This is a genomic window from Pseudomonas glycinis, from assembly GCF_054871425.1.
Genome location: NZ_JBTYHF010000007.1, coordinates 170,769 through 400,731, shown reverse-complemented (window position 1 = coordinate 400,731; position 229,963 = coordinate 170,769). Strand labels below are relative to the sequence as shown.

The following is a 229,963-nucleotide window of genomic DNA, read 5'->3' as shown; positions in this document are numbered from 1 at the left end:
GTGCAGATGAAGACTTTGTTGCCGACCTGCAGCGGGGTGAGCTGGTCTTCGGCGCCGTTGCCATCGCTCTCGGCGACGTCACCGGTGTGGTAGGTCCACGCGACTTTCAACTTGTCGACGTTGTTGCGGTTGATCTGGTCGAGCGCGGCGAAGCGGCTGCCACCTTCGGTGTTGCCGTAGTGCGCCCAGTCTTTCTGCGCCTTGGCCGGCTCGACCGGAGTCAGGCCCGGGCCAGTGCCAGTGGCGGCAACGGTTGGGTGGGCGACGAACATGTTGCCCGCCGCAACCGCGACACCGACCGCAATCACAGCGGCCACGGCATACGCGCCACGACCGGCCTCGCGGCCATTGGCGCGCGCCAGCAGCGGGTAGACCAGAGCGACGACCATGCCGATGGCGCTGAACATGAACAGGCGCGAGAACACCGGCCAGAACACCAGCCCCGCGTCAGCTACGGCCCAGATCGCGGTGGCCACGAGAAATGCGCCGAACAGCCAGGCGCCTGCAGTTTTCTTCAGGGCGATCAGCACACCGGAAACGGTCATCGCCAGACCGCCGACCAGGAAGTACCAGGAACCGCCCAGGCTGACCAGCTTCACACCGCCGGCCGCGAGCGCCAGACCGAGCAGGGCGATGATCACGCCAAGGCCGACCAGAATGAACGTTGAAACGCCTGAGACGCGTTGACTGTGGTTCACATTGAAAGTCCCGTTTGAATGAAGCGCGGGATTATAGCGGTAACTAACCATTCAGTTAACGGCAGTTTTGCCATGAAAACGTGCACTTCTGTGAATCAAGCGTGGTGCAGGATTAGCAAAACGCAAGTTGAGAGGGGTTTCTCGACGTCTCGGCGGGGATGGCGAGTCGGGCTTGCAGTTGCAATGCACATATACAAACACCGCGCTGAACTCACCCTCACCCCAGCCCTCTCCCCGAGGAGAGGGAGCTGATTTGTGGACTTTTTGGGATATATGTTCGACTCGGTATCTCAGGTCGGCGTTACCCGCGCATTCAGCTCGGTCAGTTCCTTCTCCCTTTGGGAGAGGGTTAGGGTGAGGGCGTTTCAGGATCGATCACGATGGCAACCTTGCCCTTGGCCCGTCCTTGTTCAACGTAGTGCAAGGCGTCACCAATCTGATTGAACGGAAAAATACGATCAACCACCGGTTTGATCACTCCTGCCTCAATCAACGCAGTGATTTTTTGCAACTGAACGCCATCGGCGCGCATGAACAGAAACGAATAACCCACCCCACGCTTGCGCGCCTTGCGCCGAATGCCACTGCTGAGCAGACGCATGACCAGCCCCAGCAGCCAGGACAAACCCTGTTCCTGAGCGAACTGCGCAGTAGGCGGCCCTGACAGGGAAATCAGTTTCCCGCCCGGTTTCAACACCTTCAACGATTTCTCCAGCACATCGCCGCCGAGGCTATTGAGCACCACGTCGTAGTCGCGCAGCTCAATGGCGAAATCCTGCTGCTTGTAATCGATCACCACATCAGCGCCCAGCGCCTTGACCCACGCGACATTCGCCGTGCTGGTCGTAGTCGCAACAAAAGCGCCGAGGTGTTTGGCCATTTGAATGGCGACCGTGCCAACGCCACCGGAGCCGGCGTGAATCAGCACTTTCTGGCCTTTTTGCACGTTGGCGACTTCGACCAGTGCCTGCCATGCCGTCAACGCCACCAGCGGCATGCAAGCCGCCTCGGTCATGGCGAGATTGGCGGGTTTCAACGCGACCGCTGTTTCATCGACAGCGATGCGTTCGGCAAACGTGCCAATCCTGTTTTCAGGCGCACGCGCATAAACCTCATCGCCCGGCTTGAAACGCTTGACCGCCGCACCGGTGCTGAGCACCACGCCGGCGACATCGTTGCCCAATATCAAAGGCATTTGATAGGGCAGGATCATCTTGAATTCGCCGCTGCGAATCTTCAGATCCAGCGGGTTGACGCTGCTGGCGCGCACTTCGATCAGCACGTCGTGCGCGCCGACCTGCGGTTCCGGGATGTCGCCGATCCGGCCGTTCTGCTTGCCGTAGCGCTCGATGAAAAATGCCTTCATTGCGGATGCTCTTGTCGGTAGAAACCCGCCGGCATAGAGGCGGGTCTGGATGAGGTCAGGCCTGAGTCAGATAACGTTGCGCCACCGCCGACTGGCGGATCTGCCCCAACAGCCCCTGACGCGCCGCTTGCAAGGCATCCCAGCGCTCGCCTTCGTGCAGCGGCGGGATGGTCACGACTTCGCGACGGTCGAAACCGACCAGCGCGGCGTCGACCATGTCGCCGACTTCCATGATGTCGGTGAGGGTGTTGATGTCGATACCGGCGCGGTCCCAGATTTCCGTGCGGGTGGCCGCAGGCAATACGGCTTGCACGTACACGCCTTGTGGCGACAGTTCCAGGCTCAGGCCCTGGGAGAGGAAAAGTACGAACGCCTTGGTCGCGCCATACACCGACATGCCGAACTCCGGCGCCAGGCCCACCACCGAGCCAATGTTGATGATCGCGCCGTCGCCGGCCTTGGCCAGACGCGGGGCGATGGCACTGGCCAAACGCACCAACGCCGTGGTGTTCAGCGCGACCAGTTGCGCCACGCTGTCGGTGCTCTGCTCGATGAAGGTACCGGACTGCGCCGCGCCGGCATTGTTGACGAGGATACCGATGCGCGCGTCGTCACGCAGACGCGCCTCGACGGTTTGCAGGTCGCTCAGTTGCGTGAGGTCGGCCTGTAGCACTTCGACATTGACGTTGTGTTCAGCGCGCAAACCGGCAGCAAGGGTGTCCAGGCGCGACTGGTCACGGGCGACCAGCACCAGATCGTGCCCGCGTTGGGCGAAACGTGCGGCGTAGACGGCGCCGATGCCGGTGGAGGCGCCAGTGATCAGAACAGTAGGGCGAGTAGTCATGGTGTGGGCTCTTTGTCAGTTGAAGACTGATTGCGGGCCTTTAGGATGATGATCCAAATCTAAGCTGTCAACGGTTTTGATTACGGCCAACATCTATGTATCATCTGCGCATGATTTTTCAGCGCCGGAGGTATTCAATATGCGCGTATCCAAAGCCCAGGCTCAGGCCAATCGCGAGCACATTGTCGAAACCGCTTCAGTGATGTTCCGCGAACGCGGTTATGACGGGGTCGGCGTGGCTGACCTGATGGCGGCCGCCGGTTTTACTCACGGCGGTTTCTACAAACACTTCGGCTCCAAGGCCGACCTGATGGCCGAAGCGTCGGCCAACAGCCTGGCGCAGTCCACGGCCGCCGCCGAAAGCATGAGCGTGGAGGATTTCATCGACGTGTACGTGTCGCGCGAGCATCGCGACGGCCGTTCCACCGGTTGCACCATGGCAGCGCTGTGCGGCGATGCGGCGCGGCAGTCCGGGGATGTCAAAGCGGCGTTCGCTGAAGGCATCGAGCGCACGTTGCAGACGCTCGGCGAGAGATACCCGACCGCAGCGGATGCACCGCAATGTGAGGGCCGAACCCGGATGATCGACCTGCTGGCCCGCGCCGTCGGGGCGATCATGCTGTCGCGGGCCTGCCCGGATGACTCGGCGCTGGCCGATGAGATTCTGGCGGTGTGTCACGCTTCGATGACTGAGTCGCTGCCCGCGATCGAAACTGCGGAACAAGACACGCAGGACAGCTGAAGCGATCAGTGCTGGCGGTGCAGGGCCTTATCGAGTGCCGCCAGCAAAACCTCTTCTTCGAAGGGTTTGCACAGGCATTCAAACGCCTGGTAATGCCCGGACTCAGCCAGCGCCGCCTCGTCCCAATGGGCGGACATGCAGATCACCGGAAACTGTCGCGACAGCTGGCGCATCACGTCTATGCCGGACAGGCCGGGCATGCGCAGATCCAGCAGCAGGCAGGCGATCTCGGCAAAGTCGGCTTCGGCGAGAAACGCTTCGCCACTGGCATAAACCTGCGCGCGATAACCGACCGAACGCAGCAGATTCGACAGGCTTTTGCGCACCGACGCATCGTCATCGACGATGCAGACAATCGTCGGTGGGGTGTTTTCGATCGCCGTCGGGCGACCCGCCGGGGCGCTCACGACAGGCTCGATGGGCCAGGCGAAGGCGCAGCGCTGATCAGTCCGTAGAGTTCGACGAGGTTGACCAGCGAGCGGGTCTGCATCTTCGCCATGATGTGTTTGCGATGAACCTTGGCGGTCACTTCACTGGTGCCCAACTGGTTGGCGATCTGTTTGTTCGACAGACCGCCGACGATCAGCGGCAGCACCTCGCGCTCACGCGGTGTCAGTTGCGCCGCCAATTGCCGCGCGTGCTGAACACGTTGCCATTGATTGAACGCCGTCGCGGCGTGTTGACGGGTGCTGCGCAGAATGCCGAGCAGTTCATCGTCATTGAATGGTTTGGTCAGGAACTCCACCGCGCCGGCCTTCATCGCCTGCACCGACATCGGAATCGTGCCGTGGCCGGTCATGAAGATCACCGGCCACGGCAAGCCGCGCTCGTTCAGCGCTGCCTGCAATTGCAGGCCTGTGGTTTCGGGCAGGCTGACGTCGAGCAGCAGGCACGCCGGGCCATTGGCGATGTCGGCCTCGAGCAGTTCTTCGGCGGACTGGAAAATCCGGTGCTCGATGCCTTCGGCGCGCAACAAGCGGCTCAGCGCGGTACGCACGCAGGCCTCATCGTCAACGATGAACACCGGCACCGATTGCGTATCGACCGACGGCGGCTGCGCCACCATCGGCGCCGAGGCCAGGGCGTTGAACACGGGCAGTTTGGGTTCGCGGTCTTTCAATAATCGGTAACCTCGACGGGCAACCGTCTGGATGATTTCTTTTTCCCCGAGCAGTTTGCGCAGCGAGGAAATCTGCACTTGCAGATTGTTCTCTTCGACGACGATGTCCGGCCACACCTGATTGATCAGCTCGTCCTTGCTGACGATGCGCCCATCGGCCTGCATCAGTACCGAAAGTATTTCGAACGCCCGCCCGCCCATGCGCAAGGGCCGGCCATCGAGAAAGGCTTCGCGCCGTTCCAAAGAAATCGTGGCTTGGCCGAGTCGGATCATGCGGGCCTCTGCGTTGCGGTGAGAAGGACAGGGCGCGGGCGCCGGGTTATCAGGTTCGTACGCTAGGGGACAGCCTGGCATAAAGCAATTATCCCGAGGGATAAGACGTGCGCTTGTATAGCGCAAGAAACAGCCGCGCAAGGCTCTGGACGGCCATCTTGAGGCTGCGGACGGACATCAGCGCAGCGGCTGGCCCTCTGGCAAAAAAACGCTGGGTATACTTCGCCACCAGCCCGAATCCCATTTCCAGCGGTGAATGCGTATGCCCGGCCAGCCATCTTCATCTGCAATTTCCCGCGCGGCCGATGCGCCGATGCTCGATGAAGAATGGCTGGAGAACTGTCGGTTCAGTCTGCTGCGCCGTGACCATGAACTGACCTGGTTCAGCCTTGAAGACGGCCGCTCGGGCCAGAGCTGGTTCGCTGTGCGTGCGCCGATCCAGCGTCCGGCGCTGTGCCAGCGGTTGGAGCGCGATTTCCATTTGCAGTTGCCTTCGCAGTGGGCGCTCAACCCGCTCGCGCTGATACGTTCGGCGGACGGGCCGGTGTTGGTCTACCCGCAATGGGGCGCGCCGCTGACTGGACTGATCGACGCCGCCGGCTTACCACTCGGACGGGTGCTGAATATCGCCGTCGCCGCTGCCAATGCGCTGGTCCACTCTCGCCATCCGGAAACAGCGCAAAACCCTGTGGGAGCGAGCCTGCTCGCGAAAGCGTCATTCCAGCCGACATCACCCCTGACTGACCCACCGCTTTCGCGAGCAGGCTCGCTCCCACAGTGTTCTTTATTGCCTTGGCATTTGCTGGTCGATGCTGACGACAGCGTCAGGCTGATGGGCTTTCACACCCACGCGCAGGAAACGCCGGCGACCGAACTGCCGAGCCTGGAACACTGGCCTTATCTGGCGCCGGAACAGCTGCAGCGCGACGGCGTCGATTCCGATGAGCGCAGCGACGTCTATGCGCTGTCGGCAATCCTCTACGAGGCGCTGACCGGGCGCCCGCCGCTGATCGCTCGCGACGCCTCGCAATGGTTGCATGTGCACGCCGCCGTCCAGCCATTGTCGCCAGCTCAATATCTACCCGACCTGCCGCAAGGCATTTGCCATGTGCTGCTCAAGGGCCTGGCCAAGGAGCCGGACGCGCGCTATCAAAGCATCGAATCGCTGGCCGCCGATCTGACCTGGTGCCTGCGGCAATGGCAGAAAAAAGGCCAGATCGAAGCGTTCCGCCTCGGTGCTTTCGATGCTCGCGCAACGGCCACGCGCGGCGATGTGCTGTTTGGTCGTGATGACGAACGTCAGCAGCTGCTTGAACAGATCCGGCGCGTGCGTAGCGACGGCATCGCTCGGGTGCTGCTGGTTGCCGGCGCACCGGGGGCGGGGAAGTCGACGCTGATCCAGCAAGTCCTGCGTAGCCAGGCACCCGGTTATTGGGCCAGCGGCAAGATCGAACTGCTGAACAATGACCGGCCCTTCGCGCCGCTGGCGCAGATTTTTCAGTCTCTGATCAGCCAAGTGTTGACCAAGCCCACGCTGGCCTTGCAGGCCTTGGCCGAGCAACTGCGCGAAACCCTCAAGGGCCGTGGCCGCTTGCTGCTGGACCTGGCGCCGGAAGCCGAACTGCTGATTGGCGCCACCGCCGAACTGCCGAACATGCCGGCGCGCCACGCCCTCGACCGGGTCAATCGGGCGCTGCTCGATGTGCTCGAAGTCTTTGCGCAACCGGGGCATCCGCTGCTGCTGTTTATCGACGACTTGCAGTGGGCTGACGACTCGACGCAGGCGTTTCTCAAAGCCTTTATCGCCCGACCGACGCGGCATCTGCTGCTGGTTCTGGCGTATCGCGAGGGCGAGTTGACGGAGCATCCGGGCGGCTGGCTCGATGAGATGCGCAGAGCACCCGCGCTGCCAGTCAGTGACCTTCGACTAGGGCCGCTGTCGGTGCAGGCCGTTGCGCAGCTGATGGCGGTCGAACTCGATGCTGACGTCGACAACCTCGAGGCGCTGGCCCGCGTCGTGCATTTCAAAACCGCCGGCAATCCGTTGTTCGTCAGCCAGGTGGCGCGCGCGCTGGTGGACGAGCGTCTGCTGCGTTTCGACGCGACGACGCGGCGCTGGGTGTGGGATCAGGCCGAAGTGAACGGCTATCGCTACGCCGACAACGTGGCCGAATTGATGGTGCAACGCTTGCAGCGTCTGCCGGCCAGTGCCCGTGAAGTGTTGCGCACCGCGGGTTACGTCGGTGGCCGCTGTGACGAAACGCTGTTGGGCGATTTGCTGGGGGACGATCCGGCGCAATTGCTGCGTGACGTGGATTATCTGGTCAGCGCCGGATTTTTCCTGCGCGAGCCGGGCCAACTGGTGTTTCCCCACGATCGGGTGTTGGAAGCCGCCGCTGCGCTGACCGCACCGGCCGGGCGTTCGGCTGAGCATGCGCGCATCGCTGCCGCCATGCTCGATCGAAGCTGCGAGCAGCGGCAGGCGCGGGTCTTCGACATCGCCAGTCAGATTCAGCGCAGCGCCGGCAATGCGCTGCAAGCGCCTCGACGCGCTGAATTCATCCAGTTATTGCTCGAAGCTGCCGAGCGCGCCCGCGATAGCGCCGCTGTCGAGCAGGCCGTGGATTATCTGCGCAGCGCCGAGGTATTACTCGGCGACAACGGCTGGACGCAGCTCTACCCGCAAGCCTTCGCGGCGCGCTGGCTGGCAGCCGACTGCGCGATGTTGCTGGCGGATCTGCCCGGCGCGCAACAGCGTCTCGACGATTGCCTGGAACACGCTGCCACCGTGCTGGACCGCGCGAAAACCTACCGCCTGCGCGCCAGCCTGCGCACCTTGCATTCCGATTACCACGGCGCGATCGGCGAAGCGCTGGCCGGTCTTGCGTTGCTCGACATCGACCTGCAGCGACACCCCTCGAAGGCGCAACTGGGCGAAGCGTTCGAACGGGTTCGGCAATTGGTCGGTGCGCGACGGATCGCTGAGTTGACGGCGTTGCCCAAAGCCAACGAGCCGCGAATCGAAATGGCCATGGAGCTGCTGAGCACGCTGATCGCCTCGTTCTTCGTGCAGGACGACATTGCTTTTCTGCACTTGGCGAAGATGGTTGAACTGACCCTCTTGCACGGCACCACACCCAGCAGCGGCTACGGTTTTGCCTGGTACGGCGTGATGATTGCCGACCGTTATGGCGAATATCTGGACGGTGTTGCTTTCGCCGAACTGGCGCTGGAACTGACTGATCTGCACGGCTATGAGGCGGGGCGCACCGGCACGCTGGTGGCGCTGGATCAGGTCAGCGCGTGGACCCGGCCGATGGCTTACGCGCGGCAGAAGGCTTTCGCCGCGTTTGAGTGCGGTCAGGCCGGCGGTGATCTGGGCATGTCGTGTTACGCCTGCAACCACATCGGCTCTGATCTGCTGTTCATGGGCGAGCCGCTGCCAAACGTGTTGAACGAGCTGGACGTCGGCCTGAGTTGGGTGCGGCAGTTTCACTACATCGACATCGAGCGCATTCTGCTGGCGCAACAGGCGTTTGCCAGCGATTTGCGCAATGGGCCTGAGCCTCGTTCGATCGCAATGCTGGCTGCTTTGGAACATGACCGCTTCGGCCCGCTGCATCGCGACCGCGTTTCACAGCCGACGCTGTTGTGGATGTGGTTGTATTCGGGCATGTCGGCGTTCTATTTCGGTGCAGTGCGTTACGCGTTGCGCCGTTTCGAAGACGCCGAGGCGTTAACCTGGTCGCTGCCGGCGCACATTGATCTGGCGCATTATTACCTGTTCTACAGCTTGGCACTGGCCAGTCCCGAGGCGCCGGGCTCTGTTGCCGAAAAACTGCAGAAACTGGAGCAGCAACGGCAGCGTTTTCTGCCATGGGTCGAGCTCAATCCTTCGACCTTCAGCAACAAACTGCTGCTGATCGAAGGCGCGATGGCCCGCGTGCGCGGCGAAGGGCTGGCCGCCATTCGCTGCTTCGACCAAGCGCAAATCGCGGCGGCCGCTGCCGGGTTTATCCATGAGCAAGCACTGGCACATGAACAACTGGCCGATGTCTGTCTGGCCAACGGCCTGGTCTCCGGCACGCATCATCACCTGCGTGTTGCGCGCGACTGCTATGTGCTGTGGGGCGCTGAAGCCAAGGCGCGCCAGCTCGAAGCGCAGCATCCGTTTCTCGCCCACGAGCATTCCCTGGAAGCGGGAACGCCGGTGACGCGGGTGCGCCTTGACCTGGAAGTCGGCATTGAAGCGGCACGCGCGGTCTCGCAAGAGGTGTTGCTCGATCGGCTGGTGGAGACCTTGATGAATCACTTGATGATTCAGGCCGGTGCCGACCGCGGCGCGCTGCTGTTGGTCGCCGAGGGTGAGTTGCAATTGGCCGCTGCCGCGCATGTCGAGGCGGGCAACGTGCGGGTCAGTCAGGACAACGATCGCTCGCTGGAGCAGATCGCGCCGGTTTCAGTGCTCAATTCGACCATGCGCACGCGCACGCCGCTAGTGCTTGACGATGCCCGCGCCGACTGCCCGCAAGCCTACAGCGCTGATCTGCAGCAACGGCAGACGCGCTCGCTGATGTGCCTGCCGTTGCTCAAGCAGGGCGCGCTGATCGGTCTGGTGTATCTGGAAAACAGCCTGGTACCGAAGCTGTTCAGCGCCGAACGCCTGACCATGCTGGAAATTCTCGCCTCGCAGGCAGCGGTGTCGCTGCAGACCGCGCGGCTCTACGCGCAACTGGTCGAAGACAACCGCTTGCGCGCGCAGATGGAAGCCGACTTGCGCAGCTCGCGGGCGGAACTGGCGCGCAACTCGCACCTGAAAATGATGGGCGAACTGTCGGCCTCGATCGCCCACGAAATCAGCCAGCCGCTGCTGGGCATTTCATCGAACGCCTCGGCCAGTCTGCGCTGGCTCAAGCGCGACACGCCTGATCTCGACGAGGCTATTCAGGGACTCGAAGACATCCGCTCCGACAGCGCCCGTGCCACCGAGATCGTCCAGGCTTTGCGCGCATTGGCCAGGCAGGCGCCGTTGCAACGATTGCCGGTGTCGATTGACGCGTTGATCGGTGAGGTCGTGCAACTGACGGCCAGCGATGTGCACAATCGCGGGGTGAGTTTGCACACGCAACTCAACGCTGCTGACCCGGTGCTGGGGGATCGGGTGCAGATCCAGCAGGTGATCTACAACCTGATCGTCAACGCGCTGGAAGCAATGGCTGGGCAGGGCGTGACTGACGGGCGCCTGGTGATTGAGTCGACGCTGTCCGACGGGCAGGTCTGCGTGGCTTTTCAAGACAACGGGCCGGGGATCGCCGAGCATCAGCGTGAAGAAATTTTCGATGCGTTCTTCACCACCAAGGGCAGCGGCATGGGCATGGGCCTGGCGATTTGCCGAACGGTGATAGGCGCCCATGGCGGGACGTTGCGCGTGGAAGACAGCGAAGAGGGCGCGCGGATCTGCTTCAGGCTGCCGCTTGCGCCGGACGCCAGGATCAAAAGCCCCTCACCCTAACCCTCTCCCGGAGGGAGAGGGGACTGACCGGGGTGTTTGGGGGAGATACGCCGACGTGAAAGTCCGAGTTGAACTCAGGATTGGAAAAGCACACAAATCGGCTCCCTCTCCTCGGGGAGAGGGCTGGGGTGAGGGGTGAATTCACCGCCACTCCAATGCCGAACGGCGGTGCGCCGTTCAAAAAAAAGCCGCGAAAAATCGCGGCCAAAAGGGAGGAGTGAACAAAACCCTTTGAAATCCGACTCAGGGCCGCAGTTCCGTCAAGCGCTGGCCCATCGTCGAATTCAGCAACCCATCGCTGAGCCGCCAGACATCCGCATCCACCAGCGCCACCCGCGCTCCGCACATCAGTTGGCGCCAGACCTTCGGCGGCATTCCCACCATGCGCCCGAACGTGCGGGTGAAGTGCGAGTGATCGGAAAATCCGCATTCATAAACAATCTCGGTAATCGCCATCGAGGTCAGCAACAGCCCTTTGGCCTTGTCGATCTTCATCTTCAGCATCCATTCCTGAGGCGAGCAGCCGGTGACGATCTTGAACGCCCGGGAAAAGTGGCTGCGTGACAGATTGCAATGTTCGGCAATCTCGCTGACGCGCAGGCTGCGGCTCAGATCGTGCAGCATGTAGGCCTTGGCGCGGCGTTCCTGCCAGCCGGACAGTGCGCCCAGTGGGCGAGCCAGGTGGCAGGAAGGGTCTGACTTCACCGATTGCGGGTTCATGGCGGCTCTCCTGATCGATGGGCAAAGTCTGGCCGCAGGCTTTATTTAAAGTCCTTAAACAAACCTTAAAAGTTATGAAGCCCAAGCCTCAGGCGTGAAACGGATAATCGACGTAACCACGCTGATCGCCGCCGAAGAAACTGCTCGGATCAGGCGTGTTCAGCTCAAGGCCATCGTGCAGCCGACGCGGCAGATCCGGGTTGGCCAGGAATGGCCGGCCAAAGGCGATGATGTCGGCGCGATCGGCGTTGAGCGCCTGTTCAGCGGACTCGGCGTCGTAACCGCCCGCGAGGATCAGCACGCCGTTCCAGGTCTGGCGCAACTGGGCGATGATCGCGTCCCAGCGCGGGTCGAAGTTTTCGTCCTTGACCGTGCCGACCATGGCCGGCTCGACCAGGTGCAGGTAGGCCAGATTCCACTGGTTGAGCGCTTCCACCAGATAACCGAAGGTCGCTTCAGGCGTGTCATCACCCATGCCCATGAAGCGGCCCATCGGCGTCAGACGTACGCCGACGCGCTCGGCGCCGACTTCATCAGCGACGGCGGCGACCACTTCGAGCAGAAACCGCGCACGGTTTTCCACGTTGCCGCCATAGGCGTCATCACGCTGGTTGCTGTTGCTGTTGAGGAACTGATCGAGCAGATAACCGTTGCCAGCATGGATCTCCACGCCGTCCATGCCAGCGTTCAACGCGTTGCGCGCAGCGCGGCGATAGTCTTCGACGATGTCGGCGATTTCCGCTGTTTCGAGGGCGCGCGGCACCGGCACATCGCCCCACACGCCATTGCCTTGTTCATCGACGATAAAAGTCTTGCCCGGCACAGGCAGGGCGCTCGGCGCCACCGGCAAACCGGCGTCCGGCTGGAAGCTGGGATGCGAGACCCGGCCGACGTGCCACAGCTGCATGAAGATCAGACCGTTGGCCGCGTGCACCGCCGTGCTGACTTCGCGCCAGGCGTGGACTTGCGCATCGCTGTAGATCCCCGGCGTCCACGCATAGCCCTGGCCTTGCTGAGAAATCTGCGTGGCTTCGGTGATGATCAGCGCAGCACTGGCGCGTTGGCGGTAGTACTCGGCGTTCATTGCGGTCGGCACGTCGCCCGGCTGGCCAGCGCGCGAGCGGGTCAGGGGCGCCATCGCCACGCGATGAGCAAGGGTGTAAGGGCCGAGTGCGATGGGTTGAAACAGGCGACGGGTCATGGGTAGCTCCGGATTTCGATGAGTAGGGTTCAAGCGCGGCAGCCAGGTGCCGCGCGTTGTGCAGGTAACTTAACCGGGGTGGCGGGGCTGATAATCCGTGGCCGGCGCTACGCAGTTTTGCGCGCAACGCAACGGCACCCGCGCTCATCCATGACGAGCGCGGGTGTGGTTCAGGAGGGTTGGCTGGAACGGGTCAGCGGCAGGTGCAGCCAGCGCCGACCAGTGGCATTGCTGACCGCGTTGCCGAGCGCAGCAGCCATCGGCCCTTGGACGATTTCGGCAGCACCGAGGAAGGGTTCGCCCGGTTGATCGAGCAGGTGCACGTCGACTTTTTTCGGCAATTGCGTAAAGCGCAGAATCGGGTAGCCGCTCCAGTCGTAACTGCGAATGCCGCCGGCGTCGTAGGCGACTTTTTCGTAGAGCGTCCAACTGGCCGACTGGACTATGCCGCCCTCGACCTGATTGCGCAGGCCATCGGGGCTGACGATCTGGCCAACGTCGACCGCCGTTACCACATGATCGACACGGATTTCGCCGGTCTGCGGATGCACCCGCAGTTTCACCGCAAGGGCGCAGTAACCCATGATGTTTTTGTAGCGGGCGAAGGCAAAACCGGTCCCCGCGCCGGGTTCGCTGCTCTTGTGGGGCCAGCCGATTTCGTCACGCACGCGCTCAATCACAGCCCGGGCACGTGGGTCGCTCAGATGCGCCAGGCGCAACGCCAGCGGATCGAGCCCGGCCTTGATCGCCAACTCATCAATACCTGCCTCGATGGCGAAGATGTTGATGTGCGCACCCAGCGAGCGCATGGCCGAAGTGCGGAACGGCATGGTGGTGACGAAATTCATGTTGATCCGCGTCGCGCCCAGCTCGTACAGCGGCACCGCGTTGCGATCGCCATCACCTTCGGGTTGGACGATCGGCACCGAGGGCGCCGAGGTGAAGGGTTTCGCCAACAGGCGTGCCGGCAGCAGGCGACCAGCGTTGACGATGCGTTCGTTGTGCGGCGTGGTCCACAGCTCGTAGTTCCAGTCCTGCAAACGGCCCTGACTGAGGCCGGCATCGATTTCGGTGACCATCGCCGAACTGTACGGCTCCCAGAGATTTTCCTGCTCGCGCATCCATTGCACCCTTACCGGCGTGCCCGGCAGGCGCATGGCGATCAGCGCGGCATCGGCGGCGGCATCATCGGCGCCGTTGTGGCCGTAGCAACCCGAGCCTTCGGTGTGAATGCAGCGCACGCGTTCCGGCGGCAGACGCAGCATTTCGGCGATACCTGCGCGCAGCGGATAGACGCCCTGGGTGTGGGTCCACACCGTGAGCACGCCGTCGTTGAACCAGGCCACCGCACAGGACGGGCCGATCGAACCGTGCATCAAGTACTGCTTGGTCACCCGCGCCTTGAAGCGCGTTTCGGTCGCGCCGCCGGCATTGCCGTTGTTGCTGATCGGATAGCGCTTGGAGGGCAATTGCTTGAGCAAATCGTGAATCCCGGCGGCTTCGGGAATCGCCTCGCCACCACTCCACTTGGCACTTTCAATGCCGCTGCGCATGGCCTTGATCGCTTGCCACTCATCACGGGCGACCACGGCCAGATAGTTGCCGTCGCGAATCACTTTGACCACGCCGCTCAACGCCTCGACGGACGCGGCATCGAACGCCTGAAGCGTGCAGCCGGGACGCGGCGGGCGAATCACCCGCGCATGCAGCATGCCCGGCAAGCGCATGTCCTGCACAAATGCCGCGCCACCGCTGACCTTGGCCGGGATGTCCAGGCGCGGCAGGTTGTGGCCGATCAGTTTGAAATCGGCCGCCGCCATCGCCGGTGATTGCGCCTTGGCGTACTGGTGCACATCGACATGCTTGACCGCGTCGGCATATGCCATGCGCTGACTATTCGGCCCTTCGATGATGCCGTCGCGAGTGCTCAGTTGTGCCGCATCGACTTGCCAACTGCGCGCGGCGGCGTCCACGAGCATTTCCCGCACTTGCGCGGCGGCGTTGTACAGCGCGGTGCCGCTGTCGAAAATGCTGTGGCTGCCGGCGGTGTAGCCTTCATTCGGCGTCAGCGCGGTGTCGGCGGTGAGCAAGTTGATTGCGCTGGCCGGCACCTGCAAACGCTCGGCGGCAATTTGCAGCAACGCGGTTTTCACCCCGGTGCCCAGTTCGACCTTGCCGGTGTACACGGTGATGCCGTCGGCGCCGATGCGAATCCACGCGTCGAGGTATGGGTTGGTGCGCAGGCTGCCGGGCAGATCGGGGGCCAGCACTACGGTGCCGAGGGTGTCGACTTCGGTGTCGGCCAAGACACGCCGCGCTACCGGCATCAGCGTAAAAGCCATGAGCAACGCGCCGCCACGCAGGAAGGCCCGGCGGCTGGGGTTCAAGCCGTTTGCTTCGCTCATGTCAGGCTCCCGTTGTGCCCAGCCACCTGTTTGATCGCCTCGATAATGCGCAAGTGCGTGCCGCAACGGCACAGATTGCCGGCCATGTGTTCGCGGATGGTTTGTTCGTCCGGGTGCGGATCGCGTTCGAGCAACGCCTGCGCGCGCATCAGCATGCCGGCGATGCAGTAACCGCATTGCGCGGCCTGCTTGTCGATGAATGCCGCTTGCAACGGGCCGGGTTTGTCTGCGCTGCCGAGGCTTTCCACGGTGCGGATTTTTTTCCCTTCAAGGCCTGCGCACGGCGTGAGGCAGGCGAACACCGGTTGGTCGTCGACGATCACCGTGCACGCGCCGCACTGGCCCAGGCCGCAGCCGTACTTGGCGCCGTTGAGGTTCAAGTGGTTGCGCAGCGCATACAGCAGCGGCATGTCCGCTTCCAGCTCCAGCGCTTGGGCGGCTCCATTGACGGTGAGAGTGATCTGGCTCATTTCGTCTCCTGACGTAACGCTTCAATAGTGGAAGAAAGGTCGGTCCATGGCTGCTCGGGTTTGGCTTGCTCGCGCAGATACGCGGCGAGTGCGCCGAGTTGGGCGTTGTCGAGGCTGGCGGCGAATGGCGGCATCACCGGGCCGGGGGCGCCGGGAATGGCGGGCACGCCTTCGAGCACGGTCTTGAGAAAGTTGCGCGAGCTGGCCGCTTGCAGCGCCGAAGTGCTTTGCAGGCCTGGGCGGCCGTCGATTTCGCGCATCGGCGCGGCGGGTGCGTGACATCCGGCGCAGGCGCTGCTGAAGAGCAGGGCGCCGGTTGTGTGATCCGCTGGACTGCTTGGCGGCTTTTGCGCGGTAGTTTCGCTCACCGCTTGCGGGTTTTGCAGGCTCAGCAGGTAGTCGGCAATCGCCTCGGCTTCACTGGCCGGCAAGCGCGCCAGACTCAGGCTGACCGGGCGCATCGGGCCGGCGGGCGTGCCGTGGCCATCGACCACATCGGCGCGCAGATAGCCGACCAATTGCTCGCGATTCCACGGATTGGCGCGCTGCCCGAGGCCGACCAGGGCCGGCGCTTCCCAGCCATCGACGCTGCCGCCCTGAAGATATTGCGAGGATTTCTCCGCGCCGATCAGGTTCAGCGGCGAATGGCAGCCGGCGCAGTGGCCCGGACCGTCGACCAGATAGCGTCCGCGATTCCATGCCGCGCTGTGTTCGGCCAGCGGCGTCAGTGGCTCGCCATGCAGAAACAGCAGGTTCCAGAACGACACCAGAGGACGGATGTTCATCGGGAAATTCATCTGGTTCTGCCGCGCCGGGGCGTGTACGGCGGGGCCGCTCATCAGGTAGGCATAGGCGTCGGCGATGTCTTCGGAGCTCATGCGCCGGTAGTGCACGTAAGGAAACGCCGGGTAGAGAAAGTGGCCGTCGCGGGCAATGCCTTCACGCATCGCCCGCTCGAAGGCCGGCAGTGACCATTCACCGATGCCGGTCTGCGCATCCGGGGTGATGTTGGTGCTGTACAGCGTGCCGAACGGCGTCACCAGCGGCAGCCCGCCAGCCAGGTATTCGCCACCGGGGCGGGTATGGCACACCGCGCAGTCGCCGGCCTCGACCACCCGTGCGCCGCGTTGCAACTGCGCAGTATCGAATGACGTCGGCCGTTTGATTGGTGCGATCGCCGGGCGCCACATCAGCGCGACGGCGACGATCAGGCCGATCACCGCGAGCATGGCGACGCTGATCCACAGGGTTCTGGATTTGAGCAAATGGCTGTTCATGGTCGGCAGAAAAACGCGGCGGACAGTGGCAGGACGAGTGCAGTGCGGGTCATGGAAACGCTCCTTGTAGCAGCCGGGGAAGGGCGCCGATGCGGACGTCAGCGCCAGGGCCAAAGCGTAGAGAAGACCCTTGCGGCGGAGAATCACCGGCCCGCGCAACAGCGCGTTGCGCCACAAGCAACGTTGCGCGCCGCGCATCAGTGCGTTGTCAGTGGCACGGATTCTCGCCCCCGCTGGCTGACCGTAGCCTTGGCACAACTTTCCCGAACTCAACGAGGTGTCACCATGCTTACGGGCAACCCTGCCGTTGCGGCCCCGGCCGAACAGCCTGCTTCACTCTCCGGCCTGATGGTCGCGTTTCTGGCGTTTTGCTGCGGCGCGGTCGTCGCCAACCTGTATTACGCACAACCCATCGTCGAACTGATCGCCCCGCAGATCGGCCTGTCCAGCGCCAATGCCAGCCTGATCGTCTCGCTGACGCAGTTCGGTTACGCGCTGGGCTTGTTGCTGCTGGTGCCGCTGGCCGACCTGATGGAAAACCGCCGTCTGGTGGTCGGCTTCACCCTCGCTGCGAGTGTGACGCTGTTGTGCGCTGGCCTGACTCATTCGCCGTCGCTGTTTCTGCTGCTCTCTTTGCTGATCGGCCTGACATCCGTAGCGGTGCAGATTCTCGTGCCGCTGGCCGCACATTTGGCACCGGAAGCCAGCCGGGGCCGCGTGGTCGGCAACATCATGAGCGGCCTGCTCTTGGGGATTCTGCTGTCGCGGCCACTGTCGAGTCTGTTGGTTGAAGTGTTCGGCTGGCGCGGGGTGTTTTACAGCGCGGCGGCACTGATGGCGGTGATCGCGCTGATTACCGCTGTGGCATTGCCGCGCCGGGTACCGACGCACAAAGCCACTTATGTCGCGTTGATCGGTTCGGTGTTTGCCCTGGCCCGGCGCTTTTCTGTGTTGCGCCAGCGTTCGCTGTATCAGGGTTTGCTGTTCGCCAGTTTCAGCCTGTTCTGGACCCTCGCGCCGATTGAGCTGATGCGTCACCACGGTTTCAGCCAGGCGCAAGTGGCGATCTTCGCCCTGGTCGGTGCGGTGGGTGCGATTGCCGCGCCAATTGCCGGGCGTCTGGCCGATGCCGGGCACGGTCGTCGCGGTACCTTGGTGGCGTTGCTGCTGGCGCCGCTGTCACTGTTGATCGCCGCGTTACCGGGCAGTGGCTATGTGTGGCTGGTGGTGTGTGCGGTGCTGCTGGATTTTGCCGTGCAACTGAACATGGTCCTCGGCCAGCGTGAGGTCTACGCCCTCGACCCGCATAGCCGTGCACGCCTGAATGCGGTGTACATGACCAGCATCTTCGTCGGCGGCGCGCTCGGTTCACTGGTCGCCAGCCCGCTGTACGAACACTTCGGCTGGAACCTCTCGGCCGTTGCCGTGGCGGTGTTGCCGGCGTTGGCGCTGGCGCTGTTCCTGAGCCGCAAGGCTGATGGCTGAGGTCGCGAGGAGGCCCGGCAAGCACGACGATACAAGACGTGTGGCGAGCGCTGATGCACAATCAGCGGCGTTCCCTCACCACCGGACCCCGCTTATGGACAAGTTGCTGGCCTTGAAGATGTTTGTTGAAACCGTGCGCTGCGGGGGCTATTCCTCGGCGGCGCGCAAGCTTGGGATTTCGACGTCTTCGGTGACACGGCAAGTGGCGGGCCTGGAAAACGAGTTGGGCGCCAGCCTGCTCAATCGCACCACGCGCAATACCAGCGTGACCGTCGCCGGCCAGACCTATTTCGAGAAGGCCGTGGCCATTCTCGATGCCATCGACGAAGCCGATGCGGTGGTCGCCGATCGTGGCAGTGATGCCCAGGGCCGCTTGCGCATCAGTGTGCCGGTGGAGTTTGGCCGGCGACTGATTGCGCCGCACCTGAGCCGCTTGCTCGAGCGCCATCCGGGGCTGGAGATCAGTCTGTCGCTGAGCGATCAGGTCAGCGATTTGCTCAGCGAGCAGATCGACGTTTCAGTGCGGCTCGGCTCGACGGTAGTCAGCGAGGACATCGTCAGCAAACGCGTCGGCCACTTTCAGCGTTGGATTGTCGCCAGCCCGGATTATCTGGCGCGCAGCGGCGTGCTGGAGCATCCGCGGGATCTGCTTGAGCACCAATGCCTGCGTTTCGATTACGGCGGCAGCCATCACCACTGGACCTTTCAGGGCGACGAAGAGCCGATTCAGCTCAACGTCCAGGGCCGCCTGCAAAGCAACAACGCCGACATCCTTCGCGAAGCGGCGATTGGCGGTGGCGGGGTGGCGCTGCTGGCCGACTGGCTGGTGCGCGACGACGTCGCCGCCGGGCGCCTGACGCGCTTGCTTGAGCACTACGAGGTCAATCCCGGCAGCGCCAGCAGTTGCATCAACGCGCTGTACCTGCCCAACCACCGTGGTTCGAGCCGGATCAACGTGTTCATCGATTTTCTGGTGGAAATCCTCAAACCCGCCGCATAGCACTGCACACTCTGTTGCTGCAGCCGCTGCACACTGCTTGTATGCTTGCGCCCCGGAACACGTGGCCGCCGTGAGTGCCGACGTTCGAATGATGGCTGGAATGGATACCGGACTTCCTTAAGGTACTGACGTGAAGCGTGATACTCGCCTTGTAATGCTCCTGCTGCTGGTGATCGGCTGTTCCCTGACTTCGCTGACGATCTGGAAAGTCTGGTCTTCGCGCGAGCGTGCGCTGGCGGAAGTCGACGTGCATGGCCTGAACCTGACCCAGGCGCTCAACACCTACACCGAAGGCATCGTCCGGCAAAGCTCGCTGCTTTTGCTCGGGCTGGTCGAGCGCCTGGAAACCGAGGGCAACGGCCCGGCGCAGATTCAGCGCATCCAGAGCCTGATCGACCGCCAGCAGGCGTTGATGCCACAGCTCAGCGGCATCATCATCTATGACCGGCACGGGCATTGGCTGATGTCCTCCAATCGACCGATTCCGGAGGGCGCCAACAGCAGCGACCGCGCCTATTTCATTCATCACCGTGACAGCCCGAGCCGCGAGCCGTTCATTGGCCCGCCGATCCAGAGCCGTGCCAATCACGAATGGGTGGTGACCATCAGTCGGCGCTTCAACGACGATGGCGGGCAGTTCGCTGGCGTGGTAGCGGTGACGCTGGGGGTGGAAAACTTCCTGCGGGTGTTCGGCAAACTCGACGTTGGCCAGGACGGCGCGATCGGTCTGTCTTACACCGATGGCACGCTGTTGGTGCGCTACCCGTTCCGCGAGCAGGACATGGGCCGCAACTTCTCCAGTTCGCCGATCTATGCCAAATACCTCGTCGACCGTTCGGTCGGCACTGCCTCCTACACCTCCAGCCTCGACGGTGTCGAGCGGCTGTACGCGTTCCGCAAAAGCGAAACGCTGCCGCTGATCACCACCGTGGCCCTGGGCAAGGATGAAGCGCTAGCGGCGTGGCGTATCGAAGCGGCGCTGTCGGCGGTGGTAGTGATCGGGCTGCTGGGGCTGACCGGGCTTATCGGTTGGTTCCTGATTCTCGATATCCGCCGCCGCACTGAGGCTGAAGAAGCCTTGCGCGATGCCCAGCAGCAGTTGCTTGCGTCCAATCGGCAGCTGGAATTGCTGGCGCTGAAGGATGCGCTGACCGGCCTGGCCAACCGCCGCTGTTTCGATGAGACGCTGACGGTGGAAGCGCGGCGGGCGCAGCGTGACGGCACCTCGCTGGCCTTGCTGATGATCGATATCGACCACTTCAAATTGTTCAACGATGCCTTGGGCCACGTCGCCGGCGATGCCTGCCTGCAAGCGGTCAGCAAGATTCTTGAAGGCTGCGTGCGACGCCCCTCGGATCTGGTCGCGCGCTACGGTGGCGAGGAAATGGCGGTGATCATGCCGGCCACCGACAGCGCCGGTGCGACGGTGGTGGCGCAACTGATGCTCGAACGTTTGCAGCAAGCGAACATCGCCCACCCGGGCAGTCCGTTTGCTCGGATTACGGTGAGTATCGGCATGGCGGTGGGGGCGGGCGCTCAGCTGGATTCGCTGCCGGCGTTGATCCAGACCGCCGATCAGGCGCTGTACCGCGCGAAAGCGGCGGGGCGTAACGGGATGGCCGGGCAGGCCTGAGGCGCACTAGAAAGCTTCGCCGCTATCCAGTTTCGCCAACAGCATTTGTCCGCGTTGCCACAGTGCATCCTGCTTGGCCAGCGGCATGCGGTCGAGGTTCTTGTACATCATGCCCATGCGCTGATTGCCACGCAGAATATCGCCGTGGCGCATGAGGAAATGCCAGTACAGCGCATTGAACGGGCAGGCGTCGTCCGCGTTGCTTTCCTTGACCTTGTAGGCGCAGTCGCCGCAGTAATCCGACATTCGATTGATGTACTGGCCGCTGGCGCAGTAAGGCTTGGAGCCGAGATAACCGCCGTCGGCGTGCATGACCATGCCGAGGGTGTTGGGCAGTTCGACCCAGTCGAAGGCGTCCATGTAGATCGCCAGATACCATTCACAGATTTCCTTCGGCGCAATCCCGGCGAGCAAGGCAAAGTTACCGGTTACCATCAGCCGCTGAATGTGGTGGGCGTAGGCATGTTGCAGGCTTTGGCCGATGGCCTGGCGCATGCAGTTCATCTGTGTCTGCCCGGTCCAGTAGAACTCCGGCAGCGGGCGCGTGTTGCCGAACACATTGCCCTCGGCGTAATCCGGCATCTTCAGCCAGTACACACCGCGCACGTATTCGCGCCAGCCGATCAGCTGCCGAATGAAGCCTTCGGCAGCGTTGAGGCCGATGCTCCCTGACCAGTAAGCCGCCTCGACATCGCTGCACAGCTGACGCAAATCGAGCAGACCGATGTTCAGCGCCGCGCTGATCCGCGCGTGAAACAGGAACGGCTCGTCGCTGGCCATGGCGTCCTGGTAGTCACCGAAGCCGGCCAGCGCATAGTCGAGAAAGTATTGCCACAAGGCTTGGGCGTCGGCGTTGGTCACCGGGTAATTGAAGTCGTCCAGCGTGCCGTAATGGCTGGCGAAGCGCTCGCCGACCAACGCCAGCACCTCTTGGGTGATTGCATCATTGGCGAAACGTGCCGGGTAGGGCGGTTTGGCGTGTTTGGGCAGGGCCTTGCGATTCTCCGCATCGAAATTCCACGCACCGCCGACCGGCGTGCCGTCGCCATTGAGTAGCAGCCGACTCTTGCGCCGCATCTCGCGGTAGAAAAACTCCATGCGCAGCTGTTTCTTGCCGCTGGCCCAATTGGAGAACTCTTCGCGGGAGCAGAGAAAACGGCGGTCTGAGTGCCAATGCACGGGCAAGCCCGAATCTTTGATTGACTGCTCAAGGCGCCAGTCGCCGCATTCGGTGATATGAATCTGTTCGGCGCCGGTGAGGGTTTGCCAGCGCTGTAGTTCGCCGGGAATTGAGCCGCTGTTGTCCGGGTCATCGAGGGTGACGTACTGGACGCGGTAGCCTTTATCGCGCAACGCCTCGGCAAAGTGGCGCATGGCGCTGAAGATCAGAGCGATCTTTTGCGGATGATGGGCGACGTGAGTCGCTTCCTCCATGACCTCGACCATCAGCAGCAGGTCGTGCTGGGGATCGAGTGGCTGCAGGGAGGCCAGGTCGAAAGAGAGCTGGTCGCCGAGGATCAGGAGCAAGCGGTGGGCAGGGGGCATGGAGCGAAGTCCGGTTAGAGATTCGAACTCCAATAGTTATACAGATTGTTTGTTATGTATAGGTTTTAGCGGCCACTGACATCCTGTAGTGGGAGCGAGCCTGCTCGCGAAAGCGTCCTGTCAGTCAATACAAATGCTGACTGACCCACCGCCTTCGCGAGCAGGCTCGCTCCCACAGGGAGTTGGGTGGGTTCTTAGGCGGGGTAGGTCGGATAGTCGATGTAGCCCTCGGCACCACCGCCATACACTGTCGCCGGATTCAACTGATTCAACGGCCAGTCATTGGCAATCCGCGCCGGCAGGTCCGGGTTGGCCATGAACGGTCGGCCAAACGCGACCAGATCCGCCAGCCCCGACTCAAGCAATTGCGCGCCGGTTTTGGCGGTGTAGCGACCGGCATAAATGATCGCGCCGCTGAAGGTGTCGCGTACGGCCTGGCGAAAGGTCTGCGGCATCGCTGGCGCGTTGTCCCAGTCGGCTTCGGCGATCGACAGGTAGGCGATGCCGACGTCTTCAAGAATCTTGATCGCGGCAATGTAAGTTGTGTGCGGATCTTCCTCGACCAGGCCCAGGTATGTCCGCGCTTCATCGGTGGTAGTGAACAACGGCGCGAAACGCACACCGACCTTGTCCTTGCCAATGCATTCGGCGACGCCGGCCACCACTTCGCGCAAGAAGCGCAAGCGATTGTCCAGCGAGCCGCCGTACTCGTCGGTGCGCAGGTTGCTGTGGGCGGAGATGAACTGGTTGACCAGATAACCGTTGGCGCAATGCAGTTCGATGCCGTCGAAACCCGCCTCCATCGCGTTGCGCGCGGCCTGGATGTACAGCTGAATCAGTTCCTGCACTTCATCGGTGCTCAACGCGCGCGGAGCGGATGGCGGCACCAGTTCACCGACACCGGGCGCGGTTTCGATGAACACGCTGACGCGATCCGTGGCGACCGCAGAGGCCGACACCGGCGCATCGCCGTTGGGCTGCAACGCCGTGTGCGAGACCCGACCGACATGCCAGAGCTGGGCGAAGATCACGCCATCCACGGCGTGCACCGCCTCGGTGACTTTGCGCCAACCGGCGATCTGCTCCGGCGTGTGAATGCCCGGCGTCCACGCATAACCCTGACCACGCGGTTCGATCTGCGTGCCTTCGGTGACCAGCAAACCGGCACCGGCGCGCTGCTGGTAATACTCGGCCATCAACTCGTTGGCGACATTGCCCGGCTGCGTGCTGCGCTGGCGGGTGAGAGGCGGCAGGACGATGCGGTTTTTCAGGGTGTGGTTGCCCAATTTAGCGGGCGTGAAAAAAGCGTTATTCATGGAGTAAGCCTTGAATCTGATTAGACCAGTCGACTAGTGACTGGGCAAAAAAACAACGCCGGGCTGTACGCACGCGGCGTTGATCGGGTTAGAGCGCTGGATTCAGCCGAGCATCTTCAACAGCTTTTCGGCAACGGCGGCGGAGCTGGCCGGGTTCTGGCCGGTGACCAGTTGACCGTCAGCCACCACATGCACTTGCCAGTCGGCGACTTTCGAATAGCGCCCGCCAAGGCGCTGAAACTCGTCTTCGATGAGGAACGGCACCACGTCAGTCAGGCCGACTGCAGCCTCTTCGGCATTGGTGAAACCGGTGACGTCGCGATCGTTGACGATTGGCTGGCCGTCAGCGCGCACCACATGACGCAACACGCCGGGTGCGTGGCAGACAAAACCGTGAGGTTTGTTGGCGCGGTCGAAGGCTTCGATCAGCGCGATCGAGGCCTTGTCTTCGGCCAGATCCCACAGCGGGCCGTGGCCACCTGGGAAGAACACTGCGTCGAAATCTTCGGCCTTCACCTCAGCCAAACGGCCGGTGGTGGCGAGTGCCTGTTGTGCGGCCGGATCAGCGCGGAAGCGATCGGTCTCGGCAGTCTGCGCGCTTGGCTCATCGCTTTTCGGATCGAGCGGAGGCTGGCCGCCGGCAGGCGATACCAGGGTGACATCGGCGCCGGCGTCCTTGAAGGCGTAGTAGGGCGCGGCAAACTCTTCCAGCCAGAAACCGGTTTTCTTGCCAGTGTTGCCGAGTTGATCGTGGGAAGTCAGAACCATCAAGATTTTCATAGAGCACCCTTGGGTTGGTCTGGCATCGGCAGAAGGCGAGGGATTCGCTTGTTGTCGGTGCCGCATGAATTTGTGTGTCGGGGCGCAGCATAGTTTCCAATTAGACCAGTCGTCTAGTAATTTTTTCAGAAAATGTTTTTGCCCGTCGGTTATGGCAAACTCCCGGTCCTGAAAACTATACGACTGGTCTATTGTCTGGAATTTTGCGCACCATGAAGCCGACCTTTGACGACACCCGCCAACACTTGCTCGACACCGGCCACCGGATGATGGCCGAGAAGGGCTTCACCAGCGTCGGCCTCAACGAGATCCTGCAGACCGCCGGCGTGCCCAAGGGCTCGTTCTATCACTACTTCAAATCCAAGGAGTTGTACGGCCAGGCGCTGCTCGAGGATTACTTCGTCGACTACCTTGCCGATATGGAGCGCCGCCTGACATTGCCTGGGCTGACGGCCTTCGAGCGTTTGATGGATTACTGGCAGGGCTGGCAGAACCGCTGCACCCTCGAAGGCCACGGCGATGAATGCCTGGTGGTGAAACTCAGCGCCGAAGTCGCCGATCTCTCCGAATCAATGCGCCTGACCCTGCGCGACGGCGCCGAACGCATCGTCGCGCGCATCACCGAATGCATCGAACAAGGCCAGACCGACAAAAGCCTGCCGGAGGGAGATGCGCGGAAGTTGGCGGAGACGCTGTATCAGCTCTGGCTCGGCGCCAGTTTGCTGAACAAATTGCAGCGCACCGGACAGTCGCTGGAAACCTCGATGGCGATGACCCGGCAGTTGTTGCAAGTCTGAGCCTCGCCGCTGGTTCCTGTAGGAGTGAGCCTGCTCGCGAAGACGGCGGCACATCCAACATCTTCTTTAACTGACCCAATGCATTCGCGAGCAGGCTCGCTCCCACAGGTTTTCGCGGCGTGTGCCAAATCCCGGCGACATGCAAAATCCACTGTGGGAGCGAGCCTGCTCGCGAAGGCGGCGGCACATCCAACATCTTCTTTAACTGACCCAACGCCTTCGCGAGCAAGCTCGCTCCCACAGGTTTTCGCGGCGTGTGCCAAATCCCGGCGACACGCAAAATCCACTGTGGGAGCGAGCCTGCTCGCGAAGACGTCGGCACATTCAACATCTTCATCGCCTGACCCAACGCATTCGCGAGCAGGCTCGCTCCCACAGGGGACCTGCGTTGCTTGTTTGATTGGGGCTCTGCAGGCCATCAGTACTCAGGCAGGTCCGCCGTTCTTGTCCGGCAGTTGGGCAAACCACTGCGCATACGGTGTATTGCTCACTTTGAATCGGTTGTAATCCGGGCTGTCGTCATCCCACCACACCGGCCCGCGTTCACCCAGCGCGACTTTGGCGTCGTTGACGCGAGCTCTCGCCGACTTCAACGCCTGTGCATCCTCCGCACGCTTCGCCTCTTTGACCGCACGCCGCGCTGACATGAGTTCGGCTACAAATGCCTCACGCTCGGCGGCTGGCAGCGCTGGATTGCTGCAACGCCAGAGTTGCTGCTTGACCACAAAATAGCGGCCATCGGGGGTGGTGGGGTACATGGGCGATATCCTGCGTGATCCAGTCTCAGACCGGGTAGGACAACTCGCCGATGAGTTTATCCAGCGTAATCGGATAATCGCGCACCCGCACGCCGCAAGCGTTATAGATCGCATTGGCGATCGCCGCCGCCGCGCCGCTGATACCCAGCTCACCGACGCCTTTGGCCTTCAGCGGGGTGGCGTACGGGTCGACTTCATCGAGAAAGATCACTTCCTGATGTGGAATGTCGGCGTGCACCGGCACCTCGTATCCGGCCAGATCGTGATTGACGAAAAAGCCGATTCGATGATCCACCGCCAGCTCTTCCATCAATGCCGCACCAGCGCCCATGGTCATGCCGCCGATGATCTGGCTGCGCGCAGTTTTCGGGTTGAGGATGCGCCCGGCGGCGCACACGGCCAGTTGCCGACGCAGGCGAATTTCGCCGGTCGCCGCATTGACCGCGACCTCGGCGAAATGCGCGCCGAAGGTCTGCTGGGCGAAGCGCTGGGCAAGGTCACCGTATTCCATGCGGTCCTCGCCCGTCAGCTCGCCATTGGCTGCGGCCTGAGCCAAGCCAACCTGCTGCGAGCCTGCGCGAATTTGCCCGTCGACAAACTCGGCTTGCTGCGGGTCAATCCCGACGGCGTGAGCGGCGGCTTCACGCAGTTTCACGCACGCGGCATATACGCCGGCAGTGGAGGAGGCGGCGCCCCACTGGCCGCCGGAGCCCGACGATTCCGGAAACCGCGAATCGCCCAAGTGCACCACGACACGGTCCAGCGGCACGCCCATCATTTCGGCAGCGGTCTGGGCGATGATGGTGTAACTGCCGGTGCCGATGTCGGTCATGTCGGTTTCCACGGTGATGACGCCTTGACGATCGAGACGCACCCGCGCCGCCGAAGCGGTCGTCGGTGCGCCGCGAATCGCCGAGGCCAGCCCGATGCCGATCAGCCAACCGCCCTCACGGCGCTGACCGGGTTGAGGGTTGCGCTGACGCCAGCCGAAGCGTTCGGCCCCAGTGTTCAGGCATTCCACCAACTGCCGTTTGGAGAACGGCCGCGCCGGTTGCTCAGGATCGACCTGCGAGTCGTTGAGGATGCGCAACTGCAGCGGATCCATCTGCAGCTTTTCCGCCAGTTCATCCATGGCGATTTCCAGCGCCATCATCCCCGGTGCCTCGCCCGGCGCGCGCATCGCCGAACCCTCGGCGAGATCGAGCACGGCCAGGTTCAAACGAGTCATGCGATTGGCACCGGCGTAAAGCAAGCGGGTTGACGCGGTAGCCGCTTCGGCGCGACCACCGCGCAGATTGCCCGACCAGCTCTCGTGGCCGATCGCCGTGATCACGCCGTCACGGTTGGCACGATGCGCAGGCGCTGAAGCGTCGCCGGACGATGGGTCAGGTTGTTGAACATCAGCGGCCGCGGCAGCGCGACTTTCACCGCTCGCCCGGCATGTCGAGCGGCCAGGGATGCCAACACTGCGTCGCAAAGAATCGTGCCCTTACCGCCGAAGCCACCACCGATATACGGCGAGATCAGGCGCACATCTTCCTTGGCGATGCCGAGGGTTTTCGCCAGATCGCGCACGCCCCAGTTGATCTGTTGGATCGATGTCCACAAGGTCAACTGCGTGCCGCTCCAGCGGGCAATGGTTGCGTGCGGTTCCATCATCGCGTGGGCCTGGTCAGGCGTGCTGTAGTGCTGATCGATTTGCACTGGCGCAGCGTTGAAGGCGCCTTCGAAGTCACCGACGCTGGTCTGCGGCGGCGGGCCGAAGCCGGCCGGTGGCGGTGGGGTTGCGGAGTCTTTCGCAGCCGCCAGATCGAAGGAACCTGGTTCGGCCAAGTAGCGGATGTCGAGCAAGCCGGCGGCCGCACGGGCCTGTTCAAAGGTGTCCGCGACGACAATCGCCACGGCCTGGTGATAGTGATCGACCTGCGGCCCGGCCAAGGCCCTGGCTACGTAAAACTCGCCTTTGGCCAATGGCCCGGCGTTTTCGTAAGTGACGATGGCAATTACCCCGGACGCCTCCCGCGCTTGCGTCGAATCGATCGAGGCAATGCGTCCCTTGCCGATCCCGGCGCCGACGATATAGCCATAGGCGGCGTCCGGCACCGCTGCGTTTTGCTCGTAGGCGTAGGGAGCGGTGCCGGTGGTTTTCAGCTTGCCGTCGATGCGGTCGGCAGGTTGGCCGATGACGTTCAGCTGGTCGATCGGATTGGAGCCGGCCGGGGTGTCGAATTTCATCTGCAAATTCCTTTCAGACAGGCTGGCGGCGCCCACGTAGCGCGGCGCAGCCATCGATTGACGTCGGATCTCTACGAGCCTAGGCCATCGACGCGCTGCTGATAATGCGCGGTTTCAGGATGGAGTGATGAATCCCGCTCACCAATCCTGATCAACATGACAAATAAGAATACGTTTCAATTACTAATGCGACCGTATACCATGCGCCGCGTTTTCATTGGCGGTTTTGCCCTTCGTTCTGGCCTATTCGTAAAGGTTTTCACCTCATGCGTCGAACTCTGCTTTCCATTTGTGTGCTGCAGGCGTTGTCTTCTTCCTCGTGGGCTGAGTCAGCCGAACCGACTTCTTCAACGCTTGAGCTGGAAGCCACCGATGTGGTCGGCACAGCGGACTACGAAAGGGCAGACGGCCCGGTGCAAGGCTACCGCGCGACGCGTTCGGCCAGCGCCACGCGCACCGACACTTCGATTCATGAAACCCCGCAGTCAATCAGCGTGGTGACCAAGGATGCCGTCGAAGACCTCGGCGCGACGCGTTTGCAGGATGCGCTGGATTACGCTGGCGGCGTGGGTCGGGCGAACAATTTCGGTGGTCAGGGCCTGACCACGTTCACCGTGCGCGGCTTCACCACGGGTGAGTTCTACCGCAACGGTTTCCCGATCAACCGTGGCTACCCGAACATGCCCGACGCCAATACCATCGAGCGTCTGGAAGTGCTGCGCGGTCCGGCGACCATGCTCTATGGCCGTGGCGATCCCGGCGGTACCTTCAACGTGGTGTCGAAACAACCGTTGCCCGAGCGCACCGTTACGTTAGGCAGCCAGTTGAACGACCAAGGCATGAAGCGCGGCACCCTCGACGCTTCCGGGCCGCTCGACGAAGAAGGGCGTCTGGCCTATCGCTTGAATGTGGTGGGCGAGGGCGGTGACACCTTCCGCGATCATGTCGAGACCGAGCGCTACGGCATCACGCCGGTGCTGAGCTGGCAGGCCAGCGACGCGACCAAGCTGATTTTCGAAGGCGATTTCATGCGCAACAACGCGCCGCTCGATCGCGGCGTGACGCGCTACCCGGCGCAGATCGGCACTGCCTCGCGCGATACCTTCTTTGGCGAGAAGGACGTCGGCAAGCTGCACAACGACAACAACATGGCGCAACTGCGTTTCGAGCACATGCTCAACGACGACTGGACCCTGGGCGGCGGTTTCCAGTGGCTCGACGGCTCACTCAAGGGCAATGCGATCGAGGCCAACGGCATTGCCGCTGACGGCCGCACGCTGGGGCGTAACTTCAACTACCGCAAGCTGGAATGGACCGACAAGGACACCCAGCTCAACCTCACCGGGCATTTCGACACTGGCGGTCTGCAGCACACCTTGCTCACCGGCATCGAGTACGAAGATTACGACTACAAGTCGATCATCCAGCGCTCCAGCGGCGCGGTCAGTGCCTACCCGATCGACATCTTCAACCCGGTCTTCGGCCAGCCACGCCCGGCGCTGACCCGCACACCGACTCACGACAAGGAAAACCTCAAGACCTACGCCGCGTTCGTGCAGGATCAGGTCGCCCTGACCGACAAACTGAAAGTGCTGGCCGGCGCACGTTTCGAGCGCTTCGAGCACGATTACGAAACCTACGTGCCCGGCGGCAAGAGCTGGCAGGCCAGCGACAACGCCGTCACCCCGCGTATCGGCGTCACCTACGATTTGACCGATACCCTGGCGGTGTACGCCAACACCGCGCGCTCGTTCAAGCCCAACACCGGCGCCAGTCGCGAAGGCGGCGGCTTCGCTCCAGAGAAAGGCAAGTCCTACGAGATGGGCGTGAAGTGGGAAGCGCTGGATCAGCAGTTGAGCGTCGACGCGGCGATCTACCAGATCGAAAAACGCAACGTGCTGACCACCGACCCGGTGGATTCGACCTTCAGCGTCGCCGCCGGTGAAGTACGCAGCCGTGGTTTCGACGTCAATGTCACCGGCAACCTCACCCCGGAGTGGCGAGTGGTCGGCGGTTACGCTTACGTCGACGCGGAAGTGACCAAGGACAACACGCTGCGCTCCGGCACGCGCCTGCTGAACATCCCGAAGAACAGCTTCAGCCTGCTCAACATGTACGAGTTCCAGGACGGCACGCTCAAGGGGCTCGGCCTTGGCACCGGCCTGAAATACGTCGACGAGCGCGCCGGGCAGACCGCCAACACCGCGTTTTCCATGGGCAGTTACACCGTGGTCGACCTGCTGAGCTTCTACAAGATCAACGACAAGGTGCGCCTCAATCTCGATGTGAAAAACATCTTCGATCGCGACTACGAAGAAGGCGCCTTCGGCAACGTTTACGCCTACCCGGGCGCGCCGCGAACCGTGCAGGTGGGGATTTCCTACACGCTGTAAATCGCCGCAGCGGTTGCCGCCGACCCATGCTGGCCTGAGAGTGGCATGTCGAAATCAGACATCGGCATGCCGCACTCAGGCTAGTTGCGCGGCGGTCGGGCCACGTAAGGTGAAGCATCATTTCGTCGGCAAAGCGTCTGCGTCGCAGCTTTCGCCTGATGTCGACACCGGAAATGATGATCGCCTGACGCTCAGTCAGTGGCCCAAACGTCGATCATGAGAACAATAAGAACCCATGACTAGCCTGAACCCCAAGGACTCCAACGGTCAGTTGGCGCAAGGTTTCAAACCGCGTCACGTCACCATGCTTTCCATTGCCGGCATCATCGGCGCAGGACTTTTCGTTGGCTCAGGCCACGCCATCGCCGCCGCAGGACCTGCGGTGCTGCTCGCTTATCTGTTCTCCGGTCTGCTGGTCGTGCTGGTCATGCGCATGCTCGGCGAAATGGCCGTGGCGCATCCCGACACCGGCTCGTTTTCCACCTACGCCGATCAAGCCATTGGCCGCTGGGCCGGGTTCACCATCGGCTGGCTCTACTGGTGGTTCTGGGTGCTGGTAATTCCCATCGAAGCACTGGCCGCCGGGCACGTGCTCAATCAGTGGTTTCCCCAGGTCGATGCATGGTTATTCGCCTTGCTGTCGATCGTGCTGCTGGTCATCACCAACCTGTTCAGCGTGTCGAAATACGGCGAGTTCGAATTCTGGTTCGCCATGGCCAAGGTCATCGCGATCATCGGTTTCATCGGCCTGGGTTTTGCGGTGCTGATGGGCTGGATTCCCGAGCGCGAAGCCAGTGGCTTGAGCACGCTGATGGCCGAGCACGGCGGCTTTGCGCCGAACGGCATGTCGGCAGTGGTCGGCGCGTTCATCACCATCATGTTCAGTTTCATCGGCACCGAAGCGGTGACCATTGCCGCTGCGGAATCGAACAATCCGGCGCAGAACATCGCCAAGGCCACGCGCTCGGTAATCTGGCGTATCGGCATCTTCTATCTGCTGTCGATCTTCGTGGTGATTTCCGTGGTGCCGTGGAACGACCCGCAACTTGCCTCGGTCGGTTCCTACCAGCGCGCACTGGAATTGATGAATATCCCTAACGCCAAATTCCTCGTCGACGTGGTCGTGTTGATCGCGGTGGCCAGTTGCATGAACTCGTCGATCTACATTTCCTCGCGCATGCTCTATTCGCTGGGCCGACGCGGCGATGCGCCGCCGGCATTGAAGGTGACTTCGGCGGCCGGCGTGCCACGCGCGGCGGTCATTGCCAGCACGGTGATCGGCGCAGGCGTTACCTTGCTCAGCTATTTCATGCCGGCCGGTTTGTTCCAGTTCTTGCTCGCCAGCTCCGGCGCAATTGCCTTGCTGGTGTATCTGGTGATCGCCATTTCGCAGTTGCGCATGCGCCGCCGGCTGGAACGGGAAAAGGTCGAAATGACCTTGCGCATGTGGCTGTTTCCCTGGCTCACCTGGCTGGTCATCGCCTTTATCTGCGCGGCGTTGGCAGTGATGATGATCACCCCTGAACACCGCCTGGAAGTGACTTCGACCATTGGCCTGGCGCTGCTGATCTCGTTGATTGGCCTGGTCACCAGCCGCCAGCACCGGCCGACGGGCAGAGTGGTTGCGGTGAGCAAAGCCTAAGCAAACAACGCCTTGAGCCCACGGGAAAACCAGCCGTTCGGGCTCGAAGGCAGATGCTCACGTTGATTGAATGAGCCCGTCAACGCGCAGGTTTCACCGGCGAGTGAACCCATCAATTGCGGCAGCAAAAAGCTGCGTTCGCATTCACTGGCGGACAGTCCGGTGTTCTCTTGCGGCCAAACGACGTTGGTTTCGGCAAACGGCTTCATGGCGCACCTCCTCATGATTCAAACGTCCAGCACCAGGGTTTCGCTGCCCTGCGCCGGGGCGGCGCAGCAGATCAGCACTTCGTCGTCCGCCAGGCGCATGGCCGGCGGGGTGAGGTAATGCACCTGGCCGCTGGTAAGGCGGGTTTTGCAGGTGCCGCACGAGCCGCCGCGACAGCTGAACTCCGGATTCAAGCCACGTGCCTCGGCCAGTTCCAGCAAGGTGCCGCTGCCCGGTTCCCAGCGTGCTTCCTTGCCGGACGTCGCAAACAATACCTTGACGGGTTCTTCGGCGACCGGCACCTGCGGCGGCGCCGGGGTGCTGATTTCGACATCGCGGATCAGCGTCGACGGGCCGAAGGTTTCGGCGTGGATGCGATCGTCGGGAATGCGCATTTTGCGCAAGCCGTCGTACAGCGCCTGAGTGAAGCTGCCCGGGCCGCACAGGTAGAAATCGTAGTCATCCAGCGGCAGCAGGCTCTTCAGCAGGGCGACGTCGATGCGCCCGGCATGATCGTAACCCTGCGCTGTTGCGTCCAGCGGCGGCTGGCTGACCACGCGCAGCACCTTGACCTTGTCACCGGCGCGCGCAGCCAAGGCGTCGATTTCTTCGCGAAAGGCCAGATCCTCGACGGTGCGACTGCTTTGCACCACCCAGGTCGGGCGCATGCGGCTGATGCGTTTGCCCTGATAGACCACCTCGCGCAGCATCGACAGCAACGGCGTCACCCCAACGCCAGCGGCCAACAGCACCAGTGGCCGGCGTTCGGTGGCGTCGACGGTGAAGTCGCCTTGCGGCGCGCGGGCTTCGATCAAATCCAGTGCCTGAACCCGATCATGCAGATGCGAAGACACCGAGCCATCGCGTTTGACGCTGATGCGCAGGAATTCGTCCGACGGCGCGCTGGACACGCTATAGGTGCGGATCGACGCGGCGTCCTGACCGTCGAGCAAGACCTTGATCGGCAAGTGCTGGCCCGGTTCAAAGCGCGGCAGGCCGAAGCCGTCGTTGGCTTGCAGGTAAAAGGAGCGGATCTGCGGACTCTCATCGACCACCCGCGTGACGTGCAGCGCGCGCCATTGATTGCGCAGCGCCTCGGCCTGCAAACGCTCGCGGGTCTGTTCCCAGCTGCCGGTCATTTGCGAATTGGGCGAATCGCCTTCCGGCTGCTCGGCCCAGCGCAGTGGCAGCGCGGCCTGACGGTAAACGATGCGCTGCGGCTTGAAGCGCCACAGGCGCTCGGCGCCCTGGAACGCGGCGATTTGCGGATCGTCGAGCAGCACTTCTGCGCTGCCGGTCATCTGCAACGGATCGCCGCTTTCGAAATCGATAAAGGTCAGCCCGGCGCGCGGGTTGAGCAGGATGTTGCCCAAGGTGTTGAAGAACAGATTGCCGGAGAAATCCGGGATGGTCAGGGTGCCGTCCTCGTCCATGTGCACGAAGCCGGATTTGCCGCCGCGATGGGACACGTCGACTTGGCGCTCGCCGTCGCGCACCACGTAAGTGGCCACGTAGAACGAGTCAGCGGCGGTGATCATGTCGCGCACCAAGGGTTCGCTGACCGGCAAGTCGAGCGCGTTGTCGGTGGTCTCATCGACGAACGCGTAGTGGCGCAGATTGATGTAGCGCGGGCAGTTGCCGTAAGCCTGGGTGACGCCGATCTCAAGAATGTTGTCATCGCGGCGGCTGATATTGCCGTTCATGCGATTGCGCCGACGGGTGTGCAGCTCGATGCCAAGCATGCCGATCGCATCGCCGGGTTGCAGGCCTTGATTGGCCGGGTCGTTGGGCTGCGCGTCGAGTTTGATCTTCAGCACCTGAGGCGACGGCGAATCCATGAACCCCGGTTGACCGGTGCGCAGCGTCGCCCACGGGTCGCCCTGGCTGTCGACAGCGCCGAGCACGACGAAGGGCAGTTGCGCATAGAACTCGCGGTGCTGGTCCGGCATCCAGTCGCGGGCCAGTTGCCGCTGGCCGACACCGACCATCATCTCCACCGCGCCGACGGCACGTTGCAGGGTCAGCTCACCTTCATGCCAGGGCGAGGGCTGCGGTTTCGACGCTGTGTCCATTTCGATTCTCCTCGGGTGCAAACGGGCCGGTGAGCCGCCAGGGGCTGAAGCTCAAGTGGGCTCATGTTCGCCCTCGGCCGGTTGCGAGGGAATGGCCAGAAACTGCAATCCACTGTTTCACTCGGTGAAATGATCCCTGCGCGCGCCTAAGAAGGCGGGTGATTATTTCACTGGCTGAAATGCTCGATTGTATTGGCTGAGGATTCCGCGATTTGCGGCAGGGGAGGAGGATGAGCTCCATCGACACGATCAGCGGGTCGACCTCAAATAATCCAGGAGCACGTCATGTCTCAGTCAGCCGTCAAACTGTACCGCCATCCGTTGTCCGGCCACTCGCATCGCGTCGAGTTGATGTTGTCCCTGCTGGATGTGCCGACCGAACTGGTGTTCGTCGACCTGATGAAGGGCGCCCACAAAACCCCTGAATTCCTCGCCCTCAATCGTTTCGGCCAGGTGCCGGTGATTGATGACAACGGCACGGTGCTCGCGGATTCCAACGGCATTCTGGTTTATCTGGCGAGTAAATACGGCAACGGCCAGTGGCTGCCGAGCGATCCGGTTGAGCAAGCCAAGGTGCAACGCTGGTTATCGGTGGCAGCCGGGCAGATCAGCTCCGGCCCGGCCACAGCGCGCTTGATCACGGTGTTCGGCGCCGGTTACGACGCGGCTGATGCGATCAAGCGTTCCCACGCTTTATTGCAAGTGATGGAAGACGAGTTGGCCAACAGCGCGTTCCTTGCCGGCGACAAGGCAACCGTTGCCGATGTGGCCGCCTACACTTACGTCGCCCACGCGCCGGAAGGCAATGTCTCGCTGGATGAATATCCGAATGTGCGGGCGTGGCTAGCGCGGGTCGAGGCGCTGCCGAAATTCGTCGGCATGCAGCGCACAGCGGTGGGCCTGCAAACAGCTTGATTCAAAACGATGCACATCCCCTGTGGGAGCGAGCCTGCTCGCGAAAGCGGTGTGTCATTCAACGGTGATGTTGACTGACAGAATGCCTTCGCGAGCAGGCTCGCTCCCACATGATTTCACTGTGTTTTCGAAGTTTTTTACAGGTTCCCACCTATGGATCGTTTTCAGGAAATGCGCATGTTCCTGGCCGTGGCCGAGGAGGGTGGCTTTGCGGCGGCGGCCCGGCGTTTGAACACCTCGCCCCCCAGCGTCACCCGCGCCATTGCCGCGCTGGAGCAACGCATCGGCACGCGCCTGTTGTCGCGCACCACGCGCAGCCTGCACCTGACCGAAGCCGGGCATCGTTATCTGGACGATTGCCGAAGAATTCTGTGCGACGTCGACGAAGCCGAGGAGGCGGCCGCCGGCAGTTATCGGGTGCCGTGCGGGCATTTGAGCGTGACCGCGTCGGTGCTGTTTGGCGAGCTGTTCATCGCGCCGTTGCTGGCGCAATACGTCGATGCGTTTCCTTCGGTGCATCTGAAGGCTTTGCTGGTCGATCGCGTGGTGAACATGGCGGAAGAGGGTATTGATGTCGCCGTACGCATCGGCCATCTGCACGAGAACAATCAGCATGCGATCAAGGTCGGTGAGGTCCGTCAGGTGATTTGCGGCACGCCGGATTACTTCGCCCGCTATGGCCGACCGCAACATCCGAACGAGCTGAGCCGCGCCAATATCGTCATGTCGTCCGCCAGTCATTTGCTCAGCGATTGGCAATTCGCCCATGCCGATGGCCCGTTGAGTTTTCGCTTCGAACCGCGTCTGGTGGTCACGGCGAATCAGGCGGCGATCAACATCGCCAGTTCCGGTTGGGGCATTACCCGGGTGCTGTCTTATCAAGTCGCCAGCCAGGTTGCGGCCGGTGAACTGGAATTGGTGTTGCAGGCCTTTGAGCCGCCGGCGTTACCGGTGCAACTGGTCTATCTGAAACATCCGCGCGTACCGGCGAAGGTGCGCACGTTCGTGGACTTTCTCAGCGAGCGGCTGCAACACCACCCAGCGCTGAAAGCCGTGAACAGGGTTCACGGCTAGGGCTTGAAGGTTCAACTCAGCGCTGGATCACTTCGCGGCCGCAGCGGTTTCGATCAGGCTGGCGACGGCTTTCGGGTTGGACACCATCACCACGTGCGAGGCGCCTTTGACCACGACGGTCTGCTTGGAGTGCGCGCGCTCGGCCATGAACGCCAGGGCTTGCGCCGGGATGTTCTTGTCCTGGTCACCGTAGACGAAGTACGACGGCACGGTTTTCCATGCAGGCTCGGTGGCGGCTTCGTTGAGCGCGGCGACGGTCACCGGGCGCTGGGTCGCGGCCATCAACTTCGCATCAGCAGGGGAAACATCGGCAGCGAACTGCTCATGGAATTTGTCCTGCTGGATGTACAAATCCTTGCCACCATCGGCCAGCTCAACCGGGGCCGACAGGGTCGGGCCAAGGGTGCTGCCAGGGAAGCGGCCGGACAATTCGGCTGCGGTTTCACCCTTTTCCGGGGCGAACGCGGCGACGTACACCAGCGCTTTGACATTGGCATTGCCGTAAGCGGCTTCGCTGATCACCGGGCCACCGTAAGAGTGGCCGACCAACACCACCGGAGTTTTCACGCTGGCCAGCACATCCGCCACCGATTGCGCATCACCCTTGACCGAGCGCAGCGGGTTGGCGGCGGCGATCACCGGGTAGCCATCCTTCTCGAGAATCTTGACCACGCCGTTCCAGCTGCTCGAATCGGCGAATGCGCCGTGTACCAGCACCACGGTAGGTTTGACCGGCGCGGCGAACGCTGCGGTGGCGCCGAACATGGCGGCGGTGAGGGCGAGGGTAGCGAAGACTTTGTTCATGGTGATGTCCTGTCGATTGGTTAAGGTAGGAATGGAAGCGACAGTGGTATTTAGCGCGCTAAATGTGTCAGTTGTGTGTGCGCACGGCCGAACTTCGCATGCGTGTGTATCTGGGTCGGCAAATGCTACATGTTGATACAAACCGCTCAGTTTTGGCTGAGCAGTGCAGCGGACTCGAACTTTTCAGTCCGCTGCAGCGTTTCCGGAACAGCGATCAACAGCAGCAGGAATGCAGCCGCTGCAACCCCGGCAAGGGTCAGGAATGCCGCGCTGTAACCGGCGGCCTCGACGACAAAACCGGCCAGCCCATTGCTCAGCGCCGCGCCCAGGCCAAACGCTGTGGTCAGCGCGCCGAGGCTGACATTGAAATGCCCGGAGCCGAGGGTCAGATCTTTGACCATCACCGGTAACAGCGCACCGAACAGCCCAGCGCCGACGCCGTCGAGCAGCTGCACGGCGACCAGCCAGTACGGATCATCCGAGAAGGTGTAGAGCAAGCCACGCAGCGGCAGGATCAGAAAACCCGCCAGCAATAACGGTTTGCGCCCCCAGACATCGGCTTTCGCACCGGCCAGCAGCGCCATCGGCACCATCACCAGTTGCGCGGCGACGATGCACGCCGACGTCAGCGGTGTGGCCATGTGCAAGTTGGCTTGGGCGAGTTTCTGGCTCACCAGCGGCAGCATCGCCGCGTTGGCCAAGTGGAACAGCGCGCAGCACAGGGCAAACATCAGCAACGGGCGATTGCTCAGCAGTACCTTGAACCCGGACGGCTGATGGCTTTGATCGCCAGGCTGCAAACCGCGCGCGACGTCGTGATCTATCGCCTCGGCCGAGACGAACAGCACGGCAATCACGCTCGCCAATGCCATGACCGCCATCAGATAAAACACCGCCACCGGACCGAACAGATACGCAAACAAACCGGCCAACAACGCTGCGCACGCGTTGCCGGCGTGGTTGAACGTCTCGTTGCGACCGGTACGCCGGGTGAATGCTCGTGGGCCGGTGATGCCCAGGGTGATCGCGGAAATCGCCGGGGCGAAAATTGACGCTGCCGCCGCGCTCAAGGCTTGAGTCAACGCCACCAGACGGAATGAGGAAATGAACGGCAGCAGCAGACAACTCACCGTCACCAACAGCGCGGCGATGATGATCAGCGCACGTTTCGCCCGGCTGCTGTCAACCAGCGCACCAGCGGGCGTCTGCGTGACCAGCGCGGCGATACCGGCGAGAGTCATGACCACACCGATGCTGGCCGGGTCCCAGTGGTGTACGGCGAGCAAGTAGATGGCGAGGTACGGCCCGAGGCCGTCGCGGACATCGGCGAGAAAGAAATTCAGACTGTCCAGCGAGCGGTTGTTGCGGCGATCGAGATGGCTGATCACGGGGGGCAGTCTCTTGAAAGTGAGGTCTGCGTAAATGTATCAACCTCGGCAAACCTAATGACCGAAGCGGCGGGGGATTAGTTGCAGAACGGCGGAGCAGTTGCTGCTCCGCAGATATTCAAGCGTCAGGCGTTTGCAGTATTTCTATCCATAATGCGCCTTTGCCGGAGGCCGCTTCACCGACACGCTTCAGCGCGCCATCCTTGCTCACCGCGTACGTACCGACCTTGGCGCTTTTCTCGCCCGTCACCAGCAGCCAGTGGCCATCGGGGGAGAAGGCGATATTGCGTGGTTGTTGTTCCTGCACTGAGTAGTTATCGAGGAACTTCAGTCCTCCGGTTGCCGGATCCACGGCAAATGCCGAAACGCTGCTGCTGGTGCGCTCACTCATCAGCAGCAGTTTTCCATCCGGCGACATGCGCAGGTCGGCAGCCCAGATGCGCCGGGTCGGGTCGTCTTTCAGGTCGTTGTTGCGTGCATCACGGACTTCGCCGTGGGCCAGTTTCAATCGCTCGGGAATGCCATTGGCTTCAGCGATTCGGGTCAACGCACCGCTGGCCTCGTCGATTGAAAACGCAGTCACGGTGCCGCTCATTTCACCGACGACGTAAAGGAATTTGCCGTTGGGCGAGAACGCCAGGTGCCGAGGGCCGGTTTTCTCCGGAACACTGACCGAGCCGTTGCCGATCGGGCTGAGCTCGCCAGTCTTGGCGTCCAGGCGGTATTGCAGCACCTTGTCGGTGCCCAGGTTACCGGCGTAGGCAAAGCGATTGCTCGGCTCGGTGCGAATCGAATGCGCGTGCAGGCCGGTCGGATAACGCAGGATGTTGGCGCAAGGTTGATGATCTTCGCCGATCTTTTGAACGCTGAGGGTATCGGCGCCGTAGGACGCGGCGAGCAGGTAGCGACCTTTTCGATCGGTCGACAGGTAGGCCATGCTCTCTGCCAGGGGCGCTTGGGTGAATTTTGTCAGGTGCCCGCTTTTGGAGTCGATCTGATAGCCCAAAACCTGGAAAGGCTTGACCCGCAACGCTGCAAACAGCACTTTGCCGTCCGGGGTGAGCGCCATGGGATTGACCTGATCACCGGCCTGAACCTGTTCAATAAGGGTGAGTGCGCCGTTGTTCTGATCGAGGCGGTATTGCGAGATCAGACCGTCACCGGGGCTTGAGATGTAAGCGTAAGTAGCGGCGTTAGCCGTCACGCTCAACGTGGAGGCGAGCGCAGCGATCAAGAGCATTCTTTTCATCATTTCCAGCCTTATTGTTGTTGTGATCAGTCATCACTATGAGTGATTGGCTGAGCCATCAATGGCTATTTCGTGGGCCTGTAACGTCGCTACGCTTATTCGACGTGCTTGTTCTAGATGATTTTGATCAGCAGAAATGATCGGAGAGGGTGGTCGTGATTGAGGTTTGACACATTTCTACATACTCTCCCGTTAGCGTTGTTGTACGACATCCTACCTAATGTGCGCAGTGCAACAACTCTCACAAAAACAATAACGGAGATACCCCTATGACGAGCATGGCTCCACTCGATCATCAGGCCGCCGCAAAACCGCAAAACCTTTTCCTGCGTACGCTGAAACTGCTCGGCCCCGGCATTATTGCCGTGCTGTCGTGGCTCGGTGCGGGCGATCTCATCACGTCTTCAGTGGCCGGTGCGAACTACGGCTACGCGATGATGTGGGTGCTGGCGGTCTCGCTGTTGCTTAGATACCTGATCGTCAACATCATTGCCCGGTTCCAGCTGTGCAATAACCAGGGCATGACCATTCTGCAGGGCTACGCCCAGCTCAACCCGGTGTTTGCCTGGTTCATGCTGGTTTATGCCCTGTTGATGGGGCACTTGATGAACGCCTACATGATCAAGGGGGCAGGGGAGTCGCTGGCGATGCTGTTCAAGATCGATCAGCCATTGCTGTGCTCGGTGGCGGTGGTGCTGGCGGTCTGGATGCTGGTCGGGCGCAACATCTACACGATGATCGAAGGCGTGATGAAGCTACTGCTGGCGATCATGACCCTGGCGTTCATCGCCTTGGCGGTGATGTCCGGTCCGGATGTCAGCGGCATCATCAAAGGCACCATCGGCTTCAGCATTCCACCGGACGAAGGCGTGCATGGCGCGTTGCTGGTGGCGGTTTCAGTGATCGGCGCGGTTGCCGGCTCGATCGCCAACTTCGTGCACCCGTATGTCATGCGCCAGAAAGGCTGGACCGGGCCGCAGCACAAGCGCATTCAGCGTAACGATCTGCTGTTTGCGGTGTTCGTCGGGATCATCATCAACCTGGCGATCTGGATCGTCGGTGCGGAAATCCTGCGGCCCAACGGCATCGAGGTGAAAACCTTGGGCGATCTGGGCAAGGCGCTGGAAATCTTCTTCGGCCCGATCGGCTGGTACGTGTTCTTCATCGGCGTGTTCGCGACGCTGTTCGCCAGTATTTCAGGCAAGACCACGGCGTTTCCGATGCTGATCACCGATGCCTTCCAGCACGTTCGTCCTGAGCGTCGCGAGAAGTACGGTAAAGAGTTCCATCACGACCCGATGCACAAGTGGTTCATGCTGTTCATCCTGGTCACGCCGCTGATCTGGTCGATGCCGGGCATGCCGGATTTCGTCACACTGACCATTGGTGTCAGCGCATTGAACATCATTGGTTTGCCGGTGATTTCCCTGGGCTTGCTGATCATGTCCAACCAGAAATCGCTGCTGGACAAGCAATATCGCAACAACCTGTTTGAAAACATCGCGCTGATGTTTGCTACAGGTCTGGCGCTATGGGTAGCGTTCCAGTTGGGCGTTGATCTGTTTACTTGATGGGAAGCAGTCGAGGGGGCACACGCCCCCTCGAATTGCCGCTTACAGCGGCACATCCATTTCGATCCGGCGCCAGGCTGCTTCGGAAAAGCTGTACACCGAAAACGCGATCAGCCCCAACGCCATCAGCATCAACAGCACGCCGCCTGCGGGCAGATTCTGCAAAGCATCCAGCGCTTCCTTCATGCCGGGTGGATTGGTTGCCTGGTAAACCGAGCCGCTGACCGCCATCAACACTGCAATCTCGATAAACACCACGCCTCGGGCGATCAGGCCAAAGCGCGACACCGGGCGCACGTAACGCATCACTTCCTCATCCGCTTCGAAGTACTTCTCGAACGTGGCCTTCCAGCCTTTGATGATGTGGGCGATACCGACACCCAGCGGGATCAGCGCGATCAGGTAGATCAACAGGTTCGAATGCTCGAACGACAGCAGCTGCGCGAGCAGATCCTTGGTCTTGCCATCGCCGGAGCCGCCCGAACTCCTGAGACCACTCACCAACAGACCCAAGGCAAAGAAGGCCAGCGCCGCGTTGACCAGACCGCCGGCGAGCAAACCTGCGCGAATGACCAGGCCTTTGAACTCGCTGCCGTGGTGGTCGACATCGCGGATCGCTTGCAGCGCACGCCAGGCGGCGAAGGCCAGCAGGCCGGCGACCACAACACCGATCAGCACGTAGCCGAAGGGCTGGCTGAGCAATGCTTCAAGGCTCTTGTGGCTGTCTTTCGGTTTGGTGGAATCGTGCGCTGCCAACAGCGCGAAGATGCCGATGATCAGATACAGAACGCCGCGCGCGGCGTATCCGCCTCGGGCAAGCAGGACAAGTGTGTGTTGAGTGGACATGGGATTTACTTCCAGGGAATCGATGTGAAGCAGACCCGTGGACGGAGCAGGGGTTCGATAAATGCGTCGCCGGTGGGCGACGCGCGCTTTATCAGCCTGCCATTCAGCGCTCGCCTCGCTTCAGCGTCATAACGGCGTGGTCAGCGAAAATGGAATGCGCAGCTCTTCAACCGGCCCTGAATCCCGGCCGCACATTTCGTCGTGCACGCATTGCTGCACCAGTACGCAGGGAAACGCCGGCACGGTTTGCAGCAAGTCGCGAAGGTGGGTGATTGAACGCAGGTGCATTGGCTTGGCCGCGTCATCGAGCAAGGTGAACTGGCCCTGATCTACGCGAATTCTCGCCAGATAAAATCCACCTTCGAGTGACAGCAGCTCCAGTTCGCGAACTTCACTGTTGGCCGCACGTTCGGTGAGGGTTTGCAGATTCATGCTTCACTCCTTGCCTACCAGGGCAGGCGTTCTCCATCGTAGGCGAAGAAATGGCCGCTATCGGCCGGCGTCAGCGTGTCAATCAGACTCAGTAATTGCGCAGCGGCAATGTCTGCCGGGCGGGCGCTCGAGGCTCCGCGAAAAGGTTGCGACAACGGCGAGACCACCGTGCCCGGGTGCAGGCTGAGCAAGCGACTCTGCGGTCGCGTGCGCGAAAGCTCGATGGCGGCGGTCTTGATCAGCATGTTCAGCGCAGCCTTGGAGGCGCGATAGGCGTACCAGCCGCCCAAACGGTTGTCGCCGATGCTGCCGACTTTCGCCGACAGCATCGCCATCGCGCCTTGAGGCGCAAGCAATGGCAGAAAGTCGCGCAGCAGCAATGCCGGCCCCAGCGTGTTGACTTGAAACACGGCCTGCAGCGACTCGGCTTCGATTGCGCTGTAGCTTTTTTCCGGCTTGACTTGGTCGCGATGGAGCAGGCCGGCCGCGTGAATGATCAGGTGAAAGGGCGCTTCGGCTGCCAGTTCGGCGGCGGCGCTGGCGATCGTTTCGGGCTGCTCGAGGTCGAGCTTCGGCACAGTTTTGCGTCCCAGCGTACGGACGCTGGCGCAGCGTGGATCCTGCTTCAAATGTTGGCAAAACGCCGTGCCGAGGGCGCCACTGGCGCCGATCACCAAGGCGCGATAACCGTCGCCGAACGAGGCCAGGGTCAACCCACTGCTCATGGGTTCGCTCCAGCGTTCTGGCGCCGGAAGAACACCGTCACCTGACCGACTTCGAAACCCCACTTGGACATGCGGGTACGGTTGATCAACGTGTCTTCGTCGACCAGGTACATCCAGTCGTCCATGCTCATCTCGTAGGTCGAGTCGTCAACTGGCAGGTTCAGGCGATAACGCCAGTGGAAGGTGTTGCCTGCGATCTGGCCCTGTGCGACACCGACCACATCATGCGCGCGACCGCTCCACTGACCATTGCCCCCAGGAGTGAGGGTCCAGACCCGACGTTCACGGGTGCCGTCGCTGTAAAGAAAACGCTCGTCGAGGATCAGGTTTTCACCCTCACGACGGCTGGCAATATCGACCTCAAACCGCTTGACCACTTCGCCGTTGCGCTTCTGAAACATCCCCCAGGCTTTGACGGGCTGACTGAAAAACTGCTCCAGATTCAAAGCCGGTTGCTGATCCGCATAACGAGCAACATCGACACTGCCGCAGCTTGCGATGCTGAGCGCCAGTCCTAACAGCAGCAGAAATCGGGTCATCTTCCTACTCCTTGTGCTTGTACAGTTAACAGGCTGTGTATAGGCCTAGCGCCGGCCGATGAGCTGGAGAAATTCCTGCCGCGTCGTCGAGCTGTCGCGAAAGGCACCGAGCATGACCGAGGAGGTCATGATCGAATTCTGCTTCTCGACACCGCGCATCATCATGCACATGTGCCTGGCTTCAATAACCACCGCGACACCGGCAGCATCGGTGATCTGCTGGATCGCCTGAGCGATCTGCCGAGTAAGGTTTTCCTGGATCTGCAGACGCCGCGCGAACATGTCGACCACCCGTGCCACCTTGGACAGCCCCAGCACCCGGCCAGTGGGGATATACGCCACATGCGCCTTGCCGATAAACGGCAGCATATGGTGCTCACACAGCGAATAGAGCTCGATGTCGCTGACGATCACCATCTCATCGCTCTGCGACTCGAACAGCGCACCGTTGGTGACGTCTTCCAGGCTCATCGCGTATCCGTTGCACAGGTATTGCATCGCCTTGGCGGCGCGCTGGGGCGTGTCCAGCAAACCCTCGCGTTCCGGGTTTTCACCGACGCCAACGAGGATTTCACGGTAATGGCTGGCTAGTAGTGGGCTCATTCGGGTTACTCGTGGCGGTGCGGGTTAGGGACACAGTCGGGTGAAAAGGTTGTACGCATACAGGTTGGTTGTATAGGTTTTATTGAAGATAGGCTGAAAAGGATCAACTGACAACGCATCGGTGGTTTTTTTGTGCGGGTTTGGGAGTTCAGGCAGGACAAACCTGGGGTCAGGTTTGGTGAGCGGCTTGCGTGGCGCCGATGTGCGGGCGTCTCAGCTCATAGCTGCCGGTGGCGGATGGCAGCTATCGGCCAGAGCGTACGCCCAGCGAACTTTTTTCAACCCAAAGCGCTCATCATCATGTTCAAGTATTATTACGCCGATGCTCGGACTGTTCATAGGTAGGTTGATGCATGGCCAGAAGCGTTAGGCTTCAACAGAAACTTCATTCAAAGTATCTCGTTGAGGTAGCGGGAGAGGTGGTGCTTGATGACTGCCTTGTTGAAAAGCTATGGGCGCTCAACAGAGGTGACAGGTTTGAGTTGAATTCACGCTCCTTCGGTTTTGGACCTGTTCAAAAATACCGCTTGGAATACGCGATAACGAGAGGCCCCATTCCTGGGCATTGGCTCTACAAAGAATTTGACCCAAAGGAACTGGCATTATTTTTTACGGCAAAAGACTTTGCCGGCATTTGCCATGGCTGGACCTTGTTTGACGAGTGACCATTCACGGTTCGCTGCCTGGGAGGCAGCTTCCGGCCAAAAGCAGCCGTCCACGCATGGCCTTTTCCAGCCTCAAAAGATAATAATCCGAGCGGAGACGGCCTATTGAAAATTGGCTACATGGCTGAATACGCCTCTTCTTCAGCGTTTCATTATCGACATCAGAGTAAGACTCATGGGCGCGCCCATCATTATCGGCAACAGCTATGACCTCTGGGTCAGCAACAGCATGAAAGATACTTTTTGCGAGGTACTCACCGCTGTCGCGGCCTTGGAAGGCCATGATGTGAAGGCCTTATATGAGGAGGCACCAGGTGTGGCCGGCACCTATGGTGTTCCAGGCGTGGGTATCCTTCTCGACGAGTTCTTTCTCTATCTTGGTGGGGTTTCCGGGGTTCGACGCCACCTCGATGTTTGCCGAGTACGGCTAGACGAAGTCAGAGAATCTTGCGGACTGTCGCCAGTTGCTGCCGAACGCATGGCACACGTACTGGCATGGGCCGCATACCATATGGATGGCAACCCGATCCCTGTAGGCGGCTCTTTCTATGAGAGCTGGCCTCCTGACGAAGCTGAAACAAGGTAATACCCGCCTGCTTTCGGCCAAAACAGTCATTCAGGTATGCCGATAAAAACCCATAATCGACCGTAAGGAGATGGATGGAAATTTATTGCCTCAGCGAGCTTGCAAGAGCGAGCCAACCAGCGAGCCTTTGAGCTATCGAGTACTCGACACGCTAGCTTGTCTGGACGGGTTTTAAGGTCGTCAGAGATCTTGGGTTGCCATAATCGGATGCACGAGAATCGGCCACGCGAGTGATGAACTCACGTACCCATTTGAAGCCGGCGTGCCCATCCGACCGCTCATGCCAGAACAAGCCAATCGCAAAACCTTCCACCGGCAAGGGAGGGGCTACGCACAGCAGTTGCTCGCTGCGACCGTCTACAAGACGACTTGGAACCAGGGCCACACAATCGGACTGCGCGACCAACTCCGGTACTGGAAGAAATGACGACGCTGAATGAACGACGTTACGCCGCAGCCCGTGCGCTACCAAGGCGTGATCCACCGAGGTAGAGAAGCCTCCGCCGCGCAGTGACACCACGACATGTTCCAGCTGCGCGAACTCATCCACGGTCAGGCCCGCGCGCAGGCTTGGATGCCCACGACGCCCGATGAGCACGTAACTCTCATCATAGAGGTGTCGCGAGTGCAGTGCGGGCGGAACCCCATTCATGTTTATCACGGCCAGGTCCACCTCGCCGCGGGTCATCTGCAGCTCCAGCTGTGGTACGTCCAGGATGCGCAGTGCGATGCGAACACCCGGCGCTTCGCGTCGCATGGCGACAACGAGATGTTTGATCAAAACCGCCTGCACGTAATCCGTGCAGGCGATTGATACCGTCAGGCTCGCCGTCGCGGGCTCGAAATTCAGGTGAGTAGTGACGGTCGCCCTTACCTGGTCAAGTGCTTGGCGAAGCGGCACGAGCAGCTCCAAGGCTTTGACGGTGGGCGTCATTCCACGCTGCGCGGGGATCAGAAGAGGGTCGTTGAAGACGTCGCGCAGACGGCTCAACTGAGCGCTGACTGCTGGCTGGCTCAAATGCAGACGGGCGGCAGCCCGGGTCACGTTCTGCTCAATGAGAAGGGCCTCCAACGTCACAAGCAGATTTAGATCAAGGCGTCTGGTATCCATCGATCTTATGTTAGCAGCAAAATTTTGCGATTTCACAGATGGCCCGAGCCCCGCGACACTCCTTCGAAATCACAGCGGAGCCGTCCTTCATGTCGAAAAAAGTACTGATCATCTATGCCCATCCCGAGCCTTCGTCGCTAACGCGGCAACTGGTGGATGTGTCTGTTGAATGCTTGACTGCGCAAGGACACGAGGTCCTGCAATCCGATCTATACGCCATGGGCTGGAAAGCGATATTCGACGAGCACGACTTTCCTCAGCGGGCCAACCCTCAGCGGCTCTCGTTCGGAGCAGAGTCCGCCCACGCCTATCGTCATCGCAGCCAAAGCCCTGACGTGGCGGCGGAGCAAGACAAGGTTCTAGCGGCAGACGTAGTCATCTTCCAGTTTCCGCTCTGGTGGTACGGCATGCCTGCCATCATGAAGGGATGGATAGATCGCGTCTGGGCAGCCGGACTCGCCCACGGCTACAAGGACGCTGGCAACGCCTACCGCTATGGTGACGGCGCTTTCAAAGGCAAGCGGGCCATGTTGTCAGTCGCTGTCGGCGGCCCCGCAGAAGACTACTCGCTGCGCGGCATCAACGGACCACTCGAGCAATTGCTGTTTCCGATCACGCACGGCTCGCTCTACTTTCCTGGGTTCGATGTGCTGCCGACGTTCGCCATATACGGCACTGGCAACTTGACCGCCGCAGATGCCGTCGCAGCCAAAGAGGCTTGGCGCACCCGACTCGAGCATTTGTTCACAGATGCGCCAATACCTTTCCGGCCCCAAAACGGTGGGGACTACACTCCCCGCAATGAGCTTAAACCGCATGTGGCCGTGGGCCAGAGCGGCATAATGGCGCACGTCGCGTATGCTGAAACAACCCAGCGCAAGCAGCTGAAAACGGAGGAGGTGTCATGAAAACCTTCGTGATTCTGACTCGCCGTGCTGATGGAGCGGCAGAAGACTTCAAGCGGCTGGCGAAACCGGAGGTAGTGCACGTTTGGCAAGGATTCGCTGGCGGTATCGTGCGCGCAGTTCATGGGCTGGCCGATGGTCCCGGTGCCGCGTTTGAACTGGAGTCCGTCACCTTCGAAGAGGCGCGTGATTACATCGAGGCGCTGCCTTACGTCAAAGGGAATCTGCTACACGTGCAGTACTGCGCGCTCAAGCCCTTCTCTGATTACGAGAAACTCGTTTCCTCCTGATGAGCGATCAGCGCACATCAACTTCCGTTTGCAGGGCGCTGCATGCTGCAGCCAGATTTTACGCGCAGCATGCAGCATCAGGTCGGGACTCGTTTGATGCGAAGAGGGCTGGCACTGGCGGCTTCTGCCGTTTTCGGCCTGTTGCGAAGGCCTGTAATTGACTCATAGCTACGCTTTGACTCCCGCAGCCTGACTGATTGCAGGTCAAAATTTTACGGAGAATTTACGCAGTCTTTATTGAGGGCATCCGATACTGCGCCGCGCTAATTTGGAACGCTATCGTGATGTCCCTCGCAGCAATTCGGCTTATCGGCTTCATCTTGGGTATTTTTCTGATCACCCTGGCGGTAAGCATGGCTATACCCATGATGACGCTGGTGGTCTATGAGCATAGCGACGATCTGTCGGCCTTTCTCTGGTCGAGTCTGATTACCTTCATCTGTGGTCTGCTGTTGATCATGCGAGGGCGTCCGGAGACTGGCAATCTTCGGCCCAGGGACATGTACCTGCTGACTACCGCGAGCTGGGTTGTTGTGTGCGCCTTCGCAGCGTTACCCATGGTTTTCATCAGCGATATCAGCTACACCGATGCGTTCTTTGAAACGATGTCGGGCATCACAACCACTGGCTCGACGGTACTCACCGGTCTGGATAGCGCCTCTCCCGGCTTGTTGATCTGGCGTTCCATGCTGCACTGGCTAGGCGGCATCGGTTTTATCGGCATGGCTGTCGCGATTCTTCCGCTCTTGCGAGTCGGCGGCATGCGTCTTTTCCAGACAGAGTCCTCGGACTGGTCGGAGAAAGTGACACCACGTTCTCATGTCGCAGCCAAGTACATTCTTTTGCTCTATCTGGGCCTGACGGGTATCGGCACTTTGGCGCTCTGGCTCGCAGGAATGACCCCATTCGAAGCGATCAACCACGCAATGTCGTTGATCTCTACCGGCGGGTTCTCGACGTCGGATTCCTCCCTCGGGCATTGGGAGCAGCCAGCAATTCACTGGGTGGCGGTAGTCATCATGATCTTGGGCAGCCTGCCATTCACCTTGTACGTCGCTACATGTCGAGGCAATCGGCGTGCGCTGATCAGGGACCACCAGGTACGCGGGTTTATTGGATTCCTGCTCGTCACATCGTTGGCGGTAGGTACCTGGCTGTATTTGCACAGCGACTACGGATGGTGGGACGCGTTTCGTATCGTGGCGGTCAATGTGACCTCGGTCGTCACGACCACCGGAATTGCGGTTGGCGACTACACCTTGTGGGGCAGCTTCGCTGTGTTGCTGTTTTTCTATCTGACCTTCGTCGGTGGCTGCTCCGGCTCAACGGCAGGCGGGCTGAAAATCTTCCGTTTTCAGGTGGCCGCCGCGCTTCTGGTCAGCAGCTTGAAGCAGTTGATTCACCCTCGGGCCGTGATTCAGAAAAAATACAACGGCCATCCCATCGACGAGGAGATCGTCCGTTCGCTGCTGACCTTCTCGTTTTTTTTCACCATCACGATTGCCGCCATCGCTTTGGGCCTGGCACTGATCGGGCTTGATTGGATTACCGCCCTGAGCGGCGCCGCTACGGCGGTGTGTAACGTCGGCCCCGGCCTGGGCACAATCATCGGGCCGGCAGGTAATTTCTCGTCACTGCCCGATGCGGCCAAATGGCTGCTCACCGTTGGCATGCTGCTAGGCAGGTTGGAAATCCTGACGGTGTTGGTACTCGTAACCCCGGTTTTCTGGAGATATTGAGCCAGTCATTCGTTGGCAGAGACGCCGATCGTTACCTGTTTCGGTGAATAGCACAGCAGTCATGGTTTTACCGCGTGATGATCGTCAGTACGGGGAGCGTCCATCGGTTTCTTCTCCGGTACTGTAAAACTCACTGTCGTACTGGTGATGATCTGGTGCGTCGGGTCGGCCACTTCCAAGAGAACCTTGTGAGGACCGGGCGTTAGCCCGACCAGGATAATCGGGTCTTCACTGGTGTGCGCCCACGTACCTTTCCAGTCATCGACGGTCACGTGAAGGTGACCTAAGCGTGGTGATACCTCAGCAGCCACTTTGCCAAATACCGGCATGATCCTGGCGTGCTCTGTTCGAAACTGGATGATGACCACTCCACGGGCGAGCGGCTCGGCAAGCGGCGGGTAGGCAATGAGTCTCGGCGCACTCTCGGATGCCAATGGCAGTATCGCCGGTGGAGAATCGCTGTCTGCTGCCCCTTGTCCGAGCACGGATGTGCAAACGAAGACACCCAAAACCAGGGCCGATAGCTTTCCGGGAGCGAGGGACATGATCTGTTTCTCCGCGTGATTTCATTCAAGCGTAGATCAACCTGGGTATTGCCCGCGGCTCATTTGAAAATGGAATCATCCAACGTATCTCATCGATACTGACTGGCCGCTTCTGACCGATCTTCGTGTCACGGATCGCCAAATACCCAAAAGCGGCCACCCTTGTGTTTGTGTACTATCTCAATTCGCTAGCGCCAGTGAGCGCGGGTCTCGATACCCGCTTTGTCACCTTTATCTGATGACAGTCCAAGTCGACCTCTGCCGAATAAGCCCCGGGGGAAAACGGGACCACCCAATCAGAAGCTGCTTTCGAACCATAGCTGTCGCTAAACAGCAAATCTGCCAAAATGCTTTCTAACAGGCTTGTCCTGAATCCATCGCAAAACCGAACTCACGAGTACTTTGATCATATGGCCACAGGTCTTAGTGATGCCGAGCTTGATTACGTACTGGGGATGATTGAGAAAGCCCCTAACACCGAATTAAATGTTATGTGTGAGCACCTGCAGATCGACAGCCGCGATCTTCTCAATCAGTTGGCGATCTCAGTGGCAAGACTGTTTATCACCGGCGGCCGCGATTTTCACTACTGTGATGAGGTGATGAATATTGTCATCAGCGATATCGTCGATCTGTCCTTGGACGCAGAGATGCCCGAGCCGGCATTTTCGATCTATCAGGCATTTGATGCGGGCGAGTATTGGCACAGCGGCGATGACCGGGAGGTATTCCCTTGGGAGAGGTGGACCCGTCCTGAGCTTGAGAGAATTTTGCGTGAGGTCGGCGGCTAACAACCAAGTCGAAGGTGCCCGCGGTAACGCGGGCACCGTTTTCTGTGTGGGGAAAAACGCTGACCCGCCTGCTTACCAGTTGTAGCTCAGCTTGGCGGTAATCTCGCGGCCCGGGTTGTAGAAGTTCGCGGTGCCGGAGCCGACCACGTGCTGCTCGTCCAGCAGGTTGCTGACGTTCACCGCCAGGTCGGTGCCTTTGGCGATCTTGTAGTTGAAGGCGGCGTCGAACAGCGTGGTGCCATCGCTTTTGCCGGAGTTGGCTGCATCGAAGTAATAAGCGCCGACGTAGCGCGCACCCAGGCCCACGCTGACATCGGTGGCGGGTACGTCGTAGTAACTCCACAGCGAAGCTGAATGCTTGGGTGCCGTGGCGAATTCGTTACCCTTCAGCGAGCTGCCGTCGTACAACGAACCGCGCAGTACCTCGGACTCCATATAGGAATAACCACCGATCAGGCTCAGGTTTTGCGTCACCTGCGCCTTGGCCTCCAGGTCGAGGCCACGCGCCCGCGATTCGCCCACTGTCTGCTGCTCGATGATGCCGCTCGGCAGCACCACGGCGATGGTGACGTTTTCCTGGGTCAGGTCATACACGGCGGCGGAGAACAGTGCGTCCATCCCCATCGGCGCATACTTCACGCCCACTTCGTACTGCCTGCCTGTCTGCGGTGTCACGCCAACCTGCGGCGGCGAGACGGATTCGACCATGCTCACGTAGGTGGACACCTCATCGTTGACGATATAGGTCAACGCACCTCGGTAGGAGGTTTCGGAGAAGTTGTCTTTCTCGGTGGATTGCAAGCCTTTGCTGGTCAGGTCCATCGAGTCGTTGCGCACACCTCCGGTGACGATGAAACGCTCGTAGAACGACAGGTTCTGCTGAAGGAAGACGGCCTTGGTGGTCGCGTCTCGCTTGTTGACGGCATACGGCGCGATTGAGCGTGGAACGCCAGTAAACACAGGGTTGGCAATGTCGATCGGGGTCGTCAGGGCGTAGACCGAGCTTTCCTTGGTGGTCGAATCGAGATACTCCACACCCACCAGGCTACTGCTGTCGATGTTCTCGAAGCGGGCATCGTATTGCAGCATCAGATTGCCGTTGAACTGGTCAGCTTCGGTGTCGGTGCCAAACAGGTACCGATCAACGGTGGTACCGACACGCGCGGCGCTGTCGCTGAGGTACACGTAGCCGAAATCATCGGTCAACTTGCTGTAACGCAGATTGCTGCGCAGCACGAAACCGTTGTCGAAATCATGGGTGACGTTACCGCTGAGGCTGGTGCGCTCGACATCGTGGAAGTTGTAGCTGGGCTCGCCATAGAACTTGCTGCGGTCGTATTCCCGATCCAGTGGATAGCCGCCGCTGTTGGGCGAACTTTCGGTTTTCAGGTAATCCAGAATCATCGTGGCCGATGTGTAATCCGTCGGTGCCCAAGTCAGGCCACCCATAAACAACTGGTTGTCGTCCTGCGAATGATCGTACTCGCGATCGCTGTTCTGGCCTTTGGCAGTAAAACGGCCGGCCAGGGTTTTCTCGTCGTTCAGCGCATCGCCGACATCGATGCCGGTCTCGACATGGTCAAACGAACCGTAGGTCACATAGCCTTGGCCAAACTTCTCGAAGCGCGGCTGTTTGGTCACGAAATTTACCGAACCGCCCGGGTCCGCAGGGCCAAACAGGGTGGAGTTGGCGCCACGCAGAATCTCGATGCGCTCATAGGCGAACGGATCTTCGCGTACCCCGCGCATCGAGCTGAGGGTCAAGCCGTCACGGTAGGTGGTGGCCTGGAAGCCGCGGATCTGGAAATAGTCGTTGCGATCATCCGTACCATAAAAGTCGCTGACCACGCCCGGCGTGTATTGCAGCGCTTCTTCCGTGGTGCTGACGCTGCGTTGCTGCATTTCCTTGTTGGTCACCACCGACACCGATGCCGGTGTATTGAGAATGCTGGTGGCCACCTTGCCGCCCACCCAGAGCTCCTTGGCAACCACCGAGTTGGCGTCGTCGTCGGCACTGACCCGGACCTTGGCATTGATGATGAGCGGGGCGAGGCGGTAGTCCTCGACAGCCGTTGCGTCGAGCTCCAGCGGGCCGGCGGTTTTTGCTTGAGGGGTCAGCAGGTAAGCATTTGGGCCTTGCTGTTCGATCTGCAATTCGCTGCCCTGGAGCAGGGATGACAGCGCTGCCGATGTATCGAGCGTGCCATTCACGCCAGCCGTGGTGCGGTTCGCCACACTCGAGGCGTCGAAGGAAAGGCTGATGCCAGCCTCGCGCGCAAAGCGGTCAAGCGCTGGCGCCAGTGGCCCGGGGGCGATATTCCACTGTTTGACTTGATTGCTGTGATCAGCGCCCGAGGTTTGCGCCAGCGATGGTAATGCGTAGCTGCTCACGATCAAACCCAGGATCGCACCGTGCATGGCACGACTTAATGGATGGCGCTTTGAAACCGGGGACGAACTCATTTTCTCGCTCCAAGAAAGGACATCGGCAGACTGGCCTGTATTCCGGCCTTCCTTAGAGGTCGAACGAGAATGAGAAACCACCTCATTATTTTTCAGGTGGCAGAAAAATATTCAGGTGGACTCAGGTCGCAGCGCTCACGGTGACCCAGTAACGGGTTCGGTAATCAATGTGCAGGCGCAGTGACTGCGCGATCAATGCCAGGACCCGATCGTTGTCGGCGAGCTGGAAAGTGCCGGAAACGCGTCGATCAGCGACCTCTTCGGCGCAGCGCAGGACTCCTGGGCGATAACGCGACAACTCTGCGATGAAGTCACCAAGGCGCATATGGTTCGCACTGATCACACCGTCACCCCAAGCCCATAGATCGAGGCCGTTGTCCCTGAACGTTCGGGCGTCACTTGAGGTGAACAGCAGTTGGTTTCCTGCCAGGACGTTGCGGCTTGCAGACGCTTGGCCGGAACCGGGGAAAACCGTGACTGATCCTTCCTGAGCTGCGACCAGAGTGCCGTCGTCACGCTCGCGGACCAGAAAGCGCGAGCTGTGGGCTCGCATGATCCCGTCGCGTGATTGCACCCACAACGGTCGCGCTTGCGGCGAGTGTTGATCCGCACCGACATTCACGATGATTTCACCACGGCGCAGGATGATCAGGCGCCGCTGGGCGTCGAAATCGCTGTCGACGGCGCTATCGCTATTGAGCTGGATAAGGCTGCCATCATCGAGTTGGAAACGTCGTTGCTCGCCGGTCCTGCTGCGCTGCTGTGCAAGCATGGAGGGCAGGGGGGTGTAGTCGCGGCCGAGCCAGGCTGCCGTGCCGACGGTCGCCAATACGCCCAGTAGCTTCAGGCTTTCCCGCCGGCGCATTCCCTGCCGGGCGCCCTTAAGGGTTTGTCGAGCCAGCTGAGCTGGCACGCCTTCGAATTCATCGCCAAGCGTTTCCACACGCTGCCACGCCAATCCATGCTCCGGGCGCTGCTGCAGCCAGTGCTCGAACGTGCGCTGTGTCTGTTCATCGGCTTGATTGAAGCGAAGGCGCACCAGCCATTGGATCGCCTGCTCGACAATGGCCGGATCCAGCGCCTCGGGCTCAGGCCTCGACATAACGCAAGCGATAGCAGTGTTGCAGGGCCGTGGCCAGGTCGCGCTCTACCGTCGCGCGGGAGACTCCGAGCTTTTCGGCGATTTGCGCGCAGGTCAGACCGTCGAGTCGGGCAAATAAAAACGCCTGGCGTACTCTTGGTTTAAGCGAGTCGAGCAGACGGTCTATGCGCTCGAGCGCATCGAGAATCATCAGCCGGCTTTCTTCCGATGGAACCTCGTGTTGAGGCAGCAAGGTGATGCTTTCCAGGTAGGCACGTTCGAGTTCGCGACGACGATACTGATCAATCATCAGACCGCGGGCAATGCTGCTCAAATAGGCGCGTGGCTCGCGCAGTGCGCCGGACTGATGACGGTGTTTGAGCACACGCACAAAGGTGTCCTGCGCCAGATCTGCGGCGTTGTCGCGACAGCCGATGCGCCGAATCAGCCAGCCCTGTAGCCACGAGAAGTGGGTGCGATAGAGCAGCCCTGGATCTGCAGTACCTAGTGTTTCGTCGCTACGCATCGGCATCCCGGGATATACATGATTGATAATGAATCGCATTCTACTCAGGCGTTGGGCCATCAGGCAAATACGTCGCGCGTAGTGTCTGTTTCGGGCGAAATGACGCCCCGGGTTTCTCGGGAAAAAGTGCCAGCTATCAGATGCTGATGCGCCGATCTTCCTGATCGATAGCTGGGCTTCGAAAATGAGTTTGTATGCTTGGACTGATCTGAGGGATATGCACGGAAAAGGGGTGTCCGATATTACTTGAAGACGGCAGTTTGTTCGTGATGGATCGAACAGGCGTCCGTTGAACACGGTTCATGAATAACCGCACCACGGTTTGCGGCTTTTTCTTTAGCGCCAACGATTTCAGGATGTAGGCAACTACAACAAGGAGTCACCTCATGTTTGCCGGATTCCTCAAAGACCAGCGTCATGTCAACGGTGTGGACATTGCCTATCGCATTGGCGGGAGCGGGCCGGGCCTGCTGTTGCTGCACGGTCACCCTCAGACCCATGTCATTTGGCACAAGGTCGCCGAACAACTGGCCGAGCATTTCACGGTGATTGCCGCCGACCTGCGCGGTTATGGTGATAGCGGTAAGCCTCTAGCCATCGACAACCACACCAACTACTCCAAACGCGAAATGGCCAAGGACGGTGTCGAGCTGATGAATTCCTTGGGCTTCGAACGCTTCTCTCTGCTGGCCCACGACCGTGGCGCCCGCGTTGCCCATCGCCTGGCGTTGGATCATCCCGCTGCAGTGCAACGCATGGTGCTGCTCGACATCGCGCCGACCTTGTCGATGTACGCCCAAACCAACGAAGCGTTTGCCCGCGCGTACTGGCACTGGTTTTTCCTGATCCGCCCGGCACCATTGCCGGAAACCCTGATCGAAGCCGACCCGGGAGCCTATCTGCGCAGTGTGATGGGCAGTCGTAGTGCGGGGCTCAAACCGTTTACTCAAGAAGCTTTCGGCGAATACCTGCGCTGCCTGAAACTTCCGGGCGCCGCCCGGGGTATCTGCGAGGACTACCGCGCCAGCGCCAGCATAGATCTTGAGCATGACCGTGCCGACATCCAATCCGGTCGTCACCTGAGTCTTCCATTGCTGGTTTTATGGGGCGCCGAAGGCACGGTCGGTCGTTGCTTCGAACCGCTCAAGGAATGGCAACAGGTCGCCACAGATGTTCGTGGCAAGGCGTTGCCCGCCGGTCATTACCTTGCTGAAGAAGTCCCAGAGGTATTGCTCGCCGAGGCAATGGCTTTCCTGCGTTGACACCCGCCTTTCACTGATATGAACCAGCCTTGCGCCGCAGGACATCATTGGCCTGCGCGCAATAGTCATGCCCGAAACACGCCTGGAGATAATAACAATGACAATCAGAAAACTGCTGGGAACGCTCTATGTGCAGGTCGTCATAGCAATCGCCATGGGCATCGTGGTCGGCCATTACTGGCCCCAGATTGGCGTCGACTTCAAGCCATTGGGTGACGGATTCATCAAGCTGATCAAGATGATTATCGGCCCGATCATCTTCTGCACGGTGGTCTCGGGAATCACGAGTATGCACGACGTGAAGCAAGTCGGGCGGGTGGGCGGCAAGGCATTGCTGTATTTCGAAATCGTTTCGAGCGTTGCTCTGGTCATTGGATTGATGGCGGCCCATCTGTTGCACCCGGGGGCGGGCTTCAACATCGACGTCAAGACGCTCGACTCTTCGGCGATTGCCGGTTTTGTCGGCCAGGCGGAGCACGGCGAAGGCATTACCGGTTTTTTGCTGCACGTGATTCCATCGACGTTTTTTGATGCGTTCTCCAAGGGTGAGATTCTGCCCGTGCTGTTTGTTTCGGTGCTGTTCGGCGTTGCGCTGGTGATGGTGGGTGAAAAGGGCCGCCCACTGGTAAGCGTGATCAACCAGGCCAGCGAAGTATTCTTCCGCATTGTTGGCATCATCAGCCGCGTGGCACCTGTCGGAGCGTTTGGCGCGATTGCATTTACCATCGGAAAATACGGCCTCGGCTCGCTGCTGCCGCTGCTGAAATTGATCGGAACCTTTTATCTCACGGCTTTCATTTTCATTTCTTGCGTACTCGGCAGCATTGCCCACTACGCCGGCTTCAATATTTTCAAACTGTTGGCGTACATCAAGGCCGAACTGCTCATTGTGCTTGGCACCAGCTCTTCAGAATCGGCGCTGCCGCAGCTGATTCAAAAACTTGAAAGCCTTGGTGCGTCCAAAGGTGTAGTGGGGATCGTTGTTCCGACCGGCTACACCTTCAACCTGGACGGGACCAATATCTACATGACCCTGGCTGTGTTGTTCCTGGCTCAGGCGACCAACATCGATTTGAGTCTTGAGCAACAACTGACTTTGCTGGCGGTGGCCATGCTCACCTCCAAGGGTGCGGGCGCAGTGGTCGGTGCGGGTTTCGTCGCGCTGGCCGCGAGCCTGGCGGTAGTGCCTACCGTACCTGTGGCGGCGATGGTGTTGATCCTCGGGGTCGACCGTTTTATGGCGGAATGCCGATCCCTGACCAATATCATCGGGAATGCCGTCGCAGCCCTTGTAGTGGCGGCTTGGGAGGGTGAACTGGATCGCAGCCAGATGGCACCGATCGCCCTCAAGCGCGGCCGTCGTTCACGAGCAGCCGCAGCGGCTGCCAAGCTTTCCCCCGAATAGGCCGCCCCCGGCACAGACTCCATTCTGTTGGCTCATGGCGCCAGTACCCCACAAATGAATGTCCTACAAAAGCACTTACGATTATTCACGCATCGTGCACAACGCCTTCACCTTATCGCTATTGATAGAGAATCAGCGGCAAAAATAAGCTGTTGACATACCGCACCCATATTCATGCTTAGACCGGAAAAGAGCCCATTCAATGAATAAGCCAAGAACGCTCTACCAGAAACACATCGACAGCCACACTGTTTGTGTTCTCGATGATCAGGGCCATGTCCTTTTATACATTGACCGCCAAGTTGCTAATGAATACACAAGTCCACAGGCTTTTAGCGGTATGCGTGAAGCAGGTCGCCAGGTCTGGCGCCCGAGCGCGACTTTGGCGGTGGTAGACCACGTTAACCCGACTGCTCCAATTCGTATTTCCACAATGCCGGATGCAGGTGGCGCACAGCAGGTCTCTTACTTCGAAGAAAACTGCCGAGACTTCGGAATTGAACTGTTCGATATTCTCGATAAACGTCAGGGTATTGAGCACGTCGTAGCGCCCGAGCAAGGCTTCATACTGCCGGGCATGATCGTCGCAGCCGGTGACAGTCATACCACGACCTATGGTGCATTGGGCGCGTTTGGTTTCGGCATCGGCACCTCCGAAATAGAACACTTGCTGGCATCACAGACACTGGTCTACAAGCGCTTGAAGACCATGCGTGTAACGGTGAACGGTTCACTCGCAACCGGCGTCACCTCCAAGGACATCATCATGGCTCTGATCGAAAAGATCGGAGCTTCGGGCGCCACAGGTTACGCAATTGAGTTCGCGGGGCCGACGATCAATAACCTCAGCGTTGAAGCCAGGATGACCATCTGCAACATGGCTGTAGAAGCTGGTGCGAGAGGCGCCTTCATGGCACCGGACGAAAAAGTCTTTGCCTACCTGCAATCCAGGCCTCGCGCACCTCAAGGCGAGATGTGGGAGCAGGCAGTCGCGAAATGGAGAGGACTGCATAGCGACGAAGGTGCTCTGTTTGATTGTGAAGTCACTCTCGATGTTGGTGCGCTGGAACCCATGGTCACCTGGGGGACGAGCCCTGATCAGGCGGCGCCGGTTGGAAGTCGTGTACCAGATCCCGCCAGTCAGACAGACCTCATATTGCGTCAGGGCATGCAACGAGCCTTGGACTACATGGGCCTGGTACCCGGAATGCCGCTCAGCGACGTGATGATCAGCCATGCGTTCATTGGTTCCTGCACCAATGCCAGGATTGAAGACTTGCGTGATGTTGCACGAGTGGTGCGCGGTAAACGAGTCGCTGCCCATGTGCGAGCAATGATCGTCCCGGGATCGACCTTGGTGCGTAGCCAGGCGGAAGAGGAGGGGCTCTCGCAGATTTTCCTGGATGCGGGTTTTGAGTGGCGGCAATCAGGCTGCTCGATGTGCCTGGCCATGAATGATGACGTGCTCGCACCCGGTGACCGGTGTGCATCCAGTACCAATCGCAATTTTGAAGGCCGTCAGGGCGCCGGTGCGCGCACCCATCTGATGAGCCCGGCGATGGTCGCTGCGGCGGCGATTACCGGGCATTTGACTGACGTTCGATCTTTCGCTCTGGAGGCGTGAACATGCAACCTTTCACCACGGTAATCGGCAGTGCAGCACCGTTTTTGGCTTCCAACATCGACACCGACGTCATCATGCCCAAGCAGTTTCTCAAGGGGATCGATCGCAAGGGGCTGGACCAAGGCCTGTTCTTCGATCTGCGATTCCTTGAGTCCGGCGAACCCAATCCAGAGTTCATTCTCAATCAGCCCGCCTGGAACGATGCCGCTTTTCTGGTGGTCGGGCCAAACTTTGGTTGTGGATCAAGCCGCGAGCATGCCGTCTGGGGCTTGAAGCAAGTCGGTATCAGAGCACTCATTGGCACAAGCTTCGCTGGTATTTTTTATGACAACTGCCAGCGAAATGGCGTGCTGGCCATCCAGGTGTCCGAAGCGCAGCTGAAACAAATTGCAGGCGTTATCAGCAACGCAGCAACAGCGAAGATCAACGTGAATCTGCCAGAGCAAACGATCGAATTAGCTGACGGTGCAGTTATTCACTTTGAGATTGATCAATTGCGTAAGCAGTCGCTGTTACTCGGCCTGGATGCCATTGGCACCACGCTTCAGCGTACCGAACAGATTCGCAGCTTTGAAACTCGGTATCTGTCGGAGCATCCCTGGTTGTGAACCAGATGAAAATACCGTGGACGGTAGATTGCATGCTGAGATCTACCGCCAGGGCATCACTCAACCGATAGATGGCGAAAATACTCTTCGAGAAACTCGACACAAACCCTCAATTTTGCCGACTCGCTAAGTCTGGTGGGGTACACAGCCCATACGTTCGCACTTTGAGTGTATTCGTGAAGGACTTGCACCAGTCGTCCTTGTTCCAGCATCGGTTTAACGTCCCACATCGACCGCAACAAGATCCCTCCACCGCTCAATGCCCACTCCAGAACAATCTCACCGTTGTTGGAGGACAAAGGGCCGCTTACGCGCACCGACTCTTCGTGTCCGTCCTTTGTCAGGTTCCAAACGCCGAATGCGTTATTTCGCTCTTTCAGTACCAAGCAATCATGGGCGGTCAGGTCATCTAATGAGTGAGGCATGCCTCGCCGCTCCAGATACTCCGTAGTTGCACACAGCACTCGTCGATTGCTCACAAGTTTTCGGCCCAGGTGCTGACCAGGCAGGTCATCCCCGACACGTATCTCAAGGTCAAACCCTTCGCCGACGATATCGACTACACGGTCAAACACGTCCAGTCGGATATCGAGTTTCGGGTAGGTCTGCGATAGTTTGCAAATCGCTGGTGCTACGTGGTTACGTCCAAAACCGAAGCTGCTGCAAATATGCAGCGACCCTGTAGGTTGATGCCGCGCTTCGGATATTTCACCAAGAAATTCCTGGAGGTCTCCCAGCAGTTTTTCTGCCCATTGCCGGGCTCGTTCGCCGTCGTCGGTCAGCGCAATACGTCTTGTTGTGCGGTGCAGCAGCTTTGTGGCTAGAGTCGACTCAAGTACGGAAATGCGTTTGCTTATGTAGGCAGGTGAATAACCCAACTCTTCAGCGGCATTCGCGAAGCCGTTTTTTCGGATAACAGTCAGGAAGACCTTTAAATCTTCCGGCAACGGAAACTGCTCACGATTCGTGTTCATATACGGAATAAAGCCGCCATTTACCTGTAGTGCGGGAATAATAACAGCGATTCAGGTTATCAGCGTTCTATGGCTCTGAGTCTCTATAAGACGCTTTTGGCCGAGTGCGCTCTAAAGAGATTACAAGGAACTAGGCAGCCACAAACTCGATCACCGTCTTGCCCTTGCCGCGGCCTTCGGCGACTTGGCGAAATGCCTCGTTGACGTCTTGCGGCGCAAAGTGCTGTTGATCCACGCGGATTGTCAGTTGACCCGCATTGGCCAGCGCAGCGGCCTCGCGCAGGATAGCGCCGTGGTGTTCGCGTCCTTTGCCGGTGAGCAGTGGCGCCAAGGTGAAGACGCCCGAGTAGGTGGCACTTTTGAACGATAACGGTGCCAGGCTGTGCTGGCCCCAACCCAGGCAGCTCAGCACGTGCCCGGTATAGGCTTTCACGGCTTTGAATGATGCATCCAGCGTGCTGCCGCCGACGGTGTCGTAGACAATGTCGAACCCTTCGCCGGCGGTGTAGTGCTCGACATAATCCTCAACGCTCTGAGCCTGATAGTCGATCGCCGTGGCCCCCAGCGAGCGTATGAAGTCGAGACTGCCCGCCGAACCGGTGGCGTAGACATCGGCACCACGAGCCTTGGCCAGTTGCACAGCCACTTGGCCGACCCCGCCCGCGCCCCCATGAATCAGGACACGCTGACCGGAGCGGACATTGGCGTGATCGACCAGACCTTCCCACGCGGTGATGAATACCAAAGGCAATGCAGCCGCCTCACGCATGCTGAGGGTGTGTGGCTTGACCGCGATCAGGCGCGCATCCACGGCAATGTACTCGGCCATGGTGCCTTGGGCACCGCCGATCCCGCCGGGCATGCCGAAGACTTCCTGGCCCGGGATGAACCCGTCGACCGCTTCGCCCGTTTCGACCACCGTACCGGCAAGATCAAGGCCGAGCACGGCCGGCAGCGTTTGGCGGGCGTGAGCGCCTGCGCCGGCGGCAATTTTGGTATCGAGCGGATTGACCCCTGCGGCGTGAACCCTGACCAGTACTTGCCCCTTACCGGGAACAGGGCGATCGATGTGACGGATGGCGAGAGGGGATTGAGCGGACTCGGCGATGGCGGCAAGCATGGAATGTTTCATGACGGGAACCTGTGTTGGGATGGACGCTTACAGATTGCCGCGCTTTAATCATTCCGATAAGAAACCCAATTTGCATATGACTTATTCCCCAAAGAGAACCAATCGTCGATGGATCTGTTCGACAGCATGCATGTCTTTGTCCGCGTCGTGGAGCGCGGGTCTTTCTCGGCGGTCGCCCGTGAACTGAACATGGGGCAGCCAGCAGTGAGCAAGCAAGTGCGCGCGCTGGAGCAGTATCTGGGTGGGCCACTGTTCGCACGCAGCACTCGGCACCTGGCCCTGACCGACCAAGGTCAACGCTTCTACGACCACTGCCAGGAAATTCTCGGCCACGTCGAAACTGCTACACGGAGCTTTACCAGTGGCCAGGAGCAGATTGCCGGCCCTTTACGAGTCGCCGCGCCGGTCAGTTATGGAAGGTTATGCATTGCGCCGCTCATAGGGACTTTCCTGCAACGCCATCCTGATGTGCGGATTGACCTGCGGCTGAGTGACCACAATGAAGACCTGCTCAAGGAAAACATCGATCTGGCGATCCGCATTGGCGTAGTGAAGAGCGAGGGATTGGTGGCACTGCCACTGGGCAATAGCCCACGGCGTGTCTATGCGGCGCCCGGTTATCTGGATCTACACGGCGTGCCACGTGAGCCCAGCGAACTGTCAGGACACAACTGCATCGGCTTCACGTTGCTGGAGCATTACGACCGTTGGCACTTTACGCACCTCGGCCAGGCGTTCGATGTAGGTATCCAGGGCAATGTCACCAGCAACAGCAGCGAGGCCATCCGCGAAATGGTGCTCTCCGGCCTGGGTATTTCCCTCTCACCGCAATGGCTGTTCACAGCTGACGTCGAGCAGGGCAGGGTGAGTACCGTACTCGACAACTATCAGACCAGCGCGCTGCCTGTCAGCGCCGTACTCAGCCGCGAGCGACGACGTTCAGCGCGGACAATGGCGTTCATCGATTTTCTACGCGAGCAATTGTTGTAGCAGCGCCTTGTGATACGCCGTCCGCTGCTTTCTTCTCCGGGACCCTGAAACTGTCTGATTACAGTCCCAAGTCGATTACTGGCGTATTTTTCCATCTACCAGACATTTGATGCGGCCGAGTATTGGCACGGCAGCACGTGCCGGGGAGATCAGCTCATGAGCGTACGCCTGCGGCCTGCTGCAACCGCCGCACCGCGTCCCGGGCCTGGGCGCCGAGTTCGGCCAGGTCGAAGTCAGGCAACTGGTCGTCGTGTACGGTCAACCGGCCACCGACCAGCAAGGCGCGCAACGTCGGGCGTCCTCCGCCCACCACCGGCCCGATCGCCGGGTCATGCAGGCCGAAGTATCGCGGCTGGTCCAGGCGATAGATCGCCAGGTCGGCCGCCATGCCCACTTGCACGCTGCCCACGGCGTCCAGCCCCAGCACCCGAGCCCCGCCAGACGTACCCCAGCGCACCACGTCTTCCACCGTGGCCGCGCTGGCACCGCCTTCCTCGTCACCGCCGGCATAACGCGGGCGGGCCCGTTCGCCAAGTCTGGCCCGTTGCATCAGCCAGGCGGCGTGGGTTTCGCTGATCATGTCGCAGGCCTCGTTGGAGGCGGCGCCATCCACGCCAATCGACACCGGCATTCCCGCAGCCTCCATGCCCACCACATCGGCAATGCCACTGCCCAGGCGGCCATTGCTTTGCGGGCAATGGGCAATGCCCGTACCGCTGGCCCCGAGCATGCGGATTTCCTCGGCGTCGAGTTTCACCAAATGCGCGAACCACACGTCCGGGCCGAGCCACTCGTGCTCGGCACAGAACGCCACTGGCGACATGCCGTGGCGTTGCTGCACCTCATTCTGATATTCGACGGTTTCGCTCAGATGGCTGTGCAGGCGAATGCCCAGTCGCCGGGCGACCCGGGCGGTTTCGCGCAGGTGTTCGGCAGGCATGGAGTAGGGAGGGCTGGTGGGCGCCATCACCACCCGCCGCCAGGCATCGGCGGTCGGGTCGTGGTAGCGCCGCACCAGACGCTCGACGTCGTCCAGGTATTGCTCCAGGGTCTCTGGCCCGGCCACGGACTTGCCTTCGGCTTGCCGTGCTTGCGTGGCGCCGCCACGGCAGAGGACAAACCGCAGCCCCAGCCGTTCGGCTTCCTCGAACAGCACCTCGGCACTGTCAAAGTCCATGCCCGGCAAGTACAGGTAATGATGGTCTGCGACGGTGGCGCAGCCGGATCGTGCCAATTCGACCAGGCCAATGCGCGCGGCGAGGCGAAAGCTTTGCTCGTCAAACGCGCCGCGATAGCGATAGGGCACGGCACCCAGCCAGGCTCCCAGGCTCTGGTCGATACCTGCGGGAATGCCTTTGAGCAGCGACTGAAACAGGTGATGGTGGGTATTGACCCACGCCGGGTAGACCACACAGTCGGTGGCATCCAGCACTCGCTCGCCGGGCTGGGGCTGCAGGGCGCCGATGGCGCTGATGCGGCCGTCGACGATACGGATATCAGGCCCGGCGTGGCGCGCCGCCGCACCGGACAAGCCGGTGAGGATGGCGCTGGCGTTACGTACCAGCCAGCTATTTTGAATCTTCATGTGAGGCTCCATACGCCGCATCTGCGGCGGATTCAAAGGGTCAGCCGAGTTCGCTTTCGTGCCAGTTGCGCAGGCTCAATCGGGCCAGCACGGCCATCAGGCTGAATAACGCGACACCGGTCAAGGCGATCAGCAGCAGAGCAGCGAACAGCCTTGGAATATTCAGTTGAAAGCCGGCCTGGAGGATCTGATACGCCAGCCCTGCACCGGTGCCCCCGGTGCCGGCGACGAACTCCGCCACCACCGCGCCGATCAACGCCAGCCCGCTGGCAATGCGCAGCCCGGCAAAAAAACACGGCAGGGCACTGGGAATGCGCAGGCGCAACAGCACCTGCCAGCGGCTGGCGCGGTTCAGGCGGAACAGATTGAGCAGGCCGGGGTTGACGCTGCGCAAGCCGAGTACGGTGTTGGCGATGATCGGGAAAATCGCCACCAGGGTCGCGCAAATAATCAACGCCAGCGTGGTGTTGCTGCACCAGATGATGATCAGCGGTGCCACGGCCACCACCGGCGTCACCTGCAACAGGATGGCGTAGGGAAACAGGCTGGCTTCCAGCACGCGGCTCTGCACAAACACAAACGCCGCCAGGGTGCCGATAAGCACCGCCAGGGCAAACGAGAAAAAAGTGATCTTCAAGGTCATCCACAATGCACCGAACAGCATCGGGCCATCGCTGATCAGCGTACGGCCGATATCGACCGGGGAGGGCACCAGATACACCGGCACCTTCCAGGCCACACATGCCAATTGCCACAGACCCAGCAATAACGCGCCGAGCAGCAGCGGCGAGACGATGCGCAACACCGTGGGGTGACGTAACCAGGGAGTAAAGGACGAGTTCATGATGATCGGGCTCTCAGTGAAGTCAGCAAGAATCGCCATTGGCCTCGGCCAGCAGCCGGGACAGGCGTGCGCACTGCGCGATAAAGGCCGGGGAGGTGCGGTAGGCCTCGTCTCGTTCCAACGGGCCGTCGATTTCGATGTCGGCGATTACTCGGCCCGGGCGCGCACCCATCACCACCACCCGCGATGACAGGTAGACGGCCTCGAAAATGCTGTGGGTGACGAACACCACGGTCAGGTCGCGGCTAGCCCACAGCTGACGCAGGTCGCTGTCGAGCTTGTTGCGGGTGAACTCATCCAGGGCGCCGAAGGGCTCGTCCATCAGCAGCAGATTGGGCTCGGTGGCCAAGGCCCGGGCGATGGACGCGCGCATTTGCATGCCGCCGGACAGTTCCCGCGGGTACACCTGGCTGAAGCGGTCCAAGCCGACAAGGGCAAGGGCGGCGTCGACCTTTGGCTGGCTCTGGGTTTTGGGCACATTGGCCAGATCCAGCGGCAGGCGCACGTTGTCGCTGACCTTGGCCCAAGGCATCAGGGTCGCCTCCTGGAACACCATCGCCAGGCTTTGCCCTTGGGTCGGGCTGGCCGGGCTGTCCTTGCCCCACCAGCGCACGTGGCCGGCGGAGGGCTTTTCGAGGCCGGCGAACATTTTCAGCAGGGTGCTCTTGCCGCAGCCCGAAGGGCCGAGCAATGAAACGAACTCGCCGCGCTGAATGGCCAGCTTCACCCGGCTCAAGGCCTGGGTGCCGTTGCTGTAGGTTTTTTCCACCTGATTGGCGAACAGCGGTGTTTGCACGCCGACGCTGTCGCCCCGTGGCAACGCCTGTGGCAGGGCGTTGGCCCCAGTTATGGTTTGCATCAACATAGCGCTCTCCCCTTGGGTCATGAGCGTCCGGTAAAGCCCCGGCACACCGGGGCGCTGACTTCAATGGCTGAGGAACACTTCACTTTCACCGTGGGCTTCGAGCAGGCCCAGCAGTTGCCGGCGAATCACCAGGCCAGGCTTGTCCGACGGCATGTGCAGTTCCACTCGCCGGCGAGTATCGACACAGGCGTCGTAATCGGTGGCTTCGAGGATGTCGCGGTCTTCGGCGGTGATCGCTGCGTCCCATTCGATCAGTTCCTGGGTCGAGCATTGCTCTTCGCTGTCATTGCGGTACAGCCACTGGACCAGCATCAGGCGCCCGTCTTCCATGGGTGTCGCACAGTTGTAGATGATGTGGTGGATGCCGCTGTCCGGGTACATGCAGCCAAAGCGCCGGGAGAACGGCAGGTAATAGCGGTTGATCAGGTGGCGCTGGGTGATCGGCTCGCGGGTGCCGGTGATGCGATAGCTCTCCTCAGGATTGCGGATCGGCACCCGAGTCTCCGCCTCGAAGCCGTAGTCGGTTTCGCGAAACTCGTAGCCCGCCGGCGCGGGCTGGTCGAAAAGGCCGAAATTGGCTTTGTGGACGAAGGAAAAATGCGAGTTGTCAAAGGAGTTTTCCATGACCCGCAGCGGGCTGGTTTTCCACTCTTCATAAAACTGGAAGATGCGCCGGTAGCCCGGGGCGCCATCCTCGGGAAACTCAGGGATTGGTTGCAGAGGATCGTCGAGGGCGACCCAGGCGTAGCCGTATTTTTCCTGGCAGTGAAAGGCCTGGACCGAGGCGCCCGGCGGAATCATGCCAGCGGGGTTTTGCGGGATCTTCACGCAGGTGCCGGTGCAGTCGTATTCCCAGCCGTGATAGCCGCAGGCGATGTTGCCGTCCTCGCTGACAAAGCCTTTCGAGAGCTTGGCGGTGCGGTGGCAGCAACGGTCGCGCATGGCCACCGGGGTGCCGTCGGGACGCTTCCACAGCACCAGCGCCTCACCCAGTAAAGTGAAGGGCTGCGGGCCGGCATCCAGCGCGGTCATGGGCAGCAGGGCATACCAGAAACGGCGCAATACAGGTTGTTTGGTGACCAACATAACAAGTGTCCTCACGGTATTCGTTCAGCCGGCTCTTGGGCTCGGGCTCTGGGTTCAGCAGTCTTGCAATCAGGCTCAGCGGCTGGCGGACTGTTCGGCGCCAGGCAGTACCTTCAAGTCCTTGACGAAGCGCGTGGTGTAGGCCTTCTGCCAAGGCGCATCGGCACCGAGCAGGCCGGCTTCGACCATGAAATTGCGCGTGGCCTGCCAGCGCGCATCGCTCATCACGCCGATGCCTTGGGTGGCGGCATCACCGCCGGTGACCAGGCGGTATTGCTTGAGCGTCGACAAGCCCCAGGCGAGCAATTCATCGCTCATGTTCGGGTTGTCGGCCTTGATCAGGTGGTTGGCGCTCGGGTTGTCGAGGTAGCGCTTCCAGCCCTCCATCGAGGCGCGAACAAAGCGCTGGACTCGCTCAGGATGCTGATCGATCACATCCTGGCGAGTGGCCAGGGTCGAGCCGTAGGGCGGGTAACCGGCGTCGGCAAACAGGAAGAAGTTGGCTTTCTCCCCGGCCTTCAACGCCTGGAACAACTCGGAGCTGGCATAGGCCTGCTGCGTGGTGTTGGCGTTCGCGAGGAAGGGTTGCAGATTGAAGGTGTAGGGGCGGGCCTGGCTGTCCTTGAGCTGGTATTTTTCCTTGAGCCACGGCCACCACGTTTGCTGGCCGGAGGTGGACACCAGCACCTGTTTGTTCTGCAAAGCATCCAGGCCGCTCACATCGGCATGGGTCAGCAGCCCCTGAGGATCACCTTGAAAGGGCGCGGCCACGGCCACCACCGGCAGGCCTTGCTCCACACTTTTGAGAATCTGCAAGTCGTAGTTGACGATGAAATCGGCCTGCTTGTTGAGCAGCAGCTGCATGCCATTGACCTGCGGCCCACCCATGCGGATGGTCACGTCCAGGCCTTCTTTTTCATACAGTCCATCCGCCAGGGCCTGGTAGAAACCGCCCTGTTCAGCTTGGGCATACCAGGAAGTGAGCAGCACGACCTTGTCATTGGCCAAAGCCAGTGGAGACGCGATCAGGGCGGCGGGCACAAGCGCCGTGGCCAGTAGCGAGCGAAGCGGTTGACCCAAGGCAAAGCGAATTTTCATGATGTGTTCTCCACAACGATTCGAAAACCGCCGCGCGCCAATCGGCACGCCAGCGAGGGACCGATTGGAGAGAACAAGGGAAGGAGAGAGGGCGTATATGCGTAGTTACACGGCTGACACTTCTCTCTTGCCCGGGGCGCTGGCGCCGCGTTCAAGCATCCAATCGGACGTACGCCCACAGGGAGGGGCGCAAGAGCAATGCCCGGTGCCATTGCTGGCACTGACCGCTTCTACTCGAAAGCAGTCATAGCCAAAAGTGTGCCAAGCCGTCGCAGGCCCGCCCTCACGGGATCCGGCGGGCGAGGCAATCAGCAGGAGGTGGGCAGGCGATTCGCAACGGTGCGAATTCAAGTGGGCGCGCCTCAATCTGGTGCGCAACCGATAGCTGAAAAGTATTCAGTTTACCCATCGATTGTGCTGAATGAGGGTTGAAGATTGTATTCGCTCAGTTGGCACAACCCCTGCTTAGTCCTCAATCGAGTAGAAGCGGTCAGCACAGAGGGCTCTCAACAGAACCCGAGGTGCAGGGCATTGCTCTGGCGGCATTACGCCGCGCACCCGGCAAGGGTCGCCCCTCGTTAAGTTGAGGGCCAGAGCAGCTGCTTGATCCGCAGCTCGGGCATGCCTTGCCGGTGATATCCGCCAATCACCTGACAAGGGCAGCCCATGAACGCATCGCGTATTCCATTACTTGCACCTTCACTGCTGCGTCGCAGCCTGCCGCCGCTGTTAGCTCTGGCCAGCGCCGGCGCCGAAGCTGGCCCTCTGTTGTGGAACGACAACAGCTTGAGCTACCTCTACGGCCAGCATTTCAAAGTCGACGGCACTGGCGACGATACTCAGCACACGCTGAGCTTCGAACACGCCAGCGGCTGGACGTGGGGCGATATCTTCATGTTCGTCGACAACAAATGGTCCAGTGGACTCTCGGGTGCCGACGGCCATTCCTACTACGGTGAATTCTCCCCACGGCTGTCGCTGGGCAAAATCAGTGACCGCTCCCTGAGCTATGGCATCGTCAAGGACGTACTCATCGCCGCCACCTACGAGCGCGGTGAAAACCGCAATCGCAAATATCTGTTGGGCCCCGCTGTCGACCTCGTGCTTCCAGGCTTCGATCGCTTTTCCCTGAATACCTACTACCGCAAACCCGACGGCATCACCGGTAAGGCCTCAGGTCAATGGCAGATCAACCCGACCTGGTCCATGACCCTCCCGGTGGGTCGCTCCGACATTCTTTTCGACGGCTATCTGGAGTGGTACGTCAACGACGTCGGCAACAAAGGCACCTCCAACTATGTGGCGAGGAGCTTTCACTTCAACCCACAAGTCAAATACGACGTGGGCAAGGCGCTGGGGCAACAGCAAAAACGTTTTTATGCGGGACTTGAATGGGATTACTGGTCGAATAAATACGGGATTGAAGACACGAGCGGATTCCCTACCGACCAGAATGCGCTGAGTCTCTTGCTCAAGGTGCATTTCTGACGTGAAAGAGCGAGCTGTTGCACGTGGGAGCGGGGCGCTTGGTGCCCCGGTTTCATTCTGTCTAAGGCTGGCAGAAAACAAGCGGGTGGCTAGCCAGGCCGCATCAGTACGCGGTAGTGAGCAGGAGCGTTGCCGTTCGGGAGATTTGGACGCCGATGGTCGATCAGATGGTCGCGGCTGGGCAGGGCGCAGCCCTTGAGGCCATGGCCAAGGCAGTGCCGATGGGCCGACATGGCAAACCAGAGGAGATCGCTGACGCGGTTCTCTGGTTAAGCAGTAGCGCCTCCAGTTATGTCACCGGCCAGTCCATATCAGTGGATGGCGGGTTCGTCATGCGGTGATCGTGCCACGTTTTACAGCGCGCTGATTCAAGCCATGCCTGACTTTCACCCGTACATCAAAGGAAGAGCTACATGTTGGAATCGAATCCACCCAAAACAAGAATGATGACGGTAACTGCGTTGTCCACCATCATCCTGCTGACCGGGTTATTCAAAAGGAAGGGGAAAGCTGATGGGTAAACGTTTATTGGGAGTGATCGCCTTGGCTGGATTACTTGCAGGACAAGCGCTGGCCGCCGAGGAAAACGGCTTGGTGGTACGCGTCGCGCAACTTGAAATCGATCCTGCACAGGTTGCGGCCTATCAGGCCGCAGTCAGAGAGGAAATCGCAGAATCGACTCGAATAGAGCCGGGCGTCATATCTATCTACGCGGTCGCCGAAGTCGACCGCCCAAACTGGTTTCATTTTTTCGAAATCTACGCCAGCGACTCGGCATATCGAAGCCATATCGAATCGCCGCATTTCAAAAAATACGCCGTTGCTACGAAGTCGATGATTCTGTCGAAGCGTTTGATTGAAACAACGCCAATCGAGCTCAGTCCACGGCCTGGCCCGTAACCGATTGCCCGCTGGGCACGCTGATTTATCAATGGAGGAAGGCAATGAAAAAATCAAAGGCAATGGCGGTAGCGATGGCAGGACTGGCGTATTTTGCGGTGGGCAGCTGTCGTGTGATGGCGGCAGACGCCGAGTTGGCAGCACCCCTTGCCTACTATGTTGCCGAGTTTGAGGTTACCGATCCCGAAGGGATGAAGCCTTATAGTGCGCAGGTCGAATCAACTTTCAAACCCTATGGCGGGCATTTCATAGTGCGTGGAGGAAAGACCATTTCGCTTGAGGGTGAAGCGCCAAAGCGTTGCCGTGTCGTCATCGAGTTTGCGAGCATCGAAAAAGCCCAGGCTTGGTACGACTCTAAGGAATACACCGAGTTGAGGAAAATTCGTCAGCGTTCAGCCAAAACGGATGTGTACTTGATCGAGGGAGTGCAGGTGCGGTAGTCACCCAGTTGCTCGTTAATGCTTGAGAACGAACTCGGCCTCACAAATTCGTTTTTCTCCGTTCGGGATGAGTTACACCATCAAGGCCTTTTTAGCGAGGGCAGGGCCCTTTTTATTGAAGGCTCTCATTTGGAAGTGGCTGTTACCTGATCACTGATAAGCTGAGCCAAAATTCGCACAGGCTCCGTCAAACTCTTCCGAGACCGGTGTACCAGCCCAATATCACGGTGGAAGGTGTGCTGTCCTAGGTCGAGCGCCCGCACACTAGCGGGCCATTTTTGTTGATTTGATGTTTGTGGCACCAGCGCGACGCCCAAACCATTTTCAACCAGTTTGATGATGGCCTCCAGTTCATCCAGTTCACAAACCTCCTTCAAGGTGAAATGCATCTGCCGCAGGAAACGATCGACCTGCCTGCCGCCGAAGGATGATCGGTCATAGCGAATGAATGGCTGGCTGGACAGCAGTTTCGACCAGTCTTCTCCCTCTAGGTCATGTGGCACGATCAGTCGGTAGGGCTCTAGCGCCAATGTCGTCCAGCGCAGGTCACTTTGGAGGGAGAAGGGCGGGCGAATGATGACGGCCATGTCGATCTCGCCGGCGTCGACGAGGTTCACCATCTCCATTGAAAGGCCTGGGATGACACGTGTGCGGCACTGCGGACACTGTTTGTGAAACTTCGAAAGCGCATCGGGCAAATAGGAGCGCTGCACGGACGCGATCGCACCGATGCTGACCAGCACGCTGGGAGGCTCGCCCGGCGTTGTAGAGCCCAGATTGTCATAAAGCCTCAGCAGCTCTTGCGCCTGCAGAAGTATCTGGTGGCCCATTTTGTTGAGATGGGCCGAGCGCCCTTTCCTGTCGAAAATTTCGAACCCGAGCTCGCCTTCCAGGCGCTGGATTTGCGCGCTCACAGCGGCCTGGGTCAGGCCGATCTTGTTGCCAGCAGCGGCGAATGTGCCTTCCCGGGCCACAGCAATGAGTGTCTTCAGTTCTTTGATCATTCACAAATATTAGTTGTGTTTCTAAGAAATATATATTGATTTTTATGTTTGGATTCCCGTCCTACGATGTCTCCCATCCCCGGCAAGGCTTAATCCAGAGAGCTAATGACGTGGAAATGTTCGCCAACCAACAAAAAATATTTGGAGTTCTGATGAGCCTCTCGCCATTCCACCTCGCAATCCCTGTTTACGACCTGGCTGCAGCTCGCACCTTTTACGGTGAGGTTTTTGGTCTTGAAGAAGGGCGTTCCAGCACGCAGTGGGTAGATTTCGATTTTTATGGTCACCAACTGGTGATTCACGAACATCCAAAAACCGCTTCGCAGGAAAGCGTGCATAGCAATCCAGTTGACGGACACGATGTTCCCGTTCCGCACTTCGGCATCATTTTAGGTTGGGAACAGTGGGAGGCACTGGCCGAACGTCTGAAGTCGTTTGGTACTGAATTCGTGATCGAGCCGTACATTCGTTTCAAAGGCCAAGTGGGCGAGCAAGCCACCATGTTTTTGTTTGATCCGTGCGGCAACGCTCTTGAGTTCAAGGCTTTCAAGGATATGAGCCAGCTCTTTGCCAAGTAACAACAGCCATGGCACAACGGCGTTGTGCCATTTGATCTCAAATGAGCTGGAAGCTCATGACTCTAGCAACTGCGAATAAACGCAGACCTTTCACTCCAACAAGAAGGCTAGACATGAAACGTATTCCTTTGGTGTGGCAAATCGTTGCCGGGCTGTTGCTTGGCGTGCTTGTCGGTTGGTATTTCAATACGCATCCGCACTACCAGACATGGGTGAGTGCGGAGATCCTCAAACCGCTCGGAGATATCTTCATCAAGATGATGAAGATGGTGGTTGTACCGATTGTGTTCTGTTGCATGATTCTGGGCATCGCAGGCGGTGGCGATAACAAATCGTTTGGCCGCATGGGAATAAAATCGCTGGGCTACTTTTTTGCAATTACGGCCTTGGCCATTGTCATCGGCTTATGTTTCGCCAACGTCTTTGAGCCGGGTACGGGCACCGACATTTCCGGTATTACGCACGGTACCGCATCGATCACTCTGGAGCCGTCCAAAGGCGCATTAGTCATCTTGCAGAATATCGTCCCTGACAATGTGCTGGTTGCTATGTCAGAAGCGAAGTTGCTGTCCGTGTTGTTTTTCGCGGTGCTGTTAGGCATGGCATTGAACGCTCTGCCGAAGGACAAAAGCGCACCCTTCATCGCGGTAATTCAGAGCCTTTCCGATGCAATGTTCAAGGTCGTCTCAATCGTCATGGCTTACGCACCGATTGGTGTGTTTGGAATGATCGGCGCGACCGTGGCGACGTTTGGTTTCGCCTCATTGTTGCCGTTGCTCAAGTTGATCGGGGTGGTTTATCTGGCGCTGATAGTATTCGCGTTGGTGATACTCGGCGGCATTTGCTATTTGATTGGCGAAAACATTTTCAAGTTGATCCGGTACTTTCGCAATGAGTTGATTCTGGCGTTTTCGAGCGCCGCGTCCGCAGCCGTCATGCCGCAGTTGATGACCCGATTGGAGCACTACGGGGTACCGCGTCGGATCGTCAGTTTTGTGGTGCCGGTGGGTTATGCGTTCAACCTGGATGGCGCATCGATTTTTCTCGGTGTGGCAACGATCTTCGTGGCGCAGCTCTATGGCATCGACCTATCTCTGTCGCAGCAGATCCTTCTGGTGGTGACGATGGTGCTGACCTCAAAGGGAGCAGCAGGGGTGCCCGGGTTTGCCATCATCATCCTGTCGGCGACATTGGCGTCTGCCGGATTACCGTTAGAAGGCGTGGCGTTGATCGCAGGCATCTTCAGGATTATCGACAGTGGCACCACCACGCTGAACGTATTGGGCAATGCCATTGCACCGTTGGTTATCGCCAAGTGGGAGAAGGTTGCAGTGAAACGTTCTCAGCCGCACACGGCAGCAAGCGTTTAGCCGCGTTCGTCAGATACTGAAGATGGTTGCTAGACGACCGGTCTAGTTTTTACTAGGCTGTACGCACTATGAAAAAACCTAATCAAGACATGCGACAACACATCATCGATGTAGCGAAGTCATTGATGACCCACAAGGGCTACACCGCAGTCGGTCTTATGGAAGTGCTGAAGGCGGCGGGTGTACCCAAAGGGTCCTTTTATCACTACTTCACCTCCAAAGAGGAATTCGGCCAGGCACTATTGGACGAATACTTTCAGGAGTATATCGGGCGGCTAGACGTTGTCATGGCGGCGCAAGGGACGGGCGCCGAGCGGCTCCTTGGCTATTTGCGCTATTGGGCGGAGACGCAGGCGTTCGATCATCCCGAAGAGAAATGCCTGGTGGTGAAACTCGGTGCCGAAGTGTGCGACCTGTCGGAAGACATGCGCGGCGTATTGGAGGAGGGCACCACGCTGATCATCGAGAGAATCACGCGGTGTGTTCAGCAAGGAAAGGCTGATGGCTCCATCACTTCGACTCAGGACGCAGAAACACTGGCTGAATCGCTGTATCAATTATGGTTAGGGGCATCACTTTTGGTGAAGGTTCGCAATACGACGGCTGCCTTTGATACGGCACTGATCACAAGTAAGCGCCTGCTGGCATAGGGGCGGTTTTTTTTAAGCTTTTAACTAGACGACCGGTCTATTCATTTGGAGTTGTTATGATTGATATTGCCGCAGACACCGACCTGTTTTCCCCCATGACGATGGGGGCGATGCAACTGGCTAACCGAATTGTCATGGCGCCAGTGACTCGCAGTCGAATGGCTGACGACGGTGTGCCGAACGAAATGCATGCCACTTATTACGCCCAGCGAGCCAGCGCGGGCCTGATCATCGCCGAGGCCACGAACATTTCTGCTCAAGGGCGTGGCTATGCCATGACGCCCGGTATCTGGTCGGAGGAGCAGGTGGCAGGCTGGAAAAAAGTCACTGACGCAGTGCATGCGGCCGGCGGGAAAATCGTCAGCCAGTTATGGCACGTAGGGCGCTTCTCCAGCGTTGAGCTGCAGCCAAACGGCGAAGCGCCGGTCGCGCCCTCAGCAATCAAGGCCGAAGGTACGACCTATACCAACAATGGCATGGTCGAAGTGTCCATGCCTCGGGCGCTTGAGACTTCAGAGATCCCGGGGATCATCGAGCAGTACAGGCATGCGGCAGAAAATGCAAAACGCGCCGGTTTTGATGGCGTTGAAGTCCATTCAGCCAACAGTTATCTCCTCGACCAATTCCTGCGTGATTCCACCAACCAGCGGACTGACCAGTACGGCGGCTCTATCGAAAATCGGACACGACTGACACTTGAAGTCACCGAAGCCGTGGTCGCAATTTGGGGCAGTGACCGGGTCGGCATCCGCCTTTCACCAGTAACTCCTGATGCAGGTAACACGCCTCCAGACAGCAACGTCATGGCGACCTACGGTCACCTCATTCACCAATTGAACAGATTCAACTTGGCCTATCTACATTTCGTCGAAGGCGCGACAGCCACCTCTCGTACCGTTCCTGAAGGGGTGGATCTGGACGCGCTGAGTGCGCAGTTCGAAGGGCCGTACATTGGCAACAACAACTATGACCTGGAAATGGCGCGGGAGCGCAGGGCGCAAGGGCGGATTGATGCCGTGGCGTTTGGTCGATTGTTCATTGCCAACCCCGATTTGGTAGATCGCCTGCGTCGGGGTATCGAGCTGACCATAGCTCCGCGCGAGAGTTATTACGGCGGAGGCGCCAAGGGCTACATCGATTGGCCAACGGCCAACTCCAATTAATTGGAGATTCACTTTGCGTCAGTTCGGCGGGGGGAGGCTTCGTCGCGAAACAATTTCGCCGCACAAGAGGTACTCAAATATGAATTATCTGCAAAACAAGGTTGCCATCGTCACTGGCGCGTCTTCCGGCATTGGTGCTGCCACCACCCGCGCGTTGGCCGCGCATGGCGCTCGCGTCGTGGCAGCAGCACTCGATCAGGCTGAGTTGGAAGCATTTGTTGCCGAGCTGCGTGAGGCCGGGAGCGACGTGGTCGCTTTCACCACAGACGTTACCCATCTGGATCAAACCAAAGCGCTCGCGAAGTTTGCACAAGACACCTATGGCGCAGTGGACATCCTGGTCAACAACGCCGGCCTGATGCTCTTTTCCAACTGGGTCGATCTGGCCGTGCAGGATTGGGAAAAGATGATTGATGTGAACATCAAGGGCTACCTCAACACTATTGCTGCTGTATTGCCATTCATGCTCGAACAGAAAACCGGGCAGATTCTCAACATGGACTCCGTTGCAGGTCACCAGGTCGGCCCGGCGGCGGGTGTTTACAGCGCAACCAAGTTTTTCGTCCAGGCCATGACCGAATCCATGCGAAAGGAGTTGGGCGTGCAGCATGGCATCCGCGTCAACACCGTCAGCCCAGGCGTGATCAATACCGGCTGGGCGGACAAGGTCAGTGATCCTGAAGGACGTAAGGCTGCCCAAGAGCTGAATCGGATTGCCATTGCGCCGGACGATATTGCCCGCGCAGTGATATACGCGCTCAACCAACCGGAAAATGTCACCGTCAACGATTTGATCATCTCGCCGACGCGCCAGGATTGGTAATTGTCGTTTGAGTTTTCCGTGCCCGAGTGACCAAAAGGGTCACCGGCAACATGCAACCAGGAGTACATCATGAGCAATCCAACTTACGTTCAGGAATACAACGCGATCGTTGCTGTTCTGAGTCAGTACAACGAAGGTGGTGCCAAGGCTGACAGCACTGTGATGAAGCCCGCGTTCAACGAGCAAGCAACCATGTTTGGCGTCGACGGCGACAAGCTCGTCGGCGGCGCGATCCAGAATCTGTACGACGTCATCGACAACTCTTTCCGCCCATCTCCTGAAGCCAAAGCCGCGATCGTTCGCATCGACATCGTAGGCACTGCCGCCAGTGCGCGCGTTGATACTGACAATGTTTCGGGGTATCGATTCACCGACTTCTTCAATCTGCTGAAGGTAGAAGGCAAGTGGACCATCGTCAGCAAGATTTACCACACCCATCCGACCGTTTGAGCATTTGAGCGCGTCTGGCGACGTGTGTTTTACGTCGCCCAAAGAAAGGAGAGAACCATGTCAAAGAACATCAAGGCAGTACCAACCTCCGAGTACAACGCTGTCATCGCTACTGCCAATCAATACGTTGAAGGTCTGCGTGTGGGCAGTGCAGATGGCGTTGCTCAAGCTTTCCATAAAGACGCTGTGATGTACGGTTTCACGAATGGTGAATTGCTTGGCGGCCCAATCAAGAATCTGTTTGATTTCGTTCAGAAGAACGGCAGCGCCCCAGAAATTACGACTCGCCTCGACATTCTGGCGATCACACCCACGACAGCCGTGGTGCGTGTCGATATGGAAAAGGATGCAATCGGTGCCGACTATAACGACTACCTGACCCTGATCAAAATCGACGGCACCTGGAAAGTTATCGCCAAGGTTTATCACCAGTTCGAAGGTTGAGCGTTCACCCAACGCGCCGTCAGTGGCGGCGACGTTGAACGCGCCGATGATCAAGTGCCCGGTGAGGTTGATCACTATTACTCCTGCACTGCCAGCGCTTCAATCAGTTCCTGGGTGGTGACGATTGAATGAGCGAAAGTCGGCCCGTTCAACTCGTGGGCGGCGTGCATCATTTCCGCACGGAATGCGGCGGTCGCATCGCGCACCAGCGTGACGTGGTAGCCCAATTCCGAGGCGTAGCGGGCGGTCGCTTCGATGCAGGTGTTGGCGAGCAGGCCGACGATGATGACGTGGGTGATGCCTTTCTGCTTCAAACGAAAGTCAAGATCGGTATTGGCAAAGCCGCTGGAGCCCCAATGTTCCTGCACGACAATGTCGCCGTCCTTCGGCGCGAAATCGGGATGCCATTCGCCGCCCCATTCACCGCGTGCGAAGTGGTGCATGTGCATGATTTTGCACTGGGTCGGTGTTGGATGGTCCCAGCCTTCGTAGGCGCCGTGTTCCCAGCGGTGGTGCGGCACGATGACCACTGGAATGTTCTGCGCTCGTACGGCGCGATCGAGGGCTCGCAGGTTGTCGAGCAGCCCGACCTGTTCGGCAATCGGCTTGATCAAGGGGAAGACCTTGCCGTTTTCCGAGAGAAAATCGTTGTACGGATCGACCAGCAGATAAGCGGTGCGGTTCAGCGGATAAGAGGCGTTCGACATGACGATGTACTCCACGCAAGTTGAGTGACCGATGCCGTGGGCTCGCCCGGGCATCGTGCTGGTAAATCGCTTTGTCAGGCTACGGCGGACTCTCGTGCCACTTGCCTGAGGATTTGTTCGTATTCCATGACGGATAGCGATCCGGACACCAATTGGCGACCATTCAGCACCATGGCAGGGACCGAGTTAATCCCGCGTTCAAGGTAAAAGCTCTCAAGTTCACGGACTTCGAGAGCGAACGCCTCGCTGGCCAAAATCTCTCGGGCGCGGGTGGTTGAAAGTCCCGCTTCACCGGCCAGGCGCACCAATGTTTCGTGGTCGCTGGGGTTCTCGCCATTGGTGAAATAGGCCTTGATCAGGATTTTCTTCAGCGCAACCTGGCGGCCTTCCTGCACGGCCCAGAGCAGAAGTCGATGGGCATCGAAGGTGTTGTAGAAATGGCTGCGCTTTTCCAGGTCGAACTGAAAACCGATGGCCTTGCCACGCGCGACGATCATTTCATTGCGCAAGGCGACTTCTTCGGCGCTGCGCCCGTATTTGCGCATCATGTGCTTGATGGCGTGCTCGCCCTCGGCCGGCATGTCCGGGTTCAGTTCGAAGGGCTTGAAGGTCAGCTCCACGGCAACTTCGCCGGCAACATTGGCGATGGCTTGTTCCAGCGCTGTGGCGCCGAGTGCGCACCAGGGGCACACGACATCCGACACAAAGTCGATACTGACGGGGAAGGTCATTTCTTCGACTCCGTCAATTGTTGGCGGTACTCGGTGGTGGTAATTCCGGCATAGCCCCAGTTGTCGGTGTCGACCTCTTCAATAACGATATGGGTGAGATGCGGGTCCTTGTTGAGGACGGTTTGCATGGTTTTGGTGATCTCGGCGATGACTTGAGATTTCTGTTCTTTGGTAACGCCGTCGCGAGTGATACGAACGCTGATGAAAGGCATGGAATAAGTCTCCAGTAGGCGCCCCATCGACATGATGAGGGGAGCAGTGGGATGGAATTTAGAGTGTTGCGTTCAGGGGATAAATCAGGGGCGGAGAACATCACTTATAACGCGGTGTAATCAATACAACTGGGCCTTTGCAGAAGGTAAATCGCCCTCCCTGGCTGCAGGCGCGGGGAGGGCGAATGCTACGGCGGGAGGAATCAGTTCTGCGCTTTGCTCATGCGGGTAAATAGCTCGGTGGGTACTTTCTTGCCGTTGGAAATGTACTGGTTGGTTCTGAACTTGTAGACCTCACCTTCCGAAAGGAAACCATCGTGGTTGGTGTCCATCGCTTTGAATTCTTCACCGCCCTGAGGTGCCACGGTCAGCAGTTCTTTAAGAGAGACGAGGCCATCATGGTCGGTGTCTGTGCGAGCGAAAGAGTCGTCCCCACATTTGCCTTCACCGCACTTGCCTTCACCGCACTTGCCTTCGGCAGTAGCGGACTTGTCGCTGGCTTCGCTGGCCCCGCATTTGCCTTCGCCACACTTGCCTTCGCCGGTTTTATCGGCCGATGCCAGTTGGTAGCCTTGGGGCAGTGGCTCAACAGCAAAAGCCGCAGACGATGCCAGGCTCATGCCACCGGCTAAGGCAATTGCGGCCAGGCCAAGACTGGTTTTGTTCGACATTGGTTTACGGTACATAGTGCTTCTCCAGATGCTTTGCGCGGCGAGGCCGCGGTTCATGCCACAGGGCGGATAGACCCTCAAGGAAGTTCGAGGCGAAAGGCGCAAGCGTCTTCCACTTCGATACAGCGTCCTTGTTCGGGTAGGCCTATTGAGCGGGAGTCATGTATCGGCGATGTATCGGCGAGCGGAGCATTTGTAAGCCAATCCCAAGACTTCGCGTTTGGGTACATAGAGATACAAAAACCGACCTCAGCCTTTGCTCGTCAGTCAGGACAACAGCTTTAAAACGGGTGTCGCGGCTACGCCGACGGCAGCTTGCGCATGCAGCTGGCGCAGCAGCACCAGTGCGTCAGCAACGAAGCCGGTCACGTCTGTTGCACCAGCCTGCGCAGCCAAAGCGTGCAACTGCGCTCGACCATCCATGTCAGGGAACTGCTGGATCCGCTGCAACAAACGGAACGCGAGAGGGCTGACCTGGGAGAATTGCACTTGGCCACTCGGCACACGGCTGATCAGCAGCAATGTCGGTTGTTCTGGCGGTTCAGAAGGCAAGTGGCCTGGCGCGAGACGATGTACGGCCCAAATGTAAGCCAGCGGCCAGACGAGCGGGGAAAGCCTGAGGGGACGGTCGAGTAAATGCGCCGCATCACTGGCCTTTAACGGCGCAGCGTCCAACTGTTGCAGCGCCATTTCCACCCACTCGTAATGAGCCAATTCAGGCAAGAACGGGTACCAGGGATGCTCAAAGCCGGGCGAGTCCTCCAGGCTCGCTACGAAGTCTACAAACTCACGAGCAATTTCTCCGAAGCGTGGCGTTTGCGCGCGGTAGTCACGCAAAAAACGTCGTACCAGTGCACGCCAACCGTCATCACCCAGCACGGCAACCAGCACCGGAAACGTCCCACCCAGCAACCCCAACAGATTGTTCAACACCAGGTTGAGATAGACCTGCGCTCTTGCGGGATTCATCTGCGCAGGCGGCGCATAACTGTCCGGGTCACGCAGGTACCGGGTCAGCGCGAGCTGCTGACTGTGCAAACTTGAAGGGGAGTCAGCCATCGACGGTCACCTCCACCAAAGCATTGGCGTCGCGTTGCAAGCGCCTGATGGTGTTCAGCTCAGCCACCAGTTCGTCGTAGGACGGAAAGTTGAAATCGCGCTCCAGCAGGGTTGGCTTCACGCCGAAAAGGTCATAAGCCTGGCCCAGCAATGACCAGACTACCGGTTTGACCGAAGCACCATGGGTGTCGATGATCAGGTCCTCGGCTTCGTCGTAATGGCCAGCCACATGCATGGCGACTACGCGTTCTGGTTCCAGGCCGGCGAGGAAAACCGCTGGATCGAAGCGGTGGTTCACTGAGTTGACGTACACATTGTTAACGTCGAGCAACAGGTCGCAATCGGCCTCGCGAAGCACTGCATTGGTGAACGTCAGTTCGTCCATGTCCTGATGAGCAGCGGCGTAGTAAGAGACGTTTTCTACAGCAAGACGACGACCGAGAATGTCCTGTGCACGGCGGATGCGCGCCGCAACGTGATGAACGGCCTCCTCAGTGAATGGCAACGGTAGCAGGTCGTATAAATGGCCATCGTCACTGCAGTAACTGAGGTGTTCGCTATAGAACGGCACGTTGAAGCGATCAAGAAACCCGCGGACTTGCTCAAGAAAAGATTCGTCCAGCGGCGCACTGCCACCCAGCGACAGTGACAGGCCATGGCATGACAGCGGATAGCGTTCAGCCAGCAACTGCAAAGCCTCACCATGAGCGCCGCCGATGCCGATCCAATTCTCTGGAGCAACCTCCAGAAAATCGAAATCCCCGACTGGAGCGTCACGAAGCGTGTTAAGCAGCGCACGGCGCAATCCCAGCCCGACGGTCGCCTCAACGGGGAGCTGTGGATCTAAATGGGTTGGTGATGAAGTGTTCGTTTGCATGAGCTCAATACTCCGATTCGACGTCTGGAACCCCCGATCCACAGCACCTCCACGGTTACCGCTGGCAGCCGGGGGGTGTGAATCGGGTGATTGAAACCCGCCACGGTTCTGCTCAAACGAGGTTGATCACCACGTTGATGTTGTTCCGCGTCGCTTTGGAGTACGGGCATGTGTGGTGTGCGGTGTCGATCAGCTCTTGAGCGACGTTGCGATCCAGCCCGGGAAGGAAGACGTTGAGGCGAGCCTGGAGGAAATAAGCGCCATCGGTTGTGCCTAGATCGACTTCGGCGTCGACAGCAAGGTCACCCGGGAGGGTGACTTTCAGCTTGCTCGCCGCTAGTCCCATTGCACCGATAAAACAGGCCGACCAACCTGCGGCGAACAACTGCTCTGGGTTGGTACCGGCGCCAGAGGTGCCAGGCGACGACAGTTTTATATCCAGTCGGCCGTCGTCACTGAGGGCGGTGCCATTGCGACCACCCGAGGAGGTATGGACTTTGCCGGTGTACAGCACTTTATCAATATGGGTCATGGTGAAACTCCTGATTAACTAGCGGGGGGTGAGAGCGATAACTTCGGTGACGCGATAACACTCAGCGTGCATTCAAACGCTTGAGATACCGACCGATGAATGCATCCAGGCTCAGCTTGCCGGCGCCTGTGAATACCAGTGGCAGAAGTGCGACGAGATAGATCAACGGCAGCTTGAAATTGCCGTAGCCTTTGTTGCTGATGGAGTACCCCATAGCCAGTTCACTCAACGTCGACCACTCTGCTGGCCAATGAACTGCGGCAGTTGCCACGATGGTGACCACTATGAGGATCAGTGCCGAGAGGCGTGTACCCAGGCCTACAAGCAAAGCAATGGAACAGAGCAGTTCTGCCCACATGGATAACTGCCAATTGAACGTAGCCGGCAGCTGATTGAAGGGAAAAGGAAAGGCCCCTTGAATGCTCGGGAACCAGTTCTCACCGTTCCACTTTTCCCATCCCGCTTCAAAAAACTCCCAGGCCAGAAAAACGCGCAGGCTCAAAGGGGCGATCCAGTCCCCAGCGCGATCGAGATTAAGGTGCAGGCGATTCAAGACCGATGACGCGTTTGTTTGCATGGGTTTAATCCTCCGACTTGTCGTCAAGAAAGTGGAAGCCGTTCAGGTGCTCCCAATGACAGCTGTCAGGCACAGGAGCACTGCGCTGGCCGTGAGCGCAGTTCATCGTGCTGGTGTATCTCGCTTGTGTCTGAGGGGGCGGGAAGATCAATGTTGTGTAACGTGTTTGCGTCCGTACACACTTGGATACAGAGCGATAACTGTTGAAGGCGCTATTTTGGAGTTGGGAGATACGATCGGCTGCGTTCTGCCGGTGACTGGCGGGAGGATTTCGCAGGGCAAACGAACGTCGCAGATGAGGGGAGGGGCGAGGGCGTGGAAAGTACCGTTGAATGAGGTGGGCACGCCAGGTGCCCACCTTATCTGTCTGGAACCGCCTAAGGTATCAAGCGCATCTCCCGCAGCCTGTCGAACACGTCGAAAAATGCCTGATCACTCGCTTGGTAGGCAGTGAAGCCCATCAGGCGGCTTTTCGACATATCCGTGACCACTTCGATGGGCCGGCCAAGGTCTGCATCTGTATGCCATGGGGAAATCAGACGTCCAATGTCGGACTCTTTCAAACCGTGCTCGGCGACTATTTGCGTCCATACGGCTTGATCGTCCGCCATCTGCTTCTCTAGAGGCGAAGGTGACGCAGGATAGTCAGCAGCAGGCAGGTCGAAGTATTCGGCAATTCGGCTCCACATCCATTTCCACCGGAATACATCACCATTGGTGATATTGAATGCCTGATTTGCCGCAGCCGGCGTGGTGGCCGCCCACAGTTGCTGTTTCGCCAATTGCCGCGCATCGGTCATGTCGGTGAGGCTGTCCCACTGCACTCTGGATCCGGGAAACACAAACGGGCGATTGGTGTGTTTGCAAATCGAGGCATAGACGGCGAGGGTGGTCGCCATGTTCATCGCATTGCCCACGGCCACCCCGGTGACGGTATGCGGGCGATGCACGCTCCAGGTGAAACCGTCCTTTTCAGCTGCGGCGAAGAGTTCGTCTTCCTGAGCGTAATAGAAATTCTCGACATCCAGACGACCCTGTTCTTCGCGAAACGGTGTCTGTGGCAGGCTGCCCTTACCATAGGCTTCGAAAGGGCCGAGATAGTGTTTCAGGCCGGTAACCAGTGCTACGTGTTTGACGCTTTTGGCTGGGCGAATGGCGGCGAGGACGTTGCGTACCATGGCGGCATTGACGCGAATGTTCTCGGCCTCCGTGGCTTGCCGCGACCATGTAGTAATGAACACATGCGTGGGTCTCACATCCCTCAGCGCCTGTTCCAGAGAAGCAGGATCCTGAAGGTCTGCCGCGACAGGGATCACGCCTTGCGCTTGCGATGGATGTCTCGATAGCGCGGCAACCTGCCACTGGTTGTCGATGAGTAACTGGGTGATGGCGCTGCCGACAATGCCGCTGGCGCCCACGACTAGAGCTGTCTGGGTCATAGGTTTCTCCTGGATTTGAGTTTGGGAGTCCGTCTGAGCAACAGAGGTTCAACCTGAAAATCCGTTAGAGTGCGCGCTACTCCCCGTTAAAGCCTGTGAGAAAAATGACTCGTCCGCTGTTTGTCGCTCTGGATGGCCCCAAAGGCGTCGGCAAAACCTCGCTGTTGGAGGCCATCACTGAAGTCCTGAGGGCAGACAACCAGAAAGTCATCCGACTGTGCGAGAAAAAAAGCGACCCGTTCAGGGGCGAGACAATGCATCTGGTGAATCGACTCGTCCGACATCCCGACCGGAATCTGGAGCTGGAAGTTTGCCAACGCCTGGCTGATAGCCGCAGTTGGATTTCCCGAAACGTGCTGACCAAACAACCCGCCAACAGCATCATCCTGATCGATCGCTGGTACCCGTCCGATGCGGCGTTTCGCCGGATAGTCCCTTTCGCTGAAATCCTGCAGTTGAACATTGACCGCAACGTACAGGTGCCAGACCTGCATGTCGGGGTGGTTACAGCGGCGGAGATTTCGTGGGCGAGGGCAGGGGCACGCCGGCGTGGCTTGAGCAGCACTGTGCTTCGCGGTCTGGAGGAGCATGTCGCTTGTACTGAGGCGTTTGAGCTGGCCGCTACCGATCAGGGTTGGTTTTTGTGCCGGAATGAGGGGACGATCGAGGAAGCGACGGGGCGGGTGGTAGGGGAGATTAATCGGGTGATTAGACGCCTCCATGTCGGAAGTGTCAGTCCGCCATGCTGAGCGGCGGGGATCGGATCTAAACCCGCTGTCCTGTCACTTGATAGCACGCTCGGCGGCGTTAAGGATCGGTTCGCCGCGAGATGGGTCGGGCCTGGTAGGAGGTGGCGCTTCCTGGTTCTGGATCGCGGTACCCGTAGCGATTTCAGGCGGGGGGATCCAGCAGGGAAATCAGGCGCGGCTCGATGCTGTCGGGTTGTATCTCGAGAATTGCCAGCGTGACCGGCAATTTGAAACGCCGAGGGCCGGCGCTACCAGGGTTCACGTATAGACGATCGCCGCGCCATTCTATGCGCGGTTTGTGGGAATGGCCGGTGATGATGAGCTTTATGTCTGGATCTAGATCGGCGGGGACGTCGGCGATGTCGTGGATAAGGAGAGTGTGCCAGCCGTTGAGAGTGCAGATCAGGAAGTCGGGGAGGTCTTTGGCCCATGGGCTGCTGAGATCATTGTTGCCGCGCACGGCGTGGACGGGAGCAATTTCGGACAATTGGGCGAGAATGTCCGGGTTGCCGATGTCGCCGGCGTGGATGATCAGGTCACAGCCTTGGAGCGCGCTGATGGCTTCGGCGCGGAGGAGATTGTGAGTGTCGGATATTAGGGCGGTTTTCATGGGCCAACTCTCCGTGGACGTTTCGGGTGGGAGTGACTGTTTTCGACCCAAAGCTGACCTTCAGATGGGTAAATTTTTTTCACCTCCTGAATGGCATCTTCAAGGACTTTGCGATCCGAGCTAAAATTTTTATGCATTTCCCGTCTTGTCGATTGTTGCCAAAGACCTGATCTTTGCGCACGCGCTTGGGAAGCTTAGGTCGACCGTCCGCTCTGGGGTCAAGCTTTACCCATTTCCTCGTACGAAGCATCGACGAATGTGATGTGCTCATCCCAAGCAGCTTCAGCTAGATCCCGGATAATTTCAGCGAGCGTGTCAACATTCCCCCCCTGAGCTTCGATGCAGGCCAAGCGTCCGGGCGACCAGTCGATGACGGAACACTGTGGATACTTCCTTAGCAGTGCGGACAGCACTTCCTGAGGAGGCTCTTTGTGGATATACATGAAGTCAAAGTACGGGGCACTGGCATTCTGAAGCGGGTACACCAGAGCCCATGCATTTGATTGGCCGGGAAAGCAAATTCGGACATTACGATGCGCCCATTCCGGCCCACTGTGTTGGATGTGGCGAAGTACTTCGATGATCGAATGACAGTCGGCTATTCGGTTCATGCGATCAGGGTCAAACGTCCAGCTAGGCCCAGGCTGGGTTGCTGAATTACTGGTCTGAGGTGCACTCATTCTTGGTTTTCTCTTCATCGCATTACCTTAAGCCCGATCGGAAGAGGCGATTGACCACTTCGGTCGCAGCCTTCGTCATCAGCCGGGCGTCTTTGGTCGGGTACGGCAATTCCACTAAGCCGCCATTCGCATATTTCGCTTCCTCGGGATTGAGCATGCCGGTGCGAATGGTGACGCGGATTTTCTTGCATAGCGAGTTTTGCGCTCGGAGTTTCTCTGCTGCGCGCTGGGTGTAGGTGGCGACGGCTTCTTCACGAGCAGTCTTCTCGATCACCACGCTGAATTTCTGGCGAAGCATCCATGGATCGGCTTTCGCCAAGTCCATGGCGGTCTTGATGCCCATTGTTTCCAGATGAGCCTTCATGCGCTTGCCAATGCCCAAGACTTCGCCGACATCGGTGTTGCGCAGCGTCCAGTCGTAGCGATTGCCGCATTAGGAGTGGTGGATCTGATATCTAAAGCCTGAGGCCATTCGCATCCATTATTTAACATAATATACATTACACGTAACAAAGTATTACAAGGTTAGCGTGGTTGCCCAGGAGATTTGAATCTACGTTGGCCGCTTCAAAACCAGCTTCCCCTACAAACTGCATTCTTCCCAATCTACAGCCCTCATCCATCATCATGCGTCAGCTTTTCAATCAGCGCACTATGGTGCGGAAACTGTGCCGTGAGTTTTGCGCGATTACCGATTTCCATGTCTGCGAAATCAAACCCAGGCGAAACCGCCTCGCTGATCAAGCCAAAGCCATTTGAGCCTTCCAGTAATCGAGAGGCTTTCCAAATTCCACCCGGTACGTGCAACTGCAGTTGCTGACCAGCCAAAACATCGCTGCCCATTACCAGCGTTTGCAATGAGCCGTCGGCGTGGATCAGGTTGTATTCGATGGCGTCGCCCAACTGGAAATAATGCAGGATGTCGGACTGATTGAAATGAAACTGGCCCACTGGCGATTGCTCAGTAAGCAGATAGTAGATCGAGGTCAGCAGATATCGCGGGCCTTGCTGCGTTTCGAGGCAGTCACGGTGATCGGCTTGATAGGTTCTGCGGTAATACCCGCCCTCGACATGAGGCTGTAGATTCAGCGCAGTAATCACATCAGTTGCGTTCGGCTTGCGCTGAATCATGACCTCCGTAACAGGTACTATTTTTTGTTAGCTCAACTAAACGGTCATTTAGTGTAGTTAACGTATTTTCGAAGACAATCGACGCACTTACCCTGCTCCATTAGAAGTCTACCGTCGCCGACAGCAGATACGTTCGCGGCGTCGAAAGCGTCAATCCCGGTTCGCTGTCATCCGAAGCGCCCGCTGAGCTCCAGTAGCGTTTATCCAGCACGTTTTCGACATTGGCGCGCAAGGTGATCGTCTTCTCGTCCAGCTTGAAAGCATAGCGTGTACCTACGTCGAACCGTTCCCAGGAGTCGATTTCCTTATCATTCGCCTGATCCAGATACTGCGAACTCGAATAGATTCCACGGCTGGTCAATGTCAAACCCTGCACAGTCGGCACGTCCCACTCTGCACCAAGGTTGACGTTGTATTTCGGTGTCGCCGGTGCGCGGTTGCCGTCGAATGTGCCGTTGGTGGTGTGGGTCAGTTCGCTGTCGATGTACATCACACCGCCGAGCAATCGGAACCCCTTGAGCGGTTCGCCGAACACGCTCAGTTCTACGCCGTTGTTTTCGCGTTTGCCGTTCGGGCCGAAGACTCGTGTGGTGGCATTGGTTTCGTAGGCAGGCTGTTTGATGCGGAACACCGCTGCCGTCAGCGCATATGAGCCCGCGTCGTACTTGGCGCCGACTTCAACCTGGCGGCTGATGAATGGCGGGAAGATTTCGTCTTCGTTGATAGATGTCGATGGCGCGATCTTGCCTTGGCTCAGACCTTCCATGTAGTTGGCGTACAGCGATAATTTGTCGGTTGCCTTAAACAGAATGCCGCCCGACGGCGAGACCTTTTCTTCATCGTAAGCCGTGTCGCCCTTGATGCCGTCGCTCCAGTCATCGACTTTGACTCGCTGCCAGCGCGCCCCCAAAGTCAGCAACAGACGATCGTCGAAGAAGCCGAGCGTGTCGGACAGCGCCACGCCGCTGAAGCGATTTTCGGTGTAGACCTTGGCGTCATTGCGGGTCGGCGTGCCGGGTCTGGCGATTTCCACCGGGTCGTAGAGATTGCTGCGCCCGGCCGCGTAACGGGCGCCGCCGTTTTCGAAGTCCATATAAAAGTAGTTGGCCGCCAAGTTCACTTCATGGCTGACCGGCCCGGTCTGGAACCAGTTGCGCACCCCAGCGGTGGCCGTGCGCACGTTTTCGTCGCGAGTGAAGTCGCGCGGCTGGACGCTGAAATCACCGGCATCGTTGGTCACCGAAACGGCATGGCGCAAGAAGTCATGATTGCTTTTGCGTGCGCCGACGCCGCCATACAGCATGACCGAATCGCTGACATCGAACTCGCCGTTGACCGTGCCGAAAGTGTCTTTGGTGCGCGCCCGGCTCCAGGGTTGCGCATAGTTATCGCGCACATCATTGGCGTTTGGCACTTTGGCATTGGCGGCGACTTGCACGCGTTCCTGCGGTGCGTCGGTGTCGCGTTCGGTGTGGCCGATATCGGTGGAAAGTCGCAAGCGTTCACCACGGAAATCCAGACCAAGGACCGCCATGTCGCGATCGACGCTCTGATGATCCCATTCGGTATCACCGGACTGTTTGACCCCGTTGAAGCGCAGGCCGAACTGATTGTCTTCGCCAAAACGCCGTCCGACATCCACCGCGCCGCCGACTTGGTTGTTCGAGGCGTAATTGGCTGTCAGCGAGGTGATCGGCTTGTCGGTCGCGCGTTTCGGCACGACGTTGATCCCCCCTCCTACACTGCCCCGTGGCGAAATCCCGTTGATCAATTGGCTCGGGCCTTTGAGGATGTCGACGCGATCGGCCATTTCCATGTCGATGGTGTAAGTCGGCAACACACCGTAGAGGCCGTTGTAGGCAACATCACTGTTGAACAGGCTGAAACCACGGATGGTGAATTGCTCGTAGCGGCCACCGGCCGGGTTGGTGGCGCGTACCGAAGGGTCGCTGCCGATCAGGTCGCCGAGGGTGCGCGCCTGTTGGTTTTTCACCGTTTCGCTGGTGTAGGTGGTCATGCTGAACGGGGTTTCCATGAAATCCCTGGAGCCCAACAGCCCTTGCGAGCCACGCCGTGCAACCTGACCGCCAGCAAACACGTCGGCATCCGCTGAGCCGCTCGCGCCGAGAATAGATGTCGGCGCAAGTTGCAAGGTGCTGCCTTGCGCTGCGGGCACCAGCGTATAAGCCTGATCGCCGACCGGTTGCAGCTGCAAACCGGAACCCAGCAACAACCGGCTGAAGCCCTCCTCTACACCGAACTCGCCGGACAATCCACTGCTGTTGCGGCCGCTGACCAGCGCCGGATCCACCGAAAGATTGACTCCAGCGAGACCGGCGAAGCGCGTCAGCGCTGTACTCAGGCTACCGGCCGGGACCTGATAACTGCGGCGACTGCCGTCGTCGGCCCAGCTCGATTGAATCAACAAGGGGCTGGCGCTCAGGCTCAGCAAAAGGCTCAACTGCAACAACGGACGCAAACGACCTGGGAATACTGCGGGCATTGGAAGAAGCTCTCGATTTTGTTCACTTGCCTGGAATGACCAGCGAGGCGAAAAAAAGGGACAGGCTTCAACCGGTTTTTTCTGCGCGCGGTACCAGCGACACCCAAAATCGCGTTCGCGTGTGCACGTCGACGGGCAAACTGGCTGCCAGCAGTGCCAGCACTTGATCGGTATCGTCGAGGCGGAAACTGCCGGTGATGCGCAGCGATTCCAGCGCCGGATCCCAGCGCAGCACGCCCGAGCGGTAGCGACTCAGCTCGCGAAGGAAATCACCCAGCGGCTGGTTTTGCGCCATCAGCACACCGTCGCGCCAACCGGGCATCAACGCATCGAATGCCGTCACCGCCCCCGCGCCCGAAGCTTGCAGGCTGACTTGCTGGCCCTGCTGCAATACCAGCGCCGGGCCGTGCAGCGGCTGCAATTGCACCGAACCGCGCAGCACGCAGACCTGGCAATCGCGCGCATTGAGGCGCACCGAGATGTCGCTGTGATTGACGATCATCCGCCCATAAGGCGCGTTGACGATAAAGGCTGAATCGCCCGCCACGTTGAGCGCCATCTCGCCACGAATCAGTGTCAACTGACGTGCAGGCAGATCGACATTCACCGCGCTGTCGGTGTTGAGTTGCAATGAAGAATCCTGGGCCAACTGCACTTTGCGCCGCTCGCCAGTGCTGGTGTGCAAATCGGCGCGCCAGGCCTCCAGCGGCAGCTCCCGACTGATCAACCACGCCGCCGGCACCAGCGCCGCCACGCCCAAGGCACGCTTGAGTACCGCGCGCCGCGCCGGATCCGGCCGATCCAGGGTGGCCATGGCCAGTGTCGGCGGCAAACCTGCGAAACGCTGGCGAAGCTGCTGGATTTTCTGCCAAGCGTTCTCGTGGCGACTGTCACTGGCGCGCCAATGCTGCAATCGGGCGTGATCTTCATCACTGGCAGCGCCTGACTCGAGCAGTGCCAGCCATTGCGCCGCCGCCCGCGCCACTTCCCGCGTTTCCTCGCTGGGGGCAACGCGCATCACAGATCCACCAGCAAGCAATGCTCGTACGCCTGGGCCATGTAGCGTTTTACCGTGCGCTCGGAAACCTGCAAGCGCTCGGCGATCTCGCGGTAGCCGAGGCCCTCGAGTTGACTCCAAAGAAATGCCCGACGCACCGCACGCGGCAAGCCATCTAGCAATTCATCCAGCGCCTGCAAGGTTTCCAGCAGCAACCAGCGCTGTTCCGGCGACGGTGCGCACGCTTCCGGCAATTGCGCCAAGGCGTCGAGGTAGGCTTTTTCCAGATGGCGCCGCGTGTAGAAATTGCTCAGCAGGCGTTTGCCGACGGTGAGCAAATACGCGCGCGGCTCGCGCAACTCGGCCAGCGGCGGCGCGTTGCACAGGACGCGCAGAAAGGTGTCCTGACTGAGGTCCGCCGCATCCCACGCATTGCCCATGCGCCGGCGCAGCCAGGTTTCCAGCCAGCCGCGGTGCTCGCGATACAACTGCTGCAGGCTCTGCTCCGACGGTGACGTAGCTTCAATCATCTCAAGAGACCCTGCGCGAAGGTAGATTCAAATGAGACTGATTCTATTTAACTTCTCGAAGGACACAAAGCCTTTTTCTGCTCAGCGCTTGAGCGTTTCGCTCGGCAGCTCCTTGAACAGCGCGCGGTAACTGCTGGAAAACCGCCCCAGATGCCAGAACGACCAGCGCATCGCCACTTCCGCAACTGTGGTTTCCGTGGGCCTGCGCTTGAGCAATTCACGGTGCGCACTGTTCAGCCGCCGCAGGCGTAACCAGTGGCTCGGGGTCATCCCGGTGTAGGCCTTGAAAGCCTGTTGCAACTGGCGCAGCGGCACGCCGGCGACGTGAGAAAGTTCGAGCAGATTAACCGTGTCTTCCGGCGAATCAGCCGCCCACTCCCCCACTCTTTTGATGATCTGGCGTTCGTTGTTGCGTCGCTGCAACCCGCTGCGATCAAGGCTGGTGTGAGCGTTATCAAGGATGAACAGGCAGTCCTCAAGCAACTGTTGAGTCAGGCGATCTTTATCAAGTGGATCAGTAGCTTGCGACAACTTCGTGAGAATCGAGCTTAACCAGCCGCTGAACAAAGCGTTCTGTCCGCAGTTCAGCGGCGCCATGAACAACCCTTCGAGTTTCGCCACTTGCAAACCGTGCTCGCGGACGAAGTCCGGACCAAATACCACGGCGATTTCCCGGTAGTTCTCTGGGGTGATCCAGATGTTGCGGCTCTCTTCGTTGAGCAGGTACAGCGCGTTGTCGCTGCGATCGAAACAGAACGCCAGGGCACCGGATGGCGCACTGAAGTTCTGCTCGACCCGGGTGTTCATCTGTTCTTCGTAAACCTCGACGCCCTGCAGATCGAGATAGCGAATCTGCCCGGCGAAATGTCCCGGCGACATCTGCTGGTAATGCTGGACCCAGCCCGGTGTCGCGCGGATTTGCTCGGCCACGTCGGCGGTGTTGAACGCTTGTACCTGGAGCGGATTGCACGTTGTCATGGGGTGACCTTGCGCACTCTTTTGGTGCGCTTTGGTGCTGCTGAAAGTGGATAGATGGAATCGCAAGCCGCGCCCAAGATAGTCGCCAACGCGCCACAGGGGAAGGGGCGGAAGATGAAACCCGCCCTCCCCGGCGTCTACAAAACCAATAACGAGGTCTTTATGAACGCCCCTTTCGATCAGCTGTTCACCTGGCTGAAAGATCACAAGATTACCGAAGTCGAATGTGTGGTCAGCGACCTGACCGGCATCGCCCGCGGCAAGATTGCACCGACCAACAAGTTTCTGCATGAGCGCGGCATGCGCCTGCCGGAAAGCGTGCTGTTGCAAACGGTAACCGGGGATTTTGTCGACGACGACATCTACTACGACCTGCTTGACCCGGCCGACATTGACATGGTCTGCAAACCGGTTTCCGACGCCGTGTACGTTATTCCGTGGGCCATCGAGCCGACCGCCATCGTCATCCACGACACCTTCGACAAGTTTGGCAATCCGATCGAACTGTCGCCGCGCAACGTGCTGAAGAAAGTCCTGCAGCTCTACACCGACAAGGGCTGGAAGCCGATTGTCGCGCCGGAAATGGAGTTCTACCTGACCCAGCGCTGTGAAGATCCCGACCTGCCGCTCAAGGCACCACTGGGTCGTTCGGGCCGTGCGGAAAGCGGGCGCCAGTCATTCTCGATCGATGCCGCCAACGAATTCGATCCGTTGTTCGAAGACGTCTACGACTGGTGCGAACTGCAAGGCCTGGATCTCGACACGCTGATCCACGAAGACGGCCCGGCGCAGATGGAAATCAACTTCCGTCATGGCGATGCGCTGGATCTGGCCGACCAGATCACCGTGTTCAAGCGCACCCTGCGCGAGGCGGCGCTCAAGCACAACGTCACCGCGACGTTCATGGCCAAGCCGATCGGCGACGAGCCCGGCAGCGCCATGCACCTGCACCAGAGCGTGGTCGAGATCGCTACGGGTCAGCCGATCTTCGCCGATGCCGAGGGCAACATGAGCGAGCTGTTCCGTCATCACATCGGTGGCTTGCAGAAATACATCCCGAAAGTCCTGCCGATGTTCGCGCCGAACGTCAATTCGTTCCGCCGCTTCCTGCCGGACACCTCGGCACCGGTCAACGTCGAATGGGGTGAAGAGAACCGCACGGTGGGCCTGCGTGTGCCGACATCGGGGCCGGAATCGATGCGCGTGGAGAACCGCTTGCCCGGCGCCGACGCCAACCCGTACCTGGCGATTGCCGCAAGCCTGCTGTGCGGCTACATCGGCATGGTCGAGAAGATCGAGCCGAGCGCGGCGGTCGAAGGCCGGGCCTACGAACGGCGCAATCTACGCCTGCCCATCACCATCGAAGAAGCCCTGACGCAGATGGAAGAGTGCCCGAAGGTCGCCGAGTACCTGGGCAGCAAATTCGTCCGCGGGTACGTCGCGGTCAAACGCGCCGAGCATGAAAACTTCAAACGCGTGATCAGCTCGTGGGAGCGGGAGTTCCTGCTGCTCAGCGTCTGACGGCGCCCCGTCCCTGTGGGAGCGAGCCTGCTCGCGAAGACGGCCGCACAGTTGATCATTCCCACGCTTCCGCGTGGGAATGCATCCCGGGACGCTCTGCGTCCCATCCAAAGCCGAACGCGGAGCGTCCGTTGCGGCATTCCCACGCAGAGCGTGGGAACGATCATTACAAGAAGAGGTGTCGATATGCGTCTATTGAAATCCGTACTCCCGGTCGCGCTGAGCGTGCTGTTCAGTGCCGTAGCCCACGCCGAGCCCCAGGTCAGTGTCTACAACTGGACCGACTACATCGGCGAAACCACCCTCGCCGACTTCCAGAGCAAGACCGGGATCAAGGTGATCTACGACGTCTTCGACTCCAACGAAACCCTTGAAGGCAAACTCCTCGCCGGTCGCACCGGATACGACGTGGTGGTGCCGTCCAACCACTTCCTCGCCCGTCAGGTAAAGGCCGGCGCGTTCATGAAGCTCGATCGTTCACAGTTGCCAAACTGGAAGAACTTGGACCCAAAACTGCTTGAATTGCTCGAGAAAAATGATCCCGGCAATGCGCACTCAGTGCCTTACCTGTGGGGTACCAACGGCATCGGTTATAACGTCGACAAGGTCAAGCAAGTGCTCGGCATTGACCACATCGATTCCTGGGCCGTGCTGTTCGAACCCGAGAATCTGAAGAAGCTGAGCCAGTGCGGTGTGTCGATGATGGACTCCGCTGACGAAGTCTTCCCGGCCATCCTCAACTACATGGGCATGGACCCGCGCAGTGAAAACCCTGAAGATTACAAAAAGGCCGAAGCCAAGCTGCTGAGCATCCGCCCGTACATCACCTATTTTCATTCTTCCAAGTACGTGTCGGACCTGGCCAATGGCGACATCTGCGTCGCGTTCGGTTACTCCGGCGATGTGTTCCAGGCGGCCAACCGCGCCAAGGAAGCCAAGAACGGTGTGAATATCGCTTACGCAATCCCCAAGGAAGGCGCCAACCTGTGGTTCGATCTGCTGGCGATCCCAGCCGACGCGAGCAACGCCAAAGAGGCGCACGCCTTCATCAACTACCTGCTAGATCCGCAAGTGATCGCCAAAGTCAGCGCCACCGTCGGCTACGCCAATCCGAACCCGGCGGCCAAGCCGTTCATGGATCAGGAACTGGTCAACAACCCTGAGGTTTATCCGCCGCAGTCGGTGCTCGACAAACTCTACATTTCCTCGACCCCGCCCCAGGCGATCATGCGTCTGATGACCCGGTCGTGGAGCAAAGTGAAGTCGAACAAATGAATCAGCACAGCGCACAACACACCGGCTCTTATTACGCCGCTTCTGCGCGGGCGAGCACGCCCTACCCTGCGCTGGATGGTGATTTGCTTGCCGACGTCTGCGTAATCGGTGGCGGCTTCACTGGCGTCAATACCGCGATTGAGCTGGCGCAGCGCGGTTTGTCGGTGGTGTTGCTTGAGGCGCGACGTATCGGCTGGGGCGCCAGCGGGCGCAATGGCGGTCAGCTGATTCGCGGTATCGGCCATGAAGTCGAGGGGTTCGCTCGCTACGTTGGCCAGGACGGCGTGCGCTATCTGCAGCGCGCCGGCATCGATTCGGTGGAGCTGGTGCGCCAGCGCATCACTGAAAACGCCATCGACTGTGATCTGCGCTGGGGCTTTTGCGAACTGGCCAACACCGCCGCGCAATTCGCCGCGTTCAAGCAGGAACAGGACAGTCTCGCCGAACTCGACTATGCCCACGAAACCAGGCTGGTCGGGCCGGAGCAGATCCGTGAGCAAGTGGTCGACGCCGGTGTGTACGCCGGCGGATTGATCGACATGGGTTCAGGGCACTTGCATCCGCTTGATCTGGTGCAAGGTGAGGCGCGTCTCGCGGCAGCGCTGGGGGTGCGTATCTTTGAGCAGAGTCCGGTGCTGGAAATTCTCCATGGCCCGACTGTCGAGGTCCGTTGCGCCACGGGTTCAGTGCGCGCCGGCAGCCTGGTGCTCGGCTGCAACGCACATCTGGATGACCTCGAGCCGAAACTCAGCGGCAAGGTGCTGCCCGCCGGCAGTTACATCATCGCCACCGAGCCGCTGGACGAAAGCCGCGCCGCGCAGTTGATTCCACAGAACCTGGCGCTGTGCGATCAAAAAGTCGGACTGGACTATTACCGACTCTCGGCTGATCGACGGTTGCTGTTCGGCGGCGCTTGTCATTATTCCGGGCGCGATCCGGCGGATATCGCTGCCTACATGCGCCCGAAGATGCTCAAGGTGTTCCCGCAACTGGCCGATGTGCGAATCGACTACCAATGGGGCGGCAAGATCGGCATTACCGCCAATCGCTTCCCCCAGGTTGGCCGACTCAAACAGCACCCGAACGTGTTTTACGCGCAGGGTTATTCCGGCCATGGCCTCAACGTCACGCACTGGTGCGCGAAGTTGTTGGGCGAAGCCATTCATGCCGGGCACAGCCAAGGCATGGACGTGTTCAGCGGCGTGCCGCACATGACCTTCCCCGGTGGCCCGGCCTTGCGTTCGCCGCTGCTGGCGCTGGGCATGTTCTGGTATCGCCTGCGCGAAATGCTCGGTTAACAGGCGCTTACACTGATCGTTCCCACGCTCTGCGTGGGAACGCAGCCCGGGACGCTCCGCGTTCCAAACTCGATCAAAAGATCGCAGCCCTCGGCAGCTCCTTGCACCGCAATCGCGTCCCACGCCAGCTATACACATTTGCTCTATCGCCAAGCACTTCTATATTGATGAAGTGCTTTTGCGTTCCTGACGCTCAGTGCCCGATAAATTGAGGAGGACATGGATGAAGTCGTCAGCCAGCGATGAGCCGCTAGCACCCGGTCAAGCGCCGATCAAAACCCGCCGTTTCGCTATTTCACTGGTATGGATCGTGCCGATTGTCGCGGTGCTGGTCGGCATTTCGCTGGTGATTCACAACATCCTTCAGGAAGGCCCGGTCATCACCGTTACCTTCAAGACCGGCGATGGCCTGACCGCGAACAAGACCGAAGTCCGGTACCGCAACGTGGTCATCGGCCATGTCTCCGACGTCGAATTGGCCAACGACCATAGACACGTCAACGCCACGATCAAATTGGCCAAGCAGGCCGAAGCCTTCACCCGCGAGGATTCGCAATTCTGGGTGGTGCGTCCACGTATCGGCGCCGGCGGGGTCTCGGGCATCGATACGCTGCTGTCGGGCGATTACATCGGTGCCGACATAGGTCAGGCCAATACCCGCTCAAAAAACTTCAAAGGTCTGGAGAACCCGCCGCCGATCACCTACGGCGAACCGGGCAAACGCTTTACGCTGCACACCGCGGACCTTGGCTCGCTGGACATCGGCTCCCCCGTTTATTACCGCAAGATTCCGGTTGGCCAGGTCGTGTCCTACGCGCTGGACCCGGACGGCAAAGGCGTCAATATCGAAGTATTCGTGCATTCGCCGAACGACGCCTACGTCACCGAAAACACCCGCTTCTGGAACGCCAGTGGCATCGACATCAATGTCGGCGCCAACGGTTTCGCGGTGAAAACCGAGTCGCTGTCGACCCTGCTGGTCGGCGGCATCGCTTTCCGCGCCCCGGATTACAGCCCCGACGATAAACCGGCCAGCGACGACAAGAGTTTCGAGCTGTTTGCCAACCAGACCGCCGCCCTCGCACCGCCCGACGGCAAGGCGCAATACCTGGCGCTGCGGTTTGATCAGGCCTTGCGCGGCCTCAAGGTGGATGCGCCTGTCGAGTTTCTCGGTATCGAAATCGGCCGGGTGGTGGCGGTCAATCTCGACTTCGACGAGGTCAAGCGCACCTTTCCGGTGAATGTCGGCATCGTCATTTATCCGCAGCGACTCGGCCGTGCCCACGCGAAGATTCTCAAGACCTACCATGGCGACGAAAACGACGAGGCCACCGGCGCGCGCCTGATCGGCACGTTCATTGAAAATGGCCTGCGCGCCCAGGCCCGCAATGGGAACCTGCTCACCGGTCAGTTGTATATCTCGCTGGATTTCTACCCCAAAGCGCCGAAAGTCGCGTTTGACCCTACGGCGCGGCCGGTCACCATTCCGACCGTCCCTGGCAGCCTCGAACAGTTGCAGGAAAAACTCGAGGCGATGGTCAACAAGATCAACGCATTGCCGGTTGAACGCATCGCCAGCAACCTCGACGGCAATCTGGTCGAGCTGCGCAAGGGCCTGAAGCAGTTCAACGCCAGGACTCTGCCGGGTGTACAGAGCACCCTCGCCGACGTCAGCAAGACCTTGCAGTCCGCCAATTCGACCCTCGCCGAGGATTCACCGCAACGCGAGCAACTCACCGAGACCCTCGACGAACTTGGGCGCATGTCGCGCTCGTTGCGAGAGCTGTCGGATTACCTCGGTCGCCACCCTGAGTCGCTGATTCGCGGGCGTCCCGACAACGCCGCGCCGCTGGACCTCAAAGGACCGCCACGCAATTGAGCACAGGAGCTGCATCCATGGCTTTACCGTTGAAGATCACCGTGCTCGCTGCCTTCGTGCTGCTGACTGCGTGCCGTAGCGACCCGATCAGCTTTCACACACTGACCCCGGCGCAACCGGGTGCCAGCCGCAACGGTGCCGACATCGCCATTGAAAGCATCAGCGTGCCGCCACAGGTCGATCGCGCGCAGATTGTGATTCGCCAGGGCAATAGTGGCGTGGCGATTCTGGAAACCGATTGGTGGAGCGCCACTCTCGCCGATGAGTTGCGCGGCGCGCTGATCGATCAATTGAGCAGCGGTGTCGGCCAGCAGCGCGCTTCCGTGCGTATCGACGTGCAGCGCTTCGATTCGATTCCCGGTCAGTACGCCTTGATCGACGTGAAATGGCGAGTGCGTCCGCTGGGTGCTGAAGACGCGGCGCTACTGACCTGTCGCTCGGTCTTGCAGACGCCTTCAGGGCCAAGCATCGAAGAGCTGGTGACTGCGCAACAGAACAACGTCAAACGGCTTGCTGCACAAATCACTCAGGCTGCGACGGCCGCGCGCAATTGCCCTTCATCGGGCTAATCGCGTCACAAATCGAAGCGATCCACCGCCCGCCGCCGCTCGTTGTCATCGCGCACATCGTAGTTGGCGGTCGTCTGGATATTGCTGTGATGCGCGAGTTTCTGCGCGATCGACAGGTCGTGCTCTTCGATCACCCGGGTGATGAATGAACGCCGAAAATCGTGAGGCATGATTTTCACCCCGACCTGCGTACCGCGCTGGCGGGCGATGTAGTAAATCGCGTGTTTGGTGATGCGCTCGCGGGTGATGTGGCTGCCCCGGCGAATGCGATTGAACAGGAATGCATCGTCGCTCTCGCCTTCCTTGAGCTGTGAACGACGCAGTTCCAGCCAGGCATCGAGCTTGGCGAAGGCCCAGGCCGGCGCGTACTTGATCAGCTGTTTGTTGCCCTTGCCGGTGACGGTCAGGCTGCGTTCGTTGAAGTCGACCTGACTCAGATCCAGATCCACCGATTCCGACTTGCGCATGCCGGTGCCGTACAGCAACGCTATCACCGCCGCATCACGCAAGCCCTGCGGGCGCGGGTCGGCAGCGCAGACTTCCATCAGTTCGTGAATCAGCGTGCGCTTGAGGTTGCGCCCCTGGGACAGCCGTGTGCCGGCTATGCCCTTGACCGAACGCATCTTCAGCAGGTGATCCTGGCTGATCAGGCTCATGCGCCACGCCTCGTTCATCACCCCGCGCACGGCATTGACGTACAGCGACGAGGTGTTCGGTGCATAACCATCGGCACGCAAAGCGGCGACCAGCGCCACCACGTCTTCCGGTTGCAGGCCGTGCCAGGGGATTTCTTCGATATCGACGTCCTCGAAACCGAGGCGGTCAGCGGCGTCTTGCAGCACATAACGCATGGTCAACTGGCTGGAAGGTGCCAGTCGCGCCAGGTAAACGGTCAGCGGATTGCTGGTGGACGGTGCAGGTTGGGTACTCGACAAATCACTCAAACGAAACGGCCTTGAAATAAAAAACGATTCAACAAAAACAATAAATGCATGAAATGAAACGCAAAAAAACGGCGTGACGCAATGACAGGGGTTGCCGCGAAAGGCCGACAACCTGCCGTTCGAGGCCGTAAAAGTCAATCGGGCATTCCCCGAACGGTCTGTTTGCTGCTTTATCAGCACGGTAGGCGAACTGAAACATCGCGCTCTTATGTTCAATGCAGGGACTGCGAACAGGAGTGCGGCATGAAGATCACGGTATTTGGCAGTGGTTATGTCGGTCTGGTGCAAGCGGCGGTGCTGGCCGAGGTCGGTCACGACGTGGTGTGCATGGATGTCGACGCGCAGAAGATCGAGCAGTTACGCCAGGGTCACGTCAGTATTTTCGAGCCGGGGCTGGCCAGCCTGGTGCGTGAGGGCCTGGATTCGCAGCGCCTGCAATTCACTACTGATGAGCGGTTTGCGGTGTTGCATGGGCGGGTTGCGTTCATCGCGGTGGGCACGCCGTCACGCGAGGACGGCTCGGCGGACCTGCGCTACGTGTTGTCGGTCGGCGACGCGATTGCCCGACATCGCCAGCAGTCGTTGATCGTGGTGGAAAAATCCACGGTGCCGGTGGGCACGGGCGACGCTTTGCGCAGCCACATCGAAAAAGCCCTGATCAAGATTGGCCGCCTGCTGCAGTTTGATATCGTCTCCAACCCGGAATTTCTCAAGGAAGGCTCAGCGGTCGCCGATTGCCGGCGGCCGGATCGTATCGTCATCGGTTGCGAAGGCGCTGAAGTGCGCGATGTGATGCGCGATCTGTACGCGCCATTCAACCGCAACCATGACCGCATCCTGTTCATGGACCTGCGCAGCGCCGAGCTGACCAAATACGCCGCCAACTGCATGCTCGCGACCAAGATCAGTTTCATCAACCAGATCGCCGAACTCGCCGAGCACCTCGGCGCGGACATCGAATCAGTGCGCCAGGGCATCGGTGCCGATACGCGGATTGGCTATCACTTTATCTATCCGGGTTGCGGCTACGGCGGTTCGTGTTTTCCCAAAGACATGCGCGCGTTGATTCACAGTGCCGAACAGGCGCATTGCTCCAGTGATCTGCTGCAAGCGGTTGAGGCGATCAACCAGCGGCAGAAGCACAAGCTGTTTGAACGCATCAACGCGTTCTACCGGGGCGATTTGCGCGGCAGGACCTTTGCCCTGTGGGGCCTGGCGTTCAAACCCAACACCGACGACATGCGCGACGCGCCGAGCCGGGTTCTGCTCGAAGATTTATGGGCTGCCGGGGCCAGCGTGCGCGCGTTTGACCCGGAAGCCATGGTGGAAACCCAGAATCTCTATCCAAACGAATCAAAACTGATGCTGATGGGCACGCCGGAATCGGTACTGGCCGGCGCCGATGCGCTGATCATCTGCACCGAATGGCAACAGTTCAAGGCCCCGGATTTTGAGCTGATCAAACAGCGTCTCAACAGCCCGGTCATCTTCGACGGCCGCAACCTGTACGACGCCGGGCGCCTGGCGCGCAATGGTTTCCAGTATTTCCCGATAGGGCGCGGTGAATCGTGCAAGTTGCCGATCACCTTGCGGCAGAGGCCGGCGGCTTCGGATGTGGCTTGAACTGGCCCTGTGGGAGTCATTGCAAATTGTGAGCTACACCGACCCTGTGGGAGCGAGCCTGCTCGCGAATACGGTATGTCAGCGACATTGGAGGTGACTGATCCGCCGCCTTCGCGAGCAGGCTCGCTCCCACAGGGAAGTCATGTGCGCCGAAGGACGCTGGTGTATCAGCTTGACCGGTGGCGGCTGCCCAGAGAGGATGGCGTTCGCCAGCCATTCCGAATAAGGACATTCCCCATCCGTGGCCATGTATTCGCCGTTCATTCGCCGGTTGATGATCAGCTCGCTGACCGTGGTCATCAGCCGCGCCCTGGTCAGCCCGTTGCTGACACTGTTCCTGAGCAACAAGCTTGGCCTCAATCCGCAGGATGTCGGCTTGCTGCTCGGCATCGCCGTGTTCAGCGCCACGCTGCTGTCGCTGTACGGTGGCTACATCATCGACAAGCTGGACAAGCGCCAGTTGCTTATTGTGGCCATGCTCTCCAGCGGTATCGGCCTGATCCTGCTGACCTTCGCGCAGAACCTGTATCTGGTCACCCTGGTGCTGATCATCAGCGAAACCGCGTCGGCGCTGTTCCTGATCGGCTCCAAGGCGATCCTCAGTGAAAACCTGCCGGTGGGCCAGCGGGTCAAGGCGTTTTCCCTCAATTACACGCTGACTAATATCGGCTACGCCGTCGGCCCGATGATTGGCGTGGTGATTGCCGGGGTGCAGCCGTCCGCGCCGTTCATCGTTGCCGGTGCGATCGCCATTGGCAGTATTTTTCTGCTGCTCGGCGCAGTCCGCGATGTGCGTCCGATAACAGCCGCCAGCGCGCCGCAGAGTTTCCTCAACACGCTGATGATCCTGAAAAACGACCGCACCATGGTGCTGTTCACCCTTGGCTGCCTGCTCAGCACGTTGGTGCACGGGCGCTTCACCCTGTACCTGTCGCAATACCTGCTGGTCACCCACACCCAACAACGGACCCTGGACACCATGGCCGCCCTGCTCGCCTGCAACGCAATCACAGTGATCCTGCTGCAATACCAGGTCGGTCGCTGGCTCAGCCGCGAACACCTGCGTCACTGGATTGCCGGCGGCACTGCGCTGTTCATCGTCGGGTTGATTGGCTTCAGTTTGGCGGACAGCCTGCTCGGCTGGTGCGTGGCGATGTTCATCTTCACCTTGGGCGAAATGATCATTTACCCGGCAGACTTCCTCTTCGTCGACACTCTCGCGCCGGAGGCACTGCGCGGCAGTTACTACGGCGCGCAGAACCTGGCGGCACTCGGCGGTGGGGCGAGCCCGGTGCTGTGCGGGTTTCTGCTGATGCACACGCCGGCGCCGAGCATGTTCTACGCCCTGAGCGGCTTGGCGGCGCTGGGTGGCTATCTATGCTTCGTCAGCGCGCGGCGCACCACTTCAATGCAAAATTAGTGCACTAAAACTGCATTTATATGAATTTGTCAGCATCGATTTTGATCGGCAAACTACGCGCGTTCCTCCCCCAATGTTGGAACGCTTCGAGGGCTTTCCGGATATGCCGGACAAGTCCTTTTTTTTGCCCCGGATTTTGTAAAGGATCAGTTCTACATGCTTGCTCGCTGGTTGCCCGCTGCCATCAACACCCGCCCCACTGAATGGAGCCGTGCCGCGATCGGCATGGCCTTGGGCACGCTGTTCAGCGTGTGGATGTGCGCGCAGGTGTTCGGCCATGACGTAGCCTTTCACCTGGTCGGCCCGCTCGGCGCTTCGGCGGTGCTGCTGTTCGCCGTGTCCTCGGGCGCCCTCGCCCAGCCATGGTCGATTCTTGGTGGCTACCTGTGTGCTGGCGTGGTCGCTTTGCTGGTGGCCCATGTGCTTGGCCGTACGCTGGGCAGCGCCTGCCTCGCCGCCGGCATGGCGGTGATTCTGATGTGCTGGCTGCGTTGCCTGCACCCACCGGCCGGCGCCTTGGCGCTGACACTGGTGCTGGCCGACCCTGCGACCATCGCCATGGACTGGAAAGCCATGGAGCCGGTGATGCTCGGCGCCATCTGCATGCTCATCAGCGCGCTGGCCTATAACAACCTGACCCGCATCCGCTATCCGAAACGCGCTGCCGACCCGGCACCGCCAGTGGTCCCGGTCGACCGCCAGGCGATCACCGCCGAAGACTTGAAACTGGCGCTGGCCGACATGGAAGCCTTCATCGACGTCACCCCCGAAGACCTCGAACGCCTGATCCACGCCAGCGAACTGCACGCAAAGCGCCGCAGCATTACCGAAACGTTCAGATGATCCCTTTGTAGGAGCTGACGAGTGCAACGAGGCTGCGATCTGTTGATCTTGCTTTCAAGATCAAGATCAAGATCAAAAGATCGCAGCCTTCGGCAGCTCCTACACGGAAAGCGGCGCTAGGAGAAAAACGCAGATTCCCCCTGCACATATCCCCGTTGTACACGACAAATTTGCACTGTTACGATCCGCTAACGCCCGCGCGCGGGCTTTTCGAATAAAGACAATAAAAAGCAGGGAGTTACAGATGACAGCTCAGGCTTCATCCCGGCGGACCCCGTCCATGGATGCCATACCAAACGACGTGCTGGCCGAGGTGCGCAATCATATCGGCCACCTGACCCTCAACCGCCCTGCGGGCCTCAATGCAATCACCCTGGACATGGTGCGTCTGCTGCAACAGCAGCTCGATGCCTGGGCGTCTGACGCCGATGTGCACGCCGTGGTATTGCGCGGTGCCGGCGAAAAGGCTTTCTGCGCCGGCGGTGATATTCGTTCGCTGTACGACAGCTACAAGAGCGGCGACACGCTGCACGAAGATTTCTTTGTCGAGGAATACGCCCTCGACCTGACCCTTCATCACTACCGCAAACCGGTGCTGGCCTTGATGGACGGTTTCGTCCTCGGCGGTGGCATGGGCCTGGTACAAGGCGCCGATCTGCGCGTGGTCACCGAGAAGAGCCGACTGGCGATGCCGGAAGTGGCCATCGGTTATTTCCCCGACGTCGGCGGCAGTTATTTCCTGCCACGCATTCCCGGTGAACTGGGGATTTATCTGGGCGTCAGCGGCGTGCAGATTCGCGCTGCCGATGCGCTGTACTGCGGCCTCGCCGACTGGTATCTGGACAGCAGCAAACTGGGCTTGCTCGACGAGAAACTCGACCAGATGGAGTGGCAGGACACGCCGCTCAAGTCGCTGCAGAACCTGCTGGCCAAGCACGCTGTACAAACCCTGCCGGATGCCCCACTTGAGGCGCTGCGCCCGGCCATCGACCACTTCTTTGCCTTGCCCGACGTGCCGAGCATGATCGAGCAATTGCGCGCCGTCACTGTCGCCGACAGCCACGAATGGGCGGTCACCACGGCGGATCTGCTGGAAACCCGCTCGCCGCTGGCCATGGCCGTGACCCTGGAAATGCTCCGTCGCGGCAGGCACCTGAGTCTGGAGAATTGCTTTGCGCTGGAGCTGCATCTGGACCGCCAGTGGTTTGCCCGTGGCGACCTGATCGAAGGCGTGCGCGCCCTGCTGATCGACAAGGACAAGTCACCGCGCTGGAACCCGCCAACCGTCGCTGAGCTGGACGCTGCGCAGGTGGCGAGCTTCTTCCATGGTTTTGATGAGAGCGGGAGCTGAGTCATGCACGATCTCGAACTGACTGAAGAACAAGTGATGATCCGCGACATGGCCCGGGATTTTGCCCGTGGCGAAATCGCACCCCACGCCCAGGCGTGGGAAAAGGCTGGCTGGATCGACGACGCGCTGGTGGCGAAGATGGGTGAGCTGGGCCTGCTCGGCATGGTTGTGCCGGAAGAATGGGGCGGCACTTACGTCGATTACGTCGCCTATGCCCTGGCGGTTGAGGAAATCTCTGCCGGTGACGGCGCGACCGGCGCGTTCATGAGCATCCACAACTCGGTAGGCTGCGGGCCGGTGCTCAACTACGGCAGCGCCGAACAGAAACAGAACTGGCTGGCCGATCTGGCCAGTGGACAGACCATCGGTTGCTTCTGCCTGACCGAACCCCAGGCCGGTTCCGAAGCGCACAACCTGCGCACCCGCGCCGAACTGCGCGACGGCCAATGGGTGATCAACGGTGCCAAGCAATTTGTCAGCAATGGCAAACGGGCGAAACTGGCGATCGTCTTCGCCGTGACCGACCCGGAGCTGGGCAAGAAAGGCCTTTCGGCGTTTCTGGTACCGACCGACACGCCGGGTTTCATCGTCGATCGCACCGAACACAAAATGGGCATCCGCGCCTCCGACACCTGCGCGGTGACGCTGAACAACTGCAGCATCCCCGAGGCCAATCTGCTCGGCGAACGCGGCAAGGGCCTGGCGATTGCCCTGTCCAACCTTGAAGGCGGACGCATCGGCATCGCCGCGCAGGCATTGGGCATTGCTCGGGCAGCATTTGAAGCGGCGCTGGCCTACTCGAAAGACCGGGTGCAATTCGACAAACCGATCATCGAGCACCAGAGCATCGCCAATCTGCTGGCTGACATGCACATGCAGATCAACGCCGCGCGGTTGCTGATCCTCCATGCAGCGCGGCTGCGCACGGCGGGTAAACCATGCTTGTCCGAGGCCTCACAGGCCAAGCTGTTCGCGTCGGAAATGGCCGAGAAAGTGTGTTCGTCGGCGATCCAGATCCATGGCGGCTATGGCTATCTGGAGGATTACCCAGTCGAGAAGTACTACCGCGATGCGCGGATTACCCAGATCTATGAAGGGTCGAGCGAGATACAGCGGATGGTGATTGCGCGGGATTTGAAGAACTATCAGTTGTAATGGCGTTGGCCCTTCCCCTCACCCCAGCCCTCTCCCCAGGGAGAGGGAGCCGACCGAGTCGGTTACGGATTCAGCGGCAACCTTTCAGGTCGGCGTAATTTGCCCATATCACGCGGTCAGTCCCCTCTCCCTGGGGAGAGGGCTAGGGTGAGGGGCTTTTGAAGCTCACACACTATTTGCCTTGGAATGCAGCCTCACGCTTGGCAATAAACGCCGCCATCCCTTCCTTCTGATCCTGCGTCGCAAACGCGGCATGAAACACCCGCCGCTCGAAACGCACGCCTTCGCTCAGGTTGACCTCGAACGCGCGGTTGACGCTCTCCTTGATCATCATCGCAATCGGCAGTGACTTGCCAGCGATCACCGCTGCGACTTTCAGCGCTTCATCAAGCAGCTCATCGCTCGGCACGATCCGCGCGACGATGCCGCAGCGCTCGGCTTCCACCGCGTCGATCATGCGCCCGCTCAGGCACATTTCCATGGCTTTGGCTTTGCCCACGGCGCGGGTCAGGCGCTGGGTGCCGCCCATTCCCGGCAGCACGCCGAGGTTGATTTCCGGCTGGCCGAATCTGGCGTTGTCGCCCGCCAGGATGAAGTCGCACATCAGCGCCAGTTCACAACCGCCGCCGAGGGCAAAGCCGTTGACCGCTGCGATGATTGGCTTGCGTCGGTTGGCCACTCGATCGCTGTCGCTGAACAGGTCGTCCATGTAGATCTGCGGATAGGTCAGCTCAGCCATTTCCTTGATGTCGGCACCGGCGGCGAAAGCTTTTTTCGAACCGGTGAGGACGATGCAGCCGATATGCGCATCGGCTTCCAGCGTATCGAGGGCGTGGTTCACTTCGCTGACCAGTTGCGCATTGAGCGCGTTCAGCGCCTGCGGCCGGTTGAGGGTGATCAGGCCGACGCGGTCGCGGGTTTCCAGCAGAATCGTTTCGTAAGTCATGAAGAAAATTCCTTGTCAGAGATTGCGCGAAATGACCATGCGCTGAATGTCGCTGGTGCCTTCGTAGATCTGGCAGACGCGCACGTCGCGGTAGATGCGTTCCAGCGGGAAGTCGTTGAGGTAACCGTAACCGCCGAGGGTTTGCAAGGCCATGGAACAGACCTTCTCGGCCATTTCCGAGGCGAACAGCTTGGCCATCGACGCCTCGACCAGCGCCGGTTGGCCGCTGTCGCGCAAGGCTGCGGCGTAATGCACCATCTGCCGGGCGACGGCAATTTGCGTGGCCATGTCCGCCAGGCGGAACGCCACGGCCTGATGCTCGATGATTGGCTTGCCGAAGGTGTCACGCTCGCGGGCGTAATCACGCGCGGCCTCGAACGCAGCGCGGGCCATGCCGACGGCTTGTGAGGCGATACCGACGCGGCCGCCTTCGAGGTTGGCCAAGGCAATCTTGTAGCCCTCGCCCTCCTCGCCGAGGCGGTTGGCGACCGGCACTTTCACATCTTCGAAGAGGATCTGGCAGGTGTCGGAGGCGTGCTGGCCGAGTTTGTCTTCGACCCGCGCGACTTTGTAGCCTGGCGAGTCGGTCGGCACGATAAACGCGCTGATCCCGCGTTTGCCGGCGCTCGGGTCAGTCACGGCAAACACGATCACGATGCCGGCGTTCTGCCCGGAGGTGATGAACTGTTTGCAGCCGTTGAGCACGTAGTGATCGCCTTCCAGTCGTGCGCGGGTTTTCAGGCTGCTGGCATCGGAACCGGCCTGCGGTTCGGTCAGCGCGAACGCACCGAGCATGGCGCCGCTGGCCAGCGGTTTGAGGAAGCGCTCGCGCTGGTCATCATTGCCGAACTTGAGAATCGGCACACAGCCGACCGAGTTGTGCACGCTCATGATCGTCGAACAGGCACCGTCGCCGGCGGCGATTTCTTCCAGGGCCATGGCGTACGCGAGGTAGCCGGTGTCACAGCCGCCCCACTGCTCCGGCACGAGCATGCCGAAGAAGCCCAGCTCGGCCATCTCGGCGATGGCTTCCTTGGGGAAACGGTGTTCGCGATCCCACTCGGCGGCGAACGGCTTGAGCCGCTCCTCGGCAAACTGCCGGGCCATGTCGCGGATCTGGGTTTGGTCTTCGTTGGGGATCATGGTGATTCCTTCAAATCTGAGTACGACATAGAACCCTGTGGGAGCGAGCCTGCTCGCGAAAGCGGTGTGTCAGTCACGCATGTGCCGGCCGAAACAGCGTCTTCGCGAGCAGGCTCGCTCCCACAGTTGATCGGCGATGCCTTCAGTAAACGCATTCCACAGCCATGGCCGTGGCTTCGCCGCCGCCAATGCAGATCGCTGCAATGCCGCGCTTGAGCTGTTTCTGCCGCAAAGCCGCGAGCAACGTCACCAGAATCCGCGCCCCCGAGGCGCCGATCGGATGGCCCAGCGCGCAGGCGCCGCCGTGCACGTTGAGCTTGTCGTGGGGAATCTCCAGGTGCGTCATCGCCGCCATGCCGACCACGGCAAACGCTTCGTTCACTTCAAACAGATCCACTTGATCCAGCGCCCAACCGGTCTTCTTCACCAGTTTCTTGATCGCGCCAATCGGTGCGGTGGGAAACAAGCCAGGGGTATCAGCGAACGCAGCGTGGCCATGAATCACCGCCAGCGGCTTGAGGCCCAGTTGCTGCGCGTGGGACTGACGCATCAGCACCAACGCGGCCGCGCCGTCGGAGATCGAGCTGGAGTTGGCTGCGGTGACCGTGCCGCCCTCGCGGAAAGCCGGTTTCAGCGAGGCAACCTTGTCGAGTTTGGCTTTTGGCGGCTGTTCATCGTTGCTGATCACAATCTGCTCTTTGCCGACGGTCACCGTCAGCGGGACGATTTCGTCCTTGAAGCTGCCGTCCTTGATCGCCTGTTGCGCGCGCGTAGTCGAGGCAATGGCGAAAGCGTCCTGCGCTTCGCGGCTGAAGCCGTTGGCCTCGGCGCAATCCTCGGCGAAGGTGCCCATCAGGCGCCCCTTGTCGTAGGCGTCTTCGAGGCCGTCGAGGAACATCGAATCGAGCACGCGGCCATGGCCCATGCGATAGCCGGCGCGGGCGCGATCAAGCAGGTACGGCGAGTTGGACATGCTTTCCATACCGCCGGCGATCACCACGTCGGCACTGCCGGCTAGCAGCATGTCGTGGGCCATGATGGTGGTCTGCATGCCCGAGCCGCACATCTTGTTCACCGTGGTGCAGCGCGTCGATTTATCCAGCCCGGCGCCGAGTGCGGCCTGACGTGCCGGCGCTTGGCCGAGGCCGGCGGGCAGTACGCAACCAAACAGCACTTCATCAACCGCGTCGCTGGCGACACCGGCGCGTTCGACCGCAGCCTTGATCGCCGCCGCGCCGAGTTGCGGTGCGCTGAGGCTTTTCAGTTCACCTTGAAAACCGCCCATCGGCGTGCGGACGGCGCTGACGATAACAATCGGATCATTGGACATAGTCATGACTAATCCTCCTTACTTGGCGGCCATGCGCAAGGCGCCGTCGAGACGGATCACCTCGCCGTTGAGCATGCTGTTTTCGATGATGTGGCGCACCAGCGCGGCATATTCGGCAGGCTTGCCCAGACGCGGCGGGAATGGCACGCCGGCGGCGAGCGAGTCGCGCACTTCCGGGGTCATGCCGGCCATCATCGGCGTTTCGAAAATGCCCGGTGCGATGGTCATCACGCGGATGCCGAAGCGCGCCAGTTCGCGGGCGGCCGGCAGGGTCAGGCTGGCGATTGCGCCTTTCGACGCCGAGTACGCAGCCTGGCCAATCTGACCATCAAACGCTGCGACCGACGCTGTGTTGATGATCACACCACGCTCACCGTCAGCGTTGGCTTCGCTCTCGGCGATCGCCGCCGCAGCCAGGCGCAGCATGTTGAAACTGCCGATCAGGTTGACGTTGATCACTTGAGCAAAACTGCTCAGGGCGTGCGGGCCGTTCTTGCCGAGAATTTTCTCGCCACGCACGATGCCGGCGCAGTTGATCAGGCCGTTGAGGCTGCCAAATGCGGCAACGGTCGCCTGCACAGCGGCTTCGGCGGCGGCTTCATTGCTGATGTCGGCAACTACACTTTGCGCACCGAGGCGCTGAGCCTGAGCGGCGACGGCTTCGGCGTTCATGTCGACCAGCATGACTTTGGCGCCGGCACTGACCAGCAATTCAGCGCTGGCGGCACCGAGGCCTGACGCGCCGCCGGTGACGATAAAAACCTTGTTCTCGATCTGCATGACGGTGTTTCCTTGGATTCAAGCTGAAACGTTGTGCGTCGCGGCCTCTTGAGCCTTGGCGATTTCCTGGTTGCGCAAGATAAAGCGCTGCAATTTGCCACTCGGGGTTTTGGGCAATTCGCTGACAAATTCGATTTCACGCGGGTACGAATGCGCGGCCAGACGCTTGCGCACGTGTTGGCGCAGCTCTTCGGCCAGCTCCGGCGCGGCGCGGTACTGCGCGCTCAGCACGACAAAGGCTTTGACCAGTTCGGTGCGTTCCGGGTCGGGTTTGCCGACGACCGCCGCCTCGACCACGGCCGGGTGTTCGATCAGCGCGCTTTCCACGTCGAACGGGCCGACGCGGTAGCCCGAAGTGGTGATCACATCATCACTGCGGCCGACGAAGCTGATGCTGCCGTCCGGGTTCCACTCCACGGTGTCGCCGCTCAGGTAGTAGTTGCCGACGAAGGCCTTGGTCGGCGCGCCTTCGTAGCCGCCGAACCAGCACATCGGCGACTGCGGGCGGTCGATGGCAAGAATGCCCGGCTGACCGACGCCGAGTTCGTTGTACTGCTCATCGAGCACGACGATGCGATGGCCCGGCGAAGCGAAACCGGCGGCGCCGACATGCACCGGGTGCTCGAGGCCGTGGTGGTTGCACAGCACCATGCCCAGTTCGGTCTGGCCGTAGTGGTCGTGGATGACCACGTCGAGGTTATCGGCGAACCAGCGGATCACTTCCGGGTTCAGCGGCTCACCGGCGCTGCTAACGATGCGCAGTTTGCCCTTGATCGATCTGGCGAACTCCTCTCCCCCGGCTATCAGCAAGCGATAGGCAGTGGGCGAACCGGTGAGATTGGTGATGCCATATTTGTTGATCACCCGGCAGGTGCTTTCGAGGGTGAACGGGCCATCGTAGAAGGTAATCGGGTGGCCCAGCGCCAACGGCCCGGTGACGCCGAAATAAATGCCGTAGGCCCAGCCCGGATCGGCGACATTCCAGAACGCGTCTTCAGGACGCAGGTCCACCGCATCGCGGGTGTAGCTCTGGAAGGCGACGATGGCTTTGAGCGGCACCGCCAAGGCTTTCGCAGGGCCAGTGGTGCCCGAGGTAAACATCAGCAGGAACGGGTCTTCGCCGGTCAGCAATACCGGCTCGCAGACATTGGAATAGTTGGCCAGCTCAGCCCAGAAACTGAAATCACCACGAACGATGCCCTGACCTTTGGCGCCACCAACGGTGACGATGGTCGGGCATGCGCTGACTTCACTAAGCTTCGGTCGGTTTACCGCATCGGTGACCACGACCTTCGCCCCGGAGCTGTTCAGGCGATGTTCGAGGGCTTTCGGCCCGAATGCAGTGAATAGCGGCTGATACACCGCGCCGATGCGCCAGGTGGCGAGCACAGTGATGAGTAATTCGACGTTGCGCGGCAGCAGGCCGGCGACCTTATCGCCCTTCTGCACACCCTGGGCGAGGAGGAAATTGGCGAAACGCGCGGCTTTGTCTTGCAGATCAGTGAAGGTGTAAGTCGCACTTGAGCCGTCGCGACCTTCCCAGAACAACGCAATGCGCCCGGGCAAGGCATGGCGGTCGCAACATTCGACGCAGGCGTTGAGTGCCGCCAGCGTGCCGCTGAGCGACGCATCGACGGTGTGCTGATAGTTGAACTGTTCGGTGGCAGACAAGTAATCGCGCATTGCCAGAATCCCTCGGTGTTTTTATTAGGCTGGGAACCGTAAACAACACAGGGATAGTCGCGCCGCGCGGGGCCTGGGGCAATGGTCAAAGTTATCAAAGTGGCTGACTGGTTTGGCCAAGCCTTTTAAGGGGAATGGTCACGCGGCCCTGGGCGGGAGCGAGCCTGCTCGCGCAGGCGTCGGGTCAGACCACCTCATTGAGGATCAGTGTGCGGTAATGCCCCGGGTTCGACCCGGACCATTTGCGAAACGCCTTGTAGAACGAACTGGCATCCGCAAAACCCAGCCGTGCAGCAATCTCGACGAAACTGATCGAGGGCTCTGCCAGCCAGGTGATTGCGAGCTCCTTGCGCACGCTGTCCTTGAGGCCTTGATAGGTCTGCCCTTCCTCGGCCAGACGCCGGCGTAATGTCGACGCGGACATGCACAGTTGCTGGGCCAGCGCCTCGGTTTCCGGCCAGTGCTCGGCGGGCACTTGCCGCAGATCGTGCTTGATCCGGCTGGCCAGGCTGTCGGGGTCGCGGTACTTGACCAGAATGTTCGCCGGCGCCTGGGCGAGGAAGCGCTTGAGTTCTTCAGCGCTGCGCTTGATCGGCAGATCGAGACAATCGGCGGAAAAGATCATTCGTGTGCGCGGACGTTCGAAGCGCAGGTTTTCCGAAAACATCACCCGATAGTCGTCGGTGAAGTCCGGTTCGGCGCAGCGCAGTTCAATCGCCAGAATCGGAATCCGCCGCCCGGCCAGCCAGCACGCGACGCCGTGCACGATCATCCAGTAAGTGAAATAGGTGAAGGCGCGGCGCGGTTCGGCGTCGTCTTCGAGCAGGACGATTTCCGCAAGGCTCTGCTGATGCACCAGTTGCGCCGGCAGTTTTTCCAGCATCAGCGACAGGAACGTCAGACCGGTATCCAGCGCCGCCGCCAGCGTCGGTTGCGCCATGGCGCTGCGACACAAAAACGCCAGGCTGCCGGATTTGAGCGGGCGCGGGTCCATGCCGAAGAACTCGTCATCACCGCGTCGCGCCAGCAGGCGCCAGAGTCTGGCGTATTGCGAGGCCGGCACCCTGCCCTCATCGGCCGCTAACAAAGCCGGATCGATGCCGACCTTGGTCAACGCCTCATCCGTCGCCGCGCCCGGGGCGCAACTTTGCAGCAGCGCTTCGCGCACCAGTTGAATGGCAATGGTGTCTTTTTCTGCCATGGAGCGAGGTGAGCCTTATTGTTTTTTGGGTGGTGGGCATCTTAACCCAGCTGCTGAAGTCACCGCAGGGCCAATGTGGGAGCGAGCCTGCTCGCGAACGCGGTGTGTCAGATAAACAAATGTCACAGGCATACCGCATTCGCGAGCAGGAATGACAGTTGTTCAGCTAAGGTTCAGCTAAATGTCAATGAATGCCATTTGGGAATGAGTGTCATTATGTTACAACTTAGCCTCCTATCTAAGTCGCTGTGGCTAGCCAATGCTCGTTCCCTTTTTGATCATGTTGCGCGAAGGCATCGAGGCCGCGCTCATCGTCGGCATCATTGCCAGTTACCTGCAACAGACCGGCCGCGGTCAATGGATGCCAGCGGTATGGATCGGCGTCTTCCTCGCCGCTGCCCTTGCCCTGCTGGTCGGTGGTGGTCTGGAGCTGGTCAGTGCTGAATTCCCGCAAAAGCAGCAGGAATTATTCGAAGGCGTGGTCGGTCTGGTCGCCGTGGGCATTCTCAGTTCGATGGTGTTCTGGATGCGCAAGGTCGCGCGGTCGATCAAGCACTCGCTGCAAGCCTCGCTGGATCAGGCGCTGACGCAATCCAGGCATCAGGTGATTGCATTGATCGCCATGGTCTTCTTCGCCGTCGCTCGCGAAGGCCTGGAGACGGTGTTCTTCCTGCTCGCCGTGTTCCAGCAAAGCGAAGGCCCGGGCGCGCCGATTGGCGCCCTGCTCGGCCTGATCCTGGCGGTGATCGTCGGTTTCCTGATCTACAGCGGCAGCATGCGCCTCAATCTCTCGGCGTTCTTCAAGTGGACCGGATTGTTCATCCTCGTGGTCGCCGCCGGGATTCTCGCCAACTCGGTGCAGGCGCTGCATGAAGCCGGGCTGTGGAATCACCTGCAAACGGTGCTGTTCGACTTCAGCGCGACGCTGCCGATGGACGGCCCGCTGGGCTCGGTGCTGGCCGGCATGTTCGGTTATCAGGATGCGCCGACCGTCAGCACCTTGGGCGCGTACCTGATTTATCTGCTGCTGGCACTGGTGATGTTCTTCATGCCCGCGCCTCGCCAGGCGACGCCAACCACTTCCGTTTCCAGCCAATAAGGCCCTTCATGTCTACTATGCAAACCCCTCCGGCCCTGCGTTGGGCGCTGGCCGGCTCGGTGCTGCTGATGATCGCCGCCGGCGGGCTGTTCTGGTACGCCTCGAACATGGCCGCCGCCAAGCGTCAGCACAACCACGACGAAATCGTCGTCAACATCCATCCACACAGTTGCGAGCCGAACGCACTGACGGTGCCGGCCGGCCGCGCGAGTTTCCGCATCGTCAACCGCTCCGAGCGTGCGGTCGAGTGGGAAATTCTCGACGGCGTGCTGGTGGTCGAAGAGCGGGAAAACATCGCGCCGGGCCTGAGCCAAGTGATCAACGCCAACCTGCAACCGGGCGACTATGCGATCACTTGCGGCCTGCTCAGCAACCCGCGCGGCACCTTGCACGTCACACCCACGGCCGCTTCCGATGCCGCCGCCAAGGCCAAGCCGTCGATGGTGGCGTTCGTCGGGCCGCTGTCGGAATTTCGCGTGTATCTGGCCGTTCAGGGCAGCGCGTTGATCAAAGCGGCGACGGCGCTGAATCAGGCGATCGCCAGTGGCGATCTGGCGCAGGCGCAAGCGTTGTACCTGCCGGCGCGTGCCGCTTATCAGCGTCTGGCGCCGGCGGCGCAGCGCCTGGCCGAGCTCGACAATCAGATCAATGCCCGCGCCGATTATTTCGAAAAGCGCGAGCAGGATCCGGCCTTTGTCGGTTTCCATCGCCTCGAATACGCGCTGTTCCAGCAGCGCAATCTCGACGATGTCACGCCGATTGCCCAGCGCTTGCACGCTGACGTCACCACCCTCAAGCAACAGTTGCTCGCGCAGTCGCTGCCGCCGGAGCAATTGGTGAGCATCGTTGTGCGCAACCTCAACAGCCTCGCCGAGGTGCGCGCCGGCAGCGGCGAGGAAGAACGCTACAGCCACAGCGATCTCAACGGTTTCGCCGCCAACGCGCAGACCGCACGCAAGGTCGTCGACCTGTTGCGGCCGATGCTGAGCAAATCCTCCGCTGACGTGTTGGCGAATGTCGACCAGGCCATGAGTGACTTCGACAACCAGCTCAACGCGTTCAAATCCGCCGATGGCTACGTCAGTTACGACGCCGTGACCGCCGCGCAACGCCAGCAGATCGCCGCCAAAGCCAAGGCTCTGGCCGCGGCAATGGATGGCATCGACCCCGCCCTCGGCCTTTCCGGCCTGTAAGCAGAAGACCACGACAGATGAACGATTCAGAACCTCTCAACCTGCAACGACGTCGCGTGCTGATGGGCATGGGCGCCGCCGGTGTCGCCCTTGCCGGCTCGGCGCTGAGCTGCCCGGCCATGGCCGCGCAGCCTGCGCAAGTCACCGAAGCGCCGAGCAGCGACAAGACCGAAGACCGCCATGATTTCCACGGTCTGCACCAGACCGGCATCGTCACCCCGCGCCCGGCCTCCGGGATGCTGGTGGCGTTCGATGTGCTGGCCAGCGATCGCGAAGACCTCGAGCGGCTGTTCCGCACCCTCAACGAACGCATCGCGTTTTTGATGAAGGGCGGCCCGGTCGCGCAGGTCGACCCGAAACTGCCACCGCTGGACTCCGGCATCCTCGGCCCGGTGGTCACCCCGGACAACCTGACCATCACCGTTTCCGTCGGCGATTCGCTGTTCGACGAGCGCTTCGGTCTGGCGGCGGCAAAGCCCAAGCGTCTGCAACGCATGGTCGGCTTTCCCAACGATGCGCTGGACGCCGACTGCTGCCATGGCGACCTCAGTCTGCAGTTCTGCGCCAACACCGCCGACACCAACATTCACGCCCTGCGCGACATCGTAAAAAACCTGCCTGACCTGCTGCTGGTGCGCTGGAAACAGGAAGGCAGCGTGCCGCCGCAAGCGCCGGCCAAACCCGGCGTACCGGCGCAGTCGGCGCGCAACTTTCTCGGTTTTCGCGATGGCTCGGCCAACCCCGATTCCAACGACGCCAAGGCCATGGAGCGGATTGTCTGGGTACAACCGGACAGTGACGAACCGGCCTGGGCTGCCCACGGCAGTTATCAAGCGGTGCGCATCATCCGCAACTTCGTCGAGCGCTGGGATCGCACGCCGTTGCAGGAGCAGGAAAGCATTCTCGGCCGGGTCAAGAGCAGCGGCGCGCCCATCGGCGGCCACAAGGAAAGCGAAGTGCCGGATTACAGCAAAGACCCGGCCGGCAAGCTGACCAGGCTCGATGCGCACATTCGTCTGGCCAACCCGCGCACCGCCGCGACCCAGGCCAATCTGATCCTGCGCCGGCCGTTCAACTACTCCAACGGCGTCAACAAGAACGGCCAGCTCGACATGGGCCTGCTGTTCATCTGCTACCAGGCCGATCTGGAAAAAGGCTTTATCACCGTGCAAACCCGACTCAATGGCGAGCCGCTTGAGGAATATCTCAAACCGGTCGGCGGCGGTTACTTCTTCACCCTGCCCGGAGTGACCGGCGAAGACGATTTCATCGGTCGCTCGTTACTGGCTGCCACCTCCCAAAACAAAACCGCATGACACCCAACCGACACTGGAGCCGCCCCATGAAAAAGACGCCACTCGCGTTATTGCTGACCCTTGGTTTGCTCAACACCCCGCTAGCGGCGTTCGCCGCGACCGCGCCGCTGGATCTGGTGGGGCCGGTGTCGGACTACAAGATTTACGTCACCGAGAAACTCGATGAGCTGGCCAGCCACACCCAGCAGTTCACCGACGCGGTGAAGAAAGGCGATCTGGCCACCGCGCAGAAGCTCTACGCGCCGACGCGGGTGTATTACGAGTCGATCGAGCCGATCGCCGAGCTGTTCAGCGATCTCGATGCATCCATCGACTCGCGCGTCGACGATCACGAAAAAGGCGTAAAGGCCGAGGACTTCACTGGCTTTCACCGGATCGAATATTCGTTGTTCGCGGAGAAATCCACCCAAGGCCTGGACGCATTGGCGGACGGTTTGAACAAAGACGTGCATGATCTGCAAACCCGTGTGGCCGGCCTGACCTTCCCGCCGGAGAAAGTCGTTGGCGGCGCTGCTGCGCTGTTGGAAGAAGTGGCGGCGACGAAGATTTCCGGCGAGGAAGACCGCTACAGCCACACCGATCTGTATGACTTCCAGGGGAATATCGACGGCGCGAAGAAGATCGTCGATCTGTTCCGCCCGCAGATCGAACAGCAGGACAAGGCGTTCGTAGCGAAAGTCGACAAGAACTTCGCCACGGTCGACAGGATTCTGGCCAAGTACAAGACGGCGGATGGCGGGTTTGAGACCTACGACAAGGTCAAGGACAACGACCGCAAGGCGCTGGTCGGGCCGGTGAATACGCTGGCAGAGGATTTGTCGATGATGCGCGGGAAGTTGGGGCTGAACTGATTTTTAGCCTCTGGTCTGGCCCCTTCGCGAGCAGGCTCGCTCCCACAGTTGGAATGCATTTCCCTGTGGGAGCGAGCCTGCTCGCGAAAGCAATTGCGGACGCTCTAGAGAATCCGGTAGAGCAACCGCTCAATCCTCACCCGACTCACCCGCTTGAGAAACTTCGCCACCCCTGCCGGGTAATCCGGCAGCGTTTCAAGCGTCTGGAAGTTATCGATCCGCGTGGTATGGCGGAAGATGTTTTCCAGCTCTTTCGCCCGTGGCTCCAGCCACTCGCCTTTCGGGTCTTCGATCAGCAGCGCGTTTTCCAGGTCGAGGCGAAACGCGCGCGGATTGAGGTTGTTGCCAGTCAGCAAGGTGTAGCGCTGATCGATCCACATGCCTTTAAGGTGATAGGTGTTGTCACCGTCGCGCCACAAGTGCAGGTTCAACTGGCCACTGTCGATGCTGTGCTGATGGCGTTTGGCGAAGCGGCGCAGGCTGATCTCGTATAGATACGGCAGCGCAGCGATCACCTTGAACGGCTCGCTCGGCGGAATGTAGAAATCGTTGGCGGTCTTGTCGCCGACCACGATGTCGATCTTCACGCCACGGGCCAGCGCGCGGTTGATCTCACGGATCACGCCCAGTGGCAGGTTGAAGTATGGCGTACAGATGGTCAGCTGCTTTTGCGCGCTGGCGATCAGCTCGAGAATCGCCCGGTTCAGCGGGTTGTTCTTGCCGACGCCGAGCAGTGGCGTGACCGACAGACCTTCTCGGCTGGTGCTGCCGGCGCCGGTGTCATAAGTCGCGTATTTCAGACGGCTGCGCAGATCGCCGATGTCGTTGCGCAGGCTGCGGGTAGTCGGCAGGTTGGGCAGGTCGAGGCGGTGCACGGCTTTCGATTCGATCAGGCCATGCTTGACCAGGTGATGCATCGAATCCGCCAGCTCGCGACTGCGCAGCACGTGGTAACGGTCGAAACGGTACTTGTCGAGTTTGTGCAGGTAGACGTTGTTGAGGCTCGCGCCGCTGTAGACCACCTTGTCGTCAATCACGAAGCCTTTGAGGTGCAGCACGCCGAACAGCTCGCGGGTCTGCACCGGCACGCCGTAGATCGGCACTTCGCTCTGATGTGTGCGGGTCATGTCCTGATACCAGGCGGCGTTGCCCGGCTGCTTGCCGGCGCCGATCAGGCCGCGCTGGGCACGCAACCAGTCAACCACCACGGCGATTTCCAGCTCGGGACGCTTGAGTTTGGCCGCGTGCAGGGCATCGAGGATTTCCTGGCCGGCTTCGTCCTGCTGCAGATACAGCGCGACGATGTAGATGCGCTGGGTCGCTGCGGCGATTTGCTCGAGCAGGCAGCGTCGGAATTCGGCAGCACTGGACAGAATGCTCACCGCCTCGGCGGTCAGCGCGAAGCTGCGCAGTTTGGGCAGCAGAGAACGTTTGAAAAGCAACGGCATAAGGCTCGCAAGGTTCGATTCCGAAGAGTTTGAGAGCTTACACCATCGTCTGCGCCGGGTCTTGTCAGTGTCTATGAACGCCCGGAACCTGATCGTTCCCACGTAGAGCGTGGGAACGATCATTCAAAGCGCCTTTATGGACGCCGAAGAAATTCGCTTGACCAAGGAGAACAGACGTTCTACTGTTCGCCACATGAACGAATCAATCAGCAATGACACACGCGACATCATTCTGGATGTCACCGAAAAGTTGATCTACAAAAGTGGCATCGCTGCCACCAGCATGGATCTTCTGGTGAAAACCGCCGGCGTCTCCAGAAAAAGCATCTACCGTTACTTTGCCGACAAGGACGCACTGGTTGTCGCAGCCCTTCAGCGGCGCGATGTTCGCTGGATGCACTGGTTCACACATGCTGTCGATCAGGCCGAAACCCCGGTTGATCGCCTGCTCAACCTGTTTACCGTGCTCAAGGGCTGGTTCGACTCGGAAGGCTTTCGCGGCTGCGCCTTTATCAACACCAGCGGCGAAACCGGTGATCCGCAGGATCCAGTGCGGCTGGTGGCCAAAGAACATAAACAGAAGCTGCTCGACTACGTGAGCAAGCTGTGTACCGAATATGGTGCCGAGGATCCGCAACTATTGGCCAGACAGTTGCTGATCCTGATTGAAGGCGCCATTACCGTAGCGCTTGTGATGGGTGATCACAGTGCCGCCGATAATGCGCAATGCATGGCGCGAAAGTTATTGGGCCTGTAACTCTTAATAAGCCGGACTTGTTGTTCATACATCAAATGAATCAGGAGATTGAACATGTCGACTGCAGCCCAGGTACGTCCGCCATTGCCGCCATTCAACCATGCGTCAGCGATCGAGAAGGTGCGTATGGCCGAGGATGGCTGGAACAGCCGTGATCCGGAGAAGGTGTCGCTCGCTTACACCCTCGATACCAAGTGGCGCAATCGCGCCGAGTTCGCCAACAACCGCGAAGAGGCCAAGGCGTTTCTGACGCGCAAATGGGCCAAGGAGCTGGATTATCGCTTGATCAAAGAACTCTGGGCCTACTCCGATACGCGTATCGCGGTGCGTTATGCCTATGAATGGCACGACGATTCCGGCAACTGGTTCCGCTCGTACGGTAACGAGAACTGGGAGTTCGATGACAACGGCCTGATGTTCCAGCGCTATGCCTGCATCAACGACATGCCGATCAAGGAAAGCGAGCGCAAATTCCATTGGCCGCTGGGCCGCCGCCCTGATGATCATCCGGGGCTGTCTGAACTCGGTCTCTAAGGGCTACTCACCCCTGTGTAGGAGCTGCCGAAGGCTGCGATCTTTTGATCTTGATTTGATCGTTCCCATGCGCAGCAGCCGGAACGCTCTGCGTCCCGGAAGATCGCAGCCTTCGGCAGCTCCTACACAGGAATGTATTCCAGACTGCAATTGACGACGGCATGCTCTGGCTCGCCGCAACACTTCGATACAGGTAACATAACCGCCCTCCCCGCAGCCCACGTTCTGCGCCTTGCCGAATAAGCCGAATCCATGCCTTTCGAACTCAGCGTTGACCTCACCACCCTGGCCATTCTGGCTGCTGTTGCTTTCCTTGCCGGTTTCATCGATGCCATCGCTGGCGGTGGCGGTCTGTTGACCACGCCGGCGCTGCTGACGGCGGGTCTACCGCCGCACCTGGTGCTGGGCACCAACAAGCTGAGCTCGACCTTCGGTTCGGCGACCGCCAGCTTCACCTTCTACAAGCGCAAACTGTTCCACCCACGCCAGTGGACCCACGCGATTGTCGGCACTCTGGTCGGCGCGCTCACTGGCGCGGTGGTTGCGCATTACCTGCCGGCCGAGTGGCTGAACAAAATGCTGCCGGTGATCGTCTTCGCTTGCGGCCTGTATTTGCTGTTTGGCGGCACGCCGAAAGCGCCGCTGGACAGCGACGCGCCGATCAAAAAGAAATGGCAATCGACCCAAGGCTTCAGCCTCGGTTTCTACGATGGCGTGGCCGGCCCCGGCACGGGCGCGTTCTGGACCGTGAGCAGTCTGCTGCTGTACCCGATCGATCTGGTCAAGGCCAGCGGCGTGGCGCGCAGCATGAACTTTGTCAGCAACATCGCGGCGCTGTCGGTGTTCATCTTCTCCGGACAGGTCGACTGGATCATTGGCTTGTGCATGGGCCTGTCGGTGATGGTCGGAGCGTTCTTTGGCGCGCGTACCGCGATCAGCGGCGGCGCCAAATTCATTCGTCCGGTGTTCATCACCGTCGTGCTCGGCTTGACCGTGCGCTTAGCCTGGCAGCACTGGTTCAGCGTGGCCTAAGCGCCGCGCCACATAGACGTCGATCAGGTAACGGGCAATCGAGCGCGACGCCGGCAACGGTGGCAAGTCATGCACGTTGAACCACTGGGCGTCTTCAATCTCGTCTTCCTGACAGACAATTTCGCCACCGGCATATTCGGCATGGAAGCCGAGCATCATCGAATGCGGGAACGGCCAGCACTGGCTGCCGATGTACTGGATGTTCTTCACTTCAATCTGCACTTCCTCGCGAACTTCGCGAATCAGGCAATCCTCGGCTGATTCCCCCGGCTCGGCGAAGCCGGCCAGCGTGCTGTAAACCCCGGTGACGAAACGCGGCGAGCGTGCCAGAAGGATTTCGTCGCCACGGGTAATCAGCACGATCATGCTCGGTGAAATGCGCGGATAACTGCGCAGCTCGCATGGCTGGCAATACATCGCTCGTTCGCGCGGTACTTGTGTCATCGGCTGGCCACAGTTGCCGCAGAAGCGATGCTCTCGTGCCCAAGTGCCGATCTGTGCGGCGTAACCGAGCACTTTGTACAGCGTGTGATCGCCTTCGAGCATGAACGCCCGCAAGCCTTTCCAGCCGCAACCGGGCACATCGCTGACGCTGCGCAACTCAAGCAGAAAGACCGGTTCGCCATCCAGATGACCAATCCCATGCTCGGCGAGGACTGAAAGGTCCTGGCGCTTGAGCCATTCGCGCGGGAACAGCGCGCCGTTGTCATCGAACAGAAAGCCTTCCGGGCTGCGCGCTACGGCCCAGCCGCCGGGTTGATCGGTGTCGAGTACTGCAGTGGTCCAGCGAGAGGTCATGGTTAACTCAATCCAGAAATTCGGGTTTCTGTTTGCTCATGTGGGCGGCCATGGCCACGCGCAGATCGGTGGATTGCAGCATGGCGGCGTTCCAGGTGGCAACGTATTCGAGACCATCGTCGATTCGGTGGTCGCGCATGTAGCTGATCATTTCCTTGGTGCCGGTCACGGCAATCGGCGACTTCGCCGCGATGTCACGGGCAATGCCGAATACGCCTTCGAGCAGTGTGTCCTTGTCGCTGTAGACGCGATTGACCAGGCCCATGCTGCGTGCTTCCTCGGCGCCAAAGGTGCGACCGGTGTATGCCAATTCACGCAGCATGCCGTCTCCGATGATTCGCGGCAACCGTTGCAGCGTACCGACGTCAGCGGCCATGCCGATGTCAATTTCCTTGATGGAAAATTGCGCGTCCTCGGCGGCATAACGCATGTCACAAGCCGAGATCAGATCGATCGCCCCGCCCAGGCAATAGCCCTGAATCGCAGCGAGTACCGGTTTGCGGCAGTTGTCGACGGCGTTAAACGAGGCTTGCAGATTGAGGATCTTGCGCCGCAGCAGGCGCGCATTGCGGCCCACGTCCTTGCCCAGCTCATTGGCGACGCCGGCAAGCATCATCAGGTCGATGCCGGAAGAAAAATGTTTGCCATTACCGCTGAGCACCACCACGCGGACTTCGTTTGTATCGTCGATCCATTGGAATATCTCGACAATCTCGCTCCAGAACGCCGCGTTCATTGCGTTGATCTTTTCCGGGCGATTGATCTGCACATGCGCGATGTTGTCGGCCAGTTCGACGCTGAAGGCGGAGTATTGAGTCATGGCAGTGATCCTTTACCGGGCTGGGAAATAAGTCCCGAACTATAACAAGGCAACGGGGCGGCGGTTCGGCCAAATGCGGGACTGACTGGCGCGGCTCATTGGGGAGCAGCCGAAGGCTGCGATCTTTTGGGACGCGCAGCGTCCCGGGCTGCATTCCCACGCAGAGCGTGGGAACGATCGATTGGCTTATTTCAGCCCCAGCCTGTACAGCGAGCCATTTTCTTCATCCGTCAGCACATAAAGATAGCCATCCGGCCCTTGGCGCACGTCACGGATACGCTGATTCAACTCACCCAGCAAACGCTCCTCATGGACGACTTTATCGCCATCGAACTGCAGGCGAATCAGTTCCTGGGTCACCAGTGCACCGATAAACGCGTTGTGCTGCCACGGCGTGAAACGATCCGCGTCGTAGAACGCCATGCCGGTAACCCCGGGGGATTTTTCCCAGACATGATGCGGCGCCACAGTGCCTTCAGCAGTTTTGCCCTTGGCCTCTGGAATCGGCTGCATCGAGTAATTGATGCCATGGGTCGCCAACGGCCAGCCGTAGTTTTTGCCGCGCTCGATGATGTTCACTTCATCGCCGCCACGTGGCCCGTGCTCGTTCTCCCACAGCGTGCCGGTCCACGGGTTGAGCGCCGCGCCCTGCGGGTTGCGCAGGCCATAGGACCAGATTTCAGGCCTGACACCGGATTGGCCAACGAAAGGGTTATCGTCCGGCACTTTGCCGTCCGGAAAGATCCGTACGACTTTGCCTTGCAGTTTGTCGAGGTCCTGCGCAGTCGGCCGATCGTTGTTTTCGCCGAGGGTGATGAACAGATACCCGTCGCGGTCGAACACCAGCCGCGAACCGAAGTGGTTGCTCACTGAGAGTTTCGGTTCCTGACGGAAGATCACGTTGAAGTCCTTCAACGTCTTCAGGTCATCGGAAAGCCGTCCGCGCCCTACCGCCGTACCAGCCTTGCCGCCCTCACCGCCGCCTTCTGCGTACGACAGGTAGACCATGCGGTCCTGCTTGAAGTCCGGCGGCAGCGCCACATCAAGCAAACCGCCCTGCCCTTTGGCCCAGACTTGCGGCACGCCACTGATCGGCTCCGACAGTTTGCCGTCCTTGCTGAGGACGCGCAGATGACCCGGGCGTTCAGTCACCAGCATGCCCTTCTGATCAGGCAGAAATGCCAGCGCCCACGGATGTTCCAGGCCTTGGGCAATGGTGGTGACTTCAAGAATGCCCTGTTCGCTTTTCAGCTCCTTGGGCGCGGCGGCGAATGCCGGGGCACTGATCAGCGCGGCGGCGCAGCAGGTGGCTAGTAGGGTTTTACGCAACATGCACGATTCCTTTTGTTCGTGTGAAAGGCTGACAGAACATCAGTCCTGACGTTCAACGGTTGCTGCCGGTGCCCCGTGGGGGCGGGTTGGGAATGAAGGTTGGCGGATTGCTCGGCACCGAGCGAATTGGCTGGCCATTGCCGATGCCGCGATTTTCAACGGTCGGCTGACGTGGCACGGGAACGGTGTTCGGCCCGCGAAGGGGCGGAGCGCTGGGCTGGGTGCCCTGCATGCTGTTGGGATTGGCCCGGCGGATCGGGCTGTTGTAGGGATTGTTGCTGTTGCCGGTAGGGCTTTGCGCCAGCACGACATCGGCATGAACCAGACCGCCACTGAGGGCAAGGACGGCGATGCCAAGCAGAAACCGGTTCATGGGAAATACCTCTCGATGTGCGTGGACTAGAGCCTTGGAGCCCACGCTACGCCGTGGGTTCGGATTTGTTAACCCTCGCGCCTTAAACAACATGTAACACGGCTTGACCGTACCGCTGGACGCCGCGCAATCACTGGAAACTTTCTCACCGCGCCACGGGTCACCTGATCATCACTCGGAGGACAGGTCATGGCTCGGGCAATCTGGAAAGGCGCAATCAGTTTTGGACTGGTACACATCCCCGTGGCGCTGGTTTCAGCGACGTCGTCCCAAGGCGTGGACTTCGATTGGCTCGACAGCCGCAGCATGGACCCGGTGGGCTACAAACGCATCAACAAGGTCACCGGCAAGGAAGTCACCAAAGAGAACATCGTCAAAGGCGTGGCCTACGAAAAGGGCCGATATGTGGTGCTCAGCGAGGAAGAAATCCGCTCGGCGCACCCCGTTTCCACGCAGACCATCGACATTTTCTCGTTCGTCGATGCCGAGCAGATTCCGCTGCAGAACATCGATACGCCCTACTACCTGGCGCCAGACAAGCGCGGCGGCAAGGTCTACGCGTTGCTGCGCGAAACCCTGAGCAAAACCAACAAGGTCGCCCTCGCCCGCGTTGTCCTGCATACCCGTCAATACCTGGCCGCGTTGATGCCGCTGGAGTCGGCGCTGGTTCTGGTGAAACTGCGCTGGCCGCAGGAAGTGCGCAGCCTTGATGAACTGGCGCTGGGCAGCGAAGTGACGAAGCCGCAACTGGCCAAGGGCGAGCTGGACATGGCCAAACGTCTGGTTGAAGACATGACCTCGGAGTGGTCGCCTGAGGACTACAAGGACGAGTTCGAAGACAAGATCATGGCGCTGGTCGAGAAGAAAGCCCACGAAGGCAAGATCGAGGACGTCGAGACCGCCACTGGCGAGGAAGAGCGCAAGACTGCCGACGTTATCGATTTGACCGAGCTGCTTAAACGCAGCCTCGGCGGCAAGGCACCGGCCAAGCCCAAGGCCAAATCAACCAGTAAGGCGGCGCCGGCGAAGAAGGCTCGGAAGGCGTCTGGGGAATAGGAAGTCAATCAGGAAGATACTTGTTTAATGTCAGGACGCTTTCGCGAGCAAGCTCGCTCCCACAGGGTTTGGAGTCGGACGCAATATTTGCATTCACCCAAATCAAATGTGGGAGCGAGCTTGCTCGCGAAGAGGCGGTACTGACTCCGGAAATCTTCAGATCAGAATAAAGATCGCCAACAACGCAGCAAAAATCGCCCATTTTTCCAAGTAGTAACGCGTACGGTTGCGCTTCTTCAGCTCTTTGCCGCGCAAACGAATCTTGTAGATTTTGGTAAACAAGCGGTTGATGCCACCAGTCTTGTCCCCCGCATCATTCGGCGCGCCTGCCGCTGACATCACGGTGCGGCTGAACCAGCGGTTGAACGCGGCGGCCCAGCGGTATTTCAACGGACGCTCAATATCGCAGAACAGAATGATGCGATTCTGATCCGTGGTGTTTTCGGCGTAATGAATAAACGTCTCGTCGAACATCACCGCTTCGCCATCGCGCCAGTGATAGTTCTCGCCGTCGACGTTGATGTAGCAGCCAGGATCGTTCGGCGTATCCAGGCCCAGGTGATAACGGTAGGAACCGGCGTACGGATCGCGGTGGCGCACCAGCTTCGAGCCCGGTGGCAGCTCGGCAAACATCGCCGCTTTGATCGAGCCGATGCTCTGCACCAGTTCGGTGGTGCGCGGGCACAGCTTCATCGCCGATGGATGGCTGTCGCCGTACCACTTGAGGTAGAAGCGCTTCCAGCCAGTCTTGAAGAAAGAATTGAAGCCGACATCGTCATACTGATTCGAGCGCTTGATCTCGCCGGCACGCAGCAGATTCTGGCCTTCCTCGCGAATCTCTTCCCAGTGCGCCTGCAACGGGCTCAGATCGGGAAAGTCTGCCGGGTTCAGATAGGGCTTGTTGGGAATCTTCGAAAAAAGATAGAGAAAGCAATTGATCGGGGCGAGAAACGTCGAGTGGTCACTCAGTTGCCGCCCCAGTTTGTGGCGCACGCGTCCACGCAAGTGAACGTAAGCAATGGAGATGACATAAACAGCGGCAATGATGAGTTTCACGGAAAAGAGTCACACGTCAAAAGTGAACAAACTGCGCGCGTGGCGACCTGAGGCCCAGCGTCTTATGCAGCGGTCTTGATGCACAGGGCGCGTCCTTGGCCCGCGCCGTTTCCGGGCGCTCGGTGAAAGGGTGGCATTTTAGCCACAGTTCGTAACCGATAGTGAACCCTCAACTGTGAAAAACTGTCTTGCGCGTTTGCGTGTAAAGCTCCAGCACACTTGAATCCATACAAACGCCCGTTGCTCATTTCGATGGAACCACGCTTGGCACGCGCTCCTCTATCGCTTACCAATAACGGAGGAACCCCCATGATCGCCCCAGAAACCGGTATGAAACCAGGTCAGCGCTATCGAATTGAAAGCGTCGAGCGCGCGCCGCAATTCTCTGGCTTTTTTCTCGATGGAAAGTATTACCTGGGACCTGAGTTGCAGACGGCCATCGGCTGGCTTGAAGGGCAAATATTCTTCTACGACCAGCTCGACCCGACCGGTGAGCCGGTGTATCCGGGCAGAATTGCCGGCACGATCGAAGGGCTGACGCTGGTAATGCCGGACGGCTTACGCTTGGAGATCGAAGAAGCGCCTTATCTGGCGGAACCTGCTGCGCCAGTGCGCGCTTCCGTCGCCGGGCGCATCGAGCGTATTTCGCGGCAGCCGATCCGCCCTTCGCCGCTATTGGTAGCCGGGGCTGCGATGTTGGTAGGGGTTTGCCTGCTGACGATCTCGCGCATCAGAAATCGCTGAAGGCCACCGCGCGAGCAGTGGCCCAACTATCGGTCACTGCTCGCGGGTTACCGTCAGTGCGACCACGGCGATTCGCTCGGCGCGCTCGTATTCAGGCTTGAGCAGTTCCTCGCTGAACACGTCCGGATCAAGCTCACGATAAGTCCAGCCAAACCGTTCGCCCTTGAACAGAGGCGCCACGGCCTCGCGGAACGGATCCTGCCCGGCGACGATCGCCACGCCGGTGTACACCAGCAACGTGCCGCCGACTTCCAGACGCGGTAATGCCTCACGGACGATCCGCACCGACAAACCCTCACCCAGCGCCCCGCCGCCGTGGCGATAAGCGCGCTGTTGTTCGTCGTTCATGTACGGCGGATTGGCGATGATCAAATCGAACTGCCCTTCGACACTGGCGAGCAGGTCGCTGTGATACACCGACACATTGTTTGCGCCCGCCAGCTCGGCGTTTACCGCACTCATGCGCAGCGCCCGCGGATTGATGTCGACCGCCAGCACGTCGGCATCAGGACGTGCCTTGGCCATGACCACCGCGCCGGCGCCGCTTCCGCAGCCGATGTCCACCGCGCGTCTGATCGGCGAAAAGCGTTGCTGCAATTGCGCTTCGATGGCCTGGGCAAAGCGATAAGTGTCGGGGCCGAAGAACACCGCATCGCTCGCCGTCGTCGGAAACGCCGAGTGGGCGAACAACCGGTCATTCAGCGTCGACCAGCGCACATGGCTGCGCCAAACCGCGCCATCGCGTTCGACTGCGCCGGCCTGCTCCAGCGTGGCCAGTTCCTCTGCGCGAAACAGCTCTGAAGGAAACGGCATCGACCAACCAAACACATCGCGCAGATCCTTGGCCAACGGCGTGGCAAAGCGCTGGAGATAACGTTCGTGGGTCAACGGCGTTGGGGTGATGAAGTGATAACCGCTGTCGAGCAGGCGCTTGCCCAATTCGAACAGGGCTCTATCGGATGTTTCTTGTGCCGACATGAAGCCTCCTTGTTTCAACGCAAGCGGGCGCGCAGTTGGATGAAGCGACGCGTCGCGAAAAGTCCGGCCGGGCGCCAGTGTCGCTGCGGTTGCAGCCACGGCATCAACAACGCCATCTGCTCGGCGGCAGGTTTGTCAGCCAGTGCGGCTTCGAGGTTGAGCAGATCGGCGTCATCGTCGAAGTTTTCTTCGACGGCAGCTTCGCGGCGTACGTAAGGCCGAGGCCGGGAGGCCGGGCAATCCTGAGTGATCCAGTCGCGCAGCAGCTGTTTTTCATAGCCGTTGAACACACCGAACATCGCCGCGTCGCTGCCGTCGATCAACCGCCAGAAACGACTTTCTTCCACCGCCTCGCCGCGCTTGATCCAGCTTTTGCGCTCCAGCGCCGACAGAAACTCGCCCATCTGTCCCGGCGTGGCCAGCCATTGATTGATGGTGCGGTTTTCGATGCGGCAGTAGTCGGAATGCATGTGCCGGCCAAACACCGCCTTGCGCTCAAGCATGGCGATGACTTCGTGGTCCAGATCGAACTCTGTAATCACGGCGGTTGTGCCCTTGCCGATGTCATTGAGGCGATAACCGACGGCCATGCGCCGATAGAACTCATCGCGCTCTTCGCCCAGCGGCATCAGTTCGAGCATTGATTGCACAGCCTTGCGCGCGTGGCCGGTGCTGGCGTTGTCGATGGTCACATGCAGGCGGAAATAGTGCGGATCGATGCCCAGCTCTGCCAATTCATAAGCACTGATCAGCAGATGCAGAGGCAGTTGTTCGTAGCCGAGATTGAAACCGATAACTTCAGGCAAAAACTGCCCGCCGAAACGTCCCAGCGCCAACTGCACCGCGCCTTGCAGAAAATACTCGTCGGCAAGACCGCTCAGATCGGAGCAGTCATGCTCGGCGAGCAGCTTGCGATAAATCACCACATGATTCTGCCGTGGCACGCCCTCACCCAGCTCTTCCAGATAGGTATCGAGCAAATCGTCGAAACGCGGGTCCTGCCACTGCGGCAACAACCCGGCCAGCCAGGCGCCATCGACCTCTTTGGTCGGTGCCACATGCAGAATGAAATACAGCGCGTGGGATTTGTTGCGGAAATAGCGGCGCGGCGCGCCCTGCTGACGTTGCTCAAGGTAATCGGCGTACTCGGCCGCCACGCTGGCGCAGCGGGTTTCCGACCATTGCAGCAGGTCTTCGGCGCTGGCCGGCAAATCGTCAGACAGCGCAGCCGCCTTGCTCAGTTGCCGGCGCAGAAAGTCCAGTGCCGCGCGATCAACCGTGGAGTCTTCCGCCAGCAATCGGTCATAGAGCCGGCGCTCGGTATCCGCCAGCGTGGATGTTTTACCCGAAGACTTCCTGGTCGGGATTTCGATCAGCGACATGACTCATTCCCCTGCGTTATTGGCATTGCCTATAAACGAAAGAGTGATTGGCGCTGAAAAAAATTCCTTTTTTGTGCGGGGCGATGCGCTCAGTGGTGTGCGCCGGTTGGCTAACCCAAAGCCGTGTCGAGAAACATCATCACGCCGAAGCCAAGCATCAGCCCGAGCGTGGCCGGTGTTTCGTGGCCGTTCCGGTGAGTTTCCGGAATCACTTCGTGGGATACCACGAAAATCATTGCACCAGCGGCCAGGCCCATCGCTACCGGGAAGCCCAAGGCGAAGCTGTTGGTGATGCCCAAACCGATAATCGCGCCCAACGGTTCCATCAATCCTGACGCAGCGGCAATCAACGCTGCACGCACTGCGGAAATGCCGGTCACCCGCAGCGCCAGCGCAACAGCCAGTCCTTCTGGAATGTCTTGAATGGCGATCGCAGTGGTCAGCGGCAAGCCGATTTTCATGTCGCCGGTGGCGAAGCTGACGCCGATCGCCATGCCTTCCGGCAGGTTGTGCAGGGTGATCGCCAGCACGAACAGCCAGACCCGATTGAAGCGCTTGGCTTCAGGCCCGCGCCGGCCGCTTTTTTCATGTTCGTGGGGGACGAAGCGGTCGAGGCCGACCATCAACGCCACGCCCAAGGCCATGCCGGCCACAACGACGGCAGCGGCGAGCATGGGACTGCTCACCGCCTCCTTCGCCGCCGCAATGCCCGGCAGGATCAATGAAAAGGAACTGGCTGCCAGCATCATCCCCGCCGCAAAACCAAGCATGGTGTCCTGGGTTCGCGAAGTAATCGCCCGCAACGCCAGGGCCAATAACGCACCGACTGCCGTGGCGGCAAAACCCGACAGCCCGCCAAGTGTGGCGAGGCGCAAGGTGTCGCGGCCCGTACTGACCAAACCGGTGTAGCCACTGATCAAGAGCAACACGGTTACACCGACCAGGGTCAGCCAGAAAATGCGCCCTCCCCAGCCCGTCCGCGAAAGGTTCACGAACCATGCGCGTACGGGAGCTGCGAATGAAGATGACGGTAGCGCCATGAAAACTCCTCGGTTTCAGGTGGCCGGTGCGAACGGCGTGGTTTCATCCAACTGCGCCAGCGGAACATCGCTGCCACCCGGGGTCAGAATCACCTTGCGGCATTCTTCCTGCTTCTTATTGAAGATCTTGTAGCCCTCGGCCGCCTGCTCGAGCGACAGCCTGTGAGTGATGATCGCTTCGGGCTGCAACTTGCCGGTTTCAATGTAGCCAAGCAGCTCCGGCAGAAAACGCTGTACGTGAGTCTGGCCCATTTTGAAGGTCAGGCCCTTGTCAAAAGCGTCGCCGAACATAAAGCCATGGATAAACCCGGCATACACCCCCGGAACGCTGACCACGCCGCCACGGCGTACAGCGGCGATGCACTGGCGCAAGGCCTTGCCGCTGCTGCCTTCAAGCTTGAGTGTAGCCATGACCGTTTCGGTGGTGCTGCCCTTGGCTTCAAGGCCGACGGCATCGACCACGGCATCGACGCCGCGATGGCCGGGAGTCTGGCTGGTAATGGTGTCGGCCGGGTCATCGTCTTCATCGAAGTTGATCGGAATCACGCCGTAGGTGCGCTGGGCATAATCGAGGCGGTACTGATGGTGATCAACCATGAAGATCAGCTCAGCACCGAGCATTCTGGCGCAGGCTGCGGTGAGCAAACCGACCGGCCCGGCGCCATAGATGGCCAGACTCGAGCCCTGTTTGACGCCGGCGTTGATCACGGCTTGCCAGGCAGTCGGCAGGATGTCAGAGAGAAACAGTACTTTCTCGTCCGACAGCGTGCCCGGCACCTTGAACGGCCCGGTATTGGCTTTCGGTACCCGCACCAGTTCCGCCTGGCCACCGGGAATTCCGCCATACAGACGGCTGTAGCCGAACAGCGCTGCTGGCGGCGGAATCATTTTCTTGTTCAGCGCCGCGCCGGGACCTTCATTGGTGGTCTCGCAGGCGGCGTAAAGCTCTTGCTGGCAGAAGAAGCAATCGCCACAGGCGATCACGAACGGAATTACCACGCGGTCGCCGCGCTGCACGGCCGTGACGGCTGGGCCGGTTTCTTCGACGATGCCCATGAACTCATGGCCAAAGATATCGCCGTGCTCGACGGTGGGTATTTTGCCTCGGTACAGGTGCAGGTCCGATCCGCAGATGGCGGTAGCGGTGACGCGCAGGATGATGTCGTCGGCGGCTTCAAGTTTCGGGTCCGGTACGGTTTCGACGCGCACGTCATGGGCGCCGTGATAGGTCATTGCTCGCATGGCTTGGTCCTCACTCGTTTGAACGAAAATGGCTACTGCTCCACTTTCCGAAGTGAAAATGGCCGAGTGAGTTCATTCGGGTTTTCGAGATTTTGATCAGCGGATATCGGTGACTTCTCGGACGAGCCGATGCGTACGCCCGTTTGCCTGCCATATAACTGCCGTCTGAGTTATGCGACAATGCGCGCCAATGTCCAACAAGAACCCCGTACTCGTCGCTCAGCAGCTTGCCTTCAACGGCCCCAGTTGCGGACGGCTTATGCGCGTTGGCTCAACTCAAGCACAGACTGGGGGGAGCTGGAAAAGCTCCAGATTGGTACGCAAGTTTGTACCAGGCACCACAGACCAGCTCTAACCCATTGATAGGTAAGGTAATTGATCTCCACAGCTAACATCACGATGCAGTTTGGCGCCAAGCCGCTGTTCGAAAACGTTTCGGTCAAATTCGGCGCAGGCAATCGCTACGGCCTGATCGGTGCCAACGGTTGCGGCAAGTCGACCTTCATGAAAATCCTCGGCGGCGATCTCGATCCGTCCGGTGGCCAGGTCATGCTCGAGCCGAACGTGCGTCTGGGTAAGCTGCGCCAGGATCAGTTCGCCTACGAAGAATTCACCGTGATCGACACCGTGATCATGGGTCACGAAGAGCTGTGGAAGGTCAAGGCCGAGCGCGATCGCATTTATTCGCTGGCGGAAATGTCCGAAGAAGACGGCATGGCCGTTGCCGAGCTGGAAACCGAGTTCGCCGAGATGGACGGCTACACCGCCGAATCCCGCGCCGGCGAATTGTTGCTGGGTCTGGGCATTCCGCTGGAACAGCATTTCGGCCCGATGAGCGAAGTCTCGCCAGGCTGGAAACTGCGCGTGTTGCTGGCGCAGGCACTGTTCTCCGATCCGGAAGTGCTGTTGCTCGACGAACCGACCAACCACCTGGACATCAACACCATTCGCTGGCTGGAAAACATCCTGACCCAGCGCAACAGCCTGATGATCATCATCTCCCACGACCGTCACTTCCTGAACAGCGTGTGCACGCACATGGCTGACCTGGATTACGGCGAGCTGCGTCTGTTCCCGGGCAACTACGACGAGTACATGACCGTGGCGACCCAGTCCCGCGAGCAGCTGCTGTCGGACAACGCCAAGAAGAAAGCGCAGATTTCCGAACTGCAATCGTTCGTCAGCCGCTTCTCGGCCAACGCCTCGAAAGCCAAGCAGGCCACCTCCCGCGCCAAGGCGATCGACAAGATCCAGCTGGCCGAGGTCAAGCCTTCCAGCCGGGTCAGCCCGTTCATTCGTTTCGAACAGAACAAGAAGCTGCACCGTCAGGCGGTCATGGTCGAGAAAATGGCCAAGGGTTTCGACGGCAAGCCACTGTTCAAGGACTTCAGCTTCCAGGTTGAAGCCGGCGAGCGCGTCGCGATCATCGGCCCGAACGGTATCGGCAAGACCACCCTGCTGCGCACCTTGGTCAACGAACTGACCCCGGATGCCGGTAGCGTGAAATGGACCGACGCCGCCGAGTTGGGCTACTACGCTCAGGACCACGCTCACGACTTCGAAGACGACGTCACTCTGTTCGACTGGATGGGTCAGTGGACCCAGGGCGAGCAGATGATTCGCGGTACTTTGGGCCGGATGCTGTTCTCCAACGACGAGATCCTCAAGTCGGTCAAGGTCATCTCCGGTGGTGAGCAAGGTCGCATGCTGTTCGGCAAGCTGATCCTGCAAAAGCCGAACGTGCTGATCATGGACGAACCGACTAACCACTTGGACATGGAATCGATCGAGGCGCTGAACCTGGCGCTGGAAAACTATCCGGGCACGCTGATTTTCGTCAGCCACGACCGTGAGTTCGTATCCTCCCTGGCCACGCGCATCATCGAGCTGAGCCCGAACGGCGTGACCGACTTCAGCGGCACTTATGACGACTATCTGCGTAGCCAGGGCGTTGTTTTCTAAGAGCAGCTTTTAGTTTCAAGCTGCAAGCTGCAAGTTAAAAGCCCTGTCCCTGTGACGGGGCTTTTTGCATTCGGCGTTTGGGAATTGTGGGTGCGCAGATATTCGCGAGCAGGCTCGCTCCCACAGGGGAATGCATTTCAAATGTGGGAGCGAGCCTGCTCGCGAAGGGGCCCTCAGCAGCTCCATCAATCCCAAGGGAAAGTAGTTAGCCTGCTTTCTTTTATCCCGGCCCCGCGCCATGATGTCGACAACTCTCCCACCGCCGCCCGCGAACGAGTGCTCATGTCTGCGCAGCCACTGCCACCGCAAAGCTCCCTAGCGATCACCCTGCAGATCGTCTCCATCGTTTTCTACACCTTCATTGCCTTCCTCTGCATTGGTTTGCCGATTGCGGTATTGCCCGGTTATGTCCACGAGCAACTGGGTTTCAGCGCGATCATTGCCGGCCTGGTGATCGGCTCGCAGTACCTCGCCACCCTGCTCAGTCGGCCAATGGCCGGGCGCATGTCGGACACGCTCGGCACCAAACGGGCGATCATTTATGGCTTGTGGGGGATTGTCCTCAGTGGCGCGCTGACGTTGCTGTCGACCTTGCTGCAAAGTTTTCCGCTGACCAGCCTGTTGATCCTGATTGCCGGGCGCTTGCTGCTTGGCATTGCCCAAGGCCTGATCGGCGTCGGCACCATCAGTTGGTGCATGGGCCAGGTCGGTGTCGAGCACACCGCGAAATCCATCGGCTGGAACGGCATCGCCTCTTACGGCGCGATTGCCATTGGCGCGCCGTTGGGCGTGGTAATGGTTGCCGAATATGGCTTTGTCAGCCTTGGCCTCGCGCTGTCGGCGTTGGCGGCAGGTGCGCTGTGGTTGATCCGCAACAAGCCTTCGGTGCCGGTGATTCGTGGTGAGCGCCTGTCGTTCTGGGCGGTGTTCGGCAAGATTGCGCCGTACGGCACCAGCCTGACGCTGGCCTCAATCGGCTACGGCACGCTGACCACCTTCATCACCCTTTATTACCTCAACCGAGGCTGGACCGGCGCGGCGTACTGCCTGACCGTGTTTGGCGTGTGCTTCATTCTCTCGCGGTTGCTGTTTATCTCCGCCATCGCCCGCTTTGGCGGGTTTGCCTCGGCCATCGTTTGCATGTCGGTTGAAACCGTCGGCCTGGTGATGTTGTGGCTGGCGCCCTCCACTGCGTATGCGTTGATTGGCGCAGGGCTGGCCGGGTTCGGGCTGTCACTGGTGTATCCGGCGCTGGGGGTGGAAGCGATCAAACAGGTGCCGAGTTCCAGCCGTGGTTCGGGGTTGGGGGCTTATGCGGTGTTCTTCGATCTGGCACTGGCGATTGCCGGGCCATTGATGGGCGCGGTGGCGTTGAATCTGGGCTACTCGTGGATTTTCTTCAGCGCGGCGTTGTTGTCGGTGACCGGGTTGGGCCTGACCCTGCTGCTCAAGCGTCGCGCGACCTCATGAAGCACCGATCCCCTTGCACTCGTCAGCTCCTACAGGAATTGGTGGCGGTGATGAAGTTATTGATCCGCCGTCTGCATCCCCGCCCGTGTCGATCTGCCCAGCGCATGGGCAAAAAACCGTCCGGCCTCGGATATCAGGTTGCGATGAATATCCTCGCGATCCACCCCGTCGGCATCGGTGCACAATGCTGGCATGGCGAGGATCTGTTCTTCGGTGCACGGCGCCATGAACACGAAGTGCCCTGCCCCGGCGAGCAGTTTGAAGTCCGGCGCGGTGGGCAGTTTGCGCGCCAAAGCCGCAGCGTTTTTATCGAAGGCCACCAGTTTGTCGCCGTCGCCGCTGTAGAGCAGCACCGGTACGTGCACATCGGCGAGGGTATGGCGGCCGAACTTCAGGCTCAGCGGCGCCATCAGCAATAACGCGTGAACCCGTGGATCGGCCACCGGCTGCAAGTCATCGCGATCGACAATCAGCTCGCCCTGGGTGTTGCAGGCGTCGTGATCGTCCGGACGTTCCTGGCAATAGCGGCGCAGACGATCCAGATCCGGTTGCGCCCCGGAAAGAATCAATGCGGTCTCGCCCCCGGCCGAATAACCGATCACACCGACCTGGTCAGCATTGACGAACGGCGCCAGCATGTTGTCGGCGAGGGTCGCGGTGATCGCTTGGGAAATCTGGATTGGCCGGCCGTAGAGATTGCTCAACGTGCCAAGTCGGCTGTGGTCGCGCCAGTTGTCGCCGGGATGAATCACCGCAACCACGACAAACCCCTTGCGCGCCAGCGACGTCGCCAGATCATGCAAGGCCAGCGGCGTGCCGGTATTGCCGTGGGAGAGCATCAACATGGGAAAGCGGCCGATCGCGACTTTGGTGTCTTCTCCAGCCTCGACCGAATAGCCCTCAAGCAAACTCATGTGCTCGCGGTCACTGGACGGGTAAAAAGCGATGGCGCGCATCGGTTGCAGATCGAGCGGGTCGAGAAAGGTCATCTCGTGATAACCGACGCTCCAGACAGGGTGGCGCCCCGGTGCGGCCTGCACTGAATTCAGGCTGCCCAGCAGGCAAATCAGCAACAGTGCACAAAGATGCCTCATGAATGCCCTACCCTGTCGGACCACATCGTCGGATGTGCTGAAACTGCATAACCCGGGCCAGATTATGTAACAGCCAGAAACAAAAAACTCCGTATTCGGCCCTTGCGGAACCAGAATACAGAGTTTTTCGGGGATTACCTGAACATCAGCTGTTCTTTACGCAAGCCTTATGCGGCGGCGAACAGTTGCTCGCTGATCTTCGCTTGCGCAGCGCTCATGGCGTTGTTGCGCACTTCTTCGCCATAGGCCAGACCTTCAGCGCGGACGATTTCGATATCGGTGATGCCGAGGAAGCCCAGCACCAGCTTCAGATATTCTTCATGAGCGATGCCGCTGGCCTGACCGGCGTGGATGCCACCGGAAGTCGACACGATCACCACTTTCTTGCCACCGCACAGGCCTTCAGGGCCGGCTTCGGTGTAGCGGAACGTCTGGCCAGCGACGGCGACGCGGTCGATCCACGCTTTCAGTTGGGTTGGAACGGTGAAGTTGTACATCGGCGCGGCAATCACCACAGCGTCGGCAGCGATGAATTCGGCCAGGGTCGAAGCGCTCAGCTCGGCTTCGTGCTGTTGCGCAGCGTCGCGCAGTTCGGCGGTGGTGCCGGCGGCAACCAGTGTGGTCGACGAGAAGTGGCTGATCGCGTCGGCGGCCAGGTCGCGGTAGGTGACCACGGCGCTCGGCTCGGCAGCTTGCCAGGCGTCGACGACTTGACGGCTCAACTGACGGGAAGCCGAGTTGTCGCCGAGAATGCTCGAATCGATGTGCAACAGTTTCATGTGGGTTCTCCTGAAAGAATCGCCGGCGGCGACGGAATGGAGACAATCCTACGCAACAAACCAATAGCTGATTAGTCGCCGACAATGCGATAGTTCGTCCCATTGATAGAACGACTGGAAACGCGCATGCAGGACCTCAACGATCTCTACTACTTCGCCAAAGTGGTCGAAGCCGGCGGCTTTGCCGCCGCCGGGCGGCTGCTCGGCATTCCCAAGTCACGCTTGTCGCGACGCATTGCCGAACTGGAAGAACGTCTTGGCGCGCGTCTGCTGCAACGCACCACTCGCCAACTCAATCTCACCGCCGTTGGCGAACGCTATTTGCGCCACTGTCAGGCGATGTTGCTGGAAGCGGAAATGGCTGACGAAGCGGTGGCGAGCATGTCCAGCGAACCGCGCGGGCGCTTGCGGGTGTCGTGCCCGACCGGGCTTGCCCATGAAATGCTGCCGACGGTGATCAGCGACTTTCTCGGCAAGTATCCGCAGGTGCAGCTGGAGGTCGTGCTGCTCAATCGCCGGGTCGATCTGGTCACCGAAGGCATCGATGTCGCTTTGCGTGTGCGCGATCACGGTGATGAAGACCCGTTGCTGGTCACCCGCCGCTTGCGTCAGGCCCAGGCGGTGGTGATCGCCAGCCCGGCGTTCATGCAAGGCAAGACCATCAATCATCCGCAGGACCTGAAAAACCTGCCGGTACTCGGCGCGCTGGAAGCCGACCGCATGGTTCATGTGCGTCTGCTCGATCAGCAAGGCAAGAGCGTCGATCTGAGCATGGAAGCGCGGCTGGGCATTGATGACTTCGTGGTGCGTAAGGCCTGCGTCCTGGCCGGTCAGGGCTTTACCGTGCTGCCGATGATGTTCTGCGAAACCGAATTGCGTAACGGCACGCTGGTGCAAGTGCTACCGGAATGGTCATTGCCCGGCGGCTGGTTGCAAGCGGTGTATCCGCACCGGCGCGGGGTAATGCCGGCGGTGCGCGCATGGATCGATCACTTGGTCGAATCGTTCAATGCCTGCGGGGACAGATTTCTATGAAACAGGGAAGAATGAGCGAAGCCGAGGTCGCCGAGTTTTGTCTGGCCCTGCCCGGCGCCCGGGAAGATTACAAATGGGGCGGCGTGCGGGTGTTCTCGATTGCCGGCAACAAGATGTTTGCCTTGCAGGGATTACGTGGGGATTCGCTGGCGTTCAAGGTCGACAAGGATCTGTTTCTCGGCCATTGCGACCGCCCGGGGATTCATCCGGCGCCGTATCTGGCGCGGGCGCAGTGGATCATCATGCACCCGCCCTACCCGCTGAGTGCCGAGGAATTGCAGGGTTTGTTGCAGCGATCGCATCAACTGGTGGTGAGCAAGTTGCCTAAGAAAACCCAAATCGGCCTGTTGCTGTAAACCCGGTCCGTGCAGGAGCTGCCGAAGGCTGCGATCTTTTGATTGTGCGTTGATCGTTCCCACGCTCTGCGTGGGAATGCACCCGGGGACGCTCTGCGTCCCAAAAGATCGCAGCCTTCGGCAGCTCCTACAGGGGTAAGTGTGTTCTTTAGATCAAAGACAACAGGTTGGAACCGAGAAAAATCTGGTCAATCCAGAACACCTGATGCAACAACACGATCACCCAGAACAGAATCTGAAACGACACCTTACGCGTCTTGTGCCGAAACACCTGCTGAGCGATCAAAGCTCCCGGCCAGCCGCCCGCCAGTTCTACCGCATGCAGGATGTTTTCCGGAGTGCGCCAGGCATCGGCGCGGGCCTTGCGTTTGTCGGCCCAGTACAGAAAGAACGCCAGCACACTGACAATCCCGTACGCCGCCAGCGGCACCCGCGAGATGCCGCTGAGCCACATCGACAGCGAGCCGAACAGCGGCAGCGCGCAGACGATCAGCAACACCACAAGCTTCAATTTCAGATGCTGAACGCGCCCGCTTGAAGGTCGTCCCTCAGGGCGGCGCGTGCGGGAATCGTTCATGCCTTGGCCGCCGACCAGTCCACCCAGCCGAACTGCCAGGTGGCCAGAATGAACAGGCCGAACGCAATCCTGTACCAGGCAAAGGCTGCGTAGCTGTGGCTGCCAATGAACTTGAGCAGGCCGCGCACAGCGATCATGGCGAAGATGAACGCCGTGACAAAACCAATGGCGAACACCGGGAAATCCGCCGGCACGAACAGGTCGCGGTATTTGTAGCCCGAATACACTGCCGCACCGACCATGGTTGGCATGGCGAGGAAGAACGAGAACTCGGTGGCGGTCTTGCGTGACAGACCGAACAGCAAACCGCCAATGATCGTCGAGCCGGAACGCGAGGTGCCGGGAATCATCGCCAGGCATTGCGCGAAGCCGATTTTCAGCGCGTCGGTCCAGCGGATCTCGTCGACGGTTTCGGCGTGGACTTCATGTTGGCGCTGTTCGGCCCAGAGCATGATGATGCCGCCGATGACCAGCGCCGCCGCCACGGTGATCGGGTTGAACAGGTATTCGTGAATCAGGTCGGCAAAGATCACCCCCAGCACCACGGCGGGCAAAAAGGCGATCAGCAGGTTGGCGGTGAAACGTCGTGCGCTCGGTTGGGTCGGCAGGCCGATCACCACGTCGAGGATCTTGCGGCGAAATTCCCAGACCACCGCGAGGATCGCGCCGAGCTGGATGATGATGTTGAACGCCATGGCCCGTTCGCCGCCGAAGTTCAGCAAGTCGGCGACGATGATCTGGTGTCCGGTACTCGAAATGGGCAAAAACTCCGTCAGCCCTTCTACAACTCCTAGAATCAGTGCCTGCAAGGCGGTCCAAAGATCCATCAATCCCCCAGAGAGCGATGCGCGCGGGCATGCCCCGATAGTATTTTTTTCGTTCACTGCGTCCAGCGTAGCCGGTAAAAGCTGTAGCGATTGCGCGCGCACAGGATCCACACGAAACGGTAAAAATTCCGTGAAATATCAAAACCGGATTCAGGTTTTTGCGCGCGGGGCCGAAATCCTAACAGACAAGCCTTAATAGCGCTCCCCGCGTTAGGCGGCTCAAGTCGCGCAATCGCAAGCCCACAGCGGTGGCTGGATGCTGGCGATCGTTTATTACAAGAACAAGAATCCGGAGTGACAGCGTTATGAACAGCTTGCGCAGTGTGTCGATCAGCCGACGCTTGTGGCTCATCTTGATCGTGGCGGTGGTCATGTTGCTGACCTTGGGCGTGCTGATGCTCAAGCAGATCCACGACGACCTCTACCACGCCAAGGCGCAGAAAACCCAGCACGTAGTGCAGACCGCCAGTGGCCTGCTCACCTATTACCACGGCCTGGAAACGGCCGGCACCGTGACCAGGGATGCCGCGCAAAAGCAGGCGCTGACCGCGATCCGTGGCCTGCGCTATGACCAGAGCGACTACTTCTGGATCAACGACCTCACGCCCGTGATGGTCATGCACCCGACCAATCCCAAGCTCGAAGGCCAGAATCTTTCGGCGATCCGCGACCCGGACGGCTTTGCGGTGTTCAACGAGATGGTCGCCATTGCCAAGGCCAAAGGCGCGGGCATGGTCAATTATCGCTGGCCGAAACCGGGGGCTACTGACCCCGTTGCGAAGACCTCGTATGTGAAGCTGTTTGAGCCGTGGGGCTGGGTGATTGGTTCCGGCGTTTACGTCGACGATGTGCAGGCAGAATTCCAAGGACAAATGATCAAGGCGTCGGCGATCGGCCTGGCGATTGCGCTGATCATGGCGCTGCTGGTGATCCTGATCGCACGCAGCATCGTCCGTCCGTTGCAGGAGACCGTGAATGCCATGGCGAACATCGCCAGCGGCGAAAGCGACCTGACCCGCAGCCTCGATACCCACGGCAAGGATGAGGTCACTGAACTGGCCCATCACTTCAATGCGTTCACGGCCAAGTTGCGCCGAGTGATTGGTGATCTGCAGGTCTCGGCCAGCGCTTTGGGCCAGTCTTCCAGCGAGCTTGGCAACGATGCCTCGCAAGCGCAGCAGCGCAGTCAGCAGCAATCGCAGCAGATGGAACTGGTCGCCACGGCGATCAACGAAGTCACCTACGGCGTGCAGGACGTGGCGAAAAACGCCGAACACGCCGCCGCCGAAATGCGTGATGCCGAAGCGCAGGCGCAACAGGGCCAGATCAACATTGACGGCAGCCTGCAACAGATCGACAAGCTCTCCGGCACGATCGATCAGGCGGTGGAAGTGATCCGCACCCTGGCGGCGGAGAGCACGCAGATTGGCAGCGTGCTGGAAGTGATTCGCTCGATTGCCGAGCAGACCAATCTGCTGGCCTTGAACGCGGCGATTGAAGCGGCGCGTGCGGGTGAACAGGGTCGCGGGTTCGCCGTGGTGGCCGATGAGGTGCGCTTGCTGGCCCAGCGTACGCAGAAATCGACCGCTGAAATTCAGTCGATGATCGAGCGTTTGCAGAATCACTCGGAGGCTGCGGTGAAGGTGATCGGCGACAGCAGCAAGGCCTCGCAATTGACCATCGAACAGGCAGGACTGGCCGGGGCGAGCCTTAATGCCATTGGCCAGGCGTTGCGTAATCTCAACGGCCTGAATGCGTCGATTGCCAGCGCTACCTTGCAACAGGCGCAGGTGGTTGAGGACATCAACCAGAACGTGACCCAGGCGGCCGGGCTTTCCCATAGCACCGCGTTGGCGGCTGAACAGTCGAGTGCAGCCAGTCTGCGGCTTGGGCAACTGAGCGAACAGCTCAACGGGTTGCTGCGCCAGTTCCGGGTCTGACCGGTCACCGAGGTGAGCCCACCCCTCACCCCAGCCCTCTCCCCGAGGAGAGGGAGCAGATCATTGCGTTTTTCATGATCTGCGTTCGACGCGATGTTCCAGGTCAGCGTACCTCGACCAAACAACGCGGTCAGTTCCCTCTCCCTCCGGGAGAGGGTTAGGGTGAGGGGCTTTTGATCGCAGATCACTGGGCGTTTCATGATCTGCGTTCGACGCGATATTCCAGGTCAGCGTACCTCGACCAAACAACGCGGTCAGTTCCCTTTCCCTCCGGGAGAGGGTTAGGGTGAGGGGCTTTTGATCGCAGATCACTGGGCTTTTCATGATCTGCGTTCGACGCGATATTCCAGGTCAGCGTACGTCGACCAAACAACGCGGTCAGTTCCCTTTCCCTCCGGGAGAGGGTTAGGGTGAGGGGCTTTTGATCGCAGATCACTGGGCGTTTCATGATCTGCGTTCGACGCGATATTCCAGGTCAGCGTACCTCGACCAAACAACGCGGTCAGTTCCCTCTCCCTCCGGGAGAGGGTTAGGGTGAGGGGCTTTTGATCTGACTAATGCAGTACAATCCGCCCCCTTCTCAACTCCCCCAAGGATCCGCCATGTCCGGGCTTGAACTGTTTGCTGCTGCCCTCGGTGTCATCGCCGTGTGGCTGACGGTCAAGCAGAATCCGTGGTGCTGGCCGATCGGGCTGGTCATGGTGTTGCTCTACAGCTGGATCTTCTTTGAGGTGAAGCTGTATTCGGACATGTTGCTGCAAGTGATCTATGCCGCGCTGCAAATCTACGGCTGGTGGCAATGGACCCGCGCCGGGACGATGCATGACGGTCGCCAGGTTACCCGCCTCGATGCACGCTCGATTCTGCTAGGCCTCAGCGTCGGGGCGATCGGCAGCCTGTCGCTGGGCGCGGCGATGGCGCACTGGACCGACGCCGCACAGCCGTGGCTCGATGCCGCGCTCACCGGTTTCAGTCTGGTCGCGCAACTGTGGATGGCGCAGAAACGCCTGCAATGCTGGGCGCTGTGGTTCGTCCTCGATGTGATCTTTGTCGGCTTGTTTATCTACAAAGGCCTGTACCTGACCGCCGCGCTCTACGCGCTGTTTACCTTGCTCGCGGTGCAAGGCTGGCGGGAATGGCGTGCCGATCCGGCGTTGCGCACATGAAAGTCGTTGTTCTCACCGGCCCGGAATCCACTGGCAAGAGCTGGCTGGCGGCAGGCCTGGAGCAGCGTTTCGGCGGCGTGCGCGTTGATGAATATGTTCGGCGATTCATCGAAGACAACCCGCGCGACACTTGCCTCGCGGATATCCCTGATATCGCCCGGGGCCAGTTGCAATGGGAAGATCAGGCACGGGCGAAACAACCCGAACTGCTGATTCTCGACACCCATCTGCTGAGCAACATCCTCTGGAGCCAGACGTTGTTTGGCGCCTGCCCGGACTGGCTGGAAACCGAGTTACTGGCGCGCCATTACGACCTGCACCTGCTGCTATCGCCGCAACAGGTCGACTGGGCCGAAGACGGTCAACGCTGCCAACCGGATCTTGCGGATCGCATGGCATTTTTCGAAGCCACGCGCGCCTGGTTGATTGAGCATCAACAGCCATTGCAAGTTATCGAGGGCAATTGGGCCGAACGGCACGCCCAAGCCTTTGCGGCGGTCGAGCTTTTGCTGTCCAGCTGAGCCGCGTTGGGACGAACCTGTCCGTTTTTGAAACACTCCTCACCGCGCAAAGCCCCCGTCCAAACGCTGTTCATCACTCCGTCACGTCACCTGTTACGCCGATGAAACACATCGGCGCAAACCCTTGTTCCAGAGCTTTCCAACGTCAAGCATCGTTCAAGCGCCCCTGCATGTGTCTCAGCGCTGAAACAGTGCCCGCAGTGAGCAATTCTAAAAAACACCTAACCCATTGAAATAAAGCGACAATTCAAAACCGGCACAGCTTTCGCTCTCTCCTTCACAACGCTGAATAACCCAGCCCACTGAAGAAGGAATTGCAGCCGTGGGGAATTTCAATAAAAGCCTGACTTGCCTCCTGCTGATCGGATCAGCCGCCAGCGCATTGATCAGTGCCAGCGCCCAGGCCGAAGGCAATGGAGTGATCGTCCTCAACCGCGACGTTCAGCCAATCCCGATCGGGCGCAACGGCGGCAAAGATCCCTATCCAACCACGGTTAACGCCAACCCTTCGGCGCGGATCAACCAGACCCTCAGCAGTACCGAACTGACTGACGGTGATTTCGCCAGTGTCGCCAGCGGCTCATCGATTCGCGACAACATGACCACGCCCAGTTCCAACCTGCCCGGCATGAACACCCTGACCAACCAGAACGGCCTGCCCGGTATGCGCACGGGTAGCGGCGGCGGTTCTGGTGCTTCGATCTCCAACACCGTCAACCGGGCGATGAGCACCGGCCTGGCGCCTCTGACTCGCATGGCCGGAGGCCAATGACATGAATCGCACCCTGCTGCTTCTCGCCCTGCTCGGCTGCACCAGCGCCATGGCCGATTCGGCTTCAGTCAACAAAGCAAATATTCAGGATTCCGGTGCGCAGTATCGCGGCAACTTCAACGTCAACCAGGCCGCCGGTGACCAGATGCAACAAGCCAACACCAAGGCGATTGCCATCGGCACCGAAGCCCATGCCACCACCAACGTCAGGCAAACCATCGACACGCCCGCCAGCCGCGCCATCGACGCGAGCGCCAATATCGGCGGCAACTCTTTCAGCAATGGCTACGGCATCCTCGGTGTGAACCAGGGCGCCGGTGCCAACAATCAAATGGCCAACGTCACGCGCGTCAGCATCAGTGCCGGCCCGCAGAGCGTTGACGACAGCGCCCTTTCACAACAGAACGTGGCGTTTTTACCGAGCTCAGGAGCAACTGGTACCTCAATCGGCAGTCGCCAGGTCACGACCAGTGATCAGGCCTTCACCGGCAGCCGCGGGGTAATTCAGGTGAACCAGAGTGCCGGGGTGGGGAACCGAATGGCTAACACCCTGAGCATCCGGGTCGCAGACTGACCCAAACAAAAAGCAGTGCAATTAGAAAAGTCCCAACACTTAACCAACTAATAAGCACGACGGAGAAACAACCATGAAACCTACAATGGCTCTCAAACCACTGGTTTTCGCACTCGCAGCAGTGATGGCAATGGCAGCACAGGCTGGCGGCCGTGGTGACAATGATCATGGTAACGGGCACGGCAATGGACATGGCAACGGTCACGGCCAGCCACAAGGTCCGAATCTTGAACAACTGCTGAAAATCACCGCAGGCGCCGGCGCCGCTGTACTCGACGCACAAAACAGCGACGGCAACGTGGTAAAAAACCAGGGCACCCTGAACAACGCCAATGCCAGCGACTCGCTCAACGGCTCCAACGGCAACATGGGCGCCAACGTCGCCGCCGGCGACGGCAACCAGCAGGACAACGCTGCTGCACTGGCCACCGCTGACGAAAGCTTCATCTTCGGCAATGCTGTTGCCGCCTCGAGCGCGACTCAGGTGAACAACAACAACTACGTGAAAAACTCGTCCACCTTCAACAACGCCACGCTCAGCAATGCAGGCAACAATGGTTCCGGCAACATCGGCATCAACGTGAGCTCGGGCAACTTCAACCAACAGAAAAACAACCTCGCCATCGCCGTTTCCGGTGGTCGTGTAGCGCAGGCCGCTGCCTCTGCCAACCAGTCCTCGACTGGCCTGGTTGTGGAAAACAAAGGCGTGCAGGCTTACAAAACCGACACCCTCACCGGTACTTATGCAGCCGCTGGCGCGTTCAAAGCCAAAGGCACCGCGACCATCGAAGACGACAACCACGGCGGTTGGGGCAACCGTGGCGGCGGCCATGGCGGCAACGATGATCAGAAAGCCAAGTTCGAAGCCGTGGGTACTTTTGGCCTCGCTGGCGTCACCACGCAACAAGTGTTGACCAAAGATGGCTGGAAAACTCCAGTCGTCAACAACGCCAACATGACCAACTCGATGAACAACTTCTCCGGCAACGGCGGAGCCAACGTCTCGGCGGGTGTAGGCAACCAACAAAGCAACTCGCTGTCCATCGCCGCAGGTTGCAAAGCCTGCATGTAATCGCGATCGAAACGAAAGCCCCGGCAACGGGGCTTTTTTCCCAGGTTCCACAAGGCGTATTCGATCATGCGGACTCCTGCCCTCCTCGCTCTGCTTTGTCTGTGCGGCCTGACTCAGGCGGCTCAGATGCCGGTCGCTGCCCTGCCGGGTGGCGTGCTGGTCTACAAGGACGTGCAAAGCATTCGTGAGCGCAAGTTTGCCGACATCGTCGAACAGAAAACCGATTTCAGCTGCGGCGCTGCTGCACTGGCAACGGTCCTGCGCCAGGCTTATTGGCTCGACGTCGATGAGGAGCACATCATCAAAGGCATGCTGGTCAATGCTGACCAGGACCTGGTGCGAACCCAGGGTTTCTCCATGCTCGACATGAAGCGCTACGTAGAAAGCATCGGCATGCGTGCCCGTGGCTACCGGATCCCGCCCGAGAAACTCGAAGCGGTGACGATTCCGGTGGTGGTTCTGATGGACATTCGTGGCTACAAGCATTTCGTCGTCCTGCAGCGCTCGGACAAGGATTGGGTCTACATCGGTGACCCGGTTCTCGGCCACAAACGCTACAAGCACGACGACTTTGTCAAAGGTTGGAACGGCATTGTCTTCGCCATCGTCGGCCCCGGTTACGACAAGGCCAACGCCTTGCGCAGCCCTCCCGTGCCGCTGACGGCGAAGAACTCGCTGGACAGTTTCAACCCGGTCAAAGATGCGGAATTGATGGATTTCGGGTTCATTCAGAGCGACTTCTTTTAATCGCCGAGTTAGAGAATGGGACTGGATGTCCCGGGAGCAGCAGATGAAAAGCTCATACTGGCTGGCCGCCGCCTGCCTGGCAGCGAGTGCGTCAGGTTTAGCCCATGCCGGATTCAAACCCATCGAAATCAAGGACCAGGAGCTCGCCGAGCTGCGCGGTCGTTACGTCATGCCGGGGCGGATCATCAGCTTCGGCATTGTCATGAGCAGCACCTGGCGCAACGCCAGCGGCGACTTGATCGGGGCCGCGACCTCGATGCAGATCCAGGCCGCAACCGTCAAACCGGAATTCTATGTCTCGACCATCAAGGAGTCGGGCAATGGCAGCGCTCTCGCATCAGGCACCGGCACTGTCATCGGTGGTGCCGGCCTCAATAGCAGCCAGGGTGTGACGCAAAGCGTACGCGCCGCCGGCGATGGCAACACCGCCAGCAACAACGTCGCGATCAACGTCAGCGAAGCCAGCCAGGCCCCGGCACTGGTGCCATCGCAGGGCCAGGCCCTCATCGCCGGACAAACCATTACTGGCAGCAACGGCGCCGGCAGTGTCGCGGTTTCGGCCAATGGCGGTGGCGTGCAAATGGCCATTCAGGCCAGCGGCAACCAGGGCACGGCACTGCAACAGGTCGCCCAGGGCGGGCTGCTGCAGAACACCCGTTTGCTGGGCAGCGCCAACGTGGTCAACAACCTTACGCAACTCAACGTCGTACTTAACAATAACGGCAGAAGCGCCGGTGCACTGGATTGCAACCTGACCCAACTCGGCGCCCTACGCAATATCGGATATTGAACTACGCTGAGTCTCGATCATTGGGCTTAAAGGGACGGCTTATTCATGTATCGATCAGTATCACTGCGTGCTGCAGTGTGTTTGAGTACCCTTCTCCCGGCGGCAATGCTGCAAGCAGCACCCGACGCCGATGTAGAAGCCCTGAAACGGGAACTTCTGGAACTGAGACAACGATACGAACAACAACAACAAGCGCTGGCGGTACTTGAACAACGGGTCCGCCAGGTAGAAGAAACACCCGCCGCCCCACCGCCAAAACGGCTGGCCAAATCGCCGTCCGACATGAAAGGCAATCGCGTCGCCGGAGCCGCCACAGGCACCGGTGCGGCCGCTGCATCGGGAGGCGCCGCCGGGGGCAGTGGCGCTTCCTACGGCCAATCGCTGGCCGATGATTCACAACCGGCACAGAGCGTTTCCAACCTGTATGACGAAGCCAGTGGTTTCTTTGGCGGCGGCAAGTTCAGCGTGGAAACCGGCCTGACCTATTCGCGCTACGACACCCGTCAGTTGATCCTGAACGGGTTCCTTGCGCTGGATTCGATCTTCCTGGGCAACATCAACCTCGACAGGATCAAGGCCGACACCTGGACCCTGGACCTCACCGGCCGCTACAACTTCGACAATCGCTGGCAGTTCGACCTGAACGTGCCGGTGATCTATCGCGAGTCGACGTATCAATCCGGCGGCGGCAACGAGGGCGCGGCTGGCGTAACAACAGAAGAAACCGTGACCAAGGATCCAACCATCGGCGACGTCAACTTCGGTATCGCCTACAAGTTCCTCGACGAATCGGTCAACACCCCGGACGCCGTCGTCACCTTGCGCGTCAAGGCGCCGACCGGCAAAGACCCGTTCGGCATTAAACTGCGCCAGACCGACGCCAACTCCAACCTGTTCGTCCCCGATACCCTGCCCACCGGCAACGGCGTCTGGTCGATCACACCGGGTATCTCGCTGGTCAAGACGTTCGACCCGGCGGTGCTGTTCGGCAGCCTTTCCTACACCCACAACCTCGAGGAATCGTTCGACGACATCAGCTCTACGGTCAATCAGAAAAACCCGGGCAAAGTGCGCATCGGCGACAGCTTCCAGATCGGCGCCGGTATCGCCTTCGCGCTTAACGAGAAGATGAGTATGTCGTTCTCGGTCTCCGACCTGGTGCAACGCAAAAGCAAGCTGAAACAGGACGGCGGCGATTGGGAATCGGTGGTGTCCAGTGATGCCAACGCCGGTTACTTCAACGTCGGCATGACCATTGCGGCCACCGACAACCTGACGATCGTGCCAAACCTCTCGATTGGCATGACCGATGATGCTCCGGACTTTTCGTTCAGCCTGAAATTCCCGTATTACTTCTAAGCAAAAGCAAAAGATCGCAGCCTTCGGCGGCTCCTACATGTGGATTCGAGTAATCCCTGTAGGAGCCGCCGAAGGCTGCGATCACTTTAATTAACGAATCTGATGCTTATGCAACAACCGATAAAAAGTAGGCCGCGAAACTCCTAGGACTTTCGCGGCCACACTCAAATTATCACTATGCCGATTCAACACATCACACAACGCCTGCCGTTCCGCTCGGGTCTTGTAATCCTCCAGCGTGCCCATCGGCGTGGCGATCGAGTGTTGGCTGATCAACCCTAAATCCCTTGCCTCGATCTGCCGTCCCTCCGCCAACACCAGCCCCCGCCGTACCCGGTTCGCCAGCTCGCGCACGTTACCCGGCCAGTCATGCTTGCCCATGGCAATCAATGCATCTTCGCTGAAGCTGCGTGGCCGCCGCCCGGTTTCGTGGCTGTAGAAGTGCGAAAAATGGTTGGCCAGCATCGATAGATCACCGTGGCGCTCGCGCAATGGCGCGGTCACCACTTGCAGTACGTTGAGCCGGTAATACAGGTCTTCGCGAAAGCGCTTCTTCTCGATTGCCGCTTCCAGGTCGACGTGGGTTGCGGCCAGCACGCGCACGTCCACCGGAATCGGCTGACTGCCGCCAACCCGCTCGATGTGCTTTTCCTGCAGAAACCGCAGGAGATTGGCCTGCAGTTCCAGCGGCAAGTCGCCGATTTCGTCGAGAAACAACGTACCGCCATTGGCCGCTTCGATGCGTCCGACCTTGCGCTGGTGTGCGCCGGTGAACGCGCCTTTCTCGTGGCCGAACAATTCTGACTGGATCAAATGCTCTGGGATCGCCCCGCAGTTGATCGCTACAAACGGTTTGTTGTGACGCTGGGATTGTCGATGCAGGGTGCGCGCGACCAGCTCTTTGCCGGTGCCACTTTCGCCGCGAATCAGCACGGGCGATTCGGTCGGGGCGAGTTTGCTCAGCAGTTTGCGCAGTTCGCGGATCGGTTTGCTGTCGCCGAGCAGTTCGTGCTCCGGTTGATCGACATGAATCGTGCCCTGCCCGCGCAGGCGCGCCATGCCGAAGGCGCGGCCGAGGGTGACCTGTACGCGGGAGACGTCGAAGGGCAAGGTGTGGAAGTCGAAGAACCATTCACAAACGAAGTCACCGACGTTCTGTAAACGCAGGACTTCCTGATTGAGCACGGCAATCCATTCGGTGCCGCTGCGGCTGATCAGTTCTTTGACCGCTTCTGGACGTTCCAGGTGGTAAGGCTGCAAGCGCAGCAGGCCGACGTCACAGGCGCGGGATGCGGCGTTCTCCAGATTACAGCTGTCGACATCCCAACCGACGGCGCGCAATCCCGGCAACAGGCGATGGCAGTCGTCGCAGGGATCGACCACCAGTAAACGTCTCGACGCAGGCGCTTCGCTCATGACTGTTCCTTGGCGCCAAATTTGATAAATGATCGAAAAAACAGTCATTTGGCAGACCCGGTTGTAACACTAGCAAGATTTTGACGGCGGCTTGTACCGATTGCTTATAGGGCGGGTATTAAAAGAGTTATAAGAAAGTTGGTTGTTAGTTAGCTATCGACTATTTACGCTGAGTCAAAGAGCAGCCCCTCACCCTAGCCCCTCTCCTTGGTGAGGGCTGGGGTTGGGGTGAATTCAGCGCGGTGTTCGGACAGGTGCAGGATTAACGAAACGAACTTACGTTATGTAAAGAACCTGAAATTTCTTTGTTTCAAGTGTGACCCACACCCCTGTTGCGTGCATCAGTACAAGTAACCCGCCGCACGGTAAGCCCAACCGACGGCACATCACTTGATTGGGCGCCAATAGAGAGAAGACCCCATGACTGCCCCGCTGCGTATCAACGAAGCACTTTTGATTGCCAACCACGCGTTCAAGCCTTTCCAGTGCGTGGCCTGGGCGCCACAAGACGGCAATGGCGAACTGAGCCTGACCGTCGTCGACCGCACCAACTCCCACATCGGTCGCAAACAGATCCCGAGCAGCGCCTACTCTGACCCGGCGCAACTCGAACAACTGCTGCAGCAGGCCCGCGCCGAACTGAGCGAAGACGGCCACAAGTTGCAATCGTGGTCGATGCCACACTGATAATCGAACAAAGGCGGATGACGTTAAAGTCATCCGCCTTTGTTGTATGCAAAGTCGAATAAGCACATTAATTACTGCGCTGTTTCATCCAAATTGCTTGGCTCGCTTGCGACTGGTTCAGCAAGACACTGTTCTGGCACAGTGCGACCGTCGTTCTGTTGATTCGTCCAGTTGTACTTCTCGCGGTTCAGGGATTGAATGTTTCGCTCGTGCAGTCAGCCTCCCAATCACTGGGATATCGGCTACTCGCAAGGAGACGCGTGCATGTCGACCCTGAACACTTATGCGTTGCCCACGGTATGGAACAACCCCGGTTCGCTCGACTCGACCTTCGCCATCGGCGGTGTTGCGCAGGTGTATTTTGGCGGTAGCCTGTCCAGCCAGACGCAACATGTCGCGCTCGATGCGCAGGGTCGGATTCTGGTCGCCGCCAAGGTCGGTACGCCGAAGGGAAGTCGTTTTGGCCTGGCGCGGCTGCTGGGTGATGGTTCGGCGGATTTGTCGTTCGGTATTCAGGGCAGCGTGATCGGCAGTTTCGTCGAAGGATTCGAAGCCAAGGCCGGCAAGGTTCAGGTACTAGCTGACGGCAAGATTCTGCTGGCCGGCCTGCATTATGAAGACACCCATCGCACCCTCCCCGCCTTCGCCCTGTTCGATGCCAACGGCCAGCCAGATCGAACTTTCGGTAATGACGGCTTCCAGATCGTGCGCCTGCCCGGCGAGCTGTCCATGGGCACCCGCGACAACTGGCTGCCGCCGGGTGTGCCAGGTGTTGAAGCCTGTGACTTTGCGGTGCAGGAAGACGGTCGCATTCTGCTGATCGCCAACCATCATTTCAGCCTCGCCGACCACGCCGGGATGCTGATTCGCCTCTGTTCTGATGGAAGCCTCGACGAATCGTTCAACGGGCGCGGATTTGTCATGGTTCGCCACTTGCTGCTCAACACCTGGCTGAGCACCCTGCTGTTGAAGGCGGATGGGCGAATTGTCGTCGCAGGTTCCATCGACTTTCCGCAGCAAGGGCTGCTGGCGGTTTACCAGTCCGATGGGCGTCTGGACGAGCGTTTTGCCGTGGACGGGTTCATGGCGTTCAGGGCCCACGGCAACAGCGCTCAGGTCAGCCAGATCATCGAGTCCGCCGACAGGCTCTACTGCTTCGGCAGCAGCCGCGATCCAATCCGCTGCCTGACGTTTGTCCTGCACGCCAACGGTCGACCGGACCTGCACTGTCATCATGGCCAACCACAGGTGGTGGACATCGGTCCCAGCGGATGCCAATGGAACGCCGCCCGATTGATGAGCGACGGCCGCATCGTTGCCGTAGGCGCGACCATCGGCGGGGTTGAAGCCGATTTCATGGTCGCCCGTTATCAAGCTGACGGCAGCCTCGATCCGGCGTTCGGCCAGGGCCACGGTTGGTTGCGCACGCGACTGGGGCGAAGTCTCGATACAGCCAATTCACTGGCTGTACAAACTGACGGCGCGATTGTGGTAGGTGGCTATTCGCTGGATGGCAACTACCGGGCAATGGTTGCGCGCTATCTGAATCCATAGTCGGCATGCACGCGGACCCTTACCGTCCGTCGGTTATATAGCTGCACCTGTAATTTCTGACAGTAGACGGTCGCTCCGATCGGGCATCAGATAACGGGGCGCGCAGATGGCTGCGTGTACAACCGAAAAAGGGAATTTCAGAATGTCTGATCAAGAGAAGTTATCTGCACCGCTGACGCCTGCCGATGCTACGACCCACTCCGCGACAGCCAATGCTCCCGTGATACGCGAGGTCACCAACGGTAAAGGCGAATCCATACCGAACGGCGGCATCAGCAATGACAGCAAGCTGAAGATCAGCGGCTCGGGCCTTGCGGGAGAACCTGTGCATATATCGGATGCGGGGCGCCCCGTTGCCGTGGTAGATGCTGATGTCCAAGGCAACTTCATCGTGGCGCTGGCCAAGTTGCAAACGGGTCGGCATATGTACACAGCGATGAATGCCGCCGGGGCCGTTTCGCTTCCATGGATAATCACAGTCTCCGACGATGTGCAGAACGCGCCGGTAATTGAAACGGTATACGAACCTGACGGACAATTCGTCCCCCGCGGTCAGAGAACATTCAGTAACGAACTGGACTTCATTGGCTACGGCACACCTGGCCGAATCGTTGAACTATTGAACAACAGTACAGTGGTTCGACTGCTGAATATCGATTCAGACGGGCATTGGAGCGCCAATGTGTCAGGCCTTCAACCGGGTATTCAGCGCTTCGTCGCGAGGGACCCCAACGGGCACGAGTCAAGTTCGTGGCAGGTTGAGGTAATCAAACCGACGGCGTTGACGATCAAGTTTGTGATCGGTCAAGAGCGGTTTCAGGAAATCGGTAATCAGGGCGTCACGACTGACAGATCCGTCACCATTACCGGCACGGGCATTCCTGGCGAGACGGGATGGATTGTCGACTACCAAAACAACGTTGTTGATTTTGTCGTCGACGAACATGGTGTTTACAGCGCAACTACCACGGATCTGGCCGTAAACCATGTGCACACTTTCCGCTGTAAATCCGATTCGGGCCGACTGTCTGCGCCTTGGGCTATAAGAGTGACCTCGTCAGAAATCTAAGCGCCGAGATCACTGCATCCGCGCCACAATATCAGGGACCCACGACGTCACGGCGCCGCGGGTCCTCTGTACAGCAACCGCCAGGGATCGGATGCGCTCGATTGTTATCAAGCAATTGCATTCTCAAACCTTGATCTTCCTTGAAACATCCGGCAACTTTCGCGCTTCTAAATAAAAGGAGCAGCCGATGTCCGGTTCAATCGCCCAGGCGTTCGCGCACAACTTCCTCGGGCAATCGCCACGCTGGTACAAGGCGACCATCGTCGGTTTTCTCATTCTCAATGCCGTGGTCCTGTTCACCATCGGCCCGGTCGCCGCAGGCTGGTTGCTGGTGATCGAATTCATCTTCACCCTGGCCATGGCGCTCAAGTGTTATCCGTTGATGCCCGGCGGCCTGCTGTTGATTGAAGCGTTGCTGTTGAAGATGACCACGCCGCAAGCGCTGTACGATGAGTTACTGCACAACTTTCCGGTGATCCTGCTGCTGATGTTCATGGTTGCCGGCATCTACTTCATGAAAGATCTGCTGCTGTTTCTCTTCTCGCGGCTGCTGTTGGGCGTGCGCTCGAAAGCGATTCTGGCGCTGATGTTCTGCTTCTTGTCGGCATTTCTTTCGGCGTTTCTTGATGCGTTGACCGTGACGGCGGTGATCATCAGTGCGGCTGTCGGGTTTTACTCCGTGTATCACCGGGTCGCGTCTGGCAATGATCCACGCAAGGACAGCGAATTCGGTGACGATGAGCATTTACCTTCGCGACACCATGAGGACTTGAATCAATTCCGCGCTTTCCTGCGCAGCCTGTTGATGCACGGCGCGGTCGGCACGGCGCTCGGTGGCGTCTGCACCTTGGTCGGTGAGCCGCAGAACCTGTTGATCGGCCATGAGATGGGCTGGCATTTCGGCGAGTTCTTCCAGAAAGTTGCCCCGGTGTCGCTGCCGGTACTGGTGGCGGGTCTGGTTACTTGCGTGCTGCTGGAGAAGCTGCGCTGGTTCGGATACGGCACGCTGCTGCCGGACAACGTCCGCGCTGTGTTGGCCAACTACGCTGCCGAGGACAACGCCAAACGTACGCCTCGTCAGACGGCGGCGCTGCTGGTGCAAGGCGCGGCGGCGCTGATTCTGATTGGTTGCCTGGCGTTTCACCTGGCTGAAGTCGGCCTGATCGGTTTGATGGTGATTGTGTTGATCACTGCGTTTACCGGCATCACCGACGAGCATCGCCTGGGCAGCGCGTTCAAGGACGCCATGCCGTTTACCGCGCTGCTGGTGGTGTTTTTTGCCGTGGTGGCGGTCATTCACGATCAGCATCTGTTCGTCCCGCTGATCGAGTGGGTCTTGGCGTTGCCGATGGATCAACAGCCGGGCATGTTGTTCATCGCCAATGGCCTGCTCTCGGCGATCAGCGACAACGTGTTTGTTGCGACCATTTACATCACTGAGGTGAAACAGGCTTTTCTTGCCGGGCACATGACTCGCGAGCACTTCGAAACCTTGGCGATTGCGATCAACACCGGCACCAACCTGCCGAGTGTGGCGACACCGAATGGTCAGGCAGCGTTTCTGTTCCTGCTGACCTCGGCAATCGCTCCGCTGGTACGTCTGTCCTACGGGCGCATGGTGTGGATGGCGGTGCCGTATACCGTGGTGATGGGACTGCTGGGCTGGTATGCGGTGAGCTATTGGCTCTAAGCCACACTAAATAAACCTGTGGGAGCGAGCCTGCTCGCGAAGAGGCGTGTCAGGCAACGAATCTGTTGAATGACCCAGCGCTTTCGCGAGCAGGCTCGCTCCCACATTAGTTTTTGTGTTGGATCAGTGCGGGAGGATGTACTGCTCGATCGCCAAAGCCACGCCGTCTGCGGTGTTGGCAGCGGTGACGACATCCGCCTGACGCTTCACCGCCTCTTCCGCCTGACCCATGGCAATCGACAAGCCGGCGCATTTGAACATCGCCGGGTCGTTGCCGCCGTCGCCGATGACAGCGGTTTGCTCCAGCGGCACGCCGAGGTATTCGGCAATCGTTGTCAGCGCGGTGCCTTTGTTAGCCTCAAGCGCAGTGACGTCCAGATACACCGGCTGCGAGCGCGACACTTGCGCCATGCCGTTGACCTTGGGCAACAGCTGCGCCTCCAGCTCAATCAGCAACTCTGTGTTATTGCTGGTGGCAACGATCTTGTCGATGCGCTCCAGATACGGCTCGAAACTCTCGACCACCACCGGCGGATAGCCGAGGCCGCTCTGCTCACGAGGGACCATCGGTCCGTGCGGGTCCTTGAGCAGCCAGTCGCCGCCGCTGAACACCCAGATTTCCACCTCCGGTTGATCGGCAAACTGCGCCAAAGCAATCAGCGCGGTCGTGGCCGGCAGATAATGCGCGGCCAACAGTGTGCCGTCCGGTTTGACGATGGTGCCGCCATTGAACGCCGCTGTCGGCAGATCAACGCCCAGCGCCTCGATCTGCTGCAACATGGCTTTCGGCGGACGGCCGCTGGCGAGGCTGAACAGCACGCCGGCCTCGCGCAGCGAGCGAACGGCGTCGATGGTGCGTTGATTCAGTGTGTGATCCGGCAGCAACAGCGTGCCGTCCATGTCGCTGAGCAGAAAACGTATCGGTTGCTTCGCCAAATCACTCATCCCAGGCTGTGCCAGACGCGACCATCGCGAGTCAGCAGATCTTCGGCCGCTTGCGGGCCATCTTCGCCGGCCGCATACGTTTCGACGCTGGCATCCTGCTGCCACGCATCAAGGAAAGGCTGCACGGCACGCCAGCCGTTCTCGATGTTGTCGGCACGCTGGAACAGCGTCTGGTCGCCGGTCAGGCAGTCGTAGATCAAGGTTTCATAGCCGGTGGATGGCTGCATCTCGAAGAAATCCTTATACGCAAAACCCAGCTCGATATTGGCCATGTTCAGCGCCGGCCCCGGGCGCTTGGCCAGCAGGTCGAACCACATGCCTTCGTTTGGCTGGATCTGGATACGCAGATAAGTCGGTTGCAACTCGTCGACTTCGGTGTCGCGGAACTGTGCGTACGGCGCCGGTTTGAAGCAGATGACGATCTCGGTGTCGCGCACGCTCATGCGCTTGCCGGTGCGCAGATAGAACGGCACGCCGACCCAGCGCCAGTTATCGATCATCACCTTCAGCGCCACATAGGTTTCCGTGGTGCTGTCGGGCGACACGTTGGCTTCTTCGCGATAACCCTTCAACGGCTGGCCATCGCGCTCGCCGGCGCTGTACTGGCCACGCACCGAGTTGGCCCGGGCTTCTTCCGTCGACCAAGGACGAATCGCCCCGACCACTTTGGCCTTCTCGCCGCGCACCGCGTCAGCGCCGAAAGCAGCCGGCGGTTCCATGGCGACCATGGCCAGCAACTGGAACAGGTGATTGGGCACCATGTCGCGCAGTGCGCCGGTGTGTTCGTAAAAGCTGCCACGGGTTTCCACACCGACGGTTTCCGCCGCGGTGATCTGCACGTGGTCGATGTAATGGTTGTTCCAGAACGCTTCGAACAGGCTGTTGGAGAACCGGCTGACCAGAATGTTCTGCACGGTTTCCTTGCCCAGGTAATGGTCGATCCGGTAGATCTGCTTTTCGCTCATGACCTTGAGCAGGCAGGCGTTCAAGGCTTCGGCAGTGTGCAGATCGGAGCCGAACGGCTTCTCGATCACCACCCTTCTGAACGCTTCGGGCGTTTCTTCAAGCAAACCGGCGCTGCCGAGACGGCGCACCACTTCACTGAAGAAACGTGGCGCGGTGGCCAGGTAAAACACCGCATTGCCGGTGCCGCTGTCGGCGATTTTCGCCGCCAGGGCGGAATAAGTGCTGTCGTCGAGGAAATCACCCTGGACGTAGCTGATGCCTTTGGCGAGCTTGGCCCACAAGAGCGGATCAAGCATCTGATCGCCCTTGCCGACCTTCGCCGCCACTTCGGTACGGATGAAGTCTTCGAGCTTCTGCGCAAAGGCTTCATCGGTAATGGCGTTGTGATCAACGCCGACGATCCGCAGATTCTCGTCGAGCAGGCCGTCGCGACTGAGGTTGTACAGCGCCGGCATGAGCAAGCGCTTGACCAGGTCGCCGTGGGCACCGAACAGGAACAGCGTGGTCGGTGGTGCGGGTTCTGCCTTGGATTTTCTGCGGATCGTACGGGTCATTTCTTGGCAATCTCCACGTGGCCGCCGAAGCCGAAGCGTTGTGCCGACAGGATCTTGTCACCAAAGGTGCCCTGGCCGCGCGAGCGGTAACGGGAGAACAGCGAGTTGGACAGCACCGGTACCGGCACCGCTTGCTCCATGGCCGCTTCGATGGTCCATTGGCCTTCGCCACTGTCGGCGACCGAGCCGGAGAAGCCGTCGAGCTTCGGATCGCTGGCCAGCGCATCGGCAGTCAGGTCCAGCAGCCACGACGAAACCACGCTGCCACGACGCCAGACTTCAGCGATATCGGCCACGTTCAGATCAAATCGCTGATCTTCCGGCAGGCGTTCGCTGGATTTGGTCTTGAGGATGTCGAAGCCCTCGGCAAACGCGGCCATCATGCCGTACTCGATGCCGTTGTGGATCATCTTCACGAAGTGCCCGGCACCGGCGGGACCGGCGTGGATGTAACCGTGCTCGGCACGGTGGTCATCGGACTTGCGATCCTTGGTGCGCGGGATGTCACCCATGCCCGGCGCCAGTGCGGCGAACAGCGGATCCAGACGTTTGACCGTCTCGGCGTCGCCGCCAATCATCATGCAATAGCCGCGTTCCAGGCCCCAGACGCCGCCGGAGGTGCCGACGTCGATGTAGTGCAGGCCTTTCTCGTTCAGCGTTTTGGCGCGACGGATGTCGTCCTTGTAGTTGGTGTTGCCGCCGTCGATGATCGTATCGCCGGGCTCAAGCAGTTCGCTCAGGGTGTTGATGGTGTCTTCGGTCGGTGGGCCCGCCGGCAGCATGACCCAGACCGCGCGCGGCTTGTCGAGGCCGGCAACCAGTGCTGGCAAGTCGGCGACGCCGGTGGAGCCCTCGGCGACCAGGTTATCGATGAAAGCGGTATTGCGGTCGTAAACAACGGTGGTGTGCCCGTTGAGCATCAGACGTCGCGCAATATTGCCGCCCATGCGGCCCAGTCCAATAATCCCGAGTTGCATGTGCTGATGCTCCTTACTACAAATAAATGTGTGTCATTGGTTATAGCCCAACGCGACTGATGGAGGTTAGTCCAGAGCGTTGCGATGAAGTTTCCGGGCATTGTGCCCGATCCAGAGTGATAACGCCCCGAATCCTGCCGAAGACACACCGACCATGAAAAATAAAAAAGTTCCCTTCCAGGGCAAAAGAAATCAAAATTGGCGCCGATAGTAAGTCAAGCGCCTCAAAACGAGGAGTGACTTACAGTTGATGCACGCCATTTGCGAGGTGAGCAATGGGCACAGTACACACAGCAATGCCGCCACAAACCCTCTACGTTACGATCCGTCGCGATGAATTGCGCCAGTTGAAAGACGAGCGCGACCAGTTGAAGCACGAATTGGCGCAATTGCGCGCATTGACCCAAGGCTCGCAGCCGCAACCGCGTCCGGTTGTGCAGCGCGCACCCCACGCCTGATCCCGCCTGCTTCGGGAACGGCCCCCGTCGTTCCCGACACGTTGCACCTCTGACCGCCTGATACTCATCAAATGCGGCGCTTAACAAATCTTTCACAAGCCCTTGGGGATACTCCGCCCCATTCTGGCCGTGCCTGCGCGCACGGCCTCTGTTCGTCGGTGTCATGGAAGCGTTTCCGGCGTGGGTCTGATGATTGAGCTGGAGCGCTGAATGGCATTGTTCAAACGCAGCAAAACGACTGCGGCCGGTTTCGACTGGGCCGGATTCATCTGGCTGTTCGTCTTCTTCTGGTATTTCTCGGGTATTACCCAACTGCTGATCCAGCTGACCGGCACGTCCGGCTTCACCGGATTTCGTCAGGCATTCGTGATGAGCGCGCTGTGGCTGGCGCCGATGCTGCTGTTCCCCAAACAGACTCGCCTGCTCGCGGCGATGATCGCTGTGGTGCTGTGGGCCTGCTCGATGGCCAGCCTCGGTTACTTCTTCATTTATCAGCAGGAATTCTCGCAGAGCGTCATCTTCATCATGTTCGAGTCGAACGTGTCGGAAGCCGGCGAGTACATGACCCAGTATTTCGCCTGGTGGATGATCCCCGCGTTCCTCGCCCATACCGCGTTTGCCTACTTTCTGTGGACGCGCCTGCGTCCGGTGTACATGCCCCGTGGACGCGCAATGGTTGCCGCGACCGCGATCGTGATCGCCGTGGCCGGTTATCCGCTGATCAAACAAACCATGCGCATGGGCAATTTCGCTGAAGGCTTCGAGAAATTCGAAACCCGCATCGAGCCTGCCGTGCCGTGGCAGATGGCCGTGGCGTATCACCGCTATCTGGAAACGCTGGGGGATATGCAAGGCATGCTCGACAGTGCCAGCAAGATCCCGCCGCTGAAAAACCTCAAGGACGCCTCGGCCGGGCAACCGGCGACTTTGGTGCTGGTGATCGGCGAATCGACCAACCGTCAGCGCATGAGTCTTTACGGATATCCGCGCAACACCACGCCGGAACTGGACAAGCTCAAGGATCAACTGGCGGTTTTCGACAACGTCATCACCCCGCGCCCTTACACCATCGAAGCGCTACAGCAAGTGCTGACCTTCGCCGATGAGCAGAACCCGGATCTGTACCTGTCGACGCCATCGCTGGTCAGCGTGATGAAACAGGCCGGTTACAAGACCTTCTGGATCACCAACCAGCAGACCATGACCAAGCGCAACACCATGCTCACGACCTTCTCCGAACAGGCTGACGAGCAGGCGTACCTGAACAACAACCGCAACCAGAACTCGGCGCAGTACGATGGCGACGTCATCGAGCCGTTCAACAAGGCGCTGGCCGATGCGGCGCCGCGCAAGCTGATCGTCGTGCATCTGCTCGGCACGCACATGAGCTATCAGTACCGTTATCCGCCGACGTTCGACAAGTTCAAGGATCGCCAAGGCGTTCCGGCTGGCGTGCGTGACGATCAGGTACCGACCTACAACAGCTATGACAATGCCGTGCTGTACAACGACTTCGTGGTCTCGAGCCTGATCAAGGACTACGCCAAAACCGACCCGAATGGCTTCCTGCTGTACCTTTCCGACCACGGTGAGGATGTCTTCGACTCCGCCGGCCACGGCACGCTGGGGCGCAACGAAAACAAACCGACCGCGCCGATGTACACCATCCCGTTCATGGCCTGGGCCTCGCCAAAGTGGAAGGAAAACCATGACTGGAACTTCGCCGGCGACCTCAGCCGCCCGTACAGCAGCTCGCAGCTCATTCATACCTGGGCGGACTTGGCCGGGTTGAGCTCCGATGAACTGGATCGCAGTAAAAGCCTGGTCAGCGACAGCTTCGTACCGCGCAAGCTGCTGATTGGCGACCCGTACCAGGCACCGCGGCGGGCGTTGATTGACTTCAGTTTGATGAAGCCCAAACACCCTGATCCGGCGGAAGTCGCGCAGAAGTAAAACGACAAAGGGCCGAGAAGGCCTTTTTTTGTGCCCATCGGCCGCGATGTTTCTGTAATACGCCGCAATATTTGCCCTGAACCAGCGTTAACCGATTGTTAATGGCCGCGTCGCAGACTCTCTTTCGCGGTCTGCTTCACGGACGAACCGACTCCCACTTGTTCAGTAGGAGGCACCATGAAAACCACTACCTTCATTCTCACCACGCTGCTCGCCCTCGGCTCCACCAGCGCCTTCGCCGAAGGCGGCGCCGAACGCATGCGTTATTACTACGACAACTTCCCGGTCCAGCACGCGCAAGGCGAGCAAAAGGCCGACGCCAGTGCGAAAGAAATTCGCGTCCCTGCTGACCAGACGGCGCAGGTGACCGAGTCTTACCGCGACTGAGCTTTACCGAGCAACCGATGGACCTTCCGTGGCTCCGCTCCGGCCAGGAAGATGACAGTTCAGGCGCCCTGATCGGGGCGCCTTTTTTTATGTTGGTGATTTGCGGTGAGGAGCCTTCAGGCCTGCAAGTCCTTTATCCAGAACAGCATCCGCCCGTGATCCGGATTGAACATCCCCGGTGCAAAGCCGAATTTGCGATACGAACCCTGCGCCACCGCATTGCCTTCCAGCACTTCCAGGGTGATCTTGCAGCAACCGCGCTGACGGGCGATTTCTTCTACCTTCTGCAGCATTTTCTGACTGAGCCCCAGGCCGCGAAATTTGCCGACCACGGCGACGTCGTGAACGTTGACCAGCGGTTTGCAAGCGAAGGTCGAGAAGCCTTCGAAACAGTTGACCAGCCCGGCCGGTTCGCCGCCGACAAAGGCCAGCACGCTGAAGGCATGCGGGCGGCGGGCGAGTTCTTCGGGCAGGCGTTGCAGCAGTTCGGGCGCGATCGGGTGACCACCGCCCATGGGATCTTCGGCGTAATGGTTGAGCACGATGCCGATGGCTTCGGCGTGCACCGGGTTGCTGTAGCTGGCCTGAAGAACGAGTATTTCTGCGGAATCCATTTCCATCCCCGATTAAGCAAAAAGCCCCGGCGCGCAAGGTGCTAGCTGGAAGGCCTAGCGGGGACATTAGCTTGGGTGCGCCTGAGAGGGCAACTTGAAAAGCTGAAGATCAAAAGATCGCAGCCTCGTTGCACTCGTCAGGTCCTACGGTCCGATATGTTTAGGAGTTGACGAGTGCAACGAGGCTGCGATCTTTCGCGGTCAGTGGCCCCAGATAAGCTCTTCAGTCCAGCCCAGTTCGGCGAAGTCTTCGGCGCGCAATGCGCTTTCGCCAACACAGAAAAACTCATCCAGTTGCGGTGGCTTTACCGTCGTGCCGCTGAGCATGGCGTGCACTTGGCCGCGATGATGGATCTGGTGTTCGAACAGGTGCGAAAGCATGCGCAGGCGGCTGTCATGTTGCGGTTCGTCGCGAGCGATAGTGACGATTCTTGGCAGATCGGCATCGCGCAGTTGCTCGCAATAGGCGAGCAGCCGGCGATCAACGCGGGCCTGTTCGGCACGCAGCGTTGCGGCATCGGTAAACGGCTCGTCCTGATTAAAGAATACGTAGCAATCCGGGTGCGGCTCGTCCCCGCGCAATTCGCGCTCCAGCGCGTCGACGTAGAACCAGTCGCAGGTGAGGATGTGATTAAGCGTGAGGCGGATGCCGGGGAAGAAGCTCACCCGTGGCGCCGCCAATTCAGTGGCGTCGAGCCGGGTCCAGGCCTTGGCCAGGCGGTGATTGGCCCAGGCATTCTGATAGGCCATGGTCAGCAAATGATGGGACAGCGGTTGACTCATGTCGGCGCCCTCTTTTTTCAGGCTTCAGCGAAGCGCTGCAATTGCATCTCCCGCAAACGGCTGAGGGTGCGGCGGAACGGGAATTCCAGATAGCCCTCGGTGTACAGCGCGTCCATCGGTACGCTTGCCTCGACGTACAGCGGCACCTTGCGGTCGTAGCATTCGTCGACCAGCGCAATAAAGCGTCGAACGCCGTCGTCGTGCACCGACAACTGTGGCAATTCCCGGTCGCCGGCGACCACGCGCTCAGCGCCGTCTTCGGTACCGCGTGCAATACGTCCTTCGCGTTTTTGTGCGCTGAGGTTCGGTACTTCGCTCAACAGAATAGCCCGGTAGCGATCGCACAGGGCGATGAAGTCCATGGCGGCGAAAGGTTGCTCGCACAAATCACTGTAGCGGCACCACAGCACGGATTCGCTGGCTTGCACCACGTTGAGTGTGCGGTGGCCCACGGCGACGGGTTCTTCACTGACAGTCTCATCTGCGGCAAGCGATTTGAACACGGCCTCCAGTGCGCTCGGTAAATCATCCGCGCGAACAAAATAACGCTGCTCGATCGTCCCCGGATGCAAGCGATGGTCTTCGGCGCCATTCACCGCGACCACGGTCATGTGCGCCTTGATCGCCGCAATCGCCGGCGTGAAACGGTCGCGGTTGAAGCCGTCCGCGTACAGATCATCCGGCGGCAGATTGGAGGTGCAGACGATCACCACACCTTCATCGAACATCACCTGAAACAGCCGGCCGAGAATGATCGCGTCGCCGATGTCATTGACGAACAGCTCATCGAAGCACAGCACGCGCACTTCGCCGGCCAGCTCTTTGGCCAAAGCGCGCAACGGATCGGCGATGCCACTGAGTTGAAATGAACGCTGATGCACCCAGCCCATGAAGTGATGAAAGTGTTGACGCCGCGCTGGCACCCGCAGGCTCCGATAGAACTGATCCATCAGCCAGGTCTTGCCGCGCCCGACCGGCCCCCACAGGTACACGCCGCCGACCGAGCGGGCGCCGGCATGCAAGGCTTCATGGCATTTTTGCAAGGCCCAGACCGCGTGCTCCTGGGCTTCATCCTGGATGAAACCCTTGTGGTCGACCGCGTATTGCCAGGCACTGAGGGGGGAGTCGAAAGTCATGCGCGGGAGTATGCCACGAGCGCTTTTCCATTGCCGGTCGAGGCACGTTTGATCGTTCCCGCGCTCTGCGTGGGAATGCCTCAAGGGACGCTCCGCGCTCCAGCTCTGGAAGGGACGCGGAGCGTCCCGGGCTGCATTCCCACGCGGAGCATGGGAACGATCAGAACAAGGGAGAGGCAGTAAAACCTGACCTTTCAGGCAGTTATTGCTCGTTGCCCTCGCCGCCCTCTTCCGGCATTCTGCGCACCCATTTTCTGACCCGGCCCCGCCTTGCGGCGCGCACATCACCATGACCGCCTCTGACAAAACCCCGCGCAACAACGACCTGATCTACGGCCTCAACGACCGTCCGCACCTGACCGCCACGGTGTTCGCCGCGCTGCAACACGTGCTGGCGAGTTTCGTCGGCATCATCACCCCGACCTTGATCATGGGCGGCGCCCTCGGTCTGCACAGTGAAATCCCCTACCTGATCAGCATGGCGCTGTTCGTCTCCGGCCTCGGCACCTTTGTCCAGGCCAAGCGCTTCGGCCCGGTGGGTTCCGGTCTGCTTTGTCTGCAAGGCACCAGTTTCTCCTTTATCAGTGTGATTCTCAGCGCCGGGTTCATGGTCAAGGCGCGCGGCGGCGGCACTGATGAAATCCTCTCGACGATCTTCGGCGTGTGCTTCTTCGCCGCGTTCATCGAAGTGGTGCTCAGCCAGTTCATCGGCAAACTGCGCATGCTGATCACGCCGGTGGTGACCGGCACGATCATCACGCTGATGGGCCTGTCGCTGATCAAAGTGGCGATGACCGACATCGCCGGCGGCTTCGGCGCGCCTGACTTGGGCGCGGCCAGTCACGTATTTCTGGCGGCGCTGGTGATCGGTACCATCGTTGTGTTGAACCGTGTCGACGTGCCGTTTCTGCGCCTGGGCGCGATCGTCATCGGCCTGACCCTTGGCTACGTGGTGGCCTGGCTGATGGGCACGGTGGATTTCGCGTCGATGCCCGAGGTGCCGCTGGTCAGCGTGCCGGTGCCGTTCAAGTACGGCTTCAACTTCGATTGGGTGGCGTTCGTGCCGGTGGCGGTGATTTTCCTCGTGTCGCCACTGGAAGCTGCCGGTGACCTGACCGCCAATTCGATGATCTCGCGGCAACCGGTGAAAGGCCCGCTGTACATCCGCCGAATCAAATCCGGCCTGCTCGCCGATGGTCTCAACTCGGCCATGGCGGCAGTGTTCAACAGCATGCCGATGGTGACCTTTGCGCAGAACAACGGCGTGATCCAGTTGACCGGCGTGGCCAGCCGCTACGTGGCGTTTTTCATCGCCGGGCTGCTGGTGTTGCTCGGTTTGTTCCCGATGATCGGCGCGGTGCTGCAATTGATGCCAAAACCGGTGCTGGGCGGCGCCGAGCTGGTGATGTTCGGCACCGTCGCCGTGGCCGGGATCAAGATCCTCGCCGAGGCCGGTCTACATCGCCGCAACATGCTGATCGTGGCGATTTCCCTCGGCATGGGCCTGGGCATCGCGGCGGTGCCGGAAGTCTTGCGCGAACTGCCGCAAGCGCTGCGCAATATCTTCGAATCGCCGATCACCGTTGGCGCGTTGTGCGCTATCGTGCTGAACATCTTCCTGCCGGAAGAATTCATCGAGCTGGAAGAAGACGATTTCGACCCGGAAGCTTCGATCCTGCAGGTCATGGAAAACCCCGAAGTCACCGGCAAAGGTGAACCCGGCCAAGCGGCGGCTGTCGCACAGTTGAACCGCTGACGTCGCGCCTCGAAAAAAAAGGGCTGCACCGGCGACGGTTCAGCCCTTTTTTGTCGAGAGATTTTTATGCGCCGCGTCCACGCCGTCATCCTGTCGCTTCTGCTGTTGTCGCTCAGTGCCTGCGCACTGTTACCCAATCGCGACCCGGTGAACATCAACGTGGTCGGCCTCGAACCGCTGCCCAGTCAGGAACTGGAAGTGCGCTTCGCGATCAAGCTGCGCGTACAGAACCCCAATGAAACGGCGATCGATTACAACGGCATCGCCCTGGATCTGGAGGTCAATGGTCATTCGCTGGCGTCCGGTGTGAGCGATCAGAGCGGCTCGATCCCGCGTTTCTCTGAAGCCATTGTCACGGTACCGGTCAGCGTCTCGGCGTTCTCGGTGCTGCGCCAGACGTTGGGCCTGAGCCAGACGCAAAGCCTCGATAACCTGCCCTACGTGCTGCGCGGCAAACTGGCGGGCGGGTTGTTCGGCACGATGCGCTTTACCGACAGCGGCAAGTTGAGCCTGCCTAAAGCGAGTGCGGCGACGTGGTAAAAAGTTTTCTGATCGGACACCGATCCCTGTGGGAGCTGGCTTGCCAGCGATAGCGGTGCATCTGCCAAAAAGATGTCGACTGACATGGCCCCATCGCTGGCAAGCCAGCTCCCACAGGTTCTTTGCAAGCTTCAATGTCAGGTATTGAACCGCACCCCCGGCTTCGCCCGCTCATCAACGGTCAACTCGAACACATCCGGCCGCGCATAGTGGCCGACCACATCGTAGTCATACCGCGCGCGGATCAGTTCATCGGTGTCGATCTCCGCCGTCAGCAACCCCGCCTCGCCACGCAAAGGTCCAGCCAGCACATCGCCCATCGGCCCGACGATCACGCTGCCGCCGGCAATCAAAGGTCGATCCCCGGGCCAATTGGCAATCTCCACACCCAACGCATTCGGCGAGGCCTGTACCTGACAGGCGCTGACCACGAAGCAGCGAGCTTCGTGGGCGATGTGGCGCATGCTGACCTGCCACATCTCGCGCTCGTCAACGGTCGGCGCGCACCAGACCTCAACGCCTTTGGCATACATCGCCGTGCGCAGCAGCGGCATCATGTTTTCCCAGCACACCACCGCGCCAAGCTTGCCGACCTGGGTGTCGAACACTGGCAGCGTCGAGCCGTCACCCTTGCCCCAGATCAGTCGCTCGGTGCCGGTGGGCATGAGCTTGCGGTGTTTGCCGAGCAGCCCGGCCTGCGGATCAAAATACAGCACCGTGCAATACAACGTGCTGCCGGCGCGCTCGATCACGCCGATCACCAGATTGGCCCCGGTGCGTGCTGACAATCCGGCCAGGGCGTCGGTTTCGGCGCCGGGCACATCAATGGCGTTGGCAAAATAACGCGCGAAGGCCTCGCGCCCCTCGGGCAGTCGATAACCCAACTGGGTGCCGAAACCCTCGCCTTTCGGATAACCACCGAGCAAGGCTTCTGGCATCACCACCAGCGCAGCACCGGATTCGCGGATTGCGTCTTCCCAGCTCAGGATCTGTTCAAGGGTTTCGTCTTTGCCACCGGGCAAGGCGCCGATCTGCAACGCCGCCACTATGGATTTGGCCATCGTGTTTACTCCATCAGGTTCAGGTGTTGCCGATTCTCCAGTCTCACGCGATCATGAATAAAGCCCTACCCACTGCTGAATGATATGAGCCAAATGAATATCGCCGACATCGACCTCAACCTGCTGAAAGTCTTCGAAGCGCTGCATGAGGAATCCAGTGCCAGCCGCGCCGCCCTGCGCTTGGGCGTAACACAGTCAGCGGTCAGCGCGGCGTTGCGTCGCTTGCGCGAGGTGTATGGCGATCAGTTGTTCGTGCGCACCGGGCGCGGTCTGGCGCCGACGCTGCAAGCCAATCAGCTGAAACCGGTGATCAGCGATGCCCTGAACAAATGCCGGCAAAGTCTGGCCATGCTTGATCCAGCGGCCAATCAGTACGAGGGGCGCTCGGTGGCGATCGGTCTGTCAGATGATTTTGAAATTGCCTACGGGCGCCGCTTGATCGAGGAACTCGCCCGGCGCGCGCCGAAACTGCGGCTGATCTTTCGCCAGACCCACAGCCAGATCGTTGCCCGCGCGCTGATGGAGCGCAGCATCGACCTGGCGATCACTGCCGGCGGTTTTTCCGAGCGCCTGCTCAGTCGTCAAGTGTTGGGGGAAGGCGGATATGCGTGTCTGGTCGACCCGGCCAGTCTCGCGCCAGGCCAACAGCAGATCGCGTTGCAGGAGTTCGTTGAACGCGAGCACATTCTGGTGTCGTCGGGCGGCTTTATCGGTATCACCGATGAGGGATTGGCGGCAGTGGGTTTGAGCCGGCGAGTCTGCGCGTCGACCACGCATTTCGCCGCGCTGCCCTTTCTGCTCAAGGGCAGTCAGGCGGTGGCGACGATCCCGACCCACGCCGCCGCAAGTATCGCGGCGCTGAGCGGACTGGCGCTGCTGCCCTGCCCTCTGGCTTTACCGCGCTATCCGGTGGAACTGGGCTGGCGCACCAGCACACAGATCGATCCGGTGCTGGTCAAGGTTCGTGAGGCGATTGCCGCCACGTTCAGCCAGGGGTGAAGCGGATTATTTGTTCGCCGCCATCAGGCGATTGACTTCACTGCGCACCATGTTGGCGAATTCCGGCGGCGACATGCCGTCCAGCTCGGCGCGGACCCACTCGGCCCATTTGCCCTTGCGCTTGGAGCGCTCCCCAAACAGGCGCGCGGCTTCGCCTTTGGCTTTGCCCAGATTGTTCTGCCAGAGTTCGAACAGACGGGATTTCTCGTCTTCCAGCGCTGCGCGCTCTGCGAGGGATTTGTCGGCCAGATTGAAACTCATGGGGATATATCCTGCTGCGTAAAATGGCGACATCTTACACGCTCGACACAAATCTCCGGTGCAGGTTTTTCCCTTGTCCGCGAATGACATGCAACTTTTCGCCTGCCGCTACACTCCATTGGTCACTGTCCATTCACCTGCAAGGAGTCACCCAATGGCCCGTAAAACCGCCTCGCAAGCTGCCGAAGAGCAAATCAAGGATCAAGCTTTCAGCGAGCTTCAGGCTCTGATCGAAGAATCGGACAAACTGCTCAAGAGCAGCGCTTCACTGGTAGGCGAAGAAGCAGAAACGCTGCGCGCACAAATTGCCCAGAAGCTGCAGCTGGCACTGGATTCGGTGTCCAGCGTGCGCGACCGCGCCAAACCCGCTGTTGAAGCCACCGAGAACTACATCGGTGGCCACCCTTGGCAAACCGTGGCGATTTCCGCCGGTTTCGGCCTGGTGGTGGGCTTGCTGCTCGGCCGTCGCTGAGTTCCAGCGCCACAAAAAAAAGCGAGCCTTGCGGCTCGCTTTTTTATGCCTTGTGCAAACTCAGTCCCCCGCCAACTCCCGCAACTGCCCCAGGGTCTGTTCATCCAGCGTGATGCCCTGCGCTAATGAGCGGGCACGCTGCAAATGCCGCCGATCCCCCGGCAAACGCTTGAGCCCGACTCCGTGCATCTGCCGCACCAGTTCCTCGCTGCGCTGGGCGAAGTTCTGCCCCGCCGCTTTGCTCGGATCGATGACGATCAACAGCTGGCCGGTCCATGGTGTCTTCGCGCCGGGATGGTTGGACCAGTCAAACTCGAATGAGAAATTGCCGCCGGTCAATGCCGCCGCCAGCAACTCGACCATCATCGACAGCGCCGAGCCTTTGTGCCCGCCGAACGGCAACAACGCGCCGCCTTCGAGAATCGCCTTGGGGTCCTGGGTCGGTTGGCCGAGGCTGTCGACCCCCATGCCGACCGGGAGTTTTTCACCTTTGCGCGCGGCGATCTGCACATCGCCATGGGCAATGGCGCTGGTGGCCAGGTCAAAAACAATCGGCGCGGCGTTGGCCCTTGGCGCGGCGAAGGCAATCGGATTGGTGCCGAACAATGGCCGATCAGCGCCATGGGGCACCACGCAAGTCATGCTGTTGACCACGCTCAGCGCGACCAGACCTTCGTCGGCGAAGGGCTCGACATCCGGCCACAAAGCAGCGAAATGGTGCGAGTTGCGGATCGCCAGCACCGCGATCCCGGCATGACGTGCCTTCTCGATCAGCAGTGGTCGGGCCGCTGCCAACGCTGGCTGGGCAAAACCGTTGCCAGCATCAACCCGGACAAATCCCGGCGCGACGTCTTCAACCTGGGGCACCGCATGGCCATTGACCCAACCACTTTTCAGCGTCGAGACATAACCGGGGATGCGAAACACGCCATGACTGTGGGCGCCGTCGCGTTCGGCGTTGGCGCAGTTGGCGGCCAGCACCCGGGCGACGTCGCTGGAAGTGCCGTGGCGCAGAAAAATCGTTTCAAGCAGTTGCGTCAGTGTCTCGAGGGACACTGTGGACGAGCCAGGATCGTGTAGCGCAGACATCTGAAGCTCCAGAATGATTATTGGAGGGAACAACAGCGTACGGTCGAATTTGCCCACCGATTAACCGCGCCCGAGCTGCCAGCTGTCAACCCTTCGATTGATCGGCATCCGCTGGCGCGCCCAGATGCACATTTCACGGTCAGCGTGTGCGGTAACTATCTACCGCAAGTGCTCCAGTCTGCGCATCTACTGTTGAGTTCCAGCCCGATGGCGCCCCGTTCAGAGTTGCAATGATGTCCACCCCGACTGCCCCGCTGTTGTTTCCAGTGATATTCGATTCACCCGGCCTGCATGCTGCCCTGGGTCCGGCACACGGTCTCCACAGCAAAGACTTCGACTGGCTTGCCCATGCGCAACTGGCGACGCAATCGCTGCGCAACAAGCAAACCCCGCCGATGCTGGCCGAACGCATCCTGCTCAACGCCGACAAGCAACAGGCCGTGTCGCTGGCGGGCAGCTTCATGCTCAGCGCAGGGCCGGATGACAACGGCGTGTTTCTCTATACGCCCTACGATGGCCTGAAAAAATTCGCTGACCGCCAAGCACTGACGGCCGCCCTGCAGACACGCCTCGACAATGCCGGGGAAGCTGATGATCTGCTGGCTTTCCTCTCGGTTTCGCTGCGCAAGGAACTGGTGGAAAAACGCGAGATTACCCTGACCTGCGAAACCATCGAAGGCGATGTGTTCGAGGACCAGCAAGCGGCTATCGGCGAATCCCTGGAGAGGTGCGCCCGTGACCTGCTGGACGAGCTCAAACGCCTGCCATCCCTTGCAACGTTGCTGGAAAAGATTCTCGACGAACTACTCGAAGCGCATTTTGCCGCGTTGCAACAGTCGCTAACCCGGGTCGGTTTTTATTCGACGTCCTCCTCTGCGGACAAACAGTGGGTCGACTCGCTGTCGCTCAGTGAGGCGCTGCTGCTGCACTTTCATCGCCAAGGCTGGCCGCACGGTCAGACCGTGGAATTTACCCATCCTGCTCGTCCGGTCAGCGAAGACGATCAGTCTGCCTGGACCCATGCGATCGAGTCCGCATCGGGAAAATTGACCATGCTGTTGTTTCGGCAGCTTGAGATCTACTGGAACGGCGCCTCATTCGAGGGCTCGCCCAGACGTACCTTCTTCAGCCAGACGCTACAGGATCAAGCGCGAGCGGATCTGATGATCAAGCGCGAAACGCAGATCCTCACTGCCAGCGAATTCGACGCCCTTCACTGTCTGGTCCGTGAGCCAAGCGTTGCAGTGCGGCGGCCAACGTTCGAAACCGTGTGCCTGAGCGAAGAGACAGCCTGTGTCGAGCTGGCCGGTTCGCTGATGATCAATCATGACAAGGCTTATCTCTATACGCCCAGCCAGGGCCTGCAGGTGCTCACCGATTACGCCGACCTCAAACAGACACTCACCGCCAAACTGCGAGCTGCCGGGCACGAAGATGAGCTGTACGGGCTGATGAACCTGCAAGAGCGCAATCGCTACCTTGGCTTCACTAACGCACAGGTATCCGGGGAAAACATTGGCGGTGAGATCATGACGACGCTGTTCGAGACCATCATCACCAAACAACGCCAGAACATTGAATTCGTGTTGCAGCGCTTTCGTCAGAGCAAACGCACCACCGATATCCATGCACTCTTTGATAAGGCATTGGATATCCGTTCGATGATTCATGAGCGATTGCTCAAGCTCGATCTCAATCAGCGCTGGAGTACCCGTCCGTTATTCACCAGCACTCCGCCATCGTCACTCGTGCAAGCGGACAAGGCTGCGCAGCAGGCGACGAGTCTGGGACGGACGCTGGATAATCTGACCAGCCACTTCAAAGACCAGCCGACCGCGCACAGCGCCGAACAGCGCGTCTTTTTGGAAGGCATTCTGTGGAAACTGGCCCAGGCGTTCGAAGATGGCCTGCGCGGTGAGGCCTACCTGCGCAGTCTCAGCGGGTCATGGCTGGAGGCGGAGCGAAAGATCGTCGACACCGTGCTCGATGCCACGCATCCGACACGCAGGGAGCGCCAGTCACTCAATGGTTTTCGCCCCGATGCCTGGTCGCTCACCCTCACCTGTGCCGAGTTCAAAGGTGCGCTGCCGCTCGCTCACTGCGTGCTTCTGACCGAGCGCGGCGGCATGGATGACCAGCATTCCGGACGCGCCATCCTGTGGACACCGGCCACGGGGCTGGAACAGTTCGAGAATATCGCCGTCGCGCAGAAGCAATTGCAACAACGCCTGGATGACAACAACCAGAGTCATACGCTGCTGGAAAATCTGCCAAGGGCTCAACGTCGACTGGACCAGCAATACACCCTGGGCAGTTTTCAATTGATTGAAGACCGGGTTTCCAGCAATCGCATGCAATCGGGCATTGAACACTTCCTTGCCGATTCAGAAGAGCTGCGCGTTTGTATCAAGGACCCGGACACGCTGCAGACTTACCTTGAGCAAATGAAAAGCGCGCTAATCGATACCAATCTGCGCCGCGCCGTTGACCTTGCACGAACCCTTGCCAGTCATCTGGATTATCCCGACTGGTTGCGCATGGCCTCGGCGACCGAGCAGCGCACGCAACTGGCGTTGCTGGATGAACTGCGCCGCGCGTTCATCGACGGCAAGGATTTCCTCGATGAGGCCCCGGCCCTGGCCACTCATATCGAGCAGACACTCAAGACACTGCTCGATGCGCGATTTCCAGGCAACGGCCTCAAGCCACAGGACATCCGGATCACCCCCAACCTGACACTGGCCGGCCCTGCCTGTGACTTGCTGGAGTTTAGCTTGCATCACTACAACGTCGTGCAGGACAGCGGTTTCAAAGTGGCATCGACAACAGCGACAGCACTACCGAAGGATTTTGGCCAGTCCGCCGTACGGCAACTGCTTCAATCTCTCGACGTTGCCACTACCTACACCGCAAAAGTGACCGAAGCGCTGACAGCTGATAGCGCGTCAGCACGCCTCAGCAAAGAACGGTTCTTGCGCCAGCTGCCCTGGCAATTGATGCAGCACGCCCACTCGATGAAGTTGCAACAGCAACTCTCTGATACCGGCTACGACTATATCTGCCAGGTCCTCGATATGCCGGACGGGATAGCGCGGGCGATGGTCGACGGTGCTCACGCCATCGCTTGTCCGCTATCGTTGATCAAGACTTCAGGCGCTGATTGCGTAGACGCGCTCGGACTGTATGTCTTCGGTCCGGGCGCAGGGCAAACAGGGCCCCGGGTCCTTTATGCGCCTTACTCAAGATGGATATTTCGCGAGTTCGAGAACGAAGCGCAGTTGATCGAAGCACTCAATACCCCCGGCCACTTTCAGGACTTGCTCATCCGGCGTCTGCCTGACGCGCAGCAGGCCGTATTCAAGAGCCTGTTGAAAACAACGATCGGCAAAAACAGTGAAATCACCCTTCATGACTCCCCCATAAAGGGCAACGTGCTTGAGCGGTTGCACAAAGACACCCTGAGTCTTCTGCCACAAATGCTGCGCAGCCAACCACAGATCAACGCCCAGGCAGATTGGGAAGCAGTGAAGTTTCTGTTCAGCCACGGCGTCCGCCTGGTGCCGCACGTGTTGCCGGGCAAACTCGCCTGCGGATTTTTCCTTTGGCGCAGCTATCAGGATTTCAAGGCCTCCGCTGAAGGCCTGCAGGATCACCACTGGGCGAACGCCCTGAAAAGCTTCATTGCAGGGGCGATTACCCTCTTTAGCCTGGGACGTCTGTCGTGGGAAAGCGAGGCAGAAACGGTCAGTACCGAATTCGCCGCAGAAGCGCACGCACCTGAGGGTACAGCCACGACGGTGCAAGCAGCCTCTCGCTGGGCAAAAGTGTCACCGGTAACGCCCGCCCGCGTGGATCTGCAGCCCTTCGAAAGCAGCACGGCACTGGAAAGCCTCAAGCTCGATGCCAATAAGCTGGTCTATGGAGATTCGTCGACGACGCAGAAATACGCCGCTATTGCCGGCAAGGTGTATCCGACGGTCCAGGTCGAAAAGACCTGGTATTTGCGCAAAAAAGACGGCAACCAGGGGCCGGCACTCGAGGAGAAAAATTCCCGTCTGGTCGTCGCAAGCACCAGCCAGCAGGTGTATCGCTGCCGGTCAAAAAAACGTGACCCTGTGCAACACGAAGTCGAGGAAAACCGTTCCATAGAAATGTATATCCAGGCCAGAGGCATGGCCCAGATCAACCGTCGCTATCCGGCCAGGGCGTTCGTGATACAGCAAGCGGTAAATCGTGCAAGAGAATACGCAGTCAATTGTCTGCATAACTACGTTACGCAGCGCGACAACCTTACCGGCACGCGGTTAGAGACAGTTTTAAAGGAGTTCTTCGAGGTGTCGGTAATAACGCCTACGCTGCTCAGGAAATTCGAGAAGGTGATTATTCCTGTTTGCCGAGAACTGACGAACCCGAAAGACGATCTGCTCTACACCGAACGCTTTTTTACTGGTCTGAACGGACCTGGCAGCGGCAATACCGTGGCATTCGTTTTCAAACAGGATAAGAGAAAAATCATTCATCTCACTGAGCTGTTTTTCAACCCGGGACTGGATAAATACACTGCGCATTTGCCCCCTCGGTTCAATGTTGATTCCCATGCCCGCGCTGTAACGCTGATCCATGAGCTCTCGCATCTGGTTTGCGACAGCGACGATCTTGTCGCCGTGCAGGCCATGGCGCCTTATCTGGACCTCATCGATACGAGGACGCCCTCGGGCAAACATGCCAAGGAATCTATTGAACGTCATCGCAGCTTATTGTCGCGCTACGGCAAGCATTTGTTTGCGGTAAAGACCGGCAAACAGGTCTGGACCGACCTGGACAAAGTACCCGCGCATGCCGGCAATTACCAAAAAATCCTCAGCCTTACCAACACCACAAACCTTGCAGATGCACGCCTGGCGTTTTGCCGCCCTGATTCTGCAGATGCAAGGATTGACGTCATGCTCGCCAACGCTGATTCGATCGCGTTGCTCATCAGTGAACTGGGCCGCCAGCTCGACCCGCTTCCCGCCCCTCTATCGTCAGCGGCGCCGGGGTCGGATCAGGCAGGATCCTCGCAAGCGCTGCCGTGAAGACAAAAAAATGCGCTGACGTCGCGCCAGCGCATTGCTCAACACAAGAATCAGTGGTGTTTATGCTGGGTTAATCCTTCTGGTCCCGCAGTACATTGCCCGAGGCGCCGTCGATGCGGAACTCATAGACACTGCCATCGGCCTTGCGCCCTTCGCCTTCCCAGTAGCCGTCATTGTCGGCGCCGATCTCATAGACCTCGACATAACCGGCCTTGGTCTTGGCGACCTCGATGGCCTTTTCGATGGTGATCCAGCCTGCGCCTGGCTTGTCCGCCAGGGCGGCACCGGCGCTGAACAAACCGGCAGTGGCAATCAGGGCTGCGAATGTCTTTTTGATCATTTTTTCACTCCATTTATGGATAGTAGGCAGTTGCTTCCTGTTTTTTTGGGCGCCACAGGGAAAAATAAGTTCCACGTTGATGGGTAAATGCCATGACGGATGTTCTCGGCAGCCTGCCGGCGAGGTTAGAATGAGCGAAATCAGGACGAGTCAATGACCCAAGACACTCTCTCGGAAGCCGAATACGATGCGATCACCGATGCCGCCGCGCACTGGTGCATGCGTCTGCACGCCGCTGACTGCACGGACGAGGAGCGTCGCGCATTTGAAGCTTGGCACGAAGCCCATCCGCTGCACGCCTTTGAATACGAAGCCATGCAGGAAATCTGGGAAGTCGCCGGAGATCTGCCTCGAACCGAGCCCGAGGCACTCGCGGCGCAGCGCAAGCCTTCGCGTTCGTGGCGCAAGTTCGCGGTCATCGCCGGCGCCTGCGCTGTCGGCTTGCCGCTCGCGGCCTACAGCGGCTGGAGTCTGGGCTGGGTGCCCAACAGTTATCAGCATTACGCCGCCACCGACAGTGTGCGTCAGATCACTCTGAGTGACGGCAGCCAGCTGGAACTCAACCTGAACACCGACCTGACTTTCAGCAATTACAAACATGAACGTCGCGCCACCCTGAACAAGGGCGAGGCGTTTTTCAATGTCAGCCATGACGCGTCTCATCCGTTCGTGGTGCGCGCCGGCGACGGCAAGATCCGCGTGACCGGTACCCGATTCAACGTGTGGATGTATGAAGATCAGGTTCGGGTCAATCTGGTCGAAGGTTCGGTGCTGGTCAGCAGCAATCGCGATCTGCCGGGCGACGGCCTGCGTCTGAGTCCATCGATGCAGGCACGCTACCGACAAGGCGATTACGCACCGCAAATCAGTCAGACCTACCCCGGCGATACCTCGCTGGCGTGGCGCAGCGGCCGACTGATACTGGACAACCTTGCGCTGCACGACGCCCTGCCTTTGATCAACCGTTACCTGGACAAGCCGTTGATGCTGGCCGACACCAGTACCGGCGCGATCCGCGTGGGCGGTGTCTACAACATCAAAGAGATGAACAACCTCGCCAACAGCCTGCCGAAAGTGCTGCCGGTCTACCTGACCCGCAACAAGGAAGGCAACCCGGTAATCAATTCGATGCCGCAACGCCCGCCGAAAAGCTGAAGGCCGCGTCCCTTACGGGAGGCGGCCTTCGTTTGTTTCAGGCGACGACTGTTTACTGCGCTGCCACCTTCCCTGCCTGATCCTGCTTGATCGTCAGCACCTGATATTGCGGATCCGCCTGGATCTGCTGCTCAGTGAATGGCAGGACACTCCACTGTTTCTTCGAAAACGCCTCGGTCTGATCGCGTGAATATTTCGACGCCGGATCACTGGATAACGAGAACGCCAGCAGCCCTTGGGCATGCGGGCCTTTTTCGTCGAAGCTCACCACTTGCAGATAGCTGGTGCCGCTGACCACCTCAAGTTTGCCGTCATCACGGGGCACGCTTTGCATCGCGTTGTAGATGCCCAACGTACCCGGCCCGCCATGAATCGGCGTTTGCCGCCCTCCACTGCTGACCACCTGGATGTCACCCCAGCGCATGTCCGGCTTCAGGCCCATTTTGCCGGCCAGTTCGACCGACGCCAGCATCGCTTCACGCAGCGCCTTGGCCACGGCCGGTTGTTCGAGCGCCAGGCCGTGCGGAGTGTGTTGCGCATCGGCCGGATTGAATGCAACACGCCAGATATCCGGTGAGTCAAGCAGCGCCTGCATAATGTTCTGGAAGTGCACCAGACCGATCCCGGAATCCAGACTGGCACGACCATCCCAGGCTTTGAGGCTGGCGCAGACCGGCTTCAGCGTGGCCGCATCGCTGCCCAGATCGGCGCCGCAGAACTTCAGCAGATCGGGCATGACCTGCGCGGCCAGATAGACCTGATCGTCCATGACCATATGCTGCAGATCCTTGACCGCCAACGGGCCTTTTTTGCTCAGCTCAGCCAAACGATCAAGCGCAAATCGCGAGCGCAGGCCCAGCGGTTGTCCGTCCTGACTGATCAGCGGTGAATAGCCGGTGAGCGGTTGCGCCGGGTTGGCCAGCCACGCTGAATCGTTGGAGTGCTGAACGAAATCCTTGCGCAGCAATTGCGGCAACTGGCTGGACGCAAAAATGCCCTGCTGCGCAGCTTGCGGATCGACATCCCAGGCACAGCCGCTGTTGGAACCGTCCAGGACAATCATGCGCAGACCGAGGCGTGGATCGCTGCACTTGGCCAGTTTTTCCGCGCTGACATTCGGCACCACCGACAGGTTCATGTACAGCGTCTGGCCCTTGTCATCCACCGCCAGAGTATTGACCCACGGGATGCCCTGGATCTTGTGCACGGCGTCTTGCAGATCCTTGAGATTGCTGGCCTGGTTCATCGCGTACCACTGCTTGAGCACGCGATCGTTGTCGAGGTTAGCATCGCGCAAGCTGTAGGCATATTGCTTGTCCCAGTCGAGCTTGCCCGGCCATTGCACGATCGGGCCGAACTGCGAACTGTAGATATCGCGCTTCACCGGCACGACCTGGCCATCAGCCTGCTTGACCTGCACGGTAACCGTCTGTTTGTTCAGCGGCAGCGACTTGCCATCGAGCAAATACCGAGTCGGATCCTTTGGATCGAGTTGCAGGCGATACAAGGTGAAGTGTTTCGACGAGTCGACAGTGTGGGTCCAGGCCAGATGCTGGTTGAAACCGATGTTGATCATTGGCAGACCCGGCAATGCCGCGCCCATGACATCAAGCTTGCCGGGGATGGTCAGGTGCATCTGATAGAAACGCATGCCGCCGACCCATGGGAAATGCGGGTTGGCCAGCAACATGCCACGGCCGTTGAACGAACGCTCGCTGCCGACTGCCACGGCGTTGCTGCCGCGATCCAGGGCGAAACGTTGCTGACGGGCGTCGGCCAACTGGAACGCCTCGGCATCGTGCTTGACCTGCGCGGTGGCTTGCGGCGGCGTGGCGCCGGCCAGAGCCTCGGCGAACTGGCCCACCCCGCCTTCCACCAACAGGCGCCGCGTCAGTTTGACCAGATCCTCGGCACTGATATCACGTACCCACTCGCCCTGGCATTGCTGCGGCAACCCTTGCTGACGCCGTTCGGCCAGATAGCGGTTGTATCCGGCGGCATAACCCTCGACCAGGTCGCGGACCTGCGTCGGTTGCGCCTGCCAGAAGGTTTCGACCGCTTCTGGAGTATTGAGCCAGGTGAAGAACACATCACTGACGCGGTTTTCCCGTTGTTCGACAGTGAACTGCTCCGGGCCGAAGTAGCGTGAGCGCTCGCCGTTAACCGTCACAATCTCGTTGGCCAGCAAACACAGGTTGTCCTGGGCATAGGCGTAACCGATGCCGAAGCCCAGCCCGCGTTCGTTCTCGGCACGAATGTGCGGCACGCCGAAACTGGTGCGGCGAATATCGGCGCTGGTTTGTGCAGCCGGGCTCAGTGCATGGGCCGACAGGCTCAGTCCGAACAAGGTGCTGGCGAGGGCCAGCCCGGTGAGTTGCCTGGAAATAATCACGCTTGCTCCTGATCGAAAGGTCGATTGCCCCTGCGTCCACGCGCAATGAGCCTGTCGAAGAAACGAAGCTGAGGAAAAAAATTTAGCGGGCAATCCTTCGGCACGAGGCCGGCATCACAAGGCCGGGACGAATTTCCGACGAAATTTCTACATCTTTTCTTTCATGATTTGTCGTGCTGAAACGTCTTGTTTAGAGAGCGCAACAAAACCTTTCCCGATCTGGCTCTGAAAAGGAGTAATCGCATGTACAACTCGCAACTACCAACGGACGGTAGCCAGACGCCCCTGGGCGTTTCAATGGGTTCGCACACCGGCAATTTCACCCAGCGCGGCGAGCGTCCGGGCAATGAGCGCATCCGCGTGCTACTGAAGAGTTTCGGCCTGCGCACCAGCCTGATTCGTCTGAAAGTCATCGACGCCCTGCTGGTGGCGGCACAGAGCAATCGTCGCCTTGGCGTACGTGGCGTGCATAGCCAGTTGCTCGATCTGGACGTGCCGTTGTCTTTTCTCAGCGTGCGCGAAGTGCTGAAACGCTTGTGCGCCGAAGGCGTGATCACCTTCAACGCCGACAAGAGTTACAGCCTGCACCCGCAGGCTGCAGCGGTCCTCAACCACGAATGAGGCTCGCTTTCAGGGCTTGACCTTGCGGCGCATCACGCCATTGATCACCACCACAACCACCGCCACGCCGATCGCGACGTACTGGAAAGTTTTCTCGGTGATCATGCCGGCGTTTTGCAGCCAGGACAGGCCCAGCATGATCGCCAGTACCGACAGGGCGATCAGAATCGAATAAATCAAGCGTTGCTTCTGGGTCATTGCGGTTTCCTGAAACGTTGGAATGTATGCGTTTGCAAGCCATACGCTTGCCGAATTAGGGGACGTGCCGGGGCAAACGGGCGCTCATGTTACCGCCCCTGAAGACTTTTGGCTGCAAGGTCAGCCGACCTTGAGGCATGGCCCGCCCTCCCTGCTCTGGCGCAAACAAGTAAACAGCTTCCGCGCCGCGCCAATCCTTTAAACATGCCGTAAGTTTTTGAAATCTGCTGACGCAGCAAACGGCTAGGTCGGCTGTGCGTCTGCACCTAGGCTCTGCGAACTTCCTACCACTCATAAAACAGGGATGTTCATGCAGAGAACACTTATCAATATCGGCCCCAGACAGGTTGCCGGTTTCTGTCTGGCGCTGACCGCTTTCGAACTGCTCACTTACATGGCCAGCGACGTGATCATGCCAGCGATGCTGGACGTCACCACCGACCTCCAGGCAGACGCGCAGCATGTTCCCCATGCATTCAATCTTTATCTGTTGGGTGGCGTCTGCCTGCAGTGGCTACTGGGTCCCTTGTCCGATCAATTCGGGCGAAGGCCACTGTTATTGATCGGCAGTGCGCTGTTCGGTGTGTCGTGCGCGGCAGCTTTCAGCACCGACAGCATTGAAGCGTTCAACCTGTTGCGTCTGTTGCAGGGCATGGGGCTGGGATTCGTCGTCGCCGTGAGCTACCCGGCATTGCAGGAGGTTTTTTGCGAAGCCGACGCCGTCAGGCTGATGGCGTTGCTCGGCAATGTTGCGTTGTTATCGCCGTTGCTCGGGCCGCTGCTTGGCATCCTGCTGCTGGAATGGCTGAGCTGGCGGGAAATTTTTCTGCTGCTGGGATGCACAGCAGCGCTGGTCTGGCTCGGCCTGTTGCTGTGGATGCCGGAAACCGTGGGCGTCGAGCGCCGCGACGGTCATCAAACTCGCCCAGTACCCTTCTCCTGGCGCCTCACTTGTCGGCGCTACGGTGCGCTGTTGGGCAATCCGCGTTTCCTCTGCGCAAGCCTGGCGCTCGGCCTGATGAGTCTGCCGCTGATCGCCTGGATAGGCCTGGCGCCATTGCTGCTGGTGCGGGTACTGGAACTGCCGCCGCTGGAATATGGCCTGTGGCAGATACCGGTGTTCTCGGCAGTCATCGCCGGCAATCTGATTCTCGACCGCTTGCTGCAGACTCATTCGCTGACGCAATTGATTCAACTGGCGCTCTGGCCGTTCTGTCTGGGCCTTCTGTTTCTGGCCGCGTGCGCATTGCTCGGCGCGGGGCTTGGTCCGGTGGTGGCGAGTTTGTCGCTGTACGCCGTCGGGCTGGGCATGAGCAACGCGGCGGTGTATCGCCTGGCGCTGTTTTCCAGTGACGACAGCAAAGGCCTGGTGTCGGCGCTGACCGGCATGATCTCGATCGCCGTCATGGGCTTTGGCGGTTCGCTGATTGCGGCCATCGGTGGCGGCAGCCGTCTTGAATACTTCGCTATCTGGGCCGCATTCGGCGGGCTGATGTGCCTGCCCATGGTTTACCGGCTCCTGCAAACCACCACATCTGATGTGGCCTCGCCTCAGTAAGGAACACTGATGACTCACCTACCCTATGCCGACGCGCTGTGCGCGTTGAAGCAACCCTATTGCGCGGATTCAGCCGCGCCCGCTCTGTTTGATCGAGCGATGACCGAAATCAGCCGCTTTCACTGCGATCACACCCCGGGTTACGCCCATTGGCTCAACGCCCACGGACTGAAGCCGCAGGACCTCGACAATCTCAATGACTGGTCGCGTCTGCCGCCGATCTTTGCCAGTTTCTTCAAGCAACACCTTCTGCTCAGCAGCACGGGGACGAACGCCCTGGAACTGACTTCTTCGGGCACCAGCGGGCAGAAAAGCCGGATGCGTTACGACGAACGCAGCCTGGCTCGCGCGCAGTTCATGGTTGCGCAGATCTTCCGCCATTACGCCTGGGACACTCCCGATAGTCCGTGCAACTACCTGCTGTTGAGCTACGAACCCGAAGGACGCATCACCTTGGGCACCTCGTTTACCGACCAGTTTCTCTGTCGGTTTGCCCCGGTCAATCGCGTGGTTTACGCCTTGCGCAACACCGGTAGCGGCCATCAGTTCGACGTATTCGGTGTCATCGCCGCATTGCAGTCATTCGCTGAAGAAGGTTTGCCGGTACGGATTTTCGGCTTCCCGGCGTTTCTCTGGCAGACCCTGCAACGCATGCAGGCTACCGCTGTGCAGGATGTGCAATTGCCCGCCGGTTCGCTGGCTTTTTTTGGCGGTGGCTGGAAAACCCAGGCTGCGGAGGAAATTCCCAAACCACAGTTTTACGCCCATATCCATCGGCAACTGGGCATCGAACCGGCCCGCTGCCGCGATGGTTACGGTGCTGTCGAACACGCGGTGCCTTACATCGAATGCGCCCGTCACCGCTTTCATGTGCCGGTGTATTCGCGGGTGCTGATTCGCGATCCGGTGGATTTTTCCCTGTTGCCCTATGGCCAACAAGGCCTGCTCGGCTTCGTCTCGCCTTACATCTCATCGAGCCCGGCCCACGCCGTGGTCATGAGCGACCTTGCCACGCTGCACCCGGGCGCAAGTTGCGGCTGTGGATTGACCAGCGACTGGTTCGAACTGCACGGCCGCGCCGCCACCACAGCGGGCAGAAGCTGCGCAATGGCCGCCGCCGAATTATTGGGAAGTCACTGATATGTATTTGATCAATGGACAACTGCACCACGCTTATAGCCTCGACCAAGCGCTGCAAGATCTGCAACAGGCGTTGCCGCAACACTTGGCGAGGGCACTCGACAGCCGCACAGTCATCGACGCAGTCGCGGGATTTGCCCGGCAACTGCATGACGCGCACTCGCATCTGTTCCTCGACAACGAGCAGCGGCAGGCCCTGATCGATTTCTGCCAACCCGAAGCGCTAGCCTACAAACGCCAGCGTGAATTGGGCGCCGAGGGCGATTGCCTGCGTCGTTTCGATTATCGCCAGCCACGCTTCGAAGCCTGGCGTCCACTCGGCCTGGTGGTGCACATCACTCCGGCCAACGCGCCGCTGCTGGCCTTTTGCGCGGTAGTGGAAAGTCTGCTCGCCGGCAACGTCAACTGGTTGCGCCCCAGCCGCAGCGATCAAGGCGTGACGGCGCAACTGTTGCGCGCGTTGGTCGACTGCGATGCAAGCGGACAACTGGCCGGACATGTCGCGGTGATTCCAGCGAGCACCGAGCAGATCGGCAAGCTTTGCAAACCCGCGAACGGGGTTGCAGCGTGGGGTGGCGAAGCGGCCCTGCAAGCGATTCGGCAACAGTTGGTGCCGGGTTGTCGCTGGATCGATTGGGGGCACCGCATCAGCTTCGTCTATCTCACCCCGGAATCGTCTACGCCGGAGGCGCTTGATGCCGTCGCCGACGAAGTCTGCCGACTGGATCAGCAGGCCTGCTCCAGCCCGCAATGGCTGCTGGTGGACAGCGACGATCCGCAGGTTCTGCGCGATATCGGTGAACGCCTGGCGCAGGCCCTGCAACGACGCGCCACGCAATGGCCGGCATTGGTGCCGACAATCCAGGAAGCCTCGCAAATTACCACGCACACGCAGATGGCCCGCCTCGGCCAGAGTTTCGCCGGACACACCGGGCAAGTGTGGAGCGGCCCGGGCTGGCGGGTGATCTGGAGCCATGAGCGGCAACTCGCGCCTTCACCGCTGTTTCGCAGCGTACTGCTGCACCCGCTGCCGCAGGCACTGCTCACTGCCGCCCTGTTGCCCTGGCGCAACGTCCTGCAAAGCTGCGCGCTGATGTGTGCGCAATCACGCATTGCCGAGCTTACTCATGCGCTGATCGCCGCCGGGGTCACGCGTATCGCACCGATCGGCAGCATTCACGACGGTTACGCAGGCGAACCCCATGATGGCGTCTATGCGCTGCAACGTTTGAGTCGGCGGGTATCGGTGAGTCTGGCGGCCACGCAGCTGCCGAATCAGGCCAGTCTCGATTCACCGCCACTCGCGGCGAAGTCGAGCGCTGCGATCATGAACAAAGAGGCGTTCGTCGCCCAGCCCATCAACGATCAGGCGCAGTTGTATTTCCGCTCCGGAGGCAGCAGCGGCACCCCTGCTCTGGCCGGCTACAGCTATCGCGATTTCGATCGGCAGATGCGCGCAACCGCTGACGGTCTGTTCGCCGTTGGTCTTGATCCGGCGCGGGATCGGGTCATGAACCTGTTCTTCTGTGGCGGGCTGTACGGCGGTTTTCTAAGTTTCAGCAAAGCGCTGGAATTGCTCGAGGTGACGCACCTGCCCATGGCCGCCCCTATCGATGACGACTACCGGGAGATTGCCCAATTGATCATCGACCAACGGGTCAACGTGCTGGTCGGTATGCCCGCCACCCTGCATCGTCTGTTTCTCAATGAACAGGAGCGTCTGCGTGCTTATGGCGGGGTTGAAAAAGTCTTTCTGGGTGGCGAGCATCTGAGCGAGCAGAACCGTGCATTGCTGCGCAGTTGTGGCGTGTCGAGCATTCGCTCGGCGATCTACGGCAGCGTCGATGCCGGCCCGCTAGGCCATGCCTGCAAGGCTTCGGCGGATAGGGTTTTCCATCTGATGAACGCGATCCAGGACCTGGAAATCGTCGCGTTCGATGAGGATGTGCCGGTGATCGGCGATCAGGTGGGTCGGCTGCTGGTCACCTCGCTCGCCCGTGAAGGTGGCCAGCGCGTGCAGCGTTATGAGATTGGCGACACCGGGCGCTGGCTGCCGGGCGTCTGCGCCTGCGGGCTGACGTCGCCACGCTTCGAGCTGTTGCAACGCCACGGCAAGCTGTTGCGCATCGGCACTGACTTCATCTCCCTGAGCGAATTGGCGTCGCGGCTGCAAGTGCCGTTTCAGTTGCAGCTGGACCACAGCGCTGACGGCGTCGAGCGCATGCAACTGCACTGCGAACTTGCAGCCGACATCGCTAAACACCGTCTCGCCGATTACCTGACCCTGATGACCGTGGTCGACAGCGGATTGCTGGTGCTGCAGATCGAACAATGCCCGCCCGAGCACTTCGTTCAAAACAAACACAGCGGCAAGACGCCGCTGGTCATTGACTCCCGCCGCTGACGCTTGCCGTGAGCTGGCTCATTCGAATCAAGAAGAACACACCGTGAAAACAACCGACCCGATTAGCGAATTGACCGGTTTTGCCCGCAAGCATTCGCCCTACTACAGGAACAGCCTCGCCGATATTCCCGAGGCAATAAGCTCGCTGCGCGAACTGCCAGTACTTGATCCGGCAGACTTCTGGAAAGACAGCGCGGATCTGGCGCAATGGCCGGTTCTGACTGCCCCCCTGGCCCACGCCTTGGTCTTCAAGACCGGTGGCTCAACCGGCGGCGGCAGGCTCTCCGTATATGCCCGCACGGAATGGCAACGCACAGTGGAAGCTTTCGGTCGCAGTCTGAGCGAGCAATTCAGCTCCGGCGACCGTGTCGCCAATCTGTTCTTCGCTGGCGACCTCTACGCCAGTTTCCTGTTTATCCACGATTCACTGGCCCATGTGGAAACGGCTATTACCGAGTTTCCGTTTACCGGCGAAGTCGACCCGCCAATGCTGGCCGATGCCATCGTGCAACACCGGATCAACGTGTTGGCTGGCGTGCCTGCGCAACTTTTGACCTTCGCCAGTTGGCTCCAACACCGCGGCCTTGCGCTGCCCTTGGTTGATACCGTGCTTTATGGCGGGGAGAGTCTGTTTGCCTCACAACGCCAGCTCCTTGAGCAAGTGCTGCCCAACGCGCGCATTGCCTCGATCGGCTACGCCAGCGTCGATGGCGGATTCATCGGTGCAAGTCATCGTGACTGCATCGAAGGAGAACATCGCACACCTGACGGTCACGCACTGCTGGAGATTATCGATCAGCACAGCGGCGCAACGATCGAGGCCTGCGATCAAACCGGTCTGCTCGTATTGACCAATCTGCATCGCCGCTTGATGCCGCTGATCCGCTATCCCGTCGGAGATCTCGCGTGCTGGCGAGAGCCGTCGGGCACTGCGCAACGCAAATTCGCCCTGCGCGGGCGCAGCGGCACCAGCCAGCGTGTGCGGGTCGGCATTCTGTCGCTGATGACCGATGAAATCAGCGAAATCGTACGGAGCATCACTGGCAGCAACGATTGGCAGTTATTGGTCGAGCACGACGACGGCAGAGATCTATTGACGGTGAAATACGTAGTCAACGAAAGATCGACCCGCATCGAGGACAGACTCGAGGCCCGCTTGATCGAACTGTATCCGCAGATACCACAACTGCGAGGCGCCGGGTTATTGCAGCTGCGTATACGGAGCTGCCGCTTCGAGGACCTTGCGCGCCATCCTCGCGCGGGGAAAAGCCTGAGGATTGTTGACTTGCGCTGCTATGGCCCGGACGAGGGGGAGGTGCGTTATGGAGTCGTTGATCCTGCGCAATTACCGTGACACCGACGCTACAGCCGTCAGCCAATTGTTTCGCGAGGTCTATGGCGATCATTACGTGCAAACCGACGTTTACATGCCCTGCCTGATCAACCAGAACCACGCCGACAAACGCTGGCACTCACTGGTTGCAGTGGAGGGAGAGCGGATTCTTGGCCATGCCACTTTGTATCGGCAGAGCGAAAGCTCGCACGATGCCGAACTGGCCTTGAGCGTCGTACATCCCGATACCCGCGGAAAGAACATTGCCACGCGCCTGGGCGCGCAACTGCTGACTCATGCACAGGCGTTGGGTTGTCGCAGCGTTTCGATCAAACAGGTCACCCACCACCCCTATACCCAACGCATGGCTATCAGTCTCGGTTTTCATAACACCGGACTGTTGCCGGACTATGTCCGCTCACCCTTTGGCGGCAAAACACCGGAGTCGATCGTCTTGGGTGTCCGCGCCATAGACGGCTACCAGCGCCCGCTGCCGGAGCAGCCGTGGCCAACCCGCTACCGTGCGTTCATGGAGCGTATGACGGCGGCGTTTGGCTGTTCTCCCAGTGCAGCATGCTGGCGCGGGCCCTCGGTTCAGGTTCAACAACACGGCAATCGGCATGAAATGCTCGTGGAAAAACTCGAACCGGAACTGCTCGATCAGCTGAGAACGCTGCCCGGGCACTGGCTGGTTTCGATTCGTCTACAGCTTTCGCGACAGTTTGCCGTGGATCTGCACAGTCTTAACGCCATCGGTTTTGCTTTCACCGGTCTGGCGCCTGCGCAAGACAATCCAGGAGGCTGGCTGACGTTGTTTCATCGCGGCTACCGCACGCGCAAGCTGACATTGCATTGCCCGCACATGCAGCAGTTACACGACCAGGCACAACGTCAACTCACTGGGCGAGCCATGGCTGCGGTGTAATCAGCCGGAGCCCGCACACGGATGAGCGGGCTTCATCGGCAGAAGTCAGGCCTTTGCCTTCAGGCCTTTGTCGGACGGAACTGCCGCATTGCCTTCGCCATAGGTCTTGAGATTCTGCAGGACGTAAATGGCTTTCTTGAATTCGGGAATCAGGCTCTTGCCGTAGTAATTGCCATTGAGACTGTTGGTCTGGATGGCATCGAGCTGCGTGGCGAAATACTCCAGCGCGTTGAACTTCGCCTCCGGGTCTTTCTGCACGCCGAAGCGGTCGAATTTGTCGCCGGCATTGAGCAAGGTGATCGAGGTGATCTCGGAAATCAGGCCGCGCCCGCGCAGGAATTCGCTGAGGTTGCCCAACTGCTTTACGGAGACGTTGGCTGGATCAAAGCCCTTGATCTGCTTGCGCAAACCCTGTTTGTCCATCTCCGCGACGTTAAGCGCATTCGGATCGTTGCCGACCAGGGTCAGCATCTGCTGCACCTTGACGCTCTGCGAAACCTGTTTCTTCGCCCCGGTATCACGGACCATTACGCCCGCCTTGCTTTCCCAGGCGCCGGTATAGCCGATCGTCATGCGAGGATTCCTTGTGCAATGAGCATGAAATGTCCTTGTCCCAACCAATTGAATGGGCGCGAGTATCGGCCGCTTCGCCTGATCCAACCAACCCTTTTGTGCGCTTTTTTACAAATCTCGTACATTCATGACACCGAGCTTAAGGCCCGCAAACATTGGTTCAGCGCCGTCATCAGGATGTAACAACTGTGGCGATTGCTGGAGATGTACCAATCCCGATACCAACCGGTCATCGCCCTGAGTTCTTTCGGCGCGCAAGTACCTAAAGCTTCCGCCCGTAACGACGATACGCTGTGATACCCGCCCTGTTTTATTCCTGCCCTCCAACAAAAACGCCGCTCAAGGATCAGTTCCATGCCCGCACTGCGCACTATTCAGGCTCGCTACACGCTGTTTCTGATTCTGTTCATCCTGCTGTTGTCCGTGCTGACCGTGGTCGGCATCAGCCAACTGGTCGCACCGACCCTGCGCGATACCGAAGAGAAGGTCGTGCTCAACCGCATCGCCGAAGTCGCCGTGCAGATTCAGGGCGAACTGAACAAGGTGCAGGCGCAGCAACGCAGCATCACCCAGACCATCCCCCTGCTCGACAGTGCAGCCATCGACGTGGTGTTGCCAGGGCTGGTGGATCAGTACGGCGAACTGAAAGTCTTTGGCGGCGGTATCTGGCCGTTGCCGGGCCAGCGCGAAGCCGGCCGCAACAAGTTCAGCACCTTCTGGCACCGCGATGCCTCGGGTCAGCTCAAGGTCAATACGTTCTGGAACAGCGACGCCGCACCGAACTACTACGACCAGAGCTGGCACAAGGGCGGCATGGCCACCCCGCGCGGCCAGTGCGCGTGGGCCGCTGCCTATAAGGACGACGCGAGTGCCGAGCCGCGCACCAACTGCGCCATGGCCATCTACAAGAACGGCAGCGCCTGGGGCGTCTCGACCATCGACGTGACCCTGGGCTTCTTCAACGACCTGGTGGCGCGCAAGGAAAAAGACCTCAACGCCGAAATGCTCATCGTCGAGGCTGACGGCAAGATCATCAGCAACAGCTCGCGCATCAGCGGTCCGATCGTACTGAAGAACATCAGCGAACTCGCGGCCAGCTCGACCTTCATCAATCAGATCAAGACCGGCCTGCAGAACCGCGATAAAGCGCAACGCGTCGAGTTCGACAACAACGGTGAAGACGCCACATTCTTCATGCGCCCTATCGAGGGCACACCGTGGTTCCTCGCCACCGCCCTGCCGACCAAAATGCTCACCGCCCAGCGTGACGATGTGCTCAACAGTCTCAGCCTGATCCAGATACCGCTGGTGATCCTGCTGGTGCTGTTGCAGGTTTACGCGATTCGCAAACTGGTACAGCGCATGAAGGCTCTGAAAGCCAACATCGATTCACTGTCCAGCGGTGACGCCGACCTGACCCGCCGCATCACCATTCGCGCTGAGGACGAACTGGGCGCCATCGGCCATTCGGTCAACACCTTCATCGTCTATTTGCAGAACATGATCGGCGAAGTCACCCAGGCCACCGGCGCCATGGCCTCCAGCCTCGACAATCTGCAACGCACTTCGGCGCACACCAGCCAGATTCTGCTGCGTCACGCCTCGGAAACCGACCAGACTGTCACCGCCATTACCGAAATGAGCTCCACCGCTGAAAGCGTGGCGCAGAATGCCGCTGAAACCGCTGCGTTCACCCAGCGCGCCAATGAAAACGCCGATCGCTCGCGCGTCGTGGTGGGTGAAGCGACCAACAGCGTGGTCGCGCTGATCGACGAAGTGGCCAGCGCTACACATAAAGTTGAAAACATGCAGCAGGACGCCCAGCGCATCACCGAGATTCTCGGCGTGATCGGTGCGATTGCCGGGCAGACAAACTTGCTCGCCCTCAACGCCGCGATCGAGGCGGCGCGTGCCGGTGAACAGGGTCGTGGCTTTGCGGTGGTGGCGGATGAAGTCCGCGCCCTTGCCGCCCGCACTCAGGCCAGCACTTCGGAAATCAACGAAATGTTGACTCGTCTGACCCAAGGCGTCAGTTCCTCGGTCAGCGCCATGGAAAACACCCAGGCCAGTTGCCAGTCCGCCGCTGACGCCACCGCCCGAGTCAACTCGGGGCTGGACGAAATGGCCGGTTCGGTCAGCCACATCAACAGCCTCAGCACGCAGATCGCCACCGCCGCCGAACAGCAAAGCGCAGTGACCGAAGAGATCAACCGCAGCATGGTGCAGATCCGCCACATGGTCGATGAACTGGTGCAGAGCGGCCAGGCCAGCGAGCTGAATACCCGCCAGTTGCTCGAAGCCAATAGCCGCGTGAGCGCGATCATGGGGCGGTTCAAGGTCAGTTAAGCCAACCGCGACCACGGGGATTTTGGCCTTTACGCCAATTCCCTGTGCGAGCGAGCCTGCTCGCGAAAGCGATTTTTCAGTCACTGTATCTGCGCCTGGTCGACCGCATTCGCGAGCAGGCTCGCTCCCACATTGGTTCGGCTGTCTTGTAGCAACTGGAAACACTCAGTTGATGCCGGGATGGAAAAACCGGTCAAAATGCGTTCTTGCTGACCTTCACCGAGTCGAGAGTCCATTCCCATGCGAAGCCAACTGCGTCTGCTCGCCCTGAGCGCCCTGTTCATCTCCTCCCTGGCGCAAGCCGCCGAACTGATCCCGATCGAAGTGCACCGCGATGCCAATTGCGGCTGCTGCAAAAAGTGGATCAGCCATCTCGAAGCCAATGGCTTCAAAGTCGAAGATCACGTCGAAAGCGACATGAGCAGCTTTAAACAGCAGCACGGCGTACCACCGCGTCTGGCGTCCTGCCACACGGCGATCATCAATGGCAAATTCGTTGAAGGCCATGTGCCGGCCGATCAGGTGCTTGCGTTGAGCAAGCGCGACGATCTGCTGGGTGTGGCTGCACCGGGCATGCCAATGGGCTCACCGGGCATGGAAATGGACGGCATGAGCGACGCGTATCAGGTCATCGGCCTGAAGAAGGACGGCGCTGATGTGGTAGTGGCGGACTACCCGGCCCGTTGATGGGGGCAGCCTACTTCGGCCTGTTCTTTGCTGCGTTTGGCGCGGCGACATTGTTGCCGTTGCAGTCCGAGGCGCTGCTGGTCGGCCTGATCGTCAGCGAGCGTTACTGGCTGTGGGGTTTGCTCGCGGTGGCGACGCTGGGCAACGTGCTCGGTTCGCTGGTCAACTGGTGGCTGGGACGGGGCATCGAGCGGTTTCAGGATCGACGCTGGTTCCCGGTCAGCCCAAAGCACATGACCAAGGCGCGCAAGCACTACGAGCGCTATGGGCATTGGTCGCTGCTGCTCAGTTGGCTGCCGGTGATTGGCGATCCGCTGACCTTGATTGCCGGCGTCATGCGCGAACCGCTCGGGCGCTTTCTGTTGATCGTCACCCTGGCCAAAGGCGCGCGCTATGGCGTGCTGGCCTTGCTGACCCTGGGCTGGCTCGGTTGAACCAACCTTCGCTGTGATTGCCTTTGTTTAACGTCGGCGTAATCCCGACCTTCCAGAGTCGGCCAATTTTCAAGGAGTTTGTGCTTATGTCCGTCACGCTTTCCCGCTGGCTGCCCGGCCTCGTCCTCAGCGCTGCCCTGCCATTAATGGCGCACGCAGCCACTGAAACCGCCTCCGCCGAAGGGCCTGCCTATGGCCCGGAGCTGCAAGGCTTCCAATATCCCTACACGCTTAAACACTTCGCCTTCGAATCCCAGGGTCAGAAGCTGCAAATGGGTTACATGGACGTCGCCGCCAATGGCAAGGCCAACGGCCGCACCGTGGTGCTGATGCACGGCAAGAATTTCTGCGCGGCGACCTGGGACAGTTCGATCAAGGCCTTGAGTGATGCCGGCTACCGCGTGATTGCGCCGGACCAGATCGGCTTCTGCACCTCCAGCAAACCCGAGCACTATCAGTACAGCTTCCAGCAACTGGCGACCAACACCCAGCAATTGCTCAAGGCGTTGGGCATTCAGAAAGCCACTGTGCTCGGTCACTCCACCGGCGGCATGCTCGCCACCCGTTATGCGCTGCTGTTCCCGGAGCAGGTCGATCAATTGGCGATGGTCAACCCGATCGGTCTGGAAGACTGGAAAGCCCTCGGCGTTCCGTATCGCACCGTCGATCAGTGGTATCAGCGTGAGTTGAAGGTCACGGCCAAGGGCATTCGCGACTATGAGCGCACCACCTATTACGATGGCCGCTGGAAGCCGGAATTCGATCGCTGGGTCGACATGCTCGCCGGTCTGAGCAAAGGTCCGGGCAAGACCCAGGTCGCGTGGAACTCGGCGCTGATCTACGACATGATCTTCACCCAGCCGGTCTACTACGAGTTCAAGGACCTGAAGATGCCGACCCTGCTGCTGATCGGCACCTCCGACACCACCGCCATCGGCAAGGACCTCGCACCGCCGGAAGTCAAAGCGAAAATCGGCCACTACGAGGTGCTTGGCAAACAGGTCGCCAAGTTGATTCCGCAGTCGACGCTAATTGAATTCCCGGGCATGGGTCATGCGCCGCAAATGGAAGAACCGGAAAAATTCCATCAGGCGCTGCTCGGCTGGCTGGGCAAGACTCCTTCCGCTCCTTGATGAGGCAAGCCGATGACGGTGCAGATTGCAGTGATCGATGACTGGCAGGACGTGGCCCGCGACGTGGTCGACTGGTCCGTGCTGGAGAGCATCGGTGAAGTGACCTTTGTGCATGATTACCCGGCCGACAACGCGACACTGGCCGAGCGCCTCGGCCAGTACGAGGTGATCTGCGTCATGCGCGAACGCACGCGTTTCGACGCCGACTTGCTCGGACGCTTGCCCAATCTGAAGTTGCTGGTCACCGGCGGCATGCGCAATGCGGCGCTGGACATGCCGGCCGCTGCAGCGCTGGGCATCAAGGTCTGCGGCACCGACAGTTACAAACATGCCGCACCGGAACTGACCTGGGCGCTGATCATGGCGGCCACCCGTGATCTGGTGAAGGAAGCCAATGCCTTGCGCGTCGGCCAGTGGCAACAGGGCCTCGGCGGCGATCTGCATGGCAAGACCCTGGGAATCCTGGGTTTGGGCAGCATCGGCCAGCGGGTCGCGCAGTTCGGCCAGGTGTTCGGCATGCGGGTGATCGTCTGGAGCGAGAACCTCACCGCCGAACGCGCCGAACAGGCCGGCGTGACGTATGTCAGCAAGCAGCAATTGTTCGAGCAGGCCGACGTGCTGTCGGTGCATCTGGTGCTCAGCGAACGCAGTCGCGGTCTGGTCGATGCCCAGGCGCTGGAGTGGATGAAACCGAGCGCGCTGCTGGTCAACACTGCTCGCGGGCCGATCGTCGATGAAGCGGCGTTGATCAAGGCGCTACAGAAACGGCGCATTGCCGGGGCGGCGCTGGACGTGTTCGAGCAAGAGCCTTTGCCGGCCCTGCACCCGTTTCGCACGCTGGACAATGTCCTGGCTACCCCCCATGTGGGCTATGTCAGTCGGCAGAATTACGAACAGTTCTTCCGGCAGATGATCGAGGATATTCAGGGTTGGGCAGCTGGGGAGCCGGTGCGTCTGTTGAATTGAGTCCATCACTTTAAAGTTGAGTTGCTTCAACCGCCCTCTTCGCGAGCAGGCTCGCTCCCACAGGTTGTACGCGTCCCATTGTGGGAGCGAGCCTGCTCGCGAAGGGGTCATTTCAGATACCACGCTGAAATACCTTCGCACCACAACGGTGCAACCCGCCCATCCCCTAGCACAAAACCGTGACTACCCAGTCACCATTTTGGCCCGCTCCGACCGAAAAACATGCCCTTCGTCGGAGCGTTTCCGCTTCTGAACCCTCGCTTACATCCCGACACAACCGATTGTCGAACAATTTACCCATTTGCCCCGACCCGCTCTAGGATCTGGCCTAGACTCATTTTTCAGTGGCCAAACCACTCGGTCATACCGACGAAAAAAAGTCGAAACTTTTGCTTCACGCCACAGGTCATCAGAACAACTGGGCGAAAGCGACTGGTGTAATCCTTGCAACGGCCTCACCACCCATTCTGCTTGCGCGTGTTGGGTCAGCATTTTGCTCACCGATGCGTGGCGCCTTTGCGCCCGGCCACAGGACTTGGCCACGAAACAGCTTGTTCGAGACAAGAATCAGATCACACACGGGAGATACATATGATCAGTGCGGCATTGGATATTCAGGGAGAGCGTGCTCACCAGTCGCTTGGAGAATCGAGCACCATCAGTGTTCCCGGCAGCCGACAGATCAACGTACCCGGCACCAAGACGCTTGCTCCGGTAGCAAGCCAGAATCCCAACAAGAAAAAAGTGTTGTTCGTGACTTCGGAAATCGCCGATCTGGTCAAGACCGGCGGCCTCGGTGACGTCTCCGCCGCCCTGCCCCGGGCCATGGCCCATCTGCATGATGTGCGGGTGCTGATCCCCGGTTATCCGCAGGTGGTGCACAGCGAAAACCCGATTCACATTATCGGCGAGCTGGGTGGCCACGCTGCGCTGCCACCTTGCAAGATCGGACGCATGGACATGCCCGATGGCCTGGTGATCTACGTGTTGATCTGCCCTGAACTCTACGAGCGTGAAGGTGGCCCTTACGGCGCCAACAACGGTCGCGACTGGCCGGACAACCATATCCGTTTCGCCCGTCTCGGCCTGGCCGCTGCCGATATCGCCGCCAATCTTGCGCAAATTCACTGGCGCCCGGATCTGGTGCACGCCCATGACTGGCCGGCTGGCCTCGCGCCCGCTTACATGCACTGGCGCGGGCAGCGCACGCCGACCCTATTCACCATTCACAACCTTGCCTACCAGGGCGTGACCAGCCTTGGTTCCTGCCCGGAGCTGGGGATTCCCACCCATGCCCTGCAACAGGAAGGCATGGAGTTCTACGGCAAGATGTCGTTCCTCAAGGCCGGCATGGCCTATTCGAGCCACATCACCACCGTCAGCGCGACGTATGCTCAGGAAATCACCACCCCGGACTTCGGCTGTGGCCTCGACGGATTCCTTGCCGCCAAGACCCAGCAAGGCCTGCTCAGCGGCATCCCGAACGGCATCGACGAGAGCTGGGATTCGGCGACCGACCCGCACCTGTTCGCCCCGTTCGCCATCGGCGACTGGGAAGGCAAAGCGGTCAACGCCGCCCACGTCCGTGAGCTGTTCGGCCTGAATGACTCTACCGGCCCACTGTTCGCCGTGGTTTCGCGCCTGGTCTATCAGAAAGGTCTCGACCTCACCGAAGCGGTGTCCGAGTTCATCGTGCAGAACGGTGGTCAGATCGCAATCATTGGTCGCGGCGAGCCGGAAGAAGAGCAAGCCATGCGCGAATTGGCTCTGCGCTTCCCAGGCCAGATCGGCGTGCGCATCGGCTTCAACGAGACCGATGCCCGACGCATGTTCGCCGGCAGCGATTTCCTGCTGATGCCTTCGCGTTACGAGCCTTGCGGCCTGAGCCAGATGTACGCCCAGCGTTTCGGCTCGTTGCCGGTCGCGCGCAACACCGGCGGTCTGGCCGACACCATTGAAAACGGCGTCACCGGTTTCCTCTTCGATGAGTCCACCGTTGATAGCTACAAGGAAGCCCTGAGCCGCGCGTTCAAGGTCTTCGCCTTCCCGGAACTGCTCAATGCCATGCGCTGCCGGGCCATGGCTGCACCGTTCAACTGGAGCAAAGCGGTTGAACCGTACGCCGAACTTTACGAACAACTGGTCGCCAAGGCGTTGGGTAAAGCCAGCCACAAATAACCAGGGAGTTGCAGAAAATGCCGTCAAGGACCCAAGAAACCTGGCCCCACGGCGCGATCATGCTGGATGCCGAGCACACGCAATTTGCGTTGTGGGCGCCTGACGCGTTCTACGTCAGTGTGGAACTGGAAGATGGAAAATCGTTGCCCATGCTGCCTCAGGGCGACGGTTGGTTTGTAATCAAGGCCAATTGTCCGGCGGGCAGTCGCTACCGTTACTGCATCGATGGCGAACTGGAGGTGCCGGACCCGGCCTCCAGAGCGCAGGATGGTGACCTCGACCGCCACAGTGTGGTGGTCGATCCGCATGCCTACCAATGGCGGCACACGACCTGGAATGGTCGGCCGTGGAGTGAAGCGGTGATTTACGAGCTTCACGTCGGTGCGCTCGGTGGTTTTGCCGAAGTCGAACAGCATCTGGCGCGGCTGGTCGCGCTGGGCATCACCGCCATCGAATTGATGCCGCTGGCGCAATTCCCCGGCGATCGCAACTGGGGCTACGACGGAGTGCTGCCCTATGCACCGCAAGCCTCCTACGGCACACCGGAACAACTCAAACACCTGATCGACACCGCCCACGGCCATGGCCTGGCGGTGATTCTTGACGTCGTCTACAACCACTTCGGTCCCGACGGCAACTATCTGCATCGTTACGCCAAAGGCTTTTTCCGCGAGGACAAGCACACGCCCTGGGGCGCGGCGATCGATTTCCGCCGTCCGGAAGTGCGCGAGTTCTTCATTGAAAACGCGCTGATGTGGCTGCTCGAATACCGTTTCGACGGTTTGCGCCTGGACGCGGTGCACGCGATTGAAGACCCAGATTTCCTCAGCGATCTGGCCCGACGCATTCGCCAGCAGATCGACCCGACCCGGCACGTCTGGTTGACCGTCGAGAACGAGCTGAACCAGTCGAGTCTGCTGGAAAACGATTACGACGCGCAGTGGAACGATGACGGTCATAACGCCCTGCACGTGCTGCTGACCGGCGAAACCGACGCCTACTACGCCGACTATGCCGCGCAACCCACCGAGCAATTGGTGCGCTGCCTGAGTCAGGGCTTCGTGTTCCAGGGCCACATCACTCGCCATGGCGAACCTCGCGGCGAGCCGAGCGAACATCTGCCCTCCACTGCTTTCGTGCTGTTCCTGCAGAACCATGACCAGATCGGCAACCGTGCCTTTGGCGAACGCCTGCATCAGCTCGCCGACCCCCGTGCGGTACAAGCGGCGACGGTGTTGTTGCTGCTGTCGCCGATGATTCCACTGATGTTCATGGGCGACGAGTTTGCCGCCGAGCAACCGTTCCTGTTTTTCACCAGTCACCACGGTGAACTGGCGGAACTGGTGCGTGAAGGTCGGCGCAACGAGTTCGCCGCATTCAGTGCCTTTACCGATCCGCACAAGCGCGAACAGATCCCCGATCCGAATGCCGAAAGCACTTTCCACGCTTCGCAGCCGCGATTGTCCGGCAGCGGCACGCCATTGCAACAGCAGACCCAAGAGCTCTATCGGCAACTGCTCAAGTTGCGGCACCAATACATCATTCCCAACCTCTCCGGGACCCAGGCTCTGGGCGCGCAGATGCTCGGCTATGGCGCGGTCAGCGCACGCTGGCGACTGGGCAACGGCAGTGAGCTGCGAATTGACCTGAACCTCAGTGACACGCCAGTGGTCAACCCTGCACAGACCGATACCGAGTGGCTGTTTCAACAGCCAGCCGCGATCGAACTGTCGGACCCGAACCAACTGCCGGCGTACACCGCGCTCGTCAGCCTCACGGCCGCACCCGTTATGCACCCCCTGGATGGAGAGCGCCTATGAGCGATGCGCAACTAGAAATACTCGCCAGTCGAGCCGGCCTTGCCGTCGACTGGATCGACGCCAACGGGCGTCAGCAAAAAGTCGCTCCTGCTGTGTTGCGCAATGTCCTGATCGGACTCGGCCACCCCGCCAGCACCGCGCAAGAAATCGATGCCAGCCTGCTGGATTTGCAAGAAGTCCAGCAAGACCGCCATTTGCCGCCCCTGCTGACCTGCGACGTGGGCGTTGCCCTCGACCTGAGTCGCTATTTCTCACCGGAAACCCCCTGCGAAATCCATCTTGAAGACGGCTCGCAGATGAACCTGAAGCTGGACAACGAAGCCATGTTGCCCGGCTTGATTCCGGTCGGTTACCAGCAAGTGCATATCGCCGATCAGTATTTCACGCTCGCCGTGGCGCCTGAACGCTGCTTCAGCGTCGCCGATGCGGTCGATAGCCCGATTCCGCGGGCCTGGGGTCTGAGCGCCCAGTTGTATTCGCTACGCCGTCCGGGTGACGGTGGTTTTGGCGACACCCAGGCGCTGGAGGAACTGGTTCGTGTAGCGGGCGAACGTGGCGCCGATGCGCTGGCGATCAGTCCGATGCACGCGATGTTCAGCGCCGACAATGGCCGCTATAGCCCTTATTCGCCTTCCAGCCGCTTGTTTCTCAATTCACTGTATGCCGCGCCGGGGAGCATTCTCGGGGAACGCGCGTTGCGTGATGCAACTGATGCCAGCGGCCTGGCCGCGCAGTTCGAGCAGCTGGAAAATCTCAAGCTGATCGACTGGCCGACCGCTGCCGAAGCAAAGCAGAAGCTGCTGCAAGCCTTGTATGACGGTTTCGTCGCTGGTGAGCATCCGCTGCACGCCGACTTCGCCAGTTTTCGTCACGCCGGTGGCGAAGCGCTGGAGAACCATTGCCGCTTTGAAGCGATTCAGGAAATGCGCGCCGCCCGTGGCGAAAGTCTCGACTGGCGCGAATGGCCGGAACACTGGCACGACCCGCGCGGTGCGGCGCTGGGCGCGTTTGCCGAGGAATATGCCGAGCGCATCGGTTATTTCGCCTTCTGCCAATGGCTGATCCATCGCTGCCTCGAACGCGCCCAAACTGCCGCGCGCAGTGCCGGCATGGGCATCGGTCTGATCGCCGACCTCGCCGTCGGCGCTGACGGTGCCGGCAGTCAGGCCTGGAGTTTTCAGGATGAATTGCTCGCCTCGCTGACCGTGGGCGCGCCGCCGGACATCCTCAATCGCAGCGGCCAGGGTTGGGGCATTTCCGCGTTCTCGCCGGAAGGGCTGATCCGCAACGGTTTCCGCGCCTTCATCGACATGCTGCGCGCCAACTTCGCCCACGCCGGTGGCTTGCGTATCGACCATGTCATGGGCCTGCAACGCCTGTGGGTGATTCCCAACGGCGCCGCTCCGGCCGATGGAGCCTATCTGTATTACCCGTTCGACGACATGTTGCGCCTGCTGACCCTGGAATCCCATCGGCATCAGGCCATTGTGCTCGGTGAAGACCTCGGCACGGTACCGGAAGGCCTGCGGGAAAAACTCGCCGCGCGTTCGATTCTGGGCATGCGCGTATTGTTGTTCGAACAGGACAACACCCGCTTCAAACCGATTCTCGACTGGCCGGATGATGCCCTGGCGACCACCAGCACCCATGACCTGCCGACGCTCAACGGTTGGTGGCATGGCCGCGATATCGACTGGAACGCACGACTTGGGCTGGTCGATGCCAATGGCGAAATCGACTGGCGTCGGCATCGCGAGCGTGAACGCGAAGGCCTGCGCGATGCACTGCGCCAGGATCCGCAGAACTTCCGCGAAGAGTCCCACGAAGCCGATCAAGTGGTCGATGCCAGTGTGCGTTTCCTCGGCCACACCCGCGCGCCGCTGGTGCTGCTGCCGCTGGAAGATGCCTTGGGTATCGATGAACAGCCGAATCTGCCTGGCACCACCGATTCACATCCGAACTGGTCGCGACGTTTGCCCGGTCCCAGCGAAGCGTTGCTGGACGGCCCCGATGCCGCCCGCCGCCTGGAACTGCTGGCCTGCGCGCGCCTTCAAGCCTCTGAGCGTGACCAATGAATCAACAGCAAATCCAGCCACTGCGCGCCACCTTGCGCCTGCAATTTCATAAAGGTTTTACCCTCGAACAAGCGGTGCCACTGGTGCCGTACTTTGCCCGCCTCGGCATCAGCCATATCTACGCCTCGCCCCTGTTGGCGGCGCGCGCCGGTTCCATGCATGGCTACGACGTGGTCGACCCTACCCAGGTCAACCCTGAGCTGGGCGGCGAGCCGGCATTGCGCCAACTGGTCAGCACCCTGCGCGAACACAACATGGGCCTGATCCTCGATATCGTTTCCAACCACATGGCCGTGGGCGGCAATGACAACCCATGGTGGCTCGACTTGCTGGAATGGGGACGCCTGAGCCCGTACGGCGAGTTCTTCGACATTCAGTGGCACTCGCCGGACCCGTTGATGGAAGGCCAGTTGCTGCTGCCGTTCCTTGGCAGTGATTACGGCGTGGCGTTGCAGGAAGGCACGCTGAAGCTGAAATTCAACGGGCAGACCGGGACTTTTTACGTTGAGCACTACGACCACCACTTCCCGATCTGCCCAAACAATTACGGTGAACTGCTCAAGTCAGACGACACGCTGAAGTCTCTGGCAGATCGCTTCAGCACACTCAGCTACCAGACCGACGCACATTCGCTGGCGATGCCGCTCAAGCAGGAGTTGCGCGAGCTGGCGAGCGATCCGCGTGTTCTGGCGACTATCGAAGGCAACCTCGCACAGTACGATTCCACCACCGAGGAAGGCTTCCACAAGCTCCACGAGTTACTGGAACGGCAGAGTTATCGCCTGGCCAGTTGGCGCACGGCGGCGGACGACATCAACTGGCGCCGCTTCTTCGACATCAACGAGCTTGGCGGCCTGCGCGTCGAGCGTCCGGCGGTATTCGAAGCGACCCACGGCAAAATCTTCCAATTGGTCGAAGAAGGTCTGGTCGACGGCTTGCGCATCGACCACATCGACGGCCTCGCCGACCCGCGTGGCTACTGCCGCAAATTGCGCCGTCGCCTTGATCACTTGGCGCCGGGACGTCACCTGCCCATCTATGTCGAGAAGATCCTCGGCGAGGGCGAAACCCTGCGCCGCGACTGGAGCGTCGACGGCACCACCGGTTACGAGTTCATGAACCAGCTGTCGTTGCTGCAACACGACCCGGACGGCGAACATGTCCTCGGAGAACTCTGGCAGCGCCGCACCGAGCGCCCGGCAGCGTTCATTGAAGAAGCGCAACTGGCCCGCCAGCAGATCCTCAACGGCTCGCTGGCCAGCGACTTCGAAAGTGTCGCGCAGGCCCTGCATCAAGTCGCACGGGATGACTTGATGACCCGCGACCTGACCTTGGGCGCGATTCGCCGCGTGCTGCATGCGCTGATCGTGCACTTCCCGGTTTATCGCACTTACATCAGCGCCATGGGCCGGTCCGAGCAGGACGAAGCGATTTTCCAGCACGCCATGGACGGTGCGCGGCAAACCCTCAGCGAAGCCGACTGGCCAGTGCTCGACTCGGTCGCCAGCTGGCTCGGCGGCACGCCTTGGCGCCGCAAGCCACGGGGGCGCTCGCGCAAGATCCTCAAGCATGCCTGCGTGCGTTTCCAGCAACTGACTTCGCCGGCAGCTGCCAAAGCCGTGGAAGACACCGCGCTGTATCGTTCGGCGGTGCTGCTGTCGCGCAATGATGTCGGTTACAACACCGAGCAGTTCAGCGCGCCGGTCAGCGAGTTCCACGAAGTCAATCAACAGCGCATGGCCGAGTTTCCTGACAACCTGCTGGCGACTGCCACCCATGACCATAAGCGCGGCGAAGACACCCGCGCCCGGTTGGCCGTACTCAGCGAGCGCAGCCATTGGTACGCCGATCAGGTCGAACTGTGGCGCGCCCTCGCCCGCCCGGTGCGCATCGAAGATGACGCGCCTTCCGCTGGCGACGAACTCATCCTCTATCAGGCATTGCTCGGCAGTTGGCCGCTGGACCTGCAGGACGATGACCAGGCCGGTTTCGCCGATTACGCCAAGCGCATCTGGCAGTGGCAACAGAAAGCCCTACGCGAAGCCAAGCTGCAAAGCAGCTGGAGCGCGCCGAACGAAGCGTATGAAAACGCGGCCCAGGCTTTCACTGAGAAGCTGCTGACCGGTGAAGAAGGCGAGTTGCTGCGTGCGGCGCTGAGCAAGACCGTCAACAGCATCGCCGCTGCCGGCGCGCTCAACGGGCTGGCGCAAACCTTGCTGCGCATGACCGTGCCGGGTGTGCCGGATCTGTACCAGGGCAACGAGTACTGGGATTTCAGTCTGGTGGACCCGGACAACCGTCGGCCGGTGGATTACGCCGCCCGCGAGCAAGCGTTGCAGGCATCTGTGCCGGGTACCGAACTGCTCAAGGACTGGCGTGACGGGCGCATCAAACAGGCGCTGATCAGTGAGGTGTTGAACCTGCGCAAGGAACACAGCGAGCTGTTCCGTCGTGGCGATTACCAGCCATTGGAAGTACTGGGCAGTCAGGCGCACAACGTCTTGGCATTCGCGCGTGAACACGAAGGCGTGCGGGCCATCGTGGTAGTGCCGGTGCGTTGCGCGACGTTGCTGGAAAACAGTGCCATGCCGCAGGTCGATGCGCTGCGCTGGGGCGATACGCGGGTGGTTTTACCGTCTGCCGCTTCGGATGCAAACCTGAAGGGACTTTTTGCAAGCAGCGTAGTCACACAAAACAGGGAGCTGAATGTCAGCGAAGCGCTGGGGGATGTCCCGGTCAATCTCTTTATCCAACACTTAACACAAGCATGAGTTCAGTTCAGGAGCATTGCGATGAGCACCGACGATAAACGCATTCGCGAATTCGCCTATCAGATCTGGGAGTCGGAAGGGAAACCTGAAGGCCACGAAGAACGTCATTGGGAAATGGCGCGCAAGCTGGCCGAGGCCGAAGCGCTGGCACCCAAGAAGCCACCGAAAGCGGCGGGCAGCAAAGTGGCTGGCAAGACTACAGCCGCAGCAGCGAAAAGCACCGACGGCAAGGCTCCGGCAGCCGCCAAAGCCAAACCGGCAGCGAAAGCCAAGCCGGCGGCCACGCCCAAAGTAGTCCCGCCGGGCGAAAAGGCTGCCGAGAAAAAGCCGCGAGCAGCGAAGAAGCCTCCGGCGAACTGACCCGATCCATTTTTGAACTGAATGACTGTGTGGCGAGCATGCTCGCCACAAGGGGTTCTTGCGCCCTGAAGAAAGTCCCTTATTGGGAAAAACACACAACCCTGTGGGAGCGAGCCTGCTCGTGAAAGCGCTAGGTCAGTTGGTGAAAATGTCGAATGTACCGACGCTTTCGCGAGCAGGCTCGCTCCCACAAGGAAATCTCATTGCCTGAACTGTCCCGTTTTTTTGCAGGAGCAATCATGACCCGTCCAAAGAAAGCCGAACCCGCTGCGCACACCGAGCCGTCGAGAATCAGGGAAGGCCTGCCCTTCCCGCTCGGTGCGACCTGGGATGGTCTGGGGGTGAACTTTGCTCTGTTTTCCGCCAACGCCACCAAGGTCGAGCTGTGCATTTTCGACGATGCCGGCGAGGTCGAACTCGAACGCATCGAGCTGCCGGAATACACCGATGAGATCTACCACGGCTACCTGCCGGATGCGCACCCTGGCTTGATCTACGGCTACCGCGTTTATGGTCCTTATGACCCGGCCAATGGTCACCGCTTCAACCACAACAAACTGCTGATCGACCCGTACGCCAAGCAATTGGTCGGCGAACTGAAATGGTCGGAGGCGCTGTTCGGCTACACCATCGGCCACCCCGACGCCGACCTCAGTTTCGACGAGCGTGACAGCGCGCCATTCGTGCCCAAGTGCAAGGTCATCGACCCGGCGCACACCTGGGGCAACGACCATCGCGTCAGCGTGCCGTGGGACAAGACCATCATCTATGAAACCCACGTGCGCGGCATCAGCATGCGTCACCCGTCGGTGCCGGAAAACCTGCGTGGCACTTTCGGCGGTCTGATGGTTGACGACGTGCTCGAGCACATTCGCAAGCTCGGTGTTTCGTCTGTCGAACTGCTGCCGATCCATGCCTTCGTCAACGATCAGCATCTGCTGCAAAAGGGCATGACCAACTACTGGGGCTACAACAGCATTGCGTTCTTCGCCCCGGACCCGCGTTATCTGGCCAGTGGCAAGATTGCCGAATTCAAGGAAATGGTCGCGCACCTGCACGATGCCAACCTCGAAGTGATTCTCGACGTGGTCTACAACCACACCGCCGAAGGCAACGAGCAAGGCCCGACCCTGTCGATGCGCGGTATCGACAACGCCTCGTATTACCGCTTGATGCCCGACGACAAGCGCTACTACATCAACGATTCCGGCACCGGTAACACCCTGGACCTGAGTCACCCGTGCGTCCTGCAAATGGTCACCGACTCCCTGCGCTACTGGGCCAGCGAGATGCACGTCGACGGTTTCCGCTTCGACCTCGCAACCATTCTTGGCCGTTACCACGATGGTTTCGACGAGCGCCACAGCTTCCTCGTCGCCTGCCGTCAGGACCCGGTGCTGCGTCAGGTGAAGATGATCGCTGAGCCGTGGGACTGCGGTCCCGGCGGTTATCAGGTCGGCAACTTTCCGCCGGGCTGGGTTGAGTGGAACGACAAGTTCCGCGACACCGTGCGTGCGTTCTGGAAAGGTGACGACGCTCAGCTTGCCGATTTCGCCAGCCGCATGACCGCTTCCGGCGAGATGTTCAACCAGCGCGGGCGCCGGCCGTATTCGTCGGTGAACTTCATCACCGCCCACGACGGTTTCACCCTTAACGATCTGGTCTCGTACAACGACAAGCACAACGAAGCCAACGACGAGAACAACCAGGACGGCAGTAACAACAACCTGTCGTGGAACCACGGCGTCGAAGGTCCGACCGACGATCCGGAAATCAACGCTTTGCGCCATCGGCAGATGCGCAACTTCTTCGCCACCCTGCTGCTGGCCCAGGGCACACCGATGATCGTTGCCGGTGACGAGTTCGCCCGCACCCAGGACGGCAACAACAACGCCTATTGCCAGGACAGCGAGATCGGCTGGGTCAATTGGGATCTGAGCGAGGACGGCAAGGCCCTGCTCAAGTTCGTCAAACGCCTGATCAAGCTGCGCCTGACTTATCCGATCCTGCGTCGCGGACGCTTCCTGGTCGGCGAGTACAACGAAGACATCGGCGTCAAGGACGTGACCTGGCTGGCACCGGACGCCACCGAGATGACCACCGAGCACTGGCACGATGCGCACAACCGCTGCCTCGGCATGCTGCTCGACGGACGCGCGCAGGAAACCGGCATCCGCCGCAAAGGTGCCGACGCGACCCTGTTGCTGGTGGTCAACGCACACCACGACATCGTCAACTTCACCCTGCCGGAAGTGCCGGACGGCGGCTTCTGGACCTGCATGATCGACACCAATCAGCCGTCGATTCGCGGCCAGGAGCGCTTTGAATTCGGCCATGAATATTCGGTGACCGGGCGTTCGTTGCTGCTGTTCGAACTGCAACGTGACGAAGAAGATTGATATGGACTTTCAACATTATCTGGCCCGCCGTCCGCCAGATTACGCCGACACCAACGCCCTCGGCCGTTGCCTGCGGGCAATGGTCGAGGCCGGCCTCGACCGCTTGCCGTTACCCGGCAGCGGTCACACGCTGGAGCGCTTTCAGCGTCTCTCGGAAGTCGGTGGACACGATTTAGGCCTGTGCAAACTCTATGAGGGCCACACCGACGCGCTGGCGATCATCGAGCAATTGGGCGGTACGCCAACCCCGGGCAGCACGTGGGGCATGTGGGCCGCCGAACCGCCGCAGGCGCGGGTGAAAGTCACGCCGGCCGGGCATATGGTGACGCTGAACGGGCGCAAGGCCTGGTGCTCTGGCGCTGCGGTGCTCAGCCACGCCTTGCTTACCGCATGGGACGCGGACGGTCAGCAGCAATTGGTTGCAGTCGCACTCGATCAACCTGGCGTGACCATCACCGATCAAGGCTGGCAAGCGGTGGGCATGGCGGCCACCGGCAGCGTTGAAGTGCTGTTCGACAACGCCGAAGCGCAGGCCATCGGCAACCCCGGTGATTACCTGCAACGGCCGGGTTTCTGGCAAGGCGGGATCGGTATCGCGGCTTGCTGGTATGGCGCTTCACGGCGGATTGCCGAAGGGCTGCGTCAGCATTGCGCGCAACGCGATGAACCGCACGCCCTCGCCCATCTCGGTGCGACTGACACAGCACTGCAAGCGGCAGCCGATGTGTTGCGCTTCAGCGCGCTGCAAATCGATGCGCAGCCCGAGGCCGACGCTGAATTGCTCGCCCGCCGCGCCCGCGCCGTGGTTGAACAGTCTGCCGAACAGGTGATGCGTGAAGTCGGTCGTGCGTTGGGTGCCGGGCCGTTTTGTCAGGATCGGCATTTCGCCCGGTTGAGTGCCGACCTGCCGGTGTTTCTGCGCCAGAGTCACGCTGAACGCGACCTTGCTGCACTGGGCCAGCAGATTGCTGGTCAGTCCTGCGAGGTCTGGGCGTTATGAAAGCCAATCCGATCGTTGGCCAGGGCACTTCATTGCAGCAATGGCAGGCTTCGCGGCGTCTGGCCGAGCTGCCGGCCATCGACATTCTTGACTTGGTACCGCTGGGCTCGCGAGCGGTGATCATCGCGCCGCACCCGGATGACGAAGTGCTCGGTTGCGGCGGCATCATGCAGTTGCTGGCGGCAGCCGGACGGCCGTTGCAGTTGATCTCGGTTACCGATGGCAGCGCCAGTCACCCCGGCTCGCAGCGCTGGACAGTCGAGCGTTTGAGCGTGGTGCGCCCGCAGGAGTCTGCCGAAGCCTTGCGGCGCCTCGGTCTGCCGATGCATAGCCTGAAATGGCTGCGCGGAGGTTTTACCGATACGCAAGTGGCGGCGCAGGAAACCGAGTTGAGCGAATTCATCGCCGGTTATCTGCATGCCAGTGATGTGGTTTTCACTACCTGGCGCCAGGACGGTCACAGCGATCACGAGGCCGTCGGCCGCGCCAGTGTCGAAGCGGCGCGACGCGTTGGTGCGACCTGCCATGAACTTCCGGTCTGGACATGGCACTGGGCAACCCCGGAAGACGCCACGGTGCCATGGGAGCGGGCGCGCAAGATCCTCCTTTCACCGACGCACATCGCACGAAAACGCCACGCAGCGCACGCGTTCGCCAGCCAGTTGGAAGGCGACCGCGACGTCGGCCTCGGGCCGGTGCTCGCGCCCTATGTGCTCGATCGTTTGCTGCAACCTTTTGAAGTGGTGTTCCTGTGAGCGTCGATGACCGCTATTTCGACGGCCTGTTCGCGGGCAATGACGACCCATGGGCGTTCCGCCAGCGCTGGTACGAACAGCGCAAGCGCGCGATCACCCTCGCCGCCCTGCCCCGTCCGCGCTACCGGGCAGTATTCGAGCCGGGTTGCGCCAACGGCGAACTGAGTGCAGAGCTGGCTCCGCGCTGCGACCGCCTGTTGTGCTGCGACACGGCGAGCGCGGCGGTGAAGCTGGCGCGTACGCGCTTGAGTGTGTTCGAGCATGCCGAAGTTCGTCAGGGCCGCCTTCCGGCTGACTGGCCGGAGGAAAAATTCGACCTGATCGTATTCAGCGAAGTCGGCTACTACCTCGACGAAAAAGATCTGACAGAAATGATCCGCCGGATCAGTGAGTCACTGACCGCCGACGGCCAATTGCTGGCCTGCCACTGGCGCCCGCCGATCGAGGGCTGTCCGTTGAATGCGCGTCAGGTCCACGATCAGATCCACGATCAGTTGGCTTTGCCGCGTCTGGTGCTGCATCAGGAAGCGGATTTCATTCTTGAACTGTGGAGCCGCGAGCCACGCTCGGTGGCGGCCCTGGAGGGCTTGCGTTGATCGGTATCGTGATTCCGGCGCACAACGAAGAGGCGCTGCTTGATGAATGCCTGCGTGCAGCGTTGCGTGCCAGCCAGCATGCACAACTGGCCGGCGAGCCGGTGGAAATACTGGTCGTGCTCGACAGTTGCAGCGATGGCTCGGCGCAGATCGTCAGCGCTTATCCAGTGCTCAGCTTGCAGATCGATGCACGCAACGTTGGCGAAGCCCGCGCCACCGGTGCGCGCCTGCTGCTCGAGCGCGGTGCCCGCTGGATCGCCAGCACCGACGCCGACAGCCGCGTCGCCGATGACTGGCTGGCGGCGCAACTGGGGCTGGAGGCTGACGCAGTGTGCGGCACGGTAACGGTCGAACACTGGCACGAATCGATCGATGAGGCGGCGCAGATTCGCTATCACCGCCATTATCAGGCCCGTGAGGGGCATCGACACATTCACGGCGCCAACCTCGGTGTCAGCGCCGAGGCTTATCGTCTGGCCGGCGGTTTCAAGTCGCTGACCTGTGACGAGGATGTGCAACTGGTGCGTGCGCTGGAGCGCAGCGGCGCCAATATCGCCTGGAGTCACCGCCCGCAAGTGCATACCAGCGCCCGTCTCGACAGTCGGGCCAAGGGCGGGTTCGGTGATTTTCTGCGCAATCTGGCACAGCTGGAATAAAAAATTACGGATCAGATTGATCTGTGACGCGACGAATCGGCTGTCTTGAGCAATACTCTGCCTCGCAGTAATCCAAGGGTTGGAGCACTGCACCGTTGCTATTCATTTGCCTTCACGGGCCGCGATCAGCGTTGGCTGCTCACGACTGAGGGCGAGATACCACAAGGACGTCGCACTCATGAAATCGTCATTGCTCAACGAACACGGCCTGCCGGCACAGATCTGGAACAGCGCGCCGCAACTCGACAATATTCCCGTCATCAACACCCACAGCCTGGTACCCGCCGGCGCCCGCGCCGTGGTCATCGCCCCGCATCCGGGCGACGAAGTGGTCACTTGCGGCGGTCTGCTGCAATTGCTCTCCAGCCTTGGCCATCCCCTGCAATTGCTCTCGATTACCGATGGTAGCGCCAGCCACCCTGGCTCGCGGCAGTGGTCGGAACAGCGCCTGAGCGTATTCCGTCCGCAGGAAAGCGTCGAAGCCCTGCGCCGCCTCGGCCTGCCCATGCACAGCCTGAAGTGGGTGCGCGGCGGCTTTACTGACAATGCACTGAGTGATCAGCAAAGCCAGCTCACCGAGTTCATCGGCCGTTACCTGCGACCGGGCGACGTAGTGTTCAGTACCTGGCGCAAGGATGGCCCACCGGACCATGAAGTGGTTGGCCGGGCCAGTTTCGACGCGGCGCAGAAAGCCGGGGCGACCTACCACGATGTGCCGGTGTGGGCCTGGCACTGGCCGGAGCGCGAGCAGCAAATGATTCCCTGGGAACGCGCGCGCAAGCTGCGTCTCGACACCTGGACAGTCGCGCGCAAGAGCCACGCCACCCACGCTTACGCCAGCCAGCTCAAGGGCGAACCGGCCATCGGCATCGCCCCGCTGCTGCCACCGGTGCTGCTGGAGCGGATGCGCTTGCCGTATGAAATCGTCTTCTTCTGAACGGCGGAAGCTCAACATACCTGTGGGAGCGAGCCTGCTCGCGAAAGCGGTGTGTCATGTGTCAGATGTATTGAATGTGATGAAGTCTTCGCGAGCAGGCTCGCTCCCACATTGGCCCAGCAGTGAATCATCGTAAGGAACTGCCACCCCCTCAAACCAGTCGCATGAACAGGCATGGCCCAATTCAGAGGAGTGAACGTGTCCAGCGATCCCAAGCGTCAAGCGGTCGACGCGCCAGTCATTCATCGCCTGCGGGTACTCACGGTCAACACCCACAAGGGCTTCACCGCGCTGAATCGGCGGTTCGTTCTACCGGAGCTGCGCGAAGCGATGCGCAGTACCTCGGCCGATCTGGTGTTTCTGCAGGAAGTGGTGGGTGAGCACGAACGCCATTCCAGTCGCTACAACGACTGGCCGCAGACCTCGCAATACGAATTCCTCGCCGACAGCATGTGGAGCGATTTTGCCTACGGGCGCAACGCCGTTTACCCGGATGGCCACCACGGCAACGCGCTGCTGTCGAAATACCCGATCCGCGAATACCGCAACCTCGACGTGTCGATCACCGGGCCTGAACGGCGCGGGCTGTTGCACTGCATCCTTGATGTCCCCGGGCATGCCGAGGTGCATGCAATCTGTGTGCATTTGAGTCTGCTGGAAAGCCATCGACAATTGCAGTTGCAACTGCTCTGTCAGCTGCTTGAATCTCTACCCGACGATGCGCCAGTAATCATTGCCGGGGATTTCAATGACTGGCAGTTGCAAGGCAACGCCGCCCTCGCCCGTCGCGATTATCTGCACGAAGCCTTTGAGCGCCACCATGGGCGCCCGGCGAAAACCTATCCCGCGCGGTTTCCCTTGCTGAGGCTTGACCGGATCTACTTGCGCAATGCCAGCAGCCACGACCCACGCATCCTTGGCAACAAGCCGTGGACGCATCTTTCCGATCACCTCCCGCTGGCGGTCGAAGTGCATCTGTAAGGGCATTTTTGACAGCAATTAAATGACAGGCCTTCCCGGCAACTGACGCTCGGGAGGACCTTTCGTCGGCGGCAAAAAACCGTGAGCCACCTGCTTCGCAGGCGTTTTTCCATGCAAACAAACACTTAGTTATGTTCAGAAAAACAAACGCTTGCAAAGGCTGATTTAAGCGCGCCATTCATCGTGCATTTTCTTGACGCGCAGGCGTCACTCTTCTTATCTCTACCTTACTACCCCCGGAATCACTACTGGGGCTGACCTTCCGGCACTCGCGAAATCGAGCAGCCGCGGTTCGCCCCGCTCTATTCGGTCGCCCCTCGTTCGGGGTAGGAGAGACGCCAAACACGAGATGACGCATGCGCTTGCAAGGTAGACCTCCATGAAAACTTCACTGACCCCACACGAACTGAAAATCACCCTTTGCACAGTGTCAGGCTCACTGCTGCTGTGCTCGTCCATGGAGGCGCATGCGGGATCTGCGGCGGATGAACCCGCGTGGTATCGCGCCGACGTACCGGTGCTGACCCTGCCAGTAACCGTGATAACACCCGGACCACTGCCATTGAGTCAGCAGAGTTCGCGCCTGATCACTGAGGATCTTGCCCCATCTGCCTGGGACGAGCTGTACGGCAAAAGCGCTCGGCAAGCACAGACCGACGCACTTTCATCCGGTTATGCGATGGCCGCTGGCGAGTTCAAAGGTCCGGCCGTGGTCACGTTGAAAAGCGCTAACGGGACTACTCAGACCCTTGGTCTTATAGGTGGCGACAATCAGGTCCAGCTGAATGCCGATGGTGCGCTGACCCGACGTGCCCTCGCCGACCGCAACACTGACAGCCTCAACCTGCAAGGCCAGAGCCTCGGCGCCTATTACAGTCTGGTGGGTGCGCAAGGCTGGCACGTCGACCTGTCGGCCAGCGGCGGTCGGGTCAGCGGTTTCAGTCGCACTGCGCAAGGCAATCGGCAAGCCACCGAAGGCAATGCGATGACCTTTTCCGTCGAAGGCGGTTACCCGATCGGCTTGAGTGAAAACTGGGTGGTCGAGCCGCAGGCACAACTGATCAACCAGCGCATCAGTCTCGACGCTCCGTACGCCGGCTCGGGCAATGCCTCTTCCATCGACCTGACCGCGTGGAGTGGCCGCGTCGGTGCGCGGTTGAAAGGCAGTTATGACTTGAACGGGTTGCCTGTCGAACCCTACGTGCGCACCAACCTTTGGCACACCGTTTACACCGGCAGCACGGTGACGCTCGATCAGGTCGACAAGATCAGCAGCAGCCGCAAGTCTTCAACAGTGGAATTGGGTTTGGGTCTGGTGGCGCGGGTCACACCGGCGGTAAGCCTGTACATGAGCGCCGATTACAGCAGCGATGTGGATGAAAATGACTTGAACGGCATCATCGGCAGCCTCGGCGTGCGGATGCGTTGGTGATCTGCTGAACGCTGAAGAACCTTGTGGGAGCGAGCCTGCTCGCGAAAACGGTGCCACCCTCAACATCATTGTTGACTGACATGGCGCCTTCGCGAGCAGGCTCGCTCCCACAGCTGCTAGCCCTGCGGCTTGAGAATCAACACCGCCAACGGCGGAAGATTCAGTTCCAGCGACAACGATTGACCATGACTCGGTACTTCATCGGTCAATGCCCCGCCACCATTGCCATAGTTGGAGCCGGCGTAAATGTCGGCGTCACTGTTGAACAGCTCGGTCCAGCGCCCGGCAAACGGCACGCCGACGCGATACGACTGGCGCGGTACCGGTGTGAAGTTGGCAACCACCAGCACTGGCGAGCCGTCCTTACTCCAGCGCAACCACGCGTAAACGCTGTTGATCGCATCATCGCCAATCAACCACTGGAAGCCTTGCGGCGCGTCGTCCTGATCGTGCAGCGCCGGCTCTTCGCGATACAGCCGGTTGAGATCGCCAACCAGTTTCTGCACACCTTTGTGCTCGGAGTACTGCAGCAGGTACCAGTCCAGTTGCTGATCGTGGTTCCACTCGCGCCACTGGCCAAACTCGCAGCCCATGAACAACAGCTTCTTGCCCGGATGCGTCCACATGAAGCTCAGATAGGCGCGCAGGTTGGCGAACTTCTGCCAGCGGTCGCCGGGCATCTTGTCGATCAGCGAGTGCTTGCCGTGCACCACTTCGTCGTGGGAAATCGGCAGGATGAAGCGTTCCGACCAGGCATAGACCAGACCAAAGCTCAACTCGTTGTGGTGATGGGCGCGGTACACCGGGTCCTGCTGGATGTAGTGCAGCGAGTCGTGCATCCAGCCCATGTTCCACTTATAGGAAAAGCCCAGGCCGCCCTGCTGGGTGCTCTGGCTGACGCCCGGCCATGCGGTGGATTCTTCGGCAATCACCAGCGCACCCGGCGCTTCCAGTTCAACCACGTCGTTCAAATGACGCAGGAAGTCGATGGCCTCCAGGTTCTCGCGACCGCCGTGGCGGTTCGGCACCCATTCGCCAGCCTTGCGCGAATAATCGCGATACAGCATCGAGGCCACCGCATCGACACGCAGGCCGTCGATATGGAAGTGTTTCAGCCAGTGCAGCGCCGAGGCCAGCATGTAACCGTGCACTTCGGTGCGACCGAGGTTGTAGATCAGCGTGTCCCAATCCTGATGGAAGCCTTCCAGCGGATTGCCGTACTCGTACAGCGCGGTGCCGTCGAACTGCGCCAAGCCATGGGTATCGGTGGGGAAATGCGCCGGCACCCAATCGAGAATCACACCGATGTCGGCCTGGTGACAGGCATTGACGAACGCGGCGAACTGATCCGGTGTGCCGTAACGTGCGCTCGGCGCGAACTGCGAAAGCAACTGGTAACCCCAGGAACCACCGAACGGGTGCTCCATGATCGGCATCAATTCGATGTGGGTGAATCCCAGCTCTTTCACATAAGGAATCAGCCGCTCGGCCAGTTCCGGCCAGGTGTACTGGCGCGCGACTTCGCCGAGATCATCCAGCTCGCACTGCCAGGAGCCGGCGTGCAACTCGTAGATCGACAAAGGTTTGGAGCGCTGCTGGCGATCCTGACGGGAATTCATCCACTCGTGATCCTGCCAGTCGATTTGCAACGGCGAGGCGACTTTCGAGGCGGTATCCGGCGGCAGGCTGGTAGCCAGCGCCATCGGGTCGGCCTTGAGCGGCAGAATGCCGTGAGCGCCGAGGATTTCGTACTTGTACAATTCCCCCGCTTGCAGGCGAGGGATGAACAACTCCCACACGCCCGAAGGATGGCGCAGGCGCATCGGGTGACGACGACCGTCCCAGACGTTGAAATCGCCAACCACCGAGACACGGCGGGCATTCGGTGCCCACACGGCAAAGCGCACACCGTCGACACCATCGACGGTTTTCAGCTGCGCACCGAGGCAAGCGCTGAGGTCACGGTGATTGCCTTCGGCGAACAGATACAAATCCATTTCGCCCAGCAGCTGGCCAAAGCTGTACGGATCTTCGGCGACCTGCTCGCCACCGGCCCAGCGCGTGCGCAACAGGTACGGTCGCGCCTGATCGAAATGGCCGACAAACAACCCCGGCGTCTCGGTCATCTCCAGCGGGCCAAGCTCTTCGCCGCTGTCCTTGTCCAGCACCGCCACACTCAGCGCACCCGGCAGATAAGCGCGGATGAATTGCCCACCAGCGCCATCGCCGTGCGGGCCGAGAATGGAAAACGGGTCCTGATGTTCGGCGCGTACTAAGGCATCAATGTCGCGTGCCGAGGGTAACAATGCTTCCTTTACCACACCCTGTTCCTTGTTCGAGAAACTCATGACTACTCTCCACCAAGATCGGAAAAGGGTTTAAGCCCTGTCAATAATCCATACAAGCCGTGCAATGGCACCGGCAGCCACGTTGGGCGGTTTTCCGCCTCGTAGGCCACTTCATAAGCGGCTTTTTCCAGGCCGAACAACGCCAGCGCGGCGTCGGCACCCTGAGGATCCTGCCAGGCATGCTCAAGACTAGCTGCTGCCTCGCGGTATGCCTGGACAAATGCCTCGCGTGCTTCGCGCAGATAACGCTCGGCGACACGTTTACGCGCCGCTTCGGCTTCGACGCTGTTGTCGACGTTGTGCACATTGATGGTCATCGCCGCTGCGTAATCGAACGAACGCAGTACGCCGCTGACATCCTTGTACGGGCTGTGCTTGCCGCGACGCTCACTCAACGGCCGCGCCGGTTCGCCCTCGAAGTCGATCAAGTAGGCATCGCCCTTGATCACCAGCACCTGACCCAAATGCAAGTCGCCATGCACCCGGATGCGCAAGCCGCCAGTGGCTTTCTTCGCCAGATCCTGCACATGGGCAAGAATGGTTTTCTTCTCGTCGAGCAGATGCTTGACCAGTTTCTGGTCCGCCGCGTTCAACTCGCCTAGATGCTGCTTGAGCAGTTTCAAGGCATGTTCGACCTGGGCAGTGACATCCTTGGCCGTCGTGGCCATGTCCTTGCTCGACGACACCTGCGGTGCAAAGTCCGCGTTGTCGGTTGGCGCAGCGAGCACCTGATGCATCTCGCCCAGACGTTGGCCGAGCATGCCGGCGAAGTCCTTCAGCTCGCCGAGCGCGTTGTAATGCTGCTCCTGCTCGGACATGGCGTCGGCCAGTTCATCGCGCAACGCCCGTTCGAGGTTGTTCTGCGTCCATTCCCACGCGTCGCCCTGATTGCTCAGATAGCCCTGAGCGATCATCAGCAAGTTGTCTTCACCCTGCGCGTCGCGGCGAATCACCGAACCCAGCAGTGGCGAGATATTGGCAAACCCGGCCTCGGTCAGGTAAGCGCTCATCTCCAGTTCCGGGTGTACGCCAGAAGCCACTTTGCGTATCAGCTTAAGCACCAGGCTGTTACCGACAACCACGGAGCTGTTCGATTGCTCGGCCGACAGGTAGCGCACATCCGACTCGGCGCCGAGGCCGAGCTTTTCCAGATGATCTGTCTGTTCGAAGCGGATTTCGCCTTCGATCGACTCCAGGACGGTGTTGTTCTGCATACCTTGCAGAACGGCGCGGACGAAGGTTTCCAGACTGAACGCATCGGTAATCAGGCCGACCTGACGCACACGGCGTACACGCGATAGCGCCAATTGCTGCGGCAACGGCGGGCCGACATGGTCTTCGCCAATGAAGCCGAACGGCAGTTGATAACGGTTGGTCTGGCCACCGCTGGTGACTTCGATTTCGCTGAGAAGCACCGGATGCAGGGCATCACCGAAACGCACGCCGTAAGCCAGATTGACCTTCTCGATCGCCGCGTCCTTGCCGGCGAACCAGCGACGGTTCTGCAGCCAGCTCGGCAGAATGCTTTGCTCCAGCGTCGTACGCGACGGTGCTTCGAGCAGCTCTTCCATGCGTTTTTTCAGCACCAGCGTGGTGAAGTCCGGCAGGCTCTGCGCCGGCTCGACGTGCCAGCTCGGCATCTGGTTCTCCGCTGCCAGCGCGAACCAATAGAAGCCGTACGGCGCCAGGGTCAAGAGGAAATTCAACTGACCGATCGGCGGGAACGCGTTACCGCCGAGCATTTCCACCGGCACCATGCCGACGTACGCCGACAGATCCAGCTCCACCGCTTGCGCACTGCGCGAGACGTTGGCCACGCACAGGATGATTTCGTGCTTGCCATCGACATCGGTGTATTCGCGGGTATAAGCCAGCACGCGACGGTTGGCCGGCGAGAGCATTTTCAACGTGCCACGGCCGAACGCTTTCGATTGCTTGCGCACGGCCAGCAGGCGCCGCGTCCAGTTCAACAGCGAATGCGGATCGCCGGACTGGGTTTCGACGTTGACCGACTGATAGCCATACTGCGGGTCCATGATCGGCGGCAGTACCAGACTGGCCGGATCGGCGCGGGAGAAACCGCCGTTGCGGTCGATCGACCACTGCATCGGCGTACGCACGCCATCGCGGTCGCCGAGGTAGATGTTGTCGCCCATACCGATTTCGTCGCCGTAATACAGGGTCGGCGTGCCGGGCATCGACAGCAGCAGGCTGTTGAGCAGTTCGATGCGGCGACGGTCGCGTTCCATCAACGGTGCGAGACGACGGCGAATACCGAGGTTGATCCGCGCGCGACGGTCAGCCGCGTAATAATTCCACAGGTAATCGCGCTCACGGTCGGTGACCATTTCCAGGGTCAGCTCATCGTGGTTGCGCAGGAAAATCGCCCACTGGCAATTCGCCGGAATTTCCGGGGTCTGCCGGAGAATGTCGGTGATCGGGAAGCGATCTTCCTGCGCCAGCGCCATGTACATGCGCGGCATCAGCGGGAAGTGGAAGGCCATGTGGCATTCGTCGCCATTGACGCCAGCGGCATCGGTGTCACCGAAATACAGCTGAGTGTCTTCCGGCCACTGATTGGCTTCGGCCAGCAGCATGCGGTCGGGGTAGTTGGCGTCGATCTCGGCACGGATCTGCTTGAGGACATCGTGGGTCTCGGGCAGGTTTTCGTTGTTGGTGCCGTCGCGCTCGATCAGGTACGGAATCGCGTCAAGGCGCAGGCCGTCGATGCCCATGTCCAGCCAGTAGCGCATCACCGACAACACGGCTTTCATCACTTGCGGGTTATCGAAGTTCAGATCCGGCTGGTGCGAGTAGAAGCGGTGCCAGAAGTACTGACCGGCGACCGGGTCCCAGGTCCAGTTGGACTTCTCGGTGTCGAGGAAGATGATCCGCGTGCCGTCGTATTTCTGGTCGTCATCGGACCAGACGTAGAAATCCCGCGCCGCCGAACCCGGCTTGGCTTTACGCGCACGCTGAAACCACGGGTGCTGGTCGGAGGTGTGGTTGATGACCAGTTCGGTAATCACCCGCAGACCGCGCTTGTGCGCTTCGGCAATGAAGCGCTTGGCGTCGGCCATGGTCCCGTAGTCGCTGTGCACGCCACGGTATTCGGCGATGTCGTAGCCGTCGTCGCGACGTGGCGAGGGGTAGAACGGCAGCAGCCAGATGGTGTTGACGCCGAGGTCGGCAATGTAATCGAGTTTGGCGATAAGCCCGGGAAAGTCGCCGATCCCGTCATTGTTGGAGTCGAAAAACGATTTGACGTGAACCTGATAGATCACCGCGTCCTTGTACCAGAGCGGGTCTTTGATGAAGGCGGCTGCCTTGGGTTTCTTCGCCATGTGGAACTCCTGTTGAATACTTTATGGGCGTCCCACGACGATCGTTCCCACGCTCTGCGTGGGAATGCCGCCATGGACGCTCTGCGTCCGCTTTGGGACGCGGAGCGTCCCGGGATGCATTCCCACGCAGAGCGTGGGAACGATCATTACGTGGCGCTGATCCGCCAAATCCCGAACGGCTGATACGCCGGGTCAATGCGCATGAACTGATATTTGCCGTGCCAGTCCCAGCGATGGCCGTTCATCAAATCTTCGCCATGGGTGGTGGCATCGTCCGGCAGGCCCATTTCCCACAGCGGCAATTCGAAATTCGCTTCCTGCACGTTATGCGGATCGAGGCTGACCGCGACCAGGATGAAATTGCTGCCATCGGCGCTGCGCTTGCCGAAGTACAGAATGTTGTCGTTCCAGGCGTTGTAGATTTTCAGCCCCAGATGCGTGTGCAGCGCCGGGTTCTGCCGGCGGATGCGGTTGAGCTGAGCGATCTCGGCAATGATGTTGCCCGGCGCGGTGAAATCGCGGACACGGATCTCGTATTTCTCCGAATCCAGGTATTCCTCTTTGCCCGGCACCGGCGCCGATTCGCACAATTCGAAACCGGAATACATGCCCCACAGCCCCGAGCCCATAGTCGCCAGCGCCGCGCGAATGAGGAAACCGGGACGCCCCGACTCATGCAAAAACGCCGGATTGATGTCCGGGGTATTGACGAAGAAGTTCGGCCGGTAGCATTCGCGCCACGGCGACTGATTCAGTTCGGTGAAGTATTCCGCCAGCTCGGCCTTGGTATTGCGCCAGGTGAAATAGGTGTAGCTCTGCGAGTAACCGACCTTGCCCAGACGCGCCATCATCGCCGGCGTGGTGAAGGCCTCGGCGAGGAAGATCACTTCCGGATACAGCGTGCGCACATCGGCGATCAGCCATTGCCAGAACGGCAGCGGTTTGGTGTGCGGGTTGTCAACGCGGAAGATTTTCACGCCTTCCTTGACCCAGCCGACGACGATGTCGCGCAACTCGACCCACAGGCTCGGAATCGCGTCCGGCGCATAGAAGTCGACGTTGACGATATCCTGGTATTTCTTCGGCGGGTTTTCGGCGTATTTGATCGTGCCGTCCGGGCGCCAGTTGAACCAGCCCGGATGCTCCTTGAGCCACGGGTGATCCTGAGAACACTGGATGGCGAAATCGAGAGCGATTTCCAGGCCATGGTCGGCGGCGGCGGCCACCAGGCGGCGGAAATCTTCACGGGTGCCGAGTTGCGAATGTATCGCCTCGTGACCACCCTCCTCGCTGCCGATCGCGTACGGGCTGCCGGGATCGTCCGGGCCAGCGGTCAGGGAATTGTTGCGGCCCTTGCGGTGGGCGCGGCCGATCGGGTGAATCGGCGTGAAGTACAGCACATCGAAGCCCATGTCCTGGATCATCGGCAGACGCGAGTGCACATCGTTGAAGGTGCCGTGACGCTGGGGATTGTCGGTGATCGAGCGCGGAAACAGCTCGTACCAACTGGCGAACTCGGCGAGTTCGCGCTCGACGTCCATGGGGAATTCCGCGCTGACGCTGAGGTAGGCCCGGTGATCGGCCTGAGCCATCAGCTCTGCACTGCGCGAGTGCAGAAACAGCGCAACCTGCTCGGTTTCGAGCAGACCGGACAATTCATGGTGCAGCGCGGCGAGCTGCTCGCTGAGCTGGCCTTCGCTGCGTTCGGCGGCCTGTTGCACCATCGTGCGGCCTTCCTGCAGTTCCAGAGAAACCGGCACCGCCGCGCTGTGCTTTTTTTCCAGTTCGTACTGGAAGCTGGCGAAATGGTCGATCCACGCTTCGATGCAATACAGGTAGCGGCCCTGTTCCTCGGGGCGGAACTGGCCTTGCCAAGTGTTGTTGCCCTGATCGGACATGACCTCGGTCTGCCAGGTTTCCTGGCCTTCCTCGCGCCAGCGGATGCGCACGGCGAGCTTGTCATGGCCGTCGGCAAAGACTTTGCTGGTCACCACCACTTCGCGCCCGGCAATCGATTTGGCGGCGAACTGGCCGCCGTCGAGAGTCGGCATGGTGTTTTCGATGACGATACGTGGCAGCAGCAACGCCTGCGACAGCGGCATGTGCGGGTTGTAACTCAGCTCTGAAGGTCTTTCAGCAGTCATTGAGCATCTCTCCTTAACGCCCCAAGGACGCTCTTGTGCCGGAACAGTATTCGCGACAAAGCGCCGGCCCTGTCATGAACTCACTTAGGTTCCGAGCAACCGGCGCGGGGAAAAGTTCAGATGAAATTAACAAGACAAACCTGCGGATCGAATTTGTCGTGGCCGGGTCAACTCACTTAAGCACGTCCCACGCCATGTGCCATACGGAGGTCACCTGATGAGCATCCCGATCCCGGCGGAAACGCCCGATCCGAACATCGACAAACCCACCCTGCCGGAGACCGAACCGCCACCGGTGCCCGAGCAAGAGCCGCCAGGCACCATGCCACCACCGAAAGAAGAGCCACCGAGCACGATGCCGCCGGTGATCGTCTGACCCCTGCCCCCTTGATCGTTCCCACGCGCAGCAAAGGAATGCAGCCCGGGACGCTCTGCGTCCCATCCAGAGCCGAACGCGGAGCGTCCGTTGAAGCATTCCCACGCGGAGCGTGGTAACGATCATCAGCCGGCGGGGAGTCAGAGGTGGTCGTTCTTGTCGACATCCTTTTCGAACACCCTCACCACGTACGGCATCACGCTGAAGATCGCCAGCGCCAGAATGGTACTGAGCAATGCCGTCGCTTCCTTGCCCAGCCCCGCCGCCACGCCGATCGCTGCCGTCATCCATAAACCCGCCGCCGTGGTCAGGCCTTTGACATGGGCCTCGTCGCCCTGTTGATTTTTCAGAATGGTGCCGGCGCCGAGAAAGCCGATCCCGGCAATCACGCCCTGCAAGACCCGACTCATGGCATCGGATTCTGCGCCCGAGGTCTGTGGCACCAATACGAATAGCGCAGCACCCAATGCCACCAGCATGTGCGTGCGAACGCCCGCTGCCTTGCCTTTATGCTCGCGCTCAAATCCGAGAATCCCACCGAGAATCGCCGCCATCACCAGACGTACGGTGATCCGGGTCATTTGCGAGGCGTCGCCGATATCGGCAAATTCGGCTTGCATCGTGGCCCATACTTCATCCCACCAGTCTTCCATCGTGCCTCCCTTGTTATTGGCTTGATAAGCGATGGACAACAGCGACCATTAATCGGTTGCGCAGAACGATCGGCGCGCTGCGCTTCCTAATATGCAGACCTCCCTGGAACAAGGACTGCCGCCATGCCCGTGCGAATCGATGAATCCAACCCCGAGCAGAAAGTGTGTTTTTTTACCGTCGAGCATGGTGAGGAAATTCGCATCTGCGACACACTCGAAGTCCTGACCGATAGCGACAAAGCCATGTCGTTCGTGGAAATCGAAGGCAAACGTACCTACATCACCGAAGCAGAAGCCGATGCCTTGACCGTCGCCGGGGCCAAGGACGGGCGCAAACATCTGAAGGCCGATGACAGTGATTCGGTGGTTTGATTGATCTCGATCAACACCCGTCGCAGACGCCTGCGATAGGCGTTTGCGCCTTGCCTGGCAGGTTGCTTCAAGTTGTCGCAGGCAGTGCGCCAAACCTCATCTGATCCGCTTTTTATTGCCAAACCTGAGTCTGTTCTGCAAACAGATCGGCGCTCATAGTGCATCGGCCTGATGGAGGCTGATGAGCGAACGAACATGAGCGAGCAAATCCCCGTCCGAACCGTAGAAGCATCGCCAACGATAAAAAGCGTACCCGCGCGCCCTTTGAAAGCGACCGCCGGATCCACCGACAAGCAGATCCATACCCGCAGTTTCACCGGCCTGTTCCGCAACTTGCGTATGAGCGGCGCCGGCGTTCTGTTTGTGCTGTTTTTCGGCACCGTGTGGCTGAACTGGGGCGGTCGGCAGGCGGTGCTGTGGGATCTGGCGGAAAGCAAATTCCACATCTTCGGCGCGACGTTCTGGCCGCAGGATTTCATTCTGCTCTCGGCGCTGCTGATCATTGCTGCGTTCGGACTCTTCGCCATCACCGTGTTTGCCGGTCGCGTCTGGTGCGGTTACACCTGCCCGCAGAGCTCGTGGACGTGGATCTTCATGTGGTGCGAGAAGATCACCGAAGGCGAGCGCAACCAGCGCATCAAACTGCAAGCGGCGCCATGGAGCCTGAACAAACTGGCGCGGCGTGCCGCCAAACACACGCTGTGGCTGGCAATCAGCGTGATCACCGGCCTGACCTTCGTCGGCTACTTCACCCCGATCCGGCCGCTGGCCGAAGAACTACTGACCCTGCAGATCGGTGGCGTCAGTCTGTTCTGGGTGCTGTTTTTCGCCGCCGCCACGTATATCAACGCCGGTTGGCTGCGTGAGGCCGTGTGCATGCACATGTGCCCGTATGCGCGGTTCCAGAGTGTGATGTTCGACAAGGACACGCTGACCATTGCGTATGATGCTGCCCGTGGCGAAAACCGTGGTCCGCGCAAGCGTGATGTGCGCCCGGTAGAAGCCGGTCTGGGTGATTGCATCGACTGCCAGTTGTGCGTGCAGGTCTGCCCGACCGGCATCGACATCCGCGATGGCTTGCAAATGGAATGCATCGGCTGCGCAGCATGCATCGACGCCTGCGATTCGATCATGGACAAAATGCATTACCCGCGCGGCCTGATCCGCTACAGTTCCGAGCGCGAATTGCAGGGCGGCAAAACCCATCTGCTGCGTCCGCGTTTGATTGGCTATACGGCGGTGTTGTTGGTGATGATCGGAGCGTTGGCGCTGGCATTGATCGAGCGGCCGATGGTGTCGCTGGACGTGACCAAGGATCGCGGGTTGTTCCGCGAGAACGCTCAAGGCCAGATCGAGAATATTTATTCGCTGAAAGTGATCAACAAGACTCAGCAACGGCAGGATTACCGGTTGAGTCTGGTTGATGGCGACGGGTTTGAGTTGCAGGGCAAGACGGCATTGAGCCTGGCGCCCGGGGAGATTGTCGATGTGCCGGTGTCGGTGGCGATGACCACTGAGCGCCCGGCGAGCAGTTCGCAGACATTGAGTTTCAGGATTGAAGACAGTGACGAGCCGCAGGTATACAGCGTGGCGAAGAGCCGGTTTGTGGCGCCGATGAATCGTTGAGGAACTGGCACTGCTGCCCTCACCCCAGCCCTCTCCCGGAGGGAGAGGGAGCCGACCGAGGTGTCTGTCGCTATGCATCGACCTGAAAGACCGAGTCGATTATGGATTCGGCAAAGCACTGTCAGGTCGGCGTATTTCATCAGCATCCCCCAATCAGTCCCCTCTCCCTCTGGGAGAGGGCTAGGGTGAGGGCTCCTTCCCTGACACCCCACAAAATCAAGTCCACCAAGGCCCACCGATGAAACGCTACGAAAAATTCGCCGACGACATCGCTGAACTGATCCGCTCCGGCGTCCTCGGCCCTGGCCAGCGGGTACCGTCGGTGCGCTATGCCAGCCAGGCTTACGGGGTCAGCCCGTCGACCGTGTTCCAGGCCTATTACCTGCTCGAACGTCGTGGCCTGATCCGCGCCCGGCCGCGCTCCGGATACTTCGTCAACGCCCATACGCCGAGCACATTTTCCGAGCCGGTGATCAGCAGCCAGGTCAACGAATCCACCGAGGTTGACGTCAGCGAACTGGTGTTCTCGGTACTCGATTCGATCAAAGATCCCAATACCGTACCGTTCGGCTCGGCCTTCCCCAGCCCGACCCTGTTCCCGCTGCAACGCCTGTCGCGCTCCTTGGCCAGCGCCGCGCGGGAGATGGATCCGCGCATGGTCGTCACCGATATGTCGCCGGGCAACCCGCAACTGCGCCGGCAGATTGCCCTGCGCTACATGGTCGGCGGGCTGATGCTGCCGATGGAAGAGCTACTGATCACCAACGGCGCTCTCGAAGCGCTGAACCTGTGCCTGCAAGCAGTGACCGAGCCCGGCGATCTGGTGGCCATCGAGGCCCCGGCGTTTTATGCCTGCCTGCAAGTGCTGGAGCGCCTGAAGCTCAAAGCCGTGGAAATCCCCGTGCACCCGCGTGACGGCATCGACCTCGGCGTGCTCGCGCAAACTCTGGAACGCCATACGATCAAGGCCTGCTGGTGCATGACCAGTTTCCACAACCCGATGGGCGCGACCGTGCCCGAGGCGAAGAAACAGGAACTGGTCGAACTGCTGCGTCAGCATCAGGTGCCGTTGATCGAGGACGACGTCTACGCCGAGCTTTATTACGGGCAACAGGCGCCAAAACCGGCCAAGGCTTTTGATACCGAAGGATTGGTCATGCATTGCGGCTCGTTCGCCAAAAGTCTCGCCCCCGGCTACCGCATCGGCTGGGTGGCGGCCGGGCGTTTCGCGCAGAAAATCGAACGGCTCAAGCTGATGACCTCGCTGTGCGCTTCGATGCCGGCGCAAGCGGCGATTGCCGATTATCTGCAACACGGCGGCTACGATCGGCATCTGCGCAAACTGCGTTATGCCCTGGAAGAACAGCAGAGCGCGATGCTCGCGGCAATTGCTAGGTATTTTCCGGCGCAGACCCGCGTCAGCCAGCCGGCGGGCGGCTACTTTCTGTGGCTGGAATTGCCGGAGCAGATGGATTCGCTGAAGCTGTTCCAGATGGCCCTGGCACAAGGCATCAGCATCGCGCCGGGGCCGATATTCTCGCCGACCCAGCGTTTCAGGAATTGCATTCGCTTGAATTACGGCAGCCCGTGGGCCGAGGAATCGGAAAAGGCCATGGAGACGCTGGGGCGGATTGTGCGGTCGTTCTGATGATTCTGTGCTGTTTGCACCGGCCTCATCGCTGGCAAGCCAGCTCCCACATGTATCTTCGACATATACAGAATCTGATGAGGCCGCAGAACCTGTGGGAGCTGGCTTGCCAGCGATGAGGGCCGCACTTTTAGCGAAAATCTTTCGGCCTTACCGCCCACCCCCCAAATCAACAAACGTCCCGGTCGCATACGATGCCTTGTCCGACAGCAACCAGACAATCGCCTCCGCCACTTCATCCGGCCGCCCGCCCCGGGCCATGGGAATCGCCGATTCGAGCTTGCTGACCCGATCCGGGTCGCCGCTCAGGGCATGGAAGTCGGTATAGATGTAGCCCGGACGCACGGCATTGACGCGAATGCCCTCACCCGCGACTTCTTTCGACAGACCGATGGTGAAGGTGTCGAGCGCGCCTTTGGATGCGGCGTAATCAACGTACTCATTCGGCGAACCGAGGCGTGCCGCGACCGAGGAGACGTTGACGATGCTGCCGCCCTGCCCGCCGTGTTTGGGCGACATGCGCAGGATCGCGTGCTTGGCGCAGAGGATCGGCGCCAGCACGTTGGTTTTCATGATTTTGAGGATGCGGAATTCGGACATTTCATCGACCCGCGACTTCTGCCCGACGGTGCCCGCGTTGTTGACCAGCGCGGTGACCCGGCCCAGTTCGGCGTCGACGCGCTGAAACATCGCGATCACTTCGTCTTCGATGCTGACATCGGCGCGGACCGCGATGGCCTGGGCGCCCAAGGCGCGAACCTGCTCTAGTACGTTGTGTGCTGCCTGCTCATCCGACTGGTAGTTGATGCAGATCCGGTAGCCCTGGCCGGCTGCCAGCAATGCCGTAGCCGCGCCGATTCCGCGCCCGCCACCGGTGATGACAATGACTTTATCCATGCTGGCCTTCCCCCACGTGCACACGTAACAGTCGGGGGAAGAATAACTGCGATTGGCGGGTTTTGCATGTGGCGCCTATTCGGGCGCCTTCGCGAGCAAGCTCGCTCCCACAGGGTCTTTCAGACCACCGCCAGCCGTTGCCCGCGCACGATGTCCTGCATGAAGCGCTCCGCCGGCATCGGGTGGCCAAGCAGATAGCCCTGCAGCGAGTCACAGCCCAGTTTGGTCAGGAAATCCTGTTGCGCGCCGGTCTCGACACCCTCGGCGACAATCCGCAAGTCCAGCGCCTGCCCCAGCGCAACAATCGCCGAGACGATCGCCGCATCATCGCTGTCGTGCTCCAGATCACGGACGAAACCACGGTCGATCTTCAGCTCATTGGCCGGCAGGCGCTTGAGGTACATCAGGCTGGAATAACCGGTGCCGAAGTCGTCGATCGACAGGTCGACGCCCATGTCCGACAGCTCTTGCAGGACGGTCATGCTCGCGTCAGCGTCGCTCATCGCTGTGGTTTCAGTGATTTCCAGGGTCAGGCTGTTGGCCGGCAAATGGTGGGTCGCCAGCGCCTTGGCCACGCTTTGCACCAGCCCGGCATGGCAGAACTGCAAAGCCGAGAGGTTCACGGCAATGCGCCAGTCGGTGTAACCGAGCACGTACCATTCGCGCATCTGCCGGCAGGCTTCATTAAGCACCCATTCGCCCATCGGAATGATCAGCCCGGTTTTCTCCGCCAGATCGATGAATTTATCCGGCATCAGCATGCCATGCAGCGGATGCTTCCAACGCAGCAGCGCTTCGGCACCGACGGGGCGACCGTTGGCGGCGTCGAATTTGGGTTGGTAATGCAGGCAGAACTGGTTGTGCTCGATGGCCGCGCGCAGGTCCTGCAACAGTTGCAGTTGTTTGCGCGCGTTGGTGTTCATCGACGCATCGAAGAAGCTGTAGCCGTTTTTGCCGCCGCCCTTGGCGTGGTACATCGCGGCGTCGGCGTTCATCAGCAGTTCCTGGGCGTTGGCGCCGTTGCCCGGATACAGGGCAATGCCGACGCTGGCGGAAATCTGCAGATCATGCTCGGCGACGCGGAACGTGCGACCGATCAGGCCGACCTGACGCGCAGCCAGGCTCAAGGCGTCATTGGGCTCGCTCAAGCGCACCAGCAAAACGAATTCATCGCCACCGATCCGCGCCAACGTGTCCTGGCTGCGCAGGTCTTCACGCAGACGCGCGCCGACCTCGCGCAGCAATTGGTCACCCATGTGATGGCCGAATGCGTCGTTGACCGGTTTGAAGCCGTCGAGGTCGATGAACATCAAGGCGAAGCAGCCGCCCTGCTCTTCAACTTTTCTGATTGCCTGATTGATGCGGTCGTCGAGCAACATGCGATTGGGCAGGCTGGTCAGCGGATCGTGCAAGGCCAATTGGGTGAGTTCGCGATTGGCCACCGTCAGCGAGTGCGCCAGATCAGCGGTGCGCGCTTCGAGGCGGGCATCGAGAATCGAGGTCAACAGGGCAATCGACAGCACCGCCAGCGTGGTGACCACGACCAGACTGTCGAGACCATTGCCCTTCAAGCCATTGAGTGTCGCGCCGCAGAAACTGCCGTCAGGAAATTGCGCAGCAGCCATGCCGGTGTAGTGCATGCCGACAATCGCCACCCCCATGATCACCGCCGCGCCGGCACGAATCAGCCGCACATAGGGCGAATGCTGGCGCAGACGAAAGGCAATCCACAATGCCGCTGCCGAGGCGCCGACGGCAATCAGCAGGGAGGCGCTGAACAATGTCGGGTCGTAATCAATGCCCGGGGTCATGCGCAGCGCGGCCATGCCGGTGTAGTGCATGGCGCTGATGCCCGCTCCCATGATCAACGCACCGAAGGCCAGTTGCGCCAGTGGCAGTTTCGGTTGGCTGACCAGCCACAACGCAAAACCGCAGGACAGCACCGCGATCAGCAGCGACAGCGCAGTCAGGGTGAAGTCATAGCCCAGGTCGATCGGCAATTTGAAGGCGAGCATGCCGATGAAATGCATCGACCAGACGCCAACGCCCATCGCCAACGCCCCGCCCGCCGTCCAGAAATGCACGGCCCGGCCTTTCGCCGTGGCGATGCGCCCGGTGAGATCGAGCGCCGTGTAGGAAGCCAGAATGGCCACGCACAACGAAATGAAAACCAGGGTGAAGGAGTAGCTGCCGATGAGCATGGACGTTCTCGTGACAAGCCGAAACCGTACTGCTTCCATTCTCGGTCGGGCAAATGCGGCGATTGTACTGATTGCGCGAAATAACGCACTGACAAAGTAACCAAATTGCCATCAAGCCGATGAAACGCTTGTTCGATCGTCCTACAAGGCTCTGCGGTGGGCTTTAACCTAAGCTGAACTGGCTGATGACGATCGTTCCCACGCTCTGCGTGGGAATGCAGCCGGGGACGCTCCGCGTCCCTTTCAAAGCTGAACGCGGAGCGTCCGGTGAGGCATTCCCACGCAGAGCGTGGGAATGATCATCGGGTGTTGTCGCTGACGTCCAGTTGGCCGTCCCAGCCGCCGCCCAGTGCGGCGATCAGTTGCACGCTGGCAATCAATCGACTCTGCAGAATATTCAGCACACTACGTTCGTTACTCAGCGCCGTGGCCTGCACCACTACCACATCGATATAGGCAATCAGCCCGGCCTTGTACTGGTTTTCCGTCAGGCGCAGGGAATCGCGGGCAGCATCCAGCGCTTCCTGGCGCACTGCTGCTTCGTCTTCATACACCTTGAGCTGGACCAGGTAGTTTTCCACTTCGCGGAAACCGTCGAGAACGGTCTGGCGGTAGCGGGCGACGGTTTCGTCATAGGCCGCCTCGCTGCGGTCGACCTCGGCCGAACGAATGCCACCGTCGAACAGCGGCAAGGAAAGCTGCGGGCCGACCGACCAGAAACGGTTCGGCAGGCTAATCAGGTTTTTCGAGGTACTGCTGCTGTAGCCGCCGCTCAGGCTCAGGGTCAGGTCCGGGTAATACGCGGCTTTCGCCACGCCGATGTTGGCATTGGCGGCAATCACCGAGCGTTCGGCCGAAGCGATGTCAGGACGGCGTTCCAGCAATTGTGAAGGCAAGCTCAGCGGTACCTGCGGCAGATTCGGGATGCTCTGGCTTTCGGCAATGCTGAAGTTGGCCGGTGCTTCGCCGGTCAGTACGGCAATAGCGTTTTCAAACTGTGCGCGCTGCCAGATCAGATCGACCAGATCGGCCTGGGTACTTTTCAATTGGGTTTGCGCCTGCGCCACCGCATCGCGCCCGGAAACCCCGGCGCGGTACTGGTTCTGGGTCATTTTCAGCGAGCGTTCATAAGCGGCAACGGTGGCCTCGAGCAGACGCTTCTGCTGATCGATGACGCGCAGTTGCAGGTAGTTCTGCACCAGTTCCGATTGCTGACTCAGACGCATCGCTGCCAGATCGGCAAAACTCGCCTGAGCGTTGGCCTCATCCGCCTCCAGGCCGCGGCGCAGTTTGCCCCAGACATCGGCTTCCCAACTGACGCCCAGTTGCGCGTTGTAGGTGTCGCGGATGCCGCTTGAGGAACTGCTCAGGCTCGAACTGCTGCTACCGGTGCCCTGACTCGAGCGGGTCTTGCCCAGACTCAGGTCGACGCTGGGGTAAAACGCCCCACGCGCGCTGCGCACCAAAGCCTGCGCCTGACGAAACTGCGCTTCAGACTGGGCGACGGTCTGGTTGGAGCTGTTGAGTTTTTCGATCAAGGCGTTGAGCTGTTGGTCGCCGTACAACTCCCACCAGGCGCCACGGGCCAG

The 229,963-nt window shown here is 60.0% G+C and carries 201 protein-coding genes and 4 pseudogenes (2 of these 205 only partly in view); 108 read left to right on the top strand and 97 right to left on the bottom strand.

What is annotated here, in order from left to right:
* The 3 genes from ACYSTU_RS19045 to ACYSTU_RS19035 form a co-directional block, all read right to left on the bottom strand.
* Positions 1-698, bottom strand: the 5' end (the start) of a protein-coding gene (locus ACYSTU_RS19045; RefSeq protein ID WP_499000883.1) for a glucose/quinate/shikimate family membrane-bound PQQ-dependent dehydrogenase. 1,708 nt of this gene lie to the left of the window's left edge; 698 of the gene's 2,406 nt are visible here — the first part of the coding sequence; it begins with the start codon at positions 696-698; its stop codon lies off the left edge, out of view.
* A gap of 349 nt (positions 699-1,047) precedes the next feature.
* Complete coding sequence (locus ACYSTU_RS19040; RefSeq protein ID WP_499000880.1) at positions 1,048-2,064, bottom strand: NADP-dependent oxidoreductase; 1,017 nt, start codon at positions 2,062-2,064, stop codon at positions 1,048-1,050.
* A 55-nt stretch (positions 2,065-2,119) separates the two neighbouring features.
* Positions 2,120-2,908 carry an SDR family NAD(P)-dependent oxidoreductase gene (locus ACYSTU_RS19035; RefSeq protein WP_110645344.1) on the bottom strand — a complete coding sequence of 263 codons (789 nt, stop codon included), beginning with the start codon at positions 2,906-2,908 and terminating at the stop codon, positions 2,120-2,122.
* Between the two features lie 139 nt (positions 2,909-3,047).
* Here ACYSTU_RS19035 and ACYSTU_RS19030 point away from each other — a divergent pair, with 139 nt between their 5' ends.
* Positions 3,048-3,650 (top strand): TetR/AcrR family transcriptional regulator, encoded by a 603-nt coding sequence (locus tag ACYSTU_RS19030; RefSeq protein ID WP_499000877.1) that lies wholly within the window; start codon positions 3,048-3,050, stop codon positions 3,648-3,650.
* Between the two features lie 5 nt (positions 3,651-3,655).
* On the opposite strand, the gene ACYSTU_RS19025 is transcribed toward ACYSTU_RS19030, so the two are convergent.
* Both ACYSTU_RS19025 and ACYSTU_RS19020 read right to left on the bottom strand, forming a co-directional pair.
* Positions 3,656-4,057, bottom strand: coding sequence for a response regulator transcription factor (locus ACYSTU_RS19025; RefSeq protein WP_323165275.1), 402 nt, complete (start codon positions 4,055-4,057; stop codon positions 3,656-3,658).
* Entirely contained in the window at positions 4,054-5,043 is a 990-nt protein-coding gene (locus tag ACYSTU_RS19020) for a response regulator (protein WP_499000872.1), read from the bottom strand. The genes ACYSTU_RS19025 and ACYSTU_RS19020 overlap by 4 nt, the downstream gene beginning before the upstream one ends.
* A 352-nt stretch (positions 5,044-5,395) precedes the next feature.
* On the opposite strand from ACYSTU_RS19020, the gene ACYSTU_RS19015 reads away from it, so the two are divergent.
* Positions 5,396-10,555 (top strand): trifunctional serine/threonine-protein kinase/ATP-binding protein/sensor histidine kinase, encoded by a 5,160-nt coding sequence (locus ACYSTU_RS19015; protein WP_499000926.1) that lies wholly within the window; start codon positions 5,396-5,398, stop codon positions 10,553-10,555.
* 243 nt (positions 10,556-10,798) lie between these two features.
* Here ACYSTU_RS19015 and ACYSTU_RS19010 read toward each other — a convergent pair whose 3' ends face one another.
* The 5 genes from ACYSTU_RS19010 to ACYSTU_RS18990 all read right to left on the bottom strand — a co-directional run bounded on the left by ACYSTU_RS19010 (position 10,799) and on the right by ACYSTU_RS18990 (position 16,901).
* Positions 10,799-11,275, bottom strand: coding sequence for a helix-turn-helix domain-containing protein (locus ACYSTU_RS19010; RefSeq protein ID WP_016774798.1), 477 nt, complete (start codon positions 11,273-11,275; stop codon positions 10,799-10,801).
* Positions 11,276-11,363: 88 nt separating this feature from the next.
* Positions 11,364-12,476 (bottom strand): alkene reductase, encoded by a 1,113-nt coding sequence (locus ACYSTU_RS19005; protein ID WP_499000869.1) that lies wholly within the window; start codon positions 12,474-12,476, stop codon positions 11,364-11,366.
* A gap of 170 nt (positions 12,477-12,646) precedes the next feature.
* On the bottom strand, positions 12,647-14,881 hold the full coding sequence (locus ACYSTU_RS19000; protein ID WP_499000866.1) for a xanthine dehydrogenase family protein molybdopterin-binding subunit: 2,235 nt from the start codon (positions 14,879-14,881) through the stop codon (positions 12,647-12,649).
* Positions 14,878-15,351, bottom strand: a complete 474-nt coding sequence (locus tag ACYSTU_RS18995) for a (2Fe-2S)-binding protein (protein ID WP_336352619.1) — start codon at positions 15,349-15,351, stop codon at positions 14,878-14,880. The genes ACYSTU_RS19000 and ACYSTU_RS18995 overlap by 4 nt, the downstream gene beginning before the upstream one ends.
* Positions 15,348-16,901, bottom strand: a complete 1,554-nt coding sequence (locus ACYSTU_RS18990) for a c-type cytochrome (protein WP_499000863.1) — start codon at positions 16,899-16,901, stop codon at positions 15,348-15,350. Before ACYSTU_RS18990 ends, ACYSTU_RS18995 begins: the two co-directional genes overlap by 4 nt.
* Before the next feature lie 12 nt (positions 16,902-16,913).
* Here ACYSTU_RS18990 and ACYSTU_RS18985 point away from each other — a divergent pair, with 12 nt between their 5' ends.
* The 3 genes from ACYSTU_RS18985 to ACYSTU_RS18975 all read left to right on the top strand — a co-directional run bounded on the left by ACYSTU_RS18985 (position 16,914) and on the right by ACYSTU_RS18975 (position 20,746).
* The gene (locus ACYSTU_RS18985) at positions 16,914-18,113 is read left to right on the top strand and encodes an MFS transporter (protein WP_258710008.1); all 1,200 of its coding nucleotides are present in this window, start codon (positions 16,914-16,916) and stop codon (positions 18,111-18,113) included.
* Between the two features lie 94 nt (positions 18,114-18,207).
* Complete coding sequence (locus ACYSTU_RS18980; RefSeq protein WP_016774792.1) at positions 18,208-19,113, top strand: LysR family transcriptional regulator; 906 nt, start codon at positions 18,208-18,210, stop codon at positions 19,111-19,113.
* 130 nt (positions 19,114-19,243) lie between these two features.
* Positions 19,244-20,746 (top strand): sensor domain-containing diguanylate cyclase, encoded by a 1,503-nt coding sequence (locus ACYSTU_RS18975; RefSeq protein ID WP_499000859.1) that lies wholly within the window; start codon positions 19,244-19,246, stop codon positions 20,744-20,746.
* Positions 20,747-20,752: 6 nt separating this feature from the next.
* Here ACYSTU_RS18975 and ACYSTU_RS18970 read toward each other — a convergent pair whose 3' ends face one another.
* The 3 genes from ACYSTU_RS18970 to ACYSTU_RS18960 form a co-directional block, all read right to left on the bottom strand.
* Complete coding sequence (locus ACYSTU_RS18970) at positions 20,753-22,291, bottom strand: cryptochrome/photolyase family protein (protein ID WP_499000856.1); 1,539 nt, start codon at positions 22,289-22,291, stop codon at positions 20,753-20,755.
* Positions 22,292-22,485: 194 nt separating this feature from the next.
* A complete protein-coding gene (locus ACYSTU_RS18965; protein ID WP_499000853.1) occupies positions 22,486-23,607 on the bottom strand; it encodes an alkene reductase in 1,122 nt (373 codons plus the stop codon).
* 102 nt (positions 23,608-23,709) lie between these two features.
* The gene (locus ACYSTU_RS18960; RefSeq protein ID WP_499000850.1) at positions 23,710-24,387 is read right to left on the bottom strand and encodes a type 1 glutamine amidotransferase domain-containing protein; all 678 of its coding nucleotides are present in this window, start codon (positions 24,385-24,387) and stop codon (positions 23,710-23,712) included.
* A gap of 212 nt (positions 24,388-24,599) precedes the next feature.
* Between ACYSTU_RS18960 and curR the strand changes: the two genes are divergently transcribed.
* Positions 24,600-25,184, top strand: a complete 585-nt coding sequence (gene curR / locus ACYSTU_RS18955) for a TetR family transcriptional repressor CurR (protein WP_016770670.1) — start codon at positions 24,600-24,602, stop codon at positions 25,182-25,184.
* Positions 25,185-25,609: 425 nt separating this feature from the next.
* Here the strand turns inward: curR and ACYSTU_RS18950 are convergent, their stop codons facing one another.
* Positions 25,610-25,942: a hypothetical protein gene (locus ACYSTU_RS18950; protein ID WP_499000847.1), complete on the bottom strand. Its 333-nt coding sequence runs from the start codon at positions 25,940-25,942 to the stop codon at positions 25,610-25,612.
* A 25-nt stretch (positions 25,943-25,967) separates the two neighbouring features.
* Positions 25,968-28,177, bottom strand: a pseudogene (gene paoC / locus ACYSTU_RS18945) (aldehyde oxidoreductase molybdenum-binding subunit PaoC).
* 266 nt (positions 28,178-28,443) lie between these two features.
* On the opposite strand from paoC, the gene ACYSTU_RS18940 reads away from it, so the two are divergent.
* Complete coding sequence (locus ACYSTU_RS18940) at positions 28,444-30,570, top strand: TonB-dependent siderophore receptor (protein WP_499000844.1); 2,127 nt, start codon at positions 28,444-28,446, stop codon at positions 30,568-30,570.
* Between the two features lie 235 nt (positions 30,571-30,805).
* The gene (gene gabP, locus ACYSTU_RS18935; RefSeq protein ID WP_125927078.1) at positions 30,806-32,212 is read left to right on the top strand and encodes a GABA permease; all 1,407 of its coding nucleotides are present in this window, start codon (positions 30,806-30,808) and stop codon (positions 32,210-32,212) included.
* On the opposite strand, the gene ACYSTU_RS18930 is transcribed toward gabP, so the two are convergent.
* Together ACYSTU_RS18930 and ACYSTU_RS18925 are read right to left on the bottom strand one after the other, a co-directional pair.
* Positions 32,209-32,421, bottom strand: a complete 213-nt coding sequence (locus ACYSTU_RS18930) for a hypothetical protein (RefSeq protein WP_122610583.1) — start codon at positions 32,419-32,421, stop codon at positions 32,209-32,211. The genes gabP and ACYSTU_RS18930 overlap by 4 nt on opposite strands.
* 18 nt (positions 32,422-32,439) lie before the next feature.
* The gene (locus ACYSTU_RS18925) at positions 32,440-34,491 is read right to left on the bottom strand and encodes a 2Fe-2S iron-sulfur cluster-binding protein (RefSeq protein ID WP_499000842.1); all 2,052 of its coding nucleotides are present in this window, start codon (positions 34,489-34,491) and stop codon (positions 32,440-32,442) included.
* 285 nt (positions 34,492-34,776) lie between these two features.
* Between ACYSTU_RS18925 and ACYSTU_RS18920 the strand changes: the two genes are divergently transcribed.
* Positions 34,777-35,406, top strand: a complete 630-nt coding sequence (locus tag ACYSTU_RS18920) for a glutathione S-transferase family protein (protein ID WP_110600537.1) — start codon at positions 34,777-34,779, stop codon at positions 35,404-35,406.
* A gap of 153 nt (positions 35,407-35,559) precedes the next feature.
* Complete coding sequence (locus ACYSTU_RS18915; RefSeq protein WP_016774781.1) at positions 35,560-36,480, top strand: LysR family transcriptional regulator; 921 nt, start codon at positions 35,560-35,562, stop codon at positions 36,478-36,480.
* A 27-nt stretch (positions 36,481-36,507) separates the two neighbouring features.
* Here the strand turns inward: ACYSTU_RS18915 and ACYSTU_RS18910 are convergent, their stop codons facing one another.
* The 3 genes from ACYSTU_RS18910 to ACYSTU_RS18900 form a co-directional block, all read right to left on the bottom strand.
* Positions 36,508-37,284: an alpha/beta fold hydrolase gene (locus ACYSTU_RS18910; RefSeq protein WP_024013008.1), complete on the bottom strand. Its 777-nt coding sequence runs from the start codon at positions 37,282-37,284 to the stop codon at positions 36,508-36,510.
* Positions 37,285-37,430: 146 nt separating this feature from the next.
* Positions 37,431-38,672, bottom strand: coding sequence for an MFS transporter (locus tag ACYSTU_RS18905; protein ID WP_499000839.1), 1,242 nt, complete (start codon positions 38,670-38,672; stop codon positions 37,431-37,433).
* A gap of 118 nt (positions 38,673-38,790) precedes the next feature.
* Positions 38,791-39,924, bottom strand: a complete 1,134-nt coding sequence (locus tag ACYSTU_RS18900) for a lactonase family protein (RefSeq protein WP_499000836.1) — start codon at positions 39,922-39,924, stop codon at positions 38,791-38,793.
* Positions 39,925-40,199: 275 nt separating this feature from the next.
* Here ACYSTU_RS18900 and ACYSTU_RS18895 point away from each other — a divergent pair, with 275 nt between their 5' ends.
* On the top strand, positions 40,200-41,492 hold the full coding sequence (locus ACYSTU_RS18895) for an Nramp family divalent metal transporter (protein ID WP_371699886.1): 1,293 nt from the start codon (positions 40,200-40,202) through the stop codon (positions 41,490-41,492).
* Positions 41,493-41,534: 42 nt separating this feature from the next.
* Here ACYSTU_RS18895 and ACYSTU_RS18890 read toward each other — a convergent pair whose 3' ends face one another.
* From ACYSTU_RS18890 to folE, 5 genes are all read right to left on the bottom strand, one after another.
* Complete coding sequence (locus tag ACYSTU_RS18890) at positions 41,535-42,338, bottom strand: DUF1206 domain-containing protein (RefSeq protein ID WP_499000833.1); 804 nt, start codon at positions 42,336-42,338, stop codon at positions 41,535-41,537.
* A 126-nt stretch (positions 42,339-42,464) separates the two neighbouring features.
* On the bottom strand, positions 42,465-42,770 hold the full coding sequence (locus ACYSTU_RS18885) for a DUF6482 family protein (RefSeq protein WP_016774774.1): 306 nt from the start codon (positions 42,768-42,770) through the stop codon (positions 42,465-42,467).
* Positions 42,771-42,784: 14 nt separating this feature from the next.
* Positions 42,785-43,495 carry an SDR family oxidoreductase gene (locus ACYSTU_RS18880; RefSeq protein ID WP_499000831.1) on the bottom strand — a complete coding sequence of 237 codons (711 nt, stop codon included), beginning with the start codon at positions 43,493-43,495 and terminating at the stop codon, positions 42,785-42,787.
* Positions 43,492-44,034, bottom strand: a complete 543-nt coding sequence (locus ACYSTU_RS18875; protein WP_110645322.1) for a DUF3833 domain-containing protein — start codon at positions 44,032-44,034, stop codon at positions 43,492-43,494. The genes ACYSTU_RS18880 and ACYSTU_RS18875 overlap by 4 nt, the downstream gene beginning before the upstream one ends.
* A gap of 45 nt (positions 44,035-44,079) precedes the next feature.
* Positions 44,080-44,637: a GTP cyclohydrolase I FolE gene (gene folE, locus ACYSTU_RS18870; RefSeq protein ID WP_016774771.1), complete on the bottom strand. Its 558-nt coding sequence runs from the start codon at positions 44,635-44,637 to the stop codon at positions 44,080-44,082.
* Between the two features lie 353 nt (positions 44,638-44,990).
* On the opposite strand from folE, the gene ACYSTU_RS18865 reads away from it, so the two are divergent.
* Positions 44,991-45,302 carry a hypothetical protein gene (locus tag ACYSTU_RS18865; protein WP_499000826.1) on the top strand — a complete coding sequence of 104 codons (312 nt, stop codon included), beginning with the start codon at positions 44,991-44,993 and terminating at the stop codon, positions 45,300-45,302.
* Between the two features lie 175 nt (positions 45,303-45,477).
* Complete coding sequence (locus ACYSTU_RS18860) at positions 45,478-45,888, top strand: hypothetical protein (RefSeq protein WP_499000823.1); 411 nt, start codon at positions 45,478-45,480, stop codon at positions 45,886-45,888.
* A 151-nt stretch (positions 45,889-46,039) separates the two neighbouring features.
* On the opposite strand, the gene ACYSTU_RS18855 is transcribed toward ACYSTU_RS18860, so the two are convergent.
* Positions 46,040-46,999: a LysR family transcriptional regulator gene (locus ACYSTU_RS18855; protein ID WP_499000821.1), complete on the bottom strand. Its 960-nt coding sequence runs from the start codon at positions 46,997-46,999 to the stop codon at positions 46,040-46,042.
* An 89-nt stretch (positions 47,000-47,088) separates the two neighbouring features.
* Between ACYSTU_RS18855 and ACYSTU_RS18850 the strand changes: the two genes are divergently transcribed.
* From ACYSTU_RS18850 to ACYSTU_RS18840, 3 genes are all read left to right on the top strand, one after another.
* On the top strand, positions 47,089-47,907 hold the full coding sequence (locus ACYSTU_RS18850) for an NAD(P)H-dependent oxidoreductase (RefSeq protein WP_499000819.1): 819 nt from the start codon (positions 47,089-47,091) through the stop codon (positions 47,905-47,907).
* On the top strand, positions 47,904-48,194 hold the full coding sequence (locus ACYSTU_RS18845; RefSeq protein WP_122706234.1) for a hypothetical protein: 291 nt from the start codon (positions 47,904-47,906) through the stop codon (positions 48,192-48,194). The genes ACYSTU_RS18850 and ACYSTU_RS18845 overlap by 4 nt, the downstream gene beginning before the upstream one ends.
* 284 nt (positions 48,195-48,478) lie before the next feature.
* The gene (locus ACYSTU_RS18840) at positions 48,479-49,933 is read left to right on the top strand and encodes a TrkH family potassium uptake protein (protein ID WP_110645319.1); all 1,455 of its coding nucleotides are present in this window, start codon (positions 48,479-48,481) and stop codon (positions 49,931-49,933) included.
* Positions 49,934-49,992: 59 nt separating this feature from the next.
* On the opposite strand, the gene ACYSTU_RS18835 is transcribed toward ACYSTU_RS18840, so the two are convergent.
* Positions 49,993-50,478, bottom strand: a complete 486-nt coding sequence (locus tag ACYSTU_RS18835) for a DUF6130 family protein (RefSeq protein ID WP_499000817.1) — start codon at positions 50,476-50,478, stop codon at positions 49,993-49,995.
* Between the two features lie 410 nt (positions 50,479-50,888).
* On the opposite strand from ACYSTU_RS18835, the gene ACYSTU_RS18830 reads away from it, so the two are divergent.
* Positions 50,889-51,269, top strand: coding sequence for a hypothetical protein (locus ACYSTU_RS18830; protein WP_336341526.1), 381 nt, complete (start codon positions 50,889-50,891; stop codon positions 51,267-51,269).
* A gap of 72 nt (positions 51,270-51,341) precedes the next feature.
* Here ACYSTU_RS18830 and ACYSTU_RS18825 read toward each other — a convergent pair whose 3' ends face one another.
* The 3 genes from ACYSTU_RS18825 to ACYSTU_RS18815 all read right to left on the bottom strand — a co-directional run bounded on the left by ACYSTU_RS18825 (position 51,342) and on the right by ACYSTU_RS18815 (position 55,339).
* A complete protein-coding gene (locus tag ACYSTU_RS18825; protein ID WP_499000815.1) occupies positions 51,342-53,732 on the bottom strand; it encodes a TonB-dependent siderophore receptor in 2,391 nt (796 codons plus the stop codon).
* A gap of 121 nt (positions 53,733-53,853) precedes the next feature.
* The gene (locus ACYSTU_RS18820; protein ID WP_499000813.1) at positions 53,854-54,834 is read right to left on the bottom strand and encodes a DUF4880 domain-containing protein; all 981 of its coding nucleotides are present in this window, start codon (positions 54,832-54,834) and stop codon (positions 53,854-53,856) included.
* Positions 54,821-55,339: a sigma-70 family RNA polymerase sigma factor gene (locus tag ACYSTU_RS18815; RefSeq protein ID WP_051600722.1), complete on the bottom strand. Its 519-nt coding sequence runs from the start codon at positions 55,337-55,339 to the stop codon at positions 54,821-54,823. Before ACYSTU_RS18815 ends, ACYSTU_RS18820 begins: the two co-directional genes overlap by 14 nt.
* A 386-nt stretch (positions 55,340-55,725) precedes the next feature.
* Here ACYSTU_RS18815 and ACYSTU_RS18810 point away from each other — a divergent pair, with 386 nt between their 5' ends.
* The 4 genes from ACYSTU_RS18810 (at position 55,726) to leuD (ending at position 60,238) form a co-directional block, all read left to right on the top strand.
* The gene (locus ACYSTU_RS18810; RefSeq protein WP_499000810.1) at positions 55,726-56,601 is read left to right on the top strand and encodes an alpha/beta fold hydrolase; all 876 of its coding nucleotides are present in this window, start codon (positions 55,726-55,728) and stop codon (positions 56,599-56,601) included.
* A 97-nt stretch (positions 56,602-56,698) separates the two neighbouring features.
* Positions 56,699-58,006 (top strand): C4-dicarboxylate transporter DctA, encoded by a 1,308-nt coding sequence (dctA, locus tag ACYSTU_RS18805; RefSeq protein WP_499000807.1) that lies wholly within the window; start codon positions 56,699-56,701, stop codon positions 58,004-58,006.
* Between the two features lie 202 nt (positions 58,007-58,208).
* Positions 58,209-59,630, top strand: a complete 1,422-nt coding sequence (gene leuC, locus ACYSTU_RS18800) for a 3-isopropylmalate dehydratase large subunit (protein ID WP_499000804.1) — start codon at positions 58,209-58,211, stop codon at positions 59,628-59,630.
* A gap of 2 nt (positions 59,631-59,632) precedes the next feature.
* Positions 59,633-60,238, top strand: a complete 606-nt coding sequence (gene leuD / locus ACYSTU_RS18795; protein WP_499000801.1) for a 3-isopropylmalate dehydratase small subunit — start codon at positions 59,633-59,635, stop codon at positions 60,236-60,238.
* Positions 60,239-60,294: 56 nt separating this feature from the next.
* On the opposite strand, the gene ACYSTU_RS18790 is transcribed toward leuD, so the two are convergent.
* A complete protein-coding gene (locus tag ACYSTU_RS18790; RefSeq protein WP_133337689.1) occupies positions 60,295-61,212 on the bottom strand; it encodes a LysR substrate-binding domain-containing protein in 918 nt (305 codons plus the stop codon).
* Between the two features lie 130 nt (positions 61,213-61,342).
* Positions 61,343-62,344 (bottom strand): zinc-dependent alcohol dehydrogenase family protein, encoded by a 1,002-nt coding sequence (locus tag ACYSTU_RS18785; protein ID WP_499000797.1) that lies wholly within the window; start codon positions 62,342-62,344, stop codon positions 61,343-61,345.
* Positions 62,345-62,452: 108 nt separating this feature from the next.
* On the opposite strand from ACYSTU_RS18785, the gene ACYSTU_RS18780 reads away from it, so the two are divergent.
* A complete protein-coding gene (locus tag ACYSTU_RS18780) occupies positions 62,453-63,334 on the top strand; it encodes a LysR family transcriptional regulator (RefSeq protein WP_336352639.1) in 882 nt (293 codons plus the stop codon).
* 154 nt (positions 63,335-63,488) lie between these two features.
* On the opposite strand, the gene ACYSTU_RS18775 is transcribed toward ACYSTU_RS18780, so the two are convergent.
* The 5 genes from ACYSTU_RS18775 to ACYSTU_RS18755 all read right to left on the bottom strand — a co-directional run bounded on the left by ACYSTU_RS18775 (position 63,489) and on the right by ACYSTU_RS18755 (position 68,812).
* Entirely contained in the window at positions 63,489-64,919 is a 1,431-nt protein-coding gene (locus ACYSTU_RS18775; RefSeq protein ID WP_499000794.1) for an amidohydrolase family protein, read from the bottom strand.
* 40 nt (positions 64,920-64,959) lie between these two features.
* Positions 64,960-65,763 carry an ABC transporter permease gene (locus ACYSTU_RS18770; protein ID WP_499000792.1) on the bottom strand — a complete coding sequence of 268 codons (804 nt, stop codon included), beginning with the start codon at positions 65,761-65,763 and terminating at the stop codon, positions 64,960-64,962.
* 22 nt (positions 65,764-65,785) lie between these two features.
* Entirely contained in the window at positions 65,786-66,628 is an 843-nt protein-coding gene (locus ACYSTU_RS18765; protein WP_125927054.1) for an ABC transporter ATP-binding protein, read from the bottom strand.
* Between the two features lie 60 nt (positions 66,629-66,688).
* Positions 66,689-67,714 carry an aromatic ring-hydroxylating dioxygenase subunit alpha gene (locus tag ACYSTU_RS18760; protein ID WP_217878113.1) on the bottom strand — a complete coding sequence of 342 codons (1,026 nt, stop codon included), beginning with the start codon at positions 67,712-67,714 and terminating at the stop codon, positions 66,689-66,691.
* Positions 67,715-67,789: 75 nt separating this feature from the next.
* The gene (locus ACYSTU_RS18755; protein WP_264365239.1) at positions 67,790-68,812 is read right to left on the bottom strand and encodes an ABC transporter substrate-binding protein; all 1,023 of its coding nucleotides are present in this window, start codon (positions 68,810-68,812) and stop codon (positions 67,790-67,792) included.
* Between the two features lie 666 nt (positions 68,813-69,478).
* Here ACYSTU_RS18755 and ACYSTU_RS18750 point away from each other — a divergent pair.
* The 4 genes from ACYSTU_RS18750 (at position 69,479) to ACYSTU_RS18735 (ending at position 71,640) form a co-directional block, all read left to right on the top strand.
* Positions 69,479-70,300: an outer membrane protein OmpK gene (locus ACYSTU_RS18750; protein WP_016774745.1), complete on the top strand. Its 822-nt coding sequence runs from the start codon at positions 69,479-69,481 to the stop codon at positions 70,298-70,300.
* Between the two features lie 116 nt (positions 70,301-70,416).
* On the top strand, positions 70,417-70,641 hold the full coding sequence (locus tag ACYSTU_RS18745; protein WP_499000788.1) for an SDR family oxidoreductase: 225 nt from the start codon (positions 70,417-70,419) through the stop codon (positions 70,639-70,641).
* A 172-nt stretch (positions 70,642-70,813) separates the two neighbouring features.
* Entirely contained in the window at positions 70,814-71,200 is a 387-nt protein-coding gene (locus tag ACYSTU_RS18740) for a putative quinol monooxygenase (protein WP_282382924.1), read from the top strand.
* Positions 71,201-71,244: 44 nt separating this feature from the next.
* Entirely contained in the window at positions 71,245-71,640 is a 396-nt protein-coding gene (locus ACYSTU_RS18735) for a DUF1330 domain-containing protein (protein ID WP_499000783.1), read from the top strand.
* Between the two features lie 125 nt (positions 71,641-71,765).
* Here ACYSTU_RS18735 and ACYSTU_RS18730 read toward each other — a convergent pair whose 3' ends face one another.
* On the bottom strand, positions 71,766-72,644 hold the full coding sequence (locus tag ACYSTU_RS18730; RefSeq protein ID WP_499000780.1) for a LysR family transcriptional regulator: 879 nt from the start codon (positions 72,642-72,644) through the stop codon (positions 71,766-71,768).
* A gap of 152 nt (positions 72,645-72,796) precedes the next feature.
* Here ACYSTU_RS18730 and ACYSTU_RS18725 point away from each other — a divergent pair, with 152 nt between their 5' ends.
* The 7 genes from ACYSTU_RS18725 (at position 72,797) to ACYSTU_RS18695 (ending at position 78,122) form a co-directional block, all read left to right on the top strand.
* The gene (locus ACYSTU_RS18725) at positions 72,797-73,222 is read left to right on the top strand and encodes a VOC family protein (protein ID WP_039762906.1); all 426 of its coding nucleotides are present in this window, start codon (positions 72,797-72,799) and stop codon (positions 73,220-73,222) included.
* Between the two features lie 113 nt (positions 73,223-73,335).
* The gene (locus ACYSTU_RS18720) at positions 73,336-74,592 is read left to right on the top strand and encodes a cation:dicarboxylate symporter family transporter (RefSeq protein ID WP_499000777.1); all 1,257 of its coding nucleotides are present in this window, start codon (positions 73,336-73,338) and stop codon (positions 74,590-74,592) included.
* Between the two features lie 68 nt (positions 74,593-74,660).
* On the top strand, positions 74,661-75,242 hold the full coding sequence (locus ACYSTU_RS18715) for a TetR/AcrR family transcriptional regulator (protein WP_499000774.1): 582 nt from the start codon (positions 74,661-74,663) through the stop codon (positions 75,240-75,242).
* A gap of 56 nt (positions 75,243-75,298) precedes the next feature.
* Positions 75,299-76,405, top strand: coding sequence for an alkene reductase (locus ACYSTU_RS18710; protein ID WP_499000772.1), 1,107 nt, complete (start codon positions 75,299-75,301; stop codon positions 76,403-76,405).
* A 79-nt stretch (positions 76,406-76,484) separates the two neighbouring features.
* Positions 76,485-77,228: an SDR family oxidoreductase gene (locus ACYSTU_RS18705; RefSeq protein ID WP_499000921.1), complete on the top strand. Its 744-nt coding sequence runs from the start codon at positions 76,485-76,487 to the stop codon at positions 77,226-77,228.
* A 69-nt stretch (positions 77,229-77,297) separates the two neighbouring features.
* Positions 77,298-77,678 carry a nuclear transport factor 2 family protein gene (locus ACYSTU_RS18700; protein WP_499000769.1) on the top strand — a complete coding sequence of 127 codons (381 nt, stop codon included), beginning with the start codon at positions 77,298-77,300 and terminating at the stop codon, positions 77,676-77,678.
* 57 nt (positions 77,679-77,735) lie between these two features.
* The gene (locus ACYSTU_RS18695; protein ID WP_499000766.1) at positions 77,736-78,122 is read left to right on the top strand and encodes a nuclear transport factor 2 family protein; all 387 of its coding nucleotides are present in this window, start codon (positions 77,736-77,738) and stop codon (positions 78,120-78,122) included.
* Positions 78,123-78,199: 77 nt separating this feature from the next.
* On the opposite strand, the gene ACYSTU_RS18690 is transcribed toward ACYSTU_RS18695, so the two are convergent.
* The 9 genes from ACYSTU_RS18690 to ACYSTU_RS18650 all read right to left on the bottom strand — a co-directional run bounded on the left by ACYSTU_RS18690 (position 78,200) and on the right by ACYSTU_RS18650 (position 84,927).
* A complete protein-coding gene (locus ACYSTU_RS18690) occupies positions 78,200-78,829 on the bottom strand; it encodes a cysteine hydrolase family protein (RefSeq protein ID WP_499000763.1) in 630 nt (209 codons plus the stop codon).
* A gap of 74 nt (positions 78,830-78,903) precedes the next feature.
* Positions 78,904-79,560, bottom strand: a complete 657-nt coding sequence (locus ACYSTU_RS18685) for a DsbA family oxidoreductase (RefSeq protein WP_499000761.1) — start codon at positions 79,558-79,560, stop codon at positions 78,904-78,906.
* The gene (locus ACYSTU_RS18680) at positions 79,557-79,772 is read right to left on the bottom strand and encodes a tautomerase family protein (RefSeq protein WP_016774741.1); all 216 of its coding nucleotides are present in this window, start codon (positions 79,770-79,772) and stop codon (positions 79,557-79,559) included. Before ACYSTU_RS18680 ends, ACYSTU_RS18685 begins: the two co-directional genes overlap by 4 nt.
* A gap of 203 nt (positions 79,773-79,975) precedes the next feature.
* Entirely contained in the window at positions 79,976-80,458 is a 483-nt protein-coding gene (locus tag ACYSTU_RS18675) for an HvfA family oxazolone/thioamide-modified RiPP metallophore (protein WP_499000757.1), read from the bottom strand.
* Positions 80,459-80,710: 252 nt separating this feature from the next.
* Positions 80,711-81,502: an HvfC family RiPP maturation protein gene (locus ACYSTU_RS18670; protein WP_281881670.1), complete on the bottom strand. Its 792-nt coding sequence runs from the start codon at positions 81,500-81,502 to the stop codon at positions 80,711-80,713.
* A complete protein-coding gene (locus ACYSTU_RS18665; protein ID WP_499000754.1) occupies positions 81,495-82,379 on the bottom strand; it encodes an HvfB family MNIO-type RiPP peptide maturase in 885 nt (294 codons plus the stop codon). Before ACYSTU_RS18665 ends, ACYSTU_RS18670 begins: the two co-directional genes overlap by 8 nt.
* A 112-nt stretch (positions 82,380-82,491) precedes the next feature.
* Entirely contained in the window at positions 82,492-82,911 is a 420-nt protein-coding gene (locus ACYSTU_RS18660; RefSeq protein ID WP_499000750.1) for an organic hydroperoxide resistance protein, read from the bottom strand.
* 61 nt (positions 82,912-82,972) lie between these two features.
* A complete protein-coding gene (locus ACYSTU_RS18655) occupies positions 82,973-83,488 on the bottom strand; it encodes an HvfX family Cu-binding RiPP maturation protein (RefSeq protein WP_499000747.1) in 516 nt (171 codons plus the stop codon).
* Positions 83,489-83,865: 377 nt separating this feature from the next.
* Complete coding sequence (locus ACYSTU_RS18650; RefSeq protein ID WP_499000744.1) at positions 83,866-84,927, bottom strand: SDR family oxidoreductase; 1,062 nt, start codon at positions 84,925-84,927, stop codon at positions 83,866-83,868.
* A 104-nt stretch (positions 84,928-85,031) separates the two neighbouring features.
* Between ACYSTU_RS18650 and ACYSTU_RS18645 the strand changes: the two genes are divergently transcribed.
* A complete protein-coding gene (locus ACYSTU_RS18645; RefSeq protein ID WP_499000741.1) occupies positions 85,032-85,676 on the top strand; it encodes a dTMP kinase in 645 nt (214 codons plus the stop codon).
* A gap of 142 nt (positions 85,677-85,818) precedes the next feature.
* Here the strand turns inward: ACYSTU_RS18645 and ACYSTU_RS18640 are convergent, their stop codons facing one another.
* From ACYSTU_RS18640 to ACYSTU_RS18605, 8 genes and pseudogenes are all read right to left on the bottom strand, one after another.
* Positions 85,819-86,286: a metallophosphoesterase family protein gene (locus ACYSTU_RS18640; protein WP_122750389.1), complete on the bottom strand. Its 468-nt coding sequence runs from the start codon at positions 86,284-86,286 to the stop codon at positions 85,819-85,821.
* 218 nt (positions 86,287-86,504) lie between these two features.
* Positions 86,505-86,966, bottom strand: a complete 462-nt coding sequence (locus ACYSTU_RS18635; RefSeq protein WP_260470669.1) for a hypothetical protein — start codon at positions 86,964-86,966, stop codon at positions 86,505-86,507.
* A gap of 25 nt (positions 86,967-86,991) precedes the next feature.
* A pseudogene (locus ACYSTU_RS18630) lies at positions 86,992-87,384 on the bottom strand (DinB/UmuC family translesion DNA polymerase); the annotation flags it as partial.
* A gap of 197 nt (positions 87,385-87,581) precedes the next feature.
* Entirely contained in the window at positions 87,582-88,097 is a 516-nt protein-coding gene (locus ACYSTU_RS18625) for a cupin domain-containing protein (protein WP_499000737.1), read from the bottom strand.
* A gap of 100 nt (positions 88,098-88,197) precedes the next feature.
* Complete coding sequence (locus tag ACYSTU_RS18620; protein WP_499000734.1) at positions 88,198-90,600, bottom strand: TonB-dependent siderophore receptor; 2,403 nt, start codon at positions 90,598-90,600, stop codon at positions 88,198-88,200.
* A 67-nt stretch (positions 90,601-90,667) separates the two neighbouring features.
* Positions 90,668-91,618 (bottom strand): FecR domain-containing protein, encoded by a 951-nt coding sequence (locus tag ACYSTU_RS18615; RefSeq protein WP_123442483.1) that lies wholly within the window; start codon positions 91,616-91,618, stop codon positions 90,668-90,670.
* Positions 91,618-92,127, bottom strand: a complete 510-nt coding sequence (locus ACYSTU_RS18610; RefSeq protein WP_123442484.1) for a sigma-70 family RNA polymerase sigma factor — start codon at positions 92,125-92,127, stop codon at positions 91,618-91,620. Before ACYSTU_RS18610 ends, ACYSTU_RS18615 begins: the two co-directional genes overlap by 1 nt.
* An 81-nt stretch (positions 92,128-92,208) precedes the next feature.
* Positions 92,209-93,105 carry a helix-turn-helix domain-containing protein gene (locus ACYSTU_RS18605; protein WP_499000730.1) on the bottom strand — a complete coding sequence of 299 codons (897 nt, stop codon included), beginning with the start codon at positions 93,103-93,105 and terminating at the stop codon, positions 92,209-92,211.
* A 162-nt stretch (positions 93,106-93,267) separates the two neighbouring features.
* Here ACYSTU_RS18605 and ACYSTU_RS18600 point away from each other — a divergent pair, with 162 nt between their 5' ends.
* From ACYSTU_RS18600 to ACYSTU_RS18580, 5 genes are all read left to right on the top strand, one after another.
* Positions 93,268-94,626, top strand: coding sequence for a glutamine synthetase family protein (locus ACYSTU_RS18600; protein ID WP_016774729.1), 1,359 nt, complete (start codon positions 93,268-93,270; stop codon positions 94,624-94,626).
* 186 nt (positions 94,627-94,812) lie between these two features.
* On the top strand, positions 94,813-95,901 hold the full coding sequence (locus ACYSTU_RS18595) for a polyamine ABC transporter substrate-binding protein (RefSeq protein ID WP_122603353.1): 1,089 nt from the start codon (positions 94,813-94,815) through the stop codon (positions 95,899-95,901).
* Positions 95,898-97,199, top strand: a complete 1,302-nt coding sequence (locus ACYSTU_RS18590; RefSeq protein ID WP_499000726.1) for an NAD(P)/FAD-dependent oxidoreductase — start codon at positions 95,898-95,900, stop codon at positions 97,197-97,199. Before ACYSTU_RS18595 ends, ACYSTU_RS18590 begins: the two co-directional genes overlap by 4 nt.
* 223 nt (positions 97,200-97,422) lie before the next feature.
* Complete coding sequence (locus ACYSTU_RS18585) at positions 97,423-99,078, top strand: PqiB family protein (protein WP_499000723.1); 1,656 nt, start codon at positions 97,423-97,425, stop codon at positions 99,076-99,078.
* A 17-nt stretch (positions 99,079-99,095) separates the two neighbouring features.
* A complete protein-coding gene (locus ACYSTU_RS18580; RefSeq protein WP_024012957.1) occupies positions 99,096-99,647 on the top strand; it encodes a PqiC family protein in 552 nt (183 codons plus the stop codon).
* 5 nt (positions 99,648-99,652) lie between these two features.
* Here ACYSTU_RS18580 and ACYSTU_RS18575 read toward each other — a convergent pair whose 3' ends face one another.
* Positions 99,653-100,591 (bottom strand): site-specific integrase, encoded by a 939-nt coding sequence (locus tag ACYSTU_RS18575; protein ID WP_186569674.1) that lies wholly within the window; start codon positions 100,589-100,591, stop codon positions 99,653-99,655.
* Positions 100,592-100,834: 243 nt separating this feature from the next.
* Between ACYSTU_RS18575 and ACYSTU_RS18570 the strand changes: the two genes are divergently transcribed.
* The 5 genes from ACYSTU_RS18570 to ACYSTU_RS18550 all read left to right on the top strand — a co-directional run bounded on the left by ACYSTU_RS18570 (position 100,835) and on the right by ACYSTU_RS18550 (position 106,983).
* Complete coding sequence (locus ACYSTU_RS18570) at positions 100,835-102,214, top strand: UDP-glucose dehydrogenase family protein (RefSeq protein WP_499000719.1); 1,380 nt, start codon at positions 100,835-100,837, stop codon at positions 102,212-102,214.
* 241 nt (positions 102,215-102,455) lie between these two features.
* The gene (locus ACYSTU_RS18565) at positions 102,456-103,634 is read left to right on the top strand and encodes an MFS transporter (protein ID WP_499000716.1); all 1,179 of its coding nucleotides are present in this window, start codon (positions 102,456-102,458) and stop codon (positions 103,632-103,634) included.
* Between the two features lie 156 nt (positions 103,635-103,790).
* Positions 103,791-104,477, top strand: coding sequence for an HPP family protein (locus tag ACYSTU_RS18560; protein ID WP_499000713.1), 687 nt, complete (start codon positions 103,791-103,793; stop codon positions 104,475-104,477).
* 244 nt (positions 104,478-104,721) lie between these two features.
* Positions 104,722-105,828, top strand: a complete 1,107-nt coding sequence (locus ACYSTU_RS18555) for an enoyl-CoA hydratase/isomerase family protein (RefSeq protein WP_499000710.1) — start codon at positions 104,722-104,724, stop codon at positions 105,826-105,828.
* Positions 105,829-105,831: 3 nt separating this feature from the next.
* Complete coding sequence (locus tag ACYSTU_RS18550; protein ID WP_499000707.1) at positions 105,832-106,983, top strand: acyl-CoA dehydrogenase family protein; 1,152 nt, start codon at positions 105,832-105,834, stop codon at positions 106,981-106,983.
* 172 nt (positions 106,984-107,155) lie between these two features.
* On the opposite strand, the gene ACYSTU_RS18545 is transcribed toward ACYSTU_RS18550, so the two are convergent.
* From ACYSTU_RS18545 to ACYSTU_RS18520, 6 genes are all read right to left on the bottom strand, one after another.
* Positions 107,156-107,929 carry an enoyl-CoA hydratase gene (locus ACYSTU_RS18545; RefSeq protein WP_016774718.1) on the bottom strand — a complete coding sequence of 258 codons (774 nt, stop codon included), beginning with the start codon at positions 107,927-107,929 and terminating at the stop codon, positions 107,156-107,158.
* Between the two features lie 15 nt (positions 107,930-107,944).
* On the bottom strand, positions 107,945-109,072 hold the full coding sequence (locus ACYSTU_RS18540; protein WP_073474453.1) for an acyl-CoA dehydrogenase: 1,128 nt from the start codon (positions 109,070-109,072) through the stop codon (positions 107,945-107,947).
* A 142-nt stretch (positions 109,073-109,214) separates the two neighbouring features.
* Positions 109,215-110,408 (bottom strand): acetyl-CoA C-acyltransferase, encoded by a 1,194-nt coding sequence (locus ACYSTU_RS18535; RefSeq protein WP_499000704.1) that lies wholly within the window; start codon positions 110,406-110,408, stop codon positions 109,215-109,217.
* A 12-nt stretch (positions 110,409-110,420) separates the two neighbouring features.
* Positions 110,421-111,182 carry an SDR family NAD(P)-dependent oxidoreductase gene (locus ACYSTU_RS18530; protein WP_041480381.1) on the bottom strand — a complete coding sequence of 254 codons (762 nt, stop codon included), beginning with the start codon at positions 111,180-111,182 and terminating at the stop codon, positions 110,421-110,423.
* Positions 111,183-111,200: 18 nt separating this feature from the next.
* The gene (locus ACYSTU_RS18525) at positions 111,201-112,865 is read right to left on the bottom strand and encodes an AMP-binding protein (RefSeq protein WP_499000701.1); all 1,665 of its coding nucleotides are present in this window, start codon (positions 112,863-112,865) and stop codon (positions 111,201-111,203) included.
* 184 nt (positions 112,866-113,049) lie between these two features.
* Positions 113,050-114,066, bottom strand: a complete 1,017-nt coding sequence (locus tag ACYSTU_RS18520; protein ID WP_499000698.1) for an AraC family transcriptional regulator — start codon at positions 114,064-114,066, stop codon at positions 113,050-113,052.
* Positions 114,067-114,325: 259 nt separating this feature from the next.
* On the opposite strand from ACYSTU_RS18520, the gene efeU reads away from it, so the two are divergent.
* The 4 genes from efeU to efeO (ACYSTU_RS18500) are packed head-to-tail and all read left to right on the top strand — an operon-like array spanning position 114,326 to position 118,525.
* Positions 114,326-115,165 carry an iron uptake transporter permease EfeU gene (gene efeU / locus ACYSTU_RS18515; protein ID WP_041480384.1) on the top strand — a complete coding sequence of 280 codons (840 nt, stop codon included), beginning with the start codon at positions 114,326-114,328 and terminating at the stop codon, positions 115,163-115,165.
* A gap of 17 nt (positions 115,166-115,182) precedes the next feature.
* A complete protein-coding gene (gene efeO, locus ACYSTU_RS18510; RefSeq protein WP_499000918.1) occupies positions 115,183-116,358 on the top strand; it encodes an iron uptake system protein EfeO in 1,176 nt (391 codons plus the stop codon).
* Between the two features lie 17 nt (positions 116,359-116,375).
* Complete coding sequence (efeB, locus tag ACYSTU_RS18505) at positions 116,376-117,674, top strand: iron uptake transporter deferrochelatase/peroxidase subunit (protein WP_125927026.1); 1,299 nt, start codon at positions 116,376-116,378, stop codon at positions 117,672-117,674.
* Between the two features lie 26 nt (positions 117,675-117,700).
* Positions 117,701-118,525 (top strand): iron uptake system protein EfeO, encoded by an 825-nt coding sequence (efeO, locus tag ACYSTU_RS18500; protein ID WP_499000693.1) that lies wholly within the window; start codon positions 117,701-117,703, stop codon positions 118,523-118,525.
* A 104-nt stretch (positions 118,526-118,629) separates the two neighbouring features.
* Here the strand turns inward: efeO (ACYSTU_RS18500) and pssA are convergent, their stop codons facing one another.
* Positions 118,630-119,973: a CDP-diacylglycerol--serine O-phosphatidyltransferase gene (gene pssA / locus ACYSTU_RS18495; RefSeq protein ID WP_336341502.1), complete on the bottom strand. Its 1,344-nt coding sequence runs from the start codon at positions 119,971-119,973 to the stop codon at positions 118,630-118,632.
* Positions 119,974-120,166: 193 nt separating this feature from the next.
* Here pssA and ACYSTU_RS18490 point away from each other — a divergent pair, with 193 nt between their 5' ends.
* From ACYSTU_RS18490 to ACYSTU_RS18480, 3 genes are all read left to right on the top strand, one after another.
* Positions 120,167-120,730: a TetR/AcrR family transcriptional regulator gene (locus ACYSTU_RS18490; protein ID WP_136493643.1), complete on the top strand. Its 564-nt coding sequence runs from the start codon at positions 120,167-120,169 to the stop codon at positions 120,728-120,730.
* A gap of 54 nt (positions 120,731-120,784) precedes the next feature.
* Positions 120,785-121,264: a nuclear transport factor 2 family protein gene (locus ACYSTU_RS18485; RefSeq protein WP_136493360.1), complete on the top strand. Its 480-nt coding sequence runs from the start codon at positions 120,785-120,787 to the stop codon at positions 121,262-121,264.
* A 252-nt stretch (positions 121,265-121,516) separates the two neighbouring features.
* Positions 121,517-122,296: a TSUP family transporter gene (locus tag ACYSTU_RS18480; protein WP_016774706.1), complete on the top strand. Its 780-nt coding sequence runs from the start codon at positions 121,517-121,519 to the stop codon at positions 122,294-122,296.
* Here the strand turns inward: ACYSTU_RS18480 and nudC are convergent.
* The 4 genes from nudC to ACYSTU_RS18460 form a co-directional block, all read right to left on the bottom strand.
* Positions 122,264-123,094 carry an NAD(+) diphosphatase gene (gene nudC / locus ACYSTU_RS18475; RefSeq protein WP_499000688.1) on the bottom strand — a complete coding sequence of 277 codons (831 nt, stop codon included), beginning with the start codon at positions 123,092-123,094 and terminating at the stop codon, positions 122,264-122,266. The two genes, ACYSTU_RS18480 and nudC, sit on opposite strands and share 33 nt — an antisense overlap.
* A 7-nt stretch (positions 123,095-123,101) precedes the next feature.
* Positions 123,102-123,914: a crotonase/enoyl-CoA hydratase family protein gene (locus tag ACYSTU_RS18470; RefSeq protein ID WP_499000685.1), complete on the bottom strand. Its 813-nt coding sequence runs from the start codon at positions 123,912-123,914 to the stop codon at positions 123,102-123,104.
* 186 nt (positions 123,915-124,100) lie between these two features.
* Positions 124,101-125,246, bottom strand: a complete 1,146-nt coding sequence (locus ACYSTU_RS18465; RefSeq protein WP_499000682.1) for a PQQ-dependent sugar dehydrogenase — start codon at positions 125,244-125,246, stop codon at positions 124,101-124,103.
* Positions 125,247-125,298: 52 nt separating this feature from the next.
* Entirely contained in the window at positions 125,299-125,619 is a 321-nt protein-coding gene (locus ACYSTU_RS18460) for a hypothetical protein (protein ID WP_016774702.1), read from the bottom strand.
* Positions 125,620-125,808: 189 nt separating this feature from the next.
* Here ACYSTU_RS18460 and ku point away from each other — a divergent pair, with 189 nt between their 5' ends.
* Entirely contained in the window at positions 125,809-126,675 is an 867-nt protein-coding gene (ku, locus tag ACYSTU_RS18455) for a non-homologous end joining protein Ku (RefSeq protein ID WP_016774700.1), read from the top strand.
* A 156-nt stretch (positions 126,676-126,831) separates the two neighbouring features.
* Here ku and lpxO read toward each other — a convergent pair whose 3' ends face one another.
* Positions 126,832-127,731, bottom strand: a complete 900-nt coding sequence (lpxO, locus tag ACYSTU_RS18450) for a lipid A hydroxylase LpxO (protein ID WP_110600645.1) — start codon at positions 127,729-127,731, stop codon at positions 126,832-126,834.
* Between the two features lie 309 nt (positions 127,732-128,040).
* Here lpxO and ACYSTU_RS18445 point away from each other — a divergent pair, with 309 nt between their 5' ends.
* Positions 128,041-128,475, top strand: a complete 435-nt coding sequence (locus ACYSTU_RS18445; protein ID WP_024012933.1) for a hypothetical protein — start codon at positions 128,041-128,043, stop codon at positions 128,473-128,475.
* 33 nt (positions 128,476-128,508) lie between these two features.
* Here the strand turns inward: ACYSTU_RS18445 and ACYSTU_RS18440 are convergent, their stop codons facing one another.
* The 4 genes from ACYSTU_RS18440 to ACYSTU_RS18425 all read right to left on the bottom strand — a co-directional run bounded on the left by ACYSTU_RS18440 (position 128,509) and on the right by ACYSTU_RS18425 (position 133,117).
* On the bottom strand, positions 128,509-129,453 hold the full coding sequence (locus ACYSTU_RS18440) for a methyltransferase (RefSeq protein ID WP_136493364.1): 945 nt from the start codon (positions 129,451-129,453) through the stop codon (positions 128,509-128,511).
* Between the two features lie 14 nt (positions 129,454-129,467).
* Positions 129,468-130,835, bottom strand: a complete 1,368-nt coding sequence (locus ACYSTU_RS18435; RefSeq protein WP_136493365.1) for an iron-containing redox enzyme family protein — start codon at positions 130,833-130,835, stop codon at positions 129,468-129,470.
* A 110-nt stretch (positions 130,836-130,945) separates the two neighbouring features.
* A complete protein-coding gene (locus tag ACYSTU_RS18430; RefSeq protein ID WP_122698304.1) occupies positions 130,946-131,875 on the bottom strand; it encodes a ZIP family metal transporter in 930 nt (309 codons plus the stop codon).
* Between the two features lie 15 nt (positions 131,876-131,890).
* On the bottom strand, positions 131,891-133,117 hold the full coding sequence (locus ACYSTU_RS18425) for a zinc-dependent alcohol dehydrogenase (RefSeq protein WP_110600653.1): 1,227 nt from the start codon (positions 133,115-133,117) through the stop codon (positions 131,891-131,893).
* Positions 133,118-133,492: 375 nt separating this feature from the next.
* Here ACYSTU_RS18425 and ACYSTU_RS18420 point away from each other — a divergent pair, with 375 nt between their 5' ends.
* A complete protein-coding gene (locus ACYSTU_RS18420) occupies positions 133,493-135,079 on the top strand; it encodes an ABC-F family ATPase (protein WP_016774693.1) in 1,587 nt (528 codons plus the stop codon).
* 282 nt (positions 135,080-135,361) lie between these two features.
* Positions 135,362-136,549, top strand: coding sequence for an MFS transporter (locus tag ACYSTU_RS18415; RefSeq protein WP_024012925.1), 1,188 nt, complete (start codon positions 135,362-135,364; stop codon positions 136,547-136,549).
* 56 nt (positions 136,550-136,605) lie between these two features.
* Here ACYSTU_RS18415 and ACYSTU_RS18410 read toward each other — a convergent pair whose 3' ends face one another.
* Positions 136,606-137,643: an alpha/beta hydrolase family protein gene (locus ACYSTU_RS18410; RefSeq protein WP_499000674.1), complete on the bottom strand. Its 1,038-nt coding sequence runs from the start codon at positions 137,641-137,643 to the stop codon at positions 136,606-136,608.
* A gap of 167 nt (positions 137,644-137,810) precedes the next feature.
* Entirely contained in the window at positions 137,811-138,422 is a 612-nt protein-coding gene (locus tag ACYSTU_RS18405; protein WP_016774691.1) for an FMN-dependent NADH-azoreductase, read from the bottom strand.
* Positions 138,423-138,548: 126 nt separating this feature from the next.
* On the opposite strand from ACYSTU_RS18405, the gene ACYSTU_RS18400 reads away from it, so the two are divergent.
* Positions 138,549-139,457 carry a LysR substrate-binding domain-containing protein gene (locus tag ACYSTU_RS18400; RefSeq protein ID WP_324175064.1) on the top strand — a complete coding sequence of 303 codons (909 nt, stop codon included), beginning with the start codon at positions 138,549-138,551 and terminating at the stop codon, positions 139,455-139,457.
* Complete coding sequence (locus ACYSTU_RS18395; RefSeq protein WP_110600661.1) at positions 139,454-139,813, top strand: MmcQ/YjbR family DNA-binding protein; 360 nt, start codon at positions 139,454-139,456, stop codon at positions 139,811-139,813. Before ACYSTU_RS18400 ends, ACYSTU_RS18395 begins: the two co-directional genes overlap by 4 nt.
* A gap of 148 nt (positions 139,814-139,961) precedes the next feature.
* On the opposite strand, the gene ACYSTU_RS18390 is transcribed toward ACYSTU_RS18395, so the two are convergent.
* Positions 139,962-140,390, bottom strand: coding sequence for a DUF1294 domain-containing protein (locus ACYSTU_RS18390; protein WP_499000668.1), 429 nt, complete (start codon positions 140,388-140,390; stop codon positions 139,962-139,964).
* Positions 140,387-141,217: an undecaprenyl-diphosphate phosphatase gene (locus ACYSTU_RS18385; protein WP_016774688.1), complete on the bottom strand. Its 831-nt coding sequence runs from the start codon at positions 141,215-141,217 to the stop codon at positions 140,387-140,389. The genes ACYSTU_RS18390 and ACYSTU_RS18385 overlap by 4 nt, the downstream gene beginning before the upstream one ends.
* A 305-nt stretch (positions 141,218-141,522) precedes the next feature.
* Here ACYSTU_RS18385 and ACYSTU_RS18380 point away from each other — a divergent pair, with 305 nt between their 5' ends.
* From ACYSTU_RS18380 to fapF, 9 genes are all read left to right on the top strand, one after another.
* Entirely contained in the window at positions 141,523-143,157 is a 1,635-nt protein-coding gene (locus ACYSTU_RS18380) for a methyl-accepting chemotaxis protein (protein WP_499000665.1), read from the top strand.
* Between the two features lie 602 nt (positions 143,158-143,759).
* Entirely contained in the window at positions 143,760-144,323 is a 564-nt protein-coding gene (gene pnuC, locus ACYSTU_RS18375; RefSeq protein WP_133337845.1) for a nicotinamide riboside transporter PnuC, read from the top strand.
* Entirely contained in the window at positions 144,320-144,844 is a 525-nt protein-coding gene (locus tag ACYSTU_RS18370) for an AAA family ATPase (RefSeq protein ID WP_499000661.1), read from the top strand. The genes pnuC and ACYSTU_RS18370 overlap by 4 nt, the downstream gene beginning before the upstream one ends.
* 322 nt (positions 144,845-145,166) lie before the next feature.
* Positions 145,167-145,616, top strand: a complete 450-nt coding sequence (fapA, locus tag ACYSTU_RS18365; protein ID WP_499000658.1) for a functional amyloid chaperone FapA — start codon at positions 145,167-145,169, stop codon at positions 145,614-145,616.
* Position 145,617: 1 nt separating this feature from the next.
* Complete coding sequence (gene fapB / locus ACYSTU_RS18360; protein WP_499000655.1) at positions 145,618-146,190, top strand: fibril amyloid subunit FapB; 573 nt, start codon at positions 145,618-145,620, stop codon at positions 146,188-146,190.
* 73 nt (positions 146,191-146,263) lie between these two features.
* Positions 146,264-147,262 (top strand): amyloid-like fimbrin subunit FapC, encoded by a 999-nt coding sequence (gene fapC, locus ACYSTU_RS18355; protein ID WP_499000652.1) that lies wholly within the window; start codon positions 146,264-146,266, stop codon positions 147,260-147,262.
* Between the two features lie 66 nt (positions 147,263-147,328).
* Positions 147,329-148,009, top strand: coding sequence for a fibril amyloid maturation endopeptidase FapD (gene fapD / locus ACYSTU_RS18350; RefSeq protein WP_024012915.1), 681 nt, complete (start codon positions 147,329-147,331; stop codon positions 148,007-148,009).
* Between the two features lie 43 nt (positions 148,010-148,052).
* Positions 148,053-148,799 (top strand): fibril amyloid subunit FapE, encoded by a 747-nt coding sequence (fapE, locus tag ACYSTU_RS18345; RefSeq protein WP_136493375.1) that lies wholly within the window; start codon positions 148,053-148,055, stop codon positions 148,797-148,799.
* Positions 148,800-148,844: 45 nt separating this feature from the next.
* Positions 148,845-150,158, top strand: a complete 1,314-nt coding sequence (gene fapF, locus ACYSTU_RS18340; RefSeq protein ID WP_125916227.1) for a fibril amyloid transporter FapF — start codon at positions 148,845-148,847, stop codon at positions 150,156-150,158.
* 90 nt (positions 150,159-150,248) lie between these two features.
* Here fapF and ACYSTU_RS18335 read toward each other — a convergent pair whose 3' ends face one another.
* Positions 150,249-151,574 (bottom strand): sigma-54 dependent transcriptional regulator, encoded by a 1,326-nt coding sequence (locus ACYSTU_RS18335; protein ID WP_016774678.1) that lies wholly within the window; start codon positions 151,572-151,574, stop codon positions 150,249-150,251.
* A 420-nt stretch (positions 151,575-151,994) separates the two neighbouring features.
* On the opposite strand from ACYSTU_RS18335, the gene ACYSTU_RS18330 reads away from it, so the two are divergent.
* From ACYSTU_RS18330 to nhaB, 4 genes are all read left to right on the top strand, one after another.
* Positions 151,995-152,261 carry a hypothetical protein gene (locus ACYSTU_RS18330; RefSeq protein ID WP_016774677.1) on the top strand — a complete coding sequence of 89 codons (267 nt, stop codon included), beginning with the start codon at positions 151,995-151,997 and terminating at the stop codon, positions 152,259-152,261.
* 264 nt (positions 152,262-152,525) lie between these two features.
* Positions 152,526-153,815: a hypothetical protein gene (locus ACYSTU_RS18325; RefSeq protein ID WP_499000645.1), complete on the top strand. Its 1,290-nt coding sequence runs from the start codon at positions 152,526-152,528 to the stop codon at positions 153,813-153,815.
* Positions 153,816-153,957: 142 nt separating this feature from the next.
* Complete coding sequence (locus ACYSTU_RS18320; RefSeq protein ID WP_499000642.1) at positions 153,958-154,884, top strand: hypothetical protein; 927 nt, start codon at positions 153,958-153,960, stop codon at positions 154,882-154,884.
* A 187-nt stretch (positions 154,885-155,071) separates the two neighbouring features.
* On the top strand, positions 155,072-156,574 hold the full coding sequence (gene nhaB, locus ACYSTU_RS18315) for a sodium/proton antiporter NhaB (RefSeq protein WP_122612227.1): 1,503 nt from the start codon (positions 155,072-155,074) through the stop codon (positions 156,572-156,574).
* Between the two features lie 123 nt (positions 156,575-156,697).
* Here nhaB and ACYSTU_RS18310 read toward each other — a convergent pair whose 3' ends face one another.
* From ACYSTU_RS18310 to gnd, 3 genes are read right to left on the bottom strand one after another with little or no spacing between them, the layout of a single operon-like run.
* Positions 156,698-157,519 carry an HAD family hydrolase gene (locus ACYSTU_RS18310; RefSeq protein WP_483588302.1) on the bottom strand — a complete coding sequence of 274 codons (822 nt, stop codon included), beginning with the start codon at positions 157,517-157,519 and terminating at the stop codon, positions 156,698-156,700.
* Positions 157,516-159,039 (bottom strand): glucose-6-phosphate dehydrogenase, encoded by a 1,524-nt coding sequence (zwf, locus tag ACYSTU_RS18305; RefSeq protein WP_016774673.1) that lies wholly within the window; start codon positions 159,037-159,039, stop codon positions 157,516-157,518. Before zwf ends, ACYSTU_RS18310 begins: the two co-directional genes overlap by 4 nt.
* A complete protein-coding gene (gnd, locus tag ACYSTU_RS18300; protein ID WP_499000914.1) occupies positions 159,036-160,040 on the bottom strand; it encodes a phosphogluconate dehydrogenase (NAD(+)-dependent, decarboxylating) in 1,005 nt (334 codons plus the stop codon). The genes zwf and gnd overlap by 4 nt, the downstream gene beginning before the upstream one ends.
* Positions 160,041-160,291: 251 nt before the next feature.
* Between gnd and ACYSTU_RS18295 the strand changes: the two genes are divergently transcribed.
* The 3 genes from ACYSTU_RS18295 (at position 160,292) to ACYSTU_RS18285 (ending at position 162,814) form a co-directional block, all read left to right on the top strand.
* The gene (locus tag ACYSTU_RS18295) at positions 160,292-160,474 is read left to right on the top strand and encodes a DUF6026 family protein (protein WP_016774671.1); all 183 of its coding nucleotides are present in this window, start codon (positions 160,292-160,294) and stop codon (positions 160,472-160,474) included.
* A gap of 210 nt (positions 160,475-160,684) precedes the next feature.
* Complete coding sequence (locus ACYSTU_RS18290; RefSeq protein WP_499000636.1) at positions 160,685-162,427, top strand: phosphoethanolamine transferase CptA; 1,743 nt, start codon at positions 160,685-160,687, stop codon at positions 162,425-162,427.
* Positions 162,428-162,604: 177 nt separating this feature from the next.
* A complete protein-coding gene (locus ACYSTU_RS18285; protein ID WP_016774669.1) occupies positions 162,605-162,814 on the top strand; it encodes a hypothetical protein in 210 nt (69 codons plus the stop codon).
* 116 nt (positions 162,815-162,930) lie between these two features.
* Here ACYSTU_RS18285 and ACYSTU_RS18280 read toward each other — a convergent pair whose 3' ends face one another.
* The 3 genes from ACYSTU_RS18280 to zapE all read right to left on the bottom strand — a co-directional run bounded on the left by ACYSTU_RS18280 (position 162,931) and on the right by zapE (position 165,347).
* Entirely contained in the window at positions 162,931-163,428 is a 498-nt protein-coding gene (locus ACYSTU_RS18280) for a GNAT family N-acetyltransferase (RefSeq protein ID WP_024012903.1), read from the bottom strand.
* 201 nt (positions 163,429-163,629) lie between these two features.
* A complete protein-coding gene (locus ACYSTU_RS18275) occupies positions 163,630-164,211 on the bottom strand; it encodes a DinB family protein (RefSeq protein WP_125926861.1) in 582 nt (193 codons plus the stop codon).
* A 17-nt stretch (positions 164,212-164,228) separates the two neighbouring features.
* Positions 164,229-165,347 (bottom strand): cell division protein ZapE, encoded by a 1,119-nt coding sequence (zapE, locus tag ACYSTU_RS18270; RefSeq protein WP_499000632.1) that lies wholly within the window; start codon positions 165,345-165,347, stop codon positions 164,229-164,231.
* 289 nt (positions 165,348-165,636) lie between these two features.
* Here zapE and ACYSTU_RS18265 point away from each other — a divergent pair, with 289 nt between their 5' ends.
* Together ACYSTU_RS18265 and ACYSTU_RS18260 are read left to right on the top strand one after the other, a co-directional pair.
* A complete protein-coding gene (locus ACYSTU_RS18265; protein WP_499000629.1) occupies positions 165,637-167,103 on the top strand; it encodes a nucleobase:cation symporter-2 family protein in 1,467 nt (488 codons plus the stop codon).
* 66 nt (positions 167,104-167,169) lie between these two features.
* A complete protein-coding gene (locus ACYSTU_RS18260) occupies positions 167,170-167,643 on the top strand; it encodes an LEA/WHy family protein (protein WP_499000626.1) in 474 nt (157 codons plus the stop codon).
* A gap of 137 nt (positions 167,644-167,780) precedes the next feature.
* On the opposite strand, the gene ACYSTU_RS18255 is transcribed toward ACYSTU_RS18260, so the two are convergent.
* Positions 167,781-168,704 carry a carbon-nitrogen hydrolase family protein gene (locus tag ACYSTU_RS18255; protein ID WP_499000623.1) on the bottom strand — a complete coding sequence of 308 codons (924 nt, stop codon included), beginning with the start codon at positions 168,702-168,704 and terminating at the stop codon, positions 167,781-167,783.
* An 84-nt stretch (positions 168,705-168,788) separates the two neighbouring features.
* Between ACYSTU_RS18255 and ACYSTU_RS18250 the strand changes: the two genes are divergently transcribed.
* Entirely contained in the window at positions 168,789-169,703 is a 915-nt protein-coding gene (locus ACYSTU_RS18250; protein ID WP_499000621.1) for a LysR family transcriptional regulator, read from the top strand.
* A gap of 6 nt (positions 169,704-169,709) precedes the next feature.
* Here the strand turns inward: ACYSTU_RS18250 and ACYSTU_RS18245 are convergent, their stop codons facing one another.
* Positions 169,710-169,964, bottom strand: a complete 255-nt coding sequence (locus ACYSTU_RS18245) for a hypothetical protein (RefSeq protein WP_003224595.1) — start codon at positions 169,962-169,964, stop codon at positions 169,710-169,712.
* Positions 169,965-170,118: 154 nt separating this feature from the next.
* Here ACYSTU_RS18245 and ACYSTU_RS18240 point away from each other — a divergent pair, with 154 nt between their 5' ends.
* A complete protein-coding gene (locus ACYSTU_RS18240) occupies positions 170,119-170,436 on the top strand; it encodes an ElaB/YgaM/YqjD family protein (RefSeq protein ID WP_499000617.1) in 318 nt (105 codons plus the stop codon).
* Between the two features lie 60 nt (positions 170,437-170,496).
* Here ACYSTU_RS18240 and ACYSTU_RS18235 read toward each other — a convergent pair whose 3' ends face one another.
* The gene (locus ACYSTU_RS18235) at positions 170,497-171,525 is read right to left on the bottom strand and encodes an Ldh family oxidoreductase (RefSeq protein ID WP_499000615.1); all 1,029 of its coding nucleotides are present in this window, start codon (positions 171,523-171,525) and stop codon (positions 170,497-170,499) included.
* A 233-nt stretch (positions 171,526-171,758) separates the two neighbouring features.
* Between ACYSTU_RS18235 and ACYSTU_RS18230 the strand changes: the two genes are divergently transcribed.
* Positions 171,759-176,600 carry a dermonecrotic toxin domain-containing protein gene (locus ACYSTU_RS18230; protein ID WP_136493386.1) on the top strand — a complete coding sequence of 1,614 codons (4,842 nt, stop codon included), beginning with the start codon at positions 171,759-171,761 and terminating at the stop codon, positions 176,598-176,600.
* Positions 176,601-176,670: 70 nt separating this feature from the next.
* Here ACYSTU_RS18230 and ACYSTU_RS18225 read toward each other — a convergent pair whose 3' ends face one another.
* Positions 176,671-176,940, bottom strand: a complete 270-nt coding sequence (locus tag ACYSTU_RS18225) for a PepSY domain-containing protein (protein WP_136493387.1) — start codon at positions 176,938-176,940, stop codon at positions 176,671-176,673.
* A 153-nt stretch (positions 176,941-177,093) separates the two neighbouring features.
* Here ACYSTU_RS18225 and ACYSTU_RS18220 point away from each other — a divergent pair, with 153 nt between their 5' ends.
* Positions 177,094-178,095, top strand: a complete 1,002-nt coding sequence (locus ACYSTU_RS18220) for a FecR family protein (RefSeq protein WP_136493388.1) — start codon at positions 177,094-177,096, stop codon at positions 178,093-178,095.
* Between the two features lie 52 nt (positions 178,096-178,147).
* Here ACYSTU_RS18220 and pvdQ read toward each other — a convergent pair whose 3' ends face one another.
* Positions 178,148-180,487 (bottom strand): bifunctional acylase PvdQ, encoded by a 2,340-nt coding sequence (gene pvdQ, locus ACYSTU_RS18215; protein ID WP_499000610.1) that lies wholly within the window; start codon positions 180,485-180,487, stop codon positions 178,148-178,150.
* Between the two features lie 243 nt (positions 180,488-180,730).
* Here pvdQ and ACYSTU_RS18210 point away from each other — a divergent pair, with 243 nt between their 5' ends.
* Positions 180,731-181,108, top strand: coding sequence for a fe2+ zn2+ uptake regulation protein (locus tag ACYSTU_RS18210; RefSeq protein WP_136493390.1), 378 nt, complete (start codon positions 180,731-180,733; stop codon positions 181,106-181,108).
* Positions 181,109-181,117: 9 nt separating this feature from the next.
* Here ACYSTU_RS18210 and ACYSTU_RS18205 read toward each other — a convergent pair whose 3' ends face one another.
* Positions 181,118-181,306: a hypothetical protein gene (locus ACYSTU_RS18205; RefSeq protein WP_016770563.1), complete on the bottom strand. Its 189-nt coding sequence runs from the start codon at positions 181,304-181,306 to the stop codon at positions 181,118-181,120.
* 310 nt (positions 181,307-181,616) lie between these two features.
* On the opposite strand from ACYSTU_RS18205, the gene ACYSTU_RS18200 reads away from it, so the two are divergent.
* Genes ACYSTU_RS18200 through ACYSTU_RS18180 form a run of 5 tightly spaced genes read left to right on the top strand, consistent with a single transcriptional unit; the run spans position 181,617 to position 188,666 of the window.
* The gene (locus ACYSTU_RS18200; protein WP_499000606.1) at positions 181,617-182,864 is read left to right on the top strand and encodes an MFS transporter; all 1,248 of its coding nucleotides are present in this window, start codon (positions 181,617-181,619) and stop codon (positions 182,862-182,864) included.
* 9 nt (positions 182,865-182,873) lie between these two features.
* The gene (locus ACYSTU_RS18195; protein ID WP_499000603.1) at positions 182,874-184,004 is read left to right on the top strand and encodes a LuxE/PaaK family acyltransferase; all 1,131 of its coding nucleotides are present in this window, start codon (positions 182,874-182,876) and stop codon (positions 184,002-184,004) included.
* Position 184,005: 1 nt separating this feature from the next.
* Positions 184,006-186,408, top strand: coding sequence for an aldehyde dehydrogenase family protein (locus ACYSTU_RS18190; RefSeq protein WP_499000601.1), 2,403 nt, complete (start codon positions 184,006-184,008; stop codon positions 186,406-186,408).
* A gap of 43 nt (positions 186,409-186,451) precedes the next feature.
* Complete coding sequence (locus tag ACYSTU_RS18185; protein ID WP_499000598.1) at positions 186,452-187,762, top strand: phenylacetate--CoA ligase family protein; 1,311 nt, start codon at positions 186,452-186,454, stop codon at positions 187,760-187,762.
* Positions 187,731-188,666 (top strand): GNAT family N-acetyltransferase, encoded by a 936-nt coding sequence (locus tag ACYSTU_RS18180; RefSeq protein WP_499000595.1) that lies wholly within the window; start codon positions 187,731-187,733, stop codon positions 188,664-188,666. The genes ACYSTU_RS18185 and ACYSTU_RS18180 overlap by 32 nt, the downstream gene beginning before the upstream one ends.
* Before the next feature lie 45 nt (positions 188,667-188,711).
* On the opposite strand, the gene ACYSTU_RS18175 is transcribed toward ACYSTU_RS18180, so the two are convergent.
* Complete coding sequence (locus ACYSTU_RS18175) at positions 188,712-189,239, bottom strand: hypothetical protein (protein ID WP_024012886.1); 528 nt, start codon at positions 189,237-189,239, stop codon at positions 188,712-188,714.
* 354 nt (positions 189,240-189,593) lie between these two features.
* On the opposite strand from ACYSTU_RS18175, the pseudogene ACYSTU_RS18170 reads away from it, so the two are divergent.
* The 19 genes and pseudogenes from ACYSTU_RS18170 to ACYSTU_RS18080 form a co-directional block, all read left to right on the top strand.
* Positions 189,594-190,724, top strand: a pseudogene (locus tag ACYSTU_RS18170) (HAMP domain-containing protein); the annotation flags it as partial.
* A 333-nt stretch (positions 190,725-191,057) separates the two neighbouring features.
* Positions 191,058-191,585 (top strand): annotated as a pseudogene (locus ACYSTU_RS18165) (methyl-accepting chemotaxis protein); the annotation flags it as partial.
* A 240-nt stretch (positions 191,586-191,825) separates the two neighbouring features.
* A complete protein-coding gene (locus ACYSTU_RS18160; RefSeq protein WP_041480975.1) occupies positions 191,826-192,272 on the top strand; it encodes a DUF411 domain-containing protein in 447 nt (148 codons plus the stop codon).
* A complete protein-coding gene (locus ACYSTU_RS18155) occupies positions 192,272-192,706 on the top strand; it encodes a YqaA family protein (RefSeq protein ID WP_122698336.1) in 435 nt (144 codons plus the stop codon). The genes ACYSTU_RS18160 and ACYSTU_RS18155 overlap by 1 nt, the downstream gene beginning before the upstream one ends.
* Positions 192,707-192,792: 86 nt before the next feature.
* On the top strand, positions 192,793-193,839 hold the full coding sequence (locus ACYSTU_RS18150; RefSeq protein ID WP_122746324.1) for an alpha/beta fold hydrolase: 1,047 nt from the start codon (positions 192,793-192,795) through the stop codon (positions 193,837-193,839).
* A gap of 12 nt (positions 193,840-193,851) precedes the next feature.
* On the top strand, positions 193,852-194,805 hold the full coding sequence (locus ACYSTU_RS18145; protein WP_499000588.1) for a D-2-hydroxyacid dehydrogenase family protein: 954 nt from the start codon (positions 193,852-193,854) through the stop codon (positions 194,803-194,805).
* 591 nt (positions 194,806-195,396) lie between these two features.
* On the top strand, positions 195,397-196,983 hold the full coding sequence (gene glgA, locus ACYSTU_RS18140; protein WP_016774645.1) for a glycogen synthase GlgA: 1,587 nt from the start codon (positions 195,397-195,399) through the stop codon (positions 196,981-196,983).
* A gap of 17 nt (positions 196,984-197,000) precedes the next feature.
* Positions 197,001-198,803: a malto-oligosyltrehalose trehalohydrolase gene (gene treZ / locus ACYSTU_RS18135; RefSeq protein WP_122612248.1), complete on the top strand. Its 1,803-nt coding sequence runs from the start codon at positions 197,001-197,003 to the stop codon at positions 198,801-198,803.
* On the top strand, positions 198,800-200,878 hold the full coding sequence (gene malQ, locus ACYSTU_RS18130; protein ID WP_499000584.1) for a 4-alpha-glucanotransferase: 2,079 nt from the start codon (positions 198,800-198,802) through the stop codon (positions 200,876-200,878). Before treZ ends, malQ begins: the two co-directional genes overlap by 4 nt.
* A complete protein-coding gene (locus tag ACYSTU_RS18125) occupies positions 200,875-203,649 on the top strand; it encodes a malto-oligosyltrehalose synthase (RefSeq protein ID WP_499000581.1) in 2,775 nt (924 codons plus the stop codon). Before malQ ends, ACYSTU_RS18125 begins: the two co-directional genes overlap by 4 nt.
* 21 nt (positions 203,650-203,670) lie before the next feature.
* A complete protein-coding gene (locus ACYSTU_RS18120; protein WP_122507289.1) occupies positions 203,671-204,009 on the top strand; it encodes a DUF2934 domain-containing protein in 339 nt (112 codons plus the stop codon).
* A gap of 239 nt (positions 204,010-204,248) precedes the next feature.
* Complete coding sequence (glgX, locus tag ACYSTU_RS18115) at positions 204,249-206,408, top strand: glycogen debranching protein GlgX (RefSeq protein WP_499000578.1); 2,160 nt, start codon at positions 204,249-204,251, stop codon at positions 206,406-206,408.
* Position 206,409: 1 nt separating this feature from the next.
* Complete coding sequence (locus tag ACYSTU_RS18110) at positions 206,410-207,408, top strand: acyl-CoA dehydrogenase family protein (protein WP_024012877.1); 999 nt, start codon at positions 206,410-206,412, stop codon at positions 207,406-207,408.
* Positions 207,405-208,163, top strand: coding sequence for a PIG-L deacetylase family protein (locus tag ACYSTU_RS18105; RefSeq protein ID WP_137213525.1), 759 nt, complete (start codon positions 207,405-207,407; stop codon positions 208,161-208,163). Before ACYSTU_RS18110 ends, ACYSTU_RS18105 begins: the two co-directional genes overlap by 4 nt.
* Complete coding sequence (locus ACYSTU_RS18100; protein ID WP_223631368.1) at positions 208,160-208,759, top strand: class I SAM-dependent DNA methyltransferase; 600 nt, start codon at positions 208,160-208,162, stop codon at positions 208,757-208,759. Before ACYSTU_RS18105 ends, ACYSTU_RS18100 begins: the two co-directional genes overlap by 4 nt.
* Positions 208,756-209,415 carry a glycosyltransferase family 2 protein gene (locus ACYSTU_RS18095; RefSeq protein WP_499000573.1) on the top strand — a complete coding sequence of 220 codons (660 nt, stop codon included), beginning with the start codon at positions 208,756-208,758 and terminating at the stop codon, positions 209,413-209,415. Before ACYSTU_RS18100 ends, ACYSTU_RS18095 begins: the two co-directional genes overlap by 4 nt.
* A gap of 178 nt (positions 209,416-209,593) precedes the next feature.
* Positions 209,594-210,352 (top strand): PIG-L deacetylase family protein, encoded by a 759-nt coding sequence (locus tag ACYSTU_RS18090; protein ID WP_016774638.1) that lies wholly within the window; start codon positions 209,594-209,596, stop codon positions 210,350-210,352.
* Positions 210,353-210,550: 198 nt separating this feature from the next.
* Positions 210,551-211,333, top strand: coding sequence for an endonuclease/exonuclease/phosphatase family protein (locus ACYSTU_RS18085; protein ID WP_016774637.1), 783 nt, complete (start codon positions 210,551-210,553; stop codon positions 211,331-211,333).
* Positions 211,334-211,712: 379 nt separating this feature from the next.
* Positions 211,713-212,765, top strand: a complete 1,053-nt coding sequence (locus ACYSTU_RS18080) for an autotransporter domain-containing protein (protein WP_499000571.1) — start codon at positions 211,713-211,715, stop codon at positions 212,763-212,765.
* A 116-nt stretch (positions 212,766-212,881) separates the two neighbouring features.
* Here the strand turns inward: ACYSTU_RS18080 and glgB are convergent, their stop codons facing one another.
* The 3 genes from glgB to ACYSTU_RS18065 all read right to left on the bottom strand — a co-directional run bounded on the left by glgB (position 212,882) and on the right by ACYSTU_RS18065 (position 220,601).
* Entirely contained in the window at positions 212,882-215,113 is a 2,232-nt protein-coding gene (gene glgB / locus ACYSTU_RS18075; RefSeq protein ID WP_016774635.1) for a 1,4-alpha-glucan branching protein GlgB, read from the bottom strand.
* 2 nt (positions 215,114-215,115) lie between these two features.
* A complete protein-coding gene (gene treS, locus ACYSTU_RS18070; protein ID WP_499000569.1) occupies positions 215,116-218,457 on the bottom strand; it encodes a maltose alpha-D-glucosyltransferase in 3,342 nt (1,113 codons plus the stop codon).
* Positions 218,458-218,603: 146 nt separating this feature from the next.
* Positions 218,604-220,601, bottom strand: a complete 1,998-nt coding sequence (locus ACYSTU_RS18065) for an alpha-1,4-glucan--maltose-1-phosphate maltosyltransferase (RefSeq protein WP_499000567.1) — start codon at positions 220,599-220,601, stop codon at positions 218,604-218,606.
* A gap of 217 nt (positions 220,602-220,818) precedes the next feature.
* On the opposite strand from ACYSTU_RS18065, the gene ACYSTU_RS18060 reads away from it, so the two are divergent.
* Complete coding sequence (locus ACYSTU_RS18060; RefSeq protein ID WP_499000565.1) at positions 220,819-220,977, top strand: hypothetical protein; 159 nt, start codon at positions 220,819-220,821, stop codon at positions 220,975-220,977.
* Between the two features lie 140 nt (positions 220,978-221,117).
* Here ACYSTU_RS18060 and ACYSTU_RS18055 read toward each other — a convergent pair whose 3' ends face one another.
* Positions 221,118-221,630: an MgtC/SapB family protein gene (locus tag ACYSTU_RS18055; RefSeq protein WP_016774631.1), complete on the bottom strand. Its 513-nt coding sequence runs from the start codon at positions 221,628-221,630 to the stop codon at positions 221,118-221,120.
* 123 nt (positions 221,631-221,753) lie between these two features.
* Here ACYSTU_RS18055 and ACYSTU_RS18050 point away from each other — a divergent pair, with 123 nt between their 5' ends.
* The 3 genes from ACYSTU_RS18050 to mapR all read left to right on the top strand — a co-directional run bounded on the left by ACYSTU_RS18050 (position 221,754) and on the right by mapR (position 225,276).
* On the top strand, positions 221,754-222,002 hold the full coding sequence (locus ACYSTU_RS18050; RefSeq protein ID WP_016774630.1) for a DUF3203 family protein: 249 nt from the start codon (positions 221,754-221,756) through the stop codon (positions 222,000-222,002).
* A 195-nt stretch (positions 222,003-222,197) separates the two neighbouring features.
* Positions 222,198-223,628: a cytochrome c oxidase accessory protein CcoG gene (gene ccoG, locus ACYSTU_RS18045; RefSeq protein ID WP_499000560.1), complete on the top strand. Its 1,431-nt coding sequence runs from the start codon at positions 222,198-222,200 to the stop codon at positions 223,626-223,628.
* A 238-nt stretch (positions 223,629-223,866) separates the two neighbouring features.
* Positions 223,867-225,276: a GntR family transcriptional regulator MpaR gene (gene mapR / locus ACYSTU_RS18040; RefSeq protein WP_499000558.1), complete on the top strand. Its 1,410-nt coding sequence runs from the start codon at positions 223,867-223,869 to the stop codon at positions 225,274-225,276.
* A gap of 150 nt (positions 225,277-225,426) precedes the next feature.
* On the opposite strand, the gene ACYSTU_RS18035 is transcribed toward mapR, so the two are convergent.
* The 3 genes from ACYSTU_RS18035 to ACYSTU_RS18025 form a co-directional block, all read right to left on the bottom strand.
* A complete protein-coding gene (locus tag ACYSTU_RS18035; RefSeq protein WP_499000555.1) occupies positions 225,427-226,173 on the bottom strand; it encodes an SDR family oxidoreductase in 747 nt (248 codons plus the stop codon).
* Between the two features lie 119 nt (positions 226,174-226,292).
* Complete coding sequence (locus ACYSTU_RS18030) at positions 226,293-228,374, bottom strand: putative bifunctional diguanylate cyclase/phosphodiesterase (RefSeq protein ID WP_024012869.1); 2,082 nt, start codon at positions 228,372-228,374, stop codon at positions 226,293-226,295.
* 299 nt (positions 228,375-228,673) lie between these two features.
* Positions 228,674-229,963, bottom strand: the 3' portion of a protein-coding gene (locus tag ACYSTU_RS18025) for an efflux transporter outer membrane subunit (protein WP_110603396.1). Its footprint extends 183 nt past the window's final position; 1,290 of the gene's 1,473 nt are visible here — the last part of the coding sequence; its start codon lies beyond the right edge, outside the window; it ends in the stop codon at positions 228,674-228,676.

Coding starts and splice junctions, on each gene's coding strand:
- zwf (WP_016774673.1), bottom strand. CDS start 159,039: ATGACCCGTACGATCCGCAGAAAATCCAAGGCAGAACCCGCACCACCG.
- ACYSTU_RS18685 (WP_499000761.1), bottom strand. CDS start 79,560: ATGACCTTCCCCGTCAGTATCGACTTTGTGTCGGATGTCGTGTGCCCC.
- ACYSTU_RS18705 (WP_499000921.1), top strand. CDS start 76,485: ATGAATTATCTGCAAAACAAGGTTGCCATCGTCACTGGCGCGTCTTCC.
- ACYSTU_RS18180 (WP_499000595.1), top strand. CDS start 187,731: ATGGAGTCGTTGATCCTGCGCAATTACCGTGACACCGACGCTACAGCC.
- treZ (WP_122612248.1), top strand. CDS start 197,001: ATGCCGTCAAGGACCCAAGAAACCTGGCCCCACGGCGCGATCATGCTG.
- ACYSTU_RS18285 (WP_016774669.1), top strand. CDS start 162,605: ATGAAAACCACTACCTTCATTCTCACCACGCTGCTCGCCCTCGGCTCC.
- ACYSTU_RS19020 (WP_499000872.1), bottom strand. CDS start 5,043: ATGATCCGACTCGGCCAAGCCACGATTTCTTTGGAACGGCGCGAAGCC.
- ACYSTU_RS18910 (WP_024013008.1), bottom strand. CDS start 37,284: ATGAACAAAGTCTTCGCTACCCTCGCCCTCACCGCCGCCATGTTCGGC.
- ACYSTU_RS18150 (WP_122746324.1), top strand. CDS start 192,793: ATGTCCGTCACGCTTTCCCGCTGGCTGCCCGGCCTCGTCCTCAGCGCT.
- malQ (WP_499000584.1), top strand. CDS start 198,800: ATGAGCGATGCGCAACTAGAAATACTCGCCAGTCGAGCCGGCCTTGCC.
- ACYSTU_RS18595 (WP_122603353.1), top strand. CDS start 94,813: ATGCGTCTATTGAAATCCGTACTCCCGGTCGCGCTGAGCGTGCTGTTC.
- ACYSTU_RS18030 (WP_024012869.1), bottom strand. CDS start 228,374: ATGCTCATCGGCAGCTACTCCTTCACCCTGGTTTTCATTTCGTTGTGC.
- ACYSTU_RS18600 (WP_016774729.1), top strand. CDS start 93,268: ATGAACGCCCCTTTCGATCAGCTGTTCACCTGGCTGAAAGATCACAAG.
- ACYSTU_RS18615 (WP_123442483.1), bottom strand. CDS start 91,618: ATGCGCGTTGCCCCCAGCGAGGAAACGCGGGAAGTGGCGCGGGCGGCG.
- ACYSTU_RS18590 (WP_499000726.1), top strand. CDS start 95,898: ATGAATCAGCACAGCGCACAACACACCGGCTCTTATTACGCCGCTTCT.
- glgX (WP_499000578.1), top strand. CDS start 204,249: ATGACCCGTCCAAAGAAAGCCGAACCCGCTGCGCACACCGAGCCGTCG.
- ACYSTU_RS18430 (WP_122698304.1), bottom strand. CDS start 131,875: ATGGCGCTACCGTCATCTTCATTCGCAGCTCCCGTACGCGCATGGTTC.
- ACYSTU_RS18655 (WP_499000747.1), bottom strand. CDS start 83,488: ATGCAAACAAACGCGTCATCGGTCTTGAATCGCCTGCACCTTAATCTC.
- ACYSTU_RS18860 (WP_499000823.1), top strand. CDS start 45,478: ATGGGCGCGCCCATCATTATCGGCAACAGCTATGACCTCTGGGTCAGC.
- ACYSTU_RS18645 (WP_499000741.1), top strand. CDS start 85,032: ATGACTCGTCCGCTGTTTGTCGCTCTGGATGGCCCCAAAGGCGTCGGC.
- ACYSTU_RS19005 (WP_499000869.1), bottom strand. CDS start 12,476: ATGACCCGTCGCCTGTTTCAACCCATCGCACTCGGCCCTTACACCCTT.
- ACYSTU_RS18985 (WP_258710008.1), top strand. CDS start 16,914: ATGCTTACGGGCAACCCTGCCGTTGCGGCCCCGGCCGAACAGCCTGCT.
- ACYSTU_RS18790 (WP_133337689.1), bottom strand. CDS start 61,212: ATGAACACGAATCGTGAGCAGTTTCCGTTGCCGGAAGATTTAAAGGTC.
- mapR (WP_499000558.1), top strand. CDS start 223,867: ATGAAACGCTACGAAAAATTCGCCGACGACATCGCTGAACTGATCCGC.
- ACYSTU_RS18755 (WP_264365239.1), bottom strand. CDS start 68,812: ATGAAAATTCGCTTTGCCTTGGGTCAACCGCTTCGCTCGCTACTGGCC.
- ACYSTU_RS18480 (WP_016774706.1), top strand. CDS start 121,517: ATGCCTTTCGAACTCAGCGTTGACCTCACCACCCTGGCCATTCTGGCT.
- ACYSTU_RS18820 (WP_499000813.1), bottom strand. CDS start 54,834: ATGTCGAGGCCTGAGCCCGAGGCGCTGGATCCGGCCATTGTCGAGCAG.
- ACYSTU_RS18485 (WP_136493360.1), top strand. CDS start 120,785: ATGTCGACTGCAGCCCAGGTACGTCCGCCATTGCCGCCATTCAACCAT.
- ACYSTU_RS18665 (WP_499000754.1), bottom strand. CDS start 82,379: ATGCAAACGAACACTTCATCACCAACCCATTTAGATCCACAGCTCCCC.
- ACYSTU_RS19035 (WP_110645344.1), bottom strand. CDS start 2,908: ATGACTACTCGCCCTACTGTTCTGATCACTGGCGCCTCCACCGGCATC.
- ACYSTU_RS18205 (WP_016770563.1), bottom strand. CDS start 181,306: ATGACCCAGAAGCAACGCTTGATTTATTCGATTCTGATCGCCCTGTCG.
- ACYSTU_RS18750 (WP_016774745.1), top strand. CDS start 69,479: ATGAACGCATCGCGTATTCCATTACTTGCACCTTCACTGCTGCGTCGC.
- ACYSTU_RS18660 (WP_499000750.1), bottom strand. CDS start 82,911: ATGACCCATATTGATAAAGTGCTGTACACCGGCAAAGTCCATACCTCC.
- ACYSTU_RS18120 (WP_122507289.1), top strand. CDS start 203,671: ATGAGCACCGACGATAAACGCATTCGCGAATTCGCCTATCAGATCTGG.
- ACYSTU_RS18320 (WP_499000642.1), top strand. CDS start 153,958: ATGTCTGATCAAGAGAAGTTATCTGCACCGCTGACGCCTGCCGATGCT.
- fapD (WP_024012915.1), top strand. CDS start 147,329: ATGCGGACTCCTGCCCTCCTCGCTCTGCTTTGTCTGTGCGGCCTGACT.
- ACYSTU_RS18255 (WP_499000623.1), bottom strand. CDS start 168,704: ATGGCCAAATCCATAGTGGCGGCGTTGCAGATCGGCGCCTTGCCCGGT.
- ACYSTU_RS18415 (WP_024012925.1), top strand. CDS start 135,362: ATGTCTGCGCAGCCACTGCCACCGCAAAGCTCCCTAGCGATCACCCTG.
- ACYSTU_RS18380 (WP_499000665.1), top strand. CDS start 141,523: ATGAACAGCTTGCGCAGTGTGTCGATCAGCCGACGCTTGTGGCTCATC.
- ACYSTU_RS19030 (WP_499000877.1), top strand. CDS start 3,048: ATGCGCGTATCCAAAGCCCAGGCTCAGGCCAATCGCGAGCACATTGTC.
- ACYSTU_RS18080 (WP_499000571.1), top strand. CDS start 211,713: ATGAAAACTTCACTGACCCCACACGAACTGAAAATCACCCTTTGCACA.
- efeO (WP_499000918.1), top strand. CDS start 115,183: ATGCAAACCCCTCCGGCCCTGCGTTGGGCGCTGGCCGGCTCGGTGCTG.
- ACYSTU_RS18210 (WP_136493390.1), top strand. CDS start 180,731: ATGTACAACTCGCAACTACCAACGGACGGTAGCCAGACGCCCCTGGGC.
- ACYSTU_RS18035 (WP_499000555.1), bottom strand. CDS start 226,173: ATGGATAAAGTCATTGTCATCACCGGTGGCGGGCGCGGAATCGGCGCG.
- ACYSTU_RS19040 (WP_499000880.1), bottom strand. CDS start 2,064: ATGAAGGCATTTTTCATCGAGCGCTACGGCAAGCAGAACGGCCGGATC.
- ACYSTU_RS18290 (WP_499000636.1), top strand. CDS start 160,685: ATGGCATTGTTCAAACGCAGCAAAACGACTGCGGCCGGTTTCGACTGG.
- ACYSTU_RS18730 (WP_499000780.1), bottom strand. CDS start 72,644: ATGATCAAAGAACTGAAGACACTCATTGCTGTGGCCCGGGAAGGCACA.
- ACYSTU_RS18680 (WP_016774741.1), bottom strand. CDS start 79,772: ATGCCTTTCATCAGCGTTCGTATCACTCGCGACGGCGTTACCAAAGAA.
- ACYSTU_RS18445 (WP_024012933.1), top strand. CDS start 128,041: ATGATCGCCCCAGAAACCGGTATGAAACCAGGTCAGCGCTATCGAATT.
- treS (WP_499000569.1), bottom strand. CDS start 218,457: ATGGCGAAGAAACCCAAGGCAGCCGCCTTCATCAAAGACCCGCTCTGG.
- ACYSTU_RS18235 (WP_499000615.1), bottom strand. CDS start 171,525: ATGTCTGCGCTACACGATCCTGGCTCGTCCACAGTGTCCCTCGAGACA.
- ACYSTU_RS18675 (WP_499000757.1), bottom strand. CDS start 80,458: ATGTACCGTAAACCAATGTCGAACAAAACCAGTCTTGGCCTGGCCGCA.
- ACYSTU_RS18670 (WP_281881670.1), bottom strand. CDS start 81,502: ATGGCTGACTCCCCTTCAAGTTTGCACAGTCAGCAGCTCGCGCTGACC.
- ACYSTU_RS18855 (WP_499000821.1), bottom strand. CDS start 46,999: ATGGATACCAGACGCCTTGATCTAAATCTGCTTGTGACGTTGGAGGCC.
- ACYSTU_RS18295 (WP_016774671.1), top strand. CDS start 160,292: ATGGGCACAGTACACACAGCAATGCCGCCACAAACCCTCTACGTTACG.
- ACYSTU_RS19010 (WP_016774798.1), bottom strand. CDS start 11,275: ATGAACCCGCAATCGGTGAAGTCAGACCCTTCCTGCCACCTGGCTCGC.
- ACYSTU_RS18715 (WP_499000774.1), top strand. CDS start 74,661: ATGAAAAAACCTAATCAAGACATGCGACAACACATCATCGATGTAGCG.
- efeU (WP_041480384.1), top strand. CDS start 114,326: ATGCTCGTTCCCTTTTTGATCATGTTGCGCGAAGGCATCGAGGCCGCG.
- ACYSTU_RS18760 (WP_217878113.1), bottom strand. CDS start 67,714: ATGTTGGTCACCAAACAACCTGTATTGCGCCGTTTCTGGTATGCCCTG.
- ACYSTU_RS18410 (WP_499000674.1), bottom strand. CDS start 137,643: ATGAGGCATCTTTGTGCACTGTTGCTGATTTGCCTGCTGGGCAGCCTG.
- ACYSTU_RS18195 (WP_499000603.1), top strand. CDS start 182,874: ATGACTCACCTACCCTATGCCGACGCGCTGTGCGCGTTGAAGCAACCC.
- ACYSTU_RS18525 (WP_499000701.1), bottom strand. CDS start 112,865: ATGCGCGATTACTTGTCTGCCACCGAACAGTTCAACTATCAGCACACC.
- ACYSTU_RS19000 (WP_499000866.1), bottom strand. CDS start 14,881: ATGAGCGAAGCAAACGGCTTGAACCCCAGCCGCCGGGCCTTCCTGCGT.
- ACYSTU_RS18810 (WP_499000810.1), top strand. CDS start 55,726: ATGTTTGCCGGATTCCTCAAAGACCAGCGTCATGTCAACGGTGTGGAC.
- ACYSTU_RS18885 (WP_016774774.1), bottom strand. CDS start 42,770: ATGAATCTGCAAACCCTCACCGAACGTGCGGCCAACAGTGAAGTTCGC.
- ACYSTU_RS18625 (WP_499000737.1), bottom strand. CDS start 88,097: ATGATTCAGCGCAAGCCGAACGCAACTGATGTGATTACTGCGCTGAAT.
- ACYSTU_RS18635 (WP_260470669.1), bottom strand. CDS start 86,966: ATGAGTGCACCTCAGACCAGTAATTCAGCAACCCAGCCTGGGCCTAGC.
- ACYSTU_RS18440 (WP_136493364.1), bottom strand. CDS start 129,453: ATGTCGGCACAAGAAACATCCGATAGAGCCCTGTTCGAATTGGGCAAG.
- ACYSTU_RS18900 (WP_499000836.1), bottom strand. CDS start 39,924: ATGATGAAAAGAATGCTCTTGATCGCTGCGCTCGCCTCCACGTTGAGC.
- ACYSTU_RS18925 (WP_499000842.1), bottom strand. CDS start 34,491: ATGGACACAGCGTCGAAACCGCAGCCCTCGCCCTGGCATGAAGGTGAG.
- ACYSTU_RS18940 (WP_499000844.1), top strand. CDS start 28,444: ATGCGTCGAACTCTGCTTTCCATTTGTGTGCTGCAGGCGTTGTCTTCT.
- ACYSTU_RS18370 (WP_499000661.1), top strand. CDS start 144,320: ATGAAAGTCGTTGTTCTCACCGGCCCGGAATCCACTGGCAAGAGCTGG.
- ccoG (WP_499000560.1), top strand. CDS start 222,198: ATGAGCGAGCAAATCCCCGTCCGAACCGTAGAAGCATCGCCAACGATA.
- pnuC (WP_133337845.1), top strand. CDS start 143,760: ATGTCCGGGCTTGAACTGTTTGCTGCTGCCCTCGGTGTCATCGCCGTG.
- ACYSTU_RS18965 (WP_499000853.1), bottom strand. CDS start 23,607: ATGAATAACGCTTTTTTCACGCCCGCTAAATTGGGCAACCACACCCTG.
- curR (WP_016770670.1), top strand. CDS start 24,600: ATGAAGCCGACCTTTGACGACACCCGCCAACACTTGCTCGACACCGGC.
- ACYSTU_RS18250 (WP_499000621.1), top strand. CDS start 168,789: ATGAGCCAAATGAATATCGCCGACATCGACCTCAACCTGCTGAAAGTC.
- ACYSTU_RS18105 (WP_137213525.1), top strand. CDS start 207,405: ATGAAAGCCAATCCGATCGTTGGCCAGGGCACTTCATTGCAGCAATGG.
- ACYSTU_RS18520 (WP_499000698.1), bottom strand. CDS start 114,066: ATGGCAGAAAAAGACACCATTGCCATTCAACTGGTGCGCGAAGCGCTG.
- glgB (WP_016774635.1), bottom strand. CDS start 215,113: ATGAGTTTCTCGAACAAGGAACAGGGTGTGGTAAAGGAAGCATTGTTA.
- ACYSTU_RS18930 (WP_122610583.1), bottom strand. CDS start 32,421: ATGAAGCCGTTTGCCGAAACCAACGTCGTTTGGCCGCAAGAGAACACC.
- nudC (WP_499000688.1), bottom strand. CDS start 123,094: ATGACCTCTCGCTGGACCACTGCAGTACTCGACACCGATCAACCCGGC.
- ACYSTU_RS18275 (WP_125926861.1), bottom strand. CDS start 164,211: ATGAGTCAACCGCTGTCCCATCATTTGCTGACCATGGCCTATCAGAAT.
- ACYSTU_RS18915 (WP_016774781.1), top strand. CDS start 35,560: ATGGATCGTTTTCAGGAAATGCGCATGTTCCTGGCCGTGGCCGAGGAG.
- efeB (WP_125927026.1), top strand. CDS start 116,376: ATGAACGATTCAGAACCTCTCAACCTGCAACGACGTCGCGTGCTGATG.
- ACYSTU_RS18650 (WP_499000744.1), bottom strand. CDS start 84,927: ATGACCCAGACAGCTCTAGTCGTGGGCGCCAGCGGCATTGTCGGCAGC.
- nhaB (WP_122612227.1), top strand. CDS start 155,072: ATGTCCGGTTCAATCGCCCAGGCGTTCGCGCACAACTTCCTCGGGCAA.
- ACYSTU_RS18785 (WP_499000797.1), bottom strand. CDS start 62,344: ATGAAACATTCCATGCTTGCCGCCATCGCCGAGTCCGCTCAATCCCCT.
- ACYSTU_RS18540 (WP_073474453.1), bottom strand. CDS start 109,072: ATGATCCCCAACGAAGACCAAACCCAGATCCGCGACATGGCCCGGCAG.
- ACYSTU_RS18710 (WP_499000772.1), top strand. CDS start 75,299: ATGATTGATATTGCCGCAGACACCGACCTGTTTTCCCCCATGACGATG.
- fapE (WP_136493375.1), top strand. CDS start 148,053: ATGAAAAGCTCATACTGGCTGGCCGCCGCCTGCCTGGCAGCGAGTGCG.
- ACYSTU_RS18605 (WP_499000730.1), bottom strand. CDS start 93,105: ATGACAACGTGCAATCCGCTCCAGGTACAAGCGTTCAACACCGCCGAC.
- ACYSTU_RS18175 (WP_024012886.1), bottom strand. CDS start 189,239: ATGACGATCGGCTATACCGGCGCCTGGGAAAGCAAGGCGGGCGTAATG.
- pssA (WP_336341502.1), bottom strand. CDS start 119,973: ATGCCGTTGCTTTTCAAACGTTCTCTGCTGCCCAAACTGCGCAGCTTC.
- ACYSTU_RS18055 (WP_016774631.1), bottom strand. CDS start 221,630: ATGGAAGACTGGTGGGATGAAGTATGGGCCACGATGCAAGCCGAATTT.
- ACYSTU_RS18405 (WP_016774691.1), bottom strand. CDS start 138,422: ATGAAACTGTTGCACATCGATTCGAGCATTCTCGGCGACAACTCGGCT.
- ACYSTU_RS18155 (WP_122698336.1), top strand. CDS start 192,272: ATGGGGGCAGCCTACTTCGGCCTGTTCTTTGCTGCGTTTGGCGCGGCG.
- ACYSTU_RS18875 (WP_110645322.1), bottom strand. CDS start 44,034: ATGACCCGATTTCTGCTGCTGTTAGGACTGGCGCTCAGCATCGCAAGC.
- ACYSTU_RS18830 (WP_336341526.1), top strand. CDS start 50,889: ATGGCCACAGGTCTTAGTGATGCCGAGCTTGATTACGTACTGGGGATG.
- ACYSTU_RS18090 (WP_016774638.1), top strand. CDS start 209,594: ATGAAATCGTCATTGCTCAACGAACACGGCCTGCCGGCACAGATCTGG.
- ACYSTU_RS18325 (WP_499000645.1), top strand. CDS start 152,526: ATGTCGACCCTGAACACTTATGCGTTGCCCACGGTATGGAACAACCCC.
- ACYSTU_RS18770 (WP_499000792.1), bottom strand. CDS start 65,763: ATGAACTCGTCCTTTACTCCCTGGTTACGTCACCCCACGGTGTTGCGC.
- ACYSTU_RS18835 (WP_499000817.1), bottom strand. CDS start 50,478: ATGTCCCTCGCTCCCGGAAAGCTATCGGCCCTGGTTTTGGGTGTCTTC.
- ACYSTU_RS18695 (WP_499000766.1), top strand. CDS start 77,736: ATGTCAAAGAACATCAAGGCAGTACCAACCTCCGAGTACAACGCTGTC.
- ACYSTU_RS18490 (WP_136493643.1), top strand. CDS start 120,167: ATGAACGAATCAATCAGCAATGACACACGCGACATCATTCTGGATGTC.
- ACYSTU_RS18530 (WP_041480381.1), bottom strand. CDS start 111,182: ATGCAGATCGAGAACAAGGTTTTTATCGTCACCGGCGGCGCGTCAGGC.
- ACYSTU_RS18825 (WP_499000815.1), bottom strand. CDS start 53,732: ATGAGTTCGTCCCCGGTTTCAAAGCGCCATCCATTAAGTCGTGCCATG.
- ACYSTU_RS18190 (WP_499000601.1), top strand. CDS start 184,006: ATGTATTTGATCAATGGACAACTGCACCACGCTTATAGCCTCGACCAA.
- ACYSTU_RS18920 (WP_110600537.1), top strand. CDS start 34,777: ATGTCTCAGTCAGCCGTCAAACTGTACCGCCATCCGTTGTCCGGCCAC.
- ACYSTU_RS18555 (WP_499000710.1), top strand. CDS start 104,722: ATGACAGCTCAGGCTTCATCCCGGCGGACCCCGTCCATGGATGCCATA.
- ACYSTU_RS18260 (WP_499000626.1), top strand. CDS start 167,170: ATGCGCCGCGTCCACGCCGTCATCCTGTCGCTTCTGCTGTTGTCGCTC.
- ACYSTU_RS18160 (WP_041480975.1), top strand. CDS start 191,826: ATGCGAAGCCAACTGCGTCTGCTCGCCCTGAGCGCCCTGTTCATCTCC.
- ACYSTU_RS18850 (WP_499000819.1), top strand. CDS start 47,089: ATGTCGAAAAAAGTACTGATCATCTATGCCCATCCCGAGCCTTCGTCG.
- leuC (WP_499000804.1), top strand. CDS start 58,209: ATGAATAAGCCAAGAACGCTCTACCAGAAACACATCGACAGCCACACT.
- ACYSTU_RS18335 (WP_016774678.1), bottom strand. CDS start 151,574: ATGAGCGAAGCGCCTGCGTCGAGACGTTTACTGGTGGTCGATCCCTGC.
- ACYSTU_RS18385 (WP_016774688.1), bottom strand. CDS start 141,217: ATGGATCTTTGGACCGCCTTGCAGGCACTGATTCTAGGAGTTGTAGAA.
- ACYSTU_RS18220 (WP_136493388.1), top strand. CDS start 177,094: ATGACCCAAGACACTCTCTCGGAAGCCGAATACGATGCGATCACCGAT.
- ACYSTU_RS18390 (WP_499000668.1), bottom strand. CDS start 140,390: ATGAACGATTCCCGCACGCGCCGCCCTGAGGGACGACCTTCAAGCGGG.
- ACYSTU_RS18460 (WP_016774702.1), bottom strand. CDS start 125,619: ATGAACCGGTTTCTGCTTGGCATCGCCGTCCTTGCCCTCAGTGGCGGT.
- fapF (WP_125916227.1), top strand. CDS start 148,845: ATGTATCGATCAGTATCACTGCGTGCTGCAGTGTGTTTGAGTACCCTT.
- ACYSTU_RS18200 (WP_499000606.1), top strand. CDS start 181,617: ATGCAGAGAACACTTATCAATATCGGCCCCAGACAGGTTGCCGGTTTC.
- ACYSTU_RS18245 (WP_003224595.1), bottom strand. CDS start 169,964: ATGAGTTTCAATCTGGCCGACAAATCCCTCGCAGAGCGCGCAGCGCTG.
- ACYSTU_RS18880 (WP_499000831.1), bottom strand. CDS start 43,495: ATGAGCAGTGGGTTGACCCTGGCCTCGTTCGGCGACGGTTATCGCGCC.
- ACYSTU_RS18240 (WP_499000617.1), top strand. CDS start 170,119: ATGGCCCGTAAAACCGCCTCGCAAGCTGCCGAAGAGCAAATCAAGGAT.
- ACYSTU_RS18280 (WP_024012903.1), bottom strand. CDS start 163,428: ATGGATTCCGCAGAAATACTCGTTCTTCAGGCCAGCTACAGCAACCCG.
- ACYSTU_RS18050 (WP_016774630.1), top strand. CDS start 221,754: ATGCCCGTGCGAATCGATGAATCCAACCCCGAGCAGAAAGTGTGTTTT.
- ACYSTU_RS18545 (WP_016774718.1), bottom strand. CDS start 107,929: ATGACTTACGAAACGATTCTGCTGGAAACCCGCGACCGCGTCGGCCTG.
- ACYSTU_RS18535 (WP_499000704.1), bottom strand. CDS start 110,408: ATGACTATGTCCAATGATCCGATTGTTATCGTCAGCGCCGTCCGCACG.
- efeO (WP_499000693.1), top strand. CDS start 117,701: ATGAAAAAGACGCCACTCGCGTTATTGCTGACCCTTGGTTTGCTCAAC.
- ACYSTU_RS18400 (WP_324175064.1), top strand. CDS start 138,549: ATGCAGGACCTCAACGATCTCTACTACTTCGCCAAAGTGGTCGAAGCC.
- ACYSTU_RS18470 (WP_499000685.1), bottom strand. CDS start 123,914: ATGACTCAATACTCCGCCTTCAGCGTCGAACTGGCCGACAACATCGCG.
- ACYSTU_RS18330 (WP_016774677.1), top strand. CDS start 151,995: ATGACTGCCCCGCTGCGTATCAACGAAGCACTTTTGATTGCCAACCAC.
- dctA (WP_499000807.1), top strand. CDS start 56,699: ATGACAATCAGAAAACTGCTGGGAACGCTCTATGTGCAGGTCGTCATA.
- ACYSTU_RS18580 (WP_024012957.1), top strand. CDS start 99,096: ATGGCTTTACCGTTGAAGATCACCGTGCTCGCTGCCTTCGTGCTGCTG.
- ACYSTU_RS18735 (WP_499000783.1), top strand. CDS start 71,245: ATGAAAAAATCAAAGGCAATGGCGGTAGCGATGGCAGGACTGGCGTAT.
- ACYSTU_RS18840 (WP_110645319.1), top strand. CDS start 48,479: ATGTCCCTCGCAGCAATTCGGCTTATCGGCTTCATCTTGGGTATTTTT.
- ACYSTU_RS18110 (WP_024012877.1), top strand. CDS start 206,410: ATGGACTTTCAACATTATCTGGCCCGCCGTCCGCCAGATTACGCCGAC.
- ACYSTU_RS18395 (WP_110600661.1), top strand. CDS start 139,454: ATGAAACAGGGAAGAATGAGCGAAGCCGAGGTCGCCGAGTTTTGTCTG.
- ACYSTU_RS18775 (WP_499000794.1), bottom strand. CDS start 64,919: ATGAAGATTCAAAATAGCTGGCTGGTACGTAACGCCAGCGCCATCCTC.
- ACYSTU_RS18145 (WP_499000588.1), top strand. CDS start 193,852: ATGACGGTGCAGATTGCAGTGATCGATGACTGGCAGGACGTGGCCCGC.
- zapE (WP_499000632.1), bottom strand. CDS start 165,347: ATGACTTTCGACTCCCCCCTCAGTGCCTGGCAATACGCGGTCGACCAC.
- ACYSTU_RS18995 (WP_336352619.1), bottom strand. CDS start 15,351: ATGAGCCAGATCACTCTCACCGTCAATGGAGCCGCCCAAGCGCTGGAG.
- ACYSTU_RS18865 (WP_499000826.1), top strand. CDS start 44,991: ATGGCCAGAAGCGTTAGGCTTCAACAGAAACTTCATTCAAAGTATCTC.
- ACYSTU_RS18225 (WP_136493387.1), bottom strand. CDS start 176,940: ATGATCAAAAAGACATTCGCAGCCCTGATTGCCACTGCCGGTTTGTTC.
- ACYSTU_RS18585 (WP_499000723.1), top strand. CDS start 97,423: ATGAAGTCGTCAGCCAGCGATGAGCCGCTAGCACCCGGTCAAGCGCCG.
- ACYSTU_RS18725 (WP_039762906.1), top strand. CDS start 72,797: ATGAGCCTCTCGCCATTCCACCTCGCAATCCCTGTTTACGACCTGGCT.
- ACYSTU_RS18560 (WP_499000713.1), top strand. CDS start 103,791: ATGCTTGCTCGCTGGTTGCCCGCTGCCATCAACACCCGCCCCACTGAA.
- ACYSTU_RS18230 (WP_136493386.1), top strand. CDS start 171,759: ATGTCCACCCCGACTGCCCCGCTGTTGTTTCCAGTGATATTCGATTCA.
- ACYSTU_RS18060 (WP_499000565.1), top strand. CDS start 220,819: ATGAGCATCCCGATCCCGGCGGAAACGCCCGATCCGAACATCGACAAA.
- ACYSTU_RS18845 (WP_122706234.1), top strand. CDS start 47,904: ATGAAAACCTTCGTGATTCTGACTCGCCGTGCTGATGGAGCGGCAGAA.
- fapB (WP_499000655.1), top strand. CDS start 145,618: ATGAATCGCACCCTGCTGCTTCTCGCCCTGCTCGGCTGCACCAGCGCC.
- ACYSTU_RS18765 (WP_125927054.1), bottom strand. CDS start 66,628: ATGTTGATGCAAACCATAACTGGGGCCAACGCCCTGCCACAGGCGTTG.
- ACYSTU_RS18125 (WP_499000581.1), top strand. CDS start 200,875: ATGAATCAACAGCAAATCCAGCCACTGCGCGCCACCTTGCGCCTGCAA.
- ACYSTU_RS18610 (WP_123442484.1), bottom strand. CDS start 92,127: ATGATTGAAGCTACGTCACCGTCGGAGCAGAGCCTGCAGCAGTTGTAT.
- ACYSTU_RS18310 (WP_483588302.1), bottom strand. CDS start 157,519: ATGAGTGATTTGGCGAAGCAACCGATACGTTTTCTGCTCAGCGACATG.
- ACYSTU_RS18700 (WP_499000769.1), top strand. CDS start 77,298: ATGAGCAATCCAACTTACGTTCAGGAATACAACGCGATCGTTGCTGTT.
- folE (WP_016774771.1), bottom strand. CDS start 44,637: ATGAGCCCACTACTAGCCAGCCATTACCGTGAAATCCTCGTTGGCGTC.
- ACYSTU_RS18435 (WP_136493365.1), bottom strand. CDS start 130,835: ATGTCGCTGATCGAAATCCCGACCAGGAAGTCTTCGGGTAAAACATCC.
- ACYSTU_RS18815 (WP_051600722.1), bottom strand. CDS start 55,339: ATGCGTAGCGACGAAACACTAGGTACTGCAGATCCAGGGCTGCTCTAT.
- ACYSTU_RS18960 (WP_499000850.1), bottom strand. CDS start 24,387: ATGAAAATCTTGATGGTTCTGACTTCCCACGATCAACTCGGCAACACT.
- ACYSTU_RS18890 (WP_499000833.1), bottom strand. CDS start 42,338: ATGTCCACTCAACACACACTTGTCCTGCTTGCCCGAGGCGGATACGCC.
- leuD (WP_499000801.1), top strand. CDS start 59,633: ATGCAACCTTTCACCACGGTAATCGGCAGTGCAGCACCGTTTTTGGCT.
- glgA (WP_016774645.1), top strand. CDS start 195,397: ATGATCAGTGCGGCATTGGATATTCAGGGAGAGCGTGCTCACCAGTCG.
- ACYSTU_RS18465 (WP_499000682.1), bottom strand. CDS start 125,246: ATGTTGCGTAAAACCCTACTAGCCACCTGCTGCGCCGCCGCGCTGATC.
- ACYSTU_RS18620 (WP_499000734.1), bottom strand. CDS start 90,600: ATGCCCGCAGTATTCCCAGGTCGTTTGCGTCCGTTGTTGCAGTTGAGC.
- ACYSTU_RS18265 (WP_499000629.1), top strand. CDS start 165,637: ATGACCGCCTCTGACAAAACCCCGCGCAACAACGACCTGATCTACGGC.
- ACYSTU_RS18570 (WP_499000719.1), top strand. CDS start 100,835: ATGAAGATCACGGTATTTGGCAGTGGTTATGTCGGTCTGGTGCAAGCG.
- gabP (WP_125927078.1), top strand. CDS start 30,806: ATGACTAGCCTGAACCCCAAGGACTCCAACGGTCAGTTGGCGCAAGGT.
- ku (WP_016774700.1), top strand. CDS start 125,809: ATGGCTCGGGCAATCTGGAAAGGCGCAATCAGTTTTGGACTGGTACAC.
- ACYSTU_RS18950 (WP_499000847.1), bottom strand. CDS start 25,942: ATGTACCCCACCACCCCCGATGGCCGCTATTTTGTGGTCAAGCAGCAA.
- fapC (WP_499000652.1), top strand. CDS start 146,264: ATGAAACCTACAATGGCTCTCAAACCACTGGTTTTCGCACTCGCAGCA.
- ACYSTU_RS18895 (WP_371699886.1), top strand. CDS start 40,200: ATGGCTCCACTCGATCATCAGGCCGCCGCAAAACCGCAAAACCTTTTC.
- ACYSTU_RS18780 (WP_336352639.1), top strand. CDS start 62,453: ATGGATCTGTTCGACAGCATGCATGTCTTTGTCCGCGTCGTGGAGCGC.
- ACYSTU_RS18550 (WP_499000707.1), top strand. CDS start 105,832: ATGCACGATCTCGAACTGACTGAAGAACAAGTGATGATCCGCGACATG.
- ACYSTU_RS18740 (WP_282382924.1), top strand. CDS start 70,814: ATGGGTAAACGTTTATTGGGAGTGATCGCCTTGGCTGGATTACTTGCA.
- ACYSTU_RS18720 (WP_499000777.1), top strand. CDS start 73,336: ATGAAACGTATTCCTTTGGTGTGGCAAATCGTTGCCGGGCTGTTGCTT.
- ACYSTU_RS18690 (WP_499000763.1), bottom strand. CDS start 78,829: ATGTCGAACGCCTCTTATCCGCTGAACCGCACCGCTTATCTGCTGGTC.
- ACYSTU_RS18425 (WP_110600653.1), bottom strand. CDS start 133,117: ATGCGAGCAATGACCTATCACGGCGCCCATGACGTGCGCGTCGAAACC.
- ACYSTU_RS18970 (WP_499000856.1), bottom strand. CDS start 22,291: ATGCCCCCTGCCCACCGCTTGCTCCTGATCCTCGGCGACCAGCTCTCT.
- ACYSTU_RS18640 (WP_122750389.1), bottom strand. CDS start 86,286: ATGAAAACCGCCCTAATATCCGACACTCACAATCTCCTCCGCGCCGAA.
- ACYSTU_RS18065 (WP_499000567.1), bottom strand. CDS start 220,601: ATGACTGCTGAAAGACCTTCAGAGCTGAGTTACAACCCGCACATGCCG.
- ACYSTU_RS18980 (WP_016774792.1), top strand. CDS start 18,208: ATGGACAAGTTGCTGGCCTTGAAGATGTTTGTTGAAACCGTGCGCTGC.